At 75.2% G+C, this 162,696-nt stretch carries 133 protein-coding genes, 3 pseudogenes and 1 riboswitch; of the genes and pseudogenes, 89 read left to right on the plus strand and 47 right to left on the minus strand.

All coding sequences use genetic code 11. The features are described from left to right. Window positions 1–275: 275 nt before the first annotated feature. A complete protein-coding gene (locus HCK00_RS17805; RefSeq protein WP_168102980.1) occupies window positions 276–1,406 on the plus strand; it encodes a glycosyltransferase family 4 protein in 1,131 nt (376 codons plus the stop codon). Between the two features lie 94 nt (window positions 1,407–1,500). Here the strand turns inward: HCK00_RS17805 and HCK00_RS17810 are convergent, their stop codons facing one another. Further along, entirely contained in the window at window positions 1,501–3,297 is a 1,797-nt protein-coding gene (locus HCK00_RS17810; protein ID WP_168102981.1) for an AMP-dependent synthetase/ligase, read from the minus strand. A gap of 306 nt (window positions 3,298–3,603) precedes the next feature. Between HCK00_RS17810 and HCK00_RS17815 the strand changes: the two genes are divergently transcribed. The 6 genes and pseudogenes from HCK00_RS17815 to HCK00_RS17840 all read left to right on the plus strand — a co-directional run bounded on the left by HCK00_RS17815 (window position 3,604) and on the right by HCK00_RS17840 (window position 10,272). Further along, window positions 3,604–4,389: a metallophosphoesterase family protein gene (locus HCK00_RS17815; RefSeq protein WP_168102982.1), complete on the plus strand. Its 786-nt coding sequence runs from the start codon at window positions 3,604–3,606 to the stop codon at window positions 4,387–4,389. 186 nt (window positions 4,390–4,575) lie between these two features. Then, complete coding sequence (locus tag HCK00_RS17820) at window positions 4,576–5,025, plus strand: SRPBCC family protein (RefSeq protein ID WP_168102983.1); 450 nt, start codon at window positions 4,576–4,578, stop codon at window positions 5,023–5,025. 1,114 nt (window positions 5,026–6,139) lie between these two features. Next, window positions 6,140–7,081 (plus strand): annotated as a pseudogene (locus HCK00_RS28845) (ArsA family ATPase); the annotation flags it as partial. 452 nt (window positions 7,082–7,533) lie between these two features. Continuing rightward, entirely contained in the window at window positions 7,534–8,223 is a 690-nt protein-coding gene (locus tag HCK00_RS17830; protein WP_168102984.1) for a DUF5304 domain-containing protein, read from the plus strand. A gap of 58 nt (window positions 8,224–8,281) precedes the next feature. Then, window positions 8,282–9,223, plus strand: a complete 942-nt coding sequence (locus tag HCK00_RS17835; protein WP_168102985.1) for an ROK family glucokinase — start codon at window positions 8,282–8,284, stop codon at window positions 9,221–9,223. Window positions 9,224–9,495: 272 nt separating this feature from the next. Then, window positions 9,496–10,272, plus strand: coding sequence for an endonuclease/exonuclease/phosphatase family protein (locus tag HCK00_RS17840; protein WP_168103098.1), 777 nt, complete (start codon window positions 9,496–9,498; stop codon window positions 10,270–10,272). A 336-nt stretch (window positions 10,273–10,608) separates the two neighbouring features. Here HCK00_RS17840 and HCK00_RS28515 read toward each other — a convergent pair whose 3' ends face one another. Both HCK00_RS28515 and HCK00_RS17850 read right to left on the minus strand, forming a co-directional pair. Then, entirely contained in the window at window positions 10,609–11,472 is an 864-nt protein-coding gene (locus tag HCK00_RS28515; RefSeq protein WP_168102986.1) for a hypothetical protein, read from the minus strand. Then, entirely contained in the window at window positions 11,465–12,391 is a 927-nt protein-coding gene (locus HCK00_RS17850; protein ID WP_168102987.1) for an alpha/beta hydrolase, read from the minus strand. Before HCK00_RS17850 ends, HCK00_RS28515 begins: the two co-directional genes overlap by 8 nt. A 219-nt stretch (window positions 12,392–12,610) precedes the next feature. On the opposite strand from HCK00_RS17850, the gene HCK00_RS17855 reads away from it, so the two are divergent. From HCK00_RS17855 to HCK00_RS17880, 6 genes are all read left to right on the plus strand, one after another. After that, window positions 12,611–13,444, plus strand: coding sequence for a lysophospholipid acyltransferase family protein (locus HCK00_RS17855; RefSeq protein WP_168103099.1), 834 nt, complete (start codon window positions 12,611–12,613; stop codon window positions 13,442–13,444). A 193-nt stretch (window positions 13,445–13,637) separates the two neighbouring features. Further along, a complete protein-coding gene (gene macS, locus HCK00_RS17860; protein WP_168102988.1) occupies window positions 13,638–14,936 on the plus strand; it encodes a MacS family sensor histidine kinase in 1,299 nt (432 codons plus the stop codon). 160 nt (window positions 14,937–15,096) lie between these two features. Then, window positions 15,097–15,741 (plus strand): response regulator, encoded by a 645-nt coding sequence (locus HCK00_RS17865; protein ID WP_168102989.1) that lies wholly within the window; start codon window positions 15,097–15,099, stop codon window positions 15,739–15,741. 164 nt (window positions 15,742–15,905) lie between these two features. After that, on the plus strand, window positions 15,906–16,934 hold the full coding sequence (locus tag HCK00_RS17870) for a 6-phosphofructokinase (RefSeq protein WP_168102990.1): 1,029 nt from the start codon (window positions 15,906–15,908) through the stop codon (window positions 16,932–16,934). Window positions 16,935–17,276: 342 nt separating this feature from the next. Next, window positions 17,277–17,978 (plus strand): glycohydrolase toxin TNT-related protein, encoded by a 702-nt coding sequence (locus tag HCK00_RS17875; RefSeq protein WP_168102991.1) that lies wholly within the window; start codon window positions 17,277–17,279, stop codon window positions 17,976–17,978. A gap of 46 nt (window positions 17,979–18,024) precedes the next feature. Continuing rightward, window positions 18,025–18,384 carry a hypothetical protein gene (locus HCK00_RS17880; RefSeq protein WP_168102992.1) on the plus strand — a complete coding sequence of 120 codons (360 nt, stop codon included), beginning with the start codon at window positions 18,025–18,027 and terminating at the stop codon, window positions 18,382–18,384. A gap of 155 nt (window positions 18,385–18,539) precedes the next feature. On the opposite strand, the gene HCK00_RS17885 is transcribed toward HCK00_RS17880, so the two are convergent. Further along, on the minus strand, window positions 18,540–19,067 hold the full coding sequence (locus tag HCK00_RS17885; RefSeq protein WP_206320532.1) for a GNAT family N-acetyltransferase: 528 nt from the start codon (window positions 19,065–19,067) through the stop codon (window positions 18,540–18,542). A 289-nt stretch (window positions 19,068–19,356) separates the two neighbouring features. Here HCK00_RS17885 and HCK00_RS17890 point away from each other — a divergent pair, with 289 nt between their 5' ends. From HCK00_RS17890 to HCK00_RS17915, 6 genes are all read left to right on the plus strand, one after another. Continuing rightward, window positions 19,357–20,139: an SCO2525 family SAM-dependent methyltransferase gene (locus HCK00_RS17890; protein ID WP_240965658.1), complete on the plus strand. Its 783-nt coding sequence runs from the start codon at window positions 19,357–19,359 to the stop codon at window positions 20,137–20,139. 115 nt (window positions 20,140–20,254) lie between these two features. Next, on the plus strand, window positions 20,255–22,096 hold the full coding sequence (locus HCK00_RS17895) for an SCO2524 family protein (RefSeq protein ID WP_168102993.1): 1,842 nt from the start codon (window positions 20,255–20,257) through the stop codon (window positions 22,094–22,096). 3 nt (window positions 22,097–22,099) lie between these two features. After that, the gene (locus tag HCK00_RS17900; protein ID WP_168102994.1) at window positions 22,100–23,017 is read left to right on the plus strand and encodes an SCO2523 family variant P-loop protein; all 918 of its coding nucleotides are present in this window, start codon (window positions 22,100–22,102) and stop codon (window positions 23,015–23,017) included. Further along, window positions 23,014–23,976: an SCO2522 family protein gene (locus HCK00_RS17905; RefSeq protein WP_168102995.1), complete on the plus strand. Its 963-nt coding sequence runs from the start codon at window positions 23,014–23,016 to the stop codon at window positions 23,974–23,976. The genes HCK00_RS17900 and HCK00_RS17905 overlap by 4 nt, the downstream gene beginning before the upstream one ends. 1 nt (window position 23,977) lies before the next feature. Continuing rightward, window positions 23,978–24,949: an SCO2521 family protein gene (locus HCK00_RS17910; protein ID WP_168102996.1), complete on the plus strand. Its 972-nt coding sequence runs from the start codon at window positions 23,978–23,980 to the stop codon at window positions 24,947–24,949. Between the two features lie 48 nt (window positions 24,950–24,997). Next, window positions 24,998–25,993, plus strand: coding sequence for a DUF6879 family protein (locus HCK00_RS17915; RefSeq protein WP_168102997.1), 996 nt, complete (start codon window positions 24,998–25,000; stop codon window positions 25,991–25,993). Between the two features lie 262 nt (window positions 25,994–26,255). Here the strand turns inward: HCK00_RS17915 and HCK00_RS17920 are convergent, their stop codons facing one another. Next, the gene (locus HCK00_RS17920; protein WP_168102998.1) at window positions 26,256–29,042 is read right to left on the minus strand and encodes a glycosyl hydrolase; all 2,787 of its coding nucleotides are present in this window, start codon (window positions 29,040–29,042) and stop codon (window positions 26,256–26,258) included. A 209-nt stretch (window positions 29,043–29,251) separates the two neighbouring features. Between HCK00_RS17920 and HCK00_RS17925 the strand changes: the two genes are divergently transcribed. Further along, window positions 29,252–30,040, plus strand: a complete 789-nt coding sequence (locus HCK00_RS17925; protein WP_168102999.1) for an ANTAR domain-containing protein — start codon at window positions 29,252–29,254, stop codon at window positions 30,038–30,040. Window positions 30,041–30,108: 68 nt separating this feature from the next. Here HCK00_RS17925 and HCK00_RS17930 read toward each other — a convergent pair whose 3' ends face one another. Continuing rightward, a complete protein-coding gene (locus HCK00_RS17930; RefSeq protein ID WP_168103000.1) occupies window positions 30,109–30,528 on the minus strand; it encodes a DUF397 domain-containing protein in 420 nt (139 codons plus the stop codon). Next, entirely contained in the window at window positions 30,509–31,336 is an 828-nt protein-coding gene (locus tag HCK00_RS17935) for a helix-turn-helix domain-containing protein (protein WP_168103001.1), read from the minus strand. The genes HCK00_RS17930 and HCK00_RS17935 overlap by 20 nt, the downstream gene beginning before the upstream one ends. A gap of 137 nt (window positions 31,337–31,473) precedes the next feature. On the opposite strand from HCK00_RS17935, the gene HCK00_RS17940 reads away from it, so the two are divergent. The 3 genes and pseudogenes from HCK00_RS17940 to HCK00_RS28750 all read left to right on the plus strand — a co-directional run. Continuing rightward, on the plus strand, window positions 31,474–31,935 hold the full coding sequence (locus tag HCK00_RS17940; RefSeq protein WP_311765370.1) for an ATP-binding protein: 462 nt from the start codon (window positions 31,474–31,476) through the stop codon (window positions 31,933–31,935). Between the two features lie 85 nt (window positions 31,936–32,020). Further along, entirely contained in the window at window positions 32,021–33,373 is a 1,353-nt protein-coding gene (locus tag HCK00_RS17945; protein WP_168103002.1) for a class II 3-deoxy-7-phosphoheptulonate synthase, read from the plus strand. A gap of 271 nt (window positions 33,374–33,644) precedes the next feature. Next, window positions 33,645–33,801, plus strand: a pseudogene (locus HCK00_RS28750) ((2Fe-2S)-binding protein); the annotation flags it as partial. A 205-nt stretch (window positions 33,802–34,006) separates the two neighbouring features. Here HCK00_RS28750 and bfr read toward each other — a convergent pair. Continuing rightward, window positions 34,007–34,507 (minus strand): bacterioferritin, encoded by a 501-nt coding sequence (bfr, locus tag HCK00_RS17955; protein ID WP_168103003.1) that lies wholly within the window; start codon window positions 34,505–34,507, stop codon window positions 34,007–34,009. A 251-nt stretch (window positions 34,508–34,758) separates the two neighbouring features. On the opposite strand from bfr, the gene HCK00_RS17960 reads away from it, so the two are divergent. Further along, a complete protein-coding gene (locus HCK00_RS17960) occupies window positions 34,759–35,385 on the plus strand; it encodes a sulfite oxidase-like oxidoreductase (RefSeq protein WP_206320534.1) in 627 nt (208 codons plus the stop codon). Here HCK00_RS17960 and HCK00_RS17965 read toward each other — a convergent pair. The 5 genes from HCK00_RS17965 to thiO all read right to left on the minus strand — a co-directional run bounded on the left by HCK00_RS17965 (window position 35,349) and on the right by thiO (window position 41,146). Then, complete coding sequence (locus HCK00_RS17965) at window positions 35,349–36,311, minus strand: deoxyribonuclease IV (protein ID WP_168103005.1); 963 nt, start codon at window positions 36,309–36,311, stop codon at window positions 35,349–35,351. The genes HCK00_RS17960 and HCK00_RS17965 overlap by 37 nt on opposite strands. Window positions 36,312–36,444: 133 nt before the next feature. Beyond that, the gene (gene pknB / locus HCK00_RS17970) at window positions 36,445–38,490 is read right to left on the minus strand and encodes a Stk1 family PASTA domain-containing Ser/Thr kinase (protein WP_168103006.1); all 2,046 of its coding nucleotides are present in this window, start codon (window positions 38,488–38,490) and stop codon (window positions 36,445–36,447) included. Window positions 38,491–38,726: 236 nt separating this feature from the next. Continuing rightward, a complete protein-coding gene (locus tag HCK00_RS17975; RefSeq protein WP_240965666.1) occupies window positions 38,727–39,470 on the minus strand; it encodes a thiazole synthase in 744 nt (247 codons plus the stop codon). Between the two features lie 222 nt (window positions 39,471–39,692). Continuing rightward, the gene (thiS, locus tag HCK00_RS17980) at window positions 39,693–39,920 is read right to left on the minus strand and encodes a sulfur carrier protein ThiS (RefSeq protein WP_168103007.1); all 228 of its coding nucleotides are present in this window, start codon (window positions 39,918–39,920) and stop codon (window positions 39,693–39,695) included. After that, complete coding sequence (gene thiO / locus HCK00_RS17985) at window positions 39,917–41,146, minus strand: glycine oxidase ThiO (protein ID WP_375781978.1); 1,230 nt, start codon at window positions 41,144–41,146, stop codon at window positions 39,917–39,919. The genes thiS and thiO overlap by 4 nt, the downstream gene beginning before the upstream one ends. Window positions 41,147–41,454: 308 nt before the next feature. Next, window positions 41,455–41,569: riboswitch (TPP riboswitch) on the minus strand. Between the two features lie 361 nt (window positions 41,570–41,930). On the opposite strand from thiO, the gene HCK00_RS17990 reads away from it, so the two are divergent. The 6 genes from HCK00_RS17990 to HCK00_RS18015 all read left to right on the plus strand — a co-directional run bounded on the left by HCK00_RS17990 (window position 41,931) and on the right by HCK00_RS18015 (window position 47,684). After that, entirely contained in the window at window positions 41,931–42,308 is a 378-nt protein-coding gene (locus tag HCK00_RS17990) for an avidin-fold protein (RefSeq protein ID WP_168103008.1), read from the plus strand. Between the two features lie 475 nt (window positions 42,309–42,783). Beyond that, entirely contained in the window at window positions 42,784–44,187 is a 1,404-nt protein-coding gene (locus HCK00_RS17995; protein WP_240965667.1) for an NAD(P)/FAD-dependent oxidoreductase, read from the plus strand. 68 nt (window positions 44,188–44,255) lie between these two features. Next, a complete protein-coding gene (locus HCK00_RS18000; RefSeq protein WP_168103010.1) occupies window positions 44,256–44,621 on the plus strand; it encodes an Rv2175c family DNA-binding protein in 366 nt (121 codons plus the stop codon). A 121-nt stretch (window positions 44,622–44,742) separates the two neighbouring features. Further along, window positions 44,743–45,399, plus strand: coding sequence for a thiamine phosphate synthase (thiE, locus tag HCK00_RS18005; RefSeq protein WP_168103011.1), 657 nt, complete (start codon window positions 44,743–44,745; stop codon window positions 45,397–45,399). A 269-nt stretch (window positions 45,400–45,668) separates the two neighbouring features. Continuing rightward, complete coding sequence (metF, locus tag HCK00_RS18010; RefSeq protein ID WP_168103012.1) at window positions 45,669–46,589, plus strand: methylenetetrahydrofolate reductase [NAD(P)H]; 921 nt, start codon at window positions 45,669–45,671, stop codon at window positions 46,587–46,589. 30 nt (window positions 46,590–46,619) lie between these two features. Continuing rightward, the gene (locus tag HCK00_RS18015) at window positions 46,620–47,684 is read left to right on the plus strand and encodes a hypothetical protein (protein ID WP_168103013.1); all 1,065 of its coding nucleotides are present in this window, start codon (window positions 46,620–46,622) and stop codon (window positions 47,682–47,684) included. A 227-nt stretch (window positions 47,685–47,911) separates the two neighbouring features. On the opposite strand, the gene HCK00_RS18020 is transcribed toward HCK00_RS18015, so the two are convergent. Both HCK00_RS18020 and HCK00_RS18025 read right to left on the minus strand, forming a co-directional pair. Continuing rightward, complete coding sequence (locus tag HCK00_RS18020) at window positions 47,912–49,465, minus strand: phytoene desaturase family protein (protein WP_168103014.1); 1,554 nt, start codon at window positions 49,463–49,465, stop codon at window positions 47,912–47,914. A 786-nt stretch (window positions 49,466–50,251) separates the two neighbouring features. Further along, window positions 50,252–50,875: a TetR/AcrR family transcriptional regulator gene (locus HCK00_RS18025; protein ID WP_168103015.1), complete on the minus strand. Its 624-nt coding sequence runs from the start codon at window positions 50,873–50,875 to the stop codon at window positions 50,252–50,254. Window positions 50,876–51,372: 497 nt separating this feature from the next. Between HCK00_RS18025 and HCK00_RS18030 the strand changes: the two genes are divergently transcribed. The 3 genes from HCK00_RS18030 to HCK00_RS18040 all read left to right on the plus strand — a co-directional run bounded on the left by HCK00_RS18030 (window position 51,373) and on the right by HCK00_RS18040 (window position 53,728). After that, complete coding sequence (locus tag HCK00_RS18030) at window positions 51,373–51,912, plus strand: SAV_6107 family HEPN domain-containing protein (RefSeq protein ID WP_168103016.1); 540 nt, start codon at window positions 51,373–51,375, stop codon at window positions 51,910–51,912. 355 nt (window positions 51,913–52,267) lie between these two features. Further along, a complete protein-coding gene (locus HCK00_RS18035; RefSeq protein ID WP_168103017.1) occupies window positions 52,268–53,056 on the plus strand; it encodes a class I SAM-dependent methyltransferase in 789 nt (262 codons plus the stop codon). Between the two features lie 276 nt (window positions 53,057–53,332). Continuing rightward, window positions 53,333–53,728 carry an SCO2097 family morphological protein gene (locus HCK00_RS18040; protein WP_168103018.1) on the plus strand — a complete coding sequence of 132 codons (396 nt, stop codon included), beginning with the start codon at window positions 53,333–53,335 and terminating at the stop codon, window positions 53,726–53,728. Between the two features lie 691 nt (window positions 53,729–54,419). Here HCK00_RS18040 and HCK00_RS18045 read toward each other — a convergent pair. From HCK00_RS18045 to HCK00_RS18060, 4 genes are all read right to left on the minus strand, one after another. Next, window positions 54,420–56,882 (minus strand): transglutaminase TgpA family protein, encoded by a 2,463-nt coding sequence (locus tag HCK00_RS18045; RefSeq protein WP_168103019.1) that lies wholly within the window; start codon window positions 56,880–56,882, stop codon window positions 54,420–54,422. 22 nt (window positions 56,883–56,904) lie between these two features. Next, the gene (locus tag HCK00_RS18050; RefSeq protein WP_240965659.1) at window positions 56,905–58,383 is read right to left on the minus strand and encodes a DUF58 domain-containing protein; all 1,479 of its coding nucleotides are present in this window, start codon (window positions 58,381–58,383) and stop codon (window positions 56,905–56,907) included. A gap of 8 nt (window positions 58,384–58,391) precedes the next feature. Beyond that, window positions 58,392–59,408 (minus strand): AAA family ATPase, encoded by a 1,017-nt coding sequence (locus HCK00_RS18055; protein WP_168103020.1) that lies wholly within the window; start codon window positions 59,406–59,408, stop codon window positions 58,392–58,394. Window positions 59,409–59,783: 375 nt separating this feature from the next. Continuing rightward, entirely contained in the window at window positions 59,784–60,377 is a 594-nt protein-coding gene (locus HCK00_RS18060) for a beta-class carbonic anhydrase (protein ID WP_168103021.1), read from the minus strand. Window positions 60,378–60,774: 397 nt separating this feature from the next. Here HCK00_RS18060 and rsmH point away from each other — a divergent pair, with 397 nt between their 5' ends. The 16 genes from rsmH to HCK00_RS18140 all read left to right on the plus strand — a co-directional run bounded on the left by rsmH (window position 60,775) and on the right by HCK00_RS18140 (window position 79,308). Continuing rightward, a complete protein-coding gene (rsmH, locus tag HCK00_RS18065) occupies window positions 60,775–61,731 on the plus strand; it encodes a 16S rRNA (cytosine(1402)-N(4))-methyltransferase RsmH (RefSeq protein ID WP_168103022.1) in 957 nt (318 codons plus the stop codon). A gap of 41 nt (window positions 61,732–61,772) precedes the next feature. After that, window positions 61,773–62,216, plus strand: a complete 444-nt coding sequence (ftsL, locus tag HCK00_RS18070; protein ID WP_168103106.1) for a cell division protein FtsL — start codon at window positions 61,773–61,775, stop codon at window positions 62,214–62,216. 39 nt (window positions 62,217–62,255) lie between these two features. Beyond that, a complete protein-coding gene (locus HCK00_RS18075) occupies window positions 62,256–64,277 on the plus strand; it encodes a peptidoglycan D,D-transpeptidase FtsI family protein (RefSeq protein ID WP_168103023.1) in 2,022 nt (673 codons plus the stop codon). Between the two features lie 227 nt (window positions 64,278–64,504). Further along, window positions 64,505–66,436 (plus strand): UDP-N-acetylmuramoyl-L-alanyl-D-glutamate--2,6-diaminopimelate ligase, encoded by a 1,932-nt coding sequence (locus HCK00_RS18080; RefSeq protein WP_168103024.1) that lies wholly within the window; start codon window positions 64,505–64,507, stop codon window positions 66,434–66,436. A gap of 62 nt (window positions 66,437–66,498) precedes the next feature. Then, window positions 66,499–67,926 carry a UDP-N-acetylmuramoyl-tripeptide--D-alanyl-D-alanine ligase gene (locus tag HCK00_RS18085; RefSeq protein WP_168103025.1) on the plus strand — a complete coding sequence of 476 codons (1,428 nt, stop codon included), beginning with the start codon at window positions 66,499–66,501 and terminating at the stop codon, window positions 67,924–67,926. Beyond that, window positions 67,923–68,993, plus strand: a complete 1,071-nt coding sequence (mraY, locus tag HCK00_RS18090; RefSeq protein ID WP_168103026.1) for a phospho-N-acetylmuramoyl-pentapeptide-transferase — start codon at window positions 67,923–67,925, stop codon at window positions 68,991–68,993. Before HCK00_RS18085 ends, mraY begins: the two co-directional genes overlap by 4 nt. Further along, window positions 68,990–70,423, plus strand: a complete 1,434-nt coding sequence (murD, locus tag HCK00_RS18095; RefSeq protein WP_168103027.1) for a UDP-N-acetylmuramoyl-L-alanine--D-glutamate ligase — start codon at window positions 68,990–68,992, stop codon at window positions 70,421–70,423. Before mraY ends, murD begins: the two co-directional genes overlap by 4 nt. 78 nt (window positions 70,424–70,501) lie before the next feature. After that, window positions 70,502–71,923 (plus strand): putative lipid II flippase FtsW, encoded by a 1,422-nt coding sequence (gene ftsW, locus HCK00_RS18100; RefSeq protein ID WP_168103028.1) that lies wholly within the window; start codon window positions 70,502–70,504, stop codon window positions 71,921–71,923. A 6-nt stretch (window positions 71,924–71,929) separates the two neighbouring features. Next, window positions 71,930–73,024 (plus strand): undecaprenyldiphospho-muramoylpentapeptide beta-N-acetylglucosaminyltransferase, encoded by a 1,095-nt coding sequence (murG, locus tag HCK00_RS18105; protein WP_168103029.1) that lies wholly within the window; start codon window positions 71,930–71,932, stop codon window positions 73,022–73,024. A gap of 78 nt (window positions 73,025–73,102) precedes the next feature. Continuing rightward, entirely contained in the window at window positions 73,103–73,912 is an 810-nt protein-coding gene (locus tag HCK00_RS18110; protein ID WP_168103030.1) for a cell division protein FtsQ/DivIB, read from the plus strand. Between the two features lie 248 nt (window positions 73,913–74,160). Beyond that, a complete protein-coding gene (gene ftsZ, locus HCK00_RS18115) occupies window positions 74,161–75,378 on the plus strand; it encodes a cell division protein FtsZ (protein ID WP_168103031.1) in 1,218 nt (405 codons plus the stop codon). A 10-nt stretch (window positions 75,379–75,388) separates the two neighbouring features. Further along, window positions 75,389–76,129 (plus strand): peptidoglycan editing factor PgeF, encoded by a 741-nt coding sequence (gene pgeF, locus HCK00_RS18120; protein ID WP_168103032.1) that lies wholly within the window; start codon window positions 75,389–75,391, stop codon window positions 76,127–76,129. Window positions 76,130–76,131: 2 nt separating this feature from the next. Continuing rightward, entirely contained in the window at window positions 76,132–76,941 is an 810-nt protein-coding gene (locus HCK00_RS18125; RefSeq protein WP_168103033.1) for a YggS family pyridoxal phosphate enzyme, read from the plus strand. A 122-nt stretch (window positions 76,942–77,063) separates the two neighbouring features. Further along, complete coding sequence (locus HCK00_RS18130) at window positions 77,064–77,696, plus strand: cell division protein SepF (protein WP_168103034.1); 633 nt, start codon at window positions 77,064–77,066, stop codon at window positions 77,694–77,696. Window positions 77,697–77,764: 68 nt separating this feature from the next. Next, window positions 77,765–78,049, plus strand: coding sequence for a YggT family protein (locus HCK00_RS18135; RefSeq protein ID WP_168103035.1), 285 nt, complete (start codon window positions 77,765–77,767; stop codon window positions 78,047–78,049). Window positions 78,050–78,096: 47 nt separating this feature from the next. Then, window positions 78,097–79,308, plus strand: a complete 1,212-nt coding sequence (locus HCK00_RS18140; RefSeq protein ID WP_168103036.1) for a DivIVA domain-containing protein — start codon at window positions 78,097–78,099, stop codon at window positions 79,306–79,308. A gap of 172 nt (window positions 79,309–79,480) precedes the next feature. Here the strand turns inward: HCK00_RS18140 and ileS are convergent, their stop codons facing one another. Next, a complete protein-coding gene (gene ileS / locus HCK00_RS18145; RefSeq protein WP_168103037.1) occupies window positions 79,481–82,711 on the minus strand; it encodes an isoleucine--tRNA ligase in 3,231 nt (1,076 codons plus the stop codon). A gap of 619 nt (window positions 82,712–83,330) precedes the next feature. Here ileS and HCK00_RS18150 point away from each other — a divergent pair. From HCK00_RS18150 to HCK00_RS18160, 3 genes are all read left to right on the plus strand, one after another. Continuing rightward, complete coding sequence (locus HCK00_RS18150; RefSeq protein ID WP_168103038.1) at window positions 83,331–83,972, plus strand: TraR/DksA family transcriptional regulator; 642 nt, start codon at window positions 83,331–83,333, stop codon at window positions 83,970–83,972. Between the two features lie 204 nt (window positions 83,973–84,176). Beyond that, window positions 84,177–84,815: a signal peptidase II gene (gene lspA / locus HCK00_RS18155; protein ID WP_168103039.1), complete on the plus strand. Its 639-nt coding sequence runs from the start codon at window positions 84,177–84,179 to the stop codon at window positions 84,813–84,815. 101 nt (window positions 84,816–84,916) lie between these two features. Further along, window positions 84,917–85,858 carry an RluA family pseudouridine synthase gene (locus HCK00_RS18160; protein WP_168103040.1) on the plus strand — a complete coding sequence of 314 codons (942 nt, stop codon included), beginning with the start codon at window positions 84,917–84,919 and terminating at the stop codon, window positions 85,856–85,858. Window positions 85,859–86,088: 230 nt separating this feature from the next. Here the strand turns inward: HCK00_RS18160 and HCK00_RS18165 are convergent. Next, window positions 86,089–87,225 (minus strand): annotated as a pseudogene (locus HCK00_RS18165) (mechanosensitive ion channel family protein); the annotation flags it as partial. A gap of 147 nt (window positions 87,226–87,372) precedes the next feature. On the opposite strand from HCK00_RS18165, the gene HCK00_RS18170 reads away from it, so the two are divergent. Next, window positions 87,373–88,077 carry a dienelactone hydrolase family protein gene (locus HCK00_RS18170; RefSeq protein WP_168103041.1) on the plus strand — a complete coding sequence of 235 codons (705 nt, stop codon included), beginning with the start codon at window positions 87,373–87,375 and terminating at the stop codon, window positions 88,075–88,077. 174 nt (window positions 88,078–88,251) lie between these two features. Here HCK00_RS18170 and HCK00_RS18175 read toward each other — a convergent pair whose 3' ends face one another. The 3 genes from HCK00_RS18175 to HCK00_RS18185 all read right to left on the minus strand — a co-directional run bounded on the left by HCK00_RS18175 (window position 88,252) and on the right by HCK00_RS18185 (window position 91,701). Continuing rightward, window positions 88,252–89,913, minus strand: coding sequence for an alkaline phosphatase D family protein (locus HCK00_RS18175; RefSeq protein WP_168103042.1), 1,662 nt, complete (start codon window positions 89,911–89,913; stop codon window positions 88,252–88,254). A 180-nt stretch (window positions 89,914–90,093) separates the two neighbouring features. Continuing rightward, window positions 90,094–90,930: a thioredoxin domain-containing protein gene (locus tag HCK00_RS18180; protein WP_168103043.1), complete on the minus strand. Its 837-nt coding sequence runs from the start codon at window positions 90,928–90,930 to the stop codon at window positions 90,094–90,096. 87 nt (window positions 90,931–91,017) lie between these two features. Further along, complete coding sequence (locus tag HCK00_RS18185) at window positions 91,018–91,701, minus strand: hypothetical protein (RefSeq protein ID WP_168103044.1); 684 nt, start codon at window positions 91,699–91,701, stop codon at window positions 91,018–91,020. A gap of 552 nt (window positions 91,702–92,253) precedes the next feature. On the opposite strand from HCK00_RS18185, the gene dnaE reads away from it, so the two are divergent. Then, a complete protein-coding gene (dnaE, locus tag HCK00_RS18190; RefSeq protein ID WP_168103045.1) occupies window positions 92,254–95,796 on the plus strand; it encodes a DNA polymerase III subunit alpha in 3,543 nt (1,180 codons plus the stop codon). A gap of 175 nt (window positions 95,797–95,971) precedes the next feature. On the opposite strand, the gene HCK00_RS18195 is transcribed toward dnaE, so the two are convergent. Continuing rightward, complete coding sequence (locus HCK00_RS18195; RefSeq protein ID WP_168103046.1) at window positions 95,972–96,133, minus strand: hypothetical protein; 162 nt, start codon at window positions 96,131–96,133, stop codon at window positions 95,972–95,974. A 304-nt stretch (window positions 96,134–96,437) separates the two neighbouring features. On the opposite strand from HCK00_RS18195, the gene HCK00_RS18200 reads away from it, so the two are divergent. The 4 genes from HCK00_RS18200 (at window position 96,438) to HCK00_RS18215 (ending at window position 100,579) form a co-directional block, all read left to right on the plus strand. Next, entirely contained in the window at window positions 96,438–97,703 is a 1,266-nt protein-coding gene (locus HCK00_RS18200; RefSeq protein ID WP_168103047.1) for an NYN domain-containing protein, read from the plus strand. Window positions 97,704–98,005: 302 nt separating this feature from the next. Then, window positions 98,006–98,980 carry an ABC transporter ATP-binding protein gene (locus HCK00_RS18205; RefSeq protein ID WP_168103107.1) on the plus strand — a complete coding sequence of 325 codons (975 nt, stop codon included), beginning with the start codon at window positions 98,006–98,008 and terminating at the stop codon, window positions 98,978–98,980. A 67-nt stretch (window positions 98,981–99,047) separates the two neighbouring features. Beyond that, window positions 99,048–99,923: an ABC transporter permease gene (locus tag HCK00_RS18210; protein ID WP_168103048.1), complete on the plus strand. Its 876-nt coding sequence runs from the start codon at window positions 99,048–99,050 to the stop codon at window positions 99,921–99,923. A 59-nt stretch (window positions 99,924–99,982) separates the two neighbouring features. Then, window positions 99,983–100,579, plus strand: a complete 597-nt coding sequence (locus HCK00_RS18215) for a DUF2567 domain-containing protein (RefSeq protein ID WP_168103049.1) — start codon at window positions 99,983–99,985, stop codon at window positions 100,577–100,579. Between the two features lie 218 nt (window positions 100,580–100,797). Here the strand turns inward: HCK00_RS18215 and HCK00_RS18220 are convergent, their stop codons facing one another. The 5 genes from HCK00_RS18220 to HCK00_RS18240 all read right to left on the minus strand — a co-directional run bounded on the left by HCK00_RS18220 (window position 100,798) and on the right by HCK00_RS18240 (window position 106,575). Next, window positions 100,798–101,559, minus strand: coding sequence for an SMI1/KNR4 family protein (locus HCK00_RS18220; protein ID WP_168103050.1), 762 nt, complete (start codon window positions 101,557–101,559; stop codon window positions 100,798–100,800). A gap of 147 nt (window positions 101,560–101,706) precedes the next feature. Then, window positions 101,707–102,222: a Cys-tRNA(Pro) deacylase gene (gene ybaK, locus HCK00_RS18225; RefSeq protein ID WP_311765372.1), complete on the minus strand. Its 516-nt coding sequence runs from the start codon at window positions 102,220–102,222 to the stop codon at window positions 101,707–101,709. 235 nt (window positions 102,223–102,457) lie between these two features. Continuing rightward, on the minus strand, window positions 102,458–103,204 hold the full coding sequence (locus HCK00_RS18230) for an LON peptidase substrate-binding domain-containing protein (protein ID WP_168103052.1): 747 nt from the start codon (window positions 103,202–103,204) through the stop codon (window positions 102,458–102,460). A gap of 11 nt (window positions 103,205–103,215) precedes the next feature. Next, window positions 103,216–104,562, minus strand: a complete 1,347-nt coding sequence (locus HCK00_RS27750; protein WP_240965661.1) for a hypothetical protein — start codon at window positions 104,560–104,562, stop codon at window positions 103,216–103,218. 396 nt (window positions 104,563–104,958) lie between these two features. Beyond that, complete coding sequence (locus HCK00_RS18240) at window positions 104,959–106,575, minus strand: oxidoreductase (RefSeq protein ID WP_168103053.1); 1,617 nt, start codon at window positions 106,573–106,575, stop codon at window positions 104,959–104,961. Window positions 106,576–106,794: 219 nt separating this feature from the next. Here HCK00_RS18240 and hisD point away from each other — a divergent pair, with 219 nt between their 5' ends. The 8 genes from hisD (at window position 106,795) to hisF (ending at window position 113,301) form a co-directional block, all read left to right on the plus strand. After that, on the plus strand, window positions 106,795–108,174 hold the full coding sequence (gene hisD, locus HCK00_RS18245) for a histidinol dehydrogenase (protein WP_168103054.1): 1,380 nt from the start codon (window positions 106,795–106,797) through the stop codon (window positions 108,172–108,174). Then, complete coding sequence (locus tag HCK00_RS18250; protein WP_168103055.1) at window positions 108,171–109,340, plus strand: histidinol-phosphate transaminase; 1,170 nt, start codon at window positions 108,171–108,173, stop codon at window positions 109,338–109,340. Before hisD ends, HCK00_RS18250 begins: the two co-directional genes overlap by 4 nt. Then, window positions 109,337–109,930 (plus strand): imidazoleglycerol-phosphate dehydratase HisB, encoded by a 594-nt coding sequence (gene hisB / locus HCK00_RS18255; protein ID WP_168103056.1) that lies wholly within the window; start codon window positions 109,337–109,339, stop codon window positions 109,928–109,930. Before HCK00_RS18250 ends, hisB begins: the two co-directional genes overlap by 4 nt. Next, window positions 109,927–110,094, plus strand: coding sequence for a CG2302 family histidine operon protein (locus HCK00_RS18260; protein ID WP_168103057.1), 168 nt, complete (start codon window positions 109,927–109,929; stop codon window positions 110,092–110,094). Before hisB ends, HCK00_RS18260 begins: the two co-directional genes overlap by 4 nt. Next, on the plus strand, window positions 110,091–110,753 hold the full coding sequence (hisH, locus tag HCK00_RS18265) for an imidazole glycerol phosphate synthase subunit HisH (protein ID WP_168103058.1): 663 nt from the start codon (window positions 110,091–110,093) through the stop codon (window positions 110,751–110,753). The genes HCK00_RS18260 and hisH overlap by 4 nt, the downstream gene beginning before the upstream one ends. A 203-nt stretch (window positions 110,754–110,956) precedes the next feature. Beyond that, window positions 110,957–111,706, plus strand: a complete 750-nt coding sequence (gene priA, locus HCK00_RS18270; RefSeq protein WP_168103059.1) for a bifunctional 1-(5-phosphoribosyl)-5-((5-phosphoribosylamino)methylideneamino)imidazole-4-carboxamide isomerase/phosphoribosylanthranilate isomerase PriA — start codon at window positions 110,957–110,959, stop codon at window positions 111,704–111,706. A 112-nt stretch (window positions 111,707–111,818) separates the two neighbouring features. Beyond that, complete coding sequence (locus HCK00_RS18275) at window positions 111,819–112,289, plus strand: Rid family hydrolase (protein WP_311765376.1); 471 nt, start codon at window positions 111,819–111,821, stop codon at window positions 112,287–112,289. A gap of 241 nt (window positions 112,290–112,530) precedes the next feature. Further along, complete coding sequence (gene hisF / locus HCK00_RS18280; RefSeq protein WP_168103061.1) at window positions 112,531–113,301, plus strand: imidazole glycerol phosphate synthase subunit HisF; 771 nt, start codon at window positions 112,531–112,533, stop codon at window positions 113,299–113,301. A 306-nt stretch (window positions 113,302–113,607) separates the two neighbouring features. Here the strand turns inward: hisF and HCK00_RS18285 are convergent, their stop codons facing one another. The 6 genes from HCK00_RS18285 to HCK00_RS18310 form a co-directional block, all read right to left on the minus strand. Next, window positions 113,608–114,168 (minus strand): PIN domain-containing protein, encoded by a 561-nt coding sequence (locus HCK00_RS18285; protein ID WP_168103062.1) that lies wholly within the window; start codon window positions 114,166–114,168, stop codon window positions 113,608–113,610. Beyond that, complete coding sequence (locus tag HCK00_RS18290; RefSeq protein ID WP_240965662.1) at window positions 114,165–115,268, minus strand: helix-turn-helix domain-containing protein; 1,104 nt, start codon at window positions 115,266–115,268, stop codon at window positions 114,165–114,167. Before HCK00_RS18290 ends, HCK00_RS18285 begins: the two co-directional genes overlap by 4 nt. Before the next feature lie 157 nt (window positions 115,269–115,425). Further along, a complete protein-coding gene (locus tag HCK00_RS18295) occupies window positions 115,426–115,617 on the minus strand; it encodes a DUF397 domain-containing protein (RefSeq protein ID WP_168103063.1) in 192 nt (63 codons plus the stop codon). A gap of 34 nt (window positions 115,618–115,651) precedes the next feature. After that, a complete protein-coding gene (locus HCK00_RS18300) occupies window positions 115,652–115,846 on the minus strand; it encodes a DUF397 domain-containing protein (RefSeq protein ID WP_168103064.1) in 195 nt (64 codons plus the stop codon). A 36-nt stretch (window positions 115,847–115,882) separates the two neighbouring features. After that, window positions 115,883–116,077: a DUF397 domain-containing protein gene (locus HCK00_RS18305; protein ID WP_168103065.1), complete on the minus strand. Its 195-nt coding sequence runs from the start codon at window positions 116,075–116,077 to the stop codon at window positions 115,883–115,885. Then, window positions 116,074–116,301 (minus strand): Scr1 family TA system antitoxin-like transcriptional regulator, encoded by a 228-nt coding sequence (locus HCK00_RS18310; protein WP_311765373.1) that lies wholly within the window; start codon window positions 116,299–116,301, stop codon window positions 116,074–116,076. The genes HCK00_RS18305 and HCK00_RS18310 overlap by 4 nt, the downstream gene beginning before the upstream one ends. Window positions 116,302–116,483: 182 nt before the next feature. Here HCK00_RS18310 and HCK00_RS18315 point away from each other — a divergent pair, with 182 nt between their 5' ends. Beyond that, window positions 116,484–116,948 (plus strand): ATP-binding protein, encoded by a 465-nt coding sequence (locus HCK00_RS18315; protein ID WP_168103067.1) that lies wholly within the window; start codon window positions 116,484–116,486, stop codon window positions 116,946–116,948. Between the two features lie 57 nt (window positions 116,949–117,005). On the opposite strand, the gene HCK00_RS18320 is transcribed toward HCK00_RS18315, so the two are convergent. Both HCK00_RS18320 and HCK00_RS18325 read right to left on the minus strand, forming a co-directional pair. Continuing rightward, a complete protein-coding gene (locus tag HCK00_RS18320; protein WP_168103068.1) occupies window positions 117,006–117,251 on the minus strand; it encodes a hypothetical protein in 246 nt (81 codons plus the stop codon). A 218-nt stretch (window positions 117,252–117,469) separates the two neighbouring features. Then, window positions 117,470–118,438 (minus strand): NAD(P)-dependent alcohol dehydrogenase, encoded by a 969-nt coding sequence (locus HCK00_RS18325; RefSeq protein ID WP_168103069.1) that lies wholly within the window; start codon window positions 118,436–118,438, stop codon window positions 117,470–117,472. Between the two features lie 101 nt (window positions 118,439–118,539). On the opposite strand from HCK00_RS18325, the gene HCK00_RS18330 reads away from it, so the two are divergent. Next, window positions 118,540–119,220 (plus strand): TetR/AcrR family transcriptional regulator, encoded by a 681-nt coding sequence (locus HCK00_RS18330; protein WP_168103070.1) that lies wholly within the window; start codon window positions 118,540–118,542, stop codon window positions 119,218–119,220. A gap of 366 nt (window positions 119,221–119,586) precedes the next feature. Here the strand turns inward: HCK00_RS18330 and HCK00_RS18335 are convergent, their stop codons facing one another. Then, complete coding sequence (locus tag HCK00_RS18335) at window positions 119,587–120,219, minus strand: TIGR03085 family metal-binding protein (protein WP_168103071.1); 633 nt, start codon at window positions 120,217–120,219, stop codon at window positions 119,587–119,589. Between the two features lie 216 nt (window positions 120,220–120,435). On the opposite strand from HCK00_RS18335, the gene hisI reads away from it, so the two are divergent. The 14 genes from hisI (at window position 120,436) to HCK00_RS18405 (ending at window position 140,558) form a co-directional block, all read left to right on the plus strand. After that, window positions 120,436–120,930 (plus strand): phosphoribosyl-AMP cyclohydrolase, encoded by a 495-nt coding sequence (hisI, locus tag HCK00_RS18340; RefSeq protein ID WP_375781976.1) that lies wholly within the window; start codon window positions 120,436–120,438, stop codon window positions 120,928–120,930. A 152-nt stretch (window positions 120,931–121,082) separates the two neighbouring features. Next, entirely contained in the window at window positions 121,083–122,594 is a 1,512-nt protein-coding gene (locus HCK00_RS18345) for an anthranilate synthase component I (protein ID WP_168103072.1), read from the plus strand. 231 nt (window positions 122,595–122,825) lie between these two features. After that, complete coding sequence (locus HCK00_RS18350; protein WP_168103073.1) at window positions 122,826–123,497, plus strand: TIGR02234 family membrane protein; 672 nt, start codon at window positions 122,826–122,828, stop codon at window positions 123,495–123,497. Between the two features lie 254 nt (window positions 123,498–123,751). Beyond that, window positions 123,752–123,985: an HGxxPAAW family protein gene (locus HCK00_RS18355; RefSeq protein ID WP_168103074.1), complete on the plus strand. Its 234-nt coding sequence runs from the start codon at window positions 123,752–123,754 to the stop codon at window positions 123,983–123,985. An 871-nt stretch (window positions 123,986–124,856) separates the two neighbouring features. Further along, complete coding sequence (gene trpC / locus HCK00_RS18360; protein WP_168103075.1) at window positions 124,857–125,666, plus strand: indole-3-glycerol phosphate synthase TrpC; 810 nt, start codon at window positions 124,857–124,859, stop codon at window positions 125,664–125,666. Further along, window positions 125,638–125,841: a tryptophan biosynthesis modulator TrpM gene (gene trpM, locus HCK00_RS18365; protein ID WP_168103110.1), complete on the plus strand. Its 204-nt coding sequence runs from the start codon at window positions 125,638–125,640 to the stop codon at window positions 125,839–125,841. Before trpC ends, trpM begins: the two co-directional genes overlap by 29 nt. A gap of 777 nt (window positions 125,842–126,618) precedes the next feature. Continuing rightward, entirely contained in the window at window positions 126,619–127,866 is a 1,248-nt protein-coding gene (gene trpB, locus HCK00_RS18370; RefSeq protein WP_168103076.1) for a tryptophan synthase subunit beta, read from the plus strand. Beyond that, window positions 127,866–128,681, plus strand: coding sequence for a tryptophan synthase subunit alpha (gene trpA, locus HCK00_RS18375; RefSeq protein WP_168103077.1), 816 nt, complete (start codon window positions 127,866–127,868; stop codon window positions 128,679–128,681). Before trpB ends, trpA begins: the two co-directional genes overlap by 1 nt. An 808-nt stretch (window positions 128,682–129,489) precedes the next feature. After that, complete coding sequence (locus HCK00_RS18380) at window positions 129,490–129,708, plus strand: hypothetical protein (RefSeq protein WP_168103078.1); 219 nt, start codon at window positions 129,490–129,492, stop codon at window positions 129,706–129,708. A gap of 223 nt (window positions 129,709–129,931) precedes the next feature. Continuing rightward, window positions 129,932–131,092, plus strand: a complete 1,161-nt coding sequence (lgt, locus tag HCK00_RS18385; protein WP_168103079.1) for a prolipoprotein diacylglyceryl transferase — start codon at window positions 129,932–129,934, stop codon at window positions 131,090–131,092. Between the two features lie 392 nt (window positions 131,093–131,484). After that, window positions 131,485–132,321 carry a VIT1/CCC1 transporter family protein gene (locus HCK00_RS18390; RefSeq protein ID WP_168103111.1) on the plus strand — a complete coding sequence of 279 codons (837 nt, stop codon included), beginning with the start codon at window positions 131,485–131,487 and terminating at the stop codon, window positions 132,319–132,321. 460 nt (window positions 132,322–132,781) lie between these two features. After that, window positions 132,782–137,404, plus strand: a complete 4,623-nt coding sequence (gene gltB / locus HCK00_RS18395; protein ID WP_168103080.1) for a glutamate synthase large subunit — start codon at window positions 132,782–132,784, stop codon at window positions 137,402–137,404. Beyond that, complete coding sequence (locus HCK00_RS18400) at window positions 137,397–138,857, plus strand: glutamate synthase subunit beta (protein ID WP_168103081.1); 1,461 nt, start codon at window positions 137,397–137,399, stop codon at window positions 138,855–138,857. Before gltB ends, HCK00_RS18400 begins: the two co-directional genes overlap by 8 nt. 774 nt (window positions 138,858–139,631) lie before the next feature. Continuing rightward, window positions 139,632–140,558 carry a hypothetical protein gene (locus HCK00_RS18405; protein WP_168103082.1) on the plus strand — a complete coding sequence of 309 codons (927 nt, stop codon included), beginning with the start codon at window positions 139,632–139,634 and terminating at the stop codon, window positions 140,556–140,558. A gap of 183 nt (window positions 140,559–140,741) precedes the next feature. On the opposite strand, the gene HCK00_RS18410 is transcribed toward HCK00_RS18405, so the two are convergent. Beyond that, a complete protein-coding gene (locus HCK00_RS18410) occupies window positions 140,742–141,176 on the minus strand; it encodes a CBS domain-containing protein (protein WP_168103083.1) in 435 nt (144 codons plus the stop codon). Window positions 141,177–141,339: 163 nt separating this feature from the next. Further along, entirely contained in the window at window positions 141,340–142,317 is a 978-nt protein-coding gene (locus HCK00_RS18415) for a hypothetical protein (protein ID WP_168103084.1), read from the minus strand. A 261-nt stretch (window positions 142,318–142,578) separates the two neighbouring features. Between HCK00_RS18415 and HCK00_RS18420 the strand changes: the two genes are divergently transcribed. Both HCK00_RS18420 and pepN read left to right on the plus strand, forming a co-directional pair. Further along, entirely contained in the window at window positions 142,579–142,986 is a 408-nt protein-coding gene (locus tag HCK00_RS18420; protein WP_277348258.1) for a chorismate mutase, read from the plus strand. A 104-nt stretch (window positions 142,987–143,090) separates the two neighbouring features. Beyond that, entirely contained in the window at window positions 143,091–145,985 is a 2,895-nt protein-coding gene (gene pepN, locus HCK00_RS18425) for an aminopeptidase N (protein WP_168103085.1), read from the plus strand. Window positions 145,986–146,108: 123 nt separating this feature from the next. On the opposite strand, the gene HCK00_RS18430 is transcribed toward pepN, so the two are convergent. Beyond that, window positions 146,109–147,815, minus strand: coding sequence for a SpoIIE family protein phosphatase (locus tag HCK00_RS18430; RefSeq protein ID WP_168103086.1), 1,707 nt, complete (start codon window positions 147,813–147,815; stop codon window positions 146,109–146,111). 729 nt (window positions 147,816–148,544) lie between these two features. On the opposite strand from HCK00_RS18430, the gene HCK00_RS18435 reads away from it, so the two are divergent. From HCK00_RS18435 to pyk, 4 genes are all read left to right on the plus strand, one after another. Then, on the plus strand, window positions 148,545–150,116 hold the full coding sequence (locus tag HCK00_RS18435) for a pyridoxal phosphate-dependent decarboxylase family protein (protein WP_168103087.1): 1,572 nt from the start codon (window positions 148,545–148,547) through the stop codon (window positions 150,114–150,116). Window positions 150,117–150,387: 271 nt separating this feature from the next. Then, window positions 150,388–152,145, plus strand: coding sequence for an IucA/IucC family protein (locus tag HCK00_RS18440; RefSeq protein ID WP_168103088.1), 1,758 nt, complete (start codon window positions 150,388–150,390; stop codon window positions 152,143–152,145). An 80-nt stretch (window positions 152,146–152,225) separates the two neighbouring features. Further along, window positions 152,226–152,948 carry a GNAT family N-acetyltransferase gene (locus tag HCK00_RS18445; RefSeq protein WP_375781977.1) on the plus strand — a complete coding sequence of 241 codons (723 nt, stop codon included), beginning with the start codon at window positions 152,226–152,228 and terminating at the stop codon, window positions 152,946–152,948. 62 nt (window positions 152,949–153,010) lie between these two features. Continuing rightward, window positions 153,011–154,447: a pyruvate kinase gene (gene pyk, locus HCK00_RS18450; RefSeq protein WP_168103090.1), complete on the plus strand. Its 1,437-nt coding sequence runs from the start codon at window positions 153,011–153,013 to the stop codon at window positions 154,445–154,447. Window positions 154,448–154,584: 137 nt separating this feature from the next. On the opposite strand, the gene HCK00_RS27755 is transcribed toward pyk, so the two are convergent. From HCK00_RS27755 to HCK00_RS18475, 5 genes are all read right to left on the minus strand, one after another. Continuing rightward, window positions 154,585–156,609, minus strand: coding sequence for a right-handed parallel beta-helix repeat-containing protein (locus tag HCK00_RS27755; RefSeq protein ID WP_168103091.1), 2,025 nt, complete (start codon window positions 156,607–156,609; stop codon window positions 154,585–154,587). A 35-nt stretch (window positions 156,610–156,644) separates the two neighbouring features. Further along, window positions 156,645–157,982, minus strand: coding sequence for a mandelate racemase/muconate lactonizing enzyme family protein (locus HCK00_RS18460; protein ID WP_168103092.1), 1,338 nt, complete (start codon window positions 157,980–157,982; stop codon window positions 156,645–156,647). A 1-nt stretch (window position 157,983) separates the two neighbouring features. Further along, window positions 157,984–158,805: a carbohydrate ABC transporter permease gene (locus HCK00_RS18465; protein ID WP_168103093.1), complete on the minus strand. Its 822-nt coding sequence runs from the start codon at window positions 158,803–158,805 to the stop codon at window positions 157,984–157,986. Continuing rightward, on the minus strand, window positions 158,805–159,638 hold the full coding sequence (locus HCK00_RS18470; RefSeq protein WP_311765377.1) for a carbohydrate ABC transporter permease: 834 nt from the start codon (window positions 159,636–159,638) through the stop codon (window positions 158,805–158,807). The genes HCK00_RS18465 and HCK00_RS18470 overlap by 1 nt, the downstream gene beginning before the upstream one ends. Window positions 159,639–159,800: 162 nt before the next feature. Then, window positions 159,801–161,066 carry an ABC transporter substrate-binding protein gene (locus HCK00_RS18475; protein WP_168103095.1) on the minus strand — a complete coding sequence of 422 codons (1,266 nt, stop codon included), beginning with the start codon at window positions 161,064–161,066 and terminating at the stop codon, window positions 159,801–159,803. Window positions 161,067–161,214: 148 nt separating this feature from the next. Between HCK00_RS18475 and HCK00_RS18480 the strand changes: the two genes are divergently transcribed. After that, on the plus strand, window positions 161,215–161,985 hold the full coding sequence (locus HCK00_RS18480; protein ID WP_168103096.1) for a FadR/GntR family transcriptional regulator: 771 nt from the start codon (window positions 161,215–161,217) through the stop codon (window positions 161,983–161,985). Window positions 161,986–162,696: the final 711 nt, after the last annotated feature.

A 162,696-nucleotide genomic window follows, 5' to 3' on the forward strand; every position in this document is an offset into this window, starting at 1 on the left:
CCCCCCCCCCCCCCCCCCCCCCCCCCCCCCCCCCCCCCCCCCCCCCCCCCCCCCCCCGCCCCCCCCCCCCCCCCCCCCCCCCGCCCCCCCCCCCCCCCCCCCCCCCCCCCCCCCCCCCCCCCCCCGCCGCGCCGCCGGGCCGTCTCCGGCGCGCGGGTGCGGCTCCGCCGGGTGCCCACCGGGCGCGGGGGCCGGCCCGGGCCCGGCTGCCCGGCCGTGGTGCCGGAGACCCTGGCGGCCGTCCCGCCGGGCCCGGCCGGGTACTGTCGGCCGCGATGGACAAGACCCTGCTCGTCACCAACGACTTCCCGCCCCGCCCCGGCGGCATCCAGTCCTTCCTGCACAGCATGGCGCTGCGGCTGGACCCCGGCCGTCTCGTGGTCTACGCCTCCACCTGGAAGGACGGCGCCGAGGTGGCCCGGTTCGACGCCGAGCAGCCGTTCCCCGTCGTCCGGGACCGCGCGACCATGCTGCTGCCCACGCCCCGCGCGACCCGCCGCGCCGCGGAACTGCTCCGGGAACACGGCTGCACCGCGGTCTGGTTCGGCGCCGCCGCCCCGCTGGGGCTGATGGCGCCCGCCCTGCGCCGGGCCGGCGCCCGCCGTCTCGTCGCCACCACCCACGGCCACGAGGCGGGCTGGGCCGCGCTGCCCGGCGCCCGCCGGCTGCTCCGCCGGATCGGGGAGTCCACGGACACGCTGACGTATCTGGGGGAGTACACCCGGTCCCGTATCGCCGCAGCGCTCACCCCGGAGGCGGCGGCCCGGATGACGCATCTGCCGCCGGGCGTCGACGAGAAGACCTTCCACCCGGGCTCCGGCGGTGACGCGGTGCGGTCGCGGCTGGGGCTGGCCGGCCGGCCCGTCGTGGTGTGCGTCTCCCGGCTGGTGCCGCGGAAGGGGCAGGACACCCTGATCCGGGCGCTGCCCCAGGTGCGGGCTGCCGTACCGGACACGGTGCTGCTGATCGTCGGCGGCGGCCCGTACCGCCGGGACCTGGAGCGGCTGGCCGCCGAGCGGGGGGTGGCGGACGCGGTGCGCTTCACCGGCCCCGTCCCGGCCGCCGAGCTGCCGGCCCACTACGGCGCGGGGGACGTCTTCGCGATGCCCTGCCGCACCCGCCGCGGCGGGCTGGACGTCGAAGGGCTCGGCATCGTCTACCTGGAGGCGTCCGCCACCGGTCTGCCGGTGATCGCCGGGGACTCCGGCGGCGCGCCCGACGCCGTGCTGGACGGGGAGACGGGCTGGGTGGTCCGCGGCACGTCGGTGACGGAGACCGCGGAACGCCTCACGAGCCTGCTGCGCGACCCGGAGCTGCGGGACCGGATGGGGGAGCGGGGCCGCGCGTGGATCGAGGAGCGCTGGCGGCGCGACCTGCTCGCCGACCGCCTGGCCTCGCTGCTCTGAGCCGCCCCGAGCCGCCCTGAGCCGCTCACGCCGGACGGGGCCGGCCCGCGGTCCCCGGCGTCCCCGGCGGGGACGCGACCCCGGCCGGCCGTGGTCACCTCGTGTACAGCGCGTCGATCTCGGTGGCGAAGTCCTTCGCCACCACCCCGCGCTTGAGCTTCAGCGACGGGGTCACGTGCCCCGACTCCTCGGTGAACTGGGCCGGCAGCACCCGGAACTTGCGCACCGACTCCGCCTGGGAGACGGCCGCGTTGCCGTCGTCCACCGCCCTCTGCACGGCCGCCAGCAGTTCCGCGTCCTCCCGCAGATCGGCCGGGGTCAGCTCCGCGGGCCTGCCGTGCTCCGCCAGCCAGCGGGGCAGGAACTCCTCGTCCAGGGTGATCAGCGCGCCGACGAACGGCCGGCCGTCGCCGACCACCATGCACTCGGCGATCAGCGCGTGCGCCCGGATGCGGTCCTCGATCACGGCCGGGGCGACGTTCTTGCCGCCCGCCGTCACGATGATCTCCTTCTTCCGGCCGGTGATGCGCAGGTAGCCGTCCTCGTCCAGGGTGCCGAGGTCGCCGGTGTGGAACCAGCCGTCGGCGAGCGCCTCGGCGGTGGCCGCCTCGTTGTTCCAGTAGCCGGTGAAGACGTGCTCGCCGTGGAGGAGTACCTCGCCGTCGTCGGCGATGCGCACCACCGAGCCGGGCAGCGGCTGGCCGACCGTGCCGATCTTCTGCCGGTCCCAGGGGTTGAAGGCGGTGGCCGCGCAGGACTCGGTGAGGCCGTAGCCCTCCAGGACGGTGAAGCCGATGCCCCGGTAGAAGTGGCCCAGCCGCTCGCCCAGCGGCGCGCCGCCGGAGATGGCGTGCCGGGCCCGGCCGCCGAGCGCGGCCCGCAGCTTGGCGTAGACCAGCTTGTCGAAGACGCGGTGGGCCAGCCGCAGCCGGAGGGAGGGGCCGCCGGGGGCGTCGAGCGCGCGGCTGTAGGCGATGGCCGTGTCCGCGGCCTTGTCGAAGATCCGGCCCTTCCCGTCGGCCTGGGCCTTGGCGCGGGCGGAGTTGTAGACCTTCTCGAAGACCCGGGGCACCCCGAGCACCATCGTCGGCCGGAAGGAGCCGAGTTCCTCGGTGAGCTGCTTCACGTCCGCGCAGTGGCCCAGCCGGATCGGCGCGAGGACGGCCGCGACCTGCACCAGCCGGCCGAAGACGTGGGCGACGGGCAGGAACAGCAGGACGGAGCACTCGCCGGTGCGGAACAGCGGGCGCAGCCGCTCCACCACGTTCCCGGCCTCGGCGAAGAAGTTGCGGTGCGTCAGCACGCACCCCTTGGGGCGGCCGGTGGTGCCGGAGGTGTAGACGATGGTGGCGGGGGAGTCGGCACCGGCCAGCGCGGCGCGCTCGTCGGCCTCCTCGTCGGTGATCCCGGCGCCCTGCTCGCGCAGCAGGTCCACGGCGCCCCGCTCGATCTGCCAGACGTGCAGCAGCCCGGGCAGCCGCTCGCGGACCGTGTTCACCGCGCCGGCGTGCGCGTCCGTCTCGACCAGGCAGGCCACCGCGCCGGAGTCGCCCAGGATCCAGGCGATCTGCTCGGGTGAACTCGTCTCGTAGACGGGGACGGTGACCCCGCCCGCGCCCCAGATCGCGAAGTCCAGCAGGGTCCACTCGTAGCGGGTGCGGGACATCAGGCAGATCCGGTCGCCGGGGCGGACCCCCGCCGCGATCAGGCCCTTGGCCACCGCCCGGACCTCGGCGAGGAAGGCCGCCGCCGTCACGTCCTCCCAGCCCCCGTCGCGCTTCCGGGAGAGGACGGCGACCTCGGGGTGGAGCGCGGCGTTGCGTCGGATCAGATCCGTCAGGTTCCCGTCCGCGGGGACCTCGTACAGGGCCGGAAGGCTGAACTCACGCAAGACTGCTTGCTCCTCACAGGCGCCGGTGGCTCCACGTCGTGTCCGGGTCGTGTCCGGCGCTTCGCCGCGGCTGCTGTCCTTGATCGGGGGCTTGGGACGGCGGGGACGTTACCCATCGGTATGCGCTTCCCGGTAGGGGGGTCGTCCAGATGTTCTCCTCGTCACACATGCCCGGGAGTGCCACGGCATGCACGCGGAAGACTAGTGCACCGCACTCCGGCGGCCCGAGGAAGCGCAGGTGGCCTGAGGAAGCGCAGGTGGGCGACGGTCTCCCGGACCGGGCGGCGGGGCGTTAGGGTCCGCTTCATGCGAGTCCATGTGGTCAGCGACGTGCACGGGAACAGTGCGGATCTCGCCCGGGCCGGAGACGGCGCGGACGCCCTGGTCTGCCTCGGCGACCTGGTGCTCTTCCTCGACTACGCGGACCGGTCGCGGGGCATCTTCCCCCGGCTCTTCGGTGTGGAGAACGCCGAGCGCCTCGTCGAGCTGCGCGCCGCCCGGCGTTACCACGAGGCCCGTGAGCTCGGCGCCCGGCTCTGGGCGGGCGTGCGCGGCGGCGACGGGGGCACCGGCGGCCACGGCGGCGCCGTTGAGACGGCGGTCCGCGAGCAGTACACGGAGCTGTTCGCCGCCTTCCCCCGCCCGACCTACGCCACCTACGGCAACGTCGACATCCCCTACCTCTGGCCCGAGTACGCCGGGCCCGGGGTCACCGTCCTCGACGGCGAGCGTACGGAGATCGGCGGTCTCGTCTTCGGCTTCGTCGGCGGCGGCCTTCCCGGGCCCATGCGCAGCCCTTTCGAAGTCGACGAGGAGACCTACGCCGCGAAGGTCGCCGCCCTCGGCGCGGTCGACGTGCTCTGCTCGCACATACCGCCGGACGTCCCCGAGCTCTGCTACGACACCGTCGCCCGCCGCATGGAACGGGGCAGCGGCGCCCTGCTGGAGGCGATCCGTGCGACCCGGCCGCGCTATGCCCTCTTCGGCCACGTCCACCAGCCGCTGGCGCGCCGGATGCGGATCGGCGCCACGGAGTGCGTCAACGTCGGCCACTTCGCGGCGACGGGGACACCCTGGGCCCTGGAGTGGTGAGCCCGGGCGGTTCCGTGAGCCGCCCCGCGGCCTCCCCCCGAACTGCCGCGCGGGGCAGGGGCCGTCGGGCCGGGGCCCGGCGGGAGGGGCCGGCCGGGGTGCCCGGGGGTGCGCGGTAGCCTTCACCGACAGGGGCGAAGGCCGGACCCGACCGGAGCGCCCGACCGTAGTGGAGGAGCCCCCGCGATGGCGGAACACACCAGCTCGAGCATCACCATCGACGCGGCGCCGGCCGAGGTCATGGCGGTCATCGCCGACTTCGACCGCTACCCCGAGTGGACCGGTGAGGTCAAGGAGGCCGAGGTCCTGGCCAAGGACGACCGGGGCCGGGCGGAACAGGTCCGGCTGCTGCTCGACGCCGGCGCCATCCGGGACGACCACACCCTCGCCTACACCTGGACCGGCGACCACGAGGTGAGCTGGTCCCTGGTGAAGTCGCAGATGCTGCGCTCCCTCGACGGCTCCTACCGGCTGGCCCCGCTCGGCGGCGGGGACCGCACGGAGGTCACCTACCAGCTCACCGTCGATGTCAAGATCCCCATGCTCGGCATGATCAAGCGCAAGGCCGAGAAGGTCATCATCGACCGGGCCCTCGCGGGGCTGAAGACACGGGTCGAGAGCGGCGCGCGGGGCTGAGGTGGACGCGCGCGGCGGGCCGGGCGGCCCTCGGGGCGGCCCCGGTGGTTGCGGCAGCTCCGGCAGTCCCGGGGGTCCTGCCGCGTCCGGTGCTCCGTCCGCCCCTGGCGGGAGCGTTCCCCCGTCCGCGCCCGGCAGATCCGTTCCTCCGGCCGGGCCCTTCGTGTCCGCGCCGGCCGGCCCGTCGGCGGTCTCCTCCGCCGGCCCGGCGGCGCCCTCCGCCGTCCTCTCCGCGGGTGCCTCCCCGGATCGGTCCGTCTCCGTCTCCGTCTCCGGTTCCGCCTCCGGCTCCCCCTCCGCCGACGGCTCCGCCCCGGCCGTCGTCCGTACCGTGCTGGTGACCGGTCCCGGTGGCGCCGGGCGGACAACCGCCGCCGCCGCATCCGCCCTCGCTGCCGCCCGCGGTGGCCGGCGCGTCCTGCTGCTCACCACCGGTGCCCCCGGCGTCCTGGACGCGCTCATCGGCGTGGCCCTGCCGCCACCCGCCCCGGTCACCCGCCCCACGGCGGCCCCCGTCGCCCGGACCGGCCCCGCCGGACCGGCCGGCGCATCCGCCGGGCGCGGCCCCGTCGCGGCCCACCACGGCCCCGGGGCTCCCTGGACGGCGCCGGTGCCGGCGGCGCCCGGCCTGTGGGCCGCGCGGATCGACGGTGACGCCGCGCTCCGCGAGCGGCTGTTCGGGCTCCAGGAGCGCGCGGCCACGGCGCTGGACCTGCTGGGGGCCGCCCCGCTCGACCGCGACGAACTCGCCGTGCTCCCGGGCAGCCCGGGGCTCGCCCTGCTCCGCGCGCTGCGGGCGGTCCGCGCACTGCCGCCGGCCCCGCCGCTCCCCGGCCCCGCCCGGCCGCCGGCCGCCGAGACCTCCCCGGCCCCCGCCTCGCTGCCGGCCACCGGTGCGGGCGCGGACGGCGGCCACCGCGGCGCCGTCCCGTCGTCCGTCCCCTCACCCGGCGCGGACCCCCGGCCCGGCGCCGTTCCGGCGCGGATCACCGCCGGTTCCGCCGCCGCTGCCGCCTCCGGCTCCGCCCCGGCGCGCGAGGCCGCCGGCCCCCGGCCGCCCGGTGCCGTTCCCGGGGACGGCGGCGCCGGCCCGCACCCCGCCGTCCCGGAGACCTGGGACCTCGTGGTCGTCGATCTGCCGCCGGCCGCCGAGGCGCTGGCCCTGCTGGCGCTGCCGGAACGATTCGGCTGGTATCTGGACCGCCTGCTGCCCCCGAGGCGGCAGGCCGCCCGCGCACTGCGGCCCGTCCTCGCCCGGCTCGCCGGGGTGCCGATGCCCCCGCCCTGGCTCTACGAGGCCGCCGGGCGGATCCGCGCGGACCTGACCGCCGTCACCGGGCTGCTGGACGCGTCCACCACCACGCTGCGGCTGGTCGCCGAACCCGGCCCGGCCGCGGTGGACGCGCTCCGCCGGCTCCGCCCCGGGCTGGCGCTCCACGGGCACCGCGTGGACGCGGTGATCGCGGGCAAGGTGCTGCCCACCGGCTCCGCCGACCCCTGGCTCGCCTCCCTCTCCGGCGCTCAGCAGTCCGCGCTGAAGACCCTCCGCGCCGACTGGGCCGGCACCGGCGGCGGCACCGTCCTGCGGGAACTCCCGCACCTGGGACGGGAACCGCGCGGCCCCGGTGATCTCGCCGCGCTGGCCGCCGCCCTCGGGCCGCTCGCGGACGCCCCCTGGCCGGACGGGCCGGTGGCGGCCGGTCCCGCGTGGGCGGGCGGCCCGGTCCGCGCGGAGGCGGAGAACGGAGCGGCGGGTCACGCGGGCGCGGTACCCGCGCCGGGGCCCGTCGCCGGTGCCGGCCACCGCCCGGTGGAGGACCGGCGGGCGGCGGAGGGTGTGCTGATCTGGCGCATCCCGCTGCCCGGGACGGAGCGTGAGGAAGTGGAGCTGGTGCGGCGCGGGGACGAACTGATCGTCGTGGCGGGCGGGTTCCGCCGGATGCTCCCGCTGCCGTCGGCCCTCCGCCGCTGCACCGTCTCCGGCGCGGGGCTGTCCGGCGGCGAACTGCGGGTCCGCTTCGTCCCCGAGCCGGGACTGTGGCCCACGGCGCGCTGACGGGGCCGCCGCGGGCGGCCCGCCGGAGATGAGGCGGACCGCGTGGCACCGCACCAGCCGGGGTGGCGGCGTGCCCGTCCCGCCGGCCCGGGCCCGGTTCGGTCCTGCCGGTCCGGTCTCGCCGTCGTGTTCGTCCGGCCGGTCCCACCCGCCTGTCCCGTCGCTCCGCTCTCGTCGGTCCCGTCCCGCCGGGCCTGTTCTCCGGGACCGCCCCATCGGGCCCGTCCCGGCGTGCCCGATGGGGCCCGGGGCCGCCTTGGCGTGACCGCGTGACCGCGTGACCGCGTGACCGCGTGACCGCGTAACCGCGTGGCCCGGGGCCGTCCTGGCGTGCGCGCGGCCGGGGCCGCTCCGCACGGACCGCCGGGACGTCGCCCCGCTTCGGGTACCGTCGACGGAAGAGCCGTCCGCCGAGGCGTCCCACCGCCGAGATCCCGCAGCAGGAGCCCGCCATGAGCGATCCCACCGAGCGTCCGGGCACCGGCCCCGCAGGCCCCGCAGGTCCTGCCGGCTCCGGCGAGGGCGGCCCCGCCGACCCGGCCGCCGGCCCCGCCGCTCCGCACCTCGCGGCCGACCCCGACGCCTGGGCCACGGCCTGCGCCGAGGACCTCGCCGCGGAGAAGGCCCGCCGCCGCGGGCGGCAGGTGCCGCCGCCCGGCAGCGCGGCCGAGGAACTCCGCAAGCTGGCCGACGCCGTGGCCGACCGGCTCTCCTCGCTCCCGCTGTCGGTCGCCGGACCGGCCGCGCAGAGCACCGTCCAGCACCTGGTGGACCGCGCGCGGGCCGCCGTGGAACCCGTGGTGGAGCGGAACCCGGACGTCTTCGACCACCTCGCCGCCGCCGGTTCCGAACTGCTCGCCGCCTACCGGTCGGCGGCCCGCGCGCAGGAGCGCCGCTGGACCGCCGGCTCCCCGCCCGCCCCCGGCACCCCACCCGCCCCGGGCGCCCCCTCGGCCGGCGGCCCTCCCCGTCCCGCGCCCCCCGCCACCGACCCGAACACGGGCGGCCCTACGGAGTCCGGCGGGCCGAAGGGCGCGGGCCGGGACGGCGGTCCCGAGGGGACGACGGACGGGACGGACCGGCGGGACGGCCGGGACGACCCCGGGAGCCCACCGGGAAGCCACCGCATCGACCTCGACTGACCACGCCTCCGGTACGGTTGGTCACGCAGCGGGGATCGACCGGACAACTGAGGGACACATGGCACTCACCATCGGCGTCGACATCGGCGGCACGAAGATCGCGGCCGGCGTGGTCGACGAGGAGGGTTCGATCCTCGGCACCTGCACGGTGGCGACCCCGTCCACCACGGGAGGCGTCATCGACGCCATCGCCGAGGCCGTCCGCACCGTCAGCTCCGGCCACCAGGTCGAGGCCGTGGGCATCGGCGCGGCGGGCTACGTGGACGACAAGCGGGCCACCGTCCTCTTCGCCCCCAACATCAACTGGCGGCACGAGGCGCTGAAGGACAAGGTCGAGCAGCGGGTCGGGCTCCCCGTCGTCGTGGAGAACGACGCCAACGCGGCCGCCTGGGGCGAGTACAAGTTCGGCGCCGGCGCGGGCCACGAGGACGTCATCTGCATCACCCTCGGCACCGGCCTGGGCGGCGGCATCATCATCGGCAACAAGCTGCGCCGCGGGCGCTTCGGCGTCGCGGGCGAGTTCGGCCACATCCGCGTGGTGCCGGACGGGCTGCTCTGCGGCTGCGGCAGCCAGGGCTGCTGGGAGCAGTACGCCTCCGGGCGCGCCCTCGTCCGCTACGCCCGGCAGCGTTCCGTGGCCACCCCCGAGCAGGCGGAGATACTCCTCGGCCTCGGCGACGGGACCCCCGAGGGCATCGAGGGGCGCCATGTCAGCCAGGCCGCGCGCCAGGGGGACAAGGTCGCCGTGGACTCCTTCCGGGAGCTGGCCCGCTGGGCCGGGGCGGGCCTCGCCGACCTGGCCTCGCTCTTCGACCCGTCGGCGTTCATCATCGGCGGCGGCGTCTCCGACGAGGGCGACCTGGTGCTGGAGCCGATCCGCAAGTCCTTCCGGCGCTGGCTGGTCGGCAGCCAGTGGCGGTCACACGCGCAGGTCCTCGCCGCCCAACTCGGCGGCAAGGCCGGCCTGGTCGGCGCCGCCGACCTGGCCCGCCAGGGCTGAGCGGACGGCCCGCGTCCGGACCCCGGGCGCGGCGCCCGATCCGGCTCCGTGACCGGCGCCCGGGAACCACGGCCCGCGGCGGAGCGGGAGACGGGCACGGAGCACGGCGGAACACGAGGGAGCGGTGGCGCGTGGGCACGGCGGAGAACCCCCGGCGGACGGCACCGGCGGACGGCCCCGGCCACCGCCGCCCCACCGGCCCCGCGGAACCGGTCCCGCCCGGGGAACCGGCGCCCGGGTCCGGGCGGCCGGACGGGCCGGACCGGCCGGTTCTGCCGGACCTGCCGGCCTCCCGTACCGAGCCCGACGGCTCCGCCGTCATCCGCGTGCTCAGCTACAACGTCCGCTCGCTGCGCGACGACCGGGCGGCGCTGGCCCGGGTCATCCGGGCCTGCGCCCCCGACCTGGCGCTGATCCAGGAGGCGCCGCGCTTCTTCCGCTGGCGCAAGGCCGTGGCCGGGCTGTGCCGCGCCACCGGACTGGTGCACGTCACGGGCGGGGCCACCGCCACCGGCCCGATGATCCTCACCTCCCTCCGCGCCCGGGTGGAGCGGACGGAGGACGTCCTGCTGCCGCTCACCCCCGGGCTGCACCGCCGTGGGGTCGCCACGGCGCTGCTCGGGTTCGGGCGCGCCCGGATCACCGCCGCGAGCTGCCATCTCAGCCTGGCGGCGGCCGAGCGCGAGGCGCAGGCCGGCCTGGTGCTGGACCTGCTCGGCCGGCAGGCGGAACAGACGGGAACGGCACACGCGGTGCTCGGCGGCGACCTCAACGACCGGCCCGGGGGACGGGCCTTCCGCCGGCTCACCGGCGGACTGCGGGACGCCTGGTCCGTGGCGCCCTGGGGCGGGGAGTACACCTCGACCCCCGGCCGGCCGCACCAGCGCATCGACGCCGTGCTCGCCACGGACGGCGTGGAGATCCTCGGCTGCGGGGTGCCCGACGGGCTCCCGGGGATCAGCCGCGCCGACCTGCCGGCGGCGACGGACCATCTCCCCGTGCTGGCGGCCCTGCGCGTCCCGGCCGCCGCAGACCCGCGCCGGGGCTGAGCGCCGCCGCCCGCGCGAGGGGCCGGGCCGGCATCCCGGCGACGGAGGCCGGGGCGGGAGCGTGCGGTCCGCGGCCCCGGGCGCCCGGCCGCACGCCGGTGGCCCCGGTGCCGGAGGCCACGCGCGGCCGGGCGGGCGCGCTCCTCGGGCCGGACCGGAACCACGGCTCCTGGGGCGGAGGGACGGGAGCCGCGCCGGACGGCGAGCCCACCTCCGCCCGGGCCCGGCACGCACCGGGCGGCATCCCGGCATCCCGGTGCCCCGGCGCGGACGGGGCGCCGCCCGGACCGGTGGGGCGCGGACCGGCCGGGTGAGAACCGGCCGGCCCGGCGCGGATCAGACCACGGCGCCCCGGCCCGGGTCGTCGTCCTCCTCGTCGTCGTCCCGCATCCGCGCGATCAGTGTGGCGAAACCGCCCAGGAAGCCGCCGATCCCCAGCGTGGAGATCCACCAGGTGACCGGCTGCTGGAGCAGCACGGTCACGATCAGCAGCAGCGGACCGCCGAGCACCGCCAGCCAGGCGAACTTGGTGGTGGCGTCCGTCTCGGGGAGGGGCGGCGGCTCGGGCGGCACGAAGTGGTCGTCGTCCCCGGCGCCGCCCTGTCCCGGGGCTCCTGAGCCGCCCGGGCCGCCGGCCTCGGAGTCCGGGTCGTCCGGGTCGCGCGGGCTCCAGTCGCGCGGTCCCATGCCGGCCGGGAAGAGGACGCTCGACCCCAGCGGGCGGTTGACCGGGCCGGTGCCACCGCTGCCCGCGGAGTCCCCGGGGTCTGCCCCCGGGCGGCCGGCGGAGGGGTCCGCGGCGCCCGCCGTAGGCTCCGCCGTGCCCGTGCCCGTGCCCGTGCCCGAGGCGGCGCCGTCGGCCGGGGGACGCGCGGCGCCCTCCGTCCCGGCGGGCCCCGCGGCCCCGGAGGGGTCCCCGGGGTCCGGCGCCGCGCCGGCGGTACCGGCCGTGCCGCCGGTCCCCTCCCGCTTCTTCCAGCCGGGGAAGCCGGCGGCGTCGGGGAGGGAACTCCCGCGCCGCCCCGGTTCCTTCGTCCCCGGGCCGGACGGCTCCCCGGTGCCCGCCCCCGCCGGGCCGGGCGGCTCGTCCGGGAAGCGCGGCTCCTCGCCGTACCCCGCGACGATCGCCGCCCAGGCGGCTTCCTCGTCGAACGGCTCCGGGCCGTCCTCGCGCCCGGTGCCGGTACCTCGCTCAGCCACCGGTCGCCGTCCCCTCGTGCGGCCCGCGGGCCGTTCCGCCCGCCGTGTCCTGCGTCGTGCCCGTCACCGTCTCCGCCCCCGCATCCGTCGCCGCATCCCTCGCCGTGTCCGCTCCCGCGTCCGGCCCCGTGCCGGTGTCCGCCCCCGTGTCCGCCCCGGCCGTGGCCGTCTCCTGGCCCGAGAGGCGCCGGACGAACTCCCAGGACTTCTGGAAGATCAGCTCGGCGTCGTGGTCCAGCGTCGCCACGTGGTAGCTCCGCTCCAGCACGACCTCAGTGAGGTCGGCCGAGGTGACCCGGTCCAGGATCCGCGCGGAGTCGGCGGGCGGCACCACATGGTCCCGCGCGCTGTGCATCAGCAGCAACGGCTGTTTCACCCGCGGCAGTTCGGCGTCGAGCACGCGCAGGAAGCCGCGGAACGAGTGGGCCGCGTGCAGCGGCACCCGGTCATAGGCGGCCTCCTGTGTCCCGCCCTTGGCGATGTCGCTCGCCAGCCCCTTGGTGGTGCGGACGAGGTGGCGGGCCACGGGCAGCGCGTACGCGGAGAGCCCGTGCACCCGGTTCGCCGGGTTGACCAGGACGAGACCCGCGACGCCGTCCCCGTGGCGGACGGCCAGCCGCAGGGCCAGCGACCCGCCCATCGACAGACCGAACACGAAGACCCGGCGGCAGCGCGCGGAGAGCGCCCGCAGCGCCCGGTCGACCTCGGCGTACCAGTCCTGCCAGCCGGTGAGCTGCATGTCCTGCCAGCGGGTGCCGTGCCCGGGCAGCAGCGGCAGCGACACCGTCAGCCCGCGCTCCGCCAGGAATCCGGCCCAGGGGCGCAGTGACTGCGGTGAGCCCGTGAAGCCGTGGCAGAGCAGGACGCCGATGTCCCCGCCGTCGTGGTGGAACGGTTCAGCTCCGGGGAGGACCTGCACCGGAGGTCTCCTGTTCGTCGTGGTGATCCAGGGGTCCGGCACGGGGCGCCGGGTGGAGGAGGGCCGATGGGGACGGCCGGTTTTCACGGTACGCGACGGCGCCGGTACCCGGGTAGGTCCGGCCGTCCCCTCCGCCTCCGCGCACGTGCCACGGCCGGTCCGGGGGCGGGTTAGAGTCTTGGCCGGAACACAGGAGGTCCTCGGTTGCTTTACGGCGCAATGAAGCTGTCCATCGGCGGGACGCTGCGGCTCGCCTTCCGCCCGTGGGTGGAGGGGCTGGAGAACATCCCCGCGGAGGGGCCGGCGATCCTGGCGAGCAACCACCTCTCCTTCTCGGACTCCTTCTTCCTCCCCGCCATGCTGGACCGGAAGGTCACCTTCATCGCCAAGGCGGAGTACTTCACCTCGCCGGGGGTCAAGGGCAAGCTCACGGCGGCCTTCTTCAAGGGCGTCGGGCAGCTCCCGGTGGACCGTTCCGGCGGGCGCGCGGCCGGTGAGGCCGCCGTCCGCAGCGGCGCCGGGGTGGTCGAGCGCGGGGAGCTGTTCGGCATCTACCCCGAGGGCACCCGCTCGCCCGACGGCCGCCTCTACCGCGGCAAGCCGGGCGTGGCCCGGGTGGCCCTCGCCACCGGGGCCCCGGTGATACCCGTGGCCATGATCGACACCGAGAAGATCCAGCCGCCCGGCAAGGTCGTGCCCAAGCTGATGCGCCCGGGGATCCGCATCGGCAAGCCGCTGGACTTCAGCCGCTACCACGGCATGGAGGGCGACCGCTTCATCCTCCGGTCGGTCACGGACGAGATCATGTACGAGATCATGAAGCTGTCCGGCCAGGAGTACGTCGACATCTACGCCACCGTCGCCAAACGGCAGCTCACCGAGGAAGCCAAGCGCCGGAAAGAGGACGAGAAGGCGCAGGAGAAGGCGCAGGAGAAGGCGGGGGAGAAGGACCGGGAGCCGGCCGGTGGCGAGCGGGCGCCGGGAGCCCGGGGAGCCCAGGGAGCCCAGGGAGCCCGGGGAGCCCGGGAAGAAGGAGAAGACGCCGGGGCGTGACGCGTCCGGGGCGAGGGGGTGGGGGATGGCACCGGGTACGCGGTCGTGGCGCGGCCTGGCGGGCGGTGTGAAGGCACCGGCCACCGAAGCGGCCACCGGGGCGGCCACCGGGGCGGCCACCGGGGCAGGCGCCGCGGCGAGGTCCGGCGCCGGTGGCGCGGGAGCGTCCGGTGAGCCGTCCCGGCGGGGACGGATGTCCGTGGAGCAGCCGCTCTGGCGGGCGCTGACCGGCTACCGGGTACTGACCATGGGCTACGCCGTCGCCCTCTTCGTCCACGCCCGTGACGCGTACGTCCATCCCCTCGGCGCCGCCGCCTATCTGGCGTTCCTGGCCGCCTGGACGCTGGGGACCGTACGGAAGGTGGCCTCCGCGGAGCGCTGCACCCCGCGGTTCCTGGCCGCCGATCTGGCCGTCGCCGTCACCGGGATCCTGCTGACCCCGGTCGTGGACACGGCCGCGCGCATCGCCGCGGGCGGCCCCACTCTGCCGTCGATCTGGACCGCCGGCGCGGTCCTCGGCTTCGCCCTCAAGGGCGGCTGGCGCTGGGCCGCCGTGGCCTCCGCGGTGGTGGGGCTCGCCAATCTCGCCGAGCGCGGCGCCCTCGTCCAGGATCTCGTCCACAACGTGCTGCTGGTGTGGATCGCCAGCGTCGCCGTGGGATACGTGGTGGAGGTCGCCCGGGCCAGTGAACGGACCCTGGCCCGCGCCCTGGAGGTGGACGCCGCCACCCGCGAGCGGGAACGGCTCGCCCGCGACATCCACGACAGTGTGCTCCAGGTGCTCGCCATGGTGCAGCGGCGCGGCGCGGAGGTCGGCGGGGAGGCGGCCGAGCTGGGCCGGCTGGCGGGGGAGCAGGAGATCGCACTCCGCACGCTGGTGGCGGGCGGTCCCGCCGCCGGGGCGCGGCGCCCGGCCGTGACCCTCGCCGGGCGGCCGGGCGGCGGGGCGGAGGGCGCCGGCGGCGCGGAGGGCGCGGCCCCGCATCGCCCGAACGGCACCGACGGCACCGGCGGCCCCGACGGCGTCCCCGGGCCGTGCCTCCCCGGGCAGGACGCGGGCGGCGATCCGGACGCGGTCTGCGATCTGCGCTCCCTGCTGGCCCCGTACGCCGGTTCCCGGGTCTCCTTCGCCGAGCCCGGCGCGCCCGTCCCGCTGGCGTCGCACGCGGCGGCGGAACTGGCCGCGGCCGTCGGCGCCGCGCTGGACAACGTGGCACGGCACGCGGGTGACGGGGCGCGGGCCTGGATCCTGCTGGAGGACGAGCCGGACGCGGTGGTCGTCACCGTCCGGGACGACGGCCCGGGCATCCCGGAGGGGCGGCTGGCGGCCGCCGCCCGGGAGGGGCGCCTCGGGGTGGCCCTCTCCATCCGGGGGCGGCTGCGGGAACTGGGCGGCAGCGCGGAGCTGCTGTCGGTGCCCGGCCAGGGCACGGAGGTCGAGTTGCGGGTGCCGCGCGGCGGCGCGGGGGAGGGTGTGCACGATGCCGGGTGAGGACACCGGGACGGCGGGAGCGGCCGGAAGGGCGGGTGCGCCGGGTCCACCGGGACCGCCGGATACGCCGGGCGCACCGCCGGGCGCGGGCGCGGCGGGGCAGCCGGCGGCCACGGACGCGGACGCGGCCGGTCCCGCGGGGGCGGCGCCGACGACGGTGATGGTGGTCGACGACCACCCGATGTGGCGGGACGCGGTCGCCCGCGATCTGGCGGCCGCCGGGTACGCGGTGGTGGCCACCGCCGGGGACGGCCCCCAGGCCGTGCGGCGGGCCCGTGCCACCACGCCCGACGTGCTGGTCCTGGATCTCAACCTGCCCGGCCTGCCGGGGGCCGAGGTCTGCCGGGAGCTGGTCGGGGCCCTGCCCGGGCTGCGGGTGCTGGTGCTCTCCGCGAGCGGTGAGCACGCCGATGTGCTGGAGGCCGTCAAGTCCGGCGCCACCGGCTATCTGCTGAAGTCCGCCGGGGCCGGTGAACTGCTGGACGCCGTGGCGCGGACGGCCGCCGGGGACCCCGTGTTCACCCCGGGCCTGGCCGGTCTCGTGCTCGGCGAGTACCGCCGGCTGGCGTCGGACCCGCCGCCCGCGGCGGCGGACACCCCGGACACGCCGCGGCTGACGGAGCGGGAGACCGAGGTGCTGCGGCTGGTCGCCAAGGGCCTGTCCTACAAGCAGATCGCCGAGCGGCTGGTGATCTCCCACCGCACCGTGCAGAACCACGTCCAGAACACCCTGGGCAAGCTCCAGCTCCACAACCGGGTGGAACTCGTCCGCTACGCCATCGAGCGCGGGCTGGACGACGGCTGACGCGACGTCACCGTCCGTCCCCCGCCGTCCGGGTGAAAGGCCCATCCGCCACCTCGGGAAAGGACGGAATCCCCCGGTTGCTCCCGTTCCCCTGTGATCTCGGTCACCACTACCGTGAACGGTAATGGCGCGACTACGGAGAATGATCACGAAGGGAAGATCCCATGCGGGTCGGAGTACTGACCGGTGGCGGTGACTGCCCCGGGCTGAACGCGGTGATCCGGGGCGTCGTCCGCAAAGGCGTCCAGGAGTACGGCTTCGAGTTCGTCGGGTTCCGCGACGGCTGGCGCGGGCCCCTGGAGGCCGACACCGTCCCCCTCGACATCCCGGCGGTCCGCGGCATCCTGCCGCGCGGCGGCACCGTCCTCGGCTCCTCGCGGACCAACCCCCTCAAGGTGGAGCACGGCATCCGCCGGATCAAGGAGAACCTGGCCAAGCTGGAGGTGGACGCCCTCATCGCGATCGGCGGCGAGGACACCCTCGGAGTGGCCGCCCGGCTGTCCGACGAGTACGGCGTCCGGTGCGTCGGCGTCCCCAAGACCATCGACAACGACCTCTCCGCCACCGACTACACCTTCGGCTTCGACACCGCCGTCAACATCGCCACCGAGGCCATCGACCGGCTGCACACCACCGCCGAGTCCCACATGCGGGTGCTGGTGGTGGAGGTGATGGGGCGGCACGCGGGCTGGATCGCCCTCCACTCCGGGCTCGCCGGGGGAGCCAACGCCATCCTCATCCCCGAGCAGCGGTTCGACGTGGAGAAGGTGTGCGCCTGGGTCGAGTCCCGCTTCAAGATCCGCTACGCCCCGATCGTGGTGGTCTCCGAGGGGGCGATGCCGGTCGACGGCGACATGGTCCTCAAGGACGGCTCCCTGGACGCCTTCGGGCACGTGCGGCTCTCCGGCGTCGGTGAGTGGCTCGCCAAGGAGATCGAGACCCGCACCGGACAGGAGGCGCGCACCACCGTCCTCGGCCACGTCCAGCGCGGCGGCACACCCAGCGCCTTCGACCGCTGGCTCGCCACCCGCTTCGGGCTGCACGCGATCGAGGCCGTCAAGGAGGGCGCCTTCGGCACGATGGTCGCCCTGCGCGGGACGGACATCGTGCGGGTGCCGATCCACGAGGCGACGGCCCGGCTCAAGACGGTCAGCCCGGAGCTCTACGCCGAGGCGGGCGTCTTCTTCGGCTGAGCCGGCCTGCCCTGCCCTGGCCCTGCCTTGCCCGCCGCGGCCCCACCCGTCTCCGGTGGGGCCGCGGCGGTGCCCCGGCGGGATCACCCCGTCTCCCGGCGCGCCCGCCCGCCGTGCGTCCCGCGGCGCGCGGGCGCCCGCGGACGGCTCCGGTGGCTCCCCGGCTTCCACGGCTCCCGAGGGTGCCCTCCGGCCGGGCGGCACCCCGGACCGGCTTGGCCCGCCCGTGGGGTGGTGCTGGTCCGACCGGGTTGACGACGGCGCGTGGCGCCCCGTGCCCCTCCCCGGGGCGGCGATGAATCCCGGTGTCAGCACCCGTACCGCGACACACCGGGACCTTCCATGCGTCATCTCCGTACCCTCCTCGTCCTGCTCGGGACGATGCTCGCGCTCGGCGCCGGTTCCACGGCGACCGCGCTGCCCCTCCAGCCGTCCCGCGCGGCCGCCCCGGCGCAGCCGGGGGCCGTGCACCACCCCCGCCCGCCGTCCTGCCCCACCACGGACCGCACCCCGGCGACCAACCGCCCGCCGGCCCCGCCGCTCAACCGCTACTACCTCGGCGACTGGCGCCTCGGCCCCAAGAACCTCCCGCAGCACGGCCCCCTGGCCCGGATGCTCCGCGGCTACGAGCGGCTGGACGGCTACACCCCCGCCTCCTTCCTCGCCTGCTACTGGAACGACGCCACCGCCGGCTGGTGGTACCCGTCCCCCGACGGCTGGGTCCTCATCAACGGGGTGCCGCTGAAGGTCCAGGTCGAGCTGGAGCCCGGCCAGAAGGTCGACCTCTTCGGCAGCGGCTTCGGCAACTTCCTCGCCCCGGCCGGCACCCCGTTCGCGCAGCGGGCGCTGCCGCCCAGCAACCTCAACACCCTCGACCCGGCCTATCCGTTCGGGTACCACCTCTACGAGGTCGTGGAGCCGTTCACGGTCGAGGCGGGCCCGGCGCGCGCCTGGTTCGGCCAGCCCGGCGGCGGTATCCAGTACCGCACCGCGCAGACGATCCCCCAGCTCGTCACCGCGGGCAAGCTGAAGACGCTCAACTGACGCCCGGCCGGCCGCAGGCGGGACGCCCCGAGGAAAGGACGGCAGCGTGGACCGACGGGAACTGGTCCGCACCCTCCGTGAGGAGCGGGTGCCGGACGCCTTCTACGACATCCCGGGCGTGCACGACATCCCGTTCCAGTCGGACGCGTACTTCTTCCTGCGGCCCGCGCCGGAGGGCTGGGCGGTCGGCCTGCGCCAGCGTTCCGAGGACCAGGACGTGCGCCTGTTCCCCGCCGAGGACGCGGCCTGCCGCGACCTGCTGGGGCGGCTGACCACGCTGCCCTCCCCGCCCCCGGACGGGACGTCGCGCGCCGAGGAGGTCCTCGCGGACGCGGACGAGATCCAGCGCCGCGCCCGCGAGGACGTCGAGCGGGAACTGCGCCGCCGGGGTCCCGGGACGGAGTGAGCCCGGCCACCCCGGCGCCCTCCGGCCCTCCGCCGGCACCGGCCACCGGCCGGCACCGGCCGCCGCCGCGGCACATCCGGCGGGGGCGCGCCCCGCACCGGCGGTCCGCGCCCCCGCCGGATGTGCGCGCGGCGGGCGGCCGGCCACCCGGTGGTTCACGGGCGCAGCGGCAACACCATCACCAGCCGCGAGGTGCCCGGGCCGAAGTAGTTCTCCCGGTGGTCCAGGTGGGTGAAGCCCAGGGAGGCGTACAGCTCGACCGCCGCGGTGTTCGCCGGTTCCACCGTCAGCCGGACCTCCCCGACGCCGTCCGCCCGCAGCCGGCGCAGCGCCTCCGCCATCAGCTGCCGCCCGAAGCCGCGGCCCCGCGACCGCCGGTCGATGCCCAGCCCCAGGATCCAGCTCCGGTTCCGGTCCGCCTGGGTGCCCACCAGGACGTAGCCCAGCAGCTCCCCCTCGTCCTCGCTGTCGAGGACCAGCAGATGCTCCCCGTGCACGTCGTAGAGCTGGCGCAGGACGAAGAAGGGGTAGGCGTGTTCGGCGAAGACGTCCTCGTCCAGCCGGGCGAGCCGGGGCAGATCCCCCTCGGCGATCGGTCTCACCCGCGGCGGGCGGCCCCGCGGAGCCAGGGAGAGCGCCGAGACGGCGGACAGCGGTAATCGATCTCCGGAAAGAGCAGTCATGCGCCACTTCCTGATGAAGGGGACGGGATGACGCGACGTCACCCGTAGGGGTGGGACGGGCCGAACGGCGTGCGCCGGTCCTCCGGGATTTCCGGTGACGGCGGTTCAGACCAGCATTCCCCTCCCGAACAGGACGTTCAAGGCCGGAACGGGCCAGACGCCCTATTCGCACCGGCGCGCCCCCCGTGCTCCGGCGGCCGCATTCCGTGCTTCCGCCCACCCCGTGCGGTGCTTCACCGGACCGTGCGGAAAGGGGTTCCGCGGCCCGGTTCTCCCGTACTCTTGGGAGATGGTTCTGAGTGTGAGTGATCCCGGGCATATGCCGACCCGGGGCAATGGTGACACCGACTGGAACGCGTTCGACTCGAACGCCTACGTCGACCACAACTACCGGGCCCTGCGCCCCGACGACGAGCAGATCCTGCGGGTCGTCCGGGATTTCTTCCGGAACCATTTCGACCGCCACCCGTCCGGGCCCGTGCCCGGTATCGACGTGGGCTCCGGGGCCAACCTCTACCCGGCGCTCGCCCTCCTCCCCTGGTGCTCGGAGATCACCCTCTTCGAGCGGGCCGCCACCAACGTCCGGTGGCTGGAGCGCCAGACCCCGGGCTACGAGGCCAACTGGGACGCCTTCTGGGACGTCCTGAAGGAGAAGGAGCCCTACGCCTCCGTGGCGGACCCCCGGGCCCGGCTGCGGCCGGCCGCCCGCGTCAAGCAGGGCAACCTCTTCGACCTCCCGGTGGGCCGCTGGGGAGCGGGCACCATGTTCTTCGTGGCGGAGTCGATGACCACCTCCCACGACGAATTCCGGGAGGGCGTGCGCCGTTTCGCCGAGTGCCTGACGCCGGGCGCGCCCTTCGCGGCGGCGTTCATGGCGGGCTCCACCGGCTACCGCGTCGGCACGGAACTCTTCCCGGCCTGCAGCGTGACGGGCGAACAGGTGCGGGACGCCCTCGACCCGTTCACGGAATCCGAGGTGGAGATCACCCACATCGGGATTCCCGGCGGATACTCCCTGCGGGAGGGATACGAGGGAATGGTCGTCGCCTGCGGGCGGCGCGACCGCGCGTAGGAACACCACGCACGGAACGGCACACGGGAAACAGGAATCCGGGATCCGGAAGAACGCACACCGGCCCGCTTTTCCGGCACTGTCCGGGGGCGGGCCTCTCCGAGGGGTATGGGGGATGCAGATCAAGCCGCGCCAGCAATTGCTGGACATCTGGCGGGCCATCGCGCGTCATTCGTTCGCGGACGGCGCATGGGACTGGGGGGAGGCCGGGGGCCGCAGCAGCGTCGCGGACGCCGAGCGCCTGCTCTGCCTCCTGTACCCGGCCACCGAGATCCCGGCGTTCCGGCTGGACGATCCGGACACGACGGACCGTGACGTCCAGGACGCCCTCAGCCGGGCGGGCAGCCGGCTGGAGGTCCCGGCGAAACTCGTCACGGTGCTCACGGAGTTCATGCGCACCCACACCGCGGAGGACAAGCGGCCGAGCTTCGCGGGCGGCCACTACTACTTCGCCCGGGACACCGCCGACGAACTCAGCCAGGAACAGCGGGACCTGGGAGTGGTGGACTCCTTCTCGCTCTCGATCACGCTCTCCCTGGCCACCCTGGGCTTTCTCAAGATCTATATGAGCAAGCCCCGGAAGGCGGAGACCCAGGCGCTGGCCGACGAACTCAAGGTCGCCACGGAGAAACGCCTCACCGCCTCCATGGTGAGCCTCCTCCGCTCCTTCACCGTCAACGCCTTCGACGCGGAGTCCCCCCAGGGCCGCACCCTCTGCCGGCTGCTCGGGCAGGGACAGGTCTCCGACCGCATCGTCGCCCAGCAGTTCCAGCGCCGTTTCAAATCCCTCCGCGCCACCATCCGGGACAGCATCTCCCTCGGTGTCGACGTCGCCGAGGGGCTGAGCGACGAGAACCAGCTCTTCGAATGCGGCTGGGCCTGGGGCCTGGTCAAGGACGCCCCGCCGGTGCGGACCAGCGAGGAGATCGGCCCGCAGCCCGACGGGGTGGCCAAGCAGGTCCCCTATCTGTACTTCACCGTCGTCGCCCTCGACGGCATCCAGGACCTCTTCTCCGACCGGACCCTCACCCTGGGCCTGCTCAACACCGAACAGCAGCGCCTCGCCGAGGCGTTACGCCTCCGGTGGGAGATCACCCAGCAGTACTGGTCGGGCATCGCCCGCTTCGGCGACGGCACCTGGCCGCTGGAGGACATCCCCTGGCGCACCACCGGCCAGCGCCTGGAGTCGGAGTACTTCTCCCTCTCCGTCGCCGCCATCCTCGTCCACGACCTGGTGCGCCGCCGCGCCACCGACGACGACCTGACCCGCACCGTCGGCGTCATGGAGCGTCTCGCCGAGCGCGGCCGGATCACCAGCCGCCCCGTGGTGGACGACCGGGCCGTCGAACTCCACAACCCCGGCGTGGTGCTGCCCCTCCAGGGCAGTGACGCCCTCGGCCCGCCGATGCAGTGGCGGATGCCGGACTTCTCCGCCCAGCTCCTCAAGCGCACGATCCAGCTCTGCGCGCTCTCCCGCTCCATCTCCTCCCACGACCGGCTGCTGCGCCTCGCGGAGCGGATCTTCGACCACATCTGGGCCCGCCGGGTCCGGGGCGGCGACACCGCCGGCCTCTGGGACAACGTCCACGCCGTCTACCCGGATTCGCCACCGCGCGACTGGCCGCTCTCCTGGAGCGTCACCGAGCGCGTCACCGAGTGCATGGTGGCCGCCCGGCAGCTCTACACCCAGCCGCCGATCCGCAGTTCCCAGCTCACCGTCGTCGCCCGGGACCTGCTCAGCGAGGCCACCCATCTGCTCGGCAACGAGCAGCTCGAACCCACCTCCACCGCCGAGGGGTCGCGCGGCATGGCGCTCAAGGGCGTCGAGGTGAAACTCCAGCGGGCCCGCCAGGTGCTCGACGAACAGCCGGGCACCTCCTGCGCCCTGACGCTGGACGTGCTCGGCCAGCTCGACGCCCTGGCCCTGGCCCGGCGTACCGCCTCCCGGGGAGTGTGACCGGTGATCGTCTTCGCGGCCTCCGACAAAGGAGGCACCGGCCGCTCCGTCACCAGCGCGAACCTGGCCTACCGCCGGGCCCTCGCCGGGGACGACGTCTGCTACCTCGACTTCGACTTCGGCTCGCCCACCGCCGCCGCCGTCTTCGACGTGCCCGGCGCGGTCCGGGGCGTCGCGGAGGGGGGCCTCCACTCCCACCTCCAGGGCCGGAACACCGAGCCCGTCCGGATCGACGTCTGGGCGGAGACGGAGCACGAGGTGCTGCGCCACCGGCCCGCCGGCGCCGGCAGCCTCGTGCTGCTGCCCGGGGACCGCAGCGGCGGCGAGTTCACCGTGGGCCGGGAGGCCCTGCGCCGCTGCGTGGACCTCTTCCTGCGGCTGAACGGCGAGTTCGACGTCGTCGTGGTCGACCTCAGCGCCGGCCGCAGCTACGCGATCGACCTCGCCCTGGAGGCCACCTCGCGGCCCGAGATGCGGTCGGTCCCGGCCCGCTGGCTGGTCTACCACCGCTGGACCCGGCAGCACGTCATCGCGGCCGCCGGGCTGGTCTTCGGCGGCCGCGGCATCGTCGCCGGCGGTGTCGCCCGGGGGCACGACGAGGAGCGGCTGCGGGGCGCCATCCGGTTCGTCCGGGCCGCGGTGCCCGACCCCGAGTCCCCGCTCTGGTCCCAGGTGCCGCCCGCCCAGTCGGCCTGGATGCGCAAGTGCGACCAGGACCTCGAGGTCCTCGCCGCGGACCTGGACATCGGCTACACCCGGCTGCTGGGCTCCGTCCCGCTGGAACCCGTCCTCCAGTGGCGTGAGCAGCTCATCACCGACGAGGACGTCCTCGCCAGCCGCATCGCCAACCAGGAGACGCTTCAGGCGCTGGAGGAGCTCGCCGAGCGGCTCACCGGGGACGAGCCCTGGGGGCAGCCGTGACGGACGCGGTCTTCCGGGAGACGGCGGCCGAGCACCGCACCCAGTCGCTGCCGCTCTCCCATCTCTCCCTGGAGGTCGGCCACCTCTACATGGAGGACTTCGAGGCCGGCCCCGAGCGGCTGCGGGAGCACTTCACGCTGGTCCGCCCCTGGGTGGACGCCGTCCGCGCCGCCGCCCCGGCCGGCAGCGGGAAGCGGCCGCGGATCTCCACCTGCTTCCTCGTCGACGACTACTTCAGCCGCTTCTCCACACCCGCCGAGCTGGTCCCCATGCTGCTGGCGGAGGCCGAGCGGTGCGGGCTGACCATCGACTACCTGGCCCGGGAGTCGGCCTGCGCCGTCGCGGACGGGGTACAGCTCGCCGAGTCCGTGGAGCACCGGCTGGTGGAGTCCCCGCCACCGGGCAGCGACGGCTCCCGCCCGCCGGTCAAGGAGATCGGCTGGCTCGCCAACGGGGAGCGCACCCCCGGGGTGGAACGGCTGGAGGCGATGGCGAACGACCTGCCGTCCTGGCGCCCGCCCACCGAGACGGCCGCCCGCCGCCACTCCGTCTTCATGGACGTGGAGCTGTGGGACGACCGCGAGCAGCGCCGCACGTGGTCCTGCCCGTTCCTCGCCGCGGTCTGGCAGCTCGCCCGGCTGGGGCTGCTGCGCCACAACGGGGAGGCGGTGCTGGTGCCGCGGCCCGCGCCCGAGGGGTCCTTCCCCCGCGACTGGGACGACCTGGCGCCGCTGACCCGGCTCAACCCGGCGGCGCAGCCCTTCGCGGCCTACCGGACGTGCTCGGTACTGCCCTCGCGGTTCCTGCCGGTGGAGCACGCGGTCCGGGTGATCCTCGGCCAGGTCGAGGTCGACCCGCGGGCGCTGCACCAGGTCGCGGAGCGCTCCGGGCGGGAGGGCGTCCCCGTCCCCGAGGCGGTCGCCGACCGGGTCGCCCATGTCTTCTACGCGGGGGGCTGAGATGCGGGTTCCGGGGGACCCCGCCGCCGCGGTGCTGCTCTGCGGGGAGATCCGCACCTGCCTCCTCCAGACGGGCCGGTCGCTGCCCGCGTCCGCCGCGCGGGACCTGCTGCGGCTCCGCGCCGGGGAGCGGGTGCGCGTCTCCGAGCGGCCCAATCTCCACGTCGTCTCGCCGGACCTGCTCACCGGTGTGGACTGCCGGCTGCCCACGGGCACCGGGGCGAGGATCCGGGCCGTCGGCACCGTCACCGCCCGCGCGGTGCTCACCGAGGGCCGGGTGCTCCAGGCCACGGCCCGCTTCGGCTGCCCCGGCGGCGGGCCCGACACGCGCCGCCCGTGGGGGAGTTACCTGGTGCGGCCGGGGGTGGTGGAGCCGCTGGGGCGGCTGCCGGTGCGCGCCGTCGCCGACGGCGTCCTCGCCGACGTCCGCCGCCCCGGCGAGCTGGACCTGGGCGCCGTCGCCGAGCGGCTCCTCGGCGAGGTGCAGCGCCACCCGCTGCTGGACCAGCGTGTCCCGTTCAAGTCCCGGCGCACCCGGCTGCGCTGGGCCGCGCTGCGCGCCCCGGACGGCGAGGGGCCGTCGCTGGGGCGTTTCACGCTCGCCGAGGACGGGCTGCGCACGGTGGAGCTGCGGCTGCCGGAGGGCACCGACCCGGCCGCCTGCGCGTCGCTCTGTGAGGACCTGGCCCTGCACGACTGGCTGCTCACGACCCTCGTCCGGCTGGTCGAGCGCAGCCGCCTGGGATCGGCGGACGGGCACGAGGCCGTGATGGCGCTCCGCCCGGCCGTGGACCACCTGCTGCACCTGTGGATGCCGAGAGCACGAGTGGACACGACCCTGGCCCCGCTGTGGGAGGTGCTCGAGCGGGAGCCCGGATTCACCCGGCAGTGGGGGACGCTGGTCCAGCGCATCAGGGACCAGCTCGCCCTCCAGGCCATTCCGTTGCTGCGCGAGGCCCTCACGGCACGCTGACGGGGGTTCGGGGTCCGCGCAGACCCGACCGGGGGAGTTGGACGACTGATGACCACGACGACCACGAGAACCCAGGGGCCGCCGGCCGGCGCACCGGCCGGGCTCGGCCCCCCGCAGCAGCACGGCGTACCGCCGTTCCTGCTGAAGACGCTGATCACCGCCGTCGTCGGCGGGTTCACCTACGCGCTCACCAACGCCACCGAACAGCCCGAGGTCTGGAAGCTCACCGCCTCCATCTTCCTCGGCGGCGCGGCGATGATCATCCAGTACATGATCGACTTCGAGCGGCGGCTCGGCGCGGTGGAGCACAGCCTCACCGTGCACAACGGCGAGATGAAGGAGCTGGTCGCGGAGGGCTTCGCCAAGATCAACCAGGCCACCGAGCTGTTCGGCCTGGTGGAGGGGTCCGCGCTGCGCGCCGACGGGGTGACCCGCCTGGTGCGCAACGCGACGGCCGTCGGCTCCGAGGGCCCGGACATCATGAAGGCGTTCGCGCAGGCGGAGGTGCACCGCCTGGCCACGCTGATGGCCGACCTCAACCAGAAGCACGCCGACTACGACGGGGAGGACCACGACTGGATCGTGACGCTCACCCAGTGCGCGACCGCCACCATCGACGCCACCAGCACCTCCGTGGACGACGACTTCTGGCCCACCGAGCTGGGCCAGCGGTACCTGCGTGCCCAGCGGGACGCCATCCGCGAGCACGGGGTGCGCATCCGCCGGCTGTTCATCGTCAACACCCCGCGGGAGGTCGACGAGGAGCTGTTGCAGGTGGTGGAGCACCAGAAGGGCCTCGGTATCGAGGTGCGGGTGCTGGCGCTGTCGGAACTGCCGCCGACGGCCGGGATCGACACCACCAACGACTTCATCGTCTTCGACGGCGAGCTGTCCTACGAGGTCGAGCCCGACCTGACGGGGATCAACGCCAAGACGACCCTGGAGCTGCGCGAGGACCGGGTGGCGCGGCGCGTCCGGCGGTTCAAGGAGCTGTGGCGGGCCGGGGAGGAGGAGCCGGACGCCGACCCGGACCCCGGGGACTGACCGCCGGGCACGGGAGGCACCGGCCGCTCCCGGGCCCGGTGCGGCGCCCGGTGCGGCGCGGCGCGCGGCGGGGCAGGGCGGGAGCGGCGCTGTGCGGTGTTGTGTTGTGCGGTGTCTGCGGTGGTGTGCGGTGCTGCTGTCCCTTGTGGTGCTGTGCGGTGCGGGCAGGTGAGCGCGCCCGGGACCACCTCGCCTTCCGGCGGGGGTCCCGGGCGCGCTCACCGGTGGCCCGGCGGCGACGAGGTGCCGCCGGGCGGGGGTGTCACCGGAGGGGGAGGGTCAGGGTGGAGCCGGTGCCGACCTGGAGGGTGGCGGGGGCGTTGCCGATGGCGTTCCACACCTCGGCGCGGACGGTGCCGCCCCGCAGGTCGCCCAGGGTTCCGGAGGAGGAGTGCAGCCCGGAGCGGGCGGCGGTGTAGTCCTCGTAGCCGGTGACCGGGTCGGTGGCGAAGTAGCGGTAGGTCTCGACGCGGTCGAAGCTGCCGTCGCCGGTCAGGTCGTAGGAGACGCGGAGCTGCGGGCCGAGGCCGACCTTGGTGCCCGCGTCCACCTTGAGAACGAATCCGGTGGTCCGGCCCGCCACCAGGGTGCCGTTGACGTTCCGCACCTCGTACACCAGCGGCTTGTACGGCTTGCCGTCGTGGTTGGCCCCGTCGGCGGACGGGATGGTGTCGGTGGCCGTGGCGCCGCCCTGGGTGGACAGGACACCGTTCGGGCGCAGGTGGAAGGTGTCACCGGTGGCCGGCGGGTCGGTGGGGTCCCCCGGGCCGGGCCCGGGGGTGACCGTGCCGTTCGACGAGGCCGTGGAGCGGGCCGGCACCTGGAGCGTGGCGCCGTCGGAGAAGGTCACCGTGCGGGCCGTGTCGGCGTAGTTGTGCGCGGTGTAGGTGCGGGTGGAGCCCTTGGTGAAGACGGCGGCGGTGGGGCTGTCCGCGGTCACCGAGGTGTCCGGGGCGCCGATGGCGTCCAGGGTGGCGATCCAGTGGTAGGTGTGCGCCTTGCTCTCCCCGTCCTCCGGGGTGTACGAGCCGCCCGTGGCGTCCCAGGCGGCCTTGGCCTTCCCCGGGTCGGCGAGCGCCTGGAACTCCCAGAGGATGTCCCGCCACTCCTGGGCCGGGCCGCCGTTCTCCCGTTCCATCTCGGCGATGGACCGCCGGATGGCGTCCTTCTCGCGGGCCAGGTGGAGGGAGCCGCCGGTCACGGGGAGGACGTTGATGCCGTGGATCTCCTCCGGGTTGGCGGTCCACCAGGTGGAGTAGGCCGCGCCGCTGCCCCACACCATGCCGGTGATGTCATGGCCGAAGTCGCGGGGGTAGACCTGCTCGTCGGCGTCGAACCAGTACTGGGCGATCGCTTCCGACTCGGTGGTCAGCAGATGGACGCCGAGGTCGCGCAGGGAGGTGTCGCCGGTCGCCGCGCCCCACAGCACCAGCCCGGCGCTGAGGTTGACCGACTCCGAGGAGGACTCCTGGTTGTTGCCCGCCGCGAAGCCCGCGTGGCCGGCGGCCCAGCTGTGCCCGGCGTAGACGTCGAAGCCGCGCAGGAAGGGGAACATCGCGTCGCTGCGGCTGGGGTTGGCGGTGTCCCGGACCAGCATCTTCACCATGCCGCCCCAGGCGGAGTCGGCGGCCCACCCGCGGTCGTACTGGGCGACGATCGCGGCCGCCATCACGTAGTAGCCGTAGTGGAAGTGGTGGTCGTTCAGTTCCTTGTCACTGCCGTAGGAGGCGGGGTAGCCGGTGAGGGTGCGCCAGTCCCGGTCGTAGGAGAACTCGGCGTCGCCGCCGACGGTGAACCACGCCTCCAGCCGCCCCTTGATCAGGCCGAGGAGCTTGTCCCGGACGGCGGTCTCGCCGAGCTGGTCGGCGATGGGGACGAGCTGGGCCAGCTTGCCCAGGGCCTTGCCCGTCCAGTACGTGTCCCGGGCGCCGCTGAACGGGTCGGCGGAGTTCGCCACCTCGTTGAGATAGCCGGTGAGCCGCGCCTTGTCCGGGCCGGAGGTCCGCGGCAGGCCCGGCAGCACGCCGGTCACCTTCTGCGCGGTGGTGAAGGACTTCCCCTCCCGCACCTTCATCGTGCCGCGCGGCGAGGTATAGGTGTACGAGGTCAGCGCGTCGGTGGTGTGCAGCCACTGGTGGCGGTAGAGCGCCTGGAGGGTGCCGGTCTCGGTGCCCTCCTTGGCGGTGGTGGTGAGGGCGTAGGTGGCGCGCGTGGTGCCGGCCCGCTCGTCGTAGGCCCAGGTCGCCGTGGAGCCGGTGACGAAGCTGAACGCGTACTTCCGGTAGGTGGCGAGGGCGCCGGTGGAGGGCAGCACGGCCACCGAGAAGTAGTCCTTGGAGCCGAGCCCGGCTCGGATGTCGCTGCCGGAGACCGTCCAGTCGCTGCCGGTGGGCGCGAACAGCGCGTAGTGGTGGCCGGCGACCGTGATGCCCAGGACGTTGCCGTCGTCGGCGAAGACCTGCGGCGTGCTCGCGGTGGAGATCTTCGCGGCGCCGCCACTGCCCTGCGCGTAGACGAAGGGCAGGCCGTGGCCGAGGGTGGCGCGGAAGGTGCGGGCGCCGTCGGACCACTGCGGGGTGACGGTCCAGTCGCTCCAGTCGTGGGCCTTGGCGTCGGGGGAGTTGAGCCCGTCGAGCCCGACCGTCAGGTCCCGGCGGTGCGGGAACTCGTACTGGCGGCCGTCGCCGACGATCGCCGAGGCGGTGGGGTAGCCGACCTCCAGCCCGCCGGAGACCGCCTTGTAGGTGAGGGGGTGGCCGTACAGGTTCTCGGAGTACGGGTTGTCCGGGTAGCGCTGGAAGGCCAGGGAGGACCACCAGTCGTTGGTGGGCACCGGCCGGTTCGCGGCGGCGGAGGTCACCTTGGGCTTGACGGGGGCGCCGGCGTTGTTCTCCGGCCCGGCCGCGCCGGCCGGGCGGGTGTCGCTGTAGCCGCCGCGCCCGACGGGGACGGTGGCCGCGGCGGCGCCGGGCGCGGTGAGCGCCACGAGGCCGGTCGCGGTCAGGGCGGCGGCGGTGGTGAGGGCTGAGAGTCTTCGGAGGGTGCGCATGGGGGAGACTCCTTCTGAGAGCGCTCTCAAGGGGGTGGGGTCACCGTAGGGACCCGCCCGTACACCGTCAATAGTTGAAGTGGCCCTCGGCGGCGCGGAGTTGCGCCCCTTAGAGATGTGGAGCCCGGGCGGTCCCCCGCGCGGGCGGACGGGCCCGGAAAGCGGCACCCGGAGGCAACCGGTGGTTCCAGCGGGGTTGAATTCATGCCATGTCCCTACGTGTCCCCGTTGCCACGCCGTTCCGTTCGGACTCCGAAGCCGTCTTCCAGGCCACCACGGCACCGCTGCTCGTCCTCGACACCGATCTGGTGATCCGGGACGTCAACCAGGCCTATGAGACCGCCACCTTCCGTGAACGGAAGGAACTGATCGGCCGGTACATGTTCGAGGCGTTCCCCGACAACCCGAACGATCCCGGCGCGAACGGCGTCCTCAATCTGCGGGCCTCGCTCCGGCGCGTCCTGGAGCGGGGGACCCCCGACACCATGGACGTCCAGAAGTACGACATCCCCTTCCCTGACCATCCCACCGGCTGGCGCGAGAAGTACTGGTGCCCGGTGAACAGCCCGGTGTTCACCGGGGACGGCGAGATCGGCGTGCTGCTGCACCACGTCGAGGACGTCACCGGCCTGCGGGAGCTGCCGGCCCTCGTCGAGCACGCCTACCGCCGCACCGACACCCCGACCGCGCGCACCCACACCGTCGGCGCCCAGCGCCGCTACGCGGAACACCTGGCGCGCCAGGAGCGGGAAGCCGCCCGCCTCGCGGACCTGGAGAAGGAGGTCGGCCAGCTCCGCGAGGCGCTGACCTCCCGCGCGGTGATCGACCAGGCCATCGGCATCGTCCAGGCCGAGCGGCGCTGCTCCCCGGAGGACGCCTTCCAGCTTCTCGTCACCGTCTCGCAGCGCACGCAGGTCAAGGTCCGGGACATCGCGGCGGCCCTGGTCCGCCGCGCCGGGGACGCCCTGCCGGGGCCGCTCCTGCCGAACGAGGTCTGAAGGCGGGGCGAGGAGGGCGGGGCCGGACGGTTTCCGGTGCCGGTGCCGGTGCCGGTGCCCGGGTTCGGTCAGAGACCGGCGCCGGCGGCGGTGACGAATGTCGTGAAGGCGGCGGGGGAGAGGGTGAGCGCGGGTCCGTCCGGATTCTTGGAATCCCGGACGGCGACGACGCCGGGGGCCTCGGTGACTTCTATGCATTCACCGCCGGTGCTTCCGCTGTGGCTGGACTTGCGCCAAGGAGTGCCGCTCAGGGCGGCCACTTCCACGCACTCGCCGCCGGTGCTGCTGCTGTAGGTGGACTTGTGCCAGGTGAAGCCCCCGAGGGGGGCCACTTCTATGCACTCGCCGCCTGTGTCGCTGCTGTGGCTGGACTTGCGCCAGGTGAGGCCGTCGAGGGGGGCGGCTTCGAGGCAGTCTCCGCCCGTGCTACTGCTGTAACTGGACTTTCGCCACTGCGCGTGAGTCAGGTCAGGCTTGATCTTTCCCATATCGATCCTCCATCACTTCGGCGATCAGCTCCGCCGAGTCTTCGAGCGAGAGGGCGGCGGCTTGCAGCAGATCGTAGCGGTGTGAACGCAGGGAGACGTCAAGGGAGTTGAAGCTGACATTTCCCGGGCCGTAGTCCTCGGTGTAGGCGATGTTCGGGAGTTTCTCGAAATGGAGGACATTGAACGACCCGGGCAAGCCGGCGTGTGCGCCTGCGATGAAGGGCAGCACTTGAACGTGGATGCGCGGATGCTTGCGGTAACCCAACAGCCGAGCCAGTTGGTTTCGCATGATTGGCCCTCCTCCGATGGCCTGGTGCAGTACTCCTTCTCCGATGATCATCCAGAGAAAGGGCGCGTTCTCGTTATGGAGGATCCGCTGCCGCTCCATTCGGCCGGCTACCAGTTCGTCGAGGTTGCCCGGTCGGTCCGCCTCCAGCACGGCCCGCGCGTAGTCCTCGGTCTGGAGCAGGCCGTGCACCAACTGGACCTGGAACGTGTAGATGGCCGTGGCCTTCGCCTCCAGGTCGGCGTAGGGCCGGAACCAGCCCGGCAGGGCGCTTCGGCTCACCAGCGGCCAGATGCGCAGCAGGGCCCCGTCCGCTCCCAGTGCCGCGTCGGCGCGTTCCGTGAAGGTGCGGGTCGGGGGTTTCTTCGCCGTCTCGATCTGGCCGACGAGGGAGCCCGTGCAGTAGATGATGTCGCCGACCTGTTTCTGGGTGAGGCCGGCGGCCTCCCGCAGGCGGCGCAGTTCGGAGCCGTAGTAGGCCAGGGCGGACGAGCCCGGGTCGAGGTCGCGGACGTGGGCCACGGGGTTCCCCCTTGTGGGTCGCTGCTCAACACCGCCAACGATGTGGCACGTTGTGCTGGATCTGTGGCCGAGAGTAGCGAGAGCCGGGCAGGCTCCGGGGTGTGAAACCGACATCTCCACCTCCTCGGGTCGCCGGCGTGACCGTGCGCGGCACCGGCGCGTACCGCCCCTGGTGCCACCACCCCGAGCGCTACAGCGCCCCGCTGACCGTCACCGACGGCGTGCCCCGTCTGGTGCGCCGCGTCGTCCGCGCCTGCCTCGACCTGTGGGGCGCCCCCGGGCTGGCCGACGCGGCGGAGCTGGCCGCCACCGAGCTGATCGCGAACGTCGCCCGGCACGTCCCGGACCGGCGGTGCCTCCTCACCGTCGAGCGGCGGCTTCCCGCCGGGGTGCGCGTCGAGGTGCGGGACGGCGCGCCCGCGCTGCCCCCGCCGCCCCGCGCGGCGGGACCGGAGGAGGAGTCCGGGCGGGGGCTCGCCCTCGTCGCGCTGATCACCGACGCCTGGGGGGTGCTCCCGCATCCGGAGGGCGGCAAGACGGTCTGGTTCGAACTCGCCGCGGAGTCACCCCCGGGCGGGGAAGGCCGGCGGAACGTATGACCCCGGTTGTGGGGAGGACGTGGAGTCCGTCTCAGATTCCGGGCGCGCGCCGGGACGGGCGGCGGGGCGGCGTAGGGTTGACGCCGTGACCGTGAACGCTGAATCCCCAGCCGGTGCCGACAACACCTGGAGCGACCTGCCCGCGGCGCAGCAGCCCGAATGGCCCGACCCCGAGGCTCTGCGCGAGGTGACCGCCGAGCTCGAGTCCTATCCTCCGCTGGTCTTCGCCGGTGAGTGCGACCAGCTGCGGGACCAGCTCGGCGCGGTCGCCCGGGGCGAGGCGTTCCTGCTCCAGGGCGGCGACTGCGCCGAGGCGTTCGACGCCGTCGGGGCCGACCAGATCCGCAACAAGCTGAAGACCCTCCTCCAGATGGGGGCGGTCCTCACCTACGCCGGCTCCGTGCCGGTGGTGAAGGTGGGCCGGATCGCCGGCCAGTACAGCAAGCCGCGGTCGAAGTCGACCGAGACGCGGGACGGCGTGACGCTCCCCACCTACCGCGGCGACTCCGTCAACGGCTTCGACTTCACCGAGGCGGCCCGCGTCCCGGACCCGCAGCGGCTGAAGCGGATGTACCACGCGTCCGCCGCGACGCTGAACCTCGTCCGCGCCTTCACCACGGGCGGCTACGCCGACCTGCGCCAGGTGCACGCCTGGAACCAGGACTTCGTGAAGTCCTCGCCGTCCGGGCAGCGCTACGAGGCGCTGGCCCGCGAGATCGACCGGGCGCTCAACTTCATGAACGCCTGCGGGGCGGACCCGGAGGAGTTCAAGACCGTCGAGTTCTACTCCTCGCACGAGGCGCTGATCCTCGACTACGAGTCGGCGATGACCCGTACCGACTCCCGGACGGGGCGGCTCTACGACGTCTCCGCGCACATGGTCTGGATCGGTGAGCGGACCCGGCAGCTCGACGGGGCGCACATCGAGTTCGCCGCGCGGGTGCGGAACCCGGTCGGGGTGAAGCTCGGCCCGACCACCACGGCGGAGGACGCCCTCGCGCTGATCGACCGGCTCGACCCGGACCGTGAGCCGGGCCGGCTGACCTTCATCACCCGTATGGGCGCGGACAAGGTGCGCGACCGGCTGCCGGAGCTGGTGGAGAAGGTCACCGCCTCGGGCGCCCGCGTCGTGTGGACCTGTGACCCGATGCACGGCAACACCTTCGAGGCGGCCTCGGGCCACAAGACCCGCCGCTTCGACGACGTGCTGGACGAGGTCAAGGGCTTCTTCGAGGTCCACAAGGGCCTGGGCACCCACCCGGGCGGCATCCACGTCGAGCTGACCGGGGACGACGTCACCGAGTGCGTCGGCGGCGGCCACGAGATCTTCGTGGACGATCTCCACCAGCGGTACGAGACGGCCTGCGACCCGCGGCTCAACCGCAGCCAGTCGCTGGACCTGGCCTTCTTGGTCGCGGAGATGTACCGGGACCAGTGAGCGGACACCGGGCCGCCGGTCCGGCCGGACCGGTGACGGCCTGAGCGGGCCGTGCGGAGGCCCTGAGTATCGCCCGTGGGGCGCGGATCACACCGATCCGCGCCCCTCGTGCGTTGCGCCGCCCGGAGGCGAAGGTAAGGTTAGGTTTACCTGACTTCCCGGGCTCCGGGTCCGCTTCGGTGCGGTCCCGCGCCCGGGCGGCGGGACCGCACGGCCGGCCGTCCGCCGGTCCCGACCGCCTGCCCCACCGACCCGCGACGAGGTGAACCGCGTGTACGTCTGCTCTTGCTTCGGGATCACCGAGCGGCAGGTGCGTGAGCACGCGGCCTCCGGGGCCTGCACCCCGCGCCGGATCGCCTCGGCCTGCAAGGCGGGCACCGACTGCGGCGGCTGCGTCCGCCGCATCCAGGCGCTGCTCGGCCGCGGGACCGGGGCGGAGGCCGCTGCGGGCGCGGGCGCGGGGGCGGCGGGAGGCGGGGCGCCCGGTGTCTCCGCGCCCGGAGTCGCGCCGGGAGCCACGGACGGGGCGGCCGGTGGGCCCGCCGCCGGTGGCGGTGTCCGCCGGCCGGTGCCCGTCGCCGCGGTGCTCCTGGCCGCGCAGCTCGCGCAGGAGACCCGGTCCCGGTCCGGGCCTCAGCCCGTGCTCGCCTCCCCGCGCTCCTCCGCCGGCTCGATCAGCTGGGCCAGGTAGAGCGGTTCCGTCAGCTTCTCGATCAGGTCGAGCTGGGTGTCCAGGTAGTCGATGTGGTTCTCCTCGTCGGCGAGGATCCGCTCGAAGATGTTGGCCGAGGTGATGTCGCCCTTGGCGCGCATGACCTCGATGCCGCGCCGCAGCCGGTCGATGGCCTCCACCTCCACCTCCCGGTCGGCGCGGAACATCTCGCCGATGGTCTCGCCGACCCGGACGTGGAAGAGCCGCTGGTAGTTGGGCAGCCCTTCGAGGAAGAGGATGCGGTCGGTCAGCACCTCGGCGTGGCGCATCTCGTCGAAGGACTCGGAGCGGGTGTAGGCGGCGAGCTTCACCCAGCCGTTGTGCTCCTGCTTCTTGGCGTGCAGGAAGTACTGGTTGGTGGCGGTCAGCTCGGCGGTGAGCTGCTCGTTGAGGATCTCGATGATCTCGGGGTCGCCCTGCATCGGTGTGGCTCCTTCGGTGGGATCGGCCGGCGTCGGGCGCCGGGGGAGGGCGGGCCGGGGCGGGTACGTCGGGCCCGGCGCGCGGGTGCGGACCGGGGCGGGGCCGTGGGGCGTCCGCCGGGTGGCCGCGCCCCCGCCCGCTCGGGCATTCTGACCCAGTTGACCCCGCTTGAGCGGTATTCGACGGATTTCGGCCCATGCCGGTCTCCCCCGGTCACACGTTCCGTAGGAGGTCTGTCACCATGGACCCCATGGGTCAGCCGGAAAGCCGCGAAGGGGAGCAGTCGGTCCTTCCTCCCGGCCAGCGCCCGCAGAAGGGCTGGCCCGTCACCCACTACGGGCCGGTGCCGAAGTTCAGACCCGAGCGCTGGGAGTTCCGGGTCTTCGGGGCCCTGGCCGAGACCGGTGGCCGGGACCGCTGGAACCACGAGGAGTTCTCGGCGCTGCCCTACACGACGGTCGTCGCCGGCCTCCACTGCGTCACGAAGTACTCCCTGCGGGACGCCGAGTGGGGCGGGGTCGCGGCCCGGACGCTGCTGGAGCTGGTCCCGCCCGCGCCCGGCGTCACCCACGTCATGGCCTGGGCGGAGTACGGCTACAGCGCCAACATGCGGCTGGCGGACTTCGCCTCCGAGAGCACCGTCCTCGCCACTCACCGGGACGGCGAGCCGCTCACCGCCGAGCACGGCTTCCCGCTGCGGCTGGTCGTCCCGCGGCTCTACGGCTGGAAGGGGCCGAAGTGGCTCCGCGGCATCGAGTACATGACGGCGGACCGCCGCGGCTTCTGGGAGGAGCGGGGCTACCACAACCTCGGCGACCCCTGGCGCGAGCAGCGCTTCTCCTACCAGGAGGAACCGGGGGACGGCCCGGAGCTGTGACCCGGGCCGGCCGCGGGCGGCCGGGTGGTGCCGTCCCGCAACGTCTTCAGCAGGGCCACGTCCGTGGCGTGGCCCTCCTGGCCGCCGGGTGTCTCGATGACGAGGGGGACGCCCTCGGTGGCCGGGTGGGTGAACAGCTCGCGGAAGGGCTCGGCGCCGATGTGACCCCGGCCGATGTTCGCGTGGCGGTCCTTGTGGGCGCCGGTGACGTCCTGGGAGTCGTTGGCGTGGATCAGCCGCAGCCGGCCCGGGCCGACCGTGCCGACCAGCTCGTCCAGCAGCGCCTTGGTGCCGCCGGGGGCCGCCAGGTCGTGCCCGGCGGCGAAGGCGTGGCAGGTGTCCAGGCAGACGCCCAGCCGCGGGTGGTGGTCCAGGGCGTCGAAGTACGGGCCCAGCTCCCCGGCGAGCGCGCAGAGCGAGGCGCCCTGGCCGGCGGTCGGCTCCAGCAGCAGCCACGGGTCGTCGTCCCGCGTCAGCTCGTCCAGCAGCGGCAGCATCCACGTCCGTACCTGCGCCAGCGCGGCGGCCCGGTCCCGGCCCCCGGTGGCCGAGCCGGTGTGCACCACCACGCCGAGTGCGCCGATCTCGCGGCCCCGGCGGAGCGAGTGGCGCAGTGACGCGGCGGACCGCTCGGCCGTGGCCGGCGTGTGGGAGCCGAAGTTGATCAGGTAGGGCGCGTGGACGTAGGCCGGGAGCGCCTCGGCTGCGCAGGCGGCCCGGAACGCCTCGTCCTGCGCGGGAACCCCCGTCGGCGTCGCCCAGCCGCGTGGATTGGCGACGAACACCTGTACGGTCTCGGCGCCGATCTCCCGGGCGTAGGGGAGGCCCTTGGCGGCCAGGCCGCCGGCCACGCGGACATGGCTGCCGACCGGGTTGCGGGCGCGGGCGGGGGTGCGGACCGGGGCGGGGGCGTGCGGGGGAGTCACCCGTCCAGGGTGCCAGGCGGCCCCGGGGGCCCCGCGGCCGGTCCTGCGCGCCCCGCGGTCCCGCCCTGCCGGGCCCCGTGCGCCCCCTGTCCCGCCCGGCGGCGGGGGCCGGCAGCCGTACCGGGAGGGCGGGCTACCGCACCCGGAGAGTGATCTCGGAGCCCTTGGGGGCCTCCTCGCCCCCGTCCACCGACTGGTCGAACACGGTGTCACCGAAGAAGAACCGGCTCACCTTCACGGTGAAGCCCAGGTCCTCCAGCTCGCGCCGCGCGTCGCTCAGTTGCCGGCCCTCGACGTCCGGCACCGTGACCGTCTCCGGGCCCTTGGAGAGGGTGAGGGTGACGGTGTCGCCCTCGGCGAGGGTGCTGCCCCCGGCGGGGGACTGCTCGGCGACCGTGCCCGCGTCCTCGTCGGAGAAGACCCGCTTGGCGGCGATCTTCACCTTCAGGCCCGCGTCCTCCAGCTCCTGCCGGGCGTCGGCCTCGGCCTCGCCGGTGACATCGGGTGCGTCGACCGGCTCGCCCTGGGAGACGGTGAGCGCCACCGCCGAGTCGGGCTTGCGCCGGCTGCCGCTCTCCGGGTTGGTGGAGATCACGGAGCCCCGGGCGACGGTGTCGTCGAAGCGCTCGTCCACCACCCCGGGCACCAGGCCCAGCTCCCTGAGCCGTTCCCGGGCCTGGGCCAGCGGCACCCCGCGCAGGTCGGGGATCTCCACCACGTCCGGGCCCTTGGAGACACGGAGGGTGACGGTGCCCCGGTCGCGGATGCGCTCCCCCCGGCCCGGATCGGTGCTGATCACCCGGCCGCGTTCGACCACGTCGCTGAAGCCCTGCTCGACCCGGACCTTCAGGCCCGCCTCCTGGAGCGTCCGCTCCGCCGCCGCGCGGGGCTCGCCCAGGACGCCCGGGACCCGCGTGAACTGGCCCGAGTTGATGTACCAGACGCCCACGGCCGCCACCAGGGCCAGCAGGACGGCGACGGTGAGCTGCAACGGGCGGCGGCGGAACGCCCGGCGCCGGGCGGCCGGCGGGCCGCCGGGCCCGTGCGGTCCGTCCGGGGGCTCCGGCTCGACGTCCAGCACGCTGGTGCGCTCCAGGCCGTCCTGGCCGAGCGCCGTGACACCGTGCGCGCCCCGGCCGCCGCCGTGACCCCGCGGGCCGCTCGCGCCCTCGCCGTACGGCCGGGCCGGGGACGGCGGAGGGGCGCCCTGCGGGGCTCGGTGCCGGGGCAGGACGCTCGTCCGGTTCTCGCTGCCGGAGGCCGCCGGGGTCGCCGCGCGCGGCGGCACCGCGTCCAGCTCCGCCGCGGTGAGCCGGCCGCGCACCTCGCGCGCCAGCGCGAGCAGCGTCGCTGCGTCCTCCGGGCGCTCCCCGGGGGCGCGCGCCGTGGCCTCGCGCACCAGCCGGTCCAGGCCGGGCGCCAGGCCGGGGACGGTGGCGGAGGGCGCCGGGACGTCCTCGTGGAGGTGCTGGTAGAGCACTTGCGCGGCGCTGCCGCCGCTGTGCGGCTTGGTGCCGGTCAGCATCTCGTACAGCATGATGCCGCAGGCGTAGACGTCCACCCGGGGGTCGGCCGTGCCGTGCTCGATCTGCTCGGGCGCGAGGTAGGAGACGGTGCCGAGCAGCGTCCCGGGGGAGGCGGTGGTGTCCGTGTCCACGGCCCGGACCAGCCCGAAGTCGGCCACCTTGACCCGGCCGTCGTCACCGATGAGGACGTTCTCGGGCTTCATGTCGCGGTGGACCAGACCGCCGAGGTGGGCGGCGCCCAGCGCGGCGGCGATCGGCTCCAGGACGTCCAGCGCGGCCCGCGGTTGCAGGGCGCCCCGCTCGCGCAGCACGTCCCGCAGGGTGCAGCCGGCGACGTACTCCATGGCGAGGAAGACATGACCGCCGTCGGCGCCCTGGTCGTACACGCCGACGACATTGGGGTGGTCCAGCCGCGCCACGGCCTTCGCCTCGCGGATGAAGCGCTCGACGAAGGCGGCGTCGGCCGCCAGCCCGGGGTGCATCACCTTCAGCGCGATCACCCGGTCGAGCCGGGTGTCGAGGCCCCGGTAGACGGTGGCCATGCCGCCGGCGGCGATGCGCGCGTCGATCCGGTACCGGCCGTCGAGCACCTGCCCGGCCAGGGGGTCCTCCCGGCGCGGGCCGGAGGAGGGGTCCCGCAGGGTCGTATCCACACGGCGAGTCTACGAGCCGGGCGCGGCGCGCCGGGACGGCACGGCCGCGGCCCGTACCGCACGGAGCCCGGAAGGTGACGGGGGGTGAGGGGGCGCCGGACCGTCCGGGAGGGGCGGCCGGGGTGGCGGCCCGCGGCCGGAGCGCGGCCCGCGGCCGGGGGGAGTGGTGTCCCTCACAGGTGAGGACCGTCACAGGGCGGGGTTCGCCGGCGGTGACAGCCCCGGCACGCCGGGCCTCAGCCGAAGGCGGGCCGCTCGGGATCCAGCTCCGCGCGCCCCTCCACCGGGGAGGACGCCTCCGCGAAGTGACGGCGCGGTATGCGGCCCGCGCGGTGCGCCAGCCGGCCCGCGGCCACGGCGTGCCGCATGGCGTGTGCCATGAGCACCGGCTCCCGCGCGCGGGTCACCGCCGAGGCCAGCATGACCGCGCCGCAGCCCAGCTCCATGGCGAGGGCGGCGTCGGAGGCCGTGCCGGCGCCCGCGTCGAGAATCACGGGGACGGTGGCCCGCTCGGTGATGAGCTGGAAGTTGTGCGGGTTGCGGATGCCGAGGCCGGAGCCGATGGGGGAGCCCAGCGGCATGATCGCCGCGCAGCCGGCCTCCTCCAGCCGGCGGGCGAGCACCGGGTCGTCGCCGGTGTAGGGCAGGACGGTGAAGCCGTCGTCCACCAGGGTCTCGGCGGCGTCCAGCAGTTCGACCGGGTCGGGCAGCAGGGTCCGCTCGTCGGCGACGACCTCCAGCTTGATCCAGTCGGTGCCGAGCGCCTCGCGGGCCAGCCGGGCGGTGAGGACGGCCTCCCCGGCGGTGAAGCAGCCCGCGGTGTTCGGCAGCGGCCGGATGCCCAGCCGCTCCAGCACGGAGAGGACGGAGCCCTGCACGGTGGGGTCCAGCCGCCGCATGGCGACGGTGGTCAGCTCCGTGCCGGAGGCCACCAGGGCACGCTCCAGGACGTCCAGGCTGGGGGCGCCGCCCGTGCCCATGATCAGCCGGGAGGCGAACGGGACCCCGGCGATCACCAGCGGGTCGGCGGCGGGATCCGCGTCCGGCGCGGCAGCGGCGGCCCCGCGGGGCGCCGGGTCGTGAGCGCCCTGGACGGGGCGGCTGTCGTGCCCGGTGTGAGCCCCGGGATCGCCGGGGGCCCGGGTGGTGCCGGAGGTGCCGTGGCTGCCGTCGGCCTCGTGGACGGGGGTGCCGGTCATCGTTCAGCCTCCCTGGACGGCGGTGAGGATCTCCACCCGGTCACCCGCGCCGAGCCGGGTGGTGGACCAGGCGCCGCGCGGTACGACCGTCTCGTTGACGGCGGCGGCGACCCCCCTCTCCGCCCGGGTGTACTCCGCGACCAGCGCGTCCAGCGTGGTCCCGGCGTCCAGCGGGCGCGGCGTGCCGTTGACGGAGACGGTCGGGCCCGTGGGGGCGGCGGGGGCGGTCATACGGGCTGCTCCTGTCGTGCGGAGGGGCCGGGGCCGCCGGGACGGGCGGGGCTGCCGGGACTGTCAGGGCGGCCGGGGCCGCCGGGGTCCGGGACGGCACCACCGCCGGGAGCGAACCGCAGCGCGGAGAAGGCCCGGGCCTCCGCCGGCAGCTCACCGGTGGTCAGCGCCTCGGCCAGGGCGTCCCCGGTGACGGGGGTGAGGAGCACACCGTTGCGGTGGTGGCCGGTGGCGAGGTGCAGGCCGGGCAGCGCGGACGGGCCGAGCAGCGGCGCGTTGTCCGGCGAGCAGGGGCGCAGGCCCGCACGGGTCTCGGTGAGCGGCAGTTCGGTCAGGCCCGGGACCAGCTCGTGCGCGTCGCGCAGCAGTTCGTAGACGCCGCCCGCCGTGACCGTGGTGTCCCAGCCCAGTTCCTCGCTGGTCGCCCCGATCACCAGCTCGCCGTTCTCCCGGGGCACCAGGTAGACCTGCCCGCCGCGGACCACCGCCCGGACGGTGCGGGAGAGGAACGGCGCGTACCGCTCCGGCATCCGGAGCCGCAGCACCTGCCCCTTCACCGGGCGCACCGGCGGCAGCGCCTCCGGGGGCACCCCCGCCAGCCGGCCGCTCCAGCTCCCGGCCGCCAGCACGGTGGCGGCCGCGGCGATCCGGGAGCCGTCGGCGAGGACGGCGCCACGCGCCTCGCCCCCGGCCCCACCGGACACGGTCAGCCGCTCGGCGCGCTGCCGGTGGAAGAACACCCCGGCGCGTTCACAGGCGAGGAGGAGGGCCGCCGCGAGACGGCGGGGGTCGCACTGGTGGTCGCCGTCCACCCGCAGCCCTCCGCGCACACCCGCGGCGAGCATGGGCTCCAGGCGCCGGCACTCACGCCCCGTCAGCCACTGCGCGTCCAGCCCCGACGCCTGTTGCAGGGCGTGGAGTTCCCGCAGATGCGCGCGGTCGTCGGCGTCCAGGGCGACGGCGAGGGTGCCGCAGGCCCGGTAGCCGATGTCCTGGCCGCTCGCCTCCGCCAGCTCGGCCGCGAACGCCGGATAGCGGGCGGCGGAGGCCAGGTTGAGGCCGAGCAGCGTCTGCTCGCCGTGGTGCAGCTCGGTGACGGCGGCCAGCATCCCCGCCGCCACCCGGGCCGCCCCGCCGCCCGGTTCGGGGTCGGCGAGGGCGACCCGCAGCCCGCGCCCGGCCGCGCGCCAGGCGGTGACCAGGCCGATGATCCCGCCGCCGATCACCAGGACGTCCGGGGAGGCGGGGACACCGGGAGTGCCCGAGGCACCGGGGGAGTCCGAGGTACCGGGGGCGCCTGAGGCATCGGGGAGGGCGCGGGGGCCGGAGGCGCCGGGTGGGCCGCCGCCGGGGCCGCCGTCCGCGCGGGCGGAGCCGGAGGGCGAGGGTGAGGCGGCAGCCGGGTGCCCGGAGGCCTCCCCGGTACCGGAATGCGCGGCGCTGCCCGGGTCGCCGGAGGCGCCCGGGGTGCTGCCGCCCGGGCCGCCCGCCCCGGGCGGGCCACCCCTGGTGGCCGGGGTGTCGGGGAATGTGTGCACGAGTGTCCAGCTCCTCCCTTCGCCGGCATGACCCGGAGCAGGTTCCTACGGTCGGAGGCGGGCCGGCCTCCCTCTCAGCCCGGTCCGTTCCGGGCTCCCGCGAGTGATCTGTCCCCCACCCTAACGCCGCGGCGGCGACGGCTGTAAAGCCTGTGGGCAACCCGCCCGCCCCGGGCACGGCGGGGGTCTCCGGGGCGGGCCGTCCGGGGCACACGGGGTCGCCGTAGGCTGCGGGGCGGAGTTCCGGAACCCGGGATTCCGCGGTGTTCGCCGGCGCCCACGGCTTCCCTTGCGTCCGCCCGTGCCCGCTGTCTCCGCCGCTGTCTCCGCCGGTGTCCCGGCCTCTCGCGGCGGAATCGGCGGGCGGAACGCGAGCACGGCACCACAGCCCTGCGAGCCCGGTGGCGGCAGCGGCAGGAGCACAGGCAACGGCAGGAACACCGGCAACGGCACGGACGAGGGAGAACAGCGCATGGCAGGGTCACTGGAGGGACGGATCCTGGTCCCGGTCGCGGATCAGGCGCCCGGGCAGGTCGGCACCGGCACCCGGTTCGCCTACCACGAGGCGGACGGCCGGATCTGGGCCGGATACGAGGGCGGTGACGTCGTCCGCGGCCACCTCGTCGGCACCCGCGACGGCGACCGGCTCGACTTCCGCTACGTCCAGCTCACCCGGGACGGCGCCACGGCGTCCGGCCACTGTGCGTCCACCGTCGAGGAACTCCCGGACGGGCGGCTGCGGTTGCACGAGCGCTGGCGCTGGGAGTCCCGGCCCGGCAGCGGCACCAGCGTGGTCGAGGAGCCCGCCGCCGGACCGTCCGCCGGGACGGAGCCCGTGACCTCCGGCTGAGACCCCGGCCGGGACCCCGGCTGGGACCTCGCCGGACCCCTGGCCGCGCCCGCGGGCCGGGCCTCTCCCGCCCGGGCCCTCGCCGTGGTGACCGGCCACGGCCGTCCCGCCGGGCCTTGCGGCACCGCTCCGCGCCCCGTTCTCCGTACCCGCCCCTCCCGGGCCGCGCGGCCCCGGTCTTCCTGCCCGGGGCGCGGAAGGATGGGGCCCGGGAGCGCCATGAGGGGCGGCCACGACGGGCACCGCGGCGACCGTCCCGCACTGCCCCTCCGCACCGGCGGGTGGTGAGCCTGGAGTGACCCGGTGGCGGGAGCGCCCGGCGGGGTCACGGCTGCCCCGCCGGGCACGGCCCCGGCCCCTTGGCGGAGGCCGTGAGGACCACGGGACCGTCCGGCCCCGCCGGCCGCCGTTCTACAGTGGCCGGGTGAGCGAGGACGGACGGACAACGCGGCGGGTCGTGATCGTCGGGGCGGGCATGGCGGGGGCGCGGACCGCGCAGGCGCTCCGTGCGGAGGGCTGGACGGGCGCCATCACCCTGATCGGCGCCGAACGCCACCCCCCGTACGACCGGCCGCCGCTCTCCAAGGCCGCGCTGCTGCCCCCCGCCCCCGGCGGCCCCGCCGGCCCGGCGAAGACGACGGAGCTCGGCATCGATCTCGCCGCCCTCGGCGTCGAACTGCTGCTCGGACGGACCGTGACGGCGCTGCGCCCCGCGGAGCGGCTGGTCGTCACCGCCCCCGCGGGGGCACCCGGGGGCATGGGCGGAGCCGGTGACAGCCCGGCGGACGGCCATGACGGTCCCGCAGACCCCGCGGGGCGCGCTGCTCCTGACGGCCCCCCAGGCCCCGACATAACGCCAGGTTATGACGGCCCCGCAGGCCCGCCCCCGGGCCACGGCGGGCCCGCCGCCCTCCGCTACGACCACCTCGTCCTCGCCACCGGCGCCGATCCGATCGACCTGCCCGGCAGCGCCGGCGCGCCCGGGGTGCACGTGCTGCGCACCCTGGACGACGCCGAGGGGCTGCGCCCCGTGCTCGCGGAGCGCCGGGAGATCGTCGTCGTCGGCGCGGGCTGGATCGGCGCCGAGGTCACCACGGCGGCCCGCGAGGCCGGCTGCCCCGTCACGGTCGTGGAGGCCGCGGCCCAGCCGCTGGCCGGCGCCCTCCCCGCCGAGGTCGCCGCGCCCATGGCCGACTGGTACGAAGAGGCTGGCGCCCGCCTGCTCACCGGCGCCCGCGTCGCGGCCGTCGAGCCCGGCGCCGTCCTCCTCGGCGACGGGACCCGGCTGCGCGCGGACGCCGTCGTGGTCGGCATCGGCGCCCGGCCCGCCACGGGCTGGCTCGCCGGATCCGGCGTCGACCTGGCCCCGGACGGCTCGGTGAGCGCCGACGAGCGGCTGCGCACGTCGCTGCCGGACGTCTACGCGGCCGGTGACTGCGCCTCCTTCCCCTCCGCCCGTTACGGCGAGCGGCTGCTGGTCCACCACTGGGACAACGCCGCCCAGGCGCCCGCGACCGTGGCCGCCCACATCGTGCGCGGGCCCGCCGCCACCCCCGCCTACGACCCGGTGCCGTACTTCTGGTCCGAGCAGTTCGGCCGCTTCCTTCAGTACGCGGGGCACCGCACGGGCGGTGAACGGCTGCTGTGGCGCGGCGGGCCCGCCGCGCCGTCCGGCTCCCCGGACGAGCCGGGCGGGTCCGCGTCCCGGCCGGGGGGATGGACCGTGTGCTGGCTGCGCGACGGGGTGCTCACCGCGCTGCTCGCCGTGGGCCGCCCGCGCGACGTGGCCCAGGGGCGGCGGCTGATCGCCCGCGGGGCGCGGCTCGACCCGGAACGGGCCGCCGACCCGTCCGTGCCGCTGAAGTCCGCCGCCGTCTGAGCGGCTCCGCCGCCCACCCGGCGGTGCCGCGCTTCCTGCTTGTCGGTCCCGGATGGCAGGCTTGTCCCGTGACCGAGATTGACACGAAGACCGATGCGCTCGTTTCCGACTGGCTCACCCTCCCCGACGTCGCCGAACGCCTCGAGGTGGAGGTGACGCGCGTCCGGCAGCTCGTCAAGGAGGGCCAGCTGATCGCGGTGCGCCGCGGTGAGAACCGGGTGCTCATGGTGCCGGCCGTCTTCATCGGCGACGGCCGGGTGACGAAGGGCCTCGCCGGCACCCTCACGCTCCTGCGGGACGACGGCTTCACCGACGAGGAGATGCTGGAGTGGCTCTTCACTCCGGACCCGACCCTGCCGGGCACCCCGGCCCAGGCGCTGAGCGAGAACCGCGGCACGGAGGTGAAGCGCCGGGCCCAGGCGCTCGCCGTCTGACCGGGGCGCGCCGCCGCTCCACCCGAACCGTCCGAACGACCCGCGGTGCGCGGGCCGGGGGCCGGGCCCGGTACCTCCCGGCCCGGCCCCCGGTCCCGCGCACCGCCGAAACGGGGGACCCATGGCCCGCTCCGAGGCCGCCGCGCTCCTCGCCGACGCCCGGCTCTACCTCTGCACCGACGCCCGCGGCCGCCAGGGCGACCTGCTCGCCTTCCTGGAGGAGGTGCTCTCCGCCGGGGTCGACATCGTGCAGCTCCGCGAGAAGGGCATCGAGGCCCGCGAGGAGCTGGAGCACCTGGAGCTGATGGCCGAGGTGTGCCGCCGCCACGGCAAGCTGCTGGCGGTCAACGACCGCGCCGACGTGGCCCACGCCGCCGGCGCCGGTGTGCTCCACCTCGGCCAGGGCGACCTGCCGGTGCCCGCCGCCCGCGCGGTGCTCGGCGACGGGCCGCTGATCGGCCGCTCCACCCACTCCGCGGCGCAGGCCGCCGCGGCGGCCGACGAACCGGGGGTGGACTACTTCTGCGTGGGCCCCTGCTGGCCCACGCCCACCAAGCCGGGCCGGGAGGCCGCCGGCGTGGACCTCGTGCGCCGGGCCGCCGCCCTCGGCACCGACCGCCCGTGGTTCGCCATCGGCGGCATCGGCGCGGCCAATCTGGAGGAAGTGCTGGACGCGGGGGCCCGCCGGGTCGTCGTCGTCCGCGCCGTCACCGACGCCCCCGACCCGGGCGCCGCCGCCGCGGAACTCGCCCGGAGGCTGCGCGAACGGCCGCTCTGACGGGAGCCGGGCTCCCCGGGCCGGCGGCGCGGACGGAACGCCGTTCCGCGCCCCCGTCCGGGATCCGGGGGTGCCCCGGGCGGAGCGGTACCGGGCCGGTCCGCCGTCCCGCATCACCGTCCCGGGCCCGCATCTCCGTCCCGGCCCGGTCCCCCGCCCCCGGGCCGTCCCCCGGCACGCCCCCGGGCCCGGCCCCGGCCGCCCGTACGCGCTGTCCGTTTGCTGGACAGGGCTGGGGGTCCCCCCGCCGCCCTGGTTAACCTGCCGGTATGGCCCATGGCATGCCCTCCACCCGGACGGACCACGCCCGCACCGTGCGCGACCTGCTCGCCTCCGGAGAGCGGTCGTACTCGTTCGAGTTCTTCGCCCCCCGGACGGCGAAGGGCGAGCGGACCCTGTGGGACGCCGTCCGCCGGATCGAGGCCGTCGCGCCCACCTTCGTCTCCGTGACCTACGGCGCGGGCGGCTCCTCCCGCGAGGGCACCGTGCACGCCACCGAGCGCATCGCCACCGAGACCACGCTCACACCCGTCGGCCACCTCACCGCCGTGGGCCACTCCGTCGCCGAGCTGCGCAACGTCATCGGCAGTTACGCCGCCGCCGGGATCCGCAACATGCTCGCCCTCCGCGGCGACCCGCCCGGCGACCCGATGGGGGAGTGGGTGCGGCACCCCCAGGGCGTGGAGTACGCGGCCGACCTCGTCCGACTCATCAAGGAGTCGGGGGACTTCTGCGTGGGCGTCGCCGCCTTCCCCGAGATGCACCCCCGGTCGGCGGACTGGGACACCGACATCCGGCACTTCGTGGACAAGTGCCGGGCGGGCGCCGACTTCGCCATCACCCAGATGTTCTTCTACCCGGAGGACTATCTGCGGCTGCGCGACCGGGTCGCCGCCGCCGGCTGCGACACCCCGATCATCCCCGAGATCATGCCGGTCACCAACGTCCGGCAGATCGAGCGATTCGCCCAGCTCAGCAACGCGGCCTTCCCGCCGGAGCTGGCCGAGAGGATCCTCGCGGTCAAGGACGACAGCGCCGCTGTACGCTCCTTGGGAATCGAATACGCCACGGAGCTGTGTGCGCGGCTGACGGACGAGGGCGTTCCCGGCCTGCACTTCATCACGCTCAACCACTCCACGGCGACGCTGGAGATCTACGAGAACCTGGGGCTGCACCAGCGGCCCCGGTGAAGGCCGGACAGTGCGGAAGCGGGGCGGCAGATGGGCTGGACAGTCCTCTACATCGCGTTCGGGGTCGTTGCCCTGTGGCTCCTGGGTGAGGTGCTGCTCCAGTACAAGGCGCGGCTGCGGTGGCGGCTGCTGGCCTTCGCCGGCTTCTCGTGCGTGGTCGTCGGCGTGCTGGTCTACCCCTCGCGGGCGCTCATCGGGGTCGGCACCCTGGCCTTCGCGGCCGGCCAGACCCTGGTGACCCTCTCCTTCCGCCGCGGCTTCTCCACCGGCTGGGCGCTCGGCGGCCGGCCCGGCGCGAGCAAGCGCCGCAAGGGCTCCCCCGCCCCGGACGAGCCGCCCCTGGAGTTCTCGGAGGTCACCGAGGGATCCGGAGACCCGGCGCACACGGCCGCCGGAGACGGCGCCGGTGACCGGCAGGGCGTCCCCGGCGCGGGGGAGCCCCCGGAGCCGGCGCTCTACCGGCCCGAACCGATGCCCGACGAGGACACCGGCGGGTACGGCCGCTACGGCGACACCCGCTACGGCGACCCGGGCCGCGGCGAGGACGCCTACGCGGCCACCGCGGGCGCCGGGTACGGCTACCCCGGGGGCGACCAGGGGTACGCCGACGGGCAGAACGGCCAGGGCAGCCAGAACGGCCAGGGCGGTCACGACGGATACGCCTACGCCGGCTACGACGACGGCTACGGCAGCTACGCCCCGGGCCCCGCCGCCGCCCAGGCCGCCTGGCCGGGCCAGGAACAAGGCGGCTACGGCTACTCCGGGGACGGGTACCAGCAGGGCGGCGGCTGGTCCGAGCCGTACCCCGGCGGCCAGGAACACGGGCACGGCCAGGGGTACGCGGGGACCGGCGAACCGTACCCGGGGACCGGCCCGTACCCCGGCGGGCCCGGCCCGTACGGCTCCGGCGCCGCCCACGACCCCTACGCGGGGACCTACGACACGCCGCCCGGCGGTGTCTGGATGCCGCAGCAGCGGGAGGGCGGCGGCGCCGACCGGACGGACGCCCCCGCGGCGGACCAGCAGGCCTACCCCTACCAGGCGCCGCCCGGCTACAGCAGCGGCGGCTACGACGAACAGCAGTACCGCTACTGAGACCCACCGGCGCCGCGGGCCCGGGCGCCGGGAGACCGCGGCGCCGTTGCCGCCGCGTCCACGCGGCGCGCCGTTCGCCCGCCGCGTCCGGGCCCCCTGCCGACGGCCTCGCGGGCCGTCCTCCCGGCCGGCCGTGCTCCGTCCGGCCGCTCGTCGTCCCGGCCGTGCCTCCTCCTCTCGCCCTCCCGTCCGGCTCTCTGCCCGGCCGGTCCGGCAGTGGGGCGGCGTCAGGCCGAGCCGCGCCAGCCGGCCCCGTGCACGAGGAGCCCGGCGACCAGCGCCCCCGACATCCCGGTGTGCGGCAGCCCGCCGCCCGGGTGGGCCGAACCTCCCACGCGGTACAACCCCCTGGGCCCCTCCGGACCGGCCGCGTTCCCGGCACGGAGGAAGGCACCCCCGGCGCCGGCGAGCGCCGGGCCGGGTACGGAGCCGCCCGGCGCCCCCGTCTCCCGCTCGGTGTCGGCCGGGGTGTGCGTCTCCTGCCACAGCACCCGGCCGCCCAGGCCGAGGCCGGCGGCGTCGGCGGCCGCGAGCACGGCACCGGCGAAACGCTCCGCCCGGCCCGGGACGGTCCAGTCGAGGCCGGCCGCCGGGGCCGCCGGGCTCGCGGCGTGCGGGGGCACGGTCACCGTGAGCACCGCCGTCCCGTGGTCCTCGTCCGGGCACAGCGCGGGATCGCCGGGACGGTCCACGACGACCGTCGGCCCCTCGCACAGCCGCTCGAAGTCCCCGTCCAGACCGGCCCGTTCACCCTCGGGGGCGGTCGCGTGCACCACCGTGCGGTGCGCCGTCCCGGCGGGGTGCCGCCCGCGCAGGGCCAGCAGCAGCGAGAACCGGCCGAGACCGGGGTGGGCCGAGGGCGGCGGGCCGGCCTGACCCGGCGGCAGCAGCGCGCCGTGCAGCAGCCGGACGTCCACGCCGGAGACGACGGCGTCCGCCGGCACGTGCGTGCCGTCGCGCAGGGCAAGCCCGGTGGCCCGGCCGTCCTCCACCACGACCCCGGTCACCTCCGCGCCGAAGACGAAGGCCACGCCCCGGGCCCGGCACCGGTCGTGGAGCGCTTCCGCCAGTGCCCGTGTCCCGCCGCGCACGGACCAGCTGCCGAAGGTGTGTTCCAGATACGGCAGGACGGCGGCGCTCGCCGGAGCGGTGCGCGGATCGAGGCCGTACGCGAGGGCGTGACTCTCCAGCAGCGCGGACAGGCGCGGGTCCCGCAGCTCGCGCCGGCCGAGTCCGGCGAGGGTACGGGGGCGGCGGGCGCGCCGCAGCAGGGCGGGCCCGCGCCCCGCCGTGGCCGGGTAGGGGTCGTGTTCGACCGGGGCCCGGTCCCCGCCGTGCGCCAGCGGCTCCTCCAGCAGCGGCCGGCGGGTGACCTCCCAGGCCTCCCGGGCGCGGCCGAGCAGGGCGCTCCAGCGTTCACCGGCGCCCGCGCCGAGCGCCGCGTCCAGCGCCCCGACGACCCCGGCGCGGGAGGCGGCGGGCAGGGCGACGTCCGTGCCGTCGGCGAACAGGTGGCGGCTCGCCGGCTCCACCCGCTCCAGCCCGACGCAGGCCTCCAGCGGCTCCTTGCCGGTCTTGAGGAACAGGTCCCGGAAGACGGCGGGCAGATGGAGCAGGCCGGGCCCGGTGCCGAAGGCGAACCCGTCCCGCTCGACGCGGCGGAGGGCGCCCCCGTGGGTGCCCGAACGCTCGTACACCGTCACCCGGTGGCCCGCCACGGCCAGCCGGGCGGCGGCCGCCATCGCGCCCGTCCCGGCGCCGATCACCGCAATCCGTGCCATGGCCGAGACCCTAGCCAGCCGGGACCGGCGGGTCCGCCGCCGGGGGGCCGGACGGCCGTGTGACCTGGTGCACGCCGGGGCCCGTGCCGGGACCTGCCGGGAGGGGCGGCCCCGGCCCGGGGTGTGCCGCAGCGCGGGAGTTGCCGGCGCCCGGGGGCAGGGCGGTGGGCCCCGGCGGCCGCCCCGCGCCGGACGGCCGCCGGCGGGCCGGGGAACTGAGTAGCCGTACCCAGACGCCGGTTGAGTAGCCGGGCGGATGGGCCCGGAACCCCGGAGCCGGAAGAGTGAGGGGCACGGAAGGGGAGCCGGTTCGGCACCGCCGGCACGGGGCGGCGGAACGGCCGGCACCCCGGGAAGCCCGGAGGAGCGCCACGGGGGAGCTCGTCCGGGCGGCGCGGGGGAGATCCCCGCGTCCGGGTACGGGGGCACGGGGGAACGCTGCCCTGGCGGGGTACGACGGGGGATCGCGCCACGCCAGGGCAGCGCCGCGCGCCGGCACCCCGTGCGGTGGCTCCGCGGCCGCGGTCCGGTCCCGAACGGCGGCCGGAGCGCGCGTACCGCGCCCGCTACCGCCGTCACCCCGGTGAAGCGCCGTCCGGCGCCGGTACCGTGACCTTCCGTCCGCACCGTCGCCGCGGAGCCACCGCCGCGGAGCCACCGCACGGGGTGCCCACCCGGCGTGGCGCGGGTTCCGGCCTCGACCGCGGGTCCGGGGACGCATCCGTCCCGTGGGGCGGCACCGTGCCCCGGATGCTCCGGCCCCGCTTCTCTGCCGCACCCGGCCCGTCAGGCCCGGGCGGCGAACTCCCCGCCCAGGGCCCCCGGCAGCAGCCGGGAGAGCGAGGCGTGCACCTCGCCGAGGGTCCGCTCCGGCTGGAACGCCTGCCAGTCCAGCGCCGCCACCAGCACCATGCCGACCAGCGCGGCTGCCGTGAGCTGCGGGTCCGTCTCCGGGCTCAGCTCGCCCTCGGCCACGGCCTCCCGGATCACCGTCTCCACCACGGCGAGGTTCTGCCGCCGCAACGCCAGCAGCGTGTCCCGCCAGGGCCGGTTGGTGCGCCACACCTCCGCCACGTAGAGCCGGGTGAAGGCGGGGGAGCGGTCGACGAACACCAGGCCGGCGCCGACCATGGCGTCCAGCGCGTCCACCCGGCGCCCGCCCCGCGCGGCGGTCTCCTCGGCCGCCCGCCGCAGGGCGTCGGTGAACATCCCCACCCCGTGCCGGAGTAACTCCTCGAAGAGTTCGGTCTTGTTGGCGAAGTTGTAGTAGACGGTGCCCTTGGCGACCCCGGCGCGCTCGGCGATCTCCTCCACCGTGGTCGCCGAGAACCCCTGCTCCGCGATGAGCGTCACCGCCGCGTCGTAGAGCTTCGAACGGGTGGTACGGCGGCGGTTGCGGATGTTCTCCATGAGGGTGATTCTCCCGGTTACCGCACGGTCGGCGAGGCGCTGGGACGGAACACGCCCGGTACGCCCGGACCGGCCGGTCCCCGGGACGTGCCCGCCCGGGCCGCCGGTCGGGGGTCTCCGGCGGCGGGCGGCCGGGCGGCCGGGCGGTGCGCGGGCGGGGAGACCAGGGCTGCGACGGTGCCCGCCGGGCCGGGACCTCCGGGGAACGGAACCGCTGGGACGCCCCGAGGGGACGCCCCCGCCGCCCCCGGCCGGTGCGGGCGGCGAGGAGCGGCCGGGACGTCGGGGACGTCGAGAACGTCGGGGTCGTCGGGGTCGTCGGGGGAGGCGGGGAACGCGGAGGCGGCCCGGGGCCGGGGCCGGGCAGCGGGGCCCGGAGGGTGGCACGGGGCCCCTGAACAGCCGGAAACCGCAGCTCAGTACGGATTGTCAGTGGTGTGCCCGACGATGTGGGCATACGGCCCGTACGGCCGTTACGCGACGACAGGAGGTTCGTCATGGCGACAGCACCGTCCGCCGCAGCGCGCCGGCGCCGCGCCCCCGCCACCGCGCGCGGGGGTTCCCCGGCCGATGTCCACCCGGTGGTGCGCCGTTCCGGGGTGCCCCGCGAGGCCCTGGGGATGCTGGCCCAGGCCCGTGCCGGGCTGGAGGAGGCCGCCGCCCTCCCCGAGCCGAACGAGCGCTACGCCACCGCCCACCTCGCCGCCCTGCGCACCGCTGCCGCCGTGCTCGCCGTCCACGGGCGGCCGGAGGCCACCCCGCGCGGGCGGCAGCGCATCCGCAGCGCCTGGGAGGTGCTCCCCGAGGTCGCGCCCGAACTGGCCGAGTGGAGCATGCTGTTCGCCTCCGGTGCCTCCCGGCGGGCCCGCGCGGAGGCCGGCATACGGGACGCGGCCGGCCCGCGCGACGCCGACGACCTGCTGCGTGACGCCGGGCTGTTCCTCCGCATGGTGGAGCGGATGCTGGCCCTCCAGCCGGTGCTCCCGCAGGCCCGCGCGGAGGCGCCCGGGGAGCGTCCCCGGTCCGGCACCGGCTGAGCGTCCCCGCCCGGGCGGGGACGCCACGGCCACGGGCCGCCCCGGGGGGACGGGGCCCGCCGGGCACGCGCGGTCCGCGGCCGGCGGGGTCCGCCGGAGAAGCCGGGCCCACCCGGCGGGAGGGGGCGGGACGGCCGGCGGGGTGGCGCGGCCGGCGCGCGATGGCGCCAGGAGGGCCGTGCGGCCGGACGGCGTGCTGCCTGCTGCGTGCTGCGAGGAGAGTGAGTGCGAGGGGCCCAGGGGGAGCGGGACGGGAGGCGGGCGGGGGAGAGCGGCGGAAGGCAATAGGGTGGGAGCCGCCTGCACCGACTGCGACCGCCGCCCGCGGCGGTCCTGCGCCGAGGAGCCGCCCGCCGTGTCCGACCCGATGCGCCCCCGAGCCTCACTGAGAACCGCCGTGGTCCGGGACGTCCTCCGGGAGGCACTCGACCGCCGGCTGAAGGCCGTGACCGCCGCGGAGGGCACCGCCGGGGGAGCCGGCCGCGTCCTCGACGTGCTGGACACCGGGGGCGGCACGGGCAACTTCGCGGTGCCCGTCGCCCGGCTGGGCCACCGGGTCACCGTCGTCGATCCCAGCCCCAACGCCCTCTTCGCGCTGGAGCGGCGCGCCGGTGAGGAGGGCGTGGCGGACCGGGTGCGCGGCGTCCAGGGCGACGCCCGCGGCCTGTTCGACGTGGTGGAGCGAGGCGGTTTCGACGCCGTCCTCTGCCACGGCGTGCTGGAGTACGTCGACGACCCGGCGGAGGGCGTCCGCAACGCGGTGGCCGCGCTCCGGCCGTCCGGCACGCTCAGCGTGCTCGCGGCCGGGCTCGGGGGCGCCGTGCTCGCCCGCGCTCTCGCCGGGCACTTCGCCGAGGCGCGGCAGGCCCTCGGTGACCCGCACGGCCGCTGGGGCGAGGGTGACCCGGTGCCCCGGCGGTTCTCCCCGGAACAGCTGACGGAGCTCGTCACCGGCGAGGGGCTCACCGTGGAGGCGGTGCACGGCGTACGGGTCTTCGCCGACCTCGTGCCCGGCGCCCTGGTCGACGGGGAGCCCGGGGCCGTGGAGGCGCTGCTCCGGCTGGAGGCGGCCGCCGCCGAGGTCCCCGCCTTCCGCGCGGTCGCCACCCAGTTGCACGTGCTGGCTGAACGCGAATCCGGCTGACCCCGTACGACCTACCGTCCGGAGTCGCCCGGCTCCGTCCGGCGCATGCTCTGAGCCACAGCCTCACCCAATCGGACGCATTGCCCCGTATGATCGAGGGAACACGGTCGGCATCGCCGGACGGGCAGCAGGGGAGAGCCGCCCGGAATCTTCCCGTCGGCGCGTTGTCCGTCCGAGGAACGTGCGCGAGGGGCGGGTTTCCCGGGGGCGCGTCCCTGCCTATCCTGAAAGCGTCGCACCCGGTCGCTCCCCGCGACCGACGAGTAGGAGGACTCCGTGCCGCTCTCGGAGCACGAGCAGCGCATGCTCGAGCAGATGGAGCGAGCGCTGTACGCCGAAGATCCCAAGTTCGCGACAGCGCTTGATGGAAGCGGGCTGCGCACGTACACCCGCCGCCGGGTGTACCAAGCGGTCGCGGGTTTTCTGGTGGGTATCGCGCTCCTCATGGCGGGCATGGTCGCCCAGCAGATCTGGATCAGTGTCGTGGGGTTCCTCGTCATGCTCGGGTGCGCGGCTCTCGCCGTCACCGGCTGGCGCAAGGCCCCCAAGCCGGGTGAGCAGCAGCCGGCGGCCCCGGTCGGCCCGGAGGGCCGCAAACAGGGCAGACAGCGCCGCTCGATGATGAACCGGATCGAGGAGCGCTGGCAGCGCCGGCGCGACGAAACGGGGTAGTGCTCCCCGGAGCGCGCGGCACCGGCCCACCGGCCGGTACGGCGCGCTCCCGCCCGGTACCGGCAGCAGGCACGAGGGGTGGTCTCAGGCTGAGACCACCCCTCGCGTCGTGCCCGGCCGGTGACGGTGCACCGGGGGTGACCGGCCCTCGGCCCCGCGCAACCCGGCCCGGCACGCCGCCGCCGAACGCGGTAGGCGTTCCCGTGAGCCGTGAGCCGTGAGCCGTGAGCCGTGAGCCGTGAGCCGTGAGCCGCCGGCCGTGACGCCGGGTCGGTGACCTGCACCGGCGCCCCCACCGCGCGCCCCGCGAACCGCTCCTGTCCGTCCGCTCGGGCCCGGCCCGTCCGGCGCCCGCGCGCACGGCGGCCCTCGGCCCGTCCCGGCCCGCGCCGAGCGCGGGGCGGCAGGTGATCTCTTCGAGCGGACGGGAGCCACGGCAGCCGCGCCACGCGGCCGGAGCCTCGGCCGGGAAGACGCTCCGCCGCCGGGCACCGGGCCCTGGGACGCCCCGGGGGTTCCGGCCTCCGGGGCGCCAGGCCCCCGGAGTCCCGCCGGGCCGGGGACTCCTGCGCGTGGCGTCCCGCGGTGCGGTCCGGCCCGGTCCGCTCGGCCCGTACCGCCGAACGCGGCGCGAACCGGGCCCGCGCAGCCGTGTGCCCCGCTTGGCCGAGGCGTGCCCGGTCCGGCCCGCTCAGCCCTGCTGACGGCCCGGGACACGGCGGGCGAGGCGCACCGCCGCCGCCCGGCGCGCGGTGTGCCACCGCTCCGCCAGCGCCACCCGGCGGCGGGAGAGGGCCCACACCACCCGTACCGCCGAACGCGGCGCGAACCGGGCCCGCAGCCGCGCGCCCCGCCCGGCCGAGGCGTGCAGCGCGGCCCGCACCCGACGGACGTCCCCGGCGATCCCCGGAACCCTCCGTGGCACCGGGGCGTACAGCACCTGTTCGACGGCTGTGGCGATCCTGCGCACCGACTCCGCCGTGACGGCGTCCAGACCCGCGGCGGTCACCACCCGGTCGGCGGCCCGGCGCGGGGTCTGCGCGTCGTCGGGCGGGAACCCGTGGTCCCAGGCGGAGTCGATCAGCTCCCGCCAGGCCGCCAGCACCCCCTCCGCGGTGATCCGCGGATCCTCACCGTCCTCACCGCCCTCACCGGCGACGCCCCGCGGCTCCCGCTCGGCGGCGGCCAGCCGGCGCGCCCGGGTCCGGGACCGCCACACGGCGGGCAGCAGGGGCAGCCCCAGCAGCAGGAGTGCCGCCCCGGCGGAGAGCAGCAGGGTGCGCAGCGGCGGACCACCGCCCCCGGTGCCGCCCGCCGCGTCGGCCGGCGGCACCTCGCACTCGCCGAGGGCCTGTTCCTGCGGCGGGCAGTCCGCACGCTCGGACGGTGCCGCCTCGGGCGTGTCGGACTCCGCCGGCTCCGGCTCCTCGGGGGCCGTGCCGCTGTCGGCAGGGGTCTCCGGCACGGTGTAGTCGGGGGCGGTGCCCCGCGAGGGTGTCGGCTCGAAACGGACCCACCCGACACCCTCGAAGTACAGCTCCGGCCAGGCGTGCGCGTCCCGCAGGCCGACCGACATGACCCCGTCCGCGTTCGGGGTGCCCGGGGTGAAGCCGACCGCGACCCGCGCCGGGATGCCCAGCGTCCGGGCCATGGCGGCCATGGAGAAGGAGAAGTGGACGCAGAAGCCCTCCTTGCGCTCCAGGAACCTGGCGATCGCCGCGCTGCCGCTCCCCGCGTCCACCTGGGTGTCGTAGACGAAGCCGCCGTCCACCGCGAACCAGTCCTGGAGCCGGACCGCCCGGTCGTAGTCGGTGGCCGCGCCGGCCGTGATCTCCCGCGCGGTGCTCGCCACCACCCCCGGCAGCGAGTCGGGCACCTCGGTGTACTCCCGCCGTACGTCCTCGGGCGGCGGGCCCGCCGCCGCCAGTTGCGCCGCCGTCGGCTCCACCAGCAGGTGGGAGACCCGGTAGTCGGCTCCGCGGGTGGTCTGCCGGCGGTTGCCGACCAGCGTGCGGCCCTCCGGCTCGAAGCTCCACCGCCCGTCGATCTCCACCCCGGTCGCCGGGTAGGGCATCGGCAGCCAGCTCTGCCGGTAGGAGTCCGAGGCCGAGACGGTGGTCTCCACCCGGGTGGTCGCGATCTCGGAGCTCAGCCCCGGGGGTGGCGGCAGTTCGGCGGGCACGGGCCGTATCGGCCGCTCGGAGGACTTCCAGGAGGTGCCGTCGAACTGGTCGAGGGCGACGATGCGCAGATAGAGGTCACCGGTGTCCTCCGCGTTGGTGCGGTAGGAGAGGACCTCCTGGTTCTCCGGCTGGTTGAGGCTGTTCTGCAGGGACACCAGCGGGTTCACGGTGGTGATCGTGGCCCCGCCGGGGCCGCTGCCCCCGGCACCCTGCCGCCCGGTGAACAGGCCGTCGCCGAGCGACGGCAGCGCGGCGGGCAGCAGGACGGCGATGCCCAGCGTCACCGCGCCGATGCGGCGCCCCGTGCGCAGCGGCGCGGTGGCCCGGCCGCCCCCCGTCTCCAGTCCGGCCCCCAGCCTGCTGGGCGCGGGGGCGGCGCCGCTGAAGATCCGTCCCCAGCGGGAGAGCCGGTCCCGGCCCTCCGCCAGCAGGAGCAGGAGATATCCGACCGCCGCCAGCAGGAACCACGGCCAGCGCGAGGCGCCCTGGTCCAGCCCGGCGGCCACCGAGTACAGCGCCAGCAGCGGCAGCCCGGCGGGGGCGGCCGCGCGGTAGGTCACCGCGAGGGCGTCCACCAGCAGGCCGATCACCAGCACTCCGCCGACGAGCATCAGCCGGATGCCGGGGGTGAGGGGCGCCGGTATCGCGTAGTTCCCGACATCCTGGCCGCCCTCCGACAGCAGCATCGCGAACTCGCGGAAGGCGTCGGGGCCCGGCAGCACCCAGGCCACGGCCTGTCCCCGGGCGAAGGTCCACGTCAGCAGCAGCAGGGCCAGGACCAGCTGGGCGAGGACCGTGAGGGGGCGGGGCAGCGGAGCCCGCCGCGCCAGGGCGCCCGCCCCCGCCACCGCCGCGAGCAGGAACGCCGTCTGCGGCAGCCACCCGGCCCGCTCCACCAGCGGCAGCAGGGAACACGCCGCCAGGAGGGTGGCCAGTACCCCGCTCACCGCGAGCCGTCCGCGTCCGCTCATCACCGCTCCTCGGTCCGCTGCGTCATCCGCCGCTCAGGTTCCCGCTCCCGGCCCCGCTCACGTTCCCGCTCCCGGGCCGTGGGCCGCCGGGTCCGCCCGGGGACACCGGCGGGGCCGTCACCCCGCGCGGCCGGTCCGCCGTCCGCCACAGTTCGGGCAGTGCCGCCCCGGGCGGGACCGGGACCACCGTCCACCCCGACTCCCGCAGCAGCCGCAGCCGCTCCTGGAAGGCGGCCGTGTCCGGCTCCGCCTCCCGCGCCCATGCCACGGTGTCCAGCACGAAGGCCACCGCCCGGCCGCCGCGGCGCCGTATCCGGCTCGCCACCGCCGTCTGTTCCTCGTCCAGCTCGCCGAAGAGCGCCACGAGCAGCCCCTCGCGGCCCCCGCGCAGCGCGTCGTGGGCGCCCGTCAGGCCCCGCTCCCCGGAGTGGTCCACCACCGCCAGGGTGTCCAGTATCAGCCCGGCCGTGTCGGGGGCGTCGCCGAAGCCGGGCGACGTCTCGCCCCCGTCTGTCAGCAACCGTACGGAGAAGCCCCGTTCCCGCAGGTGCGCGGAGACGGAGGCGGCCGCAGACACCGCCCACTCGAACGCCGAGTCCGGGCCGGCGCCACGGTACGCGCACCGCCGGGTGTCCAGCAGGACGGTGCAGCGCGGCTGCTGGGGCTGCTCCTCCCGGCGCACCATCAGCTCGCCGTAGCGGGCGGTCGAACGCCAGTGGACGCGCCGCAGATCGTCCCCGTGCCGGTAGCCGCGGGGGATGACGTCGTCCTCGCCGGCCAGCGCCGCCGAACGCTCCCGCCCCTCGCCGTACCCGGCGGCCTCGCCGGTGAGCCGGACCGGTGGCAGCGGGTCCGTGCGCGGTACCACGGTCAGGACGTCCCGGGCGCTGAAGGCGCGGGCCAGCTCGCACATCCCGAACGGGTCGCCCAGCCGCAGTTGCAGCGGCCCCAGCGGATAGCGGCCGCGCAGATCGGACCGGACCCGGTAGGACACCTCGCGGCGGCCGCCGGGCTCCACCCGGTCCAGGACGAACCGGGGCCGCGGCCCCAGCACGTAGGGCACGCCGTCCTGCAGCATCAGCAACCCCGTGGGCAGCCGGGAGACGTTCTCCACCCGCAGCTCCACCCGGGCCTCCGCGCCCGCCGGCACCCGCGCCGGCGTCAGCCGCCTGCTGCCCGCGACCTGGTAGCGGGTGCGGTGCAGCACCGCGACGCAGACCAGGGGCAGCACGGACAGCAGCAGCCCGACCCGCAGCAGGTCGTCCTGGCCCAGGGCATAACTGCACGCGGCGGCGGCCAGACCGGCGGCCAGGAACGACCGGCCGCGCGTCGTCAGCCCGGCCAGCGCGGAACGCAGCCCGCCGCGCTCGCCGTTCCCGGCGCCGCCACCGGCCGCCGGGGATCCGGCACGCGGAGCGGCGGCCTCCCCGGCGGAGCCCGGAACGGGCGGGGGCCCGGGCGGGGGAGCGGACGCGCCGGGTGCCCCGGGCATCCCGGGCATCCGGGGCATCACAGCCCCCGCAGACCCGGCGGCCGGGCGCCGGGCGGCCACTGCTGCGCGGCGGCGCCGGGTACCGGTGTCTGCCGCAGGATGTCGGCGACCACCTGCTCGGCCGTCCGCCGCCCCAGCTGGGCCTGGGCGGTGGGCAGCAGCCGGTGCGCCAGGACGGGCACCGCCAGCGCCTGGACGTCGTCCGGCAGGGCGTAGTCCCGGCCTTGCAGCGCCGCCGACGCCTTCGCCGCCCGCAGCAGGTGGAGCGTCGCGCGCGGGGAGGCGCCCAGGCGCAGCTCCGGGTGGTCACGGGTGGCCGCGACCAGCGCCACCGTGTACCGCCGCACGGGCTCCGCCACATGGACGGTGCGCACCGCGTCGATCAGCTTCACGATGTCGTGCGCGTGTGCCACCGGCTGGAGGTCCTCCAGCGGGGGCGGGCCGCCGTGCACGTCCAGCATCTCCAGCTCGGCCTCGGCGCTGGGGTAGCCGATGGACACCCGGGCCATGAAGCGGTCCCGCTGCGCCTCCGGCAGCGGGTAGGTGCCCTCCATCTCCACCGGGTTCTGGGTGGCCACCACCATGAACGGGGTGGGCAGCTCGTACGTCTGCCCGTCCGCGGTGACCTGGCGCTCCTCCATCGACTCCAGCAGCGCCGACTGCGTCTTCGGCGAGGCGCGGTTGATCTCGTCACCGATCACGATCTGGGCGAAGATCGCGCCGGGCTTGAACTCGAAGTCCCGCCGCTGCTGGTCGAAGACGCTTACGCCGGTGATGTCCGAGGGCAGCAGGTCGGGCGTGAACTGGATACGCCGCACCGAGCAGTCGACCGACCGGGCCAGCGCCTTCGCCAGCATGGTCTTGCCGACCCCCGGCACGTCCTCGATCAGCAGATGGCCCTCGGCCAGCAGCACCGTGAGCGAGAGCCGTACGACCTCCGGCTTGCCCTCGATCACGTTCTCCACCGACCGCCGGATACGCTCCGCGGTGGACGTCAGATCCGTGAGGCTCGCTCGATCGTCATAGGTCGTCACCCAGCCCTCCTCGGCCGTTCTCCGGAGCGGACCGCCCCGTGGTGGTCCGCTCCGCCATCCCGTGCGCGGATACGCGCGCACCGCGCCCGGCGTTCGCCGGACCCGGTGCCTTCCCCTCGCATTCTTGCCGCCCCCACCGCTCCGCGTCACACGGCTGTGGACAACCCGGGCCGATTTATCCCCGTGTGCCCCGGCTCGCCGGGACGATCCGCGCGGACCTGGGGTGGTCCCCGGCGGCCCGCCCGCCAGGACGGCGAGGCGGGGGCGGCCGGGGCGGCCGGGACCGGCGGAGGGACGGCGGACGGCCCGGTGGAGCCCGGCACCCCACCGGTGCCGGAGGCCGTCACACCGGGATCCGCCGGCGGCGGCCGGCCGTCACCCCTCGGGAGTGACCTCCCGCAGCAGCCCGGTCGTCACGTCGAAGACGAACCCGCGGACGTCGTCGCGGTGCGGCAGGAACGGGTAGCCGCGCACCCGCCGCACGGACTGGCGCACGTCCTGGTCGACGTCGCGGAACGCCTCCACGGCCCAGCTCGGCCGCTGGCCGATCTCCATCTCCAGCTCGTGCCGGAACTCCTCGGTGAGCGCCTCCAGGCCGCAGTCCGTGTGGTGGATCAGCACCACGCTGCGGGTGCCCAGGGCGCGCTGGCTGATGGTGAGCGAGCGGAGGGTGTCCTCGGTGATCACCCCGCCCGCGTTGCGGATGGTGTGGCAGTCGCCCAGGCTCAGGCCGAGCGCGGCGTGGAGGTCGAGCCGCGCGTCCATGCAGGCCACGACGGCCACGTGGAGGGCGGGGCTGGCGCCCCGGCCGGCGTCGGCGTACCCCGTGGCGTACTCCCGGTTGGCGGCCAGCAGCCGGTCGACGACACCGGTGGTGACGGTTCCGGCGGCGGTCCCGCCGCCGGCGGTGGGCTGCGGAGCGCCGCCGGCGGGCTCGGCGGGGATCGCGGTGTTCTCGGAGGTCGGCATGGTCCGAAGGTATCGGGCGCGGCCACGCGGAGACCGCCGGGGATGCCCGTCGGCGCCTCTCCCCGGGAGCCGGTACGGGACCGGCCCGGACCGCCACCGGCCGGGCCGCCACCGGCGCGGGAGCCCGCCGGGCGGCTTCCGCGCCGGCGGCGGTCACACGGACCGCGCGGCGCGCAGGCCCGTTGATTGACCGGGCCGGACGGTGGACTAAAGTGACGGAAAGTGGGAGGCGCGGAGCTCCCGGACCGAACAATCCCCGCGTGCGCGGCCGGAGCGTACGGCCCGGCCTCCTCCCGCTCCCCGGCCGGCCGGCGCCCCTTCCCCGGTGCCGGCGGCCCGCCGAGCGGGCGGGGACCAGGCGGTACGGGCGGCCGCGCGCCGATGCCGGAGAGGGCGCATGAGCGAGACCCGACACGTCCCGGTGATGCTCCAGCGGTGCCTGGACCTGCTGGCCCCGGCCCTCGCGGAGCCCGGTGCCACGGTCGTCGACTGCACCCTCGGCCTCGGCGGGCACGGCGAGGCCCTGCTGGAGACCTTCCCGGCGGCCCGGCTGATCGGCCTCGACCGGGACCCGGAGGCCCTCCGGCTGGCCGGCGAGCGCCTCGCGCCGCACGCCGCGCGGGCCACCCTGGTGCACGCCGTCTACGACGAACTGCCCGCGGTCCTCGACCGGCTCGGCGTCCCCCGCGTCCAGGGCGTCCTGTTCGACCTCGGCGTCTCCTCCATGCAGCTGGACGAGGACGGGCGCGGCTTCGCGTACGCCCGCGACGCCCCGCTCGACATGCGCATGGACCAGACGACGGGGATCAGCGCCGCCGAGGTGCTCAACACCTACCCGCCCGGCGAGCTGGTCCGGGTGCTGCGCGCCTACGGTGAGGAGAAGCACGCCCGCAGGATCGTGGAGGCCGTCGTGCGGGCCCGGGCCGAGGAGCCCTTCACCACCAGCGGCCGGCTGGTGGAACTCATCCGCGAGGCACTGCCCCAGGCCGCGAAGCGCACCGGCGGCAACCCGGCCAAACGCACCTTCCAGGCGCTGCGGATCGAGGTCAACGGCGAGCTGTCGGTGCTGGAGCGGGCCGTGCCCGCCGCCGTCTCCCGGCTCGCCGTCGGCGGCCGCATCGCCGTCCTGTCGTACCACTCGCTGGAGGACCGGCTGGTCAAGCGGGTCCTCACCGAGGGAGCGGGCTCCACGGCGCCGCCCGGCCTGCCCGTCGTCCCGGAGCAGTACCAGCCGCGGCTGAAGCTGCTGACCCGCGGTGCCGAACTGCCCGGCGAGGAGGAGGTGGCGGAGAACCGCCGCGCCGCGCCCGCCCGGCTGCGCGGCGCCCAGCGGATCCGGGAGGAACGGCGGTGAGACGAGGGCTCCGCGGGCGGGCCGCGCGGCTGTCCCGCCTGATGCCGCCCGGACGGCGGACGGCGGCCCGCACCCCGTTCGTGGCCCTGGTGGTCGGGCTCCTGGCCGGCGGGCTGATCAGCCTGCTGCTGCTCAACGCCTCACTCAACCAGGGCTCCTTCCGGCTCAGCGAGCTGAAGCGGGAGACCACCGAACTGACGGACGAGCAGCAGGCGCTCCAGCAGCAGGTCGACACCTACACCGCGCCCGACGCGCTCGCGCGCCGCGCCGGTGAACTCGGCATGGTGCCCGGCGGCAGCCCCGTCTTCCTCTACCCCGACGGCACCGTACGCGGCGTGCCCGCCCCGGCGAGCGACCCGCCCGCCGCCCCCGCGCCGTCCCCGGCCGGGGCGCCCGCCTCGCCCGGCACCTCCGCCTCGCCCGGCACCTCCGCCTCGCCCGGCACCTCCGCCGCCCCGGAGCCCCGTCCGGGCCCCGGCGGCTGAGACCGGCACCCCGCACCACCGCACCGGAAAGGCCCGCGCATGAGTGACTCCCAGCCGCCGCGCCGGCGGGTGCCCGGCCCCGCCGCCCCCCGTGGCCGCCGGCCCGGCTCCCCCGGCGGCGGGGCCGGCGGAGCGGGCGGGGCCGGCGCGGCCCGGTCCGCGCGCGGTGCCCGGGAAGCCCGTGGCACCGCCCGCCCGGCCCGCCCCGGCGGGCGCCCGCCGCGCCCCGGCCGCCGCCCGGGCACGATCCGGCTGGGCAGCCCGCGGCCCCGGCTCCGGCTGGTGGGCCTCGGGCTGGCGTTCGTCCTGCTCGTGTTCACCGTCCGCCTGCTCCAGGTGCAGGCCGTGGACGCCGAGGCGTACGCGGCCAAGAGCCGCGTCAACCGCTACATCACGCACGAGATCGCCGCCGAGCGCGGCTCCATCACCGACCGCCACGGCGGTGAGCTCGCCACCACCGTCGACGCCTACGACATCATCGGCGACCCGTATCTCTTCACGCCCGGCCAGAGCAAGGCCCGCGACACGCCCGCGCGGGCCGCGGCGCTGCTCGCCCCCGTGCTCGGCGCGGACGAGGACGAGCTGGCCCGGAAGCTGTCCACCCCGGGCTCGCGCTACGCCGTCCTGGCCCGTGCCCGCAGCCCGCAGGTCTGGAAGCAGATCCAGGACCTCAAGACCGCCTTCGCCGAGCGCGAGTCCGCCGGCGGCGGGCGCAATCCGCTGGCCGGCGTCTACCAGGAGCCGCGGTCCAAGCGGGTGTACCCCAACAAGGAGCTGGCCGCCGGCGTCCTGGGGTTCGTGGGCGCCGACGGCAAGGGCGGCGGAGGGCTGGAGGCCAAGCTGGACCGGGAACTCGCGGGGGAGCCCGGCAGGATCACCTACGCGCACTCCGGCGGGCGCCGCGTGCCGACCGAGAGCGCCCGGGAGCAGCCGGCCGTCCCCGGGTCCGACATCCGGCTGACCCTCGACCGCGACGTGCAGTGGGCGGCGCAGCGCGCCATCACCGACCAGGTGGAGAAGTCCGGGGCGGAACGGGGCTACGTCGTCGTCCAGGACACCCGCAGCGGCGAGATCCTGGCCCTGGCCAACGCCCCCGGGTTCGACCCGAACGACCTCTCCGGGGCCACCGGCGGTCTGGGCAACCCGGCGCTGGAGGACGCCTACGAGCCCGGCAGCACCAGCAAGGTCATGTCGATGGCCGCCGTGCTGGAGGAGGGGGCCGCGACCCCCGGCACCCATGTGACGGTGCCCAACCGGCTGCCCCGGGCCGACCGGCTCTTCGCCGACGACGTCGACCACCCCACCTGGTATCTGACCCTCAACGGTGTGCTCGCCAAGTCCAGCAACATCGGCACCATCCTCGCCGTGGAGCAGCTCGGCGCCACCCAGCCGGAGGCCAACCGGGTCCTCCACTCCTACCTGCGCAAGTTCGGCATCGGCCGCCCCACCGGCCTGGGCCATCCCGGTGAGACCCCCGGGATCCTGGCGAAGCCCGAGGCGTGGAGCGTCTCGCAGCAGTACACGATCCCCTTCGGCCAGGGCCTGTCGCTCAACGCCGTCCAGGCCGCCTCCGTGTACTCGACGATCGCCAACGGCGGCGTGCGCGTCACGCCCACGCTCGTCCGCGGGACCACCGGGCCGGACGGCCGCTGGAGCCCCGCGCCCGAGCCGGAGACCACCCGCGTGGTCGGCGAGAAGACGGCCACGACGCTGACGAGGATGCTGGAGTCGGTGGTCGGCAGCGAGGAGGGCACCGGCACCAGGGCACGGATCCCCGGGTACCGCGTCGCGGGCAAGACCGGTACCTCCAACCGGGTGGATCCGGAGACCGGCCGCTACCGCGGCTACACCGCCTCCTTCGCCGGTTTCGCGCCCGCCGACGAGCCGCGGGTCACCGTCTACTGCGCCGTCCAGGACCCCTCCGAGGGGAGTTACTTCGGCGGCCAGGTCTGCGGCCCGGTCTTCAAGCAGGTCATGGAGTTCGCCCTGAAGAGCCTCGGGGTGCCGCCCAGCGGGGCGAGCGCCCCCGCCCTCCCCGTGACCTTCGACCCGGGGGACTGAACACCGGGCACCCGGCGCGAGTACCGGGTACCGGGCAGGTGCCCCGCGGGCACCTGCCGAACGGAGACGGAACAACCCGGAGCGAAACCCGGCAAAGGGGGAACAACAGGGAACAGTGGGCGGGCGGACGGCGGCCGCGGCACGACGCGGCCGGGCCGTGCGCGCGTGGCCCGCGGCCCGCCCGAACCCAGAGAACCCGGAGAACCGAGACCATGACACCGGAACCCATGACACCGGACCCCACGGCCCCGGGACCCGTGACACCGGATCCCACCGCCCCGGGACCCGTGACACCGGATCCCACCGCCCCGGGACCCGTGACACCGGTCCCCGCGAGCGGTGAGCCGGGCCCCTCCCGCCCCTTGCTTCGCGACCGCCCCGGCCCGCCGGGTACGCTCACCGCCGTGCCACACGCTGATCAGTCCCACACCCCGTCCACCGCACCACCGCCCGCGCAGGAGGCCCCACCGGGCCCCGCCGCCGGCCACCCGGGGGCGCCCCGCCCCGGCCGTGTCCGCCCCACGCGCCTGGCGGTCCTGGCCGGCCGGCTCGGTGCCGAGCTCCCGCCGGGCGCCGCGGACACGGAGGTCACGGGCATCACCCACGACTCCCGCGCGGTCCGCCCCGGCGACGTCTACGCCGCGCTGCCCGGCGCCCGGCTGCACGGCGCCGACTTCGCGACCCAGGCCGCCGGCCTCGGCGCCGCCGCGGTCCTCACCGACCCCTCGGGGGCCGGCCGGGCCGCCGCCACGGGCCTCCCCGTCCTCGTCGTGGACGACCCGCGGGCCCGGATGGGTGATCTGGCGGTCACCGTCTACGGCGACCCCGGGAGCGACCTCCTCCAGATCGGCATCACCGGCACCTCCGGCAAGACCACCACCGCCTACATGGTCGACGGCGGGCTCCGCGCGGCCGCCGCCGAACGCCACCGGCGGGAGACCGCGGCCGGGACCCCCGTGGCCGGCCAGGCCGCCGGCACCGGCACCGGCCCGGAGCTGCCGGCCGTGCCCGGGCCCACCGGCCTCATCGGCACCGTGGAGTCCCGGATCGGTGACGAGCGCATCAAGAGCGAGCGCACCACCCCGGAGGCCACCGACCTTCAGGCGCTCTTCGCGGTGATGCGCGAACGCGGCGTCCGCTCGGTCACCATGGAGGTCTCCAGCCACGCCCTGGTCCTCGGCCGGGTGGACGGCTGCGTGTTCGACGTCGCCGTCTTCACCAACCTCAGCCCCGAGCACCTGGACTTCCACCCGGACATGGAGGACTACTTCCGGGCGAAGGCCCAGCTGTTCACCACCCGCCGCAGCCGCGCGGGCGTGGTCAACCTGGACGACGAGTACGGCCGGCGCCTGGTCCGCGAGTCCGAGGTCCCGGTCACCACCTTCTCCGCCGAGGGACACCCCGACGCCGACTGGCGCGCCGAGGACATCGAGGTCGGGCCGCTCGGCTCCACGTTCACCGCGGTCGGCCCCAAGGGCGAGTCGGTGCGCGCGGCCGCCCCGCTGCCCGGCCCCTTCAACGTCGCCAACGCCCTCGCGGCGATCACCGCGCTGGTCGTCGCCGGCGCCGACCCGCAGACCGCCGCCGACGGGGTCGCCGCCATCCCCGGCGTCCCCGGCCGGCTGGAGCGGGTGGACGAGGGCCAGCCCTACCTCGCCCTGGTGGACTACGCGCACAAGCCCGACGCCGTGGAGTCCGTCCTGCGCGCCGTCCGCAAGGTCACCGAGGGCCGCATCCACGCCGTCCTCGGCTGCGGCGGCGACCGGGACCCGCACAAGCGCCGCCCCATGGGCGCCACCCTGGCCCGGCTCTCCGACACCGCGGTGCTCACCTCCGACAACCCGCGCTCCGAGGACCCCCTCGCGATCCTCGCCGTGATGCTCACCGGCGCCTCCGAGGTCCCCGTCCACGAGCGCGGCGAGGTGCTGCTCCACGCCGACCGGGCGGAGGCCGTGGCCGCCGCCGTGGCCCGCGCCGAGCCCGGTGACGCCGTGCTGGTGCTCGGCAAGGGGCACGAGCTGGGCCAGCACATCGCGGGCGTGGTCCGCGCCTTCGACGACCGTGCGGTGCTGGCCGGGGCGATCCGCGCCCGCGCCGCCGCGGAGCGCGCCGCGGCCGACGCCCCCGCGCTCCCCCCGCACTCCACCGACCAGGGATGACAGACCGCCATGCGCTCACACGCCTGCACCGGGCAGCCGCCCGCCCGCCCCGGGGGTGACCGGTGATCGATCTCTCCCTCGCCGAGATCGCCGAAGCCGTCTCCGGCCGGCCCCACGACCTGCCGGACCCCGGTCTCCGGGTCACCGGTTCCGTGGAGATCGACTCGCGGAAGGCCGGCCCCGGCGGCCTGTTCGCGGCGTTCGCGGGTGAGAACGCCGACGGCCACGACTACGCCCGGCAGGCCGTCGAGCAGGGTGCCGTCGCCGTGCTCGCCGCGCGCCCCGTGGGCGTCCCGGCGATCGTCGTCGACGACGTCACGGCCGCGCTCGGCGCGCTGGCCCGCGAGGTCGTGCGGCGGCTGGGCACCACCGTCGTGGCGCTCACCGGCTCGGCCGGCAAGACCAGCACCAAGGACCTCCTCGCGCAGCTCCTGGAGCGCCTCGGACCCACGGTCTGGCCACCCGGCTCGCTCAACAACGAGATCGGGCTGCCGCTGACCGCGCTGCGCGCGGAGGCCGCGACCCGCCATCTCGTGCTGGAGATGGGCGCCCGCGGCAAGGGGCACATCCGGTACCTCACCGAGCTCACCCCGCCGCGGATCGGGGTGGTGCTCAACGTCGGGACCGCGCACGTCGGCGAGTTCGGCGGCAAGGAGCGGATCGCCGAGGCCAAGGGCGAGCTGCCCGAGGCGCTCCCGCCGGCGGACGAGGGCGGGCTCGCCGTGCTCAACGCCGACGACCCGCTGGTGCGCGCCATGGCCGGCCGCACCCGCGCCCGGACCGTTCTCTTCGGCGAATCCGCGGAGGCCGGCATCCGCGCGGAGAACGTCCGGCTGACCGCCACCGGGCAGCCGGCGTTCACCCTCCGGACCCCCACCGGGTGCAGCGCCGTGACGCTGCGGCTGTACGGTGAGCACCACGTGTCGAACGCGCTCGCCGCGGCCGCCGTCGCCCACGAGTTGGGCATGCCTGCCCAGGAGATCGCCACCGCGCTCTCCGAGGCCGGACCGCTCTCCCCCTGGCGCATGGAGGTCACCGAGCGCCCGGACGGCGTGACGGTCGTCAACGACGCCTACAACGCGAACCCCGACTCCGTGCGGGCGGCGCTCCGCGCGCTCGTCGCCATGGGCCAGGGGCGTCGCACGTGGGCCGTCCTCGGCGAGATGGCAGAGCTCGGCGGGGACTCCCTCGCCGAGCACGACGCGGTCGGACGGCTCGCCGTCCGGCTCAACGTCCAGAAGCTCGTGGCGGTCGGCGGCCGGGAGGCCGCCTGGATCGACATGGGCGCCAAGAACGAGGGTTCGTGGGGTGAGGAGTCGGTGCACGTGTCCGACACACGGGCGGCGGTCGACCTTATGCGCGCTGAGCTGCGCCCGGGAGACGTCGTGCTGGTGAAGGCGTCCCGGTCGGCGGGGCTGGAGCGGGTGGCGCAGGCGCTGCTCGCCGACGGCGGCGCGGCCGCCGGTGAGGGTGAGGTCGCCGGCCGATGAGGCAGATCCTCTTCTCCGGAGTCATCGGGCTCTTCCTGACCCTGGTCGGGACCCCGCTGCTGATCAAACTGCTGGCCCGCAAGGGGTACGGCCAGTACATCCGGGACGACGGCCCGCGCGAGCACCACGGCAAGCGCGGCACCCCGACCATGGGTGGCATCGCCTTCATCCTGGCCACGCTCATCGCGTACGCCATCACCAAGGTGATAACGGGCGAGGACCCGACCCTCCCCGGCATCCTGGTGCTCTTCCTGATGGCCGGCATGGGCCTGGTCGGCTTCCTGGACGACTACATCAAGATCGTCAAGCAGCGGAGCCTGGGCCTGCGGGCCAAGGCGAAGATGGCCGGCCAGCTGATCGTCGGCGTCACCTTCGCCGTCCTCGCGCTGAACTTCCCCGACGGCCGCGGCCAGACCCCGGCCTCGGACAAGCTCTCCTTCACCCAGGACTTCGGCTGGTCCCTGGGCCCGGTGATCTTCGTGATCTGGGCGCTGTTCATGATCCTGGCGATGTCCAACGGCGTGAACCTGACCGACGGGCTCGACGGCCTGGCCACCGGCGCCTCGGTGATGGTCTTCGGCGCCTACACCTTCATCGGCGTCTGGCAGTACCAGGAGTCCTGCGTCAACGCCGAGACGCTGACCAACCCCGCGGCCTGCTTCGAGGTCCGCGACCCGCTGGACCTCGCGGTGGTGGCCTCCGCCCTGATGGGCGCCTGCTTCGGCTTCCTGTGGTGGAACACCTCGCCCGCCAAGATCTTCATGGGGGACACCGGCTCGCTCGCCCTCGGCGGCGCGCTCGCCGCCTTGGCCATCGTCTCCCGCACCGAGCTGCTGCTGGCCCTCCTCGGCGGCCTCTTCGTGCTCATCACGATGTCCGTGGTCATCCAGGTCGGCTCCTTCCGGCTGACGGGCAAGCGGGTCTTCCGGATGGCGCCGCTCCAGCACCACTTCGAGCTCAAGGGCTGGAGCGAGGTGCTGGTGGTCGTCCGGTTCTGGATCATCCAGGGCATGTGTGTGATCGTCGGCCTCGGTCTCTTCTACGCGGGCTGGGCGGCCGGGAAGTGAACTGGACCGACGCCCACGTCACCGTCGCCGGGCTGGGGGTGTCCGGGGTTCCCGCCGCGCGTGCGCTGCGGGGCCTCGGGGCCCGGGTCACGGTCGTCAACGACACCGACGACGAGCGGTCCCGGGCGCAGGCCGCCGAGCTGGCGGAGCTGGGCGCCGAGGTCCGCCTCGGGGACGGCGCGACGCTGCCCGGGGCCACCACCCTGGTCGTCACCGCCCCCGGCTGGAGCCCCGGCAAGCCGCTGTTCCGCGCCGCGGCCGAGGCGGGTGTCCCGGTCTGGGGCGATGTGGAGCTGGCCTGGCGGCTCCGCTCCGACGGCGCCGCCCCCTGGCTCGCCGTCACCGGTACGAACGGCAAGACCACCACGGTGCGGATGCTCGCCGCGATCCTGTCCGCCGCCGGGCTGCGCACCGCGGCCGTCGGCAACATCGGCGTCTCCGTGCTGGACGCCGTCCTCGCCGAGCGGGACGGGCGGGAGACCTACGACGTGCTGGCCGTGGAACTCTCCAGCTACCAGCTCCACTGGGCGCCGAGCCTGCGCGTCCACTCCGCCGCCGTGCTCAACCTGGCGCCGGACCACCTCGACTGGCACGGCTCGATGGAGGCGTACGCCGCCGACAAGGGCCGGATCTACCAGGGCAACGAGGTCGCCTGCGTCTACAACGCGGCCGACCCGGCGACCGAGGAACTGGTGCGCGCCGCGGAGGTGACGGAGGGCTGCCGGGCCATCGGCTTCACCCTCGGCGCCCCGGCCCCCTCGCAGCTCGGCGTGGTCGACGGGATCCTCGCCGACCGGGCGTTCACCGCCGACCGGCAGCGCAGCGCCCAGGAGCTGGCCGAGGTCTCCGACGTCGACCCGCCCGCCCCGCACAACGTCGCCAACGCGCTCGCCGCCGCCGCGCTCGCCCGCGCCTTCGGCGTCCCGCCGCAGGCCGTGCGGGAGGGGCTGCGGGCGTTCCGGCCCGAGCCGCACCGCATCGCCAAGGTCGCGGAGATCGGCGGCGTCGCTTACGTCGACGACTCCAAGGCCACCAACACCCACGCCGCCGAGGCGTCCCTGACCGCCTACGACCCGGTGGTCTGGATCGCCGGCGGCCTCGCCAAGGGCGCCGTCTTCGACGAGCTGGTCACGGCCGCGGCGGGGCGGCTGCGCGGCGTCGTCCTGATGGGCGCGGACCGGGCGCTCATCCGGGAGGCCCTGGCGCGACACGCCCCGGATGTCCCGGTGACCGAGCTCGACCGGACCGACACTGGGGCGATGGCGGCGGCGGTACGGGAAGCGGCGGCGCTCGCCCGGCCGGGAGACACCGTCCTGCTGGCCCCCGCCTGTGCCTCGATGGACATGTTCGTCAACTACGGTGCGCGCGGCGAGGCGTTCGCCGGGGCCGTGCGCGAGCTCGGGGCCGGCCGTGGCGGGCCGGGGAGCTGACCGGGGAGCCCCCGCTCCCCGCGGCTGCCCGGCCGCGTGGCTTCCGGCGGCCCGACCGGCAGCCCGACTGGAGGGGACATGACGGCCGAGCGGCCCCGGATCCCGACCCGTGAGCGCGGGGCCGCCCGTCCCCGCCCGGCGCGGTCCGGCGGCCCCGCGCGCGGCCGTACCGCGCCCACCCGTCCGCCCGCCGCCCGCCGCCCGCCGGGGGGCGGGGGCGGGGCTGTCGTCCGGCGGCTGCGCCGGCTCAGGAACCGGCTGCGCCGCGCCTGGGACCGTCCGCTCACGGCGTACTACCTGATCCTGGGCGGGGCGGTGCTGCTGACCGTGCTCGGTCTGGTGATGGTCTTCTCGGCCTCCCAGATCCAGGCCCTCCGCTCCGACCTGCCGTCCACCTACTTCTTCGGCAAGCAGCTCCTGGCGGCCGGGATCGGCGCGATCCTGCTGTATCTGGCCTCCCGGACGCCGGTCCGCGTGCACCGCGCGCTGGCGTACCCGCTGCTCGCCGTCACCCTGGTGCTCATGGCGCTGGTGCAGGTGCCGGGGATCGGGCACGAGGTGAACGGCAACCAGAACTGGATCCAGCTCGGCGGGCCGTTCCAGCTCCAGCCCAGCGAGATCGGCAAGCTGGCGCTCGTCCTGTGGGGGGCCGACCTGCTCGCCCGCAAGCGGGAGAAGAAGCTGCTCACCCAGTGGAAACACCTGCTGGTGCCGCTGGTGCCGGTCGCCCTGCTCGTGCTGGGACTGATCATGCTCGGCGGTGACATGGGCACCGCCATGATCCTGGCCGCGATCCTCTTCGGGCTGCTCTGGCTGGCCGGCGCCCCCACCCGGCTGTTCACCGGGGCGCTGGCGCTGGCCGGCGTGGTCGGCGCGCTCCTCATCTGGACCAGCCCCAACCGGATGGCCCGGCTGGACTGCATCGCGGCCACCGACCCCGGCCCGGACGACCGCTGCTGGCAGGCCGTGCACGGGATATACGCCCTGGCCAACGGGAACTGGTTCGGCGCCGGTCTGGGCGCGAGCGTGGAGAAATGGGGTGAACTCCCCGAACCACACACCGACTTCATCTTCGCCGTGACCGGGGAGGAACTCGGCCTGGCGGGGACGCTGTCGGTGCTCGCCCTCTACGCGGCTCTAGGCTATGCGGGTATCCGTCTGGCCGGCCGTACGGAGGACCCCTTCGTCCGGTACGCCGCGGGAGGGGTGACGACCTGGATCATCTCCCAGGCCGTCATCAACATCGGCGCGGTGCTCGGTCTGCTGCCGATCGCCGGTGTCCCGCTCCCGCTGGTGTCGTACGGAGGGTCGGCCCTGCTGCCGACGCTGTTCGCCGTCGGGCTCATGATCGCGTTCGCGCGGGGTGAGCCCGCCGCCCGGGCGGCGCTGGCCATGCGGCAGCCTTGTCTGCGGCAGCTCCGTCCGGGACGGTGGCCGGTCCGGGCGGGAAGGAACACGATGAGACGGCGCGCGCAGCGACCGCCGTCCGGAGAGCGGTGAATTTCGGTGCATGTCGTACTCGCCGGTGGGGGGACCGCCGGCCACATCGAGCCCGCGCTCGCCCTCGCGGATGCCCTGCGGAGGCAGGACCCGGCCGTGGGAATCACGGCCCTGGGCACGGAGCGCGGACTCGAGACCCGGCTCGTACCCGAGCGGGGTTACGAACTCGGGCTGATCCCGGCCGTACCACTGCCGCGCAAGCCCACACCGGAACTGATCACCGTTCCCGGCCGGCTGCGCGGCACCATCAAGGCCGCCGAGCAGATCCTGGAGCGCACCAAGGCCGACTGCGTGGTCGGCTTCGGTGGCTACGTGGCGCTGCCCGGCTACCTCGCGGCCAAGCGGCTGGGGGTGCCGATCGTCGTCCACGAGGCCAACGCGCGACCCGGCCTGGCCAACAAGATCGGCTCCCGGTACGCGGCCGCGGTGGCGGTGTCCACCCCGGACAGCAAGCTGCGCGACGCCCGTTACGTCGGCATCCCGCTGCGCCGTTCCATCGCCACCCTCGACCGGGCGGCGGCCCGGCCGGAGGCCCGCGCCGCGTTCGGGCTGGACCAGAACCTGCCCACGCTGCTGGTGTCGGGCGGTTCGCAGGGAGCGCGCCGGCTCAACGAGGTCATCGAGTCGGTCGTGCCGCTGCTCCAGCGCTCCGGGGTGCAGGTGCTGCACGCGGTCGGGCCGAAGAACGAACTGCCGCGGGTCGACAACATGCCCGGGATGCCGCCGTACGTTCCGGTGTCCTATGTGGACCGCATGGATCTGGCCTACGCCGCGGCCGACATGATGCTCTGCCGCGCGGGGGCCATGACGGTCGCCGAACTCTCCGCCGTCGGGCTGCCGGCCGCCTATGTCCCGCTGCCCATCGGCAACGGCGAACAGCGGCTCAACGCCCAGCCGGTGGTCAAGGCGGGCGGTGGACTGCTGGTGGACGACGCCGAACTGACGCCCGAGTGGGTCCAGCGGACCGTCCTGCCGGTACTGACCGAACCGCACCGGCTGTTCGAGATGTCCCGGGCCGCCGCCGAGTTCGGCCGCCGTGACGCGGACGAACTGCTGGTCGGCATGGTGTACGAGGCGATCGCCGCACGACGGAACGGCTGACGGGTCACCGGCCCGGCGGGCCGGCGCGGCCCGCCGGGCCGCCGGGACAGCGCCGTGGGGCGCGGGAGGCAGGGGAGCGTGGCCGGACAGACGACCGCCCGGCGCGGCGGGGACGGAGTGTCACCGTCCGGCCCGCCCCCGGGTGAGCCGGAGCGGCGCCGTCCGTGGTGGCGCGCCCGCCCCCGCCTCCGTCCCGACCGGCTGGTCTTCGGGGTGCTGGGGCTGGCGCTGCTGGCCGCCGGAGTCTTCTGGCTGCTCCACGGCTCACCGTGGGTGAGGGTCGAGCGGGTCACGGTGGGCGGCACGGAGGTGCTGACGGAGAAACAGGTCCGCCGCGCCGCCGCCGTCCAGCTCGGCACCCCGCTCGCCACCGTGGACGCGTCCGCCGTGGCCGCCCGGGTCCGCGCGGAACTGCCGCGGGCCGGCGTGGTGGAGGTCGCCCGCTCCTGGCCGCATGAGATCACCATTGCGGTGACCGAACGGAAAGCCGCCGTACTGATCGAAAAAGGCGGCACGTTCATCGAGGTCGACCGATCGGGCGTGCGCTTCGCCACGGTGGAGAAACGCCCGAAAGACGTTCCGCTGCTCGATGTGGACGTGAGCGGCTCGCCGAGCCTGCACCGTTTCGGAACGGAACGGCTCCGCCGGGAGGCGGCCGGGCTCGCCGACGCCCTCCCGCCGGAGGTGCGCCGGAGCACCCGGGCGCTGGTCGTCCGCTCCTACGACTCCGTCACCCTGCGCCTGACCGGTGGCCGAACCGTGGTCTGGGGCTCTCCGGAGGACACCGGGCGGAAGGCGCGAACGCTGCGCGCGCTGCTGAAAGCCGCTCCCCGGGCCGGGCATTTCGATGTGAGCGCGCCGACCGCGCCCGCCGTCGCGCGGAGTTGACCCGCGCTCACCCCGGCCCGCACCCTGGTTCCCCGCCCCCGGGTGCGATCACATAGGGTGAAAAGAAAAGCGGCGGGTTCGGCGTGTTCGTTGAACGCGCGGCGCCTGCCGACTTAGTGTCTCGCTCGAAGACTTCAAGGGGCACGCACATCGGTAACCCTAAAGTTCACCGTTAGGGTTTGGGTCGGAACACCGGCACCGGGCACCGGCCCACAGGCATACGTAACTCGAGGCGAGAGGCCTTCGACGTGGCAGCACCGCAGAACTACCTCGCAGTCATCAAGGTCGTCGGCATCGGCGGCGGTGGCGTCAACGCCATCAACCGGATGATCGAGGTCGGCCTCAAGGGCGTCGAGTTCATCGCGATCAACACGGACGCGCAGGCCCTCCTCATGAGTGACGCCGATGTCAAGCTCGACGTCGGCCGGGAGCTGACCCGGGGCCTCGGCGCCGGTGCCAACCCCGATGTCGGCCGCAAGGCCGCCGAGGACCACCGCGAGGAGATCGAGGAGGTCCTCAAGGGGGCCGACATGGTCTTCGTCACCGCGGGCGAGGGCGGCGGCACGGGCACCGGCGGCGCCCCCGTGGTCGCGGACATCGCGCGCTCACTGGGCGCCCTGACCATCGGCGTGGTCACCCGGCCGTTCACCTTCGAGGGCCGCCGCCGCGCCAACCAGGCCGAGGACGGCATCGCCGCCCTGCGCGACGAGGTCGACACCCTCATCGTGATCCCGAACGACCGGCTGCTCTCCATCTCGGACCGCCAGGTCAGCGTGTTGGACGCGTTCAAGTCGGCGGACCAGGTACTGCTCTCCGGCGTCCAGGGCATCACCGACCTCATCACCACCCCGGGCCTGATCAACCTCGACTTCGCCGACGTCAAGTCCGTGATGTCGGAGGCCGGCTCGGCGCTCATGGGCATCGGCTCCGCGCGCGGCGACGACCGCGCCGTGGCCGCCGCCGAGATGGCCATCTCCTCGCCGCTGCTGGAGGCGTCCATCGACGGCGCCCGTGGCGTGCTGCTCTCCATCTCAGGGGGCTCCGATCTCGGCCTGTTCGAGATCAACGAGGCCGCGCAGCTGGTCAGCGAGGCCGCTCACCCCGAGGCCAACATCATCTTCGGCGCGGTGATCGACGACGCCCTCGGCGACGAGGTCCGGGTCACGGTCATCGCCGCGGGCTTCGACGGCGGCCAGCCGCCGGCCAAGAGCCACAGCCGGGACAAGGTCCTCGGTTCCTACGGTGGCCGCGAGGAGGCCGCCGCCTCCGCGCCCGCGGCCGGCCGTCCGGCCTACGGCGGCCTCGGCGCCGTCGCCCCGGCCCGCGAGGAGGAGCCCGAGAGCACCGAGGCGGCCCCGGTTGCGGACGTCCCGGCGCCGCCGGCCGCGCCCCCGCAGGTTCCCCCGGCCCGTCCGTACTCGGACAGCCAGGCGGAGGAACTCGACGTCCCGGACTTCCTGAAGTAGCCCTGACCACGTGATAGGGGAACAGTACGAGACGGGCGGCGCCCGCTTCGCCTTCACCGACCGGTGGGGCGGGGTGAGCGCCGCTCCGTACGCGCAGCTCAACCTCGGCGGCGCGGTCGGCGACGACCCGTCGGCCGTGCGGGAGAACCGGGCACTCGCCGCCGGTGCGCTGGGCCTCCGGCCCGGTGACGTGGTCTGGATGAACCAGGTGCACGGCCGGGACGTGGCCGTGGTGGCCGGGCCCGGCGAACTCACCCCCGGGGAGCCCGGGCAGGGCGTGGACGCCCTGGTCACTTCGCGCCGCGGGCCGGCCCTGGCGGTGCTCACCGCCGACTGCGTCCCGGTGCTGCTCGCCGACCCGGCCGCCGGGGTGGCCGGTGCCGCCCACGCCGGGCGGCCGGGCCTGGTGGCCGGAGTGGTGCCGGCGGTGGTCGAGGCCATGGTGGCGCTCGGTGCCGAGCCCGCCCGGATCCTGGCCCGCACCGGACCCGCGGTCTGCGGCCGCTGTTACGAGGTCCCCCCGGACATGCGGGACGAGGTCGCCGCGGCGGTCCCCGCCGCGCGCTCCGTCACCTCCTGGGGCACCCCCGCCGTCGACGTGGCGGCCGGGGTGCGGGCCCAGCTGGCCGGACTGGGGGTGGCCGGCGTGGAATCCTCCCCGGTCTGCACCCTCGAATCGGACGACCATTTCTCCTACCGGGGCGAGCGCACCACCGGGCGCCTCGCGAGCTACGTCTGGCTGGACGGGTGACCATGGACGGCCGCAGGGCGGAACTCGCCGCCAACCTGGAGCGGGTGGAGGAGCGCATCGCCGCGGCCTGTGCCGCGGCGGGGCGTGAGCGGGGCGAGGTGACCCTGATCGTGGTCACCAAGACCTACCCCGCCGAGGACGTCCGCCTCCTCGCGGGCCTGGGTGTCCGGCATGTCGCCGAGAACCGGGACCAGGATGCCGCGCCCAAGGCTGCGGCCTGCGCGGATCTGCCGCTGACCTGGCACTTCGTGGGGCAGTTGCAGACCAACAAGGTCCGCTCCGTGGCCGGTTACGCCGGCGTCGTGCACTCCGTGGACCGGCCGCGGCTGGTCGGTGCGCTCTCCACGGCGGCGGTCCGCGCCGGCCGTGAACTGGGCTGCCTGATCCAGGTCGGTCTCGACGCCGAGACCGCAGAGACCGCAGCGGGCACTGCGAATTCCAGGGGCGCCGGGGAGCCCGGGCAGGCCGAGGGGGCCGGGCGGGCCGGGGGCGGCGCCCGGCCGGACACCGGCGGCCGGGGCGGCTCCGCCCCCGGCGCGGTGGCGGAGCTGGCGGACGCCGTCGCCGCCGCCGAAGGGCTGCGGCTGGACGGGGTGATGACGGTGGCGCCGCTCGCCGGCCCCTACGCGGGTGACCCGGGTGCCGCGTTCGCGCGCCTGGCGGAGATCTCCTCCGGTCTGCGCGCACGCCACCCGGGCGCCACCGCGGTCTCCGCGGGGATGAGCGGGGACCTGGAGGAGGCGATCAGGGCCGGGGCGACACATGTGCGCGTCGGTACTGCGGTACTCGGAGTCAGGCCCGGCCTCCGGTAACGTCGCCAAGAAGTCGGACCACAGCAGAAAATATGGTCGGTTCCGCCTCTGGGCGGCGGGCCGAGTGGATCCTGGGCGGCCGGTGACGGAGCCGATCCACCACAGAGCGGAGGACCCCGAACATGGCCGGCGCGATGCGCAAGATGGCGGTCTACCTCGGCCTCGTGGAGGACGATGGGTACGACGGCCGGGGCTTCGACCCCGACGACGAGTTCGAGCCCGAGCCGGAGCCCGACCGGGCACACCGGCAGCACCGTCCGTCCCATCAGCCGCACCAGGCTGACCGTACGGACCGGGCCGAACAGGACGAACCCGCACGGATCTCCCAACCCCCCGCGCAGCGCGAGCCGGTGGCCGTTCCGGCCGAAAGCGGGCGTCCCGCGCGTATCGCTCCCGTGGCATCCATCACACCCGAACCACAGAGCCTGGAGAAGAGCGCACCCGTGATCATGCCCAAGGTCGTGTCCGAACGAGAGCCCTACCGCATCACGACGCTGCACCCCAGGACCTACAACGAGGCCCGTACCATCGGGGAACACTTCCGCGAGGGCACCCCGGTGATCATGAATCTGACGGAGATGGACGACACGGACGCCAAGCGGCTGGTCGACTTCGCGGCGGGTCTGGTCTTCGGTCTGCATGGCAGCATTGAGCGAGTGACGCAGAAGGTCTTCCTGCTGTCGCCTGCTAACGTCGATGTCACGGCGGAGGACAAAGCCCGGATTGCCGAGGGCGGGTTCTTCAACCAGAGCTGAGGCGTAGCAGCCGGCCGTACGGCCCGAGACGAGTAGTGCAGTAGTGCAAGGGGAGAGGGAACCGCGGGATGGACATCGCACTGCAGGTGATCTACATCGTGCTGATGTGCTTCCTGATTGTGCTGATCTTCCGGTTGGTCATGGACTACGTGTTCCAATTCGCCCGGTCCTGGCAACCCGGCAGGGCGATGGTGGTCCTCCTCGAAGCCACTTACACTGTCACCGATCCGCCACTCAAGCTTCTGCGGCGGTTCATTCCGCCGCTGCGTCTCGGGGGCGTGGCGCTCGACCTGTCCTTCTTCGTACTGATGATCATCGTCTACATCCTGATCTCCGTCGTGAGGCAGCTGTGAACGATACGGTCTTGCCGATATGCCGACGACTACGTTGAGGTGAAGAGATGCCGTTGTCCCCTGAGGACGTTCGGAACAAGCAGTTCACGACCGTCCGCCTCCGTGAGGGCTATGACGAGGACGAGGTCGATGCCTTCCTCGACGAGGTCGAAGCCGAACTGACCCGGCTGCTGCGCGAGAACGAGGACCTGCGGGCGAAGCTGGCGGCCGCCACCCGCGCCGCCGCCCAGAACCAGCAGCAGGGCATGCGCAAGCCGCCGGAGCAGCAGGACCGGCAGGGCGGACCGGTGCCCGCCGCCATATCGGGCCCGCAGCCGGTGCCTCCCCAGCAGCAGATGGGCCCGCCCCAGCTGCCCGGTGGAGCACCCCAGCTGCCTGCCGGCCCCGGTGGACACGGCGGACCGCAGGGCGGTCACGGCGGACCGCAGGGCGGTCACGGCGGTCCCCAGGGCGGTCACGGCGGTCCCCAGGGCGGCCCCGGCGGCCACATGGGTGGTCCCGGTGGTCCGGGTGGCCCCGGTCAGCACATGCAGCCGCACCAGGGTGGCCCCGGTGGCCACATGGGTGGCCCGATGGGTGGTCCGGGTGGTCCGGGTGGCCCCGGTCAGCACATGCAGCCGCACCAGGGTGGCCCCGGTGGCCACATGGGCGGCCCGATGGGCGGCCACGGCGACGGCGGCGCCTCGCGCGTGCTGTCCCTGGCGCAGCAGACCGCGGACCAGGCGATCGCGGAGGCCCGTTCCGAGGCCAACAAGATCGTCGGCGAGGCCCGCAGCCGTGCCGAGGGCCTGGAGCGGGACGCCCGCGCCAAGGCCGACGCGCTGGAGCGGGACGCCCAGGAGAAGCACCGCGTCGCGATGGGCTCCCTGGAGTCCGCCCGCGCCACGCTGGAGCGCAAGGTCGAGGACCTGCGCGGCTTCGAGCGGGAGTACCGCACCCGGCTGAAGTCCTACCTGGAGAGCCAGCTCCGCCAGCTGGAGAGCCAGACGGACGACTCGCTGGCGCCGTCCCGCACAGCTCCGTCCGCCCCGTCGCTGCCGCCGTCGCCGTCGATGGCGGGCGCCGGCTCGATGGGCGGCCCGGGCATGGGCGGCCAGTCGATGGGCGGCCCCTCCGGTGGCCCGTCCTACGGCGGGCAGCAGCAGATGTCCCCGGCGATGACGCAGCCGATGGCGCCGGTGCGCCCGCAGGGCCCGTCGCCGATGCAGCAGGCGCCCTCGCCGATGCGCGGGTTCCTCATCGACGAGGACGACAACTGATCGCGGCGCCCTAAGACGGCGCGCACATCGGCATATCGCAGGGCCGGGCCCGGAGGACTCCTCCGGGCCCGGCCCTGTTTCCGCTTCCCCCGCCGCGGGGTTCCCACCTGCGCCGCGACGGCGCCCTGGACCGCCGGGGGCCACCCCGTCGGACGGCCCCCGGCGGCGGTGATCAGGCCCTGCGGAGACGGAAGGCGAGGGACAGACCCTCGTCGTGGAACGGCTCGCCGAAGGCCGCATCCTCGGGCAGCGGGGGACCGGCCGGGGCGAAGTCCACCGCCAGCACCTCGTCGGCGATCAGGCCGGCGTGCTCGGTGAGGGCGGCCCGGGTCTCCGGCTCCGGTGACTCCCAGCGCAGGACGATACGGTCCGCCACGTCGAGACCGCTGTTCTTGCGCGCCTCCTGGATGAGGCGGATGGCGTCCCGGGCGAGGCCCGCCCGGCGCAGCTCCGGGGTGATCTCCAGATCCAGGGCGACGGTGGCGCCCGTGTCCGAGGCGACCGACCAGCCCTCGCGCGGGGTCTCGGTGATGATCACCTCGTCCGGGGCCAGGGCGACGGTCTCCCCGTCCACCTCGACGGAGGCCGTGCCCTCGCGGAGCGCGCGGGAGAGCGCGGCGGCGTCCGCCCCGGCGATCGCCCGGGCCACCGCCTGCACGCCCTTGCCGAACCGCTTGCCCAGCGCACGGAAGTTGGCCTTCGCGGTGGTGTCGACGAGGGAGCCGCCGACGGCCGACAGCGAGTCCAGCGAGCTGACGTTGAGTTCCTCGGTGATCTGGGCCCGCAGCTCCGCCGGGAGTCCGTCGAAACCGGCCGCCGCGACCAGCGCCCGGGACAGCGGCTGCCGGGTCTTCACCCCGGACTCGGCGCGGGTCGCCCGGCCCAGCTCCACCAGCCGCCGCACCAGCGCCATCTGCTCCGGCAGATCCGCGCCGGCGGGTGAGGCGCCCGGCTCCGGCCACGTGGAGAGATGGACCGAGTCCGGTGCGCCGGGGGTGACCGGACGGACGAGGTCCTGCCAGACCCGCTCGGTGATGAACGGCACCAGCGGGGCCATCAGCCGGGTCACCGTCTCCACGACCTCGTGCAGGGTGCGCAGCGCCGCGGGGTCGCCCTGCCAGAAGCGGCGGCGGGAGCGGCGCACGTACCAGTTGGAGAGGTCGTCGACGAAGGCGGAGACCAGCTTGCCGGCGCGCTGGGTGTCGTACTCCTCCAGCGCGCGGGTGACCCCGGCGACCAGGGTGTCCAGCTCGCCCAGCAGCCAGCGGTCCAGCACCGGGCGGTCCTGGGGGGCGGGGTCCGCGGGGCCCGGGGCCCAGCCGGCGGTGCGGGCGTAGAGGGCCTGGAAGGCGACGGTGTTCCAGTAGGTGAGGAGGGTCTTGCGGACCACCTCCTGGATGGTGCCGTGGCCCACCCGGCGCGCGGCCCAGGGGGAGCCGCCGGCGGCCATGAACCAGCGCACGGCGTCGGCGCCGTGCCGGTCCATCAGCGCCATCGGCTCCAGGATGTTGCCCAGGTGCTTGGACATCTTCCGGCCGTCCTCGGCGAGGATGTGGCCCAGGCAGACCACGTTCTCGTAGGAGTTCCGCCCGAAGACCAGGGTGCCGACGGCCATCAGCGTGTAGAACCAGCCGCGGGTCTGGTCGATGGCCTCCGAGATGAACTGCGCCGGGTAGCGCTTCTCGAAGAGCTCCTTGTTGCGGTACGGGTAGCCCCACTGCGCGAAGGGCATCGAACCCGAGTCGTACCAGGCGTCGATGACCTCGGGCACGCGTTCGGCCACGAGCGAGCAGCCCTCGGCGGTGCAGGGGAAGGTCACCGCGTCGATGTAGGGGCGGTGCGGGTCCAGGCCGGACTGGTCGGCGCCGGTGAGCACGGAGAGTTCGTCCAGCGAGCCAACGCAGGTCAGGTGGTTCTCCGCACAGCGCCAGATGGGCAGCGGCGTGCCCCAGTAGCGGTTGCGGGAGAGCGCCCAGTCGATGTTGTTGTTCAGCCAGTCGCCGAAGCGGCCGTGCTTGACCGACCCCGGGTACCAGGCGGTGCGCTCGTTCTCCCGCAGCAGGGCGTCCTTGACCTGCGTGGTGCGGATGTACCAGGACGGCTGGGCGTAGTAGAGCAGCGCGGTGTGGCAGCGCCAGCAGTGCGGGTAGCTGTGCTCGTACGGCAGGTGGCGGAAGAGCAGGCCGCGGCGGTCGAGGTCGGCGACCAGATCCTCGTCGGCCTTCTTGAAGAACTGGCCGCCCACCAGCGGCAGGTCCTCCTCGAAGGTCCCGTCGGGGCGCACCGGGTTGACCACCGGCAGGCCGTAGCCGCGGCAGACCCGGAGGTCGTCCTCACCGAACGCGGGGGACTGGTGCACCAGGCCGGTGCCGTCCTCGGTGGTGACGTACTCGGCGTTCACCACGTAGTGCGCGCCGGTGGCGGTCGCGGGGCCGGCGGCGTCCGCCTCCGGGGCGGGGAAGTCCAGCAGGGCGAACGGGCGCTCGTAGGTCCAGTACTCCAGCTCGGCGCCGGTGAAGGACTGCCCGGTGGCCTCCCACCCCTCGCCCAGCGCCTTCCCCAGCAGCGGCTCGGCGACGACGAGCCGCTCGCGGCCGTCGGTGGCGACGACGTAGCGCACCGCCGGGTGGGCGGCGACCGCCGTGTTGGAGACCAGGGTCCACGGGGTCGTCGTCCAGACCAGCAGCGACGCCTCGCCGGCCAGCGGGCCGGAGGTCAGCGGGAAGCGGACGTAGACCGAGGGGTCGACCACCGTCTCGTACCCCTGGGCGAGTTCGTGGTCGGAGAGGCCGGTGCCGCAGCGGGGGCACCAGGGCGCGACCCGGTGGTCCTCCACCAGCAGGCCCTTGCCGTGGATCTGCTTCAGCGACCACCAGACGCTCTGCACGTACTCGGGGTCCATGGTGCGGTAGGCGTCGTCGAGGTCGACCCAGTACCCCATGCGCGTGGTGAGCTGCGCGAAGGCGTCGGTGTGGCGGGTGACCGACGCGCGGCACTTGGCGTTGAACTCGGCGATGCCGTACGCCTCGATGTCCTTCTTGCCGTTGAAGCCCAGCTCCTTCTCCACCGCCAGCTCCACCGGGAGCCCGTGGCAGTCCCAGCCGGCCTTGCGGCCCACGTGGTAGCCGCGCATGGTGCGGAAGCGGGGGAAGACGTCCTTGAAGACGCGGGCCTCGATGTGGTGGGCGCCGGGCATGCCGTTGGCGGTCGGCGGGCCCTCGTAGAAGACCCACTCCGGCCGCCCCTCGGACTGCTCCAGGGAGCGGGCGAACACCGTGTTCTCGCGCCAGAAGTCGAGTACGGCGTGCTCCAGGGCGACCAGGTCGACCTGCGCGGGAACCGGGCGGTACCGGGACTGGGGCTGCTCCTGGGCCTGCGGCCCGGGGCTCGGCTGTGAACTCATCGGGGGCTTCCTCCGGCGGACACGTGCTGGTGGTGAGGTGCTGTCCGTCGGAGGGACGAGAGCCGTCGGGCCCCCGCGGTACCACCCTCCTTGGCCGGGAACCGCCGGCGGCGGTCCTCGGCCCCCTCATTGGGGTGCGCTGCCGGCTCTACTCGCCCGCGGGGGCTTTCCTCCGGCGGCTCCGGGGTGATCTTCGCTCCGTGCACGCCCCCGGGCTCGCACCGTCCCCGGGTCGCTCCTGGCTGCGTACGGAGGTACTCGTCCCCTTCCACGCCCTGCGCGGGCCCCAGTGTACGGGGCCGGGCGGGCGGCGGGGCGCGGGGCCGGCGGCGGGGGTGGCCGCGGGACCCTCGCGGGTGGCGGGCGTGCTCCCGTCCGCACCCCCGGTGCCGGATTACCGGCCGGGCAGCGGGGCACAACGGATGCAGGCTCGTCCCGGCAGGCCGGAGAGGGGCCCGCCGCAGGCGGAAAGCCCGCGGAGGGTCGCCGGGGGGCCGGCGGAGGGCCGGTGGAGGAGGTCGGGACGGTCCGGCGTGCCCCGTTGCCGCCGTCCCGGAGTCGACTTATCGTCCCAGCACGATTAACCACAAGATCACAACAATGTCGGGAGGTCGCCGGGATGGTGGCGAACGAGGCCGCCGGACCGGCGGTCCCGGAGAACCGCGCCGGGACGGACGGCCCGGCAGCCGTGGTGCGGAGGACGGCTGCCGGGGACCCGCCCGTACGGCGGGCGGCCGTGACGAGGACGGCCGCCCCGGAGCGGACCGCGAAGGCGGCACCGGTCGCCGGGAAACCCGCAGAACAGACGGGAGCCAAGACGGTGGTTGCGAAGAACACCCCGGGTGGCGGCACGGCCGCGGCCGGACCGGAGGAGCTGGCGGTACGTTCCGGCGAGGAGCCCTGGACCCCCGAGGAGGTGAGCGAGGCGCGTGGCGAACTCCACGCCGAGGTGGAACGGCTGCGCGCGGAGATCGCCGCGTCCCAGGAGGCCATCGCCGGGCTGATGCGGGACTCCGGCGACGGCGCGGGGGACGACCAGGCCGACACCGGGACCAAGAACATCACGCGCGAGCACGAGATGGCCCTCAACGCCAACGCGCGGGAGATGCTCGACCAGACCGAGCGGGCCCTGGAGCGGCTGGACGCGGGCACCTACGGCCTCTGCGAGTCCTGCGGCGAGGCCATCGGCAAGGCGCGGATGCAGGCCTTCCCGCGGGCGACGCTCTGCGTGGAGTGCAAGCAGCGGCAGGAACGGCGCTGACGGACCGGGCCCCGGGGCGGCGGCACGGCGCCGCCACCCCGGGGACCCGCGCCGTCCTCACCCCGTCCCCGGCGGGCGGGGTGTACGCCACCGGTCCGGCGGTGGTGCCGCGCCGGTGCCCGGGGGCGCCGGGGTGGCGGTGGCGTGTCGTACCCTCGTCCTCAGCCGGCCGGACCGGCCGTCCGGAGCGAGGTTGAGGGACTCATGGCAGAGGCGGAGCGGATCATCGGTACCCCGGATTCCGAGGAGGAGCGGCCGGAGGAGCCCGGGCGCGAGGGTGACACCGCGGAGAGCCGCGCGGCGGACCCGGCCGCGGAGGGGGACCCGGCCGCGGAGGGGGACGCCGGAGCGGGCCGGGGCAGGCGGCGGATCGCCGTGCTGCTCACCGTGGCCGCCGTGGCCTACGCGCTCGACCTGGCCACCAAGATGCTCGTGGTGGCCGAGCTGGAGGGCCGCCAGGCGATCCCGGTGATCGGGGAGTGGCTGCGCTTCGAGGCGGTGCGCAACCCCGGCGCCGCCTTCGGCATGGGCGAGGCGCTCACCGTCGTCTTCACCGTGATCGCCGCCACCGTGATCGTCGTCATCGCCCGGATCGCGCGCAAGCTCTACAGCCTGCCCTGGGCGGTGGCGCTGGGCCTGCTGCTCGGCGGCGCCTTCGGCAACCTCACCGACCGCGTCTTCCGCAGCCCCGGGGTCTTCCGCGGTGAGGTCGTGGACTTCATCGCCCCCAAGGGGTTCGCCGTGTTCAACCTGGCCGACTCGGCCATCGTGTGCGGCGGCATCCTCATCGTGCTGCTCTCCTTCCGCGGCCTCGACCCGGACGGAACCGTCCACCGGAATTGACGCCCCGCGCCGGTGACGTCGCGGCGGGAGACGACGCCCGGGCCGGGAGCCGGACCCGGGCGGCGGCGGGGGCGGCCCGTCGCGTCCGGCATACTCGACGGGTGAGCACGCTTCCCGAGATCCGCACGCTGCCCGTACCCGACGGACTGGAGGGCGAGCGCGTCGACGCCGCGATCGCCCGGATGTTCGGCTTCTCCCGGACGAAGGCCGCCGAGCTGGCCGCCGCCGGGAAGGTCCAGGTGGACGGCAGCCCCGCCGGGAAGTCCGACCGGGTCACCGGTGGCGCGTGGCTGGAGGTCGAGCTGCCGCGCGCGGCGCCCCCGGTCCAGATCGTCGCCGAGCCCGTGGAGGGGATGGAGATCGTCCACGACGACGAGGACATCGTCGTGATCGACAAGCCGGTCGGGGTGGCCGCGCACCCCAGCCCGGGGTGGACCGGGCCCACGGTGATCGGTGGGCTGGCCGCGGCGGGCTACCGGATCTCCACCTCGGGCGCGGCCGAGCGCCAGGGCATCGTGCACCGCCTGGACGTGGGCACCTCCGGGCTGATGGTGGTGGCCAAGTCCGAGCGCGCCTATACCCTGCTCAAGCAGCAGTTCCGGGAGCGGACGGTGGACAAGCGCTACCACACCCTCGTGCAGGGCCACCCGGACCCGATGAGCGGTACCATCGACGCCCCCATCGGCCGCCACCCCGTGCACGACTACAAGTGGGCGGTGACGGCCGAGGGCAAGCCCAGCGTCACCCACTACGACCTCATCGAGGCGTTCCGCGCGGCGAGCCTCCTCGACGTCAAGCTGGAGACCGGGCGCACGCACCAGATCCGGGTGCACATGGCCGCGCACCGCCACCCCTGCGTCGGCGACCTCACCTACGGCGCCGACCCCACGCTCGCCCGGCGGCTGGGGCTCGGCCGGCAGTGGCTGCACGCGATGCGGCTCGGGTTCGAGCACCCGGCCGACGGCCGGTGGGCGGAGTTCGGGAGCGAGTACCCCGAGGATCTGCGCCGGGGGCTTGAGATCGTGCGCGCCGAGAGCGCGTGACCCGGGCGCACCGTCCGGGCACCCCCGGGCGTGGCCGGTCAGCGGCGGTGGTTGAGGTGCGGGCCGTGGCTGCGGCGGTGGCCGGCGCCGTCCCGGGCGGGACGGTCCCGGTCCGGGCGGTCCGCCCGGCCCTGGCCCGGCTCCTCCGGCCGCTCCTCCGGCTCCTTCGGCTCCTCCGCCCGGGGCGGTTCCCCGCCCCCGGGCCCGGCCGCGGCGGCTGTCCGGCCGGGCTGTCCCGGCCGGCCCGCGGAGGGCCCCGCGCGCTCCGTGAGCGGGGCGGCGACCGTCCCGTCCACGCCGGTGGGGAGACCGTCCCGGCCCTCCCGGTCCCGCGGCGGCGGGAAGACGGCGGGGGCCGTGTTGATCCGGGGCAGCGCGTACGGATGCTCGTCGCGCAGCCAGGTCAGCAGCTTCTCGCGGACCTGGACGCGGACGGTCCACAGGGTGTCGCCGTCCCTGGCGGTGACCAGGGCCCGCACCTCCATGGTGCTCGGGGTGGAGTCGGTGACCACCAGGTTCCAGGCGCGGCCGTCCCAGGCCTCTATGGTCTGCACGATCTCGCCCAGCTTCTCCCGCATCAGCTCGACCGGCGCCGAGTGGTCGAGGTGGAAGAAGACCGTGCCAGTCATCTGCGGGCTGTTGCGTGACCAGTTCTCGAACGGCTGGCTGGTGAAGTACGACACCGGCATGGTGAACCGGCGCTCGTCCCAGGTCTTCACGGTGAGGAAGGTGAGGGTGATCTCCTCCACCGTGCCCCACTCGCCGTTCACGACCACCGTGTCGCCGATCCGCACCATGTCACCGAAGGCGATCTGCATCCCGGCGAAGAGATTGCCCAGGGCGGTCTGGGCGGCGATACCGGCGACGATGCCGAGCAGGCCGGCCGAGGCGAGCAGGGACGTGCCGAAGGTGCGCATCGCGGGGAACGTCAGCAGCATCGCCGCGCCGGCCACCACGGCGACGATCGCGGTGACCACCCGCTGGATCAGCGTGATCTGCGTCCGCACCCGGCGCACCTTGGCCCGCTCGTGGGTGGCCGCCGCGTAGCGCGCGAAGGACGCCTCGACCACGGCGGTGACGATTCTCAGCACCAGCCAGGCGGTGGCGCCGATCAGCACCAGGGTGAGGCCCTGCCCGATGATCTCGTTGTGGTCGCGCGCCAGCTCGGCCTCGCGGTACGTCCCCCGCAGCACCGCCGCGCCCAGCACCATCTGCAACGGGATGAGCGCCTGGCGGAGGAGGTCCCACAGCGGGGTCTCCGGGTGCCGGCGGTCGCTGCGGCGGAGGGCCACGCGGACGCCCCAGCCGACGGCCAGCGGTACGGCGACCGCCGCTCCGAACACGATCAGCGGACGCAGGATGTCCATGGCCACGTCGCTCTCTCCTCCACTGCCCACACACGGTCCACCGGATTGTCGCCCACCGGCTGTCCGCACCGGCCGGGGCGGTGCGCCCGCGCTCGACCGTAACCGGCATGATGAGGGGACCGCCAACAGCACGGGGAAGGTACGCGGGTGCCCGGTTCTTCTGAATTCTCCGATTCCGGTTCCTCCGGCGCCTCCGGCCCGGCCGGTTCCCCGGGTCCGTCCGGTCCGACCGTTTCCCCTGGTCCGACCGTTTCCCCTGGCCCGTCCGGTTCGGCGGAGGCCCCGCCGGTTCTGCTCCTCCACGGCGTCCTCGGGCTGCGGCCCGCCGTGCACGCGGCGGCCGGCCGGATCCGTGCCGCGGGCCACGAGGTGCACGTCCCGGACCTCTACGCGGGGCGTACGGCCACCACCGCCGAGGAGGGCGAGGAGATCAGGGACGCCGTCGGCCGGGACGAACTGCTGCGCCGCGCGGTGGCCGCCGCCGCCCCGTTCTCCGACCGCGGCCTGGTCTACGCCGGCTTCTCGCTCGGCGCCTCCGTCGCCCAGAACCTGGCGCTCGCCGACGAGCGCGCCCGGGGTCTGCTCCTCCTCCACGGCACCTCGGACGTCGCTGGGGACGCCACGGCCGACGGGCTGCCGGTCCAGCTCCACGTGGCCGATCCCGACCCCTTCGAGCCGCACGACTGGCTGAACGCCTGGTATCTGCGGATGCGGCGGGCGGGGGCGGAGGTCGAGGTCTTCCGTCACCCCGGCGCCGGGCACCTCTACACCGACCCGGACCTCCCCGACCACGACCCCGTGGCGGCGGAGGAGACCTGGAGGGTGGCGCTGGCGTTCCTGGCGGAGCTGTAGCCCCGGCGGAGGAGCCGTTCCGGCGGGGGGCCGTGGCGGCGGCCCCGGGAACGCCGGCCCGGCCCGTACCGGCGCCGGGTACCCGCGCCCGGACCGTCGGCCGGGGAGCGAGGGACGGAGCCGGTACGGGCCGGGTTCCGGCCCGGCCCGTACCGGCAGCCGGCCGGCCTCCGGTCAGTGGACCGGGCGGTCGGCGCGTTCCAGACGGCTGGTGCCGGAGCGGGTGCGGTAGGAGCGGAGCCAGCGGGTGCCGGCCGCCGGGTCGGTCTTGTCGGTGATCGCGTAGTAGTCCATCTGGGCCCGCTCCGGTGTGACGTCCAGGACGCCGTAGCCGTGGGAGTCCATCTCCACCCACTTCACGTGGCGGTTGGCGGCCCTCACGGCGGCCGTGGCCGCCAGGGAGGCCGTGTTCGGCGGGACGCGCAGGATGTCGTCGAGGTTGTCGGAGGTGACCGAGGTGACCACGAACTCCGTGGCGGCGGTGGCCGAGAGCGGGTAGGTGGCGGCCTTCAGGGGGACGTCGTTGGCCCAGGCGGTGTGGATGTCCCCGGTGAGGAAGACCGTGTTCCGGATGGCCCCGTCCCGCAGGTGGGTGAGGAGTTCGCGCCGGTCGGCGGTGTAGCCGTCCCACTGGTCGGGGTTGACCGCGAGGCCCTCCCGGGGCAGCCCGAGCAGTTCGGCGAGCGGGCCCAGCAGGTCGGCGGGGAGCGCTCCGAAGGCCACCGGGGAGATCATCACCGAGGTGCCGACGAGTTGCCAGGAGGCGTCCGACGCGCTCAGCCCGCTCTTGAGCCAGTCGAGCTGCCCGCGGCCGGTGATCGTGCGGTCCGGGTCGTCCACGCGGCCGCTGCCGAGGGAGGCCTGCTGGGAGCGGAACGAGCGCAGATCCAGCAGGTGCAGATCGGCGAGGCGGCCGAAGCGCAGGCGGCGGTAGGTGGTGCCCGCGACCGAGGGCCGCACCGGCATCCACTCGAAGTACGCCTGCTTGGCGGCCGCGACGCGCTCCGCCCAGTCGCCCTCGGCGCCGGGGGTGTGGTTCTCCGCGCCGCCCGACCAGGCGTCGTTGGCCACCTCGTGGTCGTCCCAGATCGCGACGGTCGGATGGGTGGCGTGCAGCCGCCGCAGGTCGGGGTCGGTCTTGTAGGTCCCGTGCCGGGCGCGGTAGTCGGCGAGGGTGAGCGTCTCGTGCGCGGGGACGTGCGAGCGGACCACGCCGTCGGCGCCGGGGAACCCGCCGGTGCCGTACTCGTAGATGTAGTCGCCGAGGTGGAGCACGGCGTCGAGGTCGGCGCGGCCGGCGAGGTGGCGGTAGGCCGAGAACCAGCCGGCCTCCCAGTCGGCGCAGGAGACGACCCCGAGGCGGAGGCCCGCCGGCGCGGCGTCGTGGGCGGCGGTGGTGCGGGTCCGCCCGGTGGGGGAAACGGCTCCGCCCGCGGTGAACCGGTAGTGGTAGACGGTGGCCGGGCGCAGTCCGCGCACGTCGGCCTTGACGGTGTGGTCGGTGGCCGCCGTGGCGGTCACGGTGCCCCGGGCGGCGACGGCCGTGAAGCCGGCGTCCTCGGCCACCTCCCAGGTGACCTCGGTGTCGGGGCCGCGACCGGAACCGGGCAGGGCGTCCGCGACGGGGGTGACACGGGTCCACAGCAGGACGCCGTCGGGGAGCGGGTCGCCGGAGGCGACGCCGTGCGGGAACGCCGGGGCGTTCTCGGCGGCCGGCGCACGGGAGGCGCCGGCGAGCGGGATCACCGCCGCGCCCGCCCCCGCCGCGGCGGCCTTGACGACCGTGCGGCGGGAGTGGTGGGCGCGGCGGGCAGCGATCTGGTCGAGGTCCGTCACAGCCGGACACCTTACGGTCCGGTACGGCGAACGGGCAGGCCCTGAGGAGAAGTTCGCCTGCCCGTCCGCCGCGCGACCACCGCGCGTCACACTGCCCGGCGGGCGGCCGTCCACCCGGCGGCCGTCCGCCCGGCCGGGGGGCCGCTCACCGCTCCGGTGCGGTCACGGCCCGTTCCGGGGTCACTTGGCCAGGGCCTTGTCGATGGCGGCCTTGAACTGGTCCGGCGCCATCGGGGTGTTCTCCGTGCCCTCCACGACGAGCTTCTCGCCGTCCATCTTGAAGGTCGGGGTGCCCTGGACACCGCTGTCGTCGAACTTCTCGGACATCTCCAGCGCCCACTTGTCGTAGGTGCCGTCGCGGACGTCCTTCTCGAAGTCCTTGTTGCCCTTGAGTTCCTTGACCTGCTCGGCGACCGTGATGAGGTAGTCGTCCTCGCCGAACTTGTCCTCGCGCTCCTCCGGGTGGTTCTCCGCGGAGTACAGGGTGTGCTTGTACTCCATGAACGCCTCCGGGCTGACGTTCAGCGCCGCGCCCAGGGCGCTCAGGGCGTTCTTGGAGCCCGAGCCCTCGGCCATGCGGTCGATGAAGGTGGCCATGACGAACTGCGCCTTGTACTTGCCCTCCTCGACATCCCTGATCAGGATCTCGCCGGTGCCCTGCTCGAAGGCGGCACAGGCCGGGCAGCGCATGTCCTCGTAGACCTCCAGGGTCTTCTCGGCCTTCTTGTCGCCGACGACGACCGTGGTGCCCTTGGCGCCGGAGGTGTTGGCGGGCTTGGCGTAGGCCTTGCCGGACGCGGCGTCCTCCCACTCCTTCGTGGACACCGAACCGCCGCCGCCGTCACCCATCTTGGTGACCGCGACGCCGATGCCGGCCGCGACGGCCAGCACACCGACGATCGACGCGGCGACGACGAGTTGCCGGCGGACCTTGTCCTTCTTCGCCTGCCGCTCGCGCTCCTCGCGCAGCCGCTCGCGGGCGTTCCTCTTGGCTTCCTGGCTGTTGCGCTTGCTCATGGTGGTCTTCTGCTCCGTGGTGGGATGAGGGGTGACTGGGGCGGGGTCGCCGTCGCTGTGCCGGGCCGGGCCCGGCGGCTGCCGTGGTCAGCGGGCAGCCGCGACGGCGGGCGGGCCGCGCCGTACCACGGAGTACACCAGCATGGGGAGGCGCTCCCCGGCCACCTCCCGCTCCCGGCCGCGGGCCACGCGCGGCCGCGCGGGAGCCCCGGCGGGCTGGGCGGCGAGCGCCAGGAGCAGCGGCCGGAAGGCCGAGGCGGCCAGGGCGCGCAGCAGCCGGCCGAGGGCCGCCTCACCGTGCCCGAGCCAGGCGGCGGCCAGCAGGCCCACCGCCACGTGCGCCGCCAGCAGCAGCCAGGGCGCGGCGGCGCCGCCGGGGGCGGGCAGCGGCACCGCGCCGTCGTGGGCCGTCATCCGGGCCAGCGGGGCGCCGAGGCCGCCGCCGGTGCAGAGCAGGTCGACGCCGAGCGTCCGCAGCGGGCCGGCCACCGGGCCGCCGCTCGCGCCGTAGCAGGCGTGCTGCCCGGTGGTGAAGACGGTGTCGGCGGCCAGCTCCAGGGGGACGAGCAGTGCGGCGATCGAGCGGAAGCCGCGCTCCCGGCCCGCCAGGCCGTACGCGAGCAGGAAGACGCCGGCCGTGACCGCCGCCACCGGGACCGGCGGCAGCGGGGCGCCGGAGAGCAGGACGTGGGCGGCGGTGGACAGCAGCAGGCAGACCGCGGTGAACACCGCCGCCCGTACCGCCCTCAGCCGCACTCCGGATACGTCCATCGCCGGAAAGTGTGCCACGGCCGGGGCTAAGCGCGGCCTAAACGGACTCCGGAACCGGGTCCCGCGCCGGGCCCGTCACCGGCCCGGGCCCGGGCGCCGCGACGGGCCCCGCGACGGGACCGGACGGCACGGGAGGGGACAGGACCGGGCGGGGCCGGAAGAGGCCGGAAGGCGCCGGAAGGAAGGCGCCGGAAGGAAGGGCCCGGGGGCCGGCCCGCAGGGCCCGCCGCCGCCCGCCGCCGCCCGGCGGAACCGGCCGGTCCCCGCCGTCCGGGAGCGCGCCGGCGCCTCCCGGCGGGGCCCGCCGCCGCCCGGTCCGGGACACGCCGGAGACGGCCCCGCCCGGCCTCCCGGCGCGCCGTCGAAGTCCGGTCCGGCCTGCACCGGCGGCTGCCGGGGAGGCGGCACGGGGGAGGCGCGGGAAGCCACGGCGAGGGGGTCCCGGGTGCCCGCCGCCGATGGCCCCCGGGCTTAGACTGCGGACCTGCCGCCGCGGGACCTCCGCCGTCCCGCGGGTCCCTGCCGTCACCGTTCCCGCCGGAGGTCTGCCCCGTGACCAAGCCGCCCTTCACGCACCTGCACGTTCACACCCAGTACTCGCTGCTGGACGGTGCCGCGCGGCTCAAGGACCTCTTCGCGGCGTGCAACGAAATGGGCATGACGCACATCGCGATGACGGACCACGGCAACCTGCACGGGGCGTACGACTTCTACCAGCAGGCCACCAAGGCGGGGGTCACCCCGATCATCGGCATCGAGGCGTACGTCGCCCCCGAGTCCCGGCGGAACAAGCGCCGCATCACCTGGGGCCAGCCGCACCAGAAGCGGGACGACGTCTCCGGCTCCGGCGGTTACACCCACAAGACGATCTGGGCGAGCAACAGGACCGGCCTGCACAACCTCTTCCGGCTCTCCTCCGACGCCTACGCCGAGGGCTGGCTCACCAAGTGGCCCCGGATGGACAAGGAGGTCATCGCCCAGCACTCCGAGGGGCTGATCGCCTCCACCGGCTGTCCCTCCGGCGAGGTGCAGACCCGGCTCCGCCTCGGCCACTTCGACGAGGCGCTGAAGGCGGCCGGCGAGTACCAGGAGATCTTCGGCAAGGACCGCTACTTCCTGGAGCTGATGGACCACGGTCTGGAGCTGGAGAAGCGGGTCCGCGACGGCCTGCTGGAGATCGGGAAGAAGCTCGGCATCCCCCCGCTGGTCACCAACGACTCGCACTACACCTACGGTCACGAGGCCGACGCGCACGACGCCCTGCTGTGCATCCAGACCGGCAAGAACCTCTCCGACCCCGACCGCTTCCGCTTCGGCGGCTCCGGCTACTTCCTGAAGTCCACCGACGAGATGTACGCCATCGACTCCTCGGACGCCTGGCAGGAGGGGTGCCGCAACACCCTGCTGGTCGCCGAGCAGATCGACGCCTCCGGCTGGTTCGAGAAGCGCGACCTGATGCCCCGGTTCGACGTGCCCGACGGGTTCACGGAGGTCACCTGGTTCCGCGAGGAGGTCCGGCGCGGCATGGAGCGCCGCTTCCCCGGCGGGGTCCCCGAGGACCGGCAGCGGCAGGCCGAGTACGAGATGGACGTCATCATCCAGATGGGGTTCCCCGGCTACTTCCTCGTCGTCGCCGACTTCATCATGTGGGCGAAGAACAACGGCATCGCCGTGGGCCCCGGCCGCGGCTCGGCCGCCGGCTCGATCGTGGCGTACGCCATGGGCATCACCGACCTGGACCCGATCGAGCACGGGCTGATCTTCGAGCGGTTCCTCAACCCCGAGCGTGTCTCCATGCCCGACGTCGACATCGACTTCGACGAGCGCCGGCGCGGCGAGGTCATCCGGTACGTCACGGAGAAGTACGGCGCCGACAAGGTCTGCATGATCGGCACCTACGGCACCATCAAGGCGAAGAACGCCATCAAGGACTCCGCCCGCGTGCTCGGCTACCCGTATGCCATGGGTGACCGGCTCACCAAGGCGATGCCCGCCGACGTGCTCGGCAAGGGCATCCCGCTCGCGGGCATCACCGACCCCTCGCACCCCCGGTACAGCGAGGCGGGCGAGATCCGCTCGATGTACGAGAACGAGCCGGACGTCAAGAAGGTCATCGACACCGCGCGGGGCGTGGAGGGCCTGGTCCGGCAGATGGGCGTGCACGCGGCCGGCGTGATCATGTCCAGCGAGAAGATCACCGACCATGTCCCGGTCTGGGTCCGGCACACCGACGGCGTCACCATCACGCAGTGGGACTACCCGACCTGCGAGTCGCTCGGCCTGCTGAAGATGGACTTCCTCGGGCTGCGCAACCTCACGATCATGGACGACGCCGTCAAGCTGGTGAAGGCCAACAAGGGCGTCGACATCACCCTGCTCGACCTGCCCCTGGACGACCAGAAGACCTTCGAGCTGCTGCAACGCGGTGACACCCTCGGCGTCTTCCAGTTCGACGGCGGCCCGATGCGCTCCCTGCTGCGCATGATGAAGCCGGACAACTTCGAGGACATCTCCGCCGTCTCGGCCCTCTACCGCCCCGGGCCGATGGGCATGAACAGCCATGTCAACTACGCGCTGCGGAAGAACGGCCAGCAGGAGATCACGCCGATCCACCCGGAGCTGGAGGAGCCCCTCAAAGAGGTCCTCGACATCACCTACGGCCTCATCGTGTACCAGGAGCAGGTGCAGAAGGCCGCCCAGGTGCTCGCCGGCTACTCCCTCGGCCAGGCCGACCTGCTGCGCCGCGCGATGGGCAAGAAGAAGCAGGAGGTGCTGGACGCCGAGTTCGTCAACTTCCAGAAGGGCGCCCGCGAGAAGGGCTTCTCCGACGAGGCCATCCAGGCCGTCTGGGACGTGCTGGTGCCCTTCGCCGGCTACGCCTTCAACAAGGCGCACTCCTCCGCGTACGGGCTGGTCTCCTACTGGACCGCCTACCTCAAGGCGAACCACCCCGCCGAGTACATGGCCGCGCTGCTCACCTCGGTCCGCGACGACAAGGACAAGTCCGCGGTCTACCTCAACGAGTGCCGCCGCATGGGCATCAAGGTGCTCCCGCCGGACGTCAATGAGTCCGAGGCCAACTTCACCCCACGGGGCGACACCACCATCGTGTTCGGGCTGACGGCCGTCCGTAACGTCGGGCAGAACGTGGTGGACTCGATCGTCCGCTGCCGCAAGTCCAAGGGGAAGTACACCTCGTTCCCGGACTTCCTGGACAAGGTCGAGGCGGTCGTCTGCAACAAGCGCACGGTGGAGTCGCTGATCAAGGCCGGCGCCTTCGACGAGCTGGGCCACACCCGCAAGGGGCTGACGGCGCACTACGAGCCGATGATCGACAACGTGGTGCAGGTCAAGCGGAAGGAGGCCGAGGGTCAGTTCGACCTCTTCGGCGGCATGGGGGAGGACGAGGGCGACGGCGCCCCCGGCTTCGGGCTGGACGTGGAGTTCTCGGACATCGAGTGGGACAAGGCCTACCTCCTCGCCCAGGAGCGGGAGATGCTCGGCCTCTACGTCTCCGACCATCCCCTCTTCGGCATCGAGCACGTCCTCAGCGAGAAGGCGGACGCCGCGATCTCGGCGCTGACCGGCGGCGACTACGGTGACGGCTCGGTCGTCACCATCGGCGGCATCATCTCGGGCCTCCAGCGGAAGATGACCAAGCAGGGCAACGCCTGGGCCATCGCCACCGTCGAGGATCTGGCCGGTTCGCTGGACTGCATGTTCTTCCCGGCGACCTACCAGCTGGTCTCCACCCAGCTGGTCGAGGACGCCGTGGTGTTCGTCAAGGGCCGGCTCGACAAGCGGGAGGACGTGCCCCGGCTGGTCGCCATGGAGCTGATGGTCCCGGACCTCTCGGAGGCCTCCGCCAACGCGCCGGTGACGATCACCATTCCGACGGTTCGGGTCACCCCGCCGCTGGTGGAGAAACTGGGCGAGGTGCTCACCCACCACCGCGGTGCCACGGAGGTACGGATCCGGTTGCAGGGCGCCCGGAAGACGACCGTGCTCCGGCTGGACCGGCACCGGGTCACGGCCGATCCGGCGCTCTTCGGCGATCTCAAGGTGCTGCTCGGGCCCTCCTGCCTGGCCGGCTGAGCCGCCCCCAGCCCGCTCCGGCCGCCCCCGCCCCGCTCCGGCCGCCCGGCCCGGTCGCCCACCGGGGTCCGTCCCGAGGGCGCGGACGGTGGGGAGGCCGGGGCGCGGAGAGGTGAAAGGGGCGCGTCCGGAGAGCTGGACGCGCCCCTTGCCGGTGCGCGGAGCCTGCCGGCGGTCAGTTGTGCCCGAACCGCCGGTGCTTCCGCGCCGTCGGTTCCGGTGGCTCGGGGGCCAGGGCGGCCTCCCCCCGCCGTGTCCCGGGGGAGGTCTCCGGCGCCGCGCTGTCCGCCTGCCCGGCGGCTCGCGCCTTCTGCTTGCGGTTCTTGTTCTTCGCCATCGTGTGCCTCCAGGGTCCGTGCCCCGGGCCGGGCCGGCGGTCCGGCCGGGACGGGAACGCCGTTCATCACACTGTGACATGGGTGACCAAGGGGCGCATTCCGGCTGTTCGGCGCAATATCGCCATGCGGCTCAATTGCCGCGTAAGGGCGGAGAGATCGCGTCGCCGTGCGGCTCCGTCACGGGCTCCGCGCCACGCCGGGTGATCCGGTTCGGCAGATAACCCCCGGAGGGTCGGGCAGACTCGACAGAGACCCGGAGGAGAATCTCCGCGGGGGGCGGGGTCGACGGGAAAGAGGTGGGCCGTGGAGCGCTGTGTCGTCCTGGTGGACGCCGGTTACCTGCTGGGTGCCGCGGCCAGCCTGCTCGCCGGAGAGCCCGCGCGGTCGCGGATCACCGTGGACCACAGCGCCCTCATCCAGGGCCTGCGCGAACGGGCCGAGGCGGACACGGAGCGCGAGTTGCTCCGCATCTACTGGTTCGACGGAGCCCCCGACCGGGTGCCGCAGCCCGAGCACCGGCGGCTCCGCGTGATGCCGCGCGTCACCGTCCGGCTGGGCGCGCTGACCCGCAGTGACGGCCGCTGGGCGCAGAAGGGCGTGGACGCGGCGATGCACGCCGAGCTCACCGAACTCGCCCGCAACCGGGCCTGTTCCGACATCGTGCTGGTCACCGGCGACGGCGATCTGCTGCCCGGGCTGATGTCCGCCAAGGAGCACGGGGTCGCCGTCCACCTGTGGGCCGTGCAGGCGGCCGACGGGGACTACAACCAGTCCGAGGACCTGGTCGCCGAGGCCGACGAACGGCGGGTGCTGGGCCGGAGCTGGATCACCCGGGCCGTCCGCGCCCGGGACACCGGCGGGGTCTGCCCGCCGCAGCCCGTCACCCGCCCCGAGATCGCCGCGATCCTCGCCGCGCCGCTGCCCGAGCCGGCCGACGGAAGGGCGCAGGCGAACCGGGTCACGAGCCGGCGCAACGGCTCCGCCCCCGCCGTCCCCCCGCCCGGTGACCCCACCGCCCCCTCCGAGGACGGCGCCTCCGCCCGGCGGGACGGCCGGGCCGCCGGCCCCACGGTGCGCGGGGTGCCGACCCCCAAGGACCTGGCGGGGCTCGGCCGCGCCCCGGCCGCCGGCCCGCCCGCCCCCGCGCCCGCCGCCACCCTGCGCTGGTCCTCCGACCGCGGCTGGGTCGACCGGGGCGGGCCCGGGGAGAGCCCCGAGACGGCGGCCCTGCCCACCCTCGCCCAGCTCACCACCGCCGAGCAGCGCTGGGCGGACCGCGAGGAGGACATCACGGCCGTCAGCGGGGACCCCTTCGAGGTGGGCCAGGTCTTCGCCCGCCGCTGGCGGGACCGGCTGTCCGCGCCCGCGCACCTCACCCACCTCACCGCCGAGTACCCGCGCATCCCGCACCGGATCGACGGCGAGCTGCTGCGGTACGCGGCCCGCTTCGGGCTGCTGGCGCACAAGGACGACCAGATCGACGAACAGGACCGCTACGCCATCCGGGCCGGCTTCTGGCGCGAGGTGGGCGCCCCGGCGGCGGCCGAATCCCCCGCGACGCAGGACTGAGCCGGCCGCCGGGGCCTTCCCCGCTGCCCCGGCCTTCCGCCGTCCCCCGCCCGCGCCCGGCCCTCGCCCGCGCCCGGCCCTCGCCCGCGCCCGGCCCTCGCCCGCGCCCGGCCCTCGCCCGCGCCCGGCCCTCGCCCCCGCCCGGCCCCCGACGTTCTCCGTCCGCCCCGGCCGCCCGCCCCGGGTGTGGCCCCCGGGACGCGGGGGGCGGGGGCGGGCGCGTACCCTCGTTGACCGTGAGCACGGGCACAGCACAGGCGGGGTACGGCAGCGGGACCGCCGCGACGGCCGCCGCGCCGCCCGTGTGCGCGGTGCGCGGCCTGGTCAAGACCTACCCGCCCGCCCGCGCCCGCCGGGGGGCGCCCGCCGTCCCCGCCGTCCGGGCCAGCGACTCCGTCGACCTGACGGTGCGGCGGGGCGAGATCTTCGGGCTGCTGGGGCCGAACGGCGCCGGCAAGTCCACCCTCGTCCGTCAGCTCACCGGGCTGCTCCGCCCCGACGCCGGCGAGGTGCGCGTCCTCGGGCACGACCTCGTCCGCCACCCCGAGCGCGCGGCCCGGCTCCTCGGCTACCTCGGCCAGGAGTCGACGGCGCTGGACGAGCTGACCGTCGCGCTGGCCGCCGAGACCACCGGCCGGCTGCGCGGCCTGGGCCGGCGCGCCGCCCGCGCCGAGCGGGACGACGTCCTCGACGAACTGGGCCTGGGACCGCTGGCGGACCGCCCCGTCAGCCGGCTCTCCGGTGGCCAGCGGCGGCTGGCCTGCTTCGCCGCCGTCCTGGTCGGTGAGCGCCCGCTGCTCGTCCTGGACGAACCCACCACCGGCATGGACCCGGTGGCGCGGCGCGCCGTCTGGGCCGCCGTCGACCGCCGCCGCGCCGAGCGGGGCGTGACGGTTCTGCTGGTGACGCACAACGTGCTGGAGGCCGAGACGGTGCTCCACCGGGTCGCCGTCCTGGACCGCGGCCGGGTCATCGCCTGCGACACCCCCGCCGGGCTCAAGGCCCTGGTCGACGGCGAGGTGCGGGTGGAGCTGGTGTGGCGGGACCGGCCGCCGCTGGAGGTGCCCGAGGTCGCGGCGGTACGCGAGGCGGCCGCCGAGGCGGGCCGGCGCTGGACGCTGCGGCTTCCCCCGGAGCGGGCCCGCGCCCTGGTCGCCGCCGTCACCGGCGGGCCGGCCTTCGCGGCGCTGGACGATTTCACGCTGGCCACGCCGAGCCTGGAGGACGTCTATCTGGCGCTCGGCGGACATGGCACGGAAGGACTGGTGAAGGCGTGACCGGCGGTGAGTGCCCCGGTACGGTGCGCGGGCGGCGCCCCGCGAGGACCGACGGGAGCCCCGGCAGGTGAGTGCCCTCTCCACACGGGCGGCGGGCGGCGGGTCCGCCACGCCCGGCCCGGACACGCCCGGGCCCGCGCGGGACGACGCGGCGGGGCCCCCGCGGGACCCTGCGGCCGGGCCCGAGCCCGAGCCACTGGCCCCCGGCGCCCGGCTGTTCCCCGCGCTGGCCGCCGTGTACCGCGCGCAGCTCTCGCGCGCCCGGGTGGCCCGGATACCGCTGCTGTTCGTCGCCACCTTCCAGTCCCTCGGGATCATGGTGCTGATGCGGGGGATCGCGGACTCCCCCGAGGAGGCGCGGGCCGTGGTGGCGGGCTCCAGCGTGCTGGTCGTCGCCTTCGTCGCGCTCAACCTCCTTGCCCAGTACTTCGGGAAGCTGCGGGCCGGCGGCGGGCTCGACCACTACGCCACGCTGCCGGTGCCGCCCGCCGCCGTGGTGCTCGGCGCCGCCGGCGCCTACGCCTCGTTCACCGTGCCCGGCGCGGCCGTCGTGGCCGTGACCGGGAGCCTGATGTTCCAGCTGCCCCTGACCCACCTGTGGGTGCTCGGCGCCGTCATCCCGCTGGCCGGTGCCGCGCTGGCCGGGCTCGGCGCGGCGCTGGGACTGCTGGCACCGCGCCAGGAACTCGCCACGCTCCTCGGCCAGCTGGGCATGTCGGCCGCGCTGCTGCTGGGGGTGCTGCCGCCCGCGCGGCTGCCGGAGCCCATCGGCTGGGCGCGGGATCTGCTCCCCTCCAGCTACGGGGTGGACGCGCTCGCCCGGACGTTCGAACCCCGCCCCGACTGGACGGCCGTGACCCTGGACCTGGGGGTGTGCGCGGCCGTCGGCCTGGTCTCGCTGGCCGCCGCCACCTGGGCCTACCGCAGGGCCGCCCTGCGGTAGAAACCGACCCGGGGTGTCCCCGGGCGTGGCGCGCCCGGCGCACCTGGCACGATGTCCGGGTGACCGCACCGCTGACACCGCAACCCCACGGACGTCCCCCTCATGACACGGCGTCGGGACCGCCCGGCGCGGCCACGTCCGGCCGGGAGGCGGGCGAGCTGCGCCGGGGGGTCCTGACGGGCCTGTCCGTCACCGTGTCCGGGGTGCTGCTCGGCCTGGCCTGGCTGTGGCTGGCACCGCGCGTCCCCCTGGTCTCCGACGGCGAGGCCGTCTACCTGGAGAACACCGAGGGCGAACAGGCGATCGCCGCCGACGGCACCTTCGTGCTGCTGGGGCTGGCCTTCGGCGCCGTGACCGCCCTGGTGGTCTTCCTCCTCCGCCGGAGCGGTGGCGTGGGGCCGGTCGTCGGGCTCGCGCTCGGCGGGCTGCTCGGCTCGGTCCTCGCCTGGCGGCTCGGGGTCGCCCTCGGACCCACCTCGGACGTCGTCGCGCACGCGCGCGAGGTGGGCAAGGGCGTCCCCTTCGACGGGCCACTGGAACTGCGGGCCAAGGGCGCGCTGCTGGCCTGGCCGATCGCCGCCATGCTCGTCCACCTGGCCCTGACCGGGCTGTTCGGCCCCCGTGATCCGGAACCCCAGCCGCTGCCGCCACTCTGACGGCCCCGTGGGGGACGGAAGCGAGGCGCCGCCCGGGCCGGCACCGGTGGGGCGCCGGCGCCGTGGGGAGGGAAGGTTCACCGGCTCCTTACGGGAGCGCCCCGAGGCCGCGGTGCCGCATCATCCGGGTACGGCCGGCACACGGGCCGTGTCCCGCTGCGCGGAGCGGCGCACCGGACGCCGTGCGCTTCCCCCGCTCGGCCTCGCCCGCCCCGCGACTAGGAGGGCGGCCGCTCAGGCACGACCGTGCCTCTGCCGAGGAGACGGCCCTGCGGCCGGGCAGCCGGGGGACGGGCCTGCCGGACGGGCGGGACGGGGCGGCGGGGCGCCGGCCACTCCGGCAGGGTCTCGCCCTCTTCGAAGAGATCGTGGTCCCAGTCCAGACAGAAATGACCGGAGGGGAGTTCGAGGGGAGTGGGCCACCATCCCTGGAAGGGTTCACCGGATTCCAGGCAGGTGGCGAGACGGTCGAACAGTTCCGCCAGGCTCGCCCCCCACAGGACGCCGTCGATGTCCCCCGAACCGATGCCCATCTCGTAGACGTGACCGTAGGTGGGTCCGGGGTGATGGTCCACGAAGGCCGTGCCGCCGTCGTTCGGATGGGCGAAGGGCACCCATCGGTGGGCGTGACCGCAGAGTTCGTGCTCCTCCCACATCCCCCACTCGGTGAAACCGATGTTCTTGAGCATTTCGTGCTGGCGGGCGATCTGGTCCGTGCTGTTGAGCCGGTGCCCCAGGGGGAGGAACGCCCCGGCGGCGTAGTACTCCCTCTCCGGAATCTCCACCACCCCGTTGTGGCGCTCCAGGAGCGCCCTCAGCTGCGGGTGGAGCGGGAATCCCAGCCGGGTTTCGAGCCCCGCGATCTCCTCGGGGGAGGCGGCGGGCCGCAGGGCGGCGTGGTCGATGGGGGTGTGCGTGGACAGCCAGGACGCGAAGCGGTCCCACGCGGCGCCTAAGGCCGCGGAATCCGTGTCGATCATGCCGCTGAACCTAGAGGACGGCACTGACATTCCGGCCGGCCGCGCTCGGACGGCCGACGGCCGACGGCCGGCAAGAGCCGGCAAGAGGATCAGCCCGGCAAGAGGAACAGCTGGGCCGGAACTCCGGGTCCCGCACCCCCGGGTGCCTCAGGGGCGGGCGATCGGGGCCAGGACGGCGCCGGTGAGCGCGGCGAGGTCCGCCGGGGAGAGTTCGACCTCCAGGCCCCGGCGGCCCGCCGAGACGCAGATGGTGGCGTGCTCCGTGGCTGAGGCGTCCAGCACGGTGGGCAGCCGCCGCCGCTGGCCCAGCGGGGAGATGCCGCCGCGGACGTAGCCGGTGGCCCGCTCGGCGGCCGCCGGGTCCGCCATCGCCGCGCGTTTGCCGCCCGCCGCCGAGGCCAGGGCCTTCAGGTCCAGGGACCCGGAGACGGGGACGACGGCGACCGTGAGTGCACCGTCCACCTCGGCCAGGAGCGTCTTGAAGATCCGCTCCGGGTCGGTGCCCAGCGCCTCGGCCGCCTCCGCGCCGTAGGAGGCCGCGCCCGGGTCGTGCGCGTAGGAGTGGACGGTGAAGGACATCCCGGCCTCCGCCAGCGCGACCGTCGCGGGGGTGCCGCCGGTGGAACCCGCCGTGCCGCCGCGCCGCTGCTTCTTCTTGCCCACGTTTCCCCTCGCCCCGATCTCGCCGGTCCTCGCCGTTCCGCCCGGCCCCGCTGTTTCCGCCGGCCCCGATGCCCTTGCCGTCCGGCCGTCCGGTCCCTCACCGACGCCGTGCCGCCGGCGGCCGGGCCCGACACGCCGTCGTGGCCGGTCCGCCATCCGTCCGCCCGACCGCCGTCCGCCCGCCGCGCTGCCGGCCCCCGCGCGCCGCCGTGCGGGGGCGGCCGGGGCCGGGGCGTCAGTTGAGGCTCATCGGCTGCCGGGTCAGGTCGACCGCGGGCAGCGAGGGGATGCCGCGGATCACCGCGCTCTCCGCGCGGAGGAGTTTCAGCTCGGCCGCGAGCCGGGACGCCGTGTCCGGGGCCTCCAGGAGTTCCTGCTTGGCCGGGGTGTCCAGCACGGCCGCGGCCGCCACCAGGTACGACAGCACGGACGGCTCGCCCGGCAGTTCCTGTTCGCCCGCGAGGGACCGCTCGTTGGCCCCGGCCAGCCGTCTCTGGTAGGTGCGGAACGCCCGGACCACCCCCGAGGCCAGGGCGCCGGCTCCGCTGCCCTCCGCCTCCGGGATCTCCTCGCACTCGCCGGTCAGATAGGGGCCGCTGCTGTCCACCGAGCGGATCCGGATGCGGGTGGTGCCGGTGGCCAGCACCTCGTAGCCGTCACCGTCCTCCTTCTCGCGGATGGTGGCCGCGTCCGCGACGCAGCCCACCTGGTGGAAGGCGGCCAGCGGGTCCTCCCCGAAGCCGGCGGTGGGGCCGGGCTCGGGCGGCTCGGTGGCGGCGTCGGGCAGGCCGGGGGCGGACGGTGCCGTCTCGTGGCCGTCGCGGATGGCGACGACGGCGAAGCGCCGGGGTCCGTCCTCGTCGAGCTTCAACAGGTCGGCCATGAGCGCCCGGTAGCGCTGCTCGAAGACGTTGAGCGGCAGCACGAGGCCGGGGAAGAGCACCGTGTTGAGCGGAAAGAGCGGAAGGCGCGCGATGGTCACGACGGCCAAGCCTAACGGCCGGCCGGCGCGGCGTGCGGGCCGCGGCGCCACAACGGCATGGAGGCGGCCACCTGGAGCCGGGTGCCGTCCCGCGCCTCCAGGAACTGGCCGAGCGGGTCGTCGGAGACCGTGGTCCAGGGGAAGGCCGTGGCGTGCGGGCCGATCAGCCGGAACTGGTGCAGCGCCTCCTCCCAGCGGCCGCGGATCATCAGGACCAGGACCAGCACGTTGCGGACCTCCGCGGGCCACGGGTCGCCGGGCGCGTAGCGGGCGGAGAGGCCGACGGCCAGATCGACGGCGGCGTCGAGGCGGCGCGCGGAGGCGATGCCGACGGCCTCCCCGCCTTCCGGCCCCGGGCCGCCGTGGCCTCCGCGACGGGGCCTCCGCCCCGCACCGGCCCGCGCGCGGCCGGGCTCCGCGCCGGGACCGCCGAGGTCGAGGGGGCCGGGGTGCACATGGTCGAGGATGGCGCGGACCGGCAGCGCCTGGAGCAGCGAACCGGGCAGCGCCGCCTGCGCGGCCCGCTCGGCGAAGGAGAAACAGGGGTCGTGGAGGTGGGTGCCGACGAGCACGTCCCCTTCCTCCCGGCCTCCGCCATGGCTGCCTCGGCTTCCGCCGGGGCCTCCTCCGTGGCCTTCGTCCCCGCTCTGCGCCCGTCGCCCCGCGCGGGCCGCCCCGCCGTGGCCGGACTCCGTCCCGGCGCGGCGGCCGTCACCCGCGGTGGCCGGCGTGAGCGGCACCTGCGGGCCGGCCGGCCGCCGCTCCGCGCGGGGCGCCGGCGCGGTACGGCAGCGGGAGGTCAGATAGCGGAGCGCCGCCGCGTGGCAGCCGCTGTGGTGCGGGGAGCGGGCCACCGCCTGTGACCACAGGGCGGCGAACTCGGCCTGCGGCAGCCGGAGTCCGCGCGCCTGGTCCAGCGCGAGGCGCCAGGGGACGGGGTCGTGCGGGGCGGCCTCGGCGGCCGCCCGGATCAGCGGGGTCGCGGCCGCCAGCCACTCCCGCTGCTCCGTGCGCCGCTCCGCGCGGCGCAGCGCGACCGCGGCGCGCAGCAGCGCCACATCCGGGTCCCCCGGGGCGGCGGCCCGCCAGCGGGCCAGCCACTCGGGACGGTGGTGGGCGAAGCGGGCGAGCGCCGCGGCACAGCGGTCGCGGTACTCCCACTGGGCGTGTTCACGCGTGACGGCCAGCAGGGCGGCGGCGGGGAGGTGGTCACCGGCACCGGCGGCGGCGAGCACCCCGGACAGCCGCTCGTCCGGCGCGTCCAGGACCACCTCGTCGTCGGGGACGAGGCCGGTGGCGAGCCCCGCGGTGTGGCGCACCATGCGAACGGTGGTGGTCAGCGCATGGAGGAAGACCATGCGTCCATTGAATTGTGCAGGTCGTGTACGGTGCCAGCGGTTTCCGATGACGCTTCGGTATCGGATTTCGGGTTGCTTGAGGAATGGTCAACTCCGGGTAAAAAAAGGTGCGCCGAAGGGGCGGAGGGGGCACGGTGTCGCGCGCGGAGCCGCCGTCCGGGGACCGGCGCCCCGGCCCGCCCGGACGCGCCCCCCGCCCGGCCCCCTGGCGTGGCCCTCTTCGGGGCCTCCGGCTCCTCCGGTCTCTCCCCGCGTCTGTGCCGTCTGTGCCGTCCGGGGAACCGGTGGCCGCCGCTGGACGGCCCGGGTTCCCCGCCGTCCGTCCGTCTGTCCGTCCGGCCGGCCCCCGGGCCTCCGGCTCCGACGCCGTAGCGGCCGGGGCCCCGGAAGCCCGGGTCAGTTGCGGCGCAGCAGCCGGGAGGCGCCCGCCGCGACGGTGGTCGCCAGCATCCAGCCCAGCAGGATCATCACCACGGAGGCCCACTGGTGGAGGGTGTCCCACTTCCAGGAGGTGTCCTGGCCCAGATTGATCACCGGCAGCAGCAGGTCCAGGGTGTAGAGCGCCGGGTCCCAGTGCGGCGCGCCCTCCTTGGAGACGGGCTGCGGCGTGGCACGGGAGAAGAACAGCGCGCCGACCGCCCACAGGAACGCCATCCACACCGCCGCGCGGCCCGGCCGGTAGCCGTAGGCGACCGTCCAGTCCTGGAGGTAGCCCCACACCTTGCCGGCCAGGGGGAGGGTCTCCCTCCGGCGCCGCTGTTTGGCGAGGAGCGCGACCCGGGCGTGGGTGTCCTCGCCGCTGGTGCGCAGGGCGTTGGAGAGCTGCTCGTACGGCTCCGGGGCGTACTCCGGGGTGGCCGCCGCGACCCACTCCAGCCGCTCCGGCAGCGGGAAGCGGCCGCGCGGTATCAGGCACTCGTAGGAGAAGCCCGCCATGGCCAGGCCGCCCGGCCCCGGCCAGCTCTCCGCCCGGTCCACCAGGTTGACGACCTTCGCCCCGGACAGCACCACCCGGCCGCGCTGCGGGCGCTCGCAGAGGAATCGCAGCTCCGGCGTCTGGATGCGGCGCATCGACAGCTCCTGGCCGGAGTCGAGCTCGAAGCGGGCCCGGTCGAAGTCGAGCGCGTCGCCGAACCGCCCGTCGTCCAGCCGTATCCCGCCCACGCACTCGAACGGCCGGACGAGCATGCCGTCCCGGGGCGTGGTGCCGTACGGCGGGGTGTTCAGCCCGTACGGCGGTGTGGTGCCGGTGGCGAACGGTGAGCCGCCGACCCCGGCCGCCGTCATGTAGAGGGTGCGCTCCACGGTGAGCTGGGGCGCGTTCAGCGCCCGGCGCCCCTGCGGATTGCTCAGTCTGCTGCCGCGCAGGCTGAGCGAGACGCCGATCTGCGCGCCGCGCAGGCTCAGCTCGCCGTGCGACTCGATCAGCTCCGCCTGGAAGTCCTGCCCGACGCTGATGCCGTCCGCGACGATCGACCGGCCCTTGCGGTCCCGCTCCACCACGAGCTGGTTGATCAGCAGATCGGTGCCGACCCGGGCGTCCGTCAGCCGGATGCCGCGGTGCACCGTGCAGCGCGGCAGATGGAGATCGCCCTCCGTCTGGAGCCGCGCGGCCTCCAGCCGGGGTATCCGGCAGCCCACCAGGCGCAGCGTGGAGAAGCGCGCCTCGGGCAGCACCACCTCGCGGTCGAAGCGGCAGCCCCGCAGCTCCACGAAGGGCCCGACGGCGCCCCCCGCCAGGTCCAGCGTGCCGGTCACCCGGGCGCCGGTCAGCTTGAGCGCCGTCACGCGGCCCGGCTGCGGCGGCGGCCCGTCCAGCAGCAGCAGTGCCACCACCCGGGCCCGCACCTGGCGGCCGGGGCCCCAGGGCCGGCGGCCGTTCGGGTCGTCCTCCTCCGGGTCCCCGCTGCTCAGATCGTGGGTGGAGCCGTTGCGGAACGCCTGCCACAGGCCCCACTCGGCGGGGGTCAGATCCAGTGAAGCCGGCGGCTCGCCGTCCCCTGGCACCGTCACTCGTTCACTCCTTCGTGTCGTGCGGGCCCCTCGGGTCCTCCGCTCACGGTCCGGCGCCCGGCCGGGAACGGCCGGGCCGTGCCGGTTCGGTGCCCCCCTGCCCGTCCCATGCCCGCTGGGTAACGGTACGAAAGCCCGGAGTCACCACGGAGCGCGGGGGTGTTCCACTGCGTGATACGGATGCCCGGCCGCCACGCCAGGTCTGCGACACTTGGCCTCGTGATCTCCCGAATCGACCTGCGCGGCGCCGCCCTCCCCGAGGGTGCCGCCCTGCGCGATCTGCTGCCCCGCGCCGAGTTCGACGTCGAGGCCGCACTGGAGACGGTGCGGCCGATCTGTGAGGACGTCCGCCATCGCGGCACGGCGGCGGTGCTGGAGTACAACCGGCGGTTCGACGGCGTCACGCACGGAGCGACGCGGGTGCCCGCCGAGGCGCTGGAGCGGGCCCTCGCGGAGCTGGACCCGGCCGTCCGCGCGGCCCTGGAGGAGTCCGTCCGCCGCGCCCGGCTGGTCCACCGCGACCAGCGCCGCACCGATCACACCACCCGCGTCGTGCCCGGCGGCACCGTCACCGAGCGCTGGGTGCCCGTGGAGCGCGTCGGCCTGTACGTGCCGGGCGGGGTGGCGGTCTACCCGTCCTCCGTGGTGATGAATGTGGTGCCCGCGCAGGAGGCCGGGGTGGCCGGCATCGCCGTCTCCTCGCCGCCGCAGGCGGCCTCCGGCGGGCTGCCGCACCCGACGATCCTGGCCGCCTGCGCGCTGCTCGGCGTGGACGAGGTGCACGCGGCCGGCGGCGCCCAGGCCATCGCGATGTTCGCGCACGGCACGGAGGAGTGCCGCCCGGTGAACCTGGTCACCGGCCCCGGCAACATCTATGTCGTCGCCGCGAAGCGCCTGCTCAAGGGGCGGATCGGCATCGACGCCGAAGCCGGCCCGACCGAGATCGCGGTCCTCGCCGACGCCGGCGCCGACCCGGTGCACGTCGCCGCCGACCTGATCAGCCAGGCCGAGCACGACACGCTCGCCGCCTCCGTCCTCGTCACCGACTCCGCGGCGCTGGCCGACGCCGTCGAGGGCGAGTTGAAGGAGCAGGTGGCGCGGACCCGCCACCACGAGCGGGTCACGGCGGCGCTGGCCGGCAGGCAGTCCGCGATCGTGCTGGTCGACGGGGTCGACGAGGGGCTGCGGGTGGTCGACGCCTACGCCGCCGAGCACCTGGAGGTGCAGACCGCCGACGCGGCGGCCGTCGCCGCCCGCGTGCGCAACGCCGGCGCCGTCTTCGTCGGCCCGTACGCCCCGGTGTCGCTGGGCGACTACAGCGCCGGCTCCAACCACGTCCTGCCCACCGGCGGCTGCGCCTGTCACTCCTCGGGGCTGTCGGTGCAGTCGTTCCTGCGCGGCATCCACGTCGTGGAGTACGACCGCGAGGCGCTGGCCGGAGCCGCGCGCCACGTGGTCACCCTCGCGGAGGCGGAGGACCTGCCCGCGCACGGGGACGCGATCCGCGCCCGTTTCGGCGGCGCCGTGCCGGACGCCCCGCGGGAAGCCCGGCCGGAAGCGGCGGCCGGGGAGGCCGGCGCGGGGGAGGGGGCCCGGTGACCGCCGGCACCCCCGCCCCCTGGGACGCCCTCCCCATCCGCGACGAGCTGCGCGGCCAGTCGCCCTACGGCGCCCCGCAGCTGGACGTGCCCGTCCGGCTGAACACCAACGAGAACCCGTATCCGCTGCCCGAGCCGATCGTGCGGCGGATCGCCGAGCGTGTCACCGAGGCCGCCCGGGACCTCAACCGCTACCCGGACCGGGACGCCGTCGAGCTCCGCACCGAACTGGCGCGCTACCTCACCCGCACCGGCGGGCACACGGTCACCACGGAACAGGTGTGGGCCGCCAACGGCTCCAACGAGGTGCTCCAGCAGCTCCTCCAGGCCTTCGGCGGGCCCGGCCGCACAGCCCTCGGTTTCGACCCTTCCTACTCGATGCACGCGCTGCTGGCGCGGGGCACGGGCACCGGCTGGATCTCCGCCCCCCGCGGCGCGGACTTCCGGATCGACCTGGACGGGGCCCGGGCGGCGATCGCCGCCCACCGGCCGGACGTCGTCTTCGTCACCAGCCCCAACAACCCCACCGGCACCGCCGTGGCGGCGGAGACCGTCCTCGCCCTGTACGAGGCGGCGCAGGCGGCGGGACCGGCACTGGTCGTCGTGGACGAGGCCTACGGCGAGTTCAGCCACCGGCCCTCGCTGCTGCCGCTGATCGAGGGCCGGCCGCTGCTGGTGATCAGCCGCACCATGTCCAAGGCGTTCGGCGCGGCGGGGCTCCGCCTGGGCTACCTCGCGGCCGACCCCGCGGTGGTGGGCGCCGTGCAGCTGGTGCGGCTGCCGTATCACCTGTCGGCCGTCACCCAGGCCACCGCGCTGGCCGCGCTGGAGCACACCGACACGCTGCTCGGCTACGTCGGAAAGCTCAAGTCCGAACGCGACCGGCTGGTGTCGGAGCTGCGCGCGGCGGGCTGTGAAGTGACCGAGTCGGACGCCAACTTCGTTCAGTTCGGCCGTTTCGAGGACTCCCACAAGACCTGGCAGGCGCTGCTGGAACAGGGCGTGCTCGTCCGGGACAACGGCGTCCCCGGATGGCTGCGCGTCACCGCCGGCACCCCCGCCGAGAACGACGCCTTCCTCGCCGCCGTACGCGCCGTACGGCACCGCCTGGGGAACGGGCAGCCCCCGGGCCCCGACCCGGACCGCACCAAGGAGAGCAACCGATGACCCGCGTGGGCCGCGTGGAGCGCACCACCAAGGAGACCGGCGTCCTCGTCGAGATCGACCTCGACGGCAAGGGCGAGGTGAACGTCGCCACAGGCGTCGGCTTCTTCGACCACATGCTCGATCAGCTCGGCCGGCACGGCCTGTTCGACCTCACCGTCAAGACCGAGGGCGACCTGCACATCGACAGCCACCACACCATCGAGGACACCTCGCTGGCGCTGGGCGCCGCCTTCCGGCAGGCGCTCGGCGACAAGGTCGGCATCCGACGCTTCGGCGATTGCAGCGTCCCGCTGGACGAGTCGCTCGCCCAGGTGACCGTCGACCTCTCCGGCCGCCCCTACCTCGTCCACTCCGAGCCGGAGAACATGGCGCCGATGATCGGTTCCTACGACACCACCATGACCCGGCACATCCTGGAGTCCTTCGTCGCGCAGGCGCAGGTCGCGCTCCACGTCCACGTGCCCTACGGGCGCAACGCCCACCACATCGTGGAGTGCCAGTTCAAGGCGCTCGCCCGGGCCCTGCGGTACGCCAGCGAGCGGGACCCGCGCGCGGCGGGCATCCTCCCGTCCACCAAGGGCGCCCTGTGAACGGAACGTCCACCGTACTGATCGTCGTGGGGCTGTTCCTCCTCGGCGGGGTGATCTCCTTCGTCAAGCAGGGACTGCCCCGGGGCGTCGTCGTGCTGCTGGGCATCGGCTCCGCGATGTGCCTGGTGGCGGGCGTCCTGCGGCTGGAAGGAGTCTGGCAGTGAGCGGCAGCACCCCCGGCGCCGGCACCCGGCCGAGGGTCGTGGTGTTCGACTACGGCTTCGGCAACGTCCGCTCCGCCGAGCGCGCCCTGGCCCGGGCCGGCGCCGAAGTCGAGATCACCGGCGACTACGACCGCGCCCTCGACGCCGACGGCCTGCTCGTGCCCGGTGTCGGCGCCTTCGCCGCCTGCATGCGGGGGCTGCGCGAGGCGCGCGGTGACTGGGTCGTCGGCCGGCGGCTGGCCGGCGGGCGCCCCGTGCTGGGTATCTGCGTCGGCATGCAGATCCTCTTCGCCCGCGGCATCGAACACGGCGTCGAGGCCGAGGGGCTCGACGAGTGGCCCGGGACCGTCGGCCCGCTGCGGGCCCCCGTCGTCCCCCACATGGGGTGGAACACCGTGAAGGCGCCCGCGGACTCGCAGGCGTTCGCCGGGCTGGACGAGGACGCCCGGTTCTACTTCGTCCACTCCTACGCCGTCTCCGAGTGGGAGTTCGAGGCCACCGCCCCCGGTCTGCGGGCCCCCAAGGTCAGCTGGACCACCCACGGCGAGCCGTTCGTCGCCGCCGTGGAGAACGGCCCGCTGTGGGCGACCCAGTTCCACCCGGAGAAGTCCGGCGACGCCGGGGCCCGGCTGCTCCGCAACTGGGTCGGCACGCTCTGACCGCCGGCGCGCGGCCGGGCCGGGCCCGTACCGGCCCGGTCCGCTCCGCTCCGCCCGGGGGCCCGTCCACCGCGACGCGCGCCCCCGTCCCACCGCGGCGCCCGCCCCGCACGACCGCCCCGCACGACCGCGGCGCACCGCCGCAGCACTGCCGCACCACCGTCACCGTCCCACCCGTCCCCCGACCCGAAGGCACGCCAGCGATGACCGCTCCCACGCCCGCCGCGACCCCGCGGCGTCTGGAACTCCTCCCGGCCGTCGACGTCCGCGACGGCCAGGCCGTCCGCCTCGTCCACGGCGAGTCCGGCTCCGAGACCTCCTACGGCGACCCGCTCGCCGCCGCCCTCACCTGGCAGCGGGCCGGCGCCGAGTGGCTGCACCTGGTGGACCTCGACGCGGCCTTCGGCACCGGCGACAACCGGGAGCGGATCGCCGAGGTGGCCCGGGCCATGGACATCAAGGTCGAACTCTCCGGCGGGATCCGCGACGACGACACCCTGGCCGCCGCCCTCGCCACCGGCTGCACGCGCGTCAACCTCGGCACGGCGGCGCTGGAGACCCCCGAGTGGGTGGCCAAGGTGATCGCCGAGCACGGTGACCGCATCGCCGTCGGCCTCGACGTGCGCGGCACGACACTGCGCGGGCGCGGCTGGACCCGGGACGGGGGCGACCTCTACGAGACCCTCGCGCGGCTCGACGCCGAGGGGTGCGCGCGCTACGTCGTCACCGACATCGCCAAGGACGGCACCCTCAAGGGGCCCAACCTGGAACTCCTGCGGAACGTCTGCGCCGCCACCGACAAGCCGGTCGTCGCCTCCGGCGGGGTCTCCTCCCTCGACGACCTGCGGGCGATCGCCGCGCTGGTGCCGGAGGGTGTCGAAGGCGCGATCGTGGGCAAGGCCCTCTACGCCGGGGCGTTCACGCTCGAAGAGGCGCTCGTGGCGGTCCGATGAGCCGTCGCGGCCGCGCCGCGCGCCGCGGCCCGACCGTCCGCCCAGCCCGAGGGAGCACCGACCGATGACGAACCCCGTCCCGTCGCAGCCGGAGGCACCGCCCCGCCCGGAGGTGTCCGGCCCCGGACGGGCCGCCGCCGCCCCGCCGGTCCAGCGCCTGCGGTCCGACAGACCCTGGGAGGAGACGATCGGCTGCGCGCGCGCCGTCGCCGCCGGGGACCGGGTCCTCGTCTCCGGCACCATGCCGGCCGCCGGCGGGCAGCTCGCCGGCGAGTTCGACCCCTACGAGCAGGCGCGGGCGGCCTTCACCGACGCGCTGGCCGCGCTGGCGCCGTTCGGCCTCGGCCCCGACTCGGTGATCCGCACCCGTATGTACCTGGTCCACGCGCGCGACACGGAAGCCGTCGGCCGCGCCCACCGGGAGATCTTCGGCGAGGTGCGCCCGGCCTCGACCATGCTGGTGGTCTCCGGCTTCGCGGAGACGGGGGTGCTGGTCGAGGTGGAGATCGAGGCGTACCGCGGCGAGGACCGCACCGGGCCGGACCCGCACCCGGGCCCGGGGCCGGCGGCCACCACCGGCTGAGGCCGCCGTCCCGCCGTCCCGCCGGGCCCGGCGCGCGCCCGGCCGGGACGGCGCGGAAGGCGACCGCGCGTGGCGGGACGACGGCACGGAGGCCCGGCGCACCCGGCCGGGCGCGCCGCGGCCGGAGGACATCCCGGCCGGAGCACACCGCAGCACACCGCAGCACACCGCAGCACAGCAGGCGGCACAGCACCGCCCCACACCCGCGGCACACCACCGCACACAGAGGAGAACGAGCGACATGACCCTGGCGGTCCGAGTCATCCCCTGCCTGGACGTGGACGGCGGCCGGGTCGTCAAGGGCGTCAACTTCCAGAATCTGCGCGACGCGGGTGACCCCGTCGAGATGGCCAAGCTCTACGACGCCCAGGGCGCCGACGAGCTGACCTTCCTCGACATCACCGCCTCCTCCGCCGACCGCGAGACCACCTACGACGTGGTGCGCCGCACCGCCGAGCAGGTCTTCATCCCGCTCACCGTCGGCGGCGGAGTCCGCTCCACCGAGGACGTGGACAAGCTGCTGCGGGCCGGCGCGGACAAGGTCGGCGTCAACACCGCCGCCATCGCCCGCCCCGAGCTGATCCGGGAGATCTCCGAACGCTTCGGCAGCCAGGTGCTCGTCCTCTCCGTGGACGCCCGCCGCTGTCCCGAGGGCACCACCACCCCCTCCGGTTACGAGGTCACCACCCACGGCGGGCGGCGCGGCACCGGCATCGACGCCGTCGCGTGGGCGCACCGCGCCGCCGCGCTGGGCGCGGGGGAGATCCTGCTCAACTCGATGGACGCCGACGGCACCAAGGACGGCTACGACACCGAGATGATCAGGGCCGTGCGCGCGGACGTCACCATCCCGGTGATCGCCTCCGGCGGCGCGGGCCGGCTCGCGGACTTCGCCCCGGCGGTCGCCGCGGGCGCGGACGCCGTCCTGGCCGCCTCGGTCTTCCACTTCGGCGACCTCCGCATCCCCGAGGTCAAGCGGGCCCTGAAGGACGCGGGCCACCCGGTGCGCTGACCTCGGCGCCGCCGGCCGGGGAGGCGGGGACGGCGGCGGGCCGTGGCCCCGTGCCGTCCCGCCGGCCGGGCTCCGCCCCACCGGGGCGGCGGCCCGCCTCAGCCCGCCGGGCCGCCGAAGGTGATGGAGCCGTGGAAGTCCCGGCCCTGGACGACGGGACCCGTGACGCGGGCGTCGCCACCGATCGTGTTGACGGCGGTGTCCGCCGTGTCTGTGGTGTCCGGGGCGCCGGGACCGTCCCCGGGAAGGCCGAGCGCGGCCCGGTGCCGCCGGACCCAGCCGTCCAGCCACTCGGCGAACTCCGGGTCAGAGTAAGGACTGCCCCTTGGCCCAGGCGACGAAGTCGCCCCTGCGGAAGGGGAAGCGGGCGCCTGTTCCGGCCAGAGCGTCGACAAAGGCCGTGGCCGCGTACTCCGTCGTCCGCCCTTCCCGTACCGATTCGGCCACCACGCGCAACACTCCCCAGACCTCGAGACCGGCCCGCCGCGCAGCGCGCCGCGCGTCCGCGTCGTCGACCACCGCGACGCCGCCGTGGACCTCGGCCCACGCGAGCACCGTGGCCTCACCCTGGTTGGAACGCCGTCCGGACACCAACTCCATCCACTTGACCAATGCCGCCAGTTCGTTCAAGCCGTCCACGTGGACGACTTCCAGCCAGCTGGTGAGCTGATCCGTCGGGAGCCGGTGGTGGCGAAGTTCGTCGAGGACCGCCGCGGTGGTGACGTTCCGGCGCGGGGCGCGCCGCCATGTCCGGGCCATGTCGCCGAGCAGATCGATCTTGTCGGCTTTGACGGCGTGGTGCAGGGGCGAACAGTCCCACACGAGTAACTGGGCGGGAAGGGGCTCCGCCGGGGAACCGCAGCTCACGGGGAGCAGTCCTCCAGATTCCGGCCGGGCAGGTCGTCCTCCGTGACCGCGCCGTACAGCAGTTCCACGGTGCGCGGTGCCGTGATCGCGCCGTCCTGCCAGGCCCGGAGGACGGCCCGTCTCCAGAGGCGGCCCGTGGCACCGTTCGGGAGGTCCGGGGCGGGTTCGCCGCCCCGCACCGAGAGGAAGTCACCCCGGACCGGGGTGTCGGCCTTGATCCGCCGGGCTTCCGCGGGGTCGAGCAGTTCGCACTGGCGGGCCCGGGCCACCACGGCGCTCCAGGAGAGCCGGTGGTCGGCGGCGAGACCGATCAAGGTCGACCGTACGCCCTGCTCCGGACCGATCCGCTGCCACGCCCGCCGCACATCCTCCTCCGGCAGCAGGAACTCACCGGCGAACCGGTCGATGAGCTGCTCTCGCTCGTCCCGGGAGGCCGATACGCCCGTGTCGCTGTGGTATTTGTCCTGTAGCAGGTGGTGCCCCAGTTCGTGGGCAGCCGTCCACCGCCGCCGGGCGGGCGCGGACCTGCCGGTGATGACGGCGACTCCGTAGCCGTCATGAAGTAGAGAGGCGCCCTCCGCCTCCTCGTCCACGACCGTCAGGAACAGGCCCAGCGCCTCGGCCACGTCCACCAGCGCGGGCAGCGGGCCCGCGGGCGCGCCGATGGCCTTCCGCGCGGCGCGGGCCAGCGCGAGGGGATCCGCCGTCTCCCCTCTCCGGGCCGGTGCCGGGTCCGGAGCGGGCGGATGGAGAAAACCGTGCCCGACCAGCCACTCGGCATTGCGGGCGTGGGCTTCGAGACGGGCGTCCAGCCGGTACCGCGCCCGCGAGGCGGCGTCGGCCTCCTCCTCCAAGGCGGCGCGGCGGGACACCAGCGCGGCCGGCGGACGCGAGACGAAGTGCGCCGCCGGTACGTCGAGTGCCTCCGCGAGCTGGAAAAGTTCCAGGGCCGTGACCCGCCGGTCTCCCGCCTCGATCCGGACCAGGGCCGTGCGTTCGAGGCCCACCTGCTCGGCGAGCCGCCCCTGGCTGAGCCCTATGGCCTGGCGGGCCTCCGCGATTCGCTCGCCCACTTCGGGCCAGGTCGGCATCCCATCCATGTGTGGGATTTTTGCACACCGTCGTCGGGTTCGCGGGAAAAGTAGCCCGAAAGGCGGCCCGGCGGACCGGGTGACCGCGGGGAAGGAACGGGCGGTGATCACCGGGCGTGGGGACGCGGTGGACGGACCGCGTCCCCCCGCCCGTCACCGGGGCCGGTCAGCGCGGGGAGACGGCCACCGCCGCCGTGAAGTCCGACCAGGCGCCGGGGGAGAGGGCGAGGGCCGGTCTCCGTGTCTCCTTGGAGTCCCGGACGAGTACGCGGTCACGGGCGACGGCGATCTCGACGCAGTTGTCGCCACCCCCGCCGCTGTAGCTGCTCTTGAGCCATTCAGTCCCGGTGGAGGGCATAGCGCTCCTCTGCTTGATGGGCCGGGTTGAGTGTTCAGCCGCCGATCTCCGCGCTCTCAGCCCGTGAGGTGAAGGCCGACCACGCGGCTGGAGACAAGACCAGTGCTGGACGCCCGGTGTCCTTTGAGTCTCGGATATGGACGGCACCCGGGGATATGGCGACTTCGATGCAGTTGCCGCCGCCTCCGCCGCTGTAGCTGCTCTTGAACCATTCAGGGGCCAGGTCCATGGTGCTCCTCAGGATGGAGGCTGGTGCGGCCGGTTGTCAGTCACGGGCGCGCAGGTTCGCACTCCTCGCGGCGAAAGCCGACCAGGCAGTCGGTGAGACGGTGAGGGCCGGCCTCTCGAGGCCCTTCGAGTCCCGCACCTGGACGGAGTGCGGGTGTATGGCGATCTCGACGCAGTTGTCACCGGAGCTGCCGCTGTAACTGCTCTTGATCCAGATCTGGTCGGTACTCATAGGTCTCCTAGCATCTGCTCCAACAGGCGCACCGTGGCTTCGCGGCCGAGAGCCTGTGAGCGCAGCTTCCCATAGCGTTGAAGCATCGCGCTGACGTCTTTCGGGCCTGTGATCAGGATGCTCGATTGCTGGCCTTCGGAGTACCCCACCCACTTGGTCTCGGGCGTCTCCGCCAGGTAGATGAGCCCGTCGACTCCTGCGTGATCTTCCTGGCGCAGTGGCATGACTTGGACCTCGACGTTCCGTCGGTTCCCTCCTCCCGTCCGTCGTACCCCTGGTGCCACACTCGGTCCGTCAATGGTCACCCAGGGTCACTGACCCGGTCCAGCGGATCGGCTGATACAGCGTCATCTGTATCAGCGTCGTTCCTGCCCAGTGGGGCGGCGGAGGCGGAACGCTCGCCTCCATGACAGTTCCAGGAGCTGAAGTTCCGGTTACCGTACGTACGTTCGCGCACCGCTTCTCGTCCACGCGGCGCGGGGCCCGTGTCGCCCGGCTGCTCGCCGAGCACCGGCTGACCGACTGGGGGGTGCCGCGCGGCAGCCGGGCCTTCGACGCCGCGGTCCTCGTGATCGCGGAACTCACCTCGAACGCCGTCCTGCACGGGCTCGTCCCGGGACGCGACTGCGCGTTGCGCCTGACGTGGGACACCGGGGCCGGGGTCCTGCGGATCGAGGTGTCCGACACCCGTCCCGGCCGCCCCGCCCGCGGCGAACCGGCGGCGGAGTGCGACCGCGGCCGCGGGCTGCTCCTGGTGGAGGCCGTGGCCCTCCGCTGGGGTGTGCGTGACCGGAACGGGCCGGGCAAGACCGTCTGGGCGGAGTGCGCGGCCGGCGGCGGCCGCCCGGACACCGGTGATGCCGGGAAGTGACCGTCCGCCGTCGCGTAACTCCCCGGCATGGGCGGCCGGGGAGGAAGAGGGCCCGGCTCAGTGCTCCCGTGCGTAGGTCATGATCCACGCGACGGTGAGGACGACTCCGAGAACCCCTACGCCGAGGATGCCGAGCGCCGTCCAGATCCCGTTTCCGTCCATCGCGGATCGCACCCCGCCGGCGAGCCCGCCGACAGCCATGCAGATGCCGAGGACGAACGCCCGCGAACCGTGCGGGGTCAGCCGGCGCCGCAGGCTCGGGCCCCGGCGGCCGGGCGGTGGCGGGCCTGCGGAGTGTGTCATCGGAGCGTCACCTTCCCGGTGCTGCGGAGGTGTTCACGTGGGTGTCGCCCGGCTCCTTCTTCGACGGGGGTAGACCTGATCCTGCCGACCGAGTTCAACCGCCCCAGGGGCCGCCGCGCCGTCGCCACGCGATAGGGCAAGCCGGCGGTCCGCCATGAGGCGGCCGTCCTCATCGCTGCCGTCGGCGAGTGGCTGTGATCAGTACCTCCACAGCCGTCCTACGCGACCTTGACCACGTACTTGCCCTGGACGCCGCCCGCTTCCAGTGCCTGGTGTGCCGCCGCTGTCTCCTCCAGGGGGAAGACCCTGTCCACCGCAGGGCTCAGCTTGCCCTCGACCACATGGCGGGCGAGGTCGTCGAAGTCCGCCCGCGTGGGGTTGCCGCTGAAGAAACGCACCCGGCCCTTTCCGTGGACCGTGCTGGCCGCGAGGTAGCCGAGCGACGCCGCGGGCCGTTTCAGGTCGAAGGCGATGGTGACCATACGCCCGCCCGGATCCAGGAGGCGCCGGAACGCCCGCAGGTCGGTCCCCGCGGTGTCCAGGACCACGTCGAAGCGGCCCAGTTCCGTCGGCCGCACGGTCCGGTGGTCGACGGCCTTGTGCGCGCCGAGCCCGCGGACGAAGTCGAGGTTGGCCGCACGGGCCAGGGCCGTGACCTCGGCGCCGTACGCCCGTCCGAGCTGGACGGCGGCGTTGCCGACACCGCCCGAAGCACCCCGGACGAGGAGCCGTTCGCCGGGGCGCAGCCCGGCTTTGTCCCGCAGCGCGGTGATGGCCGTGGTGGCCACCGGCAGCGCGGCGGCGTCCACCGGGTCGAGGCCGTCGGGGAGCCGGCCGACCCGCTCGGCGGGTACGGTCACGTACTCGGCGGCGCTGCCGAACCCGGAGGTGCGGCCCAAGACCCCCCATACGCGGTCCCCGGCCGCGAACCGGGTGACTCCGGCCCCCGGTGCGGCGACCTCGCCGGTGAAGTCCAAGCCGACGCGCTTGGGGAATGTGCGGCCGCTCAGGAGGCGGAGCCGGCCGGCACGTGCTGCCAGTTCGCCGCCGTTGACGCTGGACGCGCGCACCTTCACCAGGACCTCGCCGGGGGCCGGCTCGGGGCGTGGCACGTGGCCCGTGTAGAGCACATCGGGGCCGCCGTAGCGGTCGTAGAGCACTGCCTTCATCATGCGGTCGTCGTTCATCGTTCCGCCTTTGCCGCCGGGGACCGTACGGGGATCTGGCACCGACCGTAAGCTCCTAAGTGGACGCAATCGTCCACTTGGACCGGAAGCGAGAGACAGTGATGGCGGAATCCTCTCGGATCACAGCCCGGGACGGGGTGCGGGCGGACGCCCGGCGCAACCGGGAGCGCGTCCTCGTCGCCGCCCGTGCGGTCTTCGCGGAGCACGGGATCGACGCCCCGATGGCGACCGTGGCCCGACGGGCCGGGGTCGGCGTGGCGACGCTGTACCGGCATTTCCCGACCCGGGACGCCCTGGTGAGAGGCGCGTTCGCGCAGCAGATGGAGACCTGCGCGCGGGCGCTCACCGAGGCTCTGGCCGCCCCTGACCCGTGGCAGGGTTTCCAGCACCTGGTCGAGACCGTCTGCGCTCTGCAACGGGAGGAACGCGGGTTCCCCGCCGCGTTCGTCGCGGCCTTCCCGGAAACCGCGTCGGAACACGCGCGGTCCCGGCGGCGAGCCGAGCGGGACTTCACGACTCTCGTACGCAGGGCCCAGGCGTCGGGCGCGCTACGGGCCGATTTTCACCCGTCCGACCTCGCCGTGGTCCTCTTGGCACACTGCGGTCTGGCGACCGCCCTGCCGGACGACGGTGCGGCGTCCCGGCGCCTGGTGGCCTATCTGCTCCAGTCGTTCCGCACCGACCCGGCCAACGGACCGCTGCCCCCACCGGCCGCACTGGCACTGCGCAGCCTCCCGATGGCACCGGACGGTCCCCAGGGGCAACGACCCTCCCGAGCCTGACGGGAAACGGTACGTGCCGCAGAGCACATCCAGCCCGGCAACTCCCCCTTCGCCTCGGGGCGGGGAGCGCCGGGTGGATGTCGGAGAGGACGGCGACGCGCCCGGTCGTCCCGGTCATGAGGGCGACCGTAGCGGCGCCGGGCGGGCGGAGCGGTGCGGTTCACCCACCGCGAAACCGCGCCCGGACGCGCCCGGCCGCCCCCGGAAAAGTCCCGCCCCTCCGCCTGCCCGCCGACCGCTCAGTACCCGAGGGCCGCGCTCTGGGGCCCACCGTCAGCGAGGCCCACTGCCCCGGGATCCTCGCGTGGAGTCCGAGGCCCGCCGTCCGGACGCCGAGACTTCCGCGCGGAGCCCGGGGCCCGTCGCTCAGACGCCGAGGCTCGCCGCGCGGAGCTTGGCGACGGCGTCCTGGTCGCCGTCCGTCTCCACGCGGGCCTTGTCCTGGCGGCCGTAGAGGAAGAGGATCAGCTCGCCCGGCTCGCCGGTGACCGTCACCACCGGCAGGCCCTTGCGGGCGACGGCGGTGCGCCCGTCGGGGCGGCGCAGCACCACGCCGACCGGGGCCTTGCGCCCCAGCACCCGCGCCATCCGCTCGATACGGGACCACAGGGCGTCGGCGAAGACCGGGTCCAGCTCGCGCGGCGTCCAGTCCGGCGTGGCGCGGCGGACGTCCTCCGCGTGCACGTAGAACTCGACGGTGTTCGCCGCCTCGTCCACCTGCTTCAGGGCGAACGGCGACACCCGGGGCGGGCCGGTGCGGATGAGCTGGAGCAGCTCCTCGTAGGGCTTCGCGGTGAACTCCTTCGACACCCGGTCGTGGCGGGAGGCCAGCGGCTTGACGAACATCCCGGCGGCCGCGTCGGGACGCCGCTCGCGGACCACCAGGTGCACGGCGAGGTCGCGGGTGGTCCACCCCTCGCACAGGGTGGGCGCCTCCGGACCGGAGGTCTCCAACAGATCGGCCAGGAGCAGGCGTTCACGCTTCGCATGGGTCGACATACCGGCCACCCTACGACTGTCCCGGCGAAGCGGCCACGACCGCGCCCGGCCGCGCCGCGCCCGGGGTTCGTGGCGCTCGTCACCGCCCGGCGCCGGCGTGGCCCCCGCCGGGCCTGCCGCGAACCGGTCCCGGCCCGGCCGGCGCCGTGGGGCAGGGCCGGGGACGACGGCCGGACGGATTTCCGTCCGGCTCCGCGGCGGCGGCAGAATGACGCCATGCCCACCGAGTCCACCGAGCCCACCGAGCCCGGCGAGTCCACCGGCTCCGCCGAACCGGCCCGTCCCACCGGCAGCCCCTCCGGCAGCCTTTCCGCCGGCCCCGGCACCGCCGCCCCCGACGCTCCCGGCCCCTCCCGCCTGGACCCCGCCGTCGCCGCCCGGCTGAAGCGGAACGCCGACGGGCTCGTCCCCGCGATCGCGCAGCAGTACGACACCGGCGAGGTGCTGATGCTGGGGTGGATGGACGACGAGGCCCTGCACCGCACCCTCACCACCGGCCGCTGCACCTACTGGAGCCGCAGCCGTGGCGCGTACTGGGTCAAGGGCGACACCTCCGGTCACGTCCAGCACGTGAAGTCCGTGGCGCTCGACTGCGACGGGGACACGGTGCTCGTCAAGGTGGACCAGGTGGGCGCCGCCTGCCACACCGGCGACCGCACCTGCTTCGACGCGGACGAACTGCCGCTCGGGCCGCCGGTCACCGGCGCCTGACCTGCCGCGCGTCCGGCCCGCGCCGGGACGCCCCGCCGGTGTCGCCGCGGCATCGGGCCGGGCCGGTGGGTGCGCGGGTTTTCCCCTGTTCCACCGGCCGCATCGTGAAACAGCCGCGGGCAGCCCCGCCCGCCCCACTAGGATCCGGGCCCATGAGCACCGGCGCCGCCACGATGGACCTCACCACTTTCCGCAAGCTGGCGGCCGACCGCCGCGTCATCCCCGTCAGCCGCAGGCTCCTGGCCGACGGGGACACCCCGGTCGGCCTCTACCGCAAGCTCGCCGCCGAACGCCCGGGCACCTTCCTGCTGGAGTCGGCGGAGAACGGCCGCTCGTGGTCGCGCTACTCCTTCGTCGGGGTGCGCAGCGACGCCACCCTCACCGTCCGCGACGGCCAGGCGCACTGGCTCGGCACCCCGCCCGTGGGCGTCCCCACCGACGGCGATCCGCTGGAGGCGCTGCGCGCCACCGTCGAGGCCCTGCACACCCCGCGTGACCTGGGTGATCTGCTGGGGCTGCCGCCCTTCACCGGTGGCATGGTCGGCTACCTCGGCTATGACGTCGTGCGCCGGCTGGAGAAGATCGGCGACTCCACCCGGGACGACCTGGGCCTGCCCGAACTCACCATGCTGCTCACCTCCGACCTGGCCGTCCTCGACCACTGGGACGGCACCGTCCTGCTGATCGCCAACGCCATCAACCACAACGACCTCGACACCGGCGTGGACGAGGCGTACGCGGACGCCGTGGCGCGCCTCGACGCCATGACCGCCGACCTGGCCCGGCCGCTGCCCGGGGGCGCCACCACCCTCCCGCCGTCGGAGCTGCCGGAGTTCACCCAGCCCTGGGGCGGAGCCGACTACCAGGCCGCCGTGGAGGAGATCAAGGAGCGCATCCGGGCTGGGGAGGCGTTCCAGGTGGTGCCCTCGCAGCGGTTCGAGGCACCCTGCCCGGCCTCGGCGCTCGACGTCTACCGGGTGCTGCGCACCACCAACCCCAGCCCGTACATGTACCTCCTCCGCCTCGACGGTTTCGATGTCGTCGGCTCCAGCCCCGAGGCGCTGGTCAAGGTGGAGGACGGGCGCGCGATGCTGCACCCGATCGCCGGGACCCGGCCGCGCGGGGCCACCCCGCAGCGGGACGCCGCCCTCGCCGAGGAACTGCTCGCCGACCCCAAGGAGCGGGCGGAGCACCTGATGCTGGTGGACCTCGGCCGCAACGACCTCGGCCGGGTGTGCGAGCCGGGCAGCGTGGAGGTCGTGGACTTCATGTCCGTGGAGCGCTACAGCCACGTCATGCACATCGTCTCCACCGTCACGGGCCGGCTCGCCCCGGGCCGTACCGCGTTCGACGTGCTCACCGCCTGCTTCCCCGCCGGGACCCTTTCCGGCGCGCCCAAGCCGCGCGCCCTCCAGATCATCGAGGAGCTGGAGCCGACGCGGCGCGGCCTGTACGGCGGCTGCGTCGGCTACCTGGACTTCGCGGGCGACTCCGACACCGCCATCGCCATCCGCACGGCGCTGCTCCGCGACGGCACGGCCTACGTTCAGGCCGGCGCGGGGGTCGTGGCGGACTCCGATCCCGTGGCCGAGGACACCGAATGCCGCAACAAGGCGGCGGCGGTGCTTCGCGCGGTGCGGATCGCCTCGGGGCTGGGGTCGTAACGGGCCGTAACGGACGTCACGGGCGGGGCGGGCGGGGCGGGCGCTCCGCGCGGTCATCGCCGTCGGCTGTTCCCGGCAGCTCCCGGCAGTTCCCGGCCGCCCCGGGGCCGCTCCCGGCGCGGAGGGGCGGACGGGAGGCCGGGACGCAGGGGTGGCGCGCGCCGGGGCGTGGAGCCGGAGGAGGCGCGACCCGGATGCCGGGGCGCGGTCCCGGCGCGCCATAGTGGAGGGGTGACTGAGGTACCCGAGCCGCGCAGCCGTCCCGACGCCGACCGCCCCGGTGCCGCGCCCGCGTCCGGGCGCGCCTCCGGCGCCCGCCGCACCCTGGCCGCGGCGCTGGCCTCCGGGGCCGCGGGCGCCGCCGTCGCCCTGATCGCCGGCGGGCAGACCTGGTCCCACGCCAGGACCGCCGCGGCGCAGGGCGCGCAGACCGTCTCCGTCGCCGGGCGGGACGTCACGGGCCTGCCCGCCGCCCTGGCCATCGTGGGCCTCGCCGCGCTCGTCGCCGTGTTCGCCGTCCGCCGCGCGGGCCGCACCGCCGTGGCCGCCCTGCTGACGCTGAGCGGCGCCGGCACGATCGCCGCCTCCCTCCTCGGCCGCTCCGCCACCGGGGCGCTGGAGTCCGAGGCGGCCCGCGTCACCGGACTGGTCGGCGCGGAGGTTACGGACGTCACCCCCACCGTCTGGCCCCTGGTCTCGGCCGCCGCCGGCCTGCTGATGCTCCTGGCCGGGGTGCTCGCGCTGCGCCACGGGCGCCGCTGGCCCGCGATGTCCGGCCGGTACGAGAACCCCGCCGGGGGCGGCGCCCGACGGCGGCCCGGGCGCGCCGCGCCGGACCCGGAGGCGCCGGAGGAACTGTGGCGGGCGCTGGACCGCGGCGAGGACCCGACCCGCGACCGCTGACGGGCCGCCGCCCGGATGCCGAGTGACGGGAGGCCGGGAAGACCGGGAAGTCCGGGAGGACCGGGAAGTCCGGGAGGCCGGACGGCGGCTCGCCGCTCACCGCCGGAACCCGGCCCACGGGGAGCGGCGCGGCGGCCCCGCCCCCGGCGCCCGCGGCGGCACCCCGGCGCCGTGCCGTCACGGCCCGTCGGGAAGAATGGACGGCGAGCGTTCACCGCGCCCCAGCCAGGCGCACACAGCAACGAGGAGAACTCATGGCGGGCCACGACCACGGACACACCCCAGCCGCCTGGACCGGCTCGATCATCGCCTTCATCGGTTTCTGCGTGGCCAGTGCGTTCACCGTGTTGGCCCAGCCCATCGGGTTCTGGGCCGGGGTCGTCGTCATCTTCCTGGGCGGCATCGTCGGCTGGGTGATGAAGAAGGCCGGGATGGGGCGGGACGAGACCCTGCCGCGCCAGCCGGGGGAGCGCCAGCCGCAGTCCTGACCCGGCGCCCGCGGCGACGGCCTCCGGGGTTCGGAGTCGGGGTTCGGGGCTCGTTCCCTGCCGTCTGCCGTCTGCCGTCTGCCGTCTGCCGTCTGCCGTCTGCCGTCTGCCGTCCGCTGCCGCTGCCGGTCCGGTGGGCCGTGGTGGCTCCCCGGGGGCCCGGAGGCGCCAGGGGGCCGGCTCACGCGGCCGGAGGGCCCGGGACGCCGGCGAGGCGCCGGGTACGGCCCCGGGCCGGTTCCACCGTCCGCACGGTGGAACCGGCCCGGGGCCGCGCCATGCCGCCGCCGGGGCCGGGACCCCGCGCGAGAGCGCGGCCCCCGTCCGGGCACGGACGGGCGCCACCGGCGGGACGTCCGGTCCGGGACGCGACTTCCTCCCCACGCGTCCGGCGGCCCACCGTCCCCCGTTCGGCCCGCCCGGCCGCCGTGAACTGCCCGTCCGTCCCGTTTCCCGTGCGGCCCGTCCGTCCCTCCTTGCCCGTGCGGCCGGGCCGCCTCCCCATCCGGGCGCTCGCCCGTCCCTTCCGCCGCCCGGCCGGAAAGGCCTTCCGCGGTGGGCGCAGGGGCCCGTTCCCGCTGGTCGTCGCGGTTCCCCGGGGGCGCGGTCACCGTCTTCGTGAACGGCTGGAATCTTTCGGTCGGCACGGGACGCGCGCCCCGGGAAGCGGAATCGGAACCACCGGATTTACACCTCGCTGTCCCCGGCTGTCCCCCGCTGTCCGCGGAGTGGGACCCCAGGGGCCCAGATGTGAAGGGCATGCGCCCGGCCGGATACCATCGCAGGGTCTGCAGTCGTGAGCTGGGCGGTGCCCGACGGGCGCCGCGCGCCCGCGAACTCTCCACCACCGTCCCGGAAGGGGGCCGCTCACGTGAGTGTGCTCGACGAGATCATCGAGGGGGTCCGTGCCGACCTCGCGGAGCGGCAGGCGCGTGTGAGTCTCGACGAGCTCAAGGAGCGCGCCGCGCGGGCGCCCCAGGCCAAGGACGGGGCCGCCGCCCTCCGCGGTGACAGCGTCAAGGTGATCTGCGAGGTCAAGCGCTCCAGCCCGTCCAAGGGCGCGCTCGCCGCGATCGCCGACCCCGCGGGGCTCGCCGCCGACTACGAGACCGGTGGCGCCTCCGTGATCAGCGTGCTCACCGAGGAGCGCAGGTTCGGCGGGTCGCTGGCCGATCTGGAGGCCGTACGCGCCCGTGTCGACATCCCCGTCCTGCGCAAGGACTTCATCGTCACCTCCTACCAGCTCTGGGAGGCCCGGGCGCACGGCGCCGACCTCGCGCTGCTGATCGTGGCCGCGCTCGACCAGGCTGCCCTGGAATCGCTGGTGGAGCGCGCGGAGTCGATCGGGCTGACCCCTCTCGTCGAGGTCCACGACGAGGAGGAGGTGGAGCGGGCCGTTGCGGCCGGGGCCCGGGTCATCGGCGTCAACGCCCGCAACCTCAAGACCCTGGAGGTGGACCGGGGTAACTTCGGCCGGATCGCCCCCGGCATCCCGGACCACGTCGTGAAGATCGCGGAGTCCGGTGTGCGCGGCCCGCACGACCTGATCGCGTACGCCAACGACGGCGCGGACGCCGTGCTCGTCGGGGAGTCCCTGGTCACCGGGCGGGACCCCAAGACGGCGGTCGCGGACCTGGTGGCCGCCGGGGCCCATCCGGCGCTGCGCCACGGGCGCGGCTGAGGAGCCCCCGGTGACCCCCCGCTACGCACGGCTCGCCCGCGGCTGCCGGCCGCGGGGCTGCCGCGCGCCCGCGCGGCGGGTGCGGGGGCGCAGGGTGCGCTACCACATCGGCAGTGAGCCGGGGCAGATCAACGGCATGCGATGGCGCCCCGGCGGCGGGAGCGCGCGGGGCTGACCCGCGGCGCGTCGCCGCCGGGACGCCTCCGCGGCCCGTGGACCGCCCGCCGGTCCCGGCGCCCGCCGCCATGCCATCAGGAGCCCGGGAGGGCGCCGCACGGCCCGCCGGTCTCCGGCCCGGCCCGTCCCGCACCGCCGGTCCCGCACCGGTCCGTACCGGACCCGGGGCCGAGGGTGCGCAGGCGTCCCCGGCGCCGACGGGACCGGTGCGCCGGGACCGGGCGGGACCTTCCCGGGCGGTGACCCGGGAAGGACGGCGGGCCGGGGCCGAGGGCATGGCGCCGGGCGCGCGGCGGGCCGAGCGGGATCCGCGCCGCACCGGCACCGGAGCCGGACCGTACGGGCCCCGCGAGGGCGCCGGGCGGCGTGGGCGGAAGCGTCCGTGCCGCCGTGCGTGCCGTCGTGGGCGCCCGGTGGGCCGCGCGGGACGGTGCCGGACGGGAGCCGGTCCATGCCGGTCCATGGCGTGCCGGTTCGCGCCGCCGGTGAGCACGGCACGGTGCCGCGCCGTTCACCGGCCGGTGGGGCAGGTGCGCCGGCCCGGTGCCGGGTCCCGCCGGGACGGGGCTCGTCCCGCCGCTCCCTGCCGGCCCCTCCCGGGACGGCGTCCGCCCGCCCCCGCCCCCGTGTCCGCTCGCGGTTGCGCCGCTCCGTCGCTTCCCCGTCCCCGTGCTTCCAGGTTCTTCCGGGTTCTTCCAGGTTTTTCCGTTCCCCGGCCGTCCCCACGGCCGTGTCCGTCCCGGGGCCCACCGCCCCGTCATGAGGAGTACCGCACATGCCCTCCGAGTTCTTCATTCCCGACCCCGACGGCCAGGTGCCCACCGAACAGGGCTACTTCGGGGCGTTCGGCGGCAAGTTCATCCCCGAGGCGCTGGTCGCCGCGGTCGACGAGGTGGCCGCCGAGTACGCCAAGGCCAAGGCGGACCCGGCGTTCGCCGCCGAGCTGGACGAACTGCTGGTCAACTACACCGGCCGGCCCAGCGCCCTCACCGAGGTCCGCCGGTTCGCCGAACACGCCGGCGGCGCCCGGGTCTTCCTCAAGCGGGAGGACCTCAACCACACCGGCTCCCACAAGATCAACAATGTGCTGGGGCAGGCGCTCCTGACCCGGCGGATGGGGAAGACCCGCGTCATCGCCGAGACCGGCGCCGGGCAGCACGGGGTCGCGACCGCCACCGCGTGCGCCCTCTTCGGGCTCGAGTGCACCATCTACATGGGCGAGATCGACACGCGGCGGCAGGCGCTGAACGTGGCGCGGATGCGGATGCTCGGCGCCGAGGTCGTCGCCGTGAAGTCCGGCAGCCGCACCCTGAAGGACGCCATCAACGAGGCGTTCCGCGACTGGGTGGCCAACGTGGACCGCACGCACTACCTCTTCGGCACGGTGGCGGGGCCGCACCCCTTCCCCGCGCTGGTCCGCGACTTCCACCGGGTGATCGGCGTCGAGGCGCGCCGGCAGGTGCTGGAGCGCACCGGGCGGCTGCCGGACGCCGTCGCCGCCTGTGTGGGCGGCGGATCCAACGCCATCGGCCTGTTTCACGCGTTCCTCCCGGACACCTCCGTCCGGCTCGTCGGCTTCGAGCCCGCCGGGCACGGCGTGGCGACGGGCGAGCACGCGGCCACGCTCACCGAGGGCACCTCCGGCATCCTGCACGGCTCCCGCTCCTACGTGCTCCAGAACGAGGACGGGCAGATCACCGAGCCGTACTCGATCTCCGCCGGGCTGGACTACCCCGGCGTGGGCCCCGAGCACGCCTACCTCAAGGACACCGGCCGCGCCGAGTACCGGGCCGTCACGGACGAGGAGGCGATGCAGGCGCTGCGGCTGCTCTCCGAGACCGAGGGCATCATCCCGGCCATCGAGAGCGCCCACGCGCTCGCGGGGGCGCTCAACCTCGGCCGTGAGCTGGGGACCGACGGCCTGGTGCTGGTCAACCTCTCCGGGCGCGGCGACAAGGACATGGAGACCGCCGCCCGCTACTTCAAGCTGTACGACCCGAGTGACGAGATCGAGGCGGAGTGATGGCGGGCAACCTGGAACTGCTGGAGACCGTGCTGGCCAAGGCCGGGGCGGAGGGCCGGTCGGCGCTCGTCGGCTACCTGCCGGCCGGCTTCCCGACCGTCGAGGGCGGGGTGCGGGCCGCGACGGCGATGATCGAGGGCGGCTGCGACGTGGTGGAGATCGGGCTGCCGCACAGTGACCCCGTGCTGGACGGCCCGGTCATCCAGACCGCCGACGACATCGCGCTCCGTGGCGGGCTCCGGATCACGGACGTGATCCGCACCGTCGCCGAGGTGCACCGGGCGACCGGCGCGCCCATCCTGTGCATGACGTACTGGAACCCCGTCGACGCCTACGGCGTGGAGCGGTTCGCCGCCGATCTGGCCGAGGCCGGGGGAGCGGGATGCATCCTGCCCGACCTTCCGGTGGAGGAGTCGGCGCCCTGGCGGGCGGCCGCCGCGGAGCACGGGCTGGCCACCGTGTTCGTGGTCGCGCCGAGCAGCCGCGACGAGCGGCTGGCGACGATCACCGCGGCCGGTAGCGGCTTCGTCTACGCCGCCTCGCTGATGGGCGTCACCGGCACCCGGGAGTCGGTGGGCGCGCAGGCCCAGGACCTGGTGCGCCGCACCCGGGCCACCACCGGGCTGCCCGTCTGCGTCGGCCTCGGCGTCTCCGACGCCGGGCAGGCCGCCGAGGTCGCCGGGTTCGCGGACGGTGTGATCGTCGGCTCGGCGTTCGTCAAGCTGCTGCTGGACGCGCCGGACCTGGACACCGGGGTGGCCGAGGTCCGCTCCCTGGCGGGCGCGCTGGCCGGAGGGGTACGGCGCGACGGCTGACCTGTGGGCCGGCTGACCGGCTGACCGCCTGACCTGCGGGCCGGAGAGGGGCCGGCCCGCCCGGGGAGCCCCGCACGCCGGGGCGGGGCGTGGCGCGCGGGTGTCGCCCGCGCGCCACCGGGCAACGGCGGGGCGGGCCGGGCACGGGTGGCGGGCCGGCCGGTGGGCCGCGAGGTGCGGCGCGGTGGGCCGGTCCGGGCGCCCGGAGCGCATGGAGCTCTCGGCGGGTCGGCGTGGGTCGGCGTGAGCCGGTCCCGCGTGGGCCGGCATCCGGGAGTGCGCCCCGGCTCCCGGCTCCCGGCCCGCGCACCCGCGGGGCCGGAGCCCGCCCTTCCGGCCGCGCGGCCCTGTTCGGCGGGGAGCACGCCGGGGTACGTTCCGGGACGGCTGCACTACGCTGGCCGTCCCCCCACGCTCCCGTCCGGCCCGGGGCCGCGCGCCCCGGCCGGAAGCCGCCGCACCCGGACGCCGGAGACGTGAACCCATGATCCCTGAGCCGCCTGCCGCGCGCCGGACCGCCGGCCGACCCGCCTCCTCCCGGGCCCGCCCGCCGGTCGTCCTCGCCGGGCCGGGGGCCGGGGCCCCGGCGGGGAACGCCGGTTCCGTGCGGGCCCGGGCCGGGTCCCCGGCCCGGGCCCGGCCGGTACGCACCCCGGGCACACCCCGTCCGCGCCCGCCGCGGCCGCGCCGCGCGCCGGACGGACGGGGCACCGGCGCCCGGGGGAGCGTTCCGGCGGGCGCGGAGGCCGGGGCCACGGTGACGGTCCTGCGGCGGTCCGTGGCGCCCGGCCCGGCCCGGCTGTGGCCCGTGCCGGCGAGGCGCCCGGAGCCGGGCACCGCGCCGCCGGGAACCGCCGGCCGGGGCCGCTGGTGTGCCGGCGTCGCGGCCGGGGTGCTCTTCGTCCTGCTGCTGGTGGCGGTGGCGCTCAATCCGTCCGGGGCCGACCTCCGCCTCTCCGGTGCCGCCCCGGCGGTCCCCGGGGCGGCACCGGTGACACCCGCCGTCGCGGCGGCGCTCACCGACTGAGGCCGGGGGCGCGAACCGCGGAGGGTGTCCCCGCGGGCCGCGCCCGCTGCCTGCGCGCCGCCTGCGCGCCGCCCGGCGGCTGACCACCCGTCCGGCCCGCAGGCGCCGTGCCGCGCCCCGCCCCGCCCTCTCCCCCCCGGGCCCTGCTACCACCGTCCGTTACCCAGCCGTTGCCGGGTGGGCTGCCGTACCGACCGGCGGGCACGGTAGCGTCGGTGACGCCATGTTGCTCGCATACATTCCCAGCCCCTCGACCGGCGTGATCGAACTCGGCCCGGTCCCCCTGCGCGGCTACGCGTTCGCCATTCTCCTCGGCGTCTTCGTCGGCGTCTGGATCGGAGGCCGGCGCTGGGTCGCCCGCGGCGGCCTGCCCGGCACGGTGGCGGACATCGCCGTCTGGGCCGTGCCGTTCGGACTGGTCGGCGGCCGCCTCTACCACGTCTGCACCACCTACGAGCCGTACTTCGGCGAGAACGGCAACTGGGTCGACGCCTTCAAGATCTGGGAGGGCGGCCTCGGTATCTGGGGCGCCATCGCCCTCGGCGGGGTCGGCGCCTGGATCGGCGCCCGCCGGCGCGGTGTGCCGCTCCCGGCGTACGCGGACGCCATCGCGCCCGGTATCGCGATCGCCCAGGCCCTGGGCCGCTGGGGCAACTGGTTCAACCAGGAGCTCTACGGCAGGCCCACCGATCTGCCCTGGGCGCTCCACATCGACAAGGGAGGGGTGAACGGCTACTTCCACCCCACTTTCCTCTACGAGTCGCTGTGGTGCGTGGCCGTCGCGCTCCTCGTCATCTGGGCGGACCGCCGTTTCACCCTCGGTCACGGGCGGGCCTTCGCGCTCTACGTCGCCGCCTACACCGTGGGCCGCGGCTGGATCGAGTACCTCCGGATCGACGAGGCGCACCACATCCTGGGCCTGCGCCTCAACGTGTGGACCTCGGTGATCGTCTTCCTCGGGGCGGTCGCCTACATGATCGTCTCCTCCCGGCTGCGGCCCGGGCGGGAGGCCGTGGTGGAACCGGCTGCCGAGCAGGCACGGGCGGCTGAGGCCGCCGAAACCGCCGAAACTGCCGAGAACGCCGAAACTGCCGAGAACGCCGAGAACGCCGAGACCGCCGAGAACGCGGACGCCGCTGAGGCCGCCGGCACCACGGAGGCCGGTGGGAGCGACGGGAAGCCGGAGGCCCCGGCCGCCGCGCGGGACGCCGGACGCGCCGGGAGCACCGCGGAAGCCGGGGACACGGAGTCCGCCGGCGCCGCCGGGGCCGCCACGGAGGACACTCCGGAGGCGGCGGACGGTGCGGCCGGCGGTGCGGAGCCCGGAACGCCGGGCTCCGGCGGCGCGGCCGGTTCCGGCGCGAGCGCCCCGAAGAAGGTCTGAGTCCCACCGGGGCCCGGCACGACGCCGGGCTCCGCCCCCCACGGGCCGGTGAACGCGGAGCACCCCGTTCACCGGCCCGTGCGCGTCGCCACCGGCGCGCCCGCCCCTGCGCGTGGCCGCCTCCCCGGGCGGTGGTGGTGGGGGACGCCCTCGACCCGGCGCGGTCCCGGGGACCTGCCCTTCGTCGAACGCGCAGGTCAGCGAGGTAAGTTCGGCCTTCCTTGCTGGCGCGCCCGGTGCGTCCCCGCGTACCGTCGGGGCCCGGGAAGCCACCGGGCCGCCCGCGGAAGGGAGCGCCACCCATGGCCAGCAGCAACGCCGCCGGGAACCGCACCGACGCGACCGGGCGCGCCGGCGGCCCGCCCGGCGGGGGACCCGCCGCCGAACCCGCCGTGGCCGTCACCGACGGCGCCGGCCGGCCTTACGCCGACACCCCGCCGGGGCCCACCACCCAGGACCACCCCGCTCTCCCGGCTTCCCCGGCCTCCCCGGCCTCCGGCGGGACGGCGCAGGACGCACACCGTCCGCACGAGGCCCACCGGGACAACCACACGCACCGCGACGTCAACGGCGGCTGGCTGCGCCCGGCCGTGTTCGGCGCGATGGACGGCCTGGTCTCGAACCTGGCGCTGATCACCGGCGTCGCGGGCGGCGACGTGGCCACCCGGACCATCGTGATCACCGGTCTGGCGGGGCTCGCCGCCGGCGCCTTCTCGATGGCCGCGGGGGAGTACACGTCGGTCGCCTCGCAGCGCGAGCTGGTCCTGGCCGAGCTGGAGGTCGAGCGGGACGAGATCCGGCGGAACCCGCGGGAAGAACAGGAGGAGCTCGCCGCGTTGTACGTGTCGCGCGGGGTGGAGCCGGAGCTGGCCCGCGAGGTCGCCCGGCAGCTCTCCCGCGATCCCGACCAGGCCCTGGAGATCCACGTCCGCGAGGAGCTGGGGGTGGACCCGGCGGAGCTGCCCTCGCCGGCCGTGGCGGCGGTCTCCTCCTTCGGGGCCTTCGCGGTGGGCGCCGTGCTGCCCGTGCTGCCGTTCCTGCTGGGGGCGGAGCGGCTGTGGCCGGCGGTGCTGACCGCGCTGGCGGGGCTGTTCCTCTGCGGCGCGGTGGTGGCGAAGGTCACGGCCCGGTCGTGGTGGTACAGCGGACTGCGCCAGCTGCTGCTGGGCGGCGCCGCCGCGGCCCTCACCTACGGTCTGGGCTCCGTCCTGGGAACCGCCGTAGGCTAGTGCCGGGGACGGCGGACCGCTGATCCCCGCGGGTGGTCCCGCGATGCCGGTACCGCCGGGTCGCGCGAGCGGCGCGGCCGGCTGCGGCGCCCGGGGGCCGGGTGCGCCGGGTGCCGCAGCCGGCCGGTGACGGCCGGTGAGGGTCCCCGGTGGCGGGTCCGGCCACCGCCCGTGACCGGTGTTACCTGCTGGTTTCGATCCGCTCGCGGCTGGGCATGAGCGGAAGGCGCTTCTGGGCAGTGTCGCCCTCCAGGCGCCGGCCGGGTGCGGGCCGATCCGGCCGTACCGCCTCTCGCGTCACCGCGCTGAGCTGCCGCTGAGCCGATGACGTCCGCATGGTGGAACGACCCTCCCGTCATCCGGGACCGCGTTCATCATGTAACCTGCACGAAATTCTGACCGCAGAGGGCCAGCGTCGTCCCTCGGCACTGACACTGCCACGACGACGACGGGAGAGCCGATGCGCACGCCGCGCCCGCTGTCCGAGCACCCCGCGCCCACCGGCGACGGGGCTGCCACCGCCTGGTCGCCCCTGGCCGGGCGCCCCGAGCGGCAGGGGATGTACGACCCCCGCGACGAGCACGACGCCTGTGGCGTGGGTTTCGTCGCCACCCTCACCGGTGAGGCGAGCCACGAGCTGGTCGAGCGGGCCCTGACGGTCCTGCGCAACCTGGAGCACCGCGGGGCCACCGGCTCCGAGCCCGACTCGGGCGACGGCGCCGGGATACTGCTCCAGGTCCCGGACGCCTTCTTCCGCGAGAAGGTCTCCTTCACGCTCCCCGAGGCCGGCGCCTACGCCGTCGGCATCGCCTTCCTGCCCGCCGGGGACTCCGAGGCCGCCGCCCGGGTCGAGGCCATCGCCGCCGACGAGGGCCTCACCGTCCTCGGCCGCCGTGAGGTGCCCGTCGCCCCCGAGATGCTCGGCAGCGGAGCGCGGGCCTGCATGCCGGACTTCGTCCAGTTCTTCGTGGCCGACGCCGCCGGCCTCCCCGGGGCCGGGGCCACCGGGCTCGCCCTGGACCGCAAGGCGTTCCTGCTGCGCAAGCGGTGCGAGCGCGAGGCCGGGGTCTACTTCCCCTCGCTCTCCGCGCGGACCGTCGTCTACAAGGGCATGCTCACCACCGGGCAGCTCGAGCCGTTCTTCCCGGACCTCTCCGACCGCTCCTTCGCCACGGCGATCGCGCTGGTCCACTCCCGGTTCTCCACCAACACCTTCCCGAGCTGGCCGCTCGCCCACCCCTACCGCTTCGTCGCGCACAACGGTGAGATCAACACCGTGCAGGGCAACCGCAACTGGATGCGGGCCCGCGAGTCGCAGCTCGCCAGCGACCTGTTCGGGGAGAAGGCGGCCGAGCGGGTCTTCCCCGTGTGCACCCCCGGCGCCTCCGACTCCGCGACCTTCGACGAGGTGCTGGAGCTGCTCCACCTCGGCGGCCGGTCGCTGCCGCACAGCGTGCTGATGATGATCCCCGAGGCCTGGGAGAACCACGCCTCGATGGACCCCGCCCGCCGCGCCTTCTACCGGTACCACTCCACGATGATGGAGCCCTGGGACGGCCCGGCCTGCGTCACCTTCACCGACGGCACCCAGGTCGGCGCCGTTCTCGACCGCAACGGACTGCGCCCGGGCCGCTACTGGGTCACCGACGACGGCCTGGTCGTGCTCTCCTCCGAGGTCGGCGTCCTCGACATCGACCCCGGCAAGGTCGTCCGCAAGGGCCGCCTCCAGCCCGGCCGGATGTTCCTGGTGGACACCGCCGAGCACCGGATCATCGAGGACGACGAGATCAAGGCGCAGCTCGCCGAGGAGCAGCCCTACCAGGAGTGGCTGGAGGCCGGCCTGATCGACCTGGCCGACCTGCCCGAACGCGAGCACGTGGTGCACACCCACGCCTCCGTCACCCGCCGCCAGCAGACCTTCGGCTACACCGAGGAGGAGCTGCGCGTCCTGCTCGCGCCGATGGCCCGGGCCGGCGCCGAGCCCATCGGCTCCATGGGCACCGACTCGCCCATCGCCGCGCTCTCCGACCGGCCCCGGCTGGTCTTCGACTACTTCACCCAGCTCTTCGCGCAGGTCACCAACCCGCCGCTGGACGCCATCCGGGAGGAGCTGGTCACCTCCCTGGGCTCCTCCCTCGGGGCGCAGGGCAACCTGCTGGAGCCCACCGCGGCCTCCTGCCGCAGCGTCACCCTGCCCTTCCCGGTGATCGACAACGACGAGCTGGCCAAGCTCGTCCACATCAACGCCGACGGTGACCTGCCCGGCTTCCAGTCCGTCACCCTCTCCGGTCTCTACCGGGTGAGCGGCGGCGGTGAGGCGCTGGCCGCGCGGATCGACGAGATCTGCGCCGAGGCGGAGTCGGCCATCGAGGACGGCGCCCGGCTGATCGTCCTCTCCGACCGCCACTCCGACGCCGAGCACGCGCCGATCCCGTCGCTGCTGCTCACCTCCGCCGTCCACCACCACCTCATCCGCACCCGGCAGCGCACCCAGGCGGGGCTGCTCATCGAGGCCGGCGACGTCCGCGAGGTGCACCACGTCGCGCTGCTCATCGGCTACGGAGCGGCGGCCGTCAACCCGTACCTGGCGATGGAGTCCGTCGAGGACCTGGTCCGCTCGGGCACCTTCCTGCCCGGCGTCGAGGCGTCCACGGCCATCCGGAACCTGATCAAGGCGCTCGGCAAGGGCGTCCTCAAGGTCATGTCCAAGATGGGCATCTCCACCGTCGCCTCCTACCGGGGCGCGCAGGTCTTCGAGGCCGTCGGCCTGGACGAGGCGTTCGCCGAGAAGTACTTCCACGGCACCACCACCAAGATCGGCGGCGTCGGTCTGGACGTGATCGCCAAGGAGGTGGCCGCCCGCCACGCCAAGGCCTACCCGGCCTCCGGCATCGCGCCCGCGCACCGTGCCCTGGAGATCGGCGGCGAGTACCAGTGGCGCCGCGAGGGCGAGCCGCACCTGTTCGACCCGGACACGGTCTTCCGCCTCCAGCACTCCACACGCACCCGCCGCTACGACATCTTCAAGGAGTACACCCGGCGCGTCGACGAGCAGTCCGAGCGGCTGATGACGCTCCGCGGCCTGTTCGGCTTCGACTCCGGCCGGCCGCCGGTCCCCCTGGAGGAGGTCGAGCCCGCCTCGGAGATCGTCAAGCGGTTCTCCACCGGCGCCATGTCCTACGGCTCCATCTCGCAGGAGGCGCACGAGACCCTCGCCATCGCCATGAACCGGCTCGGCGGGAAGTCCAACACCGGCGAGGGCGGCGAGGACCCGGAGCGGCTCCACGACCCCGCCCGCCGCTCGGCGATCAAGCAGGTCGCCTCCGGCCGCTTCGGCGTGACCAGCGAGTACCTCGTCAACGCCGACGACATCCAGATCAAGATGGCGCAGGGCGCCAAGCCCGGCGAGGGCGGCCAGCTCCCCGGCCCCAAGGTCTACCCGTGGGTGGCGAGGACCCGGCACTCCACGCCGGGCGTGGGCCTGATCTCCCCGCCGCCGCACCACGACATCTACTCGATCGAGGACCTCGCCCAGCTCATCCACGACCTGAAGAACGCCAACCCCAGGGCGCGGATCCACGTCAAGCTGGTCTCCGAGGTCGGCGTCGGCACCGTCGCCGCGGGTGTCTCCAAGGCGCACGCCGACGTGGTGCTGATCTCCGGCCACGACGGCGGCACCGGCGCCTCGCCGCTCACCTCCCTCAAGCACGCGGGCGGCCCCTGGGAGCTGGGCCTGGCCGAGACCCAGCAGACGCTGCTGCTCAACGGGTTGCGCGACCGGATCGTCGTGCAGACCGACGGCCAGCTCAAGACCGGCCGCGACGTGGTGATCGCCGCCCTCCTCGGCGCCGAGGAGTTCGGCTTCGCCACCGCGCCGCTGGTGGTCTCCGGCTGCGTCATGATGCGCGTCTGCCACCTGGACACCTGCCCGGTCGGCATCGCCACCCAGAACCCGGTGCTGCGCGAGCGGTACACCGGCCAGGCCGACCACGTCGTCAACTTCTTCGAGTTCATCGCCGAGGAGGTCCGCGAACTCCTCGCCGAACTCGGCTTCCGCACCCTCCAGGAGGCCGTCGGCCACGCCGAGCTGCTGGACACCGGACGGGCCGTCGAGCACTGGAAGGCCCAGGGCCTGGACCTGGCGCCGCTGCTGCACGTCCCCGAGCTGCCGCCGGGCGCGGTGCGCCACCAGGCGGCCGCGCAGGACCACGGGCTGGGCAAGGCGCTCGACAACGAGCTGATCAAGCTCGCGGCCGACGCGCTGGGCGCGGAGCGGCCGGAGGACGCCCGGCCGGTCCGGGCGCAGCTCGCGATCCGCAACATCAACCGCACCGTGGGCACCATGCTCGGCCACGAGGTGACCCGCCGCTTCGGCGGCGCCGGCCTCCCCGACGACACCGTGGACATCACCTTCACCGGCTCCGCGGGCCAGTCCTTCGGCGCCTTCCTGCCGCGCGGTGTCACCCTGCGGCTGGAGGGCGACGCCAACGACTACGTCGGCAAGGGCCTCTCCGGCGGGCGGGTCGTCGTCCGCCCGGACCGGGGCGCCGACCACCTCGCCGAGTTCTCCACCATCGCCGGCAACACCATCGCCTACGGCGCGACCGGCGGTGAGATCTTCCTCCGCGGCCGGGTCGGGGAACGCTTCTGCGTCCGCAACTCCGGCGCCACGGTGGTCTCGGAGGGCGTCGGCGACCACGGCTGCGAGTACATGACCGGTGGCCGGGCCGTGGTGCTCGGCCCGACCGGGCGGAACTTCGCGGCCGGCATGTCCGGCGGTGTCGCCTACGTCATCGACCTCGACCCCGACGACGTCAACCCGGAGCTGGTGCCCGCCGTCGAGGAACTCGACGCCGACGACACGCGGTGGCTGCACGACGCCGTGCGGCGCCACCGGGACGAGACCGGATCGACCGTCGCGCAGGCACTGCTCGACGACTGGGGAACCGCCCTGCGCCGCTTCACCAAGGTGTTCCCCGCCACCTACAAGGCCGTGCTCGCCGCCAAGGACGCCGCCGAGCGAGCGGGACTCACCGAGTCCGAGACCCACGAGAAGATGATGGAGGCGGCGACCCATGGCTGACCCCAAGGGCTTTCTCACCACGGACCGCGAAGTGGCGCCGACCCGCCCCGTCGGCGAGCGCGTCAAGGACTGGAACGAGGTCTACGTCCCCGGCGCCCTGCTGCCGATCATCTCCAAGCAGGCCGGCCGGTGCATGGACTGCGGCATCCCGTTCTGTCACACCGGCTGTCCGCTGGGGAACCTCATCCCCGAGTGGAACGACTACGCCTACCGGGAGGACTGGACGGCGGCCGGTGAGCGGCTGCACGCCACCAACAACTTCCCCGAGTTCACCGGGCGGCTCTGCCCCGCCCCGTGCGAGTCGGCGTGCGTGCTCGGCATCAGCCAGCCGGCGGTGACCATCAAGAACGTCGAGGTCTCCATCATCGACAAGGCCTGGGAGCGGGGTGACGTCACCCCGCAGCCGCCCGAGCGGCTGTCCGGGAAGACCGTCGCCGTGATCGGCTCCGGCCCCGCGGGCCTGGCCGCCGCCCAGCAGCTCACCCGGGCCGGCCACACCGTCGCGGTGTACGAGCGGGCCGACCGCATCGGCGGCCTGCTGCGCTACGGCATCCCCGAGTTCAAGATGGAGAAGCGCCACATCAACCGCCGCATCGAGCAGATGCGAGCGGAGGGCACCAAGTTCCGCACCGAGACGGAGATCGGCCGGGACATCGACGCCGCCAAGCTGCGCAAGCGGCACGACGCGGTGGTGATCGCCGTCGGCGCCACCACCGCCCGCGATCTGCCCGTGCCCGGGCGGGAACTGAACGGCGTCCACCAGGCGATGGAGTACCTGCCGCTCGCCAACAAGGTGCAGGAGGGCGACCTCACCGTCGCCCCGATCTCCGCGGAGGGCAAGCACGTCGTCGTCATCGGCGGCGGCGACACCGGCGCGGACTGCGTCGGCACCGCCCACCGGCAGGGCGCGCTCTCCGTCACCCAGCTGGAGATCATGCCGCGGCCGGGCGAGGAGCGCGCGCCGCACCAGCCCTGGCCGACGTTCCCGATGCTCTACAAGGTCACCTCCGCGCACGAGGAGGGCGGGGAACGGATCTACTCCGTCTCCACCACCCACTTCGAGGGCGACGAGGACGGCAACGTCCAGGCGCTGCACCTGATCGAGGTCGAGTTCAAGGACGGCAAGCTCGAGCAGAAGGCCGGCACCGAGCGGCGCATCCCCGCCCAGCTCGTCACCCTCGCCATGGGCTTCACCGGCACCGACCGGGAGAACGGCCTGGTCGAGCAGTTCGGCCTGGAGCTCGACGAGCGCGGCAACATCGCCCGCGACGAGGAGTACGCCACCAACGTGGACGGGGTCTTCGTCGCCGGTGACGCCGGGCGCGGCCAGTCGCTCATCGTCTGGGCCATCGCCGAGGGCCGCTCCGCGGCGCGCGGTGTGGACCGCTACCTCACCGGGCGCAGCGCGCTGCCCGCGCCGGTCCGGCCGACGGACCGGGCGATGGCGGTCTGATCCGGCGGCCCGTGGGCACGTAAGGCGCGGCGCCCGTTCCTCCCCCGGAGGGGAGGGGCGGGCGCCGCGGTGTGTGCGGGTGCCGCCGGTGGCGCGCCCCGCCCCGGGGGGTCGGTGCCGCCGCCGGGAATTACGGCGCGAACGGGCCGGTGGGCGCGGTGGGGAACGGGCCGGTGGGCGCGGTGCCCCGGGCGTCACCCGGGCGGATCGCCCCGGTCGCGGAGCCCGGGCGGGGCTGGTAGATGTCGGAGGGTCACCGCCGACCACCCACCGCGGCCTGCTGGGGCGGCCACGGTGGGTGGTCATGTCCCGGCGCCGTGCGCCCTCCTCTCCCGTGTCCGCCGGCGCCACCGGGGGCGGAGCCACCGGCGCGCTCCGACGCCGATCCGCCGGTGCCCCGGACGGTGGGAACCCTCCCCGTGGCGCCCCTCCCGGACGGAAGCGGACGACGGCCCGCCCGCTCGGCGCGCGGGACGGCGGGCCCGTGCCCGCCTCCGGGACGGACCCCCGGCCGCGTCCCGCCGCTCCCGCCCCCGGGTGGTGGCACCCGGTCGGCGCACTCCTGTGGCGGGCCGGACCGGCCCGGGATATCTCTCGGAGGGTGACCGCACGGGCACGTGAGGTGCCCGTACCGGTGCCGGGGCCCGCCGGTCCGGCGACGCCCCCGGACGCCCCCGGACGCCCCCGGGCCCTCCGGGTCCGGAGCCGACCGCGAGCCCACTGAGAGCCCACCGAGAGCCCACTGAGCCCTCTTGAGGTAAGGAAGACCCCCACATGAAAGCCACTCTCCGACGGGGCGGCGCCGGCGCCGTCCTCGGCCTCGGCCTGCTCCTCGCCGTGCTCCCCGCCCCCGCGCACTCCGCCGACCGGGCCGAGGAGACCGCGCAGGCGGAGCAGCAGATCATCCCCTGTGGTGACGAGGCGGCGCTGCGGTCCGCCCTCGTCGCCGCCAACACCCGCGGCAGCGGCATCCTCACCCTGCCCTCCGGCTGCGTCTACAGCTTCACCGACGACTACCCGGACGGCTCCGGCAACGCCCTGCCGACCGTGACCGGCAACATCCAGATCACCTCGTTCGGCGCCACCATCGAGCGCTCCGACGCGGCCACCGAGACCTTCCGGGTACTGGACGTGGCCGCCGGCGCCACGCTCACCCTCAACCGGATCACCGTCCGCGGCGGGGATTCCACCACCGGTGGCGGCATCCGCAACGCCGGCCGGCTGATCCTCAACCAGAGCGTCGTCACCGAGAACCAGGCCACCGGCGACGGCGGCGGCATCTACACCACCGACGACCTCACCCTCAACTCCAGCCGGGTGAGCGACAACTCGGCCGGCGGGAACGGCGGCGGCGTCGCCGACATCGGCGGCGACGTACGGACCCTCGGCGGCACGATCCGCGACAACACGGCCACCAGTGACGGCGGCGGCGTCTACGTCTCCGGCAGCGGCGCCACGCTGCGCACCACCTCCACCGCGTTCAGCGGCAACCTCGCCGGTGACCAGGGCGGCGGCATCGGTGTCTTCGGCACCGCCCAGGCCCGGCTGCTCGGCAGCCTGGTCACCGGCAACACCGCCACCTCGGGCGGCGGCATCTACGAGGAGCCGGGCTCCCTCGTCCAGCTCACCTCCACCCCCGTCACCGGCAACACCCCCGACAACTGCGCCCCGGCCGGCAGCGTGCCCGGCTGCACCGGCTGAGCCGGACCGGAGAGCGCGTCCCGAACCCGTCCGCCGTGCCGTGCCGTGCGCCACGGCACGGCGGACGGCCCGCGCCCAGGCCCGGCCCGGGGCCCCGCCCCCGGGCCCGGGGGCGAGCCGGGACGCGGGCGGGCGGTGTGACCCCGGCGCGGGGCCGGGCGGAGGGCCCACGGGGTCACGCGTTCACGCGTAGACCCGCTCGACGAACTGCGCGATCAGGTCGTCCGTGACGTTGCGGGCCAGGTTCTGCTCGGTGACGATGCCGGCCAGCCGGTGCCCGGCCGCCGTGTCGATCACCGGCAGCCGCTTGACCCGGTGGCGTTCCATCGAGTCCAGCGCCTCCTCGACGGAGGCGTCCACGTCGATCCAGAAGATCTCCTGCGCCAGGTCGCCGGCCCGGACCATCGACGGGTCCCGTCCCTCGGCACAGCACTTGATGACGATGTCACGGTCGGTGATCATGCCCTTGAGGCGCTCGTCCTCCCCGCAGATGGGCAGGGCACCGACGTCCAGGTCGCGCATCATCCGCGCCGCGTCGTAGAGCGTCTGGTCCTCGCCGACGCACTGGGCGCCCTGCGTCATGATGTCGCGGACAGTGAGATTCTGCTTGGCAGCCATAGCGGGGCTTCCTCTCTGCTTCCGGGCGATTCGGATGTTCCCGGCGGGTACCCCCAACCGGGCGGAACCCACCCCGTCCGATCACACCACGGATGGCCGCGCCGCACCTCCGGGCCGGGCTCCCGCCCCGGCCCCCGCCGGCGCCGGCCCGTCCCGGGGCCCCTCAGGTGTCGCACTCCAGGACCGTTCCGCACACCCCGCACCGTGCCCGCACCCGGCCCCGCACCGGCACCCGCAGCCGCTGGTGGCAGACCGGGCAGGGGAAGGAGACCCGCAGGGGCGGGCCGGGCTCGAAGGTGTAACCGGCGCCGTCCGCGCCCTCCGCCCGCCGGTCCGCCCCGCCCGTGCGGCCGCCGTCCACCTGTCCGCCCGCGCCACCGCCGGGGGCGGACCGCTCCGCCGGCCGCGGCCGCCGGACGCCGGCCCGCGCCGCCCGGCGGTCCCGCGCGTACCGCAGCCGCGCCGCCGGGCCCGCCGCCGCCAGCGGGGGCCGCCGCCCGTCCCGGCGCGCCAGCGCCAGGCCCCGCGTGTAGGCCGGGTACGCCTGCGGGCTGGTGAACCACGGCGAGGGGTCCTCCCCGAACAGCAGCGCCCGCTTCGCCAGCACGTACCCGTACTCCTCGGGCGTCAGATAGCCCAGCTTCTGCGACTCCAGCGCGGACCGCCGGAACGCGTCGAGCAGCAGCCAGCCCGCGCCCAGATACGCGGCGGCCGTGTCGGTGAGGATCTCGTTCCGCTCGGTCCCGGCGAACGACAGGCCCGCGCGGTGCAGGAACACATGGGTGAACTCGTGGGCCAGGACGGCCCCGATGTCCCGCCGGTGACGGTCGTACCGGGGGTGCAGCTCGATGTCGTACTCCCGGCCGCCGGCCGGATCCACCGTCGCCGCCTCGGCCATCTCCCGGAACGTCACCGCCACCGGCGCCTCCGGCAGCCGCAGATGGCGCACCATCACCCCCGCCACCCGCGCCACGCCCGCCCGCAGGTCCTCGTCATCGGAGAACGCCACCTCGACCGGGAGGACGCTCGCCGTGAACGACCGCAGTTCCCCGGCGGGCAGGCTCCGGTGGAGCGCCGTGACGGCGGACCGCACCGTCTCCAGATGCGGATACCCGTGCACGACCTCGCTCCCCGGCGCCACGGCCCAACTCTACGGCGCCGGGCGGCCCCCGACCGGCCCGCACGGGCCCGCGCCGCCTTCACCGGGCCGCCCCCCGCGCACCGGCACCGGCCCGGCGCCCGGTCCCCGCGCACCGGCACCGGCCCGGCGGCCGGCTCACCGGGCCTCCCCGGGCGGGTGGCTTCCGCAGGGTGGACGCGTCCGGCGGCGGACACCGGCCCCTGTTACGGTGACGCACTGTTCCGCCCGTGCGGCCGTGCCGAATGACCGGAGAGCGCCACGATGACCAACCCGCCCCCCGACGCCACCGCCCACACCGCCACCCCCACCCCGGATGCCCCCGCCGCCCCGGATGCCCCCGCCACCGCCCCGGCCTGTGGGGAGGGGACGGCCGCCGCCGCCGACGCGGAGGTCCGGGCCGAGCTGGAGCGGCTGCGGGAGAGCATCGACAACATCGACGCGGCCGTGGTCCACATGCTCGCCGAGCGCTTCAAGTGCACCCAGCAGGTCGGCCGCCTCAAGGCCCGGCACGCCCTGCCGGCCGCCGACCCCGCCCGGGAGGCACGCCAGATCGAGCGGCTCCGCGGCCTCGCGGAGAGCGCCCGGCTCGACCCGGCGTTCGCGGAGAAGCTCCTCACCTTCATCATCGCCGAGGTGATCCGCCACCACGAGACGATCGCCCGCTCGTAACCGGCCGGCCGACCCGCGGGATCCGGCCGTTTCCCGCGGGGCGGGTACCGCGCGTCCGCCACCACGGCGGATGGGCCGCTCACCCCGTTTGGCAGCATGGCCGCATGCCCGCACTCACCCGCGACGAGGCCCGCGCCCGGGCCCGCCTCCTCGACGTCCGCCACTGCGCCGTCGACCTCGATCTCACCCGCGGCGAGGAGCTGTTCGGCTCCACCACGGTGCTCCGCTTCACCGCGGCCACCGCCGGCGACACCTTCGCCGAGATCCGCCCCGCCCGGCTGCGCCGCGTCCTCCTCGACGGCGAGGAGCTCGACCCCGGCCTCCTCGACGGCAACCGGCTGCCGCTGACGGGGCTCGCCGCGGGCCCGCACGAGCTGCGGGTCGAGGCCGACATGCGGTACTCCCGCACGGGTGAGGGCATGCACCGCTTCACCGACCCGGCCGACGGCGAGACCTACGTCCACACCCACTGCTTCCTCGACGACGTGCAGCGCGTCTTCGCCGCCTTCGACCAGCCCGACCTCAAAACGGTGTTCGAGATGTCCGCCACCGTGCCCGACGGCTGGACGGTTCTCGCCAACGCCGTCACCCGCCGCGTCACCCCGCCCGCCGGCACCGGCGGGACGGACGGGACGGCCCGCTGGGAGGCGGCGCCCACCCCGCCGCTGAGCACCTACTTCACGGCCCTCGCCGCCGGCCCGTGGCACTCCGTGCGCACCGAGCACGCCGGGATCCCCTTCGGCCTGCACGTCCGCCGCTCCCTCGCCGAGCACCTCGACCGCGACGCCGCCGAGATCCTCGGCGTCACCCGGCGCTGCTTCGACCGCTACCACGAGATCTTCGACGAGCCCTACCCCTTCGACTCCTACGACCAGGCGTTCGTCCCCGAGTTCAACCCGGGCGCCATGGAGAACCCCGGACTCGTGCTCCTCCGCGACGAGTTCGTGCACCGCTCCGCCGTCACCGACACCGAGCGGCAGACCCGGGCCATGGTCGTCGCGCACGAGATGGCCCACATGTGGTTCGGCGACCTCGTCACCCTCCGCTGGTGGGACGACATCTGGCTGAACGAGTCCTTCGCCGAGTACCTGGGCTTCCGCACCCTCGGCGAGGCCACCCGCTTCCGCTCGCCCTGGACCGACTTCGCCGCCTCCCGCAAGAGCTGGGGCTACGACGCCGACCAGCGGCCCAGCACCCACCCCGTCGCGCCCGCCCCCGGGGGTGTGCCGGACACCGCCTCCGCCCTCCTCAACTTCGACGGCATCTCCTACGCCAAGGGCGCCTCCGCCCTGCGCCAGCTCGTCGCCCGCCTCGGGGAGAGGACCTTCCTCGCCGGGGTCAACGACCACATCGCCCGGCATCGGTTCGCCAACGCCACCCTCGCCGACTTCCTCGACTCTCTCGCCCGGGCCTCCGGGGAGGACGTCCACGCCTGGGCCGCCCGCTGGCTGACCACGAGCGGTGTGGACACCCTCACCGCGGAGGCCGGGGACGTGCGGCCGGCTTCCGGCAGCTCCGGCGGCGCGGACGCCTCCGGCGCGCCCGGCGACCCCGGCGTGCCGGGTGTGCCCGGCGACCCCGGCGCGCCCGGCGACCCCTCCGCGCCGGGTGTGCCCGGTGGCCCGCCCGCCCGGGAGGCACACGACGCCGGTGAGAACCCCGGCCACCCCGGGCCCCGCTCCGGCGCCGCGCCCGGCCACCCCGGTGAGCGGCCGCCCGTCCCCGGCGGCTCCGGGGACCGCGCCCGCAGCGCGGCCGCCGCCGGGCGCCCCCGCTGGCGGCTGGCCGTCCGCCACACCGGCAGCCGCCCCCACCGGCTCACCGTCGACCTCTACGACCACGGCCCCGCCTCCGGCCCGCTCGTCCTCCGCGACCGGCTCACCGTCGACGTCCCCGCGGACGGCGACGCGCCGGCCCGCACCCTGCCCGGCCCCCGCCCCGACCTGGTCCTCCTCAACGCCGACGACCGCGACTACGCCAAGCTCCGGCTCGACCCGCGTTCCTGGGCGACCGCCCGTGCCGCCCTCTCCCGCGTCCCCGACCCGCTGGCCCGCGCCGTCCTGTGGACCACCGCGCGGGACATGGTGCGCGACGGGGACCTCGACCCGGAGGAGTACCTGGGGGCCGTCCGCGACCACCTCCCGCACGAGACGGACCTCGCCGTCGTGCCGTCCGTGCTCACCTTCGCCCGCCACGAGATCGCCGACCGTCATCTCCCCGCCACCGCGCGGCCCGCCGCCCTCGCCGGTCTCACCGGCGTCTGCCGCGCCTTGCTGGACCGCACCGGATCTCCCCGGCGCACCGGCGGTCCGGCGGGTCCGGGAAACGGCGCGGGAACCGCCGGCGGCGGGGGAGAGGGCCCCGGGGGAGGCGGCGGTGAGGAGCGCGCCGGGCTGCGGCTCGCCGCCGTCCGCGGTCTCCTCGACCACCACACCGGCACCGGCGAACTCAGCGGCTGGCTCACCGCCGGCACCGTCCCCGGCGGGCCGGCGCTCGACCCCGAGCTGCGCTGGCGGCTGCTGCTCCGCCTGGTGGTGCTCGGCGCCGCCGGACCCGCGGAGATCGACGCCGCGCTCGCCGCCGACCCCGGCGCCACCGGGCGGGAGGGCGCGGCCCGCTGCCGCGCCGCCCTGCCCGACGTGGCGGCCAAGGAGGCCGCCTGGGCCGCCCTGTTCACCTCCGGCGACCTCTCCAACCGCCTGGTCGCCGCCACCGCGCAGGGCTTCTGGCAGCCGGAGCAGCGCGATCTGCTCGCGCCCTGGGCGGAGCGCTACTGGGACGACGCGCCCGCCGCCGCGGCGCGCCGGGGCCCGGCCGTGGCCGCCGTCCTCGGCCGTGAGGGGTTCCCCGCCCACGCCGTCGACGAGGCCACGCTCCGCCGTGGCCGGGAGTGCCTGCGCGCCCCGGACCTCCTTCCGGCCCTGCGCCGCCCCCTGGCCGACCGGCTCGACGACCTGGCGCGCGTGCTGCGGGCCCGCGCGGCCCGCGCCGGCGGCTGAACCCACCCGGCCCCGGGGCGAGGGCGCGCGCCACAACCGTCCGCCCGCGCCCCGGGCCGCCACCCGGCCGTCCTCCCCCCGGTCCAGCGGGGAGGGCCGCCGCCCGCCCCGGGCCCCTTAGGCTCACGGCGCCCGTACCACCAGCAGCGCGATGTCGTCCGCCGTCTCCTCCGGCGCGACCTCCGCCAGCAGCCGGTCGCAGAACTCGCCCAGCGGGCGCCCCGCCAGCTCCAGCGCCCGGCCGCGCAGCCGCTCCAGGCCGGTGTCCAGCGGCTGTCCCGGCGCCTCCACCAGGCCGTCGGTGTAGAGCACGAGCGTGCTGTCGGCCGGCAGCGGCACCGTCGCGTTCGTCCGCTCGTTCTCCGCCTGGGTGCCCAGCAGCAACCCGTGCCCCTCCTCCAGGAACCGTGGCGCGCCCTCCGGGGGGATCAGCAGCGGCGGCGGATGCCCGGCGTTGTGCCAGGTCAGTTGCCACGGGCCGGACTCGCCGCGCTCCAGATGGCACAGCACCAGCGTCGCCATCGGCGCGTCACTGATGGTCACCAGTGCGCGGTCCAGCCGGTCGACGATCTGGCACGGCGGCTCCCGCACGTCCCAGGCGAACGCCCGCAGCATGTTCCGCACCTGCGACATGTTCGCCGCGGCCTGCAGATCGTGGCCGATGACATCACCGATCACCAGGGTCGCCGCCCCGTCCGGCAGCACGAAGGCGTCGTACCAGTCGCCGCCCACCTGGGACCCCTCCGGCGCGGGCAGATAGCGCGCCGCCATCGCGAGCCCCGGCACCCGCGGCAGCGGCGTCAGCAGGTGCAGCTGCATCGTCTCCGACACCCGCCGCTGCCGGTCGTAGAGCTGCGCGTTGTCCACGGCGAGGCCGGCGCGCCGCGCGATGTCGTCCACCAGCGCCAGGTCCTCCCGGTCGAACGGCTGTTCCTGGTCCGCCCGGCCCACGGTCAGTGCCCCCATGACGCCCCGGCCGCCCCGCAGCGGGGCGATGACCGCCGCGTGCATGCCCGTGGTGCGGAACAGGTCCTTCTGCGCCCCCTGGATCGCCGAGTCCGGCTCGCCCGCGTAGTGCTCCGGGCCGACGAACAGCGCCGGGGCGCCCCGCAGGACCCGCTGCAACGGTGACCGCGACTCCCAGGACACCCGGTCCGGCAGCCGCCCCTCCAGCTCCGCGACGTTCACATGGGTGCCGTTCTCGTAGTGCACCACGGCGACCCGCACCACTTCCTCCTGCTCCCCGAGGAGGTCCACCACCGCCCAGTCACCCAGCCGCGGCGCCACCAGCCGCACCAGCCGCCGCAGCGCCTCCCGCATGTCCAGCGTCGAGGTCAGCACGGTGGTGATCTCCGACACCAGGGACAGCCGCTCGGCCCGCCGCCGCAGCGCCGCGAGGTGCGCGTCCCGCCGCCGCGCCTCCTCCTCCTGCTCCGAGAGGTCGAAGAAGGTCACCACCGCCCCGGCCCGCTCGCCCGTCACCAGGTACGGCGCCATCAGCCAGCCCACCCGGAGCAGCGAACCGTCCCCGCGCCGGAACCAGGCGCCCTGGGTCCGCGTCGGCACCCCGGCCCGCAGCGCCGCCAGCAGCGGGCACCGGTCGCGGGGCGCGGCCGAGCCGTCCTCCTCCCGGTGCAGCAGGTCGTGCAGGTCCGCGCCGAGGAACCGCTCCTGCGCCAGCCGGGTGATCTCCGAGGCCCGCGGGTTGACGACCAGGATGCGCGCCTCCGAGTCCACCACCAGCACCCCGGCGTCCAGGCCGTAGAACATCGCGTTCAGCAGCTCCCCGCCGGGCAGTGGACGGTACTCGCCGTCGGACGCGCCGACCATCAGCGGCTCCCCTGCTGTGCGGGAACGGAACGCACCGGGAGTACCCCCCACCACGCGCTTCACGCGCCGCGTGCGGGTGACGGCGGGCCGCCCGGGGCCCCGCGGACGGTGGGCGCGGCGGTACGGGGCGGTACGGGCGACGGCGCGGCGGGAGCGGGCCGGGTGGCCCGGCCGGCGCGCGGCGGTGGGGGCCGGAGGGCGGTACGGGGCGGCGGCCGGGCGCCGGGCGGGAGGGGAGCACCGCCCCGGGGGAGCGGCGCCGGGCGGTGTCGGGCCGTCTGTCTGCTCGCGGGCGGGGCGGAGGAGCCGGGGCCCAGGAGGGTGCGTCCGGCAGGGCGTGCCGACTGGGCGTGCCGGCAGGGGTTCAGTCTGCTGTGCCGGGCCCGGGAGCCGCCGGACACGGGGGCGCCGGGTGTGGCGGGCTGCTGGGGAGGGGCGGGCGGTGACCGGAACCCTCACGGAACCGGCCCGGTGCGCGGAACCCCCGCTGCCGCTCCCCGCCGCTCTCCGTCAACCCGGGGCCCGGCGCCTCACCCCCCGCGCGCGGGGCTCGCGCACGCGGTGAGGGGATCCCAACGCGCCGCGATTTCATGGCAGTTGGCCCGTTCTGCTCGGTCCTGCGATGAACCCGGCGGGTCCGGAAAGCGTGTAGAGGAGTGTAAGGCACCCCCGGCCCGCCGGGGCGACCCACCGGATCGTGTGCCCCCGAACCCGACCAAAGGGCTTCCCATGTCGCACGGCGCCTTCCCCACCTCGCGCCCCTCCGGCCCCGGCACCGGGCCGGCCCCCACCGGCCCCGGCCCGGGCCCCGCCCCGGGCCCCGCCTCAAGGGGTACGGCCGCCACCGGCCGCGCCTGCGCGGACCCCGCGGCGGCCGCCCTGGCCGGCGGCGCCCACGGGCCGGCCGCCCTCGAACCGCTGCTCCACACCGTGCTCGACGCGCTCGGCACCGGTGCCCGCGACCGCCGGGGCCCGCTGCCCCCGGGCGGGCCCAAGGTCGTCGCCGACCGCCTCCGCACCGCCCTCCACCCCGTTCTCCCCGAGGACGGCGGCGGCCCCCGCGAGGCCCTCGCCACGCTCGTGAAGGCCCTCGCCGAGGGAGCCGCCGACCCCGCCGACCCGCACTGCGCCGCCCACCTCCACTGCCCCCCGCTCGCCGTGGCCGCCGCCGCCGACCTCGCGGCCGCCGCCCTCAACCCCTCCCTCGACTCCTGGGACCAGGCGCCCGCCGCCACCGCCCTGGAAACCGAACTCACCCGGGCCGTCGCCGCCCTCGTGTACCCGCGCTCCCCCCTCCCCGACGCGGTGGTCACCAGCGGCGGCACCGAGTCCAACCTCGTCGCCCTGCTCCTCGCCCGGGAACGCGCCCGCGCCACCGGCGCCCGCACCGTCCAGGTCGTCTGCGGCACCAACGCCCACCACAGCGTCCACCGCGCCGCGTGGCTCCTCGGCCTGCCCACCCCCGTCACCGTCGCCTGCGACGCCGGGCGCGTCCTGCCCGCGGCCCTGGACCGCGCCCTGGCCGACACCGCCGGGCCGGCCCTCGTCGTCGCCACCGCCGGCACCACCGACGAGGGGCTGATCGACCCGCTGGACCAGCTCGCCCGCGTCGCCACCACCTACGGCGCCGAACTCCACGTCGACGCCGCCTACGGCGGGGCCCTCCTCTTCAGCGACACCCTCCGCGGTCGCCTCGACGGCCTCGACCGGGCCGTCACCGTCACCCTCGACCTGCACAAACTCGGCTGGCAGCCGGTCCCCGCCGGGCTTCTCGCCGTCCGCGACACCACCGCGCTGGAACCCCTCACCCACCAGACCGACTACCTCAACGCCGACGACGACACCGAGGCCGGCCTCCCCGACCTCCTCGGGCGTTCCCTCCGCACCACCCGGCGCCCCGACGCCTTCAAGATGGCCGTCACCTTCCGCGCCCTGGGCCGCACCGGCCTCGCCCGCCTCGTCGAGCACTGCGTGCACGCCGCCGAGCGCCTCGCCGCCCTCGCCGACGGCCACCCCCGGCTCCGCCGCCGGCCCGGCCCCGTCGGCATCAGCACCGTCCTCCTCCGCCCCGCCGCCGCCGACGACCTCGCCCGCACCGACGGCGAGGACGCCGGTGACGCCTACGTCGCCGGCGTCCGCCGCCGCCTGCTCACCGACGGCCGCGCCGTCGTCGGCCGCGCCCGCGCGAGGGACGCCGACGGGCACACCCGCCTCTGGCTCAAGGCCACCCTGCTCCACCCCGCCGTCCGCCCCACCGACCTGGAGGCGCTCGCCGAGACCCTCGCCGAGACCCGGCCCTGACCGCCGGGCCGGCCGGCCCCCAGCCCCCTGACCGTCCAGCCCCCTGACCGTCCAGCCCCCTGACCCCTCCCGATCCCCTGCCCCCGGCCCCGGCGCGCCACCACACCCGGCCACCCCCCACCACCAGCGGCAGCCACCGGCCTCTCACCCGGTGCGGGAACTCCGGCCCCACCCCACTGACCAGGCCCGCCCCGGCCCGGCCCGCGGCCCCGGCACCCGCCGGAGCATCCCGCCCCGGACCGGCGGCGGCCCCCGGACGGAAAGAGAACCGATGAGCACGACGCTCCCCACCCGCGCCGTCACCGGACACCACCGGCCCGGTGACCCCGCGGCCATCGCCGACGCCGTCACCACCGGGAACCTCCTCCGCTGCTGGGTCCGTGAGACCGGCGTCCCCCGGCCCGCCGACGGCCATCTGCGGCTGCGCCTCCCCGCCTCCGGCGCCACCCTCGAAGCTCCCGTCATCCACTGGTCGGCCACCGGGCACCACCGCTTCGGCCGCGTCCGCCTGCACACCGGCACCAAGGCCCCCGCGCCGCTCGTCGCCTCCCTCCTCGCCGTCGAGACCGCCGCCGGCGACGCCGCCGCCGTCACCGACCTCACCGCCCGCGTCACCGACTCCGCCCACCGCGTCGCGCACTTCCTCCGCGCCCGCCCGCACACCGTCGAGCCCCCCGCCACCCTCTTCCTCGAAACCGAACAGGCCCTCGTCACCGGCCACCCCCTGCACCCCACCCCCAAGAGCCGGGAAGGACTCACCGACACCGAGGCCGCCCGCTACTCACCCGAACTCCACGGCTCCTTCGCCCTCCACTGGTTCGCCGCCCACCCCGCCGTCCTCGACAGCGACTCCGCCCTGGCCCGCCCCCTCCAGCCGCTCCTCGCCGACCTCGCAGGCCACCCCGACGCCCCGCCCGGCACCGTCCTCGTCCCCGCCCACCCCTGGCAGGCCCAGGACCTCCTGCACCGGCCCGCCGTACGCACCCTCCTCGACGGCGGACACCTCCACGACCTCGGCCCCTCCGGCGCCCCCTGGTCACCCACCTCCTCCGTCCGCACCCTCTACCGGGCCGACGCGCCCGTGATGCTCAAGCTCTCCCTGGGCCTGCGGATCACCAACTCCCGCCGCGAGAACCACCGCACCGAACTCCGCCGCGGCCTCGCCGTCCACCGCCTCCTCGACGCCGGGCTCGCCGGCGCCCTCCGCGCCGCCCACCCCCGTTTCCACATCGTCCGCGACCCCGCCTGGCTCGCCGTCCACAGCCCCGGCTCCACCACCCCCACCGGTCTCGACGCCGTCGTCCGCGCCAACCCCTTCCGCGCCGCCCGCGCCGGGACCCGCCCCCGCGGCTGGACCGGCTGCCTCGCCGGGCTCCTCGCCGAGCGCCCGGACCGTCCCGACCACCGCTCCCGCATCGCCGGGATCCTCGACCACCTCGCCCGGCAGACCGGCCACTCCACCCGGCGCACCGCCCGCGCCTGGTTCAGCCGCTACCTCGACGCCGTGATCACCCCGCTGTGCTGGCTCTACGCCGAGTACGGGCTCGGCCTCGAAGCCCACCAGCAGAACACCCTCGTCACCCTCGACGCCGACGGCTGGCCCACCGGCGGCCACTACCGCGACAACCAGGGCTACTACTTCTCGCCCGCCCGCAGCCACGCCCTCCACCGGTGGATCCCGGACATCGGCCGCGACCTCGGCACCTACGTCGACGACGCCGTCATCGACGAACGCCTCGGCTACTACATCGGCGTCAACAACATCCTCGGCACCATCGGCGCCCTCGGCGCCCAGGGCCTCGCCGACGAGGAGGACCTCCTCGCCGAGACCGACCGCCACCTCGCCGTCCTCGCCGCCCGTCACGGCGACCGGCTCCCGCCGGCCGCCACCCTCCGCGAGGCCCCGACCCTGCGCTGCAAGGCGAACCTGCTCACCCGCGTCCGGGGCCTGGACGAACTCACCGGGCCGCTGGAGAGCCAGTCCGTCTACGTGGACATCCCCAACCCGGTGGCGGAGGCCCGCCGGTGAACGCACCCGGCCCCGGTGCGGCCCCCGGTGCGGGCCCCGGCCCGGGATCCGGACCCGGCCCGGACCCGGCGTGTGACCCGGTGCGTGACCCCGGGACCGCTCCCGCGTCACCGCCCGGGTCCCCGTCCGCGCCCGCGCCGGGGCCGCGACCCGCGCCGGGGAGCGCCGGGGCCCTGGGCACCTTCGCCGCCCGCCTGACCGCCGGCCGCTTCACCCTCCGCCCCGCCGATCCCGGCACCGACACCGCCCTCCTCCGCGCCTGGGCCGCCGATCCGGAGGTCGCCCGCTGGTGGCCGGAGCTCGACCGGCCCGCGGCGGAGGTCCGCCGCCATCTGGCCGGCCAGCTCGCCCAGGGGCGCTCCACCCCCTGCGTCGGCAGTCTCGACGGCGTCCCGGTCAGCTACTGGGAGCTCTACCGCGCCGACCTCGATCCGCTCGCCGGCCACTACCCGGCCCGGCCGCACGACGCCGGTCTCCACCTGCTCATCGGTCCTGCCGCCCAGCGGGGGCGTGGCCTCGGCCCCCGGCTGATCCGCGCCGTCACCGGTCACCAGTTCGCCGCCGACCCCCGCGCCCGCCGGGTCCTCGCCGAGCCCGACCACCGCAACGCCCGCTCCGTCGCCGCCTTCCGCCGCGCCGGCTTCCGCCCCGCCGGGAGGATCGCCCTGCCCGGCAAGACGGCGGTGCTCATGGTCCGCGAGCGGCCCGCCCCCGGCCCGCGGGAACCCCCGGGCGACCCGCCCGGACGCTCATCGGAGCGCCCTCGCGCACATACCTCCATTTGTCAACAACCTTTCAGGTAAAGGTTGTTGAGCAGTCGCCCCGAGCCCATTCGCTACCCACTGGTAGGTCGTAGGGTCACTCCATGCGCCGAGCGAAAATCGTCTGTACCCTGGGCCCCGCCACCGACACCTACGACCAGATCAAAGCCCTGGTCGACGCCGGCATGGACGTGGCCCGTCTCAACCTCAGCCACGGCAGCTACGCCGAGCACGAGGCCCGCTACCGCCACGTCCGCAAGGCCGCCGAGGAAACGGGCCGCAGCGTCGGCGTCCTCGCGGACCTCCAGGGACCCAAGATCCGTCTCGGCCGCTTCCGCGAAGGTCCCGTCCTCCTCGAACGCGGTGACGAATTCACCATCACCGTCGACGACATCGAGGGCGACCGCCACCGCTGCTCCACCACCTACGCCGGCCTCGCCGCCGACGTCGCCCGCGGGGAGCGCGTCCTCGTCGACGACGGCCGCGTCACCCTGGAGGTCACCTCCGTCGAGGGGCCCCGCGTCCACACCGTCGTCATCGAGGGCGGCCTGGTCTCCGACCACAAGGGGCTCAACCTCCCCGGCGTCGCCGTCTCCGTCCCCGCCCTCTCCGGCAAGGACGTCGAGGACCTCCGCTGGGCGCTGCACACCGGCGCCGACCTCATCGCCCTCTCCTTCGTGCGCAACGGCCGCGACGCCGACGACGTGCACCGCGTGATGCGGGAGGAGGGCCGCCGCCTGCCCGTCATCGCCAAGATCGAGAAGCCGCAGGCCGTGGAGAACCTCGAGGACATCGTCGCGGCGTTCGACGGCATCATGGTCGCCCGCGGCGACCTCGGCGTGGAGATGCCCCTGGAGAACGTCCCCATGGTGCAGAAGCGGGCCGTCAAGCTCGCCCGGCGCAACGCCAAGCCCGTCATCGTCGCCACCCAGATGCTCGACTCCATGGTCGACGCCTCCCGCCCCACCCGCGCCGAGGCCTCCGACGTCGCCAACGCCGTGATGGACGGCACCGACGCCGTGATGCTCTCCGGCGAGACCAGCGTGGGCAAGCACCCCGTCCAGACCGTCCACACCATGAGCCGCATCGTCGAGGCCGCCGAGCAGGAGCTCCTCACCCAGGGCCTGCCCCCGCTCGTCGCCACCCACAAGCCCCGCACCCAGGCCGGCTCGGTGGCCCGCGCCGCCGCGGAACTCGGGGACTTCCTCGGCGCCCGCTACCTCGTCGCCTGCACCCAGTCCGGCGACACCGCCCGCCGCCTCTCCCGCTACCGCTCGCCGATCCCGCTGCTGGCCTTCACCCCCGACCCGGCCACCCGCGCCCAGCTCAATCTCACCTGGGGCGTGGAGACCTTCCTGAGCCCGCAGGTCGGCTCCACGGACGAGATGGTCGCCCAGGTGGACGCGGAGCTGCTGCGCGGCGGGCGCTGCGATCCGGGCGACATCGTCGTCATCACCGCCGGGTCCCCGCCGAGCGTCCCCGGCACGACCAATCTGGTCCGCGTCCACCACATCGGTGAGGACGTCTCCGCGGACGGCTGACGGCCGGGCCCCGGGGGCCCCGCCCCCACCCCCGATGCCGGGTGCCGGACCGTGCCGCCCGGGCCGGCCCGGCACCCGGGACGCCGGGCCCGCCGCCCGCGGAGGGGCCGGCCCGGGGCCCGGCCCCGGGGCGCCGGTCAGGAACCGGCCGGGCCCGCCGCGTCCATCACCCGCCTGGCACCGGCGGGGACGTTCCCGGTGGAGAAGGTGGTGTTGTCGCGGGCGACGTTCCCCCGGTCCCCGTCGGTGATCCCGGTGATGGCGGGGTTCGTGGTGTAGTTCCCCGTCAGGGTGAGGTTCCCGGTGTGGTTGCCGTTCTGGTTGTTGGCGTGCGCCCACTGGCCGGCGGTGCGGAGGAAGACGTTGGACCGCGCGGTGAGGTAGCGGGAGCCCTCGTCGAAGTACAGGCCGAGCTGCCCGCTGTTCTCGCAGAAGTTCTCCTCGACGGTGCTGCCCGGCATGGCCGACAGCGTGTAGACACAGCCGGCGTCGAACATCGTCCTCACGACGTCGCGCACGTGGTTGCCCACGATCCGGACGTCCCGCAGGGTCGTCGGCGTGGTGTACACGGGTTGGTGGTCGTACAGGCCGCGGTTCCTGTACTCGGGGCTGCCGCCCGGGTCGTTGGCGCCCCACCCGTAGCCCACGCCGATCCCGGTGTACGGCATGTCGGAGACCTCGTTGTGCTCGACGGCCAGCCCCGAGACGTAGCTGGCGAAGATCCCGTCCTGGTCGAGGTACTCCAGGGCGGTGGCGTGCACCCGGTTGTCCCGGAGCACGATGTCCGCGTTGGTCATCCGCGGGTCGGACGGATGGTGCGCGTCCGGCCGCACCCCGCCCACCACGATGCCGCCGCCGGCGCTCGCCGTGAACGTGTTGCCCGTCACGGACACGTTCCGCGCGCCCAGCCCCACCCCCGTGGCGTGCGCGTTCGCGTCGTTGCCGATGCCCAGCCCGACGGAGCCGAGATTGACGAAGGTGTTGCCGGCGAAGGTGATGGACTCGGCCGCCGACACCTGGACCGCCCCCGGCGTCTGGGCCCAGGAGTTGCGGGCGCCCTCGAAGCCCTTGCAGCCGGTGGCGCACGAGGTGAAGGCGTCGGCGGGCCGGTGCGGCTGGACCCCGCTGATGAACGCGCCCGTCTGCTGGTTGGCGTAACCGTCGGAGGAGCCGGGGTGCAGCCAGGTGGTGCCGGTGAAGGTCAGCCCCTCGAAGCGGAGGTTCCGCGCGGGCGCGCCGTAGCTGCCGCCGACCTCGACCAGCCGCTCCAGGCGCGGGAGTTCGACCCGGGCGGTGCGCAGATCCTGCCCGGCGAGCGGCTTGTAGTACAGCGTCCCCGACCCCGTGTCCAGGTACCACTCGCCCGGCTCGTCGAGGAAGCTCCTGGAGTTGAGCAGGGAAAACTCCGGCGTCCGGAACGGGGCCTGGAGGGTGTCGTACCCGTAGGTGTTGTTGTCCCAGGCCGGCTGGCGCATGAGGACCCGGGTGCCGGAGATGCTCTGCACCGGGGCGAACCGGTTGGTGAACGACAGCATCCCCTGGAACTCGACGCGCCGCTGGTCGGGCAGGTTCCCCAGATACGACAGGGCCGGGTTCAGCAGGGTGAAGCCGGAGGCGTCCAGGCGGATGTCGGACCGGGCCAGCCGTAACCGCGCGCGCTGGGCGGGTCTCCCGTCGACGTAGAGCTGGCGGGTGTCGAACCCGGTGCCGACATCGGCCTTGTAGATGCCCTTCGCCGCGTCGTCGAGGACCCAGCCGGTCACCGGCTGAGACCCGCTGACCAGCGGCCGGGCCCCGGGGGCGGCCCGCCAGGTGACGGTGTGACCGTTCCGGCCGGAGTCGGCGGCGCCGAACCGCAGCGGCGCGGCCGGCCGGTGGGTGCCCGCCAGTAGGGAGACGGTGACGTCACCGTCCCCCGCGGCGGCCAGGGCCCGGGCGCGCCGCTGGGCCTCGCCGAGGCTCCGCAGGGGCCGCTCGGCGGTGCCGGGCCCGCTGTCGTCGGCGCGCGCGGTGCCCTCCGCGGCGACGACGAGGGTGTGCGTGGCGGAAGCGGCGGGCGCGGCGGATGCGGGCAGGGCCGCGAGCAGCCCGGCGGTGAGGGCGGCGGCGGTGGCCGCGGCGAACGCGCGGACGGTGGGGGAGCGGAAGGTGGGGGGAGGCACGGTCGGGTCCTTTCCGTGGGGGCGAGACGCACGGGTCAGTGGTGAGCGGTGTACGGCGCGCCGGCGCCGGTACCGGTGACGCTGTTGGTGCCTGTGCCTGTGCCTGTGCCTGTGCCTGTGCTCGTGCTCGTGCCTGTTGCCCCGCCGGGACGGCGGGGAGGGCCGCCGGAGGCCGCCGGCCGGTCCGGCCGGCCGGGGCCCGGGCCGGCGGTGTCCTCCCCGGGGACGGCCAGCAGCCGCAGCCCGGCCGCCGCGGGCCGCACGGCGGGGCCGTCCCCCGCGGGAGCCGCGGGGGACGTGGCGGCCGGGGCGGCCGCGGCGATCGCGGCCTCGTCGACGTGGATCCCGAGCCCCGGGGAGCCGCCGAGGACGAACGCGCCGTCCCCGACGTGCAGATCGATGTGGAGACCGGCCGGCGGCCGCAGCTCCTGCACCTCGCTGACCAGGTGGTTCGGCAGGGAGGCCGCCGCGTGGACCAGCGCGACGGGCGTGTTCCCGATCGGGCTCACCGGCAGGTCGTGGGCGTGGGCCAGCGCCGCCACCCGCAGGAAGTGCGTGACCCCCCAGACCGCCGAGGCCTGCACCACGTCCACGGCTCCCGCGGCCAGCAGCGGACGGTACTGTTCGAGCCCGGTGAGGTTCTCCCCGCTGGCGACGGCCGCCCGGACGCCCCGCCCGACCGCGGCCAGCCCTTCGGCGTCCCAGCGCCGGACGGGCTCCTCGACCCAGGTCAGGTCGAGGGTGCGCTCCAGCTCGCAGATGTGGCGCACCGCCTGTTTCCGCGACCAGGTCTCGTTGGCGTCGAGCATCAGCGCCGGCCGGCGGCCGGGGGAGGCCCGGCTCAGCACGTCGCGGACCAGCGTCAGCCGGTGGCGGTCCCGCTCGACGTCGAGACCGCCCTTCAGCTTGGCGGCCCGCAGCCCGTGCGCGGCGTAGTCCCGGTAGACCGCGGCCAGTTCCTCGTCGTCCAGGCCGATGTCGAGCCCCGAGGCGTAGCCGGGGACGCGCGGGACGCGCCCTCCCAGCAGGCGCCACAGCGGCTCGCCCGCCGCCTTCGCCTTGAGGTCCCACAGGGCCGTGTCGAGCGCGCCGATCGCGCCGAAGAGCGCCCCGGAGTGGCCGGCCTTGAACGTCCGCCGCAGCATCCGGTCGTACAGGGCGGTCACGCAGCGCGGATCCTCCCCCTCCAGCGCGGTGAAGACCTCCGCCAGCCCCGCGTGCGGGCCGATCCCGACGCCGGTGAGCCCCGCGTCGGTGTCCACCAGGACGAGGGGCACGGGAACGGCCCCGCCGGGGTGGATCCCGTTGGCGTCGCCGACGGGACGGCCCCATTCCTGGACGGTGGTGAGGGTACGGAAACCCGTGATCCGCATGTCAGCCCTTCGTGGCGCCGGCGGTGACCCCGTCGGCGATCTGGCGCTGGAAGAAGAGGTGGAGCAGGAGTACGGGGACCGCGGCGATCAGCACCCCCGCGGCGAAGACGGGGACGTCCTGCGCGTACTGCCCGCGCAGCGAGGTGACCCCGACCATGAGCGTGCGGTGTTCGGGGGACGGCATCACCAGCAGGGCGATGAGCACGTCGTTCCAGCAGAACAGGGCGTCGAGGATGCCGACCGACAGCAGCGCCGGGGCGCCCAGCGGCAGCATGACGCGGCGGTGGACGCCGTAGAGGGTGTTCCCGTCGATCCGCGCCGCGTCCACGAGCTCGCGCGGGACCGAGGCGTAGTAGCTCGTCATCAGGAAGATCGTGAACGGCAGGAACTGGGCGACGTAGGCGAGGACCAGCCCCGGGTAGGTGTCGACGAGCCCGCCGTCCGCCATGATCCGCACCAGCGGCACCATGATCACCTGAAAGGGGACGAACAGTGCGGCGAGACAGCCGAGGAACAGCGCCCCCGACCCGCGGAACCGCAGATGGCTCAGCGCGAAGCCGGCCATCGACCCCAGCAGCAGGAGCAGCGCGACGGCGCACACCACCACGAGGAGCGAATTGACCGCGTACCGCGCCATGCCGACGCCCGTCCACGCCGTGACGAGGTTCTCGGCGTGCGGGGAGCCCGTGGGGGAGAAGCGGTCGAGGACGTACTCCCGGCGGGTCTTGCCCGCCACGTTGGCCGTGAACAGCAGCGGGTAGACCGTCGCCAGCGCCAGGAGCGCCATCGGGACGGCGGCCAGCCGGCGGCCCGCGCGCCCCATCAGTGCTCCCTCCCCGAGCGGCGGAGCAGCCCGATCTGCGCGAGCCCCACCACGAGCATGAGGAGGAAGAGTACGGTCGAGGCCGCCGCGGCGAGCGCCGGGCGGTCCATCTGCCCCTGCTGGATCCAGATGTAGAACTCCGGCAGGTGGGTCGCGCCCTCCGGCCCGCCGCCGGTCATCACGTACAGCAGACCGAACATCGAGGTCAGCATCCCGATCATGGTGGTGACGAAGACGAACTGGATCGTGCGGGAGAGACCGGGGACGATCACGTGCCGGAGGGTCGCCGGGAAGGAGGCGCCGTCCACCTTCGCGGCGTCCAGAAGACTGGTGTCCAGGGCGGCGAACCCGGCGAGGAAGACCACCAGGGCCATCCCGAACGTCGCCCACACATGCACCCCGACGACCGTGAACAAGGCGACGTCCGGATCGCCGAGCCAGTCGACCGCCCCGAGGCCGGCGCCTTCCAGGGCCCGGTTGAGCGGCCCGTCGTAGGCCAGCAGCAGATTGAAGATCGCCCCTGCGATCACCGGTGACAGCACGGCCGGGAAGAAGTACACGCCGCGGTAGAACCGGTGCCCCGGCACCCGCAGATGGATGAAGGTGGCGAGCAGGCCCGGGATCGCCACCGCCACCGGCAGCAGCAGCACCAGCGTCCCGGTGTTCCGCAGCGCGCTCCGGAAGAGCGGATCCCGCCACAGCTCCCGGTAGTTGTCCAGGCCGACCGCGGTCCCGTCGCGCGCGCCGTCGCCGGTGAAGGAGAAGTTCACACCGAGGACGAGTGGCCACAGCCGGAGCGCCACGAGGACCAGCACGGCCGGGGCCACCAGCACGTACGGCGCGAGCCGCTCGCCCCGCGCCCCGCCCGCGACCCGGCGCGCGGCGCGCCCCGCGGGGCCGGAGCCGCGCCCCGTCCGCGGCGCGCCCCGTTCCGCGCCGGACGGAACCGCAGCGCCGGGAGGGGACGGCGCGGACGCGCCCGCCCGCGGCACCGGTCAGTCCTCCCGCTCGGAGGCGGCCAGCCGGCGGAGCGCTTCGTCGATCCCGGCGGAACCGCTGAGGATCTGCTGGGACAGCCGCCCCATCAGATCCAGCGTCCGCGAGGAGAGCGCGACGTGCAGCGCGGGCCTGCCGGTGCCGATGCCCGCCACGATCGTGTCGAGCGCCGGACCGCCGCCGGACATCTCCACCTCCGTGTCGGACACCACCGCCCCGGCGTCGGCGTGGAACGCGCGCAGCGCCTCCGTCGAGGTCAGGGCGCGCACCAGGTCGGTGGCGAGCTCCGGCTCCGCGGTGCCCTTCGCGACCGCGTACCCGATGCCGCCGTCGTAGGGGAGGGCCGGTTCCGCGCCCTCGGCCGCGCGCGGCGCCGGCATCACGCCGATGTCCCCGGGGTCCAGGAACTCGCCGAACTCCTTCCAGTGCCCCACGTCCGACATCAGCCCGACGACATGGGCGGCCTTGCCCGACTCGAAGCGGGCGAAGGCGTCGTTGAACAGCGCGGTCGAGTTGGCGCCCGCGGTGTTCAGCCCCCGGTCGCCGGCCTCCTTCCACAGCTCGAAGATCCGCCGCACGCCGGGGGAGGTCCAGTCCCGCTTCCCGGCGATCCAGTCGTCGTACTCCCGTGGCGTCAGGACGCCCGGGCCGAGCCCCGAGAGGAAGAACTGGATGCCGAAGCCCTCCTTGTTGCCGAGGGAGAAGCAGCGGGCGCCGGTGGCCTCGGTGATGGCCGCGCAGTCCTCGACCAGACCGCTCCACGTGGTGGCCGGGCGCCCGGGATCGAGACCGGCCTTCGCGTAGAGCGCCTTGTTGTAGTAGATCGGGTGGCCTTGCAGGGTCACCGGCGCGGCGTAGACCGTCCCGTCCGCGGTGAAGGCCTCCCAGCCGGCCAGCCGCTCACGGTCCCCGGCCGGCATCCCGCCGAGCGGGAGCAGCGAGGCCGCCCGGTCCCGCAGCCGGCCACCGCCGTTGAAGAGCATCACGTCGGGGCCCGCGCCCGAGCGGAGGGCCGCGCCGAGCAGCGTGTAGTACTGCTCGAACGGCTGGGCCACGAACTTCACCGTCACCCCGGGGTGGTCCTCGGCGAAACGCGCCTTCGCCCGCTCGATGTAGGCCGCGGCCGTCTTGTCGCCCGACTTCCAGTCCCACACCACGAGGGTGCCGTCCGTCCCGCCGGACGGCCGGCCCGACCCCGCGCTGCCACAGCCGGCCAGGAGCACCCCCGCGATCAGGACGGCCGAGCCGAGTACGCGTCGCTTCATGACTGCTGACCTTCCGTCACACGCTGAGGACCGGGGCCGGCGGAGCTGACCCCGGAACGTAATTCGTATGACGAATGACGTCAAGGGGTGGCGCCTATACTGGTGCCCGGCCACGCGGCGGGGCGCCGCCGGGCCCACCGGAGGGACCATGACCGCACCCCGGCCCGCGCCGGCCACCACCCCCGCCCCGCCCGACTGGGCGCGGCGTCCCGCCAACCTGGCACGGGCCGTCACGGCGGAACTGGTCGGCCGGATCGTCCGCGGCGACCACGCTCCCGGCACCCCGCTGCCCCCCGAACCCGCCCTCTGCGCCGCCTTCTCGGTCAGCCGCACCGTGATCCGCGAAGCGGTGAAGGTCCTCCAGGAGAAGGGCATGGTGCAGGTCCGCCAGGGGTCCGGCACCACGGTGACCCCGCCGGCCCGGTGGAACATGCTCGACGAGCAGGTGCTGGCGGCCACCATCGCCGAGGACGAGGACCTGGCGATCCTCGACGACCTCGTTGTCACCCGGCGCCTGCTGGAGTCCGACATGGCACATGTGGCCGCCCGGATCGTCACCCCCGACGCGGCCGGCCGGCTGCGCGCCCTGGTCGACCGCATGGACGAACTCGTCGAGGACCACGTCGCCTACCACGAGCACGACCGCGCCTTCCACGACCTGATCATGCGCATCTCGGGGAACCGCATCGCCCGCGCCGTGGTGCGCTCCCTGGAGAGCCAGGTCGTCAACACCGCCCGCTACATGGGCCGGACCGAGCGGTCCCTGTGCGTCGCCTCCAACCGCGGCCACCGCCGGATCTGCGAGCGGATCACCGCCCACGACCCGGCCGGCGCGGCCGACGCGATGTTCACCCACATCACGGAGGCGTGGCTGGTCCGCCGCCCGGCGCCCGCGGACCCGGTGCGGCTGGAACGCTGACGGCCGGGGCGGGCGCCGGGGCGGGCCCGCCTCCGGGCTCCGGGGGATCCCCCGGCCCGTTCTGCCTCATCCGCCCCGGGCCCGGAGCCCGCCCCGGTCCGCCCGCCTCCGCCCGCCGGGCGGGGCGGGGCAGCCGGTCCGGTCCCGGCCGTGGGCCCTCGCTCCCTTTCCCGCACCCGGGGAGCCCCGTCCCCGCCGCCATGACCTGCGGCGCCGTCAACTCCCCTGCGGGCGCGGCCGGTACGGGCCACCGACGGAGTCGTGCCGGAGAGGTTGACGCCGCGAGCAGACTCCCTATGATCCGTGTCTGACACTTCGGTCGCTGTTCGCGATGTCGAACGAGAAGTCTCGCTGCCCCTCCGGCAGTCGCACGCCCCACGCGCCACCCCGCCCCGTGCCCCACGCGCCACCCCCACCCCGCGCCGCTGAGCCCTCCCGCACGCTCTCGCACCCGCCCGGCACGTCAGATCCACCGGAACATCTCTGACCTGCCGGAACAACGGACGGCTCCCACCGGCCGGCCCCGGCCCCGCCGCCAGGGAGACCCCGGACGTCCCTCACCACGCCCGGCGAGCCGCCTCCCCGGCACCCGCACCGCCCCGCCCTGCCCGCACATCCCCGTGCCCCACCCCCACACCCCCCGGGCCCCCCCCCCCCGCCCCCCCCCCCCCCCCCCCCCCCCCCCCCCCCCCCCCCCCCCCCCCCCCCCCC

The organism is Streptomyces zingiberis (assembly GCF_012034935.1).
GTDB lineage: Bacteria > Actinomycetota > Actinomycetes > Streptomycetales > Streptomycetaceae > Streptomyces > Streptomyces zingiberis.

Bases quoted from the DNA above. Each gene is read 5' to 3' on its own strand.
- HCK00_RS17805 (WP_168102980.1), top strand. From the start codon at position 276: ATGGACAAGACCCTGCTCGTCACCAACGACTTCCCGCCCCGCCCCGGC.
- HCK00_RS17865 (WP_168102989.1), top strand. From the start codon at position 15,097: ATGGTGGTCGACGACCACCCGATGTGGCGGGACGCGGTCGCCCGCGAT.
- HCK00_RS18300 (WP_168103064.1), bottom strand. From the start codon at position 115,846: ATGGACCTGGCCCCTGAATGGTTCAAGAGCAGCTACAGCGGCGGAGGC.
- HCK00_RS18030 (WP_168103016.1), top strand. From the start codon at position 51,373: ATGGCGACAGCACCGTCCGCCGCAGCGCGCCGGCGCCGCGCCCCCGCC.
- HCK00_RS18325 (WP_168103069.1), bottom strand. From the start codon at position 118,438: ATGAACGACGACCGCATGATGAAGGCAGTGCTCTACGACCGCTACGGC.
- HCK00_RS17815 (WP_168102982.1), top strand. From the start codon at position 3,604: ATGCGAGTCCATGTGGTCAGCGACGTGCACGGGAACAGTGCGGATCTC.
- HCK00_RS18080 (WP_168103024.1), top strand. From the start codon at position 64,505: ATGACACCGGACCCCACGGCCCCGGGACCCGTGACACCGGATCCCACC.
- trpA (WP_168103077.1), top strand. From the start codon at position 127,866: ATGGCGGGCAACCTGGAACTGCTGGAGACCGTGCTGGCCAAGGCCGGG.
- HCK00_RS18430 (WP_168103086.1), bottom strand. From the start codon at position 147,815: ATGGTCGGCGCGTCCGACGGCGAGTACCGTCCACTGCCCGGCGGGGAG.
- hisB (WP_168103056.1), top strand. From the start codon at position 109,337: ATGACCCGCGTGGGCCGCGTGGAGCGCACCACCAAGGAGACCGGCGTC.
- pepN (WP_168103085.1), top strand. From the start codon at position 143,091: ATGCCCGCACTCACCCGCGACGAGGCCCGCGCCCGGGCCCGCCTCCTC.
- thiE (WP_168103011.1), top strand. From the start codon at position 44,743: ATGGCCCGCTCCGAGGCCGCCGCGCTCCTCGCCGACGCCCGGCTCTAC.
- HCK00_RS17875 (WP_168102991.1), top strand. From the start codon at position 17,277: ATGCGTCATCTCCGTACCCTCCTCGTCCTGCTCGGGACGATGCTCGCG.
- trpB (WP_168103076.1), top strand. From the start codon at position 126,619: ATGCCCTCCGAGTTCTTCATTCCCGACCCCGACGGCCAGGTGCCCACC.
- hisI (WP_375781976.1), top strand. From the start codon at position 120,436: ATGCCCACCGAGTCCACCGAGCCCACCGAGCCCGGCGAGTCCACCGGC.
- HCK00_RS27750 (WP_240965661.1), bottom strand. From the start codon at position 104,562: ATGGTCTTCCTCCATGCGCTGACCACCACCGTTCGCATGGTGCGCCAC.
- HCK00_RS18020 (WP_168103014.1), bottom strand. From the start codon at position 49,465: ATGGCACGGATTGCGGTGATCGGCGCCGGGACGGGCGCGATGGCGGCC.
- HCK00_RS18420 (WP_277348258.1), top strand. From the start codon at position 142,579: ATGACCAACCCGCCCCCCGACGCCACCGCCCACACCGCCACCCCCACC.
- HCK00_RS18440 (WP_168103088.1), top strand. From the start codon at position 150,388: ATGAGCACGACGCTCCCCACCCGCGCCGTCACCGGACACCACCGGCCC.
- HCK00_RS17870 (WP_168102990.1), top strand. From the start codon at position 15,906: ATGCGGGTCGGAGTACTGACCGGTGGCGGTGACTGCCCCGGGCTGAAC.
- HCK00_RS18475 (WP_168103095.1), bottom strand. From the start codon at position 161,066: ATGAAGCGACGCGTACTCGGCTCGGCCGTCCTGATCGCGGGGGTGCTC.
- HCK00_RS18025 (WP_168103015.1), bottom strand. From the start codon at position 50,875: ATGGAGAACATCCGCAACCGCCGCCGTACCACCCGTTCGAAGCTCTAC.
- HCK00_RS17890 (WP_240965658.1), top strand. From the start codon at position 19,357: ATGGTTCTGAGTGTGAGTGATCCCGGGCATATGCCGACCCGGGGCAAT.
- HCK00_RS18140 (WP_168103036.1), top strand. From the start codon at position 78,097: ATGCCGTTGTCCCCTGAGGACGTTCGGAACAAGCAGTTCACGACCGTC.
- HCK00_RS17975 (WP_240965666.1), bottom strand. From the start codon at position 39,470: ATGGGCACGGGCGGCGCCCCCAGCCTGGACGTCCTGGAGCGTGCCCTG.
- HCK00_RS17995 (WP_240965667.1), top strand. From the start codon at position 42,784: ATGGCGGGGGCGCGGACCGCGCAGGCGCTCCGTGCGGAGGGCTGGACG.
- hisF (WP_168103061.1), top strand. From the start codon at position 112,531: ATGACCCTGGCGGTCCGAGTCATCCCCTGCCTGGACGTGGACGGCGGC.
- HCK00_RS17960 (WP_206320534.1), top strand. From the start codon at position 34,759: ATGGGTCAGCCGGAAAGCCGCGAAGGGGAGCAGTCGGTCCTTCCTCCC.
- ftsL (WP_168103106.1), top strand. From the start codon at position 61,773: ATGCCGCCCGGACGGCGGACGGCGGCCCGCACCCCGTTCGTGGCCCTG.
- HCK00_RS18130 (WP_168103034.1), top strand. From the start codon at position 77,064: ATGGCCGGCGCGATGCGCAAGATGGCGGTCTACCTCGGCCTCGTGGAG.
- macS (WP_168102988.1), top strand. From the start codon at position 13,638: ATGTCCGTGGAGCAGCCGCTCTGGCGGGCGCTGACCGGCTACCGGGTA.
- HCK00_RS17915 (WP_168102997.1), top strand. From the start codon at position 24,998: ATGACCACGACGACCACGAGAACCCAGGGGCCGCCGGCCGGCGCACCG.
- HCK00_RS18435 (WP_168103087.1), top strand. From the start codon at position 148,545: ATGTCGCACGGCGCCTTCCCCACCTCGCGCCCCTCCGGCCCCGGCACC.
- HCK00_RS18305 (WP_168103065.1), bottom strand. From the start codon at position 116,077: ATGAGTACCGACCAGATCTGGATCAAGAGCAGTTACAGCGGCAGCTCC.
- HCK00_RS17910 (WP_168102996.1), top strand. From the start codon at position 23,978: ATGCGGGTTCCGGGGGACCCCGCCGCCGCGGTGCTGCTCTGCGGGGAG.
- HCK00_RS17920 (WP_168102998.1), bottom strand. From the start codon at position 29,042: ATGCGCACCCTCCGAAGACTCTCAGCCCTCACCACCGCCGCCGCCCTG.
- HCK00_RS18410 (WP_168103083.1), bottom strand. From the start codon at position 141,176: ATGGCTGCCAAGCAGAATCTCACTGTCCGCGACATCATGACGCAGGGC.
- HCK00_RS18290 (WP_240965662.1), bottom strand. From the start codon at position 115,268: ATGGATGGGATGCCGACCTGGCCCGAAGTGGGCGAGCGAATCGCGGAG.
- HCK00_RS18295 (WP_168103063.1), bottom strand. From the start codon at position 115,617: ATGCCCTCCACCGGGACTGAATGGCTCAAGAGCAGCTACAGCGGCGGG.
- bfr (WP_168103003.1), bottom strand. From the start codon at position 34,507: ATGCAGGGCGACCCCGAGATCATCGAGATCCTCAACGAGCAGCTCACC.
- HCK00_RS18195 (WP_168103046.1), bottom strand. From the start codon at position 96,133: ATGGCGAAGAACAAGAACCGCAAGCAGAAGGCGCGAGCCGCCGGGCAG.
- HCK00_RS17830 (WP_168102984.1), top strand. From the start codon at position 7,534: ATGAGCGATCCCACCGAGCGTCCGGGCACCGGCCCCGCAGGCCCCGCA.
- HCK00_RS18480 (WP_168103096.1), top strand. From the start codon at position 161,215: ATGACCGCACCCCGGCCCGCGCCGGCCACCACCCCCGCCCCGCCCGAC.
- HCK00_RS18125 (WP_168103033.1), top strand. From the start codon at position 76,132: ATGGACGGCCGCAGGGCGGAACTCGCCGCCAACCTGGAGCGGGTGGAG.
- HCK00_RS18150 (WP_168103038.1), top strand. From the start codon at position 83,331: ATGGTGGCGAACGAGGCCGCCGGACCGGCGGTCCCGGAGAACCGCGCC.
- HCK00_RS18465 (WP_168103093.1), bottom strand. From the start codon at position 158,805: ATGGGGCGCGCGGGCCGCCGGCTGGCCGCCGTCCCGATGGCGCTCCTG.
- lspA (WP_168103039.1), top strand. From the start codon at position 84,177: ATGGCAGAGGCGGAGCGGATCATCGGTACCCCGGATTCCGAGGAGGAG.
- HCK00_RS18315 (WP_168103067.1), top strand. From the start codon at position 116,484: ATGACAGTTCCAGGAGCTGAAGTTCCGGTTACCGTACGTACGTTCGCG.
- ileS (WP_168103037.1), bottom strand. From the start codon at position 82,711: ATGAGTTCACAGCCGAGCCCCGGGCCGCAGGCCCAGGAGCAGCCCCAG.
- HCK00_RS17820 (WP_168102983.1), top strand. From the start codon at position 4,576: ATGGCGGAACACACCAGCTCGAGCATCACCATCGACGCGGCGCCGGCC.
- HCK00_RS18320 (WP_168103068.1), bottom strand. From the start codon at position 117,251: ATGACACACTCCGCAGGCCCGCCACCGCCCGGCCGCCGGGGCCCGAGC.
- HCK00_RS17885 (WP_206320532.1), bottom strand. From the start codon at position 19,067: ATGACTGCTCTTTCCGGAGATCGATTACCGCTGTCCGCCGTCTCGGCG.
- HCK00_RS17895 (WP_168102993.1), top strand. From the start codon at position 20,255: ATGCAGATCAAGCCGCGCCAGCAATTGCTGGACATCTGGCGGGCCATC.
- HCK00_RS18400 (WP_168103081.1), top strand. From the start codon at position 137,397: ATGGCTGACCCCAAGGGCTTTCTCACCACGGACCGCGAAGTGGCGCCG.
- HCK00_RS18330 (WP_168103070.1), top strand. From the start codon at position 118,540: ATGGCGGAATCCTCTCGGATCACAGCCCGGGACGGGGTGCGGGCGGAC.
- HCK00_RS18060 (WP_168103021.1), bottom strand. From the start codon at position 60,377: ATGCCGACCTCCGAGAACACCGCGATCCCCGCCGAGCCCGCCGGCGGC.
- HCK00_RS18045 (WP_168103019.1), bottom strand. From the start codon at position 56,882: ATGAGCGGACGCGGACGGCTCGCGGTGAGCGGGGTACTGGCCACCCTC.
- rsmH (WP_168103022.1), top strand. From the start codon at position 60,775: ATGAGCGAGACCCGACACGTCCCGGTGATGCTCCAGCGGTGCCTGGAC.
- pyk (WP_168103090.1), top strand. From the start codon at position 153,011: ATGCGCCGAGCGAAAATCGTCTGTACCCTGGGCCCCGCCACCGACACC.
- HCK00_RS17925 (WP_168102999.1), top strand. From the start codon at position 29,252: ATGTCCCTACGTGTCCCCGTTGCCACGCCGTTCCGTTCGGACTCCGAA.
- HCK00_RS18460 (WP_168103092.1), bottom strand. From the start codon at position 157,982: ATGCGGATCACGGGTTTCCGTACCCTCACCACCGTCCAGGAATGGGGC.
- HCK00_RS18405 (WP_168103082.1), top strand. From the start codon at position 139,632: ATGAAAGCCACTCTCCGACGGGGCGGCGCCGGCGCCGTCCTCGGCCTC.
- priA (WP_168103059.1), top strand. From the start codon at position 110,957: ATGACCGCTCCCACGCCCGCCGCGACCCCGCGGCGTCTGGAACTCCTC.
- HCK00_RS17855 (WP_168103099.1), top strand. From the start codon at position 12,611: ATGAAGCTGTCCATCGGCGGGACGCTGCGGCTCGCCTTCCGCCCGTGG.
- HCK00_RS17930 (WP_168103000.1), bottom strand. From the start codon at position 30,528: ATGGGAAAGATCAAGCCTGACCTGACTCACGCGCAGTGGCGAAAGTCC.
- HCK00_RS17990 (WP_168103008.1), top strand. From the start codon at position 41,931: ATGGCAGGGTCACTGGAGGGACGGATCCTGGTCCCGGTCGCGGATCAG.
- HCK00_RS18180 (WP_168103043.1), bottom strand. From the start codon at position 90,930: ATGAGCAAGCGCAACAGCCAGGAAGCCAAGAGGAACGCCCGCGAGCGG.
- HCK00_RS18345 (WP_168103072.1), top strand. From the start codon at position 121,083: ATGAGCACCGGCGCCGCCACGATGGACCTCACCACTTTCCGCAAGCTG.
- thiS (WP_168103007.1), bottom strand. From the start codon at position 39,920: ATGACCGCCCCCGCCGCCCCCACGGGCCCGACCGTCTCCGTCAACGGC.
- HCK00_RS18015 (WP_168103013.1), top strand. From the start codon at position 46,620: ATGGGCTGGACAGTCCTCTACATCGCGTTCGGGGTCGTTGCCCTGTGG.
- HCK00_RS18310 (WP_311765373.1), bottom strand. From the start codon at position 116,301: ATGCCACTGCGCCAGGAAGATCACGCAGGAGTCGACGGGCTCATCTAC.
- HCK00_RS18075 (WP_168103023.1), top strand. From the start codon at position 62,256: ATGAGTGACTCCCAGCCGCCGCGCCGGCGGGTGCCCGGCCCCGCCGCC.
- HCK00_RS18185 (WP_168103044.1), bottom strand. From the start codon at position 91,701: ATGGACGTATCCGGAGTGCGGCTGAGGGCGGTACGGGCGGCGGTGTTC.
- HCK00_RS17835 (WP_168102985.1), top strand. From the start codon at position 8,282: ATGGCACTCACCATCGGCGTCGACATCGGCGGCACGAAGATCGCGGCC.
- gltB (WP_168103080.1), top strand. From the start codon at position 132,782: ATGCGCACGCCGCGCCCGCTGTCCGAGCACCCCGCGCCCACCGGCGAC.
- metF (WP_168103012.1), top strand. From the start codon at position 45,669: ATGGCCCATGGCATGCCCTCCACCCGGACGGACCACGCCCGCACCGTG.
- HCK00_RS18355 (WP_168103074.1), top strand. From the start codon at position 123,752: ATGGCGGGCCACGACCACGGACACACCCCAGCCGCCTGGACCGGCTCG.
- HCK00_RS18220 (WP_168103050.1), bottom strand. From the start codon at position 101,559: ATGATCGACACGGATTCCGCGGCCTTAGGCGCCGCGTGGGACCGCTTC.
- lgt (WP_168103079.1), top strand. From the start codon at position 129,932: ATGTTGCTCGCATACATTCCCAGCCCCTCGACCGGCGTGATCGAACTC.
- HCK00_RS18050 (WP_240965659.1), bottom strand. From the start codon at position 58,383: ATGCCCGGGATGCCCGGGGCACCCGGCGCGTCCGCTCCCCCGCCCGGG.
- mraY (WP_168103026.1), top strand. From the start codon at position 67,923: ATGAGGCAGATCCTCTTCTCCGGAGTCATCGGGCTCTTCCTGACCCTG.
- ftsW (WP_168103028.1), top strand. From the start codon at position 70,502: ATGACGGCCGAGCGGCCCCGGATCCCGACCCGTGAGCGCGGGGCCGCC.
- HCK00_RS18135 (WP_168103035.1), top strand. From the start codon at position 77,765: ATGGACATCGCACTGCAGGTGATCTACATCGTGCTGATGTGCTTCCTG.
- HCK00_RS18335 (WP_168103071.1), bottom strand. From the start codon at position 120,219: ATGTCGACCCATGCGAAGCGTGAACGCCTGCTCCTGGCCGATCTGTTG.